202 protein-coding genes, 16 tRNA genes, 8 rRNA genes, 5 pseudogenes, 7 riboswitches and 1 other annotated feature (2 of these 239 running past the window's edge) are annotated in these 230,686 nt (G+C 36.7%); of the genes and pseudogenes, 61 read left to right on the top strand and 170 right to left on the bottom strand.

The genetic code is table 11. The features are described from left to right. The 12 genes from AAG068_RS02885 to AAG068_RS02830 form a co-directional block, all read right to left on the bottom strand. Window positions 1–806, bottom strand: the 5' end (the start) of a protein-coding gene (locus AAG068_RS02885; protein ID WP_342717732.1) for a leucine-rich repeat domain-containing protein. 1,987 nt of this gene lie to the left of the window's left edge; only the first 806 of its 2,793 coding nucleotides appear in the window; the start codon lies at window positions 804–806; the stop codon falls past the left edge of the window. A gap of 137 nt (window positions 807–943) precedes the next feature. Then, the gene (yhbH, locus tag AAG068_RS02880; protein WP_342717730.1) at window positions 944–2,119 is read right to left on the bottom strand and encodes a sporulation protein YhbH; all 1,176 of its coding nucleotides are present in this window, start codon (window positions 2,117–2,119) and stop codon (window positions 944–946) included. A 446-nt stretch (window positions 2,120–2,565) separates the two neighbouring features. Beyond that, window positions 2,566–4,461, bottom strand: a complete 1,896-nt coding sequence (locus AAG068_RS02875; RefSeq protein ID WP_000353283.1) for a PrkA family serine protein kinase — start codon at window positions 4,459–4,461, stop codon at window positions 2,566–2,568. Window positions 4,462–4,852: 391 nt separating this feature from the next. Beyond that, window positions 4,853–6,922, bottom strand: a complete 2,070-nt coding sequence (locus tag AAG068_RS02870; protein ID WP_342717727.1) for a sensor domain-containing protein — start codon at window positions 6,920–6,922, stop codon at window positions 4,853–4,855. A gap of 129 nt (window positions 6,923–7,051) precedes the next feature. Next, window positions 7,052–7,540 (bottom strand): tRNA (uridine(34)/cytosine(34)/5-carboxymethylaminomethyluridine(34)-2'-O)-methyltransferase TrmL, encoded by a 489-nt coding sequence (trmL, locus tag AAG068_RS02865; protein WP_000538147.1) that lies wholly within the window; start codon window positions 7,538–7,540, stop codon window positions 7,052–7,054. A 58-nt stretch (window positions 7,541–7,598) separates the two neighbouring features. Then, the gene (locus tag AAG068_RS02860; protein WP_342717630.1) at window positions 7,599–8,486 is read right to left on the bottom strand and encodes an amidase domain-containing protein; all 888 of its coding nucleotides are present in this window, start codon (window positions 8,484–8,486) and stop codon (window positions 7,599–7,601) included. 44 nt (window positions 8,487–8,530) lie between these two features. Then, complete coding sequence (gene queG / locus AAG068_RS02855; protein ID WP_342717629.1) at window positions 8,531–9,673, bottom strand: tRNA epoxyqueuosine(34) reductase QueG; 1,143 nt, start codon at window positions 9,671–9,673, stop codon at window positions 8,531–8,533. Window positions 9,674–9,871: 198 nt separating this feature from the next. Beyond that, window positions 9,872–9,945: transfer RNA gene (locus AAG068_RS02850), tRNA-Gly, on the bottom strand. A 114-nt stretch (window positions 9,946–10,059) separates the two neighbouring features. Next, the gene (locus tag AAG068_RS02845) at window positions 10,060–10,710 is read right to left on the bottom strand and encodes a DsbA family protein (protein WP_342717627.1); all 651 of its coding nucleotides are present in this window, start codon (window positions 10,708–10,710) and stop codon (window positions 10,060–10,062) included. Between the two features lie 187 nt (window positions 10,711–10,897). Beyond that, the gene (locus AAG068_RS02840; RefSeq protein ID WP_342717625.1) at window positions 10,898–11,674 is read right to left on the bottom strand and encodes a transglycosylase domain-containing protein; all 777 of its coding nucleotides are present in this window, start codon (window positions 11,672–11,674) and stop codon (window positions 10,898–10,900) included. 427 nt (window positions 11,675–12,101) lie between these two features. Further along, complete coding sequence (locus tag AAG068_RS02835; RefSeq protein ID WP_342717623.1) at window positions 12,102–12,563, bottom strand: NUDIX hydrolase; 462 nt, start codon at window positions 12,561–12,563, stop codon at window positions 12,102–12,104. Window positions 12,564–12,715: 152 nt separating this feature from the next. After that, window positions 12,716–13,435 (bottom strand): YebC/PmpR family DNA-binding transcriptional regulator, encoded by a 720-nt coding sequence (locus tag AAG068_RS02830; RefSeq protein WP_342717621.1) that lies wholly within the window; start codon window positions 13,433–13,435, stop codon window positions 12,716–12,718. Between the two features lie 349 nt (window positions 13,436–13,784). On the opposite strand from AAG068_RS02830, the gene AAG068_RS02825 reads away from it, so the two are divergent. Then, window positions 13,785–14,105, top strand: coding sequence for a DUF3884 family protein (locus AAG068_RS02825; protein ID WP_342717619.1), 321 nt, complete (start codon window positions 13,785–13,787; stop codon window positions 14,103–14,105). Window positions 14,106–14,216: 111 nt separating this feature from the next. Here AAG068_RS02825 and AAG068_RS02820 read toward each other — a convergent pair whose 3' ends face one another. From AAG068_RS02820 to AAG068_RS02730, 19 genes are all read right to left on the bottom strand, one after another. Continuing rightward, a complete protein-coding gene (locus AAG068_RS02820; RefSeq protein WP_342717617.1) occupies window positions 14,217–14,345 on the bottom strand; it encodes a hypothetical protein in 129 nt (42 codons plus the stop codon). Window positions 14,346–14,442: 97 nt separating this feature from the next. After that, window positions 14,443–14,524 (bottom strand) — tRNA-Leu (locus tag AAG068_RS02815). Between the two features lie 10 nt (window positions 14,525–14,534). Beyond that, a tRNA-Cys gene (locus AAG068_RS02810) sits at window positions 14,535–14,605 on the bottom strand. Window positions 14,606–14,619: 14 nt separating this feature from the next. After that, a tRNA-Gly gene (locus tag AAG068_RS02805) sits at window positions 14,620–14,694 on the bottom strand. Window positions 14,695–14,699: 5 nt separating this feature from the next. Beyond that, window positions 14,700–14,774, bottom strand: a tRNA-Gln gene (locus tag AAG068_RS02800). A 63-nt stretch (window positions 14,775–14,837) separates the two neighbouring features. Next, window positions 14,838–14,913: transfer RNA gene (locus AAG068_RS02795), tRNA-His, on the bottom strand. Between the two features lie 19 nt (window positions 14,914–14,932). Next, window positions 14,933–15,006, bottom strand: a tRNA-Trp gene (locus AAG068_RS02790). A 7-nt stretch (window positions 15,007–15,013) separates the two neighbouring features. After that, window positions 15,014–15,097, bottom strand: a tRNA-Tyr gene (locus tag AAG068_RS02785). Window positions 15,098–15,107: 10 nt separating this feature from the next. After that, a tRNA-Thr gene (locus AAG068_RS02780) sits at window positions 15,108–15,183 on the bottom strand. A gap of 18 nt (window positions 15,184–15,201) precedes the next feature. Then, a tRNA-Phe gene (locus AAG068_RS02775) sits at window positions 15,202–15,277 on the bottom strand. 9 nt (window positions 15,278–15,286) lie between these two features. Continuing rightward, window positions 15,287–15,362: transfer RNA gene (locus tag AAG068_RS02770), tRNA-Asp, on the bottom strand. Between the two features lie 3 nt (window positions 15,363–15,365). After that, a tRNA-Met gene (locus AAG068_RS02765) sits at window positions 15,366–15,442 on the bottom strand. A 24-nt stretch (window positions 15,443–15,466) separates the two neighbouring features. Next, window positions 15,467–15,542: transfer RNA gene (locus AAG068_RS02760), tRNA-Val, on the bottom strand. A gap of 4 nt (window positions 15,543–15,546) precedes the next feature. Beyond that, a tRNA-Glu gene (locus AAG068_RS02755) sits at window positions 15,547–15,621 on the bottom strand. Window positions 15,622–15,638: 17 nt separating this feature from the next. Continuing rightward, a tRNA-Ser gene (locus tag AAG068_RS02750) sits at window positions 15,639–15,730 on the bottom strand. Window positions 15,731–15,732: 2 nt separating this feature from the next. Then, a tRNA-Asn gene (locus AAG068_RS02745) sits at window positions 15,733–15,807 on the bottom strand. 8 nt (window positions 15,808–15,815) lie between these two features. Further along, a 5S ribosomal RNA gene (rrf, locus tag AAG068_RS02740) occupies window positions 15,816–15,931 on the bottom strand. Between the two features lie 101 nt (window positions 15,932–16,032). After that, a 23S ribosomal RNA gene (locus AAG068_RS02735) occupies window positions 16,033–18,955 on the bottom strand. Window positions 18,956–19,101: 146 nt separating this feature from the next. Beyond that, window positions 19,102–20,653: ribosomal RNA gene (locus AAG068_RS02730) — 16S ribosomal RNA — on the bottom strand. The 16S, 23S and 5S rRNA genes sit together here with 15 tRNA genes alongside, the layout of an rRNA operon. A gap of 398 nt (window positions 20,654–21,051) precedes the next feature. Here AAG068_RS02730 and AAG068_RS02725 point away from each other — a divergent pair. Next, entirely contained in the window at window positions 21,052–21,408 is a 357-nt protein-coding gene (locus tag AAG068_RS02725) for a YgzB family protein (protein ID WP_000025059.1), read from the top strand. Between the two features lie 203 nt (window positions 21,409–21,611). On the opposite strand, the gene perR is transcribed toward AAG068_RS02725, so the two are convergent. From perR to AAG068_RS02695, 6 genes are all read right to left on the bottom strand, one after another. Continuing rightward, window positions 21,612–22,040, bottom strand: a complete 429-nt coding sequence (perR, locus tag AAG068_RS02720) for a peroxide-responsive transcriptional repressor PerR (RefSeq protein WP_342717615.1) — start codon at window positions 22,038–22,040, stop codon at window positions 21,612–21,614. A gap of 299 nt (window positions 22,041–22,339) precedes the next feature. Then, complete coding sequence (bcp, locus tag AAG068_RS02715; protein WP_342717613.1) at window positions 22,340–22,795, bottom strand: thioredoxin-dependent thiol peroxidase; 456 nt, start codon at window positions 22,793–22,795, stop codon at window positions 22,340–22,342. Between the two features lie 44 nt (window positions 22,796–22,839). Continuing rightward, on the bottom strand, window positions 22,840–23,244 hold the full coding sequence (locus AAG068_RS02710; protein WP_000964347.1) for a potassium channel family protein: 405 nt from the start codon (window positions 23,242–23,244) through the stop codon (window positions 22,840–22,842). Between the two features lie 72 nt (window positions 23,245–23,316). Beyond that, window positions 23,317–24,102: an ABC transporter permease gene (locus AAG068_RS02705; RefSeq protein WP_000639352.1), complete on the bottom strand. Its 786-nt coding sequence runs from the start codon at window positions 24,100–24,102 to the stop codon at window positions 23,317–23,319. 4 nt (window positions 24,103–24,106) lie between these two features. Then, complete coding sequence (locus AAG068_RS02700) at window positions 24,107–24,898, bottom strand: ABC transporter permease (protein ID WP_000521523.1); 792 nt, start codon at window positions 24,896–24,898, stop codon at window positions 24,107–24,109. Next, entirely contained in the window at window positions 24,891–25,904 is a 1,014-nt protein-coding gene (locus AAG068_RS02695; protein WP_000843646.1) for an ABC transporter ATP-binding protein, read from the bottom strand. Before AAG068_RS02695 ends, AAG068_RS02700 begins: the two co-directional genes overlap by 8 nt. Window positions 25,905–26,025: 121 nt before the next feature. On the opposite strand from AAG068_RS02695, the gene hemL reads away from it, so the two are divergent. The 3 genes from hemL (at window position 26,026) to AAG068_RS02680 (ending at window position 33,313) form a co-directional block, all read left to right on the top strand. Then, the gene (gene hemL, locus AAG068_RS02690; RefSeq protein WP_342717601.1) at window positions 26,026–27,330 is read left to right on the top strand and encodes a glutamate-1-semialdehyde-2,1-aminomutase; all 1,305 of its coding nucleotides are present in this window, start codon (window positions 26,026–26,028) and stop codon (window positions 27,328–27,330) included. Window positions 27,331–27,528: 198 nt separating this feature from the next. Then, window positions 27,529–31,965 (top strand): glutamate synthase-related protein, encoded by a 4,437-nt coding sequence (locus tag AAG068_RS02685; RefSeq protein ID WP_342717598.1) that lies wholly within the window; start codon window positions 27,529–27,531, stop codon window positions 31,963–31,965. 259 nt (window positions 31,966–32,224) lie between these two features. Next, a complete protein-coding gene (locus AAG068_RS02680) occupies window positions 32,225–33,313 on the top strand; it encodes an aromatic acid exporter family protein (protein WP_016078602.1) in 1,089 nt (362 codons plus the stop codon). Between the two features lie 13 nt (window positions 33,314–33,326). Here AAG068_RS02680 and AAG068_RS02675 read toward each other — a convergent pair whose 3' ends face one another. From AAG068_RS02675 to AAG068_RS02660, 4 genes are all read right to left on the bottom strand, one after another. Continuing rightward, window positions 33,327–35,087 (bottom strand): ABC transporter ATP-binding protein, encoded by a 1,761-nt coding sequence (locus AAG068_RS02675; protein WP_342717594.1) that lies wholly within the window; start codon window positions 35,085–35,087, stop codon window positions 33,327–33,329. A gap of 54 nt (window positions 35,088–35,141) precedes the next feature. Beyond that, window positions 35,142–35,672, bottom strand: coding sequence for a nucleoside tri-diphosphate phosphatase (ntdP, locus tag AAG068_RS02670; protein WP_000506628.1), 531 nt, complete (start codon window positions 35,670–35,672; stop codon window positions 35,142–35,144). A 243-nt stretch (window positions 35,673–35,915) separates the two neighbouring features. Beyond that, window positions 35,916–36,176, bottom strand: a complete 261-nt coding sequence (locus tag AAG068_RS02665) for a YgaB family protein (RefSeq protein WP_000997584.1) — start codon at window positions 36,174–36,176, stop codon at window positions 35,916–35,918. A gap of 188 nt (window positions 36,177–36,364) precedes the next feature. Beyond that, window positions 36,365–36,646, bottom strand: coding sequence for a gamma-type small acid-soluble spore protein (locus AAG068_RS02660; protein WP_000039045.1), 282 nt, complete (start codon window positions 36,644–36,646; stop codon window positions 36,365–36,367). Between the two features lie 125 nt (window positions 36,647–36,771). Here AAG068_RS02660 and AAG068_RS02655 point away from each other — a divergent pair, with 125 nt between their 5' ends. Next, window positions 36,772–36,996, top strand: coding sequence for a hypothetical protein (locus AAG068_RS02655; RefSeq protein ID WP_000275446.1), 225 nt, complete (start codon window positions 36,772–36,774; stop codon window positions 36,994–36,996). Between the two features lie 184 nt (window positions 36,997–37,180). Here AAG068_RS02655 and mutY read toward each other — a convergent pair whose 3' ends face one another. Beyond that, window positions 37,181–38,278 carry an A/G-specific adenine glycosylase gene (gene mutY / locus AAG068_RS02650; protein WP_342717586.1) on the bottom strand — a complete coding sequence of 366 codons (1,098 nt, stop codon included), beginning with the start codon at window positions 38,276–38,278 and terminating at the stop codon, window positions 37,181–37,183. A gap of 149 nt (window positions 38,279–38,427) precedes the next feature. Between mutY and AAG068_RS02645 the strand changes: the two genes are divergently transcribed. Next, window positions 38,428–39,408, top strand: a complete 981-nt coding sequence (locus AAG068_RS02645) for a metal-dependent hydrolase (RefSeq protein ID WP_000379129.1) — start codon at window positions 38,428–38,430, stop codon at window positions 39,406–39,408. A gap of 24 nt (window positions 39,409–39,432) precedes the next feature. Here the strand turns inward: AAG068_RS02645 and AAG068_RS02640 are convergent, their stop codons facing one another. Continuing rightward, window positions 39,433–39,699, bottom strand: a complete 267-nt coding sequence (locus AAG068_RS02640) for a YfhJ family protein (protein WP_060629438.1) — start codon at window positions 39,697–39,699, stop codon at window positions 39,433–39,435. A 121-nt stretch (window positions 39,700–39,820) separates the two neighbouring features. On the opposite strand from AAG068_RS02640, the gene AAG068_RS02635 reads away from it, so the two are divergent. After that, window positions 39,821–39,979 carry a small, acid-soluble spore protein K gene (locus AAG068_RS02635; protein ID WP_000517891.1) on the top strand — a complete coding sequence of 53 codons (159 nt, stop codon included), beginning with the start codon at window positions 39,821–39,823 and terminating at the stop codon, window positions 39,977–39,979. 37 nt (window positions 39,980–40,016) lie between these two features. Continuing rightward, on the top strand, window positions 40,017–40,169 hold the full coding sequence (locus tag AAG068_RS02630; protein ID WP_000122093.1) for a YpzG family protein: 153 nt from the start codon (window positions 40,017–40,019) through the stop codon (window positions 40,167–40,169). A gap of 70 nt (window positions 40,170–40,239) precedes the next feature. On the opposite strand, the gene AAG068_RS02625 is transcribed toward AAG068_RS02630, so the two are convergent. Together AAG068_RS02625 and recX are read right to left on the bottom strand one after the other, a co-directional pair. Next, window positions 40,240–40,557, bottom strand: coding sequence for a YfhH family protein (locus AAG068_RS02625; RefSeq protein WP_001057032.1), 318 nt, complete (start codon window positions 40,555–40,557; stop codon window positions 40,240–40,242). Between the two features lie 10 nt (window positions 40,558–40,567). After that, complete coding sequence (gene recX / locus AAG068_RS02620; protein ID WP_098668613.1) at window positions 40,568–41,380, bottom strand: recombination regulator RecX; 813 nt, start codon at window positions 41,378–41,380, stop codon at window positions 40,568–40,570. Window positions 41,381–41,461: 81 nt separating this feature from the next. Here recX and AAG068_RS02615 point away from each other — a divergent pair, with 81 nt between their 5' ends. From AAG068_RS02615 to AAG068_RS02600, 4 genes are all read left to right on the top strand, one after another. Beyond that, on the top strand, window positions 41,462–42,367 hold the full coding sequence (locus AAG068_RS02615; protein ID WP_342717536.1) for a TIGR01777 family oxidoreductase: 906 nt from the start codon (window positions 41,462–41,464) through the stop codon (window positions 42,365–42,367). 139 nt (window positions 42,368–42,506) lie between these two features. Beyond that, the gene (locus AAG068_RS02610) at window positions 42,507–43,637 is read left to right on the top strand and encodes an amidohydrolase (RefSeq protein ID WP_342717534.1); all 1,131 of its coding nucleotides are present in this window, start codon (window positions 42,507–42,509) and stop codon (window positions 43,635–43,637) included. A 241-nt stretch (window positions 43,638–43,878) separates the two neighbouring features. Then, a complete protein-coding gene (locus AAG068_RS02605) occupies window positions 43,879–44,436 on the top strand; it encodes a GNAT family N-acetyltransferase (RefSeq protein WP_000914736.1) in 558 nt (185 codons plus the stop codon). Between the two features lie 110 nt (window positions 44,437–44,546). After that, the gene (locus AAG068_RS02600; protein WP_000358488.1) at window positions 44,547–44,666 is read left to right on the top strand and encodes a YfhE family protein; all 120 of its coding nucleotides are present in this window, start codon (window positions 44,547–44,549) and stop codon (window positions 44,664–44,666) included. Window positions 44,667–45,029: 363 nt separating this feature from the next. Here the strand turns inward: AAG068_RS02600 and AAG068_RS02595 are convergent, their stop codons facing one another. The 12 genes from AAG068_RS02595 to AAG068_RS02540 form a co-directional block, all read right to left on the bottom strand. Then, on the bottom strand, window positions 45,030–46,196 hold the full coding sequence (locus AAG068_RS02595) for a diglucosyl diacylglycerol synthase (protein ID WP_098668609.1): 1,167 nt from the start codon (window positions 46,194–46,196) through the stop codon (window positions 45,030–45,032). Window positions 46,197–46,608: 412 nt separating this feature from the next. Then, entirely contained in the window at window positions 46,609–47,340 is a 732-nt protein-coding gene (gene pflA / locus AAG068_RS02590) for a pyruvate formate-lyase-activating protein (RefSeq protein WP_342717508.1), read from the bottom strand. 69 nt (window positions 47,341–47,409) lie between these two features. Next, on the bottom strand, window positions 47,410–49,659 hold the full coding sequence (gene pflB / locus AAG068_RS02585) for a formate C-acetyltransferase (RefSeq protein ID WP_342717506.1): 2,250 nt from the start codon (window positions 49,657–49,659) through the stop codon (window positions 47,410–47,412). 338 nt (window positions 49,660–49,997) lie between these two features. Next, entirely contained in the window at window positions 49,998–51,545 is a 1,548-nt protein-coding gene (locus AAG068_RS02580) for a glycosyltransferase family 2 protein (protein WP_342719701.1), read from the bottom strand. Further along, window positions 51,538–52,503 (bottom strand): NAD-dependent epimerase/dehydratase family protein, encoded by a 966-nt coding sequence (locus tag AAG068_RS02575; protein ID WP_342717504.1) that lies wholly within the window; start codon window positions 52,501–52,503, stop codon window positions 51,538–51,540. The genes AAG068_RS02580 and AAG068_RS02575 overlap by 8 nt, the downstream gene beginning before the upstream one ends. Further along, entirely contained in the window at window positions 52,500–53,741 is a 1,242-nt protein-coding gene (locus tag AAG068_RS02570) for a nucleotide sugar dehydrogenase (RefSeq protein WP_046953683.1), read from the bottom strand. The genes AAG068_RS02575 and AAG068_RS02570 overlap by 4 nt, the downstream gene beginning before the upstream one ends. Next, complete coding sequence (locus AAG068_RS02565; protein WP_342719700.1) at window positions 53,734–55,278, bottom strand: glycosyltransferase family 2 protein; 1,545 nt, start codon at window positions 55,276–55,278, stop codon at window positions 53,734–53,736. Before AAG068_RS02565 ends, AAG068_RS02570 begins: the two co-directional genes overlap by 8 nt. Window positions 55,279–55,291: 13 nt before the next feature. Next, entirely contained in the window at window positions 55,292–55,486 is a 195-nt protein-coding gene (locus AAG068_RS02560; protein WP_000899469.1) for a hypothetical protein, read from the bottom strand. 16 nt (window positions 55,487–55,502) lie between these two features. Beyond that, on the bottom strand, window positions 55,503–55,904 hold the full coding sequence (locus AAG068_RS02555) for a hypothetical protein (protein WP_046953685.1): 402 nt from the start codon (window positions 55,902–55,904) through the stop codon (window positions 55,503–55,505). Window positions 55,905–56,140: 236 nt separating this feature from the next. Next, window positions 56,141–57,385: a serine hydrolase domain-containing protein gene (locus AAG068_RS02550; protein WP_342717490.1), complete on the bottom strand. Its 1,245-nt coding sequence runs from the start codon at window positions 57,383–57,385 to the stop codon at window positions 56,141–56,143. 251 nt (window positions 57,386–57,636) lie between these two features. Then, window positions 57,637–59,130, bottom strand: a complete 1,494-nt coding sequence (nagE, locus tag AAG068_RS02545) for an N-acetylglucosamine-specific PTS transporter subunit IIBC (protein ID WP_000938880.1) — start codon at window positions 59,128–59,130, stop codon at window positions 57,637–57,639. Between the two features lie 142 nt (window positions 59,131–59,272). Next, on the bottom strand, window positions 59,273–59,386 hold the full coding sequence (locus AAG068_RS02540) for a transcriptional regulator (RefSeq protein ID WP_342717487.1): 114 nt from the start codon (window positions 59,384–59,386) through the stop codon (window positions 59,273–59,275). A 69-nt stretch (window positions 59,387–59,455) separates the two neighbouring features. Between AAG068_RS02540 and glsA the strand changes: the two genes are divergently transcribed. Both glsA and AAG068_RS02530 read left to right on the top strand, forming a co-directional pair. Then, window positions 59,456–60,385 carry a glutaminase A gene (glsA, locus tag AAG068_RS02535; RefSeq protein WP_342717484.1) on the top strand — a complete coding sequence of 310 codons (930 nt, stop codon included), beginning with the start codon at window positions 59,456–59,458 and terminating at the stop codon, window positions 60,383–60,385. Window positions 60,386–60,559: 174 nt separating this feature from the next. Next, entirely contained in the window at window positions 60,560–60,901 is a 342-nt protein-coding gene (locus tag AAG068_RS02530; RefSeq protein WP_000766602.1) for a DUF3969 family protein, read from the top strand. Window positions 60,902–60,922: 21 nt separating this feature from the next. On the opposite strand, the gene AAG068_RS02525 is transcribed toward AAG068_RS02530, so the two are convergent. Further along, a complete protein-coding gene (locus AAG068_RS02525) occupies window positions 60,923–61,081 on the bottom strand; it encodes a hypothetical protein (RefSeq protein ID WP_000532411.1) in 159 nt (52 codons plus the stop codon). 115 nt (window positions 61,082–61,196) lie between these two features. Continuing rightward, window positions 61,197–61,808 carry a manganese efflux pump gene (locus tag AAG068_RS02520; RefSeq protein ID WP_098668600.1) on the bottom strand — a complete coding sequence of 204 codons (612 nt, stop codon included), beginning with the start codon at window positions 61,806–61,808 and terminating at the stop codon, window positions 61,197–61,199. 129 nt (window positions 61,809–61,937) lie between these two features. Between AAG068_RS02520 and AAG068_RS02515 the strand changes: the two genes are divergently transcribed. Further along, on the top strand, window positions 61,938–62,591 hold the full coding sequence (locus tag AAG068_RS02515; RefSeq protein WP_098668599.1) for a helix-turn-helix domain-containing protein: 654 nt from the start codon (window positions 61,938–61,940) through the stop codon (window positions 62,589–62,591). Window positions 62,592–62,690: 99 nt separating this feature from the next. On the opposite strand, the gene AAG068_RS02510 is transcribed toward AAG068_RS02515, so the two are convergent. The 3 genes from AAG068_RS02510 to AAG068_RS02500 all read right to left on the bottom strand — a co-directional run bounded on the left by AAG068_RS02510 (window position 62,691) and on the right by AAG068_RS02500 (window position 65,836). Next, complete coding sequence (locus tag AAG068_RS02510) at window positions 62,691–63,965, bottom strand: acetylornithine deacetylase (RefSeq protein WP_342717463.1); 1,275 nt, start codon at window positions 63,963–63,965, stop codon at window positions 62,691–62,693. 95 nt (window positions 63,966–64,060) lie between these two features. Beyond that, a complete protein-coding gene (locus AAG068_RS02505; protein ID WP_098921708.1) occupies window positions 64,061–65,482 on the bottom strand; it encodes an amino acid permease in 1,422 nt (473 codons plus the stop codon). A 99-nt stretch (window positions 65,483–65,581) separates the two neighbouring features. Then, a complete protein-coding gene (locus tag AAG068_RS02500) occupies window positions 65,582–65,836 on the bottom strand; it encodes a hypothetical protein (protein ID WP_342717458.1) in 255 nt (84 codons plus the stop codon). A gap of 274 nt (window positions 65,837–66,110) precedes the next feature. Here AAG068_RS02500 and AAG068_RS02495 point away from each other — a divergent pair, with 274 nt between their 5' ends. Both AAG068_RS02495 and AAG068_RS02490 read left to right on the top strand, forming a co-directional pair. After that, window positions 66,111–67,514: a sigma-54 interaction domain-containing protein gene (locus AAG068_RS02495; RefSeq protein WP_342717456.1), complete on the top strand. Its 1,404-nt coding sequence runs from the start codon at window positions 66,111–66,113 to the stop codon at window positions 67,512–67,514. A 149-nt stretch (window positions 67,515–67,663) separates the two neighbouring features. Continuing rightward, window positions 67,664–67,861 (top strand): hypothetical protein, encoded by a 198-nt coding sequence (locus AAG068_RS02490; RefSeq protein WP_000063916.1) that lies wholly within the window; start codon window positions 67,664–67,666, stop codon window positions 67,859–67,861. Between the two features lie 53 nt (window positions 67,862–67,914). Here the strand turns inward: AAG068_RS02490 and truA are convergent, their stop codons facing one another. The 6 genes from truA to AAG068_RS02460 form a co-directional block, all read right to left on the bottom strand. Continuing rightward, window positions 67,915–68,652 carry a tRNA pseudouridine(38-40) synthase TruA gene (gene truA / locus AAG068_RS02485; protein WP_342719699.1) on the bottom strand — a complete coding sequence of 246 codons (738 nt, stop codon included), beginning with the start codon at window positions 68,650–68,652 and terminating at the stop codon, window positions 67,915–67,917. 56 nt (window positions 68,653–68,708) lie between these two features. Next, complete coding sequence (gene rlmD, locus AAG068_RS02480; RefSeq protein ID WP_342717453.1) at window positions 68,709–70,088, bottom strand: 23S rRNA (uracil(1939)-C(5))-methyltransferase RlmD; 1,380 nt, start codon at window positions 70,086–70,088, stop codon at window positions 68,709–68,711. A 10-nt stretch (window positions 70,089–70,098) separates the two neighbouring features. Next, window positions 70,099–70,962 (bottom strand): DNA-3-methyladenine glycosylase family protein, encoded by an 864-nt coding sequence (locus AAG068_RS02475; protein WP_342717451.1) that lies wholly within the window; start codon window positions 70,960–70,962, stop codon window positions 70,099–70,101. A 59-nt stretch (window positions 70,963–71,021) separates the two neighbouring features. After that, window positions 71,022–71,804: a delta-lactam-biosynthetic de-N-acetylase gene (pdaA, locus tag AAG068_RS02470; protein ID WP_098320112.1), complete on the bottom strand. Its 783-nt coding sequence runs from the start codon at window positions 71,802–71,804 to the stop codon at window positions 71,022–71,024. A gap of 126 nt (window positions 71,805–71,930) precedes the next feature. Further along, on the bottom strand, window positions 71,931–73,451 hold the full coding sequence (gene fumA, locus AAG068_RS02465; RefSeq protein WP_342717447.1) for a class I fumarate hydratase: 1,521 nt from the start codon (window positions 73,449–73,451) through the stop codon (window positions 71,931–71,933). Between the two features lie 206 nt (window positions 73,452–73,657). Further along, entirely contained in the window at window positions 73,658–73,840 is a 183-nt protein-coding gene (locus AAG068_RS02460; RefSeq protein WP_000513558.1) for an SE1561 family protein, read from the bottom strand. Window positions 73,841–74,053: 213 nt separating this feature from the next. Between AAG068_RS02460 and yfkAB the strand changes: the two genes are divergently transcribed. Continuing rightward, window positions 74,054–75,181: a radical SAM/CxCxxxxC motif protein YfkAB gene (gene yfkAB / locus AAG068_RS02455; RefSeq protein WP_000156008.1), complete on the top strand. Its 1,128-nt coding sequence runs from the start codon at window positions 74,054–74,056 to the stop codon at window positions 75,179–75,181. A gap of 34 nt (window positions 75,182–75,215) precedes the next feature. Here yfkAB and AAG068_RS02450 read toward each other — a convergent pair whose 3' ends face one another. Further along, window positions 75,216–76,013, bottom strand: coding sequence for a YfkD famly protein (locus AAG068_RS02450; RefSeq protein WP_001992424.1), 798 nt, complete (start codon window positions 76,011–76,013; stop codon window positions 75,216–75,218). 81 nt (window positions 76,014–76,094) lie between these two features. Then, a complete protein-coding gene (gene cax / locus AAG068_RS02445; RefSeq protein WP_342717368.1) occupies window positions 76,095–77,150 on the bottom strand; it encodes a calcium/proton exchanger in 1,056 nt (351 codons plus the stop codon). Between the two features lie 178 nt (window positions 77,151–77,328). Between cax and AAG068_RS02440 the strand changes: the two genes are divergently transcribed. From AAG068_RS02440 to AAG068_RS02430, 3 genes are all read left to right on the top strand, one after another. Further along, complete coding sequence (locus AAG068_RS02440) at window positions 77,329–77,745, top strand: pyridoxamine 5'-phosphate oxidase family protein (RefSeq protein ID WP_098668591.1); 417 nt, start codon at window positions 77,329–77,331, stop codon at window positions 77,743–77,745. 154 nt (window positions 77,746–77,899) lie between these two features. Continuing rightward, complete coding sequence (locus tag AAG068_RS02435; RefSeq protein ID WP_000817786.1) at window positions 77,900–78,046, top strand: BH0509 family protein; 147 nt, start codon at window positions 77,900–77,902, stop codon at window positions 78,044–78,046. Between the two features lie 106 nt (window positions 78,047–78,152). Then, the gene (locus AAG068_RS02430) at window positions 78,153–78,581 is read left to right on the top strand and encodes an EamA family transporter (protein WP_342717365.1); all 429 of its coding nucleotides are present in this window, start codon (window positions 78,153–78,155) and stop codon (window positions 78,579–78,581) included. Between the two features lie 7 nt (window positions 78,582–78,588). On the opposite strand, the gene AAG068_RS02425 is transcribed toward AAG068_RS02430, so the two are convergent. Continuing rightward, window positions 78,589–79,185, bottom strand: a complete 597-nt coding sequence (locus tag AAG068_RS02425) for a DedA family protein (RefSeq protein ID WP_342717363.1) — start codon at window positions 79,183–79,185, stop codon at window positions 78,589–78,591. 474 nt (window positions 79,186–79,659) lie between these two features. On the opposite strand from AAG068_RS02425, the gene AAG068_RS02420 reads away from it, so the two are divergent. After that, complete coding sequence (locus AAG068_RS02420; RefSeq protein ID WP_342717361.1) at window positions 79,660–82,422, top strand: tetratricopeptide repeat protein; 2,763 nt, start codon at window positions 79,660–79,662, stop codon at window positions 82,420–82,422. A gap of 42 nt (window positions 82,423–82,464) precedes the next feature. On the opposite strand, the gene lepB is transcribed toward AAG068_RS02420, so the two are convergent. Beyond that, window positions 82,465–83,001, bottom strand: coding sequence for a signal peptidase I (lepB, locus tag AAG068_RS02415; protein WP_098668588.1), 537 nt, complete (start codon window positions 82,999–83,001; stop codon window positions 82,465–82,467). Between the two features lie 186 nt (window positions 83,002–83,187). Between lepB and AAG068_RS02410 the strand changes: the two are divergent. Continuing rightward, a pseudogene (locus AAG068_RS02410) lies at window positions 83,188–83,472 on the top strand (hypothetical protein). A gap of 53 nt (window positions 83,473–83,525) precedes the next feature. Here the strand turns inward: AAG068_RS02410 and AAG068_RS02405 are convergent. Together AAG068_RS02405 and AAG068_RS02400 are read right to left on the bottom strand one after the other, a co-directional pair. Then, window positions 83,526–84,206, bottom strand: a complete 681-nt coding sequence (locus tag AAG068_RS02405) for a lysoplasmalogenase (RefSeq protein ID WP_342717359.1) — start codon at window positions 84,204–84,206, stop codon at window positions 83,526–83,528. Window positions 84,207–84,328: 122 nt separating this feature from the next. Then, window positions 84,329–85,279 carry a DMT family transporter gene (locus tag AAG068_RS02400; RefSeq protein WP_342717357.1) on the bottom strand — a complete coding sequence of 317 codons (951 nt, stop codon included), beginning with the start codon at window positions 85,277–85,279 and terminating at the stop codon, window positions 84,329–84,331. A 271-nt stretch (window positions 85,280–85,550) separates the two neighbouring features. Here AAG068_RS02400 and AAG068_RS02395 point away from each other — a divergent pair, with 271 nt between their 5' ends. Continuing rightward, window positions 85,551–87,476, top strand: coding sequence for a heavy metal translocating P-type ATPase (locus AAG068_RS02395; RefSeq protein ID WP_342717355.1), 1,926 nt, complete (start codon window positions 85,551–85,553; stop codon window positions 87,474–87,476). Between the two features lie 186 nt (window positions 87,477–87,662). Here the strand turns inward: AAG068_RS02395 and AAG068_RS02390 are convergent, their stop codons facing one another. From AAG068_RS02390 to AAG068_RS02380, 3 genes are read right to left on the bottom strand one after another with little or no spacing between them, the layout of a single operon-like run. Continuing rightward, window positions 87,663–88,532: a YihY/virulence factor BrkB family protein gene (locus tag AAG068_RS02390; protein WP_001226530.1), complete on the bottom strand. Its 870-nt coding sequence runs from the start codon at window positions 88,530–88,532 to the stop codon at window positions 87,663–87,665. A gap of 6 nt (window positions 88,533–88,538) precedes the next feature. After that, window positions 88,539–89,054, bottom strand: coding sequence for a DUF4075 domain-containing protein (locus tag AAG068_RS02385; protein ID WP_001085393.1), 516 nt, complete (start codon window positions 89,052–89,054; stop codon window positions 88,539–88,541). Window positions 89,055–89,107: 53 nt separating this feature from the next. Continuing rightward, window positions 89,108–89,572 carry a low molecular weight protein-tyrosine-phosphatase gene (locus tag AAG068_RS02380; protein ID WP_000250910.1) on the bottom strand — a complete coding sequence of 155 codons (465 nt, stop codon included), beginning with the start codon at window positions 89,570–89,572 and terminating at the stop codon, window positions 89,108–89,110. A gap of 173 nt (window positions 89,573–89,745) precedes the next feature. Between AAG068_RS02380 and AAG068_RS02375 the strand changes: the two genes are divergently transcribed. Both AAG068_RS02375 and AAG068_RS02370 read left to right on the top strand, forming a co-directional pair. Then, entirely contained in the window at window positions 89,746–89,970 is a 225-nt protein-coding gene (locus tag AAG068_RS02375) for a DUF1128 domain-containing protein (protein ID WP_000366197.1), read from the top strand. A gap of 188 nt (window positions 89,971–90,158) precedes the next feature. After that, a complete protein-coding gene (locus AAG068_RS02370; protein ID WP_342717275.1) occupies window positions 90,159–92,825 on the top strand; it encodes a cation-translocating P-type ATPase in 2,667 nt (888 codons plus the stop codon). 35 nt (window positions 92,826–92,860) lie between these two features. Here AAG068_RS02370 and AAG068_RS02365 read toward each other — a convergent pair whose 3' ends face one another. The 7 genes from AAG068_RS02365 to AAG068_RS02335 all read right to left on the bottom strand — a co-directional run bounded on the left by AAG068_RS02365 (window position 92,861) and on the right by AAG068_RS02335 (window position 99,437). Then, window positions 92,861–93,943, bottom strand: a complete 1,083-nt coding sequence (locus tag AAG068_RS02365; RefSeq protein ID WP_001064410.1) for a toxic anion resistance protein — start codon at window positions 93,941–93,943, stop codon at window positions 92,861–92,863. An 18-nt stretch (window positions 93,944–93,961) separates the two neighbouring features. After that, entirely contained in the window at window positions 93,962–95,593 is a 1,632-nt protein-coding gene (locus AAG068_RS02360; protein WP_342717272.1) for a YceG family protein, read from the bottom strand. Window positions 95,594–95,702: 109 nt separating this feature from the next. Beyond that, a complete protein-coding gene (locus AAG068_RS02355; protein WP_342717271.1) occupies window positions 95,703–96,494 on the bottom strand; it encodes a TerC family protein in 792 nt (263 codons plus the stop codon). A 72-nt stretch (window positions 96,495–96,566) separates the two neighbouring features. Beyond that, the gene (locus AAG068_RS02350) at window positions 96,567–97,145 is read right to left on the bottom strand and encodes a TerD family protein (RefSeq protein ID WP_000236649.1); all 579 of its coding nucleotides are present in this window, start codon (window positions 97,143–97,145) and stop codon (window positions 96,567–96,569) included. Between the two features lie 80 nt (window positions 97,146–97,225). Continuing rightward, window positions 97,226–97,810, bottom strand: coding sequence for a TerD family protein (locus AAG068_RS02345; protein WP_000146729.1), 585 nt, complete (start codon window positions 97,808–97,810; stop codon window positions 97,226–97,228). Between the two features lie 23 nt (window positions 97,811–97,833). Continuing rightward, a complete protein-coding gene (locus AAG068_RS02340; RefSeq protein ID WP_001121592.1) occupies window positions 97,834–98,430 on the bottom strand; it encodes a TerD family protein in 597 nt (198 codons plus the stop codon). Between the two features lie 128 nt (window positions 98,431–98,558). Beyond that, window positions 98,559–99,437, bottom strand: a complete 879-nt coding sequence (locus AAG068_RS02335) for an ROK family protein (protein ID WP_342717245.1) — start codon at window positions 99,435–99,437, stop codon at window positions 98,559–98,561. 202 nt (window positions 99,438–99,639) lie between these two features. Between AAG068_RS02335 and AAG068_RS02330 the strand changes: the two genes are divergently transcribed. Continuing rightward, complete coding sequence (locus AAG068_RS02330) at window positions 99,640–100,557, top strand: LPXTG cell wall anchor domain-containing protein (protein ID WP_342717243.1); 918 nt, start codon at window positions 99,640–99,642, stop codon at window positions 100,555–100,557. Between the two features lie 66 nt (window positions 100,558–100,623). Here AAG068_RS02330 and proS read toward each other — a convergent pair whose 3' ends face one another. Both proS and AAG068_RS02320 read right to left on the bottom strand, forming a co-directional pair. Further along, the gene (gene proS / locus AAG068_RS02325) at window positions 100,624–102,054 is read right to left on the bottom strand and encodes a proline--tRNA ligase (protein ID WP_342717241.1); all 1,431 of its coding nucleotides are present in this window, start codon (window positions 102,052–102,054) and stop codon (window positions 100,624–100,626) included. Between the two features lie 47 nt (window positions 102,055–102,101). After that, window positions 102,102–102,308, bottom strand: a binding site (T-box leader). Between the two features lie 93 nt (window positions 102,309–102,401). Further along, entirely contained in the window at window positions 102,402–102,695 is a 294-nt protein-coding gene (locus tag AAG068_RS02320) for a YesK-like family protein (protein ID WP_342717239.1), read from the bottom strand. Window positions 102,696–102,850: 155 nt separating this feature from the next. Here AAG068_RS02320 and AAG068_RS02315 point away from each other — a divergent pair, with 155 nt between their 5' ends. The 3 genes from AAG068_RS02315 (at window position 102,851) to AAG068_RS02305 (ending at window position 107,025) form a co-directional block, all read left to right on the top strand. Next, window positions 102,851–104,164 carry an ectonucleotide pyrophosphatase/phosphodiesterase gene (locus tag AAG068_RS02315; RefSeq protein ID WP_342717237.1) on the top strand — a complete coding sequence of 438 codons (1,314 nt, stop codon included), beginning with the start codon at window positions 102,851–102,853 and terminating at the stop codon, window positions 104,162–104,164. A gap of 108 nt (window positions 104,165–104,272) precedes the next feature. After that, the gene (locus tag AAG068_RS02310; protein WP_342717235.1) at window positions 104,273–105,556 is read left to right on the top strand and encodes an MFS transporter; all 1,284 of its coding nucleotides are present in this window, start codon (window positions 104,273–104,275) and stop codon (window positions 105,554–105,556) included. A 138-nt stretch (window positions 105,557–105,694) separates the two neighbouring features. Beyond that, window positions 105,695–107,025 (top strand): IS3 family transposase gene (locus AAG068_RS02305; protein WP_088060789.1). Its coding sequence is split into 2 segments (ribosomal slippage): window positions 105,695–106,082 and window positions 106,082–107,025, totalling 1,332 coding nucleotides; the frame shifts between segments, so codons are not numbered across the junction. A gap of 106 nt (window positions 107,026–107,131) precedes the next feature. On the opposite strand, the gene AAG068_RS02300 is transcribed toward AAG068_RS02305, so the two are convergent. The 7 genes from AAG068_RS02300 to AAG068_RS02270 all read right to left on the bottom strand — a co-directional run bounded on the left by AAG068_RS02300 (window position 107,132) and on the right by AAG068_RS02270 (window position 110,632). Continuing rightward, window positions 107,132–107,383, bottom strand: coding sequence for a helix-turn-helix transcriptional regulator (locus tag AAG068_RS02300; RefSeq protein ID WP_002078892.1), 252 nt, complete (start codon window positions 107,381–107,383; stop codon window positions 107,132–107,134). A 55-nt stretch (window positions 107,384–107,438) separates the two neighbouring features. Further along, window positions 107,439–108,671 carry an MFS transporter gene (locus tag AAG068_RS02295; RefSeq protein ID WP_342717229.1) on the bottom strand — a complete coding sequence of 411 codons (1,233 nt, stop codon included), beginning with the start codon at window positions 108,669–108,671 and terminating at the stop codon, window positions 107,439–107,441. A gap of 66 nt (window positions 108,672–108,737) precedes the next feature. Then, complete coding sequence (locus AAG068_RS02290) at window positions 108,738–109,319, bottom strand: TetR/AcrR family transcriptional regulator (protein ID WP_342717227.1); 582 nt, start codon at window positions 109,317–109,319, stop codon at window positions 108,738–108,740. Window positions 109,320–109,399: 80 nt separating this feature from the next. Next, the gene (locus AAG068_RS02285) at window positions 109,400–109,543 is read right to left on the bottom strand and encodes a hypothetical protein (RefSeq protein WP_000817976.1); all 144 of its coding nucleotides are present in this window, start codon (window positions 109,541–109,543) and stop codon (window positions 109,400–109,402) included. Window positions 109,544–109,670: 127 nt separating this feature from the next. Next, a complete protein-coding gene (locus AAG068_RS02280) occupies window positions 109,671–109,922 on the bottom strand; it encodes a hypothetical protein (protein ID WP_342717222.1) in 252 nt (83 codons plus the stop codon). A gap of 13 nt (window positions 109,923–109,935) precedes the next feature. After that, on the bottom strand, window positions 109,936–110,250 hold the full coding sequence (locus tag AAG068_RS02275) for a thioredoxin family protein (RefSeq protein ID WP_098586521.1): 315 nt from the start codon (window positions 110,248–110,250) through the stop codon (window positions 109,936–109,938). 10 nt (window positions 110,251–110,260) lie between these two features. Further along, window positions 110,261–110,632, bottom strand: a complete 372-nt coding sequence (locus tag AAG068_RS02270; protein WP_342717218.1) for a DUF1992 domain-containing protein — start codon at window positions 110,630–110,632, stop codon at window positions 110,261–110,263. Window positions 110,633–111,102: 470 nt separating this feature from the next. Between AAG068_RS02270 and AAG068_RS02265 the strand changes: the two genes are divergently transcribed. Continuing rightward, window positions 111,103–113,127 carry a glycosyl hydrolase family 18 protein gene (locus AAG068_RS02265; protein WP_342717216.1) on the top strand — a complete coding sequence of 675 codons (2,025 nt, stop codon included), beginning with the start codon at window positions 111,103–111,105 and terminating at the stop codon, window positions 113,125–113,127. A gap of 456 nt (window positions 113,128–113,583) precedes the next feature. Here the strand turns inward: AAG068_RS02265 and AAG068_RS02260 are convergent, their stop codons facing one another. The 7 genes from AAG068_RS02260 to AAG068_RS02230 all read right to left on the bottom strand — a co-directional run bounded on the left by AAG068_RS02260 (window position 113,584) and on the right by AAG068_RS02230 (window position 121,072). Then, window positions 113,584–115,119: an ABC-F family ATP-binding cassette domain-containing protein gene (locus tag AAG068_RS02260; RefSeq protein WP_342717214.1), complete on the bottom strand. Its 1,536-nt coding sequence runs from the start codon at window positions 115,117–115,119 to the stop codon at window positions 113,584–113,586. A gap of 304 nt (window positions 115,120–115,423) precedes the next feature. Then, window positions 115,424–116,197, bottom strand: a complete 774-nt coding sequence (locus AAG068_RS02255; protein WP_342717212.1) for a hypothetical protein — start codon at window positions 116,195–116,197, stop codon at window positions 115,424–115,426. Window positions 116,198–116,262: 65 nt separating this feature from the next. After that, window positions 116,263–117,012: an ABC transporter ATP-binding protein gene (locus tag AAG068_RS02250; protein ID WP_342717210.1), complete on the bottom strand. Its 750-nt coding sequence runs from the start codon at window positions 117,010–117,012 to the stop codon at window positions 116,263–116,265. Next, window positions 117,009–118,007: an ABC transporter substrate-binding protein gene (locus AAG068_RS02245; protein ID WP_342717208.1), complete on the bottom strand. Its 999-nt coding sequence runs from the start codon at window positions 118,005–118,007 to the stop codon at window positions 117,009–117,011. Before AAG068_RS02245 ends, AAG068_RS02250 begins: the two co-directional genes overlap by 4 nt. Then, complete coding sequence (locus AAG068_RS02240) at window positions 118,004–118,777, bottom strand: ABC transporter permease (RefSeq protein WP_317460474.1); 774 nt, start codon at window positions 118,775–118,777, stop codon at window positions 118,004–118,006. The genes AAG068_RS02245 and AAG068_RS02240 overlap by 4 nt, the downstream gene beginning before the upstream one ends. Continuing rightward, window positions 118,749–119,069: an MTH1187 family thiamine-binding protein gene (locus tag AAG068_RS02235; RefSeq protein ID WP_342717204.1), complete on the bottom strand. Its 321-nt coding sequence runs from the start codon at window positions 119,067–119,069 to the stop codon at window positions 118,749–118,751. The genes AAG068_RS02240 and AAG068_RS02235 overlap by 29 nt, the downstream gene beginning before the upstream one ends. A 100-nt stretch (window positions 119,070–119,169) precedes the next feature. Next, window positions 119,170–119,271: riboswitch (TPP riboswitch) on the bottom strand. 61 nt (window positions 119,272–119,332) lie between these two features. Continuing rightward, window positions 119,333–121,072, bottom strand: coding sequence for a methyl-accepting chemotaxis protein (locus AAG068_RS02230; protein ID WP_342717202.1), 1,740 nt, complete (start codon window positions 121,070–121,072; stop codon window positions 119,333–119,335). Between the two features lie 295 nt (window positions 121,073–121,367). After that, window positions 121,368–121,452, bottom strand: a riboswitch (cyclic di-GMP riboswitch). Between the two features lie 283 nt (window positions 121,453–121,735). Between AAG068_RS02230 and AAG068_RS02225 the strand changes: the two genes are divergently transcribed. Continuing rightward, the gene (locus tag AAG068_RS02225) at window positions 121,736–123,049 is read left to right on the top strand and encodes an anaerobic C4-dicarboxylate transporter (protein WP_342717200.1); all 1,314 of its coding nucleotides are present in this window, start codon (window positions 121,736–121,738) and stop codon (window positions 123,047–123,049) included. Between the two features lie 183 nt (window positions 123,050–123,232). On the opposite strand, the gene thiE is transcribed toward AAG068_RS02225, so the two are convergent. After that, window positions 123,233–123,892 carry a thiamine phosphate synthase gene (thiE, locus tag AAG068_RS02220; RefSeq protein ID WP_342717198.1) on the bottom strand — a complete coding sequence of 220 codons (660 nt, stop codon included), beginning with the start codon at window positions 123,890–123,892 and terminating at the stop codon, window positions 123,233–123,235. 16 nt (window positions 123,893–123,908) lie between these two features. Next, complete coding sequence (thiM, locus tag AAG068_RS02215) at window positions 123,909–124,715, bottom strand: hydroxyethylthiazole kinase (RefSeq protein ID WP_342717196.1); 807 nt, start codon at window positions 124,713–124,715, stop codon at window positions 123,909–123,911. Window positions 124,716–124,787: 72 nt separating this feature from the next. Continuing rightward, a riboswitch (TPP riboswitch) is annotated at window positions 124,788–124,897 on the bottom strand. Between the two features lie 268 nt (window positions 124,898–125,165). Between thiM and topB the strand changes: the two genes are divergently transcribed. Further along, complete coding sequence (topB, locus tag AAG068_RS02210; protein WP_342717194.1) at window positions 125,166–127,355, top strand: DNA topoisomerase III; 2,190 nt, start codon at window positions 125,166–125,168, stop codon at window positions 127,353–127,355. Between the two features lie 40 nt (window positions 127,356–127,395). Here topB and AAG068_RS02205 read toward each other — a convergent pair whose 3' ends face one another. The 4 genes from AAG068_RS02205 to AAG068_RS02190 form a co-directional block, all read right to left on the bottom strand. Further along, window positions 127,396–130,257 carry a YhgE/Pip domain-containing protein gene (locus AAG068_RS02205; RefSeq protein WP_342717192.1) on the bottom strand — a complete coding sequence of 954 codons (2,862 nt, stop codon included), beginning with the start codon at window positions 130,255–130,257 and terminating at the stop codon, window positions 127,396–127,398. 305 nt (window positions 130,258–130,562) lie between these two features. Next, the gene (locus AAG068_RS02200) at window positions 130,563–131,354 is read right to left on the bottom strand and encodes an endonuclease/exonuclease/phosphatase family protein (RefSeq protein WP_342717190.1); all 792 of its coding nucleotides are present in this window, start codon (window positions 131,352–131,354) and stop codon (window positions 130,563–130,565) included. A gap of 4 nt (window positions 131,355–131,358) precedes the next feature. Further along, window positions 131,359–132,996, bottom strand: coding sequence for a PTS transporter subunit IIBC (locus AAG068_RS02195; RefSeq protein ID WP_342717188.1), 1,638 nt, complete (start codon window positions 132,994–132,996; stop codon window positions 131,359–131,361). A 205-nt stretch (window positions 132,997–133,201) separates the two neighbouring features. Continuing rightward, window positions 133,202–134,866: a glycoside hydrolase family 13 protein gene (locus tag AAG068_RS02190; RefSeq protein WP_342717186.1), complete on the bottom strand. Its 1,665-nt coding sequence runs from the start codon at window positions 134,864–134,866 to the stop codon at window positions 133,202–133,204. 181 nt (window positions 134,867–135,047) lie between these two features. Between AAG068_RS02190 and AAG068_RS02185 the strand changes: the two are divergent. Further along, a pseudogene (locus AAG068_RS02185) lies at window positions 135,048–135,228 on the top strand (BBE domain-containing protein); the annotation flags it as partial. A 31-nt stretch (window positions 135,229–135,259) separates the two neighbouring features. On the opposite strand, the pseudogene AAG068_RS29855 reads toward AAG068_RS02185, so the two are convergent. Together AAG068_RS29855 and AAG068_RS29850 are read right to left on the bottom strand one after the other, a co-directional pair. Beyond that, window positions 135,260–135,832 (bottom strand): annotated as a pseudogene (locus tag AAG068_RS29855) (methyl-accepting chemotaxis protein); the annotation flags it as partial. Between the two features lie 369 nt (window positions 135,833–136,201). Then, window positions 136,202–136,387, bottom strand: a pseudogene (locus AAG068_RS29850) (HAMP domain-containing protein); the annotation flags it as partial. Between the two features lie 375 nt (window positions 136,388–136,762). Here AAG068_RS29850 and AAG068_RS02175 point away from each other — a divergent pair. The 3 genes from AAG068_RS02175 to AAG068_RS02165 all read left to right on the top strand — a co-directional run bounded on the left by AAG068_RS02175 (window position 136,763) and on the right by AAG068_RS02165 (window position 139,237). Next, window positions 136,763–137,485, top strand: a complete 723-nt coding sequence (locus AAG068_RS02175; RefSeq protein ID WP_000616944.1) for an amino acid ABC transporter ATP-binding protein — start codon at window positions 136,763–136,765, stop codon at window positions 137,483–137,485. 121 nt (window positions 137,486–137,606) lie between these two features. Next, entirely contained in the window at window positions 137,607–138,401 is a 795-nt protein-coding gene (locus tag AAG068_RS02170; RefSeq protein ID WP_342717174.1) for an ABC transporter substrate-binding protein, read from the top strand. A 143-nt stretch (window positions 138,402–138,544) separates the two neighbouring features. Next, window positions 138,545–139,237: an amino acid ABC transporter permease gene (locus AAG068_RS02165; RefSeq protein WP_342717172.1), complete on the top strand. Its 693-nt coding sequence runs from the start codon at window positions 138,545–138,547 to the stop codon at window positions 139,235–139,237. A 52-nt stretch (window positions 139,238–139,289) separates the two neighbouring features. On the opposite strand, the gene AAG068_RS02160 is transcribed toward AAG068_RS02165, so the two are convergent. Beyond that, window positions 139,290–140,375: a fatty acid desaturase family protein gene (locus AAG068_RS02160; protein WP_000661224.1), complete on the bottom strand. Its 1,086-nt coding sequence runs from the start codon at window positions 140,373–140,375 to the stop codon at window positions 139,290–139,292. 582 nt (window positions 140,376–140,957) lie between these two features. On the opposite strand from AAG068_RS02160, the gene AAG068_RS02155 reads away from it, so the two are divergent. Together AAG068_RS02155 and AAG068_RS02150 are read left to right on the top strand one after the other, a co-directional pair. Continuing rightward, entirely contained in the window at window positions 140,958–142,484 is a 1,527-nt protein-coding gene (locus AAG068_RS02155; RefSeq protein ID WP_342717168.1) for an FAD-dependent oxidoreductase, read from the top strand. Between the two features lie 143 nt (window positions 142,485–142,627). Further along, complete coding sequence (locus tag AAG068_RS02150; protein ID WP_342717166.1) at window positions 142,628–143,929, top strand: MFS transporter; 1,302 nt, start codon at window positions 142,628–142,630, stop codon at window positions 143,927–143,929. Between the two features lie 14 nt (window positions 143,930–143,943). Here the strand turns inward: AAG068_RS02150 and AAG068_RS02145 are convergent, their stop codons facing one another. Then, on the bottom strand, window positions 143,944–144,726 hold the full coding sequence (locus AAG068_RS02145; protein ID WP_342717165.1) for a nucleotidyltransferase domain-containing protein: 783 nt from the start codon (window positions 144,724–144,726) through the stop codon (window positions 143,944–143,946). 120 nt (window positions 144,727–144,846) lie between these two features. Next, a complete protein-coding gene (locus tag AAG068_RS02140; RefSeq protein ID WP_342717164.1) occupies window positions 144,847–145,956 on the bottom strand; it encodes a PRK06851 family protein in 1,110 nt (369 codons plus the stop codon). A gap of 149 nt (window positions 145,957–146,105) precedes the next feature. Then, a riboswitch (SAM riboswitch) is annotated at window positions 146,106–146,218 on the top strand. 85 nt (window positions 146,219–146,303) lie between these two features. Here AAG068_RS02140 and AAG068_RS02135 point away from each other — a divergent pair. After that, window positions 146,304–146,936, top strand: a complete 633-nt coding sequence (locus AAG068_RS02135) for a cyclase family protein (RefSeq protein ID WP_342717162.1) — start codon at window positions 146,304–146,306, stop codon at window positions 146,934–146,936. Between the two features lie 27 nt (window positions 146,937–146,963). Here AAG068_RS02135 and AAG068_RS02130 read toward each other — a convergent pair whose 3' ends face one another. The 8 genes and pseudogenes from AAG068_RS02130 to AAG068_RS02095 all read right to left on the bottom strand — a co-directional run bounded on the left by AAG068_RS02130 (window position 146,964) and on the right by AAG068_RS02095 (window position 151,877). Continuing rightward, window positions 146,964–147,344: a hypothetical protein gene (locus tag AAG068_RS02130; RefSeq protein ID WP_000424111.1), complete on the bottom strand. Its 381-nt coding sequence runs from the start codon at window positions 147,342–147,344 to the stop codon at window positions 146,964–146,966. Window positions 147,345–147,605: 261 nt separating this feature from the next. Next, window positions 147,606–147,799, bottom strand: a pseudogene (locus AAG068_RS02125) (ATP-binding protein); the annotation flags it as partial. 89 nt (window positions 147,800–147,888) lie between these two features. Continuing rightward, on the bottom strand, window positions 147,889–148,017 hold the full coding sequence (locus AAG068_RS02120) for a hypothetical protein (protein ID WP_342717151.1): 129 nt from the start codon (window positions 148,015–148,017) through the stop codon (window positions 147,889–147,891). 56 nt (window positions 148,018–148,073) lie between these two features. Continuing rightward, a complete protein-coding gene (locus AAG068_RS02115) occupies window positions 148,074–149,339 on the bottom strand; it encodes an S-adenosylmethionine decarboxylase related protein (RefSeq protein ID WP_342717149.1) in 1,266 nt (421 codons plus the stop codon). Window positions 149,340–149,575: 236 nt separating this feature from the next. Then, complete coding sequence (locus AAG068_RS02110) at window positions 149,576–150,244, bottom strand: DUF2642 domain-containing protein (protein WP_342717147.1); 669 nt, start codon at window positions 150,242–150,244, stop codon at window positions 149,576–149,578. Window positions 150,245–150,406: 162 nt separating this feature from the next. Continuing rightward, entirely contained in the window at window positions 150,407–150,856 is a 450-nt protein-coding gene (locus AAG068_RS02105) for a hypothetical protein (protein WP_000432506.1), read from the bottom strand. A 20-nt stretch (window positions 150,857–150,876) separates the two neighbouring features. Continuing rightward, complete coding sequence (locus AAG068_RS02100; protein ID WP_342717143.1) at window positions 150,877–151,401, bottom strand: spore coat protein; 525 nt, start codon at window positions 151,399–151,401, stop codon at window positions 150,877–150,879. A 236-nt stretch (window positions 151,402–151,637) separates the two neighbouring features. Continuing rightward, window positions 151,638–151,877: a helix-turn-helix domain-containing protein gene (locus AAG068_RS02095; protein ID WP_000993177.1), complete on the bottom strand. Its 240-nt coding sequence runs from the start codon at window positions 151,875–151,877 to the stop codon at window positions 151,638–151,640. Window positions 151,878–152,057: 180 nt separating this feature from the next. Here AAG068_RS02095 and AAG068_RS02090 point away from each other — a divergent pair, with 180 nt between their 5' ends. Continuing rightward, a complete protein-coding gene (locus tag AAG068_RS02090) occupies window positions 152,058–152,426 on the top strand; it encodes a hypothetical protein (protein ID WP_097844138.1) in 369 nt (122 codons plus the stop codon). A gap of 194 nt (window positions 152,427–152,620) precedes the next feature. Here the strand turns inward: AAG068_RS02090 and AAG068_RS02085 are convergent, their stop codons facing one another. After that, window positions 152,621–153,670, bottom strand: coding sequence for an NAD(P)/FAD-dependent oxidoreductase (locus AAG068_RS02085; RefSeq protein WP_342717139.1), 1,050 nt, complete (start codon window positions 153,668–153,670; stop codon window positions 152,621–152,623). A gap of 331 nt (window positions 153,671–154,001) precedes the next feature. On the opposite strand from AAG068_RS02085, the gene AAG068_RS02080 reads away from it, so the two are divergent. The 3 genes from AAG068_RS02080 to AAG068_RS02070 are packed head-to-tail and all read left to right on the top strand — an operon-like array spanning window position 154,002 to window position 157,012. Further along, the gene (locus AAG068_RS02080; RefSeq protein WP_342717136.1) at window positions 154,002–154,919 is read left to right on the top strand and encodes an iron-hydroxamate ABC transporter substrate-binding protein; all 918 of its coding nucleotides are present in this window, start codon (window positions 154,002–154,004) and stop codon (window positions 154,917–154,919) included. 48 nt (window positions 154,920–154,967) lie between these two features. Further along, window positions 154,968–156,008: a FecCD family ABC transporter permease gene (locus AAG068_RS02075; protein ID WP_342717134.1), complete on the top strand. Its 1,041-nt coding sequence runs from the start codon at window positions 154,968–154,970 to the stop codon at window positions 156,006–156,008. After that, window positions 156,005–157,012, top strand: coding sequence for a FecCD family ABC transporter permease (locus AAG068_RS02070; protein ID WP_342717132.1), 1,008 nt, complete (start codon window positions 156,005–156,007; stop codon window positions 157,010–157,012). The genes AAG068_RS02075 and AAG068_RS02070 overlap by 4 nt, the downstream gene beginning before the upstream one ends. A gap of 44 nt (window positions 157,013–157,056) precedes the next feature. Here the strand turns inward: AAG068_RS02070 and AAG068_RS02065 are convergent, their stop codons facing one another. From AAG068_RS02065 to mtnK, 3 genes are read right to left on the bottom strand one after another with little or no spacing between them, the layout of a single operon-like run. Further along, window positions 157,057–157,698: an L-fuculose-phosphate aldolase gene (locus tag AAG068_RS02065; RefSeq protein ID WP_098521215.1), complete on the bottom strand. Its 642-nt coding sequence runs from the start codon at window positions 157,696–157,698 to the stop codon at window positions 157,057–157,059. A gap of 46 nt (window positions 157,699–157,744) precedes the next feature. Further along, a complete protein-coding gene (gene mtnA / locus AAG068_RS02060) occupies window positions 157,745–158,797 on the bottom strand; it encodes an S-methyl-5-thioribose-1-phosphate isomerase (RefSeq protein WP_342717128.1) in 1,053 nt (350 codons plus the stop codon). A gap of 14 nt (window positions 158,798–158,811) precedes the next feature. Beyond that, on the bottom strand, window positions 158,812–160,041 hold the full coding sequence (gene mtnK / locus AAG068_RS02055; protein ID WP_342717126.1) for an S-methyl-5-thioribose kinase: 1,230 nt from the start codon (window positions 160,039–160,041) through the stop codon (window positions 158,812–158,814). A gap of 590 nt (window positions 160,042–160,631) precedes the next feature. On the opposite strand from mtnK, the gene ahpC reads away from it, so the two are divergent. Next, window positions 160,632–161,195: an alkyl hydroperoxide reductase subunit C gene (ahpC, locus tag AAG068_RS02050; RefSeq protein ID WP_000924422.1), complete on the top strand. Its 564-nt coding sequence runs from the start codon at window positions 160,632–160,634 to the stop codon at window positions 161,193–161,195. Between the two features lie 14 nt (window positions 161,196–161,209). Next, window positions 161,210–162,736, top strand: a complete 1,527-nt coding sequence (ahpF, locus tag AAG068_RS02045; protein WP_342717107.1) for an alkyl hydroperoxide reductase subunit F — start codon at window positions 161,210–161,212, stop codon at window positions 162,734–162,736. A 45-nt stretch (window positions 162,737–162,781) separates the two neighbouring features. Here ahpF and AAG068_RS02040 read toward each other — a convergent pair whose 3' ends face one another. Together AAG068_RS02040 and AAG068_RS02035 are read right to left on the bottom strand one after the other, a co-directional pair. Continuing rightward, a complete protein-coding gene (locus tag AAG068_RS02040; RefSeq protein WP_342717105.1) occupies window positions 162,782–163,390 on the bottom strand; it encodes an SAM-dependent methyltransferase in 609 nt (202 codons plus the stop codon). A 173-nt stretch (window positions 163,391–163,563) separates the two neighbouring features. Continuing rightward, window positions 163,564–164,679 (bottom strand): M20 peptidase aminoacylase family protein, encoded by a 1,116-nt coding sequence (locus tag AAG068_RS02035; protein WP_097917476.1) that lies wholly within the window; start codon window positions 164,677–164,679, stop codon window positions 163,564–163,566. A 277-nt stretch (window positions 164,680–164,956) separates the two neighbouring features. Here AAG068_RS02035 and nhaC point away from each other — a divergent pair, with 277 nt between their 5' ends. After that, window positions 164,957–166,378, top strand: a complete 1,422-nt coding sequence (gene nhaC, locus AAG068_RS02030; RefSeq protein WP_342717099.1) for a Na+/H+ antiporter NhaC — start codon at window positions 164,957–164,959, stop codon at window positions 166,376–166,378. Here nhaC and AAG068_RS02025 read toward each other — a convergent pair. Continuing rightward, window positions 166,367–167,638 carry a transcriptional regulator gene (locus tag AAG068_RS02025; protein ID WP_342717097.1) on the bottom strand — a complete coding sequence of 424 codons (1,272 nt, stop codon included), beginning with the start codon at window positions 167,636–167,638 and terminating at the stop codon, window positions 166,367–166,369. The two genes, nhaC and AAG068_RS02025, sit on opposite strands and share 12 nt — an antisense overlap. Window positions 167,639–167,730: 92 nt before the next feature. On the opposite strand from AAG068_RS02025, the gene AAG068_RS02020 reads away from it, so the two are divergent. Both AAG068_RS02020 and AAG068_RS02015 read left to right on the top strand, forming a co-directional pair. Then, complete coding sequence (locus tag AAG068_RS02020; protein ID WP_342717096.1) at window positions 167,731–168,840, top strand: mandelate racemase/muconate lactonizing enzyme family protein; 1,110 nt, start codon at window positions 167,731–167,733, stop codon at window positions 168,838–168,840. Between the two features lie 15 nt (window positions 168,841–168,855). Next, window positions 168,856–169,551: a GNAT family N-acetyltransferase gene (locus AAG068_RS02015; protein WP_342717094.1), complete on the top strand. Its 696-nt coding sequence runs from the start codon at window positions 168,856–168,858 to the stop codon at window positions 169,549–169,551. Between the two features lie 3 nt (window positions 169,552–169,554). Here the strand turns inward: AAG068_RS02015 and AAG068_RS02010 are convergent, their stop codons facing one another. The 6 genes from AAG068_RS02010 to rlmD (AAG068_RS01985) all read right to left on the bottom strand — a co-directional run bounded on the left by AAG068_RS02010 (window position 169,555) and on the right by rlmD (AAG068_RS01985) (window position 176,088). After that, window positions 169,555–169,734 (bottom strand): hypothetical protein, encoded by a 180-nt coding sequence (locus AAG068_RS02010; protein ID WP_342717092.1) that lies wholly within the window; start codon window positions 169,732–169,734, stop codon window positions 169,555–169,557. After that, window positions 169,716–170,423, bottom strand: coding sequence for a M48 family metallopeptidase (locus tag AAG068_RS02005; RefSeq protein WP_342717089.1), 708 nt, complete (start codon window positions 170,421–170,423; stop codon window positions 169,716–169,718). The genes AAG068_RS02010 and AAG068_RS02005 overlap by 19 nt, the downstream gene beginning before the upstream one ends. 94 nt (window positions 170,424–170,517) lie before the next feature. Further along, window positions 170,518–171,036 (bottom strand): DUF1456 family protein, encoded by a 519-nt coding sequence (locus tag AAG068_RS02000; RefSeq protein WP_342717087.1) that lies wholly within the window; start codon window positions 171,034–171,036, stop codon window positions 170,518–170,520. A gap of 397 nt (window positions 171,037–171,433) precedes the next feature. Beyond that, window positions 171,434–173,452 (bottom strand): GAF domain-containing sensor histidine kinase, encoded by a 2,019-nt coding sequence (locus AAG068_RS01995; RefSeq protein ID WP_342717085.1) that lies wholly within the window; start codon window positions 173,450–173,452, stop codon window positions 171,434–171,436. Window positions 173,453–173,625: 173 nt separating this feature from the next. Then, on the bottom strand, window positions 173,626–174,615 hold the full coding sequence (locus AAG068_RS01990) for a tRNA dihydrouridine synthase (protein WP_342717083.1): 990 nt from the start codon (window positions 174,613–174,615) through the stop codon (window positions 173,626–173,628). Window positions 174,616–174,711: 96 nt separating this feature from the next. Then, complete coding sequence (rlmD, locus tag AAG068_RS01985; protein ID WP_342717081.1) at window positions 174,712–176,088, bottom strand: 23S rRNA (uracil(1939)-C(5))-methyltransferase RlmD; 1,377 nt, start codon at window positions 176,086–176,088, stop codon at window positions 174,712–174,714. 121 nt (window positions 176,089–176,209) lie between these two features. Then, window positions 176,210–176,311: riboswitch (purine riboswitch) on the top strand. 202 nt (window positions 176,312–176,513) lie between these two features. Here rlmD (AAG068_RS01985) and AAG068_RS01980 point away from each other — a divergent pair. The 3 genes from AAG068_RS01980 to AAG068_RS01970 all read left to right on the top strand — a co-directional run bounded on the left by AAG068_RS01980 (window position 176,514) and on the right by AAG068_RS01970 (window position 180,314). Next, window positions 176,514–177,710, top strand: coding sequence for a NupC/NupG family nucleoside CNT transporter (locus AAG068_RS01980; protein WP_342717079.1), 1,197 nt, complete (start codon window positions 176,514–176,516; stop codon window positions 177,708–177,710). A gap of 175 nt (window positions 177,711–177,885) precedes the next feature. Then, a complete protein-coding gene (locus AAG068_RS01975) occupies window positions 177,886–178,968 on the top strand; it encodes a polysaccharide deacetylase family protein (protein WP_342717076.1) in 1,083 nt (360 codons plus the stop codon). 116 nt (window positions 178,969–179,084) lie between these two features. Further along, window positions 179,085–180,314: an aminopeptidase gene (locus AAG068_RS01970; protein WP_342717074.1), complete on the top strand. Its 1,230-nt coding sequence runs from the start codon at window positions 179,085–179,087 to the stop codon at window positions 180,312–180,314. Window positions 180,315–180,354: 40 nt separating this feature from the next. Here AAG068_RS01970 and AAG068_RS01965 read toward each other — a convergent pair whose 3' ends face one another. The 10 genes from AAG068_RS01965 to AAG068_RS01920 form a co-directional block, all read right to left on the bottom strand. Beyond that, window positions 180,355–180,678 carry a DMT family transporter gene (locus AAG068_RS01965; protein WP_000263254.1) on the bottom strand — a complete coding sequence of 108 codons (324 nt, stop codon included), beginning with the start codon at window positions 180,676–180,678 and terminating at the stop codon, window positions 180,355–180,357. Window positions 180,679–180,725: 47 nt separating this feature from the next. Continuing rightward, window positions 180,726–182,177, bottom strand: a complete 1,452-nt coding sequence (gene gabD, locus AAG068_RS01960; RefSeq protein ID WP_342717070.1) for an NADP-dependent succinate-semialdehyde dehydrogenase — start codon at window positions 182,175–182,177, stop codon at window positions 180,726–180,728. Continuing rightward, window positions 182,170–183,537 (bottom strand): sigma-54 interaction domain-containing protein, encoded by a 1,368-nt coding sequence (locus AAG068_RS01955; RefSeq protein WP_342717068.1) that lies wholly within the window; start codon window positions 183,535–183,537, stop codon window positions 182,170–182,172. Before AAG068_RS01955 ends, gabD begins: the two co-directional genes overlap by 8 nt. A 117-nt stretch (window positions 183,538–183,654) precedes the next feature. Beyond that, window positions 183,655–185,019: a 4-aminobutyrate--2-oxoglutarate transaminase gene (gabT, locus tag AAG068_RS01950; RefSeq protein WP_342717066.1), complete on the bottom strand. Its 1,365-nt coding sequence runs from the start codon at window positions 185,017–185,019 to the stop codon at window positions 183,655–183,657. Window positions 185,020–185,173: 154 nt separating this feature from the next. Next, window positions 185,174–185,920 (bottom strand): HAD family hydrolase, encoded by a 747-nt coding sequence (locus AAG068_RS01945; protein ID WP_342717064.1) that lies wholly within the window; start codon window positions 185,918–185,920, stop codon window positions 185,174–185,176. Between the two features lie 137 nt (window positions 185,921–186,057). Beyond that, on the bottom strand, window positions 186,058–186,963 hold the full coding sequence (locus AAG068_RS01940) for a diacylglycerol kinase (RefSeq protein ID WP_342717062.1): 906 nt from the start codon (window positions 186,961–186,963) through the stop codon (window positions 186,058–186,060). Between the two features lie 471 nt (window positions 186,964–187,434). Next, the gene (gatB, locus tag AAG068_RS01935) at window positions 187,435–188,862 is read right to left on the bottom strand and encodes an Asp-tRNA(Asn)/Glu-tRNA(Gln) amidotransferase subunit GatB (RefSeq protein ID WP_001047685.1); all 1,428 of its coding nucleotides are present in this window, start codon (window positions 188,860–188,862) and stop codon (window positions 187,435–187,437) included. A gap of 14 nt (window positions 188,863–188,876) precedes the next feature. Then, window positions 188,877–190,334, bottom strand: a complete 1,458-nt coding sequence (gene gatA / locus AAG068_RS01930; protein WP_342717048.1) for an Asp-tRNA(Asn)/Glu-tRNA(Gln) amidotransferase subunit GatA — start codon at window positions 190,332–190,334, stop codon at window positions 188,877–188,879. Window positions 190,335–190,349: 15 nt separating this feature from the next. Further along, window positions 190,350–190,640: an Asp-tRNA(Asn)/Glu-tRNA(Gln) amidotransferase subunit GatC gene (gene gatC, locus AAG068_RS01925; RefSeq protein ID WP_071729694.1), complete on the bottom strand. Its 291-nt coding sequence runs from the start codon at window positions 190,638–190,640 to the stop codon at window positions 190,350–190,352. Window positions 190,641–190,781: 141 nt separating this feature from the next. After that, window positions 190,782–191,018 (bottom strand): YiaA/YiaB family inner membrane protein, encoded by a 237-nt coding sequence (locus tag AAG068_RS01920; protein ID WP_001254393.1) that lies wholly within the window; start codon window positions 191,016–191,018, stop codon window positions 190,782–190,784. 231 nt (window positions 191,019–191,249) lie between these two features. Between AAG068_RS01920 and AAG068_RS01915 the strand changes: the two genes are divergently transcribed. The 4 genes from AAG068_RS01915 (at window position 191,250) to AAG068_RS01900 (ending at window position 193,704) form a co-directional block, all read left to right on the top strand. Continuing rightward, window positions 191,250–191,732, top strand: a complete 483-nt coding sequence (locus tag AAG068_RS01915; RefSeq protein ID WP_342717006.1) for a MarR family winged helix-turn-helix transcriptional regulator — start codon at window positions 191,250–191,252, stop codon at window positions 191,730–191,732. Window positions 191,733–191,809: 77 nt separating this feature from the next. Continuing rightward, window positions 191,810–192,991: an ArsA family ATPase gene (locus AAG068_RS01910; RefSeq protein ID WP_342717004.1), complete on the top strand. Its 1,182-nt coding sequence runs from the start codon at window positions 191,810–191,812 to the stop codon at window positions 192,989–192,991. Further along, entirely contained in the window at window positions 192,984–193,175 is a 192-nt protein-coding gene (locus tag AAG068_RS01905; RefSeq protein ID WP_342717002.1) for a DUF3926 domain-containing protein, read from the top strand. Before AAG068_RS01910 ends, AAG068_RS01905 begins: the two co-directional genes overlap by 8 nt. A gap of 58 nt (window positions 193,176–193,233) precedes the next feature. Further along, the gene (locus AAG068_RS01900) at window positions 193,234–193,704 is read left to right on the top strand and encodes an HXXEE domain-containing protein (RefSeq protein ID WP_342717000.1); all 471 of its coding nucleotides are present in this window, start codon (window positions 193,234–193,236) and stop codon (window positions 193,702–193,704) included. 167 nt (window positions 193,705–193,871) lie between these two features. Here AAG068_RS01900 and AAG068_RS01895 read toward each other — a convergent pair whose 3' ends face one another. The 3 genes from AAG068_RS01895 to AAG068_RS01885 are packed head-to-tail and all read right to left on the bottom strand — an operon-like array spanning window position 193,872 to window position 196,410. Continuing rightward, window positions 193,872–194,714, bottom strand: coding sequence for a MetQ/NlpA family ABC transporter substrate-binding protein (locus AAG068_RS01895; protein ID WP_342716998.1), 843 nt, complete (start codon window positions 194,712–194,714; stop codon window positions 193,872–193,874). 21 nt (window positions 194,715–194,735) lie between these two features. Further along, window positions 194,736–195,401 (bottom strand): methionine ABC transporter permease, encoded by a 666-nt coding sequence (locus AAG068_RS01890; protein WP_078420116.1) that lies wholly within the window; start codon window positions 195,399–195,401, stop codon window positions 194,736–194,738. Further along, on the bottom strand, window positions 195,391–196,410 hold the full coding sequence (locus AAG068_RS01885; protein WP_342716994.1) for a methionine ABC transporter ATP-binding protein: 1,020 nt from the start codon (window positions 196,408–196,410) through the stop codon (window positions 195,391–195,393). The genes AAG068_RS01890 and AAG068_RS01885 overlap by 11 nt, the downstream gene beginning before the upstream one ends. A 123-nt stretch (window positions 196,411–196,533) precedes the next feature. Continuing rightward, a riboswitch (SAM riboswitch) is annotated at window positions 196,534–196,639 on the bottom strand. A 241-nt stretch (window positions 196,640–196,880) separates the two neighbouring features. Between AAG068_RS01885 and AAG068_RS01880 the strand changes: the two genes are divergently transcribed. Then, complete coding sequence (locus tag AAG068_RS01880; protein WP_342716992.1) at window positions 196,881–197,444, top strand: cysteine hydrolase family protein; 564 nt, start codon at window positions 196,881–196,883, stop codon at window positions 197,442–197,444. Window positions 197,445–197,674: 230 nt separating this feature from the next. Here AAG068_RS01880 and AAG068_RS01875 read toward each other — a convergent pair whose 3' ends face one another. The 7 genes from AAG068_RS01875 to AAG068_RS01845 all read right to left on the bottom strand — a co-directional run bounded on the left by AAG068_RS01875 (window position 197,675) and on the right by AAG068_RS01845 (window position 206,757). Then, entirely contained in the window at window positions 197,675–197,824 is a 150-nt protein-coding gene (locus tag AAG068_RS01875) for a hypothetical protein (RefSeq protein WP_000521648.1), read from the bottom strand. Between the two features lie 180 nt (window positions 197,825–198,004). Beyond that, a complete protein-coding gene (gene pruA, locus AAG068_RS01870) occupies window positions 198,005–199,552 on the bottom strand; it encodes an L-glutamate gamma-semialdehyde dehydrogenase (RefSeq protein ID WP_342716981.1) in 1,548 nt (515 codons plus the stop codon). 153 nt (window positions 199,553–199,705) lie between these two features. Further along, complete coding sequence (locus tag AAG068_RS01865) at window positions 199,706–200,476, bottom strand: TSUP family transporter (RefSeq protein WP_342716979.1); 771 nt, start codon at window positions 200,474–200,476, stop codon at window positions 199,706–199,708. Between the two features lie 97 nt (window positions 200,477–200,573). After that, a complete protein-coding gene (locus AAG068_RS01860; protein ID WP_342716977.1) occupies window positions 200,574–201,764 on the bottom strand; it encodes a CamS family sex pheromone protein in 1,191 nt (396 codons plus the stop codon). 16 nt (window positions 201,765–201,780) lie between these two features. Continuing rightward, window positions 201,781–203,790 (bottom strand): NAD-dependent DNA ligase LigA, encoded by a 2,010-nt coding sequence (gene ligA / locus AAG068_RS01855; protein WP_342716975.1) that lies wholly within the window; start codon window positions 203,788–203,790, stop codon window positions 201,781–201,783. 15 nt (window positions 203,791–203,805) lie between these two features. Further along, complete coding sequence (gene pcrA, locus AAG068_RS01850) at window positions 203,806–206,055, bottom strand: DNA helicase PcrA (protein ID WP_342716973.1); 2,250 nt, start codon at window positions 206,053–206,055, stop codon at window positions 203,806–203,808. A 12-nt stretch (window positions 206,056–206,067) separates the two neighbouring features. Further along, window positions 206,068–206,757 carry a heptaprenylglyceryl phosphate synthase gene (locus tag AAG068_RS01845; RefSeq protein ID WP_098670353.1) on the bottom strand — a complete coding sequence of 230 codons (690 nt, stop codon included), beginning with the start codon at window positions 206,755–206,757 and terminating at the stop codon, window positions 206,068–206,070. 337 nt (window positions 206,758–207,094) lie between these two features. Here AAG068_RS01845 and AAG068_RS01840 point away from each other — a divergent pair, with 337 nt between their 5' ends. From AAG068_RS01840 to AAG068_RS01830, 3 genes are all read left to right on the top strand, one after another. After that, entirely contained in the window at window positions 207,095–207,472 is a 378-nt protein-coding gene (locus tag AAG068_RS01840; protein ID WP_342716970.1) for a YgaP family membrane protein, read from the top strand. A gap of 209 nt (window positions 207,473–207,681) precedes the next feature. Further along, window positions 207,682–208,527 carry an SPFH domain-containing protein gene (locus AAG068_RS01835; RefSeq protein WP_342716968.1) on the top strand — a complete coding sequence of 282 codons (846 nt, stop codon included), beginning with the start codon at window positions 207,682–207,684 and terminating at the stop codon, window positions 208,525–208,527. 16 nt (window positions 208,528–208,543) lie between these two features. Then, entirely contained in the window at window positions 208,544–208,708 is a 165-nt protein-coding gene (locus AAG068_RS01830) for a toxin-antitoxin system HicB family antitoxin (protein WP_001085171.1), read from the top strand. Window positions 208,709–208,744: 36 nt separating this feature from the next. Here AAG068_RS01830 and purD read toward each other — a convergent pair whose 3' ends face one another. The 18 genes from purD to AAG068_RS01740 all read right to left on the bottom strand — a co-directional run. Then, a complete protein-coding gene (gene purD, locus AAG068_RS01825; RefSeq protein WP_342716791.1) occupies window positions 208,745–210,016 on the bottom strand; it encodes a phosphoribosylamine--glycine ligase in 1,272 nt (423 codons plus the stop codon). 78 nt (window positions 210,017–210,094) lie between these two features. Then, window positions 210,095–211,630, bottom strand: a complete 1,536-nt coding sequence (purH, locus tag AAG068_RS01820) for a bifunctional phosphoribosylaminoimidazolecarboxamide formyltransferase/IMP cyclohydrolase (RefSeq protein ID WP_342716789.1) — start codon at window positions 211,628–211,630, stop codon at window positions 210,095–210,097. A gap of 24 nt (window positions 211,631–211,654) precedes the next feature. Beyond that, on the bottom strand, window positions 211,655–212,242 hold the full coding sequence (gene purN, locus AAG068_RS01815) for a phosphoribosylglycinamide formyltransferase (RefSeq protein WP_342716787.1): 588 nt from the start codon (window positions 212,240–212,242) through the stop codon (window positions 211,655–211,657). Next, complete coding sequence (purM, locus tag AAG068_RS01810; RefSeq protein ID WP_048529433.1) at window positions 212,239–213,279, bottom strand: phosphoribosylformylglycinamidine cyclo-ligase; 1,041 nt, start codon at window positions 213,277–213,279, stop codon at window positions 212,239–212,241. The genes purN and purM overlap by 4 nt, the downstream gene beginning before the upstream one ends. 101 nt (window positions 213,280–213,380) lie before the next feature. Then, window positions 213,381–214,796 (bottom strand): amidophosphoribosyltransferase, encoded by a 1,416-nt coding sequence (purF, locus tag AAG068_RS01805; protein ID WP_342716784.1) that lies wholly within the window; start codon window positions 214,794–214,796, stop codon window positions 213,381–213,383. Beyond that, window positions 214,781–217,000 (bottom strand): phosphoribosylformylglycinamidine synthase II, encoded by a 2,220-nt coding sequence (gene purL, locus AAG068_RS01800; RefSeq protein ID WP_342716782.1) that lies wholly within the window; start codon window positions 216,998–217,000, stop codon window positions 214,781–214,783. Before purL ends, purF begins: the two co-directional genes overlap by 16 nt. Next, on the bottom strand, window positions 216,984–217,667 hold the full coding sequence (gene purQ, locus AAG068_RS01795) for a phosphoribosylformylglycinamidine synthase subunit PurQ (RefSeq protein WP_000666779.1): 684 nt from the start codon (window positions 217,665–217,667) through the stop codon (window positions 216,984–216,986). Before purQ ends, purL begins: the two co-directional genes overlap by 17 nt. Beyond that, entirely contained in the window at window positions 217,664–217,918 is a 255-nt protein-coding gene (gene purS / locus AAG068_RS01790) for a phosphoribosylformylglycinamidine synthase subunit PurS (RefSeq protein ID WP_000278826.1), read from the bottom strand. Before purS ends, purQ begins: the two co-directional genes overlap by 4 nt. After that, entirely contained in the window at window positions 217,911–218,630 is a 720-nt protein-coding gene (gene purC, locus AAG068_RS01785; protein ID WP_098347368.1) for a phosphoribosylaminoimidazolesuccinocarboxamide synthase, read from the bottom strand. The genes purS and purC overlap by 8 nt, the downstream gene beginning before the upstream one ends. Before the next feature lie 88 nt (window positions 218,631–218,718). Beyond that, window positions 218,719–220,026 carry an adenylosuccinate lyase gene (gene purB, locus AAG068_RS01780; protein WP_000625683.1) on the bottom strand — a complete coding sequence of 436 codons (1,308 nt, stop codon included), beginning with the start codon at window positions 220,024–220,026 and terminating at the stop codon, window positions 218,719–218,721. Continuing rightward, window positions 220,023–221,174 carry a 5-(carboxyamino)imidazole ribonucleotide synthase gene (gene purK, locus AAG068_RS01775; RefSeq protein WP_342716740.1) on the bottom strand — a complete coding sequence of 384 codons (1,152 nt, stop codon included), beginning with the start codon at window positions 221,172–221,174 and terminating at the stop codon, window positions 220,023–220,025. Before purK ends, purB begins: the two co-directional genes overlap by 4 nt. Further along, on the bottom strand, window positions 221,171–221,656 hold the full coding sequence (purE, locus tag AAG068_RS01770; RefSeq protein ID WP_098546509.1) for a 5-(carboxyamino)imidazole ribonucleotide mutase: 486 nt from the start codon (window positions 221,654–221,656) through the stop codon (window positions 221,171–221,173). The genes purK and purE overlap by 4 nt, the downstream gene beginning before the upstream one ends. Before the next feature lie 111 nt (window positions 221,657–221,767). Next, window positions 221,768–221,869: riboswitch (purine riboswitch) on the bottom strand. Window positions 221,870–222,188: 319 nt separating this feature from the next. Then, window positions 222,189–222,304, bottom strand: a 5S ribosomal RNA gene (rrf, locus tag AAG068_RS01765). 50 nt (window positions 222,305–222,354) lie between these two features. Further along, a 23S ribosomal RNA gene (locus tag AAG068_RS01760) occupies window positions 222,355–225,277 on the bottom strand. Window positions 225,278–225,423: 146 nt separating this feature from the next. Next, window positions 225,424–226,975 (bottom strand): 16S ribosomal RNA (locus AAG068_RS01755). A 365-nt stretch (window positions 226,976–227,340) separates the two neighbouring features. Next, window positions 227,341–228,270, bottom strand: coding sequence for a DMT family transporter (locus AAG068_RS01750; protein WP_342716736.1), 930 nt, complete (start codon window positions 228,268–228,270; stop codon window positions 227,341–227,343). A gap of 332 nt (window positions 228,271–228,602) precedes the next feature. Continuing rightward, window positions 228,603–228,718 (bottom strand): 5S ribosomal RNA (gene rrf, locus AAG068_RS01745). A gap of 50 nt (window positions 228,719–228,768) precedes the next feature. Next, a 23S ribosomal RNA gene (locus tag AAG068_RS01740) occupies window positions 228,769–230,686 on the bottom strand; it runs 1,005 nt beyond the window's last position.

Genomic DNA, 230,686 nt, shown 5'->3' with positions numbered 1-230,686 from the left:
TACTTCAAACCTCTCAATTTCGAGATGGCTGATATGTCTTTTACATTAGACTCTCGTAACGTCAACTTCTCTAAATTTGTCATATGTTCTAAACCAGTTATTTCATTTATTCCTTCACCTGAGTAAATTGATAATGTTTTAATCTTTAATAAATCTTCCTTAGTTATTGGGGTATTTAGATTCTCTCTATTCAAATTATATTTATTAACATGTCTTTGTAATTGCTTATCTACTATTACATTTCCGCTTTCATCCTGTTGATCCACTTTATCCTCTTTATTTTCCTTTTGTTTTTCTGGAACATTGTTTTCTAAATTTAGAGCATTTATTTCAAACTGCACTTGATATTTATTATCATAAGCCATTGTCGGAATATAAATATGCATTTGCATATTGTATCTTTTTCCTAATTCTCCAACTTCAAATTGAATAACCTGCGTCCCATTCTTCTTTTTGTCTTCTGATATGACCTTTACATCATGAAACACACCAGGAGTGTGAATATCCTCTGTTTTCAAGTATTTAAAGAAATCACTATCACTTAACGTTGCCGTTACGATTTTCTTTCCATTCTCAATTGTTAACTTAGGATTCTTTATATAAACAGCTGCCATAGACTCTTCATTCGTTTTATCTTTATATGCTTTCATAACAGCATCATATGTACCATCTTCTAAAGTATGTCCAGCTTTATTCATCTCAATTGCTACGGCTGCTAAAGCAGGCGTTGAGTACGCAGCAAATGGAAGTGATAACGCCGCAGCTATAATCATCGCATTTATATGTTTTCTTTTATTTTTTTTCAACTTTACATCTCCTCCAAAATATATAAATATAAATTTAAATGTAATCATATCTCGAATGAATGATAATGATTTTCATTATCATTTTCAACTAGAAAAATAAAAAGTTTACAAAAAAAATAACCCCTTGTTTAAAGGGGTTATGCCATTTTCTCTCCTGATTCTTCCCTAAAGAAGCTCTTCATCGCATGGAATACGTCTGCTTTTTGCTTTAAAATATAATATCTGAAATTCTCATCTTTAATATTTTTATAGGCTGACATGAGGGTACTGTGGCGGTTGTACTGGTTCACTTCCCCATACCCAAACATATTACACTTCTTCATTAACTCTTCAACAAGCTTTACACATCTAGCATTATCTGATGTTAAATTATCACCGTCTGAAAAATGGAATGGATAAATATTATAGCGGTCTGGTGAATATTTATTATCGATTAGCTCGAGTGCTTTTTTGTATACAGAAGAACATATCGTTCCGCCACTTTCTCCTTTTGAGAAAAACTCTTCCTCTGGAACTACTTTTGCCTCCGTATGATGGGCAATAAATTCAATATCTACTGTTTCATACTTCGTGCGTAGAAATCTCGTCATCCAGAAAAAGAAGCTCCGTGCCATATATTTCTCCCATATTCCCATCGATCCACTCGTATCCATCATCGCTAATACAACAGCCTTTGAATCTGGCTTTAATACTTCATTCCAAGTGCGAAACTTTAAATCTTCTTGATGAATTGGATGGAAAGATGCTTTACCACGCATCGCATTTCGTTTATATGCGGATATCATCGTTCTTTTCTTATCGATGTTGCCCCATAATCCTGTTTTTCTAATATCATTAAATTCAACATGTTCAATCCGGTTTTCATCCATTTCTTTTCTCTTTAAATTAGGTAATTCTAACTCTTTGAAAAATGCTTGCTCTAATTCTAGGATAGAGACTTCAGCTTCATAATAATCTTCTCCAGCCGCATCCCCTGCGCCTTGCCCTTTTCCTGGTCCTTTTTGCTTTTGACCACCTGATCCATCTCTCGCAACGACATCACCAACTTTGCTATCACCATTTCCTTGCCCAACATGTTTGTTTTTATCATAATTGTATCTAATCTTATATTCATCTAGAGAACGAATTGGTATTTTTACAACATCCTTGCCATTAGACATAACTATACTTTCTTCTGTTACAAGATCAGGCAAATTATTTTTAATTGCCTCTTGTACTTTTTCTTGATGGCGTTGCTGGTCGTCATATCCTTTGCGATGGAGGGACCAGTTTTCCTGTGAAACCGTATAATTTGGTTGGTTTTCTTCACCCATTTCTTTCCCTCCTTACTGTAATTGTCTTCCTATATGAACAGCAAGCTAGAAATTTTGTTTTATACTGTGCAAGCTAGAATGAAAGGTAACTGCCCATCGAAATTCATCCCATAAACATATATAACGTTTTTCATATAATACTCCGAGCATTCTAAACAAAATTTTGCCACTCACATACTAGAAAGAAACATTCAGCCGTTGATAAGAAAGAAACACAATGCACAGTTGCACACATTTACACTTTGCAACATATTGTATTGTGTTGGCTTTTTTCGTATGAATGGTTGGTTACTCTATCATATGCATATTGTAAAAAAAATTGACAATAAATTCATAAAATTGCATCTTAATTTATTATATTTGGACAAGGTATGACACTTTACACATATGAATGGATAATAAAACGCTGTCCCGCAAAATACAAGAGACAGCGTTTTGTTATCAAACTATCGGTTTAGCAGGCTACCCACATAGCGTAATAATTCATTCGCAGATGAAGAATTATAGCCGTGCTCATCAATTAAGCGTGCAACAACATCATTAATTTTCTTAAGCTGATTTTCGTCTGGTGTTTTCGTTGATGTTGTAATTTTCACTATATCTTTTAAATCAGCAAATAGTTTTTTCTGAATCGCTTCGCGAAGGCGCTCATGTGAGTTATAATCAAAGCGTTTTCCTTTACGCGCATAAGCAGAAATGCGAATTAAAATTTCTTCACGGAATGCTTTCTTAGCATTTTCTGAAATGCCAATTTGTTCTTCAATTGAACGCATTAGTTTTTCATCTGGACTCATTTCTTCACCTGTTAATGGGTCACGTAATTTTGATTTATTGCAATATGCTTCAACGTTATCTAAGTAATTATCCATAAGTGTCTTCGCTGATTCTTCATATGAATACACAAATGCTTTTTGTACTTCTTTCTTCGCAATTTCATCATATTCTTTTCTTGCTAATGAGATGAAATTCATATAACGCTCTCGATCTTCATTACTAATTGACGGATGCTGATCCAACCCGTCTTTTAGCGATCTAAGTACATCTAATGCGTTAATAGATGGTACCTCTTTTCGAATAATTGTAGAAGAAATTCGGTTAATCACATAACGAGGATCAATACCGCTCATGCCTTCATCTTGATATTCACGTTGCAGCTCCTCTACATCAATCGCATTATAACCTTCTACCGTTTCTCCATCATATAAACGCATCTTTTTAATTAAATCAATATCCGGACGCTTCGGATCTTTTAAACGAGTTAAAATGGTAAACATTGCTGCAACGCGAAGTGTGTGTGGTGCAATGTGAACATTGGATACATCACTTTCACGAATCATTTTTTCATAAATATGTTCTTCTTCACTCACTCGTAAATTGTATGGGACAGGCATTACAATAATTCTTGAGTGTAATGCTTCATTTTTCTTGTTTGCTATGAAAGAACGATACTCCGTTTCATTCGTATGCGCTACAATTAATTCATCTGCTGAAATAAGCGCAAATCTTCCCGCTTTGAAATTCCCTTCTTGCGTAAGCGATAATAAATGCCATAAGAACTTCTCGTCGCATTTTAACATCTCTTGGAATTCCATCATCCCACGGTTTGCCTTATTTAATTCTCCATCGAAACGATATGCTCGTGGATCTGATTCCGAACCATATTCTGCAATTGTTGAAAAGTCCAGACTACCTGTTAAATCGGCAATATCTTGTGATTTAGGATCAGATGGGCTAAATGTACCAATCCCTGTACGACGATCTTCCGAGAAGAAAATACGCTCTACAACTACATCCTCAATTCTTGAACCATATTCTTGTTCTAGACGCATCACATTGAGTGGCGATAAATTCCCTTCAATTCTAACTCCATACTCATCAAAGAAATCATCCCGTAAATGGTGCGGAATTAAATGAAGCGGATCTTCATGCATTGGGCATCCTTTAATTGCAAAAATTGCTCCTCGATCTGTTCGTGAATATGTTTCTAATCCTCGTTTCAACATCGTAACTAATGTTGATTTCCCTCCACTAACAGGACCCATTAATAATAAAATACGTTTTCTAACATCTAATCGTTTTGCAGATGGATGAAAATATTCCTCTACAAGACGTTCTAAAGCATCCTCTAATCCAAATAGCTGATTACTAAAGAAATTATACTTTCTTCTACCATCTACTTCTTCAATTCCAGCATCTTTTATCATATTGTAAATGCGAGAGTGTGCTGTTTGAGCCACCCATGGTCTTTCCTTCACAAGCTCTAAATACTCCGCAAACGTACCTTCCCATTGTAAGCGTTCTTCTGCTTCTCGATGCTGTTCAATTTTTTTTAGAATATCCATTATAGCTCCTCCCCCATCTCCTTGTTCAATCGGATTATTATAAAAGGTATGCTAGGATGTCCTCAAACATTCTTTAAATCAAAATGAAATATACAGTTGTGCTATAAAATTCTCTCCAAAATTCAAAGAAAATTCTGTATAATATAGGTATTAAAGTTTTTACACCTCTATTCATTTTAAATAAATTCTTTTCTTCCAAGAACATTACATACATTTCGATTCATATTTCAGATTCGTAAACTGAAAAATAGGAGGGATATTAGTATGAAATTATTATTAATTTTAGGTGTATCACTCACATTTCTTACAGCTATTTTTACATCTGGTTACAATGATAAACCTGGTACACATAAAAAGTGATGTGCTTTTAGCACATCACTTTTTTTATGAATTATTTATAATATATATTTTCTACATCATATTTTGATAGTGGTTTGCTATAATAATAACCTTGTACAAACTTCACATTCTTTTCTTTCAGAAATTGTATTTGTTCCGCTTTTTCTACTCCTTCTGCAATTACATTCAATTCCAAAGTATGAGCTAAATGAATAATCGCAGCCGTAATATTCGTATCGCGTTCATCTACATGTATACCTTCCATAAAAGAACGATCAATTTTCAAAGTATCAATTGGATACGTTTTTAAATAACTTAAAGATGAATATCCCGTCCCAAAATCATCTAAATGAATCTTTAAATTTTGTTCTTTTAATTGCAGCAATACTCTTTTCGATATGTCTTTATGTATAAGGGCTCCTTCTGTAACCTCTATTGCTAATAAATGAGCTGGTACATTGTACTTATGTAAAGCTCGTGTAATCATCTCTATTAATGTAATAGAGCGAAAGTGTCTGGCTGAAATATTAACTGCAATCGGGACAACTTCATATCCTTTATTTAACCATTCACGTATTTGCTTACACACTTCATTTACTACCCATTCATCAAGCTTAATGATAAAACCTGTTCTTTCTGCCAGCGGAATAAATTGATTAGGAGAGACAAATCCTAATTCTTTATTTTTCCACCTTATTAAAGCTTCCATGCTAGCTATTTTTGTCTTTTCAATATTAATTTGCGGCTGATAATACAAGAAGAATTCATTTTTTTCTATAGCACGATGTAATTGGTTTTCTATTATAAATCTTTGTTCACGCTCACAATCTGATTCATTACAATAAAAATGATAATACCCTTTTCCTTTTTCTTTCGCTTTTTCCAGGGCAGCATCAACTCTTTGGAATAATATTTTTTCATCTTCTCCATCTGTTGGAGCCATTACAATTCCGATTGACGCACTTAAATATACGTCCTCTTCCTCGATTACAAAATGTTCACTAATTTTTTTTAATATGCTTTTTGCAACTACCTCTACACGTTCTTTCGTTATATTTTCTATTAACATAACAAATTGATCATCGTGTTCTCTAAATAAGTGCATACCGCCTATTTGGATACTGCTTAAACATTCTGTCACTTTTTGTAATACTTTATCTCCTTCTTTATGACCAAAGGTATCATTTATAAGATGAAATTCATCTAAATCTATAAAGATAAATGCAAAATCTATCTTCTCATTTAAAAAATCATTTAACTTATTTGTACATGAAATTCTATTCATTAATCCTGTTAACTGGTCATAGTAAGCTAAATATTCTGTTCTCATCTCATTTAATACTTGTCTTGTAACATCCCTCGTAACAATATAAACTCCAACAATTTCACCGTTCACAATAATTGGAATAGTTCTCAAAGAAATATAAAGCTCGTCCCCTTCTTTATGAACATATTTCTTTGAAACAATTTGCTTCGCTTTTCCTTGCATGGATCCTTTAAATATAATTTGAAAATTTTTTTCATATTCTTTATTAATAAATTCAAAAATAAATTTATTGTTTAATTCTTCATATCGATATCCAAATATTTCATACGTTGCTGGATTTGCATATGTAATTCTACCTATAGAATCTATAGATATAATGGAGTCATTATTATATTCTAATAATGACTTAAATAACATTTGTTTTTCCTCTATTTCAATCTTCTCCTCAATTTGAGCTGTAATATCCCTCGTAATACAAATAATAAACTGACATACTCCTTCTTCATCAAATACAGGATTAAGTGAAGATTCATAATGTAAATTACCAGTTGGTAAACTAACTACATCACAAAAGGTATGTGCTTTCGCTTCGCTCGCCACTTTTGCATATTGCACTTGCAATATTTCCGCCGTATCTTCCGGCAATACTTCAGAAAATGTTTTTCCATAACACCCTTCGCTTAGCTTCGCATAATCCATACCTATCTTATTTACATAAATATATGTAAAGGTTTCATCATCCATAACTTTCACAATAAATACTAAATCTTGAATAGCATGTAATAATCCTCTTCTTATTAAATCCATATCTATCATACTTAAAAAGGTATTTTGATTACTATATCGTTCCTTCATATTTATCTCAACCCGTCTAATCTATTTTTATTCATATATCCCCATTCTATATGAATATGTACCCTTTTTTAAATGTATGATTACATATTATTTTTATTTTTAGAAAAAAAGTCGCCATTATGGCGACTTTTAATAAACAATTTCTAAATCTAATCCTGGATAATTTTGTTGACGGAACGCTTCATAAATTAAAATAGCTGCTGTATTAGATAAATTTAATGAACGCACTTTATCAGTCATTGGAATACGTAAACAATGATCGAAATTTTCTTCGATTACATTAGCTGGTAAGCCGTTTGTTTCTCTTCCAAATACAAAGTAGTAATCCTTCTCACGCTTACTATAATCAAACGCTGTATGAGCTTTCTCGCCATACTTGGTTAAATAGAAGAACTCACCGTCTTTATTTTTCTCATAAAACTCTTCAATTGAATCATAATACGTAATTTTCACGTGCTGCCAATAATCTAATCCTGCACGCTTTAACATTTTATCATCCGTTGAAAATCCAAGCGGTCTAATCAAATGTAATTCTGTTCCAGTTGCTGCACAAGTACGAGCAATATTACCTGTATTTGCTGGAATTTCTGGTTGATATAAAACAACATGTACTCCCACGCGATATTCACCTCTGTTTTTTGTCTACTAAGTATTATACCACTTGAACGAAAAATCTCTACCCATTAATAATATGAAAGAATTTATATTTCATTTGTGGTGTATATTTACTAGAATCTTCATAATTCCAATAACGCCGACGGCTATTCGCTGAATGTGCATTTACAAGTGGCATACCATCTGCGTCTTTTGCTACTACAATCGTCGTATGATTCCACCTACCATCATCCTCGAAATCATAAGCGATGACATCACCAAGAATAAGATCCTCTGGCCTTTCTACAGCTTCAGCTCGAAGTCCTGATGTAGCCCCTGACAAATACCAATAAAAAGAGTGTGCGACAGCCCAGCTCCAACTCCACTGATTCTCCCTTTGCCACCATCCTTTGCGAATGTTAGGATATCCATTCATTGGTACTTCTCCAGTATGAAGACATTGAGAAATAAAATTCGTACAATTATCAGGGAAATTTCGATATACAGGGTTTCGATCATCCCACCAACGCTCTGCATATTTAACTGCTTCTAAACGGTTGTACTGATAAGAACCGTACTTCTCTTTTGTAACTTCCCTTTCTAATGTCTCACTCATTCCAACTGCTTCTGGCACCTCAATAGCATAATCACCTATTACCTGGCTATTATTTAAACAAACTCTTCGTTTTAGTTGTTCCTCTTCGATATAAAATAATTCTTTATGCTTAATTAAATATTTAAAATGTATTTGATAATCAATTTCTTGATGATTGCTATTATTTAATTGTCTCATGAAAGAAACATCCGCAGTTGCTTTCACTATCTCTGCATTACGCTTTTGAAATAATTGTTTCTTTCTCTGTGCTATTTGTAATAAATCTTCAGCAATACCATCTACATTTGTTCGTTTCTCTGTTATATATGCTAAAAATTGTTGTACTTGCTTTTCAATATTTATTTTTACAACCATTTCGTCTCCCTCCCATATTACAATATGACAAAGGGAGATATTATCTACTCTTTTTTCTGCGCTAACAATTCAAGTCCTCGATTCATTTCATGAAGAACCTCTTCATCTTTCTCACGTTGCATCGCTTTTTCAATAGCTTCGCCCACGCCATCTCCACCAATTTTCCCAAGTGCCCATGCTGCTGTTCCGCGAAGTACTGGTCTTGGATCGTCTTTCATCACACCAATTAAATCAGGAATTGCTGATGCCTCTTTAAAATGTGCAAGTGCCAAAATTGCATTTCGTTGCAACGGCTTTTTTCCTCTCCATGAACCAGACATAATTCCATATTTCTCTTTAAAATCACGATTGCTAATTGTTAAAAGTGGTGTTAATAACGGCTTAACTAACTCAGGATCTGGTTCCATCTCAGGATGGTTATGAAAATCCTTCCCTTTATTTTTGGGACAAACAGTCTGACATGTATCACATCCATAAATACGATTTCCTATTTTGTCGCGGTATTCTTCCGGTAGGAATCCTTTCGTCTGTGTTAAAAATGCAATACATTTCTTCGAATCTAACTGTCCTCCTTGTATTAAAGCACCTGTAGGACAGACATCAATACATTTTGTACAGCTCCCGCATTGATCTTCTATCGGCTGGTCTGGTGGAAAGGGAACATTTGTAATCATTTCTCCTAAATATACATATGAACCAAATTCAGGTGTAATAATAGCGCAATTCTTACCGCTCCATCCAATACCGGCACGCTCCGAAACAGCTCGATCACTTAATTCACCCGTATCAACCATTGACTTAACTTCTATATCGGGAAGTTTTTCAATTAAATATGCTTCTAATTTTTGCAAACGATCCCGTAAAACAAGGTGATAATCTTGTCCCCAAGAGGCACGACAAAAAATACCACGGCGTTCTCCTCGCTTACTTAATGGTGCATTTTTTAATTTTGAAGGATACGCTAATGCAATCGCAATAATTGATTTTGCACCAGGTAGTAGAAGCTGCGGGTTCGTTCTTTTTTCTATATCAGGCTCTTCAAATCCAGATTGATAATTTAATTGTTGCTGCTGGATTAACCGCTGCTTTAATTCTTCAAATGGTGAAGCACTAGCAAAGCCTATTTTATCTATACCAATTGTTTTACTATACGCAATTACATCTTGCTTTAATTGTTCAAAATCCATTCCTAATCGCCTCCTCAGATGAATCCATCCTTTATGTAACGATCTATTGGTTAGCAATTCACTTTCGGAATACTATTCTTTACTTCTATTTTCGCATACAATTATGTTTTCCAAACATTAAAAAACGCAATGCCTCGTTTATCTCGGAAACGAAACACTGCGTTGATCACAATTTATAGAAAAACATTTAATAAAATTTGGAGCGGGTGAAGAGAATCGAACTCTCGACCAGAGCTTGGAAGGCTCTTGTTTTACCACTAAACTACACCCGCAAATATGAAATAAATATAAGATATTAGAATAACTTATGTAAAGTAGTATAGCATGTACAAAAAGCGGAAGCAAGAATTTTATCGAAAAAAGTCGAAAAAGTGATGAGTATCTCATCACTTTTTCAATTCTTTATCAATCGCCTTCTTCATACTGTCGAAATCAGGGTTTGCAAGATTTCCGTTTATATATACTGAAGGAGCACCTTGAACTTTTAATTTTTGAGCACGATCTGAATCTTTACGTACTTTTTCTTTTATTTCTTTACTGTGTAAATCTTTCTTAAATTGCGCTACATCAACTTTTGGAAGCTTCTCTTTCACAATGTTAAGAAGTAATTCTTCTGTAATCCATTCTTCCGTATCTTTCTTTTGACTTTGATAAATCTCATCATAGAAAGTCCAGAATGAATCTTTATCTTGTTTATAAATTGCTTCACCAGCTGCTGCACCTAAATCAGAGTCTTTTCCGATAAATGGGAAGTTAATAAAGTATAACTGCACTTTGCCTTTATCGATATACTCTTCTTTTAATCGTGGTAATACTGTTACATCCCAAGTACGACAAGCAGGACATTTGAAGTCTCCAAATTCAACTACCTTAACTGGGGCATCATCTTTCCCTAAAGATTGTTGTGTGGAATAAGCAAACATCTCATTCCCTTTATCCTTTTTGTCATTTATGATGCTATACGCAATTGTTCCGATTACAATCAATACTGCGATAGAAAAAACTATACCAAGAGCCATGAGTTTATTTGATTTCATATACATTCCTCTTTAAATTCATATTCTGTATACAGCATTGTACACAATACACATAATATCAACACTTATATACGTCACGCAATGAACACGCTCACATAAATTACAAAAACACAATAATTGTGACGATATTGTGTCACAATTTGTCACAATTTATTCAAAAAAAGAAGCTCCTATGTAGGAACTTCCTTTAGCTTACTGCTTTTTCACGAGCACTATTTAACATCGACTGCTCTGTTTTTATATCATGACGAATTACTAACTTCTCACTAACTGCTTGCACATACTCATCATGATTGATATATCCTTCTTTCTCCATCAATCTCAAAACGACATTTCGTCTCTCTACGGCCTTATCATAATTTTGTGCCGGTGAGTAATAAGAAGGTGCCTTTACTACAGCAGCCATCATTGCACTTTCAGCTAGCGTTAATTGACTTACCTTTTTACCGAAGTAAAGGTTTGCCGCTTTTTCAATTCCCCATGCTCCTTCTCCGTAATAAATATTGCTTACATACAATTTTAAAATTTCATCCTTCGTAAATGTACGTTCAATTTTTTTCGTATAGAAAATCTCTTTCCACTTACGAGAAAATGTACGTTCATTCGTTAAAAAAGCATTTTTGGATAACTGTTGTGTAATTGTACTTCCACCCTGCACAACACCACCAGCTTTTATATTTTCAACAGACGCTCTGACAATCGCTATATAATCTAAACCGTTATGATGATAAAACCTTTTATCTTCTGTCGCAATAAATGCATGTGTTAATGATTCTGGCACCTCTAACTTAGCCGGTACATGTAATTTACTAATATCACTTTGCTCGATCATCACATTTCCAACGAATAATAACGTACAACTTAACAATAATAATAATATAATGGCTTTATAAAAGAATTTAGTCATTGGATTTAATGCAACTTTTTGATGATAGTTCACCCTAGATAATACTCGTTCTTTCATCTTGAACACCTCTTTTCCACACAGCGTATAACTCTTACTTTAAGAATACCTTGTTGTAAAAAAACATCCCATCGATTTCTCTTACACGTACCTTACATCATTGTAAGGTATAAAAAAGTATTGTATCACAGTCTTTTTTTATCTACTATTCATCTGAAATATTGAATATAGATTATGCTAAACCAATAACAGAGTATACCTTAAGCTTATACTTCCCTATTAAAACATCCTATTTTCATTATATCATCTACAAATATATATATTTGTAAGTATCTAGCAATCTAAATGTATACAATATATCATACATTATACAGAACAAACGTTCTCAAAATCAATACTAGCCCTATTATTATTTTGACCTTTTTCTTAAACAGTATACAAAAAAGAGTAGTGATTTGATTGTATCTCAAACCAGCTACTCTTTTCTTTATAATCTACCTATTAAATGATATGGCTGCACTTCCCACGTTTCGTACGGAATACAATGTATTGCTCTCATCGCATCAAGCGTTCTGGATTTCATATGAGGACGCGTTATGTACTCATCTATGTTCTCTTCATTTAAAGCAACAAATTTAGCCTCTTGTATTTCTTCAGGCTGAATGTGTATTTCACCGCTCACGTATGCGACTTTAAAAACAACAGCTAGAATGTGCATGGAAGCATTATAATAAACTCCTGTAATACCGATAGGCTTCACCGTTAATCCTGTTTCCTCTTTTATTTCCCTACAAACAGCTTGATCGAGCGCTTCTCCTTCTTCTACCTGTCCTCCTGGCAACTCCCACGTATCCGATCGCCAATGTACTTTAGCTAATAACACTTCGTCTTTTTCATTTGTTAAATAACCTGCTACAGCAACGATATGCTTTGGTGTTTTATGTTCCATATTAAGCCTCCTAGCAATAATGAATATTTCACATATCCGTATAAGCATATTCCCTGTCTACAACAAAATACCTTTACTCATTCATCCCCTTAATTAAATTCATAAAAAAGAAGCCCCTATCCGTTAAACGAAAGGGGCTTCTATCTATCGTATTATTCTCCTAAGTCTACGTTGTGGTAAACTTGTTGCACATCTTCTAGATCTTCTAACGCATCAACCATTTTTTCAAATTGCACTTGTGCATCTTCAGGAAGTGTTACATCACTTTGTGCAAGCATTGTTAATTCAGCAACTGTGAATTCTTCAACACCAGCATCTTTAAGTGCAGATTGTACTGCATGGAATTGATCAGGCTCAGCATACACGATAACAGCATCTTCTTCTTCAAGAATATCACGTGCATCCACATCTGCTTCCATTAAAATTTCAAGCACTTCATCTGATGTTTTCCCTTCAAGACCGATAACAGCTGTCGCATCAAACATGTAAGCTACAGAACCGTTTACACCCATGTTACCACTGTTTTTGCTAAATGCAGCTCGTACATCTGCTGCAGTACGGTTTACGTTATTCGTAAGTGTATCTACAATTACCATAGATCCATTTGGTCCGAATCCTTCATAACGAAGCTCATCATAATTTTCTTCTGAACCGCCTTTTGCTTTTTCAACTGCACGATCGATAATTGTTCTTGGAACATTATATGTTTTCGCACGTTCCAATACAACTCTAAGCGCTTGGTTTGATTCTGGATCTGGCTCGCCTTGTTTTGCCGCCACATAAATTTCACGTCCAAATTTCGCGTATATACGGCTAGTATTTGCATCTTTTGATGCTTTTTTATCCTTAATATTATTCCATTTACGACCCATACTTTCCACTCTCTTTCCCGTTTTAAATCTACATAAAAATATTAATATGAAATATAATGTGTATTCAACACATTTTTAAAAGAAATATAAAAAGTTCATCTTTAATTCATATTACAGACATAATATAAATCACTATCATTTTGTTCTTTCGACAAGTTATATTATACATGAATTCCTACGTTTATTACGAATTTTAGAAGCACATAGTATAATTTAACAAAAAAACTCTAACTTTTCTGTTAGAGTTTTTTATATCGCCGATACCTATTTCCATAATATCACTATAATTACTTTCTATTGTTGTATAATTAAAATAAGAAAAAATTTAAAGGGGAAATGGGGGAGAATTATGACACATTCAAACGAAAAAAACACACATGCTCTTAAAGGAATAGGAGAAAAGCTAAACCCAACTATCTATCAAGTGAGATTGATGAAATTAGATGAACCAATTCGATTTGAGTCGTTTCCTGAATTAAAGGAATTAGGAGACTGGTTGAGCACTTCAACGCAAATGTGGGCGTGCCACTCAACTATGTACAAGTACAACAGAGCAGAGTTTGAAAAGAGGTTTTTAGAAATTACAAACTTAACCGTTGATAATGTACTAATATCTACTGGTGGTGTCGGATTTAACTTCATGTCACCGGGGTGGAGAAATTCTCTCTAGAGTGCTCAAAAAGAATATTGTATATCCAATATTCCGATGGCATTTTATAGAATAATGGAATGAACAGGATAAAAATGAATATTCGTTTTTATCCTGTTCATTTTTCGTAGTTTACTCCAACTGTATCGCATGGGCTTTCATAGAGAAAAAATTTAATGCTTCTTCATCAATGGTTACATACGGCGATTTCTTTGCCAATTTTAATTCTGCTTCTAGTAATAATGTTCTACGTTTACCCACCGCACACGACCTTTTTAGTGCTTATTTTACCGTCTAATGAAAACATAAAAAAGCTCTATACAATTAGTATAGAGCTTTTTTATTACGCCGTTCGTGATACCGATGGTCGGGGTCGAACCGACACTCCCGAAGGAACACGATTTTGAGTCGTGCGCGTCTGCCAATTCCGCCACATCGGCACAAAAGAAAAGGCGGCAACCGGATTTGAACCGGTGATAAAGGTTTTGCAGACCTCTGCCTTACCACTTGGCTATGCCGCCATATAAAATTTTACTGGAGCGGAAGACGGGATTCGAACCCGCGACCCCAACCTTGGCAAGGTTGTATTCTACCACTGAACTACTTCCGCAAAAATGGCTGGGCTAGCTGGATTCGAACCAGCGCATGACGGAGTCAAAGTCCGTTGCCTTACCGCTTGGCTATAGCCCATCGAATTCCTACTTAATTATATGTAAGTATCCATTAGATTATTTGTAATTTTTAAAATAAAAATGGGGCGACTGATGGGAATCGAACCCACGAATGCCGGAGCCACAATCCGGTGCGTTAACCACTTCGCCACAACCGCCATGTTGTGTAAATATATTTGGCAGGGGCAGTAGGAATCGAACCCACACTGGAGGTTTTGGAGACCTCAGTTCTACCTTTAAACTATGCCCCTATGCAAATGGTGGAGGGGGGCAGATTCGAACTGCCGAACCCGAAGGAGCGGATTTACAGTCCGCCGCGTTTAGCCACTTCGCTACCCCTCCGAAACTTACATGGTGCCGGCTAGAGGACTTGAACCCCCAACCTACTGATTACAAGTCAGTTGCTCTACCAATTGAGCTAAGCCGGCGTATATGATTAAGATAAATGGTGGCTCGGGACGGAATCGAACCGCCGACACGAGGATTTTCAGTCCTCTGCTCTACCGACTGAGCTACCGAGCCTTATTAAAATGGCGGTCCCGACCGGGGTCGAACCGGCGATCTCCTGCGTGACAGGCAGGCATGTTAACCACTACACCACGGGACCATTTGGTTGCGGGGACAGGATTTGAACCTGCGACCTTCGGGTTATGAGCCCGACGAGCTACCGTGCTGCTCCACCCCGCGATAATACTATTCATATAATTTATATGGTGGAGGATGACGGGATCGAACCGCCGACCCCCTGCTTGTAAGGCAGGTGCTCTCCCAGCTGAGCTAATCCTCCAAAGTGGTGACCCGTACGGGATTCGAACCCGTGTTACCGCCGTGAAAGGGCGGTGTCTTAACCACTTGACCAACGGGCCAAATATTATAAATCCTATGGCGGAGAGCAAGGGATTCGAACCCTTGATACGCTTATGACGTATACACGATTTCCAATCGTGCTCCTTCGGCCAACTCGGACAGCTCTCCAATGGCTCCGCAGGTAGGAATCGAACCTACGACCGATCGGTTAACAGCCGATAGCTCTACCGCTGAGCTACTGCGGAATAATATTGCCTGGCAACGTCCTACTCTCACAGGGACAAGGTCCCAACTACCATCGGCGCTAGAGAGCTTAACTTCCGTGTTCGGTATGGGAACGGGTGTGACCTCTCTGCCATCATTACCAGACATTATTCTTTTGAGACAATCATTATTATAACTTATTTTCTTTAAAAGTCAACAAGTTTTTTTATGTTCTCTCAAAACTAGATAACATTGCTTCATATTATATGGTTAAGTCCTCGATCTATTAGTATTCGTCAGCTCCACATGTCACCATGCTTCCACCTCGAACCTATCAACCTGATCATCTTTCAGGGATCTTACTAGCTTACGCTATGGGAAATCTCATCTTGAGGGGGGCTTCATGCTTAGATGCTTTCAGCACTTATCCCTTCCGCACATAGCTACCCAGCTATGCCCTTGGCAGAACAACTGGTACACCAGCGGTGCGTCCATCCCGGTCCTCTCGTACTAAGGACAGCTCCTCTCAAATTTCCTACGCCCACGACGGATAGGGACCGAACTGTCTCACGACGTTCTGAACCCAGCTCGCGTACCGCTTTAATGGGCGAACAGCCCAACCCTTGGGACCGACTACAGCCCCAGGATGCGATGAGCCGACATCGAGGTGCCAAACCTCCCCGTCGATGTGGACTCTTGGGGGAGATAAGCCTGTTATCCCCGGGGTAGCTTTTATCCGTTGAGCGATGGCCCTTCCATGCGGAACCACCGGATCACTAAGCCCGACTTTCGTCCCTGCTCGACTTGTAGGTCTCGCAGTCAAGCTCCCTTATGCCTTTGCACTCTACGAATGATTTCCAACCATTCTGAGGGAACCTTTGGGCGCCTCCGTTACACTTTAGGAGGCGACCGCCCCAGTCAAACTGCCCACCTGACACTGTCTCCCGGGTCGATAAGACCCGTAGGTTAGAATTTCAATACAGTCAGGGCGGTATCCCACCAGCGCCTCCACCGAAGCTAGCGCTCCGGTTTCAAAGGCTCCCGCCTATCCTGTACAAACTGTACCAAAATTCAATATCAGGCTACAGTAAAGCTCCACGGGGTCTTTCCGTCCTGTCGCGGGTAACCTGCATCTTCACAGGTACTATAATTTCACCGAGTCTCTGGTTGAGACAGTGCCCAAATCGTTACACCTTTCGTGCGGGTCGGAACTTACCCGACAAGGAATTTCGCTACCTTAGGACCGTTATAGTTACGGCCGCCGTTTACTGGGGCTTCAGTTCAGAGCTTCGCTTACGCTAACCCCTCTCCTTAACCTTCCAGCACCGGGCAGGTGTCACCCCCTATACTTCGCCTTACGGCTTCGCAGAGAGCTGTGTTTTTGCTAAACAGTCGCTTGGGCCTATTCACTGCGGCTTTCCGTTAAGAAAGCACCCCTTCTCCCGAAGTTACGGGGTCATTTTGCCGAGTTCCTTAACCAGAGTTCTCTCGCACACCTTAGGATTCTCTCCTCGCCTACCTGTGTCGGTTTGCGGTACAGGCACCTTTTATCTCGCTAGAAGCTTTTCTTGGCAGCGGGGAATCAAAGACTTCGCTCCATAAGGAGCTTCCCCATCACAGCTCAGCCTTCACGATAAGCGGATTTGCCTACTTATCAGCCTAACTGCTTGGACGTGCACAACCAATCGCACGCTTCTTCTATCCTTCTGCGTCCCTCCATTGCTCAAACGATAAAGAGGTGGTACAGGAATATCAACCTGTTGTCCATCGCCTACGCCTGTCGGCCTCGGCTTAGGTCCTGACTAACCCTGAGCGGACGAGCCTTCCTCAGGAAACCTTAGGCATTCGGTGGACGGGATTCTCACCCGTCTTTCGCTACTCATACCGGCATTCTCACTTCTAAGCACTCCACCAGTCCTTACGGTCTGACTTCACTGTCCTTAGAACGCTCCCCTACCACTGATACCATTCGGTATCAATCCGCAGCTTCGGTGGTGTATTTAGCCCCGGTACATTTTCGGCGCAGAGTCACTCGACTAGTGAGCTATTACGCACTCTTTAAATGGTGGCTGCTTCTAAGCCAACATCCTAGTTGTCTAAGCAACTCCACATCCTTTTCCACTTAATACACACTTTGGGACCTTAGCTGGCGGTCTGGGCTGTTTCCCTTTTGACTACGGATCTTATCACTCGCAGTCTGACTCCTAAGGATAAGTCATTGGCATTCGGAGTTTGACTGAATTCGGTAATCCGATGAGGACCCCTAGTCCAATCAGTGCTCTACCTCCAAGACTCTTACACTTAAGGCTAGCCCTAAAGCTATTTCGGGGAGAACCAGCTATCTCCAGGTTCGATTGGAATTTCTCCGCTACCCACACCTCATCCCCGCACTTTTCAACGTGCGTGGGTTCGGGCCTCCATTCAGTGTTACCTGAACTTCACCCTGGACATGGGTAGATCACCTGGTTTCGGGTCTACGACCACGTACTAAACGCCCTATTCAGACTCGCTTTCGCTGCGGCTCCGCCTCTTCAGCTTAACCTCGCACGGGATCGTAACTCGCCGGTTCATTCTACAAAAGGCACGCCATCACCCGTTAACGGGCTCTGACTATTTGTAGGCACACGGTTTCAGGATCTCTTTCACTCCCCTTCCGGGGTGCTTTTCACCTTTCCCTCACGGTACTGGTTCACTATCGATCACTAGGGAGTATTTAGCCTTGGGAGATGGTCCTCCCAGATTCCGACGGAATTTCACGTGTTCCGCCGTACTCAGGATACATTCAAGAGAGAACGAAGTTTCGACTACGGGGTTGTTACCCTCTACGACGGACCTTTCCAGGTCGCTTCGTCTACCTCGTTCCTTTGTAACTCCGTATAGAATGTCCTACAACCCCAAGAGGCAAGCCTCTTGGTTTGGGCTATGTTCCGTTTCGCTCGCCGCTACTCAGGAAATCGCATTTGCTTTCTCTTCCTCCAGGTACTTAGATGTTTCAGTTCCCTGGGTCTGTCTTCCTTACCCTATGTATTCAGGTAAGGATACCATACCATTACGTATGGTGGGTTTCCCCATTCGGAAATCTTCGGATCAAAGCTTACTTACAGCTCCCCGAAGCATATCGGCGTTAGTCCCGTCCTTCATCGACTCCTAGTGTCAAGGCATCCACCGTGCGCCCTTTCTAACTTAACCAAACTAAAAATTAAAAAATATGAGCTACACTGTTATCTAGTTTTCAAAGAACATACATTTATACATGAGAGATAGTTCTCTCAAAACTGAACAAAACGAAACACGGAAACTTATATTGATGAACAGCGTTCATCAATTCTCCATAGAAAGGAGGTGATCCAGCCGCACCTTCCGATACGGCTACCTTGTTACGACTTCACCCCAATCATCTGTCCCACCTTAGGCGGCTGGCTCCAAAAAGGTTACCCCACCGACTTCGGGTGTTACAAACTCTCGTGGTGTGACGGGCGGTGTGTACAAGGCCCGGGAACGTATTCACCGCGGCATGCTGATCCGCGATTACTAGCGATTCCAGCTTCATGTAGGCGAGTTGCAGCCTACAATCCGAACTGAGAACGGTTTTATGAGATTAGCTCCACCTCGCGGTCTTGCAGCTCTTTGTACCGTCCATTGTAGCACGTGTGTAGCCCAGGTCATAAGGGGCATGATGATTTGACGTCATCCCCACCTTCCTCCGGTTTGTCACCGGCAGTCACCTTAGAGTGCCCAACTAAATGATGGCAACTAAGATCAAGGGTTGCGCTCGTTGCGGGACTTAACCCAACATCTCACGACACGAGCTGACGACAACCATGCACCACCTGTCACTCTGCTCCCGAAGGAGAAGCCCTATCTCTAGGGTTGTCAGAGGATGTCAAGACCTGGTAAGGTTCTTCGCGTTGCTTCGAATTAAACCACATGCTCCACCGCTTGTGCGGGCCCCCGTCAATTCCTTTGAGTTTCAGCCTTGCGGCCGTACTCCCCAGGCGGAGTGCTTAATGCGTTAACTTCAGCACTAAAGGGCGGAAACCCTCTAACACTTAGCACTCATCGTTTACGGCGTGGACTACCAGGGTATCTAATCCTGTTTGCTCCCCACGCTTTCGCGCCTCAGTGTCAGTTACAGACCAGAAAGTCGCCTTCGCCACTGGTGTTCCTCCATATCTCTACGCATTTCACCGCTACACATGGAATTCCACTTTCCTCTTCTGCACTCAAGTCTCCCAGTTTCCAATGACCCTCCACGGTTGAGCCGTGGGCTTTCACATCAGACTTAAGAAACCACCTGCGCGCGCTTTACGCCCAATAATTCCGGATAACGCTTGCCACCTACGTATTACCGCGGCTGCTGGCACGTAGTTAGCCGTGGCTTTCTGGTTAGGTACCGTCAAGGTGCCAGCTTATTCAACTAGCACTTGTTCTTCCCTAACAACAGAGTTTTACGACCCGAAAGCCTTCATCACTCACGCGGCGTTGCTCCGTCAGACTTTCGTCCATTGCGGAAGATTCCCTACTGCTGCCTCCCGTAGGAGTCTGGGCCGTGTCTCAGTCCCAGTGTGGCCGATCACCCTCTCAGGTCGGCTACGCATCGTTGCCTTGGTGAGCCGTTACCTCACCAACTAGCTAATGCGACGCGGGTCCATCCATAAGTGACAGCCGAAGCCGCCTTTCAATTTCGAACCATGTGGTTCAAAATGTTATCCGGTATTAGCCCCGGTTTCCCGGAGTTATCCCAGTCTTATGGGCAGGTTACCCACGTGTTACTCACCCGTCCGCCGCTAACTTCATAAGAGCAAGCTCTTAATCCATTCGCTCGACTTGCATGTATTAGGCACGCCGCCAGCGTTCATCCTGAGCCAGGATCAAACTCTCCAATAAAGTTAGTTTGTCTAGCATCTAAAATAAAAATTGACGTTTCACGTTGTTTGTTTCGTTCAGTTTTCAAAGAACTACTTGGTCGCTCATTTGCGACTCCCTTATGTTAACATCTTCGTTTTTCGATGTCAACTAAGTTTTAAATTTCTTTTTTGTCGTTTTCTGCGTTTCTGCATCAGCGACGGTTATTAATATATCATGCAGCACATACAGGGTCAATACTTTTTATAAAAAAATTTCACATCCCGTTAAAACTTTAAAAAAGCGTTTCAAAAATACGTATAGTCTCCCTTCATCCTTTATCCTAATCAACATTTCATATCTTATCACTTTATCACGTTTCCGAACGAATGAAAATTCTAAATTTTATGTTATTATTATGTTATAGGAGTGTGGTGAGAATGAGCATTAAGTATTCAAACAAAATTAATAAAATCCGGACCTTTGCATTAAGTTTAGTATTTATCGGCCTCTTCATTGCATACTTAGGAGTCTTTTTCCGTGAAAACATTATTATTATGACAACATTTATGATGGTTGGCTTCTTAGCTGTAATCGCTAGTACTGTCGTTTACTTTTGGATCGGTATGTTATCTACTAAAACTATACAAATTATTTGTCCAAGCTGTGATAAACCTACAAAAATGCTCGGCCGTGTCGATGCATGTATGCATTGCAACCAACCTTTAACAATGGATCGAAATCTAGAAGGAAAAGAGTTTGATGAGAAATACAATAAAAAGAGCTATAAATCATAGGCACATATGAGTACAGTAAGGAAAATGTAATCTTACAAAACTAAACATGAAAAGGTGATTTCTTAACCAAGAAATCACCTTTTGTATTTATCTTAATTAAATTAGGTTCTTTACTGAATCAAATCCTCCTGAACCTAACGAAATTCCCATATATAATAAAGAAAGAGGGAGACGTAAACGTCTCCCTCTTTCTTTATTATATATTACGCCTTATGACACTCTGGACAAACGCCATAAATTTCTAAGCGATGACTATTAATAACGAAGCCTGTCGTTTTCGCAGCTTCCTCTTCAAGCTGTTCCAAACCCCCATAAGGAAAATCAACAATCTTACCACATTTTTCGCAAATCACATGATAATGTTGACTTGTAACATAATCAAATCTACTTGAAGCGTCTCCATAAGTTAATTCCTTTACAAGGCCAACCTCTTTAAATACACGTAAGTTATTATAAACAGTTGCAACACTCATATTTGGAAACTTACCTTCTAATGCTTTATAAATGTCATCCGCTGTTGGGTGCGTCATAGATTCCACAAGGTACTCTAAAATAGCATGACGCTGTGGAGTAATGCGTACACCCATATTTTTCAGCATTTCTAGCGCTTCTTTTAATTCTTCTTTGACCACCGTCATGCACCCCGATTCTATACGGATTATTATTTTATAATTCTTATAAAGAGTGTACTCCTTTTCTTATAAATCGTCAATATTTCTACTATAAGTATGTGGTTTATTTTTGTATATAGCCTTATTCTTATGTATCTTTCCCTATTTTTTATACATTTACAATAGAAAAAAAGTGCGACATAATCGCACTTGGAATACTATCATCTGAGGAGGTATGCCCTACACTTCACTTTATGTAAGCCAATAAAATATGTATAGACACTCGCCTTACTTCTATATATTTTATCTCCCCAATGGATTTACTTTATATAAGAAAGAACATCTTCAATATGTCCCTTCACTTTCACTTTGCGCCATTCGTTTACAAGCTCACCGTCTTTATTAATAAGGAATGTAGAACGCTCAATTCCCATGTACTCTTTTCCAAAGTTCTTTTTCAACTTCCAAACATCGTACAATTCCGCTACCTTATGATCTTCATCTACTAAAAGTACAAATGGAAGTTCATGCTTCTCAATAAATTTCAGATGTCTGTTCGCTGAATCCGGACTTACACCAAGAATAACTGTATCTTTCTCTTGAAATAATCCATATGCATCTCGAAAATCACATGCTTCAGTTGTACACCCTGGAGTCATATCTTTCGGATAAAAATATAGAACTACGTTTTTACCACGAAAATCAGCTAAGCGAACTTGTTCCCCGTTACTTCCCTCTAATGTAAATTCTGGAGCCATTTCTCCTACTGTGATCATTGTTATCACTCCTATTCTTTTCTTTTACTATATCAAATGCTATCTTATTTTTCATTGTCTATTACAGACCTCATTACAAAAGCAAACGGTAATGTATATCCAATTAGCGCTTCTGCAATCGCAATCCATCTCCCTATTCCAATCGGAGCTATATCACCGTATCCAACGGACAACAAAGTAACTGCGCTAAAATATAAGCAAATTTCTACAAGTTGAAAAGATTGGGCATGCAAGCTTTCTCCATCTTCTTTCAAAACTGCAAAGCCCATTTCTTCTAATACAACATAACTTAACCCAAACGCAATTAATACCGTTGTATAAATTAGAAACAAGGAGGCTAAATTATACAGCGAAAAGAAACGTCTAGAATCTGAATATGAACTCCATAACAATTGGACACTTCTCAAAATAGCAATTGCTGCAATTAATAGAATAAATCCCCATAACATGTCCTCCACCTCATTTTATATGTATGAGACGGCCATTGGATTTATCCCTTAGAAACAAACAAGCCCCTATAATTAATTACCAGCACCACGGTACCTTTTTACCCCTTGATTCCAAAGAGTGATTGCAATCGTAAAACAGATAACACCAACCAATGGTGTTGCAAAAGCATAGCTATTCCACTCTGTCTTTCTTAAGAAGTATGCTGCTGGATACACTCCAACAAACGCAAATGGTAGGACAAACGTTAAAATGAAGCGAATCACCCGGTTATAAATATTAACAGGATAGCGACCATAGTTACCTATGTTATACATTAGCGGCATAATTGAACTTTTTGCATCCGACCAAAAACCAAGGCTCGCAAGCGTAACAAATATCCCTCCATATACAAGTGCGCCCCCTCCTACCATTAGTAAGAATAAGAAGAAATCGTACCAGTAAAAAGATAATTGTAACTCCACTGCTGCATAGCCCATTACAATCATCCCTGTAATCGCTCCAATTAAAGATTCAAGCTCCATTCTTTCTAATATAATTTGAAATAAACTATGAATCGGTCTCGTTAATATACGATCCATTTCTCCTTTAATAATGTAACGATCATTAAAATCCCATATGTTAAAGAAAGCTGAGAAAATGGCAAATGGCACTAAAAAGAAACCATAAATAAAGATTACTTCTTCTCTACTCCATCCTTTTAACGCTTGTGTATGTCCAAACACAACGAGAATAAAGATTAAATTAACAGCCTGTAGTGATAAATCAGAAAGTAATCCAACGATAAAATCGCCCCGATACTCCAATTTTGTTTTTATATATTGGCTTGCATATTGCAAAAATAGTTTTATATATATCATCTCATCATCCCCCTTGTACAATTAGACGTTTTCTCGCCGTTCTCCACATGAGTACAATTGGAATAATAAGTACAATTGCCCAAATTACTTGGAATAATAATGCCTCATACAATTTACTTCCTTGTATACCTTCTGAAAAAATCATACTCGGAATATAACTAATGGCCTGAAACGGTAAAAACACCATTGCCTTTTGGGCCCATAACGGATAAAAACTAATTGGTAATAATAGACCTGAAAATAAATCAATAACAACACGTTTCGCATACATAATTCCACTATTATTAAATAAGAAGAATGTAAGCATTCCCGTCATTAAATTAATTTGTGTATTAATAATAAAACTAAATATTAAAGACAAGAAGAAATATAACCACGTTTGAAAATTCGTTGTAATTTGCAATGAAAATAATAAGGTAACGATAACCATACCCGGAATTGAAAAGAAGGCAAAGCGAAATATTCCTTCACCAAGACCTTGCATCACTTTCATTCCTAAATAGTTATATGGACGAATAAGTTCTACCGCTACACGTCCTTCTTGAATCTCCATCGCAATTTCCCTGTCTATATTATTAAAATAAAAGGCACGTGCCATCCACGCAATTGCGATATACGTAGTCATTTGCGAAATAGATAAACTTTCAATATTCTCTTTTCCGCTATAAATTGCTTGCCATAAAAAATAATACGCGCCGATATTAATTGTATAAATTAAAATCCCGCTATAATAGTTTGTACGATACGCAAGCATCATTAAAAAGCGAATTCGAATCATTTCAATGTACTTACCCATGTTTAATACCTTCTTCATAAATGTTACGAATAATTTCCTCTGTAGACACTTCGTTAATTTTTAAATCTTTAATTTGAAAGGCTTGTACTACTTTAGAAATAAGCATTGAAATAATAACTTCTTCATTCGGGATTTTGGCAATCCACGCGTTTTCCTCTTTCGCTTTCGACCAAACGACATGACTATCTGGCATAACCATTGATAAATCCTGATAGGAAACTGGTGCAACAAACTGAAAATGTATTTCTTTCTCTGCTCCCCACTGCGTACGAAGATTATTTAAAGAACCGTCATACATAATATTTCCTTCATCCAGCATGATAACGCGCTCACATAAAGCTTCAATATCAGTAATATCATGAGTTGTTAATAAAATTGTTGTTTTATAACGTTCATTCATTTCTTTTAAAAATTCACGTATTTTCAATTTCACAAGTACATCTAGCCCAATTGTTGGTTCATCTAAAAATAATAACGGCGGATTATGAATTAATGCTGCCGCTAATTCACAACGCATTCTTTGACCTAAAGATAACTTTCGAACTGGCTTATCCAATAAAGGACCAATATCTAACGTTTCAATCACGTGCTCCATATGTTCTTTATACTGAGCGTCTGATACACCGTACACTTTTTTTAATAAACGAAACGATTCTTGTACAGCAATGTCCCACCAAAGTTGCGAGCGTTGACCGAAAACAACACCAATAGTTCTTACAAATTCTTCTCTCTGCTTATGCGGGTTCATCCCATTTACTAAAATGTCTCCTGATGTCGGAGTCAAAATCCCCGTAAGCATTTTAATTGTCGTTGATTTACCAGCACCGTTCTCACCGATATATCCAACCATTTCACCTTGTTTCACAGTAAAAGATACATCATTTACTGCTGGTACTATTTTATAATTACGATTTAATAAATCGCGAAATGCACCCTTTAAACCTGGACGACTTGAATAGGCTGTAAATTCTTTACGTAACCCTTGTACCTCAATTACCGATTTCATAACCGGACCCCCTTCCTAAATGTCACAACGAATAGTTTACCCAACTGCCTTCTCTATCACAAACAATACGTCTTTTCGAAAAACATGTTAGAATAATACATAGATTTTTGTAAGGAGATGAATGGTAGTGAAATTCACAAAATCAGAAGCATTACATAAAGAAGCTTTAGAACATATCGTTGGCGGCGTTAATAGTCCTTCTCGTTCTTTTAAAGCAGTTGGCGGCGGCGCTCCTGTTGCTATGGAACGTGGAAAAGGCGCTTATTTCTGGGATGTAGACGGAAATAAATATATCGATTATTTAGCAGCATACGGTCCTATTATTACTGGACATGCTCACCCACACATTACAAAGGCAATTACAACAGCTGCTGAAAACGGTGTACTTTACGGAACACCAACAGCACTAGAAGTAAAATTCGCAAAAATGTTAAAAGAAGCAATGCCTGCATTAGATAAAGTCCGTTTCGTAAACTCTGGTACTGAAGCAGTAATGACAACAATTCGTGTCGCTCGTGCTTACACAGGCCGCACAAAAATTATGAAATTCGCTGGTTGTTACCACGGTCATTCTGATTTAGTACTTGTAGCAGCCGGATCTGGTCCTTCTACACTAGGAACTCCTGACTCAGCCGGTGTACCACAAAGTATCGCTCAAGAAGTTATTACCGTTCCATTTAATAATGTAGATACTTTAAAAGAAGCATTAGATAAATGGGGACATGAAGTAGCAGCTATTCTTGTAGAACCAATTGTTGGAAACTTCGGTATTGTAGAACCGAAACCTGGCTTCCTTGAGAAAGTGAATGAACTTGTTCACGAAGCTGGTGCACTAGTAATTTATGATGAAGTTATTACTGCTTTCCGCTTTATGTACGGTGGTGCTCAAGACTTACTTGGCGTAACACCAGACTTAACAGCTCTTGGTAAAGTTATTGGTGGCGGACTTCCAATCGGTGCTTACGGTGGTAAGAAAGAAATTATGGAACAAGTTGCCCCACTCGGACCTGCATATCAAGCCGGTACAATGGCAGGAAACCCTGCTTCTATGGCATCTGGTATTGCTTGTCTAGAAGTCCTTCAACAAGAAGGACTTTATGAGAAATTAGATGAACTTGGTGCAATGCTTGAAAAAGGAATTTTAGAGCAAGCTGCCAAACATAATATCGATATTACATTAAACCGTCTAAAAGGTGCTTTAACTGTATACTTCACAACAAATACAATTGAAGATTACGATGCAGCACAAGATACAGACGGTGAAATGTTCGGTAAATTCTTCAAGCTTATGCTTCAAGAAGGAGTTAACTTAGCGCCTTCTAAATACGAGGCATGGTTCTTAACGACAGAACATACAAAAGAAGATATTGAATATACAATTGAAGCTGTAGGCAGAGCATTTGCCGCTTTAGCAGACAATAAATAATCTCGTCATTAAAAGGAAAAAAGAAAGCACACCTTTCTTTTTTCCTTTTTTCTATTTCATAAATTCCTTATTAATAGTATAATTATTCATAATTATCTGTTTAATTTTCTTTTATATCCTTACTATCTTTGTATAAAAGGCTGCTCACGCCTTAAATAGTAAGATTATTCAAACTTCAATAAGAGGGGGGATTGACGGATGCTCAATAAAACAAATACATGGACACCGTCTTTATTGCGAGATTATAAAAATGCAGAACATGATGCGTGTGGAATCGTTTCCGTTATGGAGAAACGAAAAATTCCTACAAAAGAAAACATTGATCTTTGCATACAATCGCTCGTTAAAATGAATCATAGAGCTGGTTTCATTAATGGTGAAGGCGATGGAATCGGTATTCACATTGATGTACCAAAAGCACTTTGGAGTGAAAAACTAAAAAGTAGCGGATATAATCCAACGATCGTAGATCATCCCCACTTTATCGTTGGACATTTTTTTCTAAACAAAAACGCAAATGTAGTTAATTTAAAAAATCATATTCGTACACAACTAAGCAACGAAAACTTTGCAATTCTTTTTGAAAGTGACGATGTAATAAACTCCGATGCACTCGGTCCACTTGGTAAACAAGAAGAACCTTTATTTTGGCAAGTTGCCCTTATCGCTGAAACTGAAGTTAAAAATATTGAGCAAACATTATTTTCAGTAACGATAAAAATAGAGGAAAACGAAGCGATTCATGTTGCTTCCTTAAGTCGTGATCATGTTGTATATAAAGTTCTCGGTGCTGGTGATACGCTTGTAGCCTATTACAATGATTTACAACACCCGCTGATCGCTTCAACTATGACACTAGGACATAATCGCTATTCTACAAATACATTATCTAATTTTTTTCGTGTACAACCATTTAGCATTCTCGGACATAATGGTGAAATTAACACGATTGCAAAATTACGCGATCAAGCTGACATGATTCATGTTCCACTTACTGCTGGGGGCAGCGACTCCCAAGATTTAAACCGCACCTTAGAAACTCTACTTGTTCAATACGACTACAGTTTATTTGAAGCAATGGATATACTATTCCCACCAATTATTAATGAAATTAAACTTTATGAGCCACATTTACAAGATTTATATACGTATATACGTGAAGCATGGGGCCATTTTGCACAAGGTCCAGCTGGTATTATTTCACGCTATAAAGATGAAGCTGTTTTCAGCGTCGATTCCCTTGGACTACGACCAGTTTGGAAAGTAGAGACAGAGAGTTCTTATATTTTCTCTTCTGAACCTGGAGTTGTATCTCCAACTGAATATGTAGCTGAACCTAAACCACTCGCTCCTGGAGAAAAGGTCGGCCTAAAGTGGAATGAACAAGATGAGCTTGTTCTTTATGAATATGACAAATACCAAGCTCAAGTATACGACCGTTTTAAAAAGCGAGTTGATACTAAAGATTATTATTTAAACTTATCTACCCCTGAAACGAAAGAAATCCAAGGATTATGTGATTCTATGCACGTTGAAACGAAGCAATACGTTGCTTTCGGATGGGATCGTGAACATATTCAGCTTCTTGAACAGATGGCAACAAAAGGCGTTGAGCCAATTCGTTCACTTGGGCATGACTCACCACTCGCTGCACTCGATACTGATAGACGAAATATCGCTGACTTCATTAAGGAAAGTGTAGCTGTTGTTACAAATCCAGCAATCGATCGCGATCGAGAAGTTGAACACTTCTCCACACGAACGATACTTGGCGAACGCCCAAGTTTATTGGCTGGTGCTAAACAGCCATTTGTAGTTGAGATGCTTTCCCCAATTATTTTAGAAGGAAGTGTAGCACAATCTATTGCAGAAGAATTACACACAATTACGTACGAGCAACTTATACAGCTATTCAATACTCATAGCTCTATCGCTACAATCTCTGCTACATTCAGTCAGGCAGAAACTTTACAATGTGCCTTAAATCGAATTAGTTCTGAAGCAATAACAGCCGTGAACGCTGGAGCTTCCCTATTATTAATAGACGATGCTGATGCTCACCTAAATGGACGATTATGGATTGATCCGCATTTAGTTACCGCTAAAGTACATCAAATATTAAGCGAAAATAAATTACGCCGAAACTGCTCTCTCGTTATACGTTCTGGTGCCCTTCGCTCCTTACACGATATCGTCACACTGTATGGATTAGGAGCAGATAGTATTAATCCATATTTATTATTTGCAACCGTAAATGATGGGACGAAAACACCTATTACGAATTTATATCATGCACTTAATAAAGGGCTAGAAAAAGTCATTTCAACAATCGGAATTCATGAATTACGCGGTTACGGTCGCCTCTATTCTTCTATCGGATTACATGAAGAAATCGCAAACATATTACAAATTACGAATTTCTTCGGTTCAAATAATTTAGCTTTCTCGCTTGAGTCACTTGCTGAAGATGCACAAATGCGAGCAGATGATTATAACAATCCTAAAGTTAGAATGCGAAAATCTTTTCATATATTCCCGCGAATTTGGAAAGCAATCGGTGATGTCGCAAAAGGAAACTCTTATGATGATTACCGTGAAAAATTAAGTGAATTAGAAGAAAATAATCCAATCGCGATTAGACATCTTGTTCAAACGAAAGAAACAAAACATGTCGTTCCGACTGAAGAAGTGTCCATCAGTATTCAAACTCATGATTTACCATTTATTATTAGCTCCATGTCATTCGGTTCTCAAAATGAAATTGCCTTTCGTGCATATGCAGAAGCGGCCGATCAGCTAAATATGATTAGCTTGAACGGTGAAGGCGGCGAAATTAAAGATATGATTGGAAAATATCCACATACACGTGGACAACAAGTTGCATCTGGGCGATTTGGTGTAAACGCCGAACTACTAAATTCATCAAACCTAATTGAAATAAAAATCGGGCAAGGTGCAAAGCCTGGTGAAGGTGGGCATTTACCAGGTTCAAAAGTAACAGCCAAAATCGCCGAAGCACGTAACGCTACAATTGGCTCAGATTTAATTTCACCTTCTAACAACCATGATATTTATTCCATTGAAGATTTAGCTCAAATGATTACAGAAATTAAAACGGCCAATCAACTTGCGAAAGTAGCTGTAAAAGTTCCTGTCGTCCCTAACATTGGAACAATTGCTGTCGGTATCGCAAAAGCTGGTGCTGATTTTATTAACATTAGCGGATTTGATGGTGGTACAGGTGCCGCACGTATTCACGCATTGCAACATGTAGGGCTTCCTGTAGAAATTGGTGTGAAAGCCGCTCACAATGCTTTATTAGAAGCAAATATGAGACATAAAGTAGAAATTTGGGCTGACGGTGGTATTCGAAGTGTGAATGATGCCTTAAAAATCATGCTTCTTGGGGCAAACCGCATTGGATTTGGTACATTATCCATGATTGCAATTGGCTGTACAACTTGCCGCGGATGTCATCTAGATACTTGTCACGTTGGAATTGCAACACAAATTGAATCTGAAGCTCAGGCGAAAGAACACGGATTACGCCGCTTCGTCCCACGTGAATTAGAAAGCGCCGTCGCTGGATTATTACATTTATTCACTACTTTTGGCCTAGAACTAAAACGATTAACAGGAAATCTTGGTTATACAAATTTACAAGAAATTGTTGGGCGTTCCGATTTATTAGAACAAGTTCGAGGCGGAAATTTATTAGACTTATGTAATTTACTACAAACGATAGAACATCCATCTATCACCAAAACAGAAGACGTACCAGAAAAACAATTTGAAACAGTTCATTCCCCTCATTCAAAAGAATTAGTAGGCGTTGGCGTAGAGCAACGCGTTATGGGTGGGCTAGAATCTTGCTATCGCGTTCGTAGTAAATTATATGAAGACACGAAGCTTGAACCACTTACATTAAAGTATACGAATGGCTCTATTCCTGGAAATGGATTAGGTGCTTACAATAGTGAGAACTTATTTATACACGTAAATGGCGGTGCACAAGATGGCATTGGTAAAACCTCCTTTGGTGGTGGTATTTATATAACGAAAGCAAAAGGAAAAGACGGCATATATTATAACGGTTCTGTCGGAAAAGGTTTTGGATACGGTGCACAAAAAGGAGCGCTATACGTTCAAGGTAACGCCGATGCTCGCGCTGGCATTCGCCTCTCTGGAGCAGACATGATAATTGGAGGGCGCATGACAAAGCCACTCCGTGAAAAAGAGCAAGGAAATATAGGAGCATACTCTAATATTAAAGGTTTCGCTTTTGAATATATGACAAATGGGCGAGCGCTTGTTTTAGGGGATCCTGGTCCATGGATTTGTGCTGGTATGACTGGCGGTGTTGTTTATTTACGTCATGATTCAAGCTTAGGTTTAACAGAACAGGCCTTAAAAAGAAGAATCGCAAAAGGGGCAAATGTTACATTGCAACCAATTAGTAAAAATGGTGTGCAAGATGTGACTGAATTATTGCTAGATTATATTCGTGTATTAAATGAGCATGAGCAATACGAGGAAGTCGCTTTATTAACACCGTTACTCGATGATATGCAGCACCAATTTTTTGAAATCATCCCGAAAAAAGAACAGGCCGATCCATCTATCTCAACTGAGTGATATGCCTAACTTTCATTTTCAAGAATAAATTGACGAAGTACACTTCTCATAGTAATCTATAGTAACAATTTGAAACCTGCTGAAATTCAGCAGGTTTTTTTACTAAAAATTGATGTTTAAAAAGAATTAGGAAAAATTATAAAATGAATCTCAATTTCTTATTAACGTCACTAAAATATCACTTGCTAACATATTGTAATGAATGTATAGTATCATGTTGTACATTCATTATGACAAGAGAAAGGATCTTATTAAGGGTATGAAACTTGGTGCTCGCATTTTAAAAACGGGTATTGCCATCACATTAGCTTTATTTGCTTGTATTTTACTTCAATTACCGAGTCCGGTATTTGCAGGAATCTCAGCTATATTCGCTGTTCAACCGTCTGTATACCGTTCGTATTTAACTGCACTTGAACAAATTCAAGCAAACGTCATTGGTGCGGTATTCGCTATCGCATTCGCTACTGCTTTTGGACATAATCCTTTTATTATTGGATTAACATGTATATTAGTAATTGCACTTACACTGCAATTACGATTAGAAAACACAATATCAATTGCTTTAGTAACAGTTATCGCCATTATGGAGTATCAAGGCGAAGATTTCTTTAGTTTTGCCTTACTTCGCTTTGCGACAATTATGATTGGAATTATCGCGGCTTCACTTGTAAATTTAGTGTTTATGCCGCCAAAATACGAAACAAAGCTATATCATCGTATCGTTGATAATACAGAAGAAATTGTAAAATGGATTCGAATGAATAGCAGGCAAGCTTCTGATTTTACAACACTAAAAACTGATATTGATCGTATGAAAGAAAAAATGATCAAACTAAACCACTACTATTTGCTGTATAAAGAAGAAAGAAGCTACACGAAAAAAGTACAGTTCGCAAAAATTCGTAAGCTCGTTTTATTCAGACAAATGTTAGCGACGACAAGCCGTGCTTTAAGTACGTTAAAATCATTACATCGTACTGAAAATGAATTACGCTATATGCCAGAAGAATTTCAAGAATCTATCCAGAATGAACTTGATTCATTAACGCATTATCATGAACAAGTATTATTAAAATTTATTGGTAAAGCAAAAAAACAACAATCCGTTGAAATGCTTGATGAAGTTGAAACAGGTAAACAAGAATTAATTGATATCTTTATGGATTATCAAAACAAAGATGATGAGGAAGCGTATAAAACATGGCTACACCTCTTCCCTCTTATTTCTGCCATTATTAACTATAGTGAAGAAGTAGAGCATTTAGATTTACTTGTGGATAGCTTCTACACATACCATAAACCAGAAGCAGAACTCAAAATCGACGATAAAAAAGAAGATGAATAAAAAACAGCTCCTTTTACGCTAAAGGAGCTGTTTCTGTTATATGCTGAAGTTGATATAAATTGTAATAAAACCCTCTTTTTTTCATTAATTCTTCATGAGAACCTGTTTCTTTAATTTCACCATCTTCAATATAAATAATCGTATCCACATGTGTAATTGTCGCTAATCGATGTGCGATTATAATCGTCGTCCGATCAGCAGCTAACGTCTGAAGTGCCTCTTGAATATATCGTTCATTTTCTAAATCTAAAGCGGAAGTCGCCTCATCTAATATAAGTAACGATGGATTCTTTAGAAACACCCGTGCAATCGCTACACGTTGCCTTTGTCCGCCAGATAACTTTACACCGCGCTCCCCAACGACAGTATCATAACCATCAGGTAACTCTATAATAAAATCATGAATTTGCGCAGCTTTGGCAGCTGCAATTACTTCTTCCTCTGTAGCCTTCGGATTTCCGTATAAAATATTTGCCCCGACTGTATCGCTAAATAACAAATTATCTTGCAGTACAATTCCAATATGACTACGTAAATTTCTCATATCATACTTTCTGACATCTATCCCATCTACATAAACTGCACCTGAAGAAACATCATAGAAACGAGGGATTAAACTAGCAAGAGATGACTTCCCTCCCCCACTCGCTCCTACAAGCGCGACCTTCTCTCCAGGCGACATAGTTAATGAAAGGTTATGTAATATCTCTTTTTCATCGGAATTGTAACGAAAAGATACATTATCAAATATCACTTCACCATTTAATTTCTTCGTTTGTACCGCACTTGGGACATTCACAATATCATATTTTTCATCTAACAGTTCAAACACTCGATCCATCGATGCGAAAGACTGCGTTAATGTTGTAGAGGAATTAACAAGGCGGCGAAGTGGACTATATAAACTATCCATATATCCAACAAAAGCAACCATAGTCCCTAATGTTAATTGCCCCTGAATCACTTCATATGCTGCAAAACCGATTACAAGTAATGGTCCTAAATCTGTTAACGTATTTACCGCCGAAAATGTTCTCGCAGTCCAACTCGTATGCGTTAACGCTTTCGTCAAAAATTCATTATTTCTTTTTTCAAACTGCTTCCCCTCATACTCTTCTAATGCAAAGCTACGTGTCACTTGCATCCCTTGAATACGTTCATGTAAATATCCTTGCATCGTTGCTAACGCTTGTGAACGCTCTTTCGTCAATTTTCGAAGACGTCCGAAAAAATATTTCACTGCTACTACATAAATAGGTAAAATTAATAGCGCAACAAATGTTAATTTTATATTCATAGAAAACATAACAATAATAGCGATAGCAATCGTTGCCGTATCTAACCAAACATTCATCAAACCAGTAATTACAAAGTCCTTCGTTTGTTCTACATCATGAATGACACGTGAAATAATCTCGCCTGTTTTTGTATTCGAATAATAGCGTAAACTCAACTTTTGCAAATGACCAAAAATATGCTTTCGCAAATCATATAGGATTGTATTTGCGATACGCTGCGCGAAATATTGACGATAATATTCAATTGGCGGTCTTAACACTGCAAAAATAAAAAAAGCAATCCCAATCGCTGTTACTAGTTGGGACGTTTTATCTTGAAGTGTCCCTCCACCCTGAATTACATCATCAATAATGTATTTTAATAACCACGGCATAATAAGCGGGATGCCGAATTTAACTAGACCAATCATAATCGTAATAGCAATAAGCCATCGATATGGTTTAACAAATTGCAAATATCTTTTTATACCTTGCACCTAATCCCCCCTCTAATAGGACAAACCTGCCGGGAAATCCCCTGCAGGTTTGTTTTAATTTCTGTACATTAAATATCTCTCATACCACATATCTACAAAGTCCGGCGCGAATGGCCCTTTTCTTTGATGAATCCATTGTGTTAATTGTGCTACATTTCGTTTTAAAATCGTATCAATCACAGGTGGATATTGCATAATTTGACTATGTTTTTCATACTCATCTTCATCTAAAAGCGTATATGTCATATCTGGATACACTTTAATATCTAAATCATAATCAATATACTTTAACGCTTCAGAATCATATGCAAAAGGTGAGCTTAAATTACAATAATAATATACTCCCTCTTCCCTTAACATTCCAATCACATTAAACCAATAGTTTGCATGAAAATAACAAATTGCTGGTTCACGCGTAATCCATGTGCGACCATCTGATTCTGTCACTACTGTACGATCATTCGCTCCGATTACAAGGCTTTGTGTCCCTTTTAAGATTGTTGTCTCTTCCCACATTCTATGAATGGAGCCATTATGTTTATAACTATGTATTTGTACTTTTTCTCCTTCTTTGGGAAATCCCATATATGCTCCCTTCTTTCAACTGCAAATGCCCTTTGAACTGCATTCACTTTTTTTCTATTATAACTTTTTTGTCGAAATTTTAAAACTAAAGCGACAAGACTCCATTTCTCACACTGAATACGATATCTTTAATCTTCTTAAGAGACGAGGGTCTTATTTACAAACGAGGGAATGAGAATAAAAAAAAGCCCTTCCTTATTTCCATGTAAAGAAGGACCTTTCACTTGAAGGCAACGGCATGCCTTATCCTAAATTTGAAATCATTTTTTCAGTTTCAAAAGATTGAATTACACTATTTGTTTGCTCTTCAAATTTCTCATGTAATAATTTGAGTGCTACTTCTGTTCTATATATTTCTTGGCGTATAAAATGTAATTCCTTTTTATCGCACGTATCCTTTTCGCTCATTTCAATTTGTTGATACTTCTCTAGATGAGCTTGTAACTTCAACAACTCATCCATCGTTTCCAATTGCTCTCCCACCAACTTATCAAAGTCGTTCATTACTTACCCCCTTTTAGATTTATTGATCAGTTATTATTCCTCATTACATATTTCTAATCTTTAACTTCCTTCTCCTTTGACTACATTTGTTGACTTATTAGAAGTTATGTCGTTCGCTTTATTTTCATTACCATGACCAAAGCACAAAGAAAACACTTCTCCCGAATTAGAGAAGTGTTTTTCTTTCATTACTGATTTGAACTAGAAGATTGTGATTGTTTTGCAGCTGATTGTGCATTTTGTTTTTTCACAGCATGCACGTCTGTTTCAGTTGCAAATTCAGTACCATAACTAGCGTTTGCACTTTGTGCACCAGAAGCTTGTGCTTTCTTTGCTTCTGATTGTGCATTTGCTTGTTTTACTGCTTGCACATCTGTTTCAGTTGAAAACTCTGTACCATAACTAGCATTTGTACTTTGAATGCTAGCACCAGAAGTTGCCTTGTTATAACCTTGTTGTTTTTTACTCATCTTTCTCACCTCCACAATCAATAATGTAACCAATTCACTTAGAAACTATCCGTGATTTTCTTTTTTTTAATCTCCGTATATATCTCTTATCACTCATTCAAACTATAGGAAATGGAGGTGGAAATATGTATATAGGACGCGATATGACTGAACTAACGATGGTTTCAAAAAATGAGTGGAAAGAAGATGAATTGGCTTATTTTCATCATTCATTACAACAGATTCTTCCGTACTTAAATGCAGAAGGTCAAAGTATTTATAAAGAAATTGTAAAAGAAATTGAAACAAGAGGCGGCTTACAAGAAGGTGAGGCTAGTTGGACTCATGGGACAAAAATTTCTTACGATTAAAAAAGTGTTCCCAATCTAGGGAACACTTTTTATTTATCCCGCTTTAATGGGCAGTAAGACCCCCACCTCAAAATTCAGCGAAAGCAAAGAAGTTAGGTGGGGGATCAACTGCCCATAAAAGTCCGATTGGTTCAACTAATAATCAGTGGGGGATGAAGAACCCCCCACTGATTAAAGTTTCACTTTATTGCATTGTAATCTTCTCAACACAACTTTCATAAATCGTACGATGTGATTTCGAGAAAGGCAACTGTTCAAAAGCTTCTTTCGATACAAATTTCAATGTATCTGTTTCAACAATATCACCATTTACTTTTCCGTAAAATACAAATATATCCCAAGTTCGATGGGTAAACGTATGTTGTACATTCATTGCGTATTCTTCAATAGAAATTGAAAGCTCAAATTTTTCTTTCATATAATCTATAAGCTGTTCCTTTTGATTACGAATTCCTTCGCCAAGTTCAACATTCGGAAACTCCCACATATTAGCTAATAAACCGGTACCTGGACGTTTATTAATGACGTAACGACCATCTTCCGTTTGAAGTACTCCTGCAACAATCGGTACCATCGTAGGGGCCTTCGCTTTACTTTTGACTGGTAATTCCTTTTGAACACCTTCAGCATATCCCCTGCAATGCTCACGTACAGGACAAAGTAAGCATGCTGGATTTTTTGGAATACAAATTAGTGCGCCTAACTCCATCAAACCTTGATTAAAATAAGATGGATTTTTAGCCGAAATAATTTCACGCACAATCTCTTCAAACACTTTTCTAGTTTTCGGTTTTGCAATGTCATCCCATACGGATAAAATACGGGATAATACACGCATAACATTTCCGTCAACTGCCGGCTCTGGTATACCATATGCGATACTTAAAATAGCACCTTTTGTATATGGTCCGACTCCCTTTAACTTTTCAATTTTCTTTACATCACTCGGTACAATTCCGCCGTATACTTCTTTTACTTCCTTTACGGCCGCATGTAAGTTTCGTGCTCTAGAATAATACCCTAAACCTTCCCATGCTTTTAACACTTCTTCATCATCAGCATTTGCCAAAGCTTCTAGAGTAGGAAACTTCCCCATAAAATTCGCGTAATATGGTTTTACAGCTTCCACTCTAGTTTGCTGCAACATAATTTCCGAAACCCAAACACGGTATGGATCTTTATTTTTACGCCACGGTAAGTCGCGTTGCTCTTTTTCAAACCAACCAATTAAATCATTTTGAAACTGCTCTATGTTAAAATTATTTAATATTTCAAGTGTCAAACTTGATCCCCCTCATTTTTTTGCATATAAGTACTATTATAAAGATTTTAGGAAAAAATTTAAGTAAGATGACATAGGAAATAGAAGGCAAAGGACTTGAGGTATCGAATAAAAAGAGTTACATTAATAAAAAACGGAGGTGGATTTCTATGGACACAGCCACTCACCTTGTTATGGGCGTTACTCTAGGCAGTTTGGCCACGTTAGATCCAGCCATAGCACAAAGTGATATTGGACCACAAGCAGTTATGCTCGCTACAATTGCTGGTTCCAATATTCCTGATATCGATACAGTTTTAAAATTGCGTAATAACGCTAAATATATAAGAAATCATCGCGGGATTACTCATTCCATTCCTGCAGTGATTCTTTGGTCATTTCTTATAAGTGGCATCTCTTTCGCCTTCTTTTCAGACGCTCCATATTTGCATCTACTACTTTGGTCATTTATTGCCGTCTTTCTTCATGTCTTTGTAGATATTTTCAATGCCTACGGTACACAGGCATTACGGCCCTTCACAAAAAAATGGGTAGCGCTCGGTATCATTAATACATTCGATACCGTCATTTTCTTCATCCATATACTCGCAATTGCTTGTATGCTCGTAGGTTCCCATAAAGGATATACTGCCTTAGCAGCGTATATATTGATGATCGTTTACTATATCGGACGGATTATGATGCATAGAAATATAAGAAGCGTTGTACAAAAACGTTTCAAAAATGTTGAGAAGATAATTATTTCTCCTTCTTATCGATTTTATCATTATCATTTAGCAATCGTTACAACCAATTATTACTACGTTGCTAGATGGCATCGCGGTAACATCATGGTATATGATAAATTCGACCGGGTACCGTTCCCAGACAATACTATTATGCGCGCTGCTAAACAAGATGAAAACATCTCAGCATTTTTATCTTTCTCCCCTGTGTATCGCTGGGACATTTTCGATTATGATCATTATTACGAGGTTCGATTCATTGATTTGCGCTATCGTAGTAAAGATTATTATCCATTCGTTGCGATCGTTCAACTCGATCATAATTTAAATATTATTAGTTCCTATACAGGATGGATTTTTAGTGAAGAAAAACTTCGAAAAAAACTGGAGTTACTTCCACATTAAAAAAAGCGACTTAAGTCGCTTTTTTTAATGTTTCAAATGATCTTCTTGATTGATTAAATGACTATATTTCGGATTATTTGTACGCATTTCATGAAGACGCGCTCCATGATTATTAATCCATGTTCTTACCACTTGTTCAGTCATCTCATCACCTTGATAACGTCCCGATTTCGCATAAGTTGTTTGAAAATCTTCCCATAGCAATTCAACCCACGCACGTGCTTGTGCGTAAGAAAGCTTGTCATTTTTGTCTAATAGTTCTTTCGTTAACGCTTCATAAATATCATTCATATTCTAATCTCCTTTACCTAATTATCCCTTCATTTCTAAAGGATAGTTTCTTCTATTTTGCACATTCTATAATTGATACTTCTTCAAGAGGTATCAACTGATGATGAGGAGGGCGTTCGCAATGGGTAAACAAGCCGAATTTTGGTCTGAGTCAAAAAACAACAGCAAAATCGACGGTCAACCGAAAGCGAAATCACGCTTCGCTTCGAAACGACCTAACGGCACAATTAACACGCACCCACAAGAACGTATGCGTGCTGCAAATCAGCAGGAAGAATAGTACAAAGTAAATCAACTTCCTACACGAGGTGATAAAGATGAGCTACCGTGATCGCTTAGATAGTCGTTCTGAATTATTTAACCATACGTGGACTCGTCCGAAACATGCAAAAGCGCAAGTTAACGGACAGACGCAACAAACCCAGTCTCTCATTATATTGGCGAATGAATGTAAAAAACGCCAATTTTAGAATCTCCTATCTCCTGTAACGCCTACCAAAGATGAAAACCAGAGAGATAATCGCTCTCTGGTTTTTGTTTTTATTTTTCTTGTAATAAAGAAATCGGTATTCCAATCTCTTCATTATCATTTTGCTTATGTCCCCAAGCAAATACCCCATTGAAATACGTAATTTCAAATAATATACCAGGTTCTTCTACTAATTCATACGTCTCACCGATATGGAATTTGTTTATGTCAGTCATATAAGCGCGGGCCATTGCTATCTTTCGCATTAATACATCGAACTCATTTACAATTCCAAGTTGCTCAGCTTTTATCGCTTGCTCTTTCAAAAGCCCAATTTCTTCCCTTAGCTCATATGGTGTCATTTCACTGTAGCGCTTTGGCATATTCATCTTATTCTCCTCATCCCTCTTCGCGTTTCATTTGCAAAAATACCTCTATTTCATCGATAGAGAATCCTTTTCGATATAACGCTTGTTTCATCTTATTTTCGAATGTCCATCCATCATACTTCTTATATTTCTCATAATATTTATTCCCATGATAGTGTAACGCTTCTTGTTGCTTTTCGTCATCTTTTTCGTCTTTCAATTCTTCCAAACAAATTTGAATCACATCTCTAGAATATCCTTTACGAACAAGCATTTCGTCTAACTTTAGCTTCATTTGTAAAAAGGAATGCTTTTGATAAGATTTTTTCTTCTTTTCTATAAGGATTAAAGCATTCTCAATTTGCTTTTCCTTCGGATATTCTTGTAAACTATGCGTAATAATTAGATCCTGAACACCTTTATTTAACAACTCTCTTTTAATAACAGTGGGACCTTTTCGATTCACATTGCTTTGCGTTCTCGTATATAAAATAGCATACTCTTTATCATTAATATATCGGTCATGTAATAACTTCGAAACGACTTCAGAGATGATGGCCTGTCCCACTTCTTTTTTTCGTAAAAAATCTTCTATTTCTTGTTTCGTTCTCATTTGATAGGATAAATAGGAGATTGCTTGTAAATATGCTTTTTGTACCTCTTCATTGTACAAAATATTTCCTAACGCTATTTCATCAATTTCTAAGCCCTTTTGTAATCCGTGTTTTATTAAGATTACTTCATTCACACTAAACCCGTACTCTTCACCTTGACCTTTATCAATATAAATATTAAACCGTTCTTTCGATCGTTTTTGTACTTCTATTTTTGTAATGACAGCCATACTCTCACCTCTCTATTATTTTAACATAGTCAAGGAACGTTTTTGCTTTTCAAGAATATATATAATGAGGAGGAAATACTTGTGAAAATCGTAATTTCTGGTGGTACCGGCTTTATCGGTAAATACCTTTCTACTTTTTTCATTCAAAAAGGACATACGGTTTACATTCTCACTCGAAACAAAACTACTGAAACTTCCGACCCTAACCTTCAGTATGTTCAATGGACACCAAATTTACAAACCTTCCCCCTCTCTTCTATCGATGTAGTTATTAATCTAGCTGGAGAATCTATTAATAGTAGATGGACAAAGAAACAAAAGAAAGCCATTTTCAACAGTAGAATTCAAACGACAAAAGGACTCATTAAACAATTGCAGACACTCAACATAAAACCGCACACATTTATTAACGCAAGCGCTATTGGATACTATGGAACGTCTGAAACCGAGTCTTTTACAGAACAGCATGAGACTCCTGGAGATGACTTTTTAGCAAATACAGTATATTCATGGGAACAAGAAGCATCTAAAGCTCGTTCTCTCGGAATGCGAACAGTATACGCAAGATTTGGAGTCGTATTAAGTGCAGATGGAGGAGCTCTTCCAAAAATGCTACTCCCCTATCAATTCTATATCGGAGGTACAATTGGATTTGGAAACCAATGGTTATCATGGATTCATATAGATGATGTCGTTCGCCTGATTGATTTCATCATACAAAAAGAAGAAATTGATGGACCTCTTAATCTCACAGCTCCCTTACCTATAAGAATGAAGGAATTTGGAGAAACCATTGCAGCTATAATGAAAAAACCTCATTGGTTACCTGTCCCTTCCTTTATGCTTCACGCTTTACTTGGTGAAATGAGCATACTTGTACTAGAAGGACAACATGTATTACCTAGTAAAGCAATTGAGCATGGGTATCAATACACATTTCCGGCAATAGACCATGCATTACAAAATATACTTTCGCATACAATGTAGTACTTCTAAAACACAGTTTTACAGGGGCCCTTTCAAAACTTTTATTTTCTAGAATCCGGAGCATTATTACACAAATAATCTTTCAGTTACTTTCCCCTAAATTCCATTAACATTATAAAGTAACAGAAATGAGGTACCTATGAAAATATTGCTCAAACAAGCCATTGTCTATCCTATTACATCCCAAAAATTTCAAGGGGATGTACTCGTTATAGGAGAACGAATTGCCGAGGTCAAGCCTACCATTCAACCTACTCAAGATATGACAGTTATAGACGCGCGTGCTCTTCATCTTTTACCCGGATTTATTGATGTCCATACTCATCTTGGTCTCTATGATGAAGGCACTGGTTGGGCTGGCAATGATGCAAATGAAACATCTGAAGTTTCAACACCACATATCCGTTCTTTAGACGGAATTCACCCTTTTGATATTGCATTTCAAGATGCTGTACAAAATGGCATCACAACTGTTCACGTTATGCCAGGAAGTCAAAACATTATCGGTGGTACGACTTGTGTAATAAAAACAGCTGGAACTTGTATTGATCATATGATTATTCAAGAACCTGCAGGCTTAAAGATTGCCTTTGGAGAAAATCCCAAAAAGGTCCATAGTAATGGAACAAAAGAATCCATAACACGTATGGGAATTATGGGATTACTTCGAGAATCATTCTATGAAGCACAGCACTACGGGCATGAAGCTGATTTTCGAATGCTTCCTATCTTAAAAGCATTACGTCGCGAAATACCCGTACGTATCCACGCTCACCGAGCAGATGATATTAGTTCTGCTCTACGCTTTGCAACAGAATTTAATCTCGATTTACGTATTGAACATTGTACAGAAGGACACTTTATTGTTGAAGAACTTTCGAAACACAATTTGAAGGTTTCAGTTGGCCCAACGCTTACACGACGTTCTAAAATAGAACTCAAAAACAAAACATGGGATACTTACCATATATTATCCAAAAATGGAGTGGAAGTTTCCATCACAACAGATCACCCTTATACACCCATTCAATATTTAAATGTTTGTGCTGCTGTCGCAGTAAGGGAAGGATTAGACGAAAAAACTGCACTAGAAGGAATCACTATTTTTCCAGCACGAAATTTACGTTTAGAGGATAGAATTGGAAGCATTGAGGTTGGAAAAGACGCTGATCTCGTGTTATGGACCCATCATCCTTTCCATTATTTAGCCAAGCCTGTACTAACCATGATTGATGGAAAAATAATTTACAAAAAAAATAAAAAAAACTAGTTTATTTTTTTGACTAGATAAAGTATTATACGATTATAAACTGAATGAAACCATAATCAATTTGTGTCGTGATTATCATTTTCAAATTGATGAATGGGGAAGGCAAATGGTGCGCCACCAGCGTTAGAAACTGGTTCTAGTGGGTTCGATTCCCACCCCGAAATTTTTTAAAGATTGATATAAAAATTTCGAGGGTGGGGTGTTTTTTCGTCATGCTACCCTCGTGTGAGGAGGAGTTAGTATGTTAAAAAAACGCGACTTACACGACAGCCACGTTCTATACGAGTTAATGGTGGATCCAGCTGTCTTCCCTTTTGTGCGTCAAAAGGCTTATTCTTATGAGGAATATTTATTTTTAACGAAACAAACGATTGAAGCTGAAGAGCGTGGGGAATTAATTTCACGCACAATTTTAGATGAATGGGGTAACCCTATCGGAACAATTACTTTATTTGATGTGCAAGAAAAAGCCGGATTCCTTGGAACATGGCTTGGCAAACCATATCATGGAAAAGGCTATAATAAATTGGCAAAAGATTCATTTTTTAGTGAACTTTTCTATGAATTAGATATTGAAACGATCTTTATGCGTATTCGCAAAATAAATATTCGTTCTATTAAAGCTGCAGAAAAATTACAATACGTAAATCTAGCAAACGAAACAAGAAAAGCCGTTTATGATGAAATTAACGCGAATGAAGAAGTATATAACTTATATGAAATTCCAAAAGATCAATATACACTTGCTACAATGCGAGATACAACGTTCCAAGATGCTCATCACTTAAAAGAAGCATAATCTAAATTTTTAGAAAAGATAATTAACCATTAACATTTTGACATATACGTATATCACCCGATGTCTTTGGAAACGATAGATAGTGACTTTAGGACACGAGGTGATTTGTAATGGATAAAAAGAAACGTGACAAAGTAAAAAATGCATTATCTAGTACACAAGAAGTTCTCTACCAACGAGAGTTTCGTAAAGCAGATCGCGCAGCGGGTTATCGCTCGAAAAGTATTTAAAGTGAGAATGAATAATTAGAAGTTCTCCCCCCTAATTATTCATTCTCATTACATATTTTTTCTACGTGATAGAGTAGAAAAAAGGTTCCTTATAAATAAGGAACCTTTTTTATGTGGATAACGTTATCCACATAATTGATAGAATTGTGAATAAATTATACAAACCCTTCACAAGTTTGTATGTTGTAACGCATAGCAAATGTTAGAATTGTGGATATTTTTCTAAAAATTGTGGACAATGTGGATATAGTTGTTAATATTCCGACTTTACTGTTTAATGAAAGCGCAATCTCCATGTGGATAAGTCTTTCTCTCAGAAAACAATAAAAAACCCTCTTTAAATATTCCAAAGAGGGTTTCATATTAAGTAAATGATTGTGCAAGAGCAGGTGATTTAATAGGTATATGATTCGGCTTTACATGATTTTCTGCCAAAATTGTATCCACAATATGGCCAGCTGGCTCCGGACGATAAATGCTTTTCATCGCTTCTTTCATTTGAAGAAGCTTCATATCATCTTGTAATAACGCCTCTGTCTTTGCAAAAACCTCACTATCATCACGAATGACAACTGCCGCTCCTTTTCTTTCAAAGTACATCGCATTTTCATTTTCTTGTCCTGGAACAGGTTTATATAAAATGACAGGTACTTGCAATGCTGCCGCTTCACTTAGCGTGATACCGCCTGGCTTCGTAATCATACAAGAAGTAACACGGAATAATTCATCAATATTTTCAACATAACCGAATACTTTTAATGCATCAGGATTGTTTTCCTGTAATCCTAATAAATCCTGTTTTAATGCTTCATTTTTCCCACAAACAACAACTACTTGTAAATCAGGCACTGACATAAATGATTGGCATAGTTCTTTTACACTCCCTAATACCCCATGAGCACCTGCTACAATTAGTAAAATCTTTTTATTCTTACATAACTGATATTTATTATATATAATGTCTGGATTGATCTTTAACTCAAAACTATTACGAATCGGAATTCCAGTTTCAACAATTTGCTCCGCAGGCACACCAATATCAACCATAACTTTTTTCACGTGATCAGTTGCTACAAAATAACGATCTACTTCCCGATGAATCCATATTTTGTGCACACAAAAATCTGTTAATACATTATACACAGGAATTGAAATACCTGTTTGCTTTTTCAATTCTGGTACAGCTATAATCGGAAAGGTATTAATAACAATATCCGGTTTCTCTGCTTGTAAAAGTAATTTCAAACGTTTTCTTCCAAAATTCGCATACCAAGATGCTATTTTTTTATCATAAATTTTCTCTACACCATAATAAAACAAGCGGTATAATTCTTTTCCTATTGTATAACTTTTTAAATATAAATATTTTGTAATATCAGTTATAACTGGATGTGATTCTCCGAACAAATCGCATACAATTACATCTTTAATTCCTTTTTGGCGAAATGTTTGTTCTAATGTTTTCGCTACTTGCACATGACCGTTACCGTAATGTGCAGTTAATATTAAAACCTTGGGGTTTTTTATCAAACAAATCCACTCCTAGCTTATTGTTTCTCCATATTGCATATACGACAATAGGAAAAACATTTTCCTTAAAAATTACATAAACAGACTCTAATATTTCTCTTTCAGCTATGTACCTGTCGTGGATATGCAAAGCATATAAGATTGACCCCTTAATCCTATCTGTGCTCATATCTTTACATTATACTTTCCTATAAGAGCTTTCGCAATAACTTACAAATGTTCTCTATTTCATGATACTCACTCTTTTACTTCTTAATTCTTTTTACTATTTTGATTTCCCTTTACAATTATGTAAATTTCTCCACTTATTCCTTACAAAAATATGGATATTCTATTTTCAGTATACTCTTTTCTTTATATATACTCTAGATTTTATTGTACAGAAAGCAAAAAGCCTAATCCAATATTTGGATTAGACTGCTTGTAAAATATGTCTTGCTTCTTCTACATTTTTTTCAGTAGGTGGTTCTACATTCGCTAGTGGATACTTATGCCCAAGCGCTTCCCATTTATATACACCAAGCTTATGGTATGGTAACACTTCAACTTTCTGAACATTAGACAGGCTTTGAATAAAACTAGATAGTTTTTTTAGATCCTCTTCATTATCAGTAATACCAGGAACTAATACGTGTCGTACCCAAATCGGTTTATTTTTATCCGATAAATAACGAGCAAATTGTAAAATATGTTCATTTGGTTTTCCTGTTAACTTACGATGTTTCTTTGAATCAATATGTTTCAAATCTAATAAAACTAAATCTGTGTATTCCATTAAAATATCTAGTTTATTTTGGAATTCCGGTTCTTCAGAATAACAACCACCTGAAGAATCAATTGTTGTATGAATTCCAACTTCCTTACATTTCTTAAATAATTCAATTAAGAAATCTAGCTGTAATAATGGTTCCCCACCACTAACTGTTATACCGCCTCCGGAAGCTTCAATAAAAGGAAGGTAACATGTCACATCCTGCATTACTTCTTCGACTGTTATTTCTTTTCCTTTACCGATCTCCCACGTATCAGCATTATGACAATATTGACAACGTAATAAACACCCTTGTGTAAATATGACATAACGAATTCCTGGGCCATCAACAGTACCACAAGACTCTACAGAATGAATTCTTCCTTTTACCATATTACTTCCTCCTTTATTGAAACAGCCTCCCTCTGCTATTTATAAAATGCAGAGGGACACTTTTTTCACTTACATGCTTTCATGCATTGTACGGTTAATTACATCAATTTGTTGTTCACGAGTTAATTTAATAAAGTTTACAGCGTAACCAGATACGCGAATTGTTAATTGTGGATATTTTTCAGGATGTTCCATTGCATCCATTAATGTTTCACGGTTAAATACGTTAATATTTAAGTGATGTCCCTCTTTTACTGCATAACCATCAAGCATTGATACTAGGTTACGTACTTGTACTTCATCTTCTTTACCAAGTGCTTTTGGAATAATAGAGAATGTATTAGAAATACCATCTTGTGCATCTTCATATGGTAATTTAGCTACAGATAATAATGAAGCTAATGCACCTTTTGTATCACGTCCATGCATTGGGTTCGCACCTGGTGCAAATGGTTCTCCAGTACGGCGTCCATCTGGAGTGTTACCAGTTTTCTTACCGTATACAACGTTAGATGTGATTGTTAAGATTGACATTGTATGAACAGAATTTCTATATGTTTTATGTTTACGAAGTTTATTCATAAATGTTTTCACAAGATTTACAGCGATTTCATCTACACGATCATCATTGTTACCGTATTTAGGGAAATCTCCTTCGATTTCAAAGTCAACTGCGATTCCGTTTTCATCGCGAATTGGTTTTACTTTTGCGTGTTTAATTGCACTTAAAGAGTCTGCTACTACAGATAGACCCGCGATACCTGTTGCCATTGTACGAAGAACATTTGTATCATGAAGTGCCATTTCAATACGTTCGTAGCTATATTTATCATGCATGTAATGAATAACATTTAATGTGTTTAAATACAGGCCTGCTAACCATTCCATTGTCATATCAAACTTATGCATAACTTCTTCATAATCTAATACTTCAGAAGTAATCGGTGCGTACTCAGGACCAACTTGTGCTTTAGATTTTTCATCTTTACCACCGTTAATCGCATATAGTAATGCTTTTGCTAAGTTTGCACGTGCGCCGAAGAATTGCATTTGTTTACCAATTCTCATTGCAGATACACAGCAAGCAATTCCGTAGTCATCGCCGTAGTCAGCACGCATAATGTCATCATTTTCATATTGAATTGCTGATGTTTTAATAGACATTTTCGCACAGTAGTTTTTAAAGTTTTGTGGTAATTGTTTAGACCAAAGAACTGTTAAGTTTGGTTCTGGAGCTGGTCCTAAATTATCTAATGTATGCAAGAAACGGAATGAGTTCTTTGTTACTAATGGACGACCATCTAATGCCATACCACCGATAGACTCAGTTACCCAAGTTGGGTCACCAGAGAATAATTCATTATAATCAGGTGTTCTTGCAAATTTCACAAGACGTAATTTCATAATGAAGTGATCCACAATTTCTTGTACTTCTTCTTCTGTTAAAGTACCATTTGCTAAATCTCTTTCAATATAAATATCTAAGAATGTAGAAGTACGTCCAAGACTCATTGCAGCTCCGTTTTGCTCTTTAATTGCTGCAAGATATGCGAAGTATAACCATTGGAATGCTTCTTGCGTGTTTGTTGCTGGCTTAGAAATATCAAAACCATGGGAAGCAGCCATTTGTTTTAACTCTTGAAGTGCACGCATTTGCTCAGATAACTCTTCGCGTAAACGCATTGTCTCTTCGCTCATTACACCGCCAGTTAAATTTAAATCAGCTTTTTTCGCTTCAATTAAATGATCTACCCCATATAATGCTACACGACGGTAGTCACCGATAATACGTCCACGTCCGTATGCATCTGGAAGGCCAGTAATAACACCTGATTTACGAGCAGCTCTCATTTCTGGTGTATAAGCATCGAACACACCTTGGTTATGAGTTTTTCTCCAATCTCTAAAAATACGACTAAGTTCTTTATCCATTTCGTATCCATAAGATTCACAAGCTTGTTCCGCCATACGAATACCACCATATGGTTGTAAAGAACGTTTAAATGGTTTATCAGTTTGGAAACCGACTACTTTTTCAATATCTTTATTTAAATATCCTGGTTCATGTGATGTAATAGAAGAAACGATTTTTGTATCCATATCAAGAACGCCACCGTTTTCACGTTCTTTCGTTGTTAAATCCATTACTTGATCCCAAAGTTGTTTCGTTGCTTCAGTTGCTCCCGCTAAGAAAGATTCATCTCCTTCGTAAACGTTTACATTATTTAAAATGAAATCGCGAACATCAATCTCTGCTTTCCATTTTTCACCTTTAAAGTTTTCCCATGCGTTTTTAACATTTTCTAATACTTGAGTCATCCTAATCTCCTCCATTTTTGATTAGTACAGGACTAAGATTTTTTATATAACAGCTTACACACTTAGAATACTACTTTTTTGCGAAAGTGAACGAAACAGTTGTGACATGTTTGTGAAATATTGAGCAAACTACTATATGTATAGTGTTAACTTCACTTAAAAGTCTTTATAATTAACCCTTTCCTTGATTGTATTTTTTTGGTATCCTTATATACGAGTCCTATTTTGTAATATAAAAACAATACCCATTGTAGAGCTGTAATACTCTTATCTCCTAATCTGTTATAGTTTTTATAACAGAACAAAAAAGTGTACATATGTTGTACACTTTTTTGTTACTACTCTAAAACATCTCTTTTTCTATTCCCATCATAGAATCCGCCACGATTACCTTCTAATACAATTAATTGCTCTAATCCTTCTATATGATCACCTATAATTCGCAAAACAGCTGGGGGATGACCTATTTTTGCAAAATGTTCACTGGGACGAATACGGTTCATCTGATCGACCTCTACACGACTTACACATGCAATTTCGAAGCCTAACAGAATCGCTTTCACTTGAGCTACACAAGGTGATAGTAAAGATCTATAACCGATTTCTTTCAAGCATTTACGGCTAAACGCATTCGGTACAGCAATAAGAGAACCTACCCCTAGATCTTTTCTATCACAAGCTAAATTTAACGCATATTTAAACGCAGTTACAAGATGAAGCGGTACTCTTAAATCTAAATAATGATTTAGATCATTTAATGCGACATCCATTCCATCTGCAATAGCTTTTGCGAAAGGATATAGTTCCCTAGACGGGATAACAAAGTCACCGTCTATAAACAACACAATTTCCCCTTTTGCAAAGTAAGTTCCAAGTGAACGTCCTACATCGTTTCCAAGTGCTTCTTTATATACAATTGTTGTTGCTCCCTTTTCTTTTGCAATCGTTGCGGTTTGATCAGACGAGCCATTTACTACAACGATAATTTCAAAAGGTTCAATTTTTCGAAGGTCATCTATAACATTTCCAATTGTTTTCTCTTCATCTTGTACAGGAATAATGACTGATAATTGCTTTCCTTTATACAATTTAGATGTAATGCCCCATCCTTGATAAAAATCTTCGAAATCTAAAGTATGATAGACACTATCTCTTTTCCTATTTCCATCATAATATCCTCCGCGCTCATCGCTACCTACTATTCGCTCCGCTACAGCTTCTATATGATCACCTATCATCCGTTTTTCAGATTGCGAGAGACCCATCCCATATGCAGCATGCTCGGTCGGCCGAAATTTATTTGGCGTAATAACGTCAATTGCACAATGCCGACTAATTCTCCATTCACTTTGAACTAGGCGTAAATGAGCGACAATAGGATTAACAAAGCTTTCATATCCAATACTTTGAACGACTTCTTTCGTCAATGCATGAGGTGCATCTAATAAGGAATCAATTTTTAATTCTTCACGCTCTAACATTGCATTTAATATTTGGCGCCATACTGTAATAGAATTGGGTTTTTGCCTTTTTAAAAATAGTGCATCCAAGTTATTTAAAACGATGTCGGCCTGACCATGTAAAATCGGATTCAGGAATAATTGTAATTTTGAAGTTTGAATAGCAAAATCGCCATCTATAAATAGTAATACATCACCTATAGCTTGTTTTGCACCAGCTGCACGTCCAACATCATTTCCAAGCTGCTCTGTATATTGCAGTACTTTACATCCTAACTGCTCAGCAACTGTTTCTGTACCATCAGTACAACCATTTGCTACTACAATAATCTCTAATGGATTTAATCCTTTTGCCGATTGGATAACATCTGAAATCGTTTCAGCTTCATTACATACAGGTATAATGACCGATAGTGACTTAGCCATTATTTTCTTCACGGAACCACTTAATAGTTTCTTTCAATCCTTCTTCCCACGTTACTTCTGCTTGAAACTGAACAAGTTCTCTTAATTTCGCAACATCCGGTCTTCTATTTGGAATTTCTTCAAAGCCATGTGGGTATACCTCTTCGAAAGGAACTTGGACAATTTCCGAAGAAGATTTCGTTAGTTTTTTAATTACTTCTGCTACTTCTTTTATACTCTTTTCATTCTCAGAACCTATGTTAATAATTTCACCATTTACCTTTTCATCCATCGCTCGAATCGTTGCCTCTACCGCATCACTTACATACGTAAAACAACGTGTCTGCTCTCCATCTCCATATACGAGAATGTCTTCTCCTTGCAAAGCCGCACTAATAAATCGCGGGATTACCCCTGCATACGGACCATCTTTCGCTCTTGGACCATAAATATTAAAATAACGAACAATCGTTACCGGTAAACCTTCTAATGCGTATCCTAAACATAATGTTTCTTCTAATGTTTTACACACTGCATAACTCCAGCGTATTTTAGAAGTTGCCCCGTATAATCGATCTCCCTCTTCAGAGAAGGGTGGCTTTGCCTTACCATATACTTCTGAAGTAGAAGCAAAGACCACTTTCTTCTTTTCTTTTAGCGCTGCTTGTAAAATGTTTCTCGTTCCATCAAAATTTGTTTCAATAAGCTCTATACTCTTTTCCATTGTCGTTTTCACGCCTAAAATTGCTGCTAAATGAAACACTACATCATGTTGGTTTACTAATTCATAAATAGAATTTTTATCTAAAACACTTATTGGAATAACTCGAATTTCTTTCATTAACTCATCATGATATTTACTTTTCCCTTTATAGAAGTTATCAACGATCGTAACTCCATACCCTCTTTTCACCAGCTCTTCAGCTAAATGTGAACCAATAAATCCTGCTCCACCTGTAATTAAACATTTCTTACTCATACACTCACCTTCTTTATAATTCCACGTGTATCTATTACTCGCTTCATTCCTTTAAAAAGCTTCCAATCGATATTAGAGTGATCAGTTAAAATTAAAATACAACCCGCTTGTTTAACGACTTGTTCATCCAAAGAAACAGATTGGTACACCTTATCTTCAAACTTTGCAGAAGAAATATATGGATCGTGATATTCGATTTCATATCCTTCTTTTAGTAACAATTCAATAATTGGTAAAGCCGGTGATTCTCTCAAATCATTTACATCTTTCTTATACGCAATTCCTACAATTAAAACTGATGCAGGTGATTGCACCATACCTTTTACTTTCCGGACTATTTTCTCTGGCATTTCTTCATTAATCACATGTGCAGCCTCAATTAATTGACTAATTTCCCCATTCCTTTTTATTCTCCATTGGAAATATAAAGGATCTACTGGAATACAATGTCCTCCTATTCCTGGTCCTGGCCAATATGGGGTAAATCCAAACGGTTTTGTAGATGCGGCTTCAAGCGCCTCATAAAAATCAATTCCTAAACTTTCACATAGTGTGTTTAACTCATTTACTAAGGAAATATTGACTAGGCGCTGAATATTTTCAAATAACTTACACATTTCCGCTACTTTCGGAGAACTAACTGGAACAACTACATCAAATGTAGTGCTATACAACTCCTGAACTTTTTGTTTACACTTTTCTGTTTGTCCACTAATAACTTTTGGAATCGTTTGAACAGAATAGTGACTATTAGCCGGATCAATTCTCTCAGGGGAATATCCGATATAGAAATCTTCTCCTACCTTTTTCCCTGTTTGAGAAATAATAGGAATGATAACTTCCTCGAGTGTACCTGGATATGTGGAGCTTTCAAAGATGAAGGTTTGTCCTTTTTGAAGGTTTTGTTGTATATAATGTGAGGCTGAAATGAGGGCACTTAAGTCTGGTTCTCTTTGTTCATTAATTGGAGTCGGGACAGTAACAATAACATAATCACTATTTTGAAAATCAGCAATGCCTTGATCCGGTGTGTTCACTATTAATTTTTTTTTCACCAATAAACTTTGTAACTCTTTAGAAGAAACATCCGGAATATAACTTTCTCCTTTTATAATTGATTCTATTTTTCTAATATCTTTATCTAACCCAAGTACTGTATGCCCTCTCTCTGCAAAATGGACTGCTAAAGGAAGGCCAACATATCCTAACCCAATAATAGCTACTTTACTACTATTCATTTGTATTCTCTTCTTCCCTTCTCAATTGTTGAATGATATCCCTATCTCTATCTCCATCCGTAAAACCACCGCGTTCGTCCGTACATTGTAATAAATAAGCAATCGCCTCAATTTGATCACCGAAAATACGATCAAATGCTGAAATACGCCCATTTACAAATTCGTGTTGCTCTGGACGTACTTGATTTGTTTTTATAACATCTACTAACTCTACTGCTGTAACAGAGAATCCTTCTAAAATAGCTTTTATCTGAGCTAATGGAGGAATCACAAGAGAATCATAACCAATTTTCTCTATTACTTTTTTATGCATAGCGTGTGGTACTGCTGTTAATGAGTTATTCCATAAATCTGGTCGCTTCGCTATCAAATTCACAAAATATTTTCCCATGCTAATTGGATCTGCTGGATGAAACATATCTAATAAACACTGTAAATCATTTAATGCTACATCACTTCCATCTTCAATAGCGCGCAAAAATAGAATTAAGTTTGTTGCTGGAATAACAAAATCACTATCAACAAATAAGCAAATATCTGCCGTAGCATACATGGCCCCTATCGCCCGTGCTACATTATGCCCAAGCGCTTCCTCCAACTCAACAACAATAACATTCTCTAGCTTTACTTGTTTAATGGTCTTTACAGCAGCTCCATTCACAACAACTATAATTTCATCTACACCTGCTTTTTTCACTTCTTGTATAACAGACCTTATAGTTGTTTTCTCTTCTGATACCGGGATAATGGCACTATATTTCGCTTTTTTCTTTTGTAATAAAACTGGTTTATACTTTCCTACAAACTCCCTATCTTTATTGCCCTCTGAAAAACCACCGCGATTACCGTATGTTTCGATTACGTATTGTAAAGCGCGCAAATGATCACCCATAATACGACTAGTAGCTTTCGGATAAGGAGAGCCAGGTGATGTGCCCGTATGGACAGGACGAACTTTATTTGTGTAAATGACATCAACTGAAGCCATATCAGAAATATCTACTCCTCTAGACATCGCCATCGCTTGAAATAGTGCTGGATCCGCTAAATTCCACCACCCTAGTTTTTCAATCACTTCACGACTTATCGCATGTGGTATCGCAATTAAAGATCCTACAACAAACTCTTTTTTGTTCAAATAACGGTTTAACATATATTTTCCAACCGTCGTATAATGCGGTCTCATCTTCAAATAAACGGACCATGTTAAATTATTTAAAACAATCTCATGTCCTTGCTCTATTCCTTTAATAAAATTGTATAATTCTTCACTTTTCATGACGATATCGCCATCTAAAAATAAAACAATTTCACCTTTCGCTTCTCTAGCACCAATTGCCCGTCCCACATCATTACCAAGAGAATATCTATAATAAATCACACGGCAATTATGCTGTAACGCTATTTCTTTCGTACCATCTGTCGATCCATTATCTACTATGATAATTTCATATGGTTCCAACTTCCTTACTTCTACTAAAACTTTTGATAAAGTACTTGCTTCATTATGCACTGGAATCACAACTGACACTCTCATACTTGTATCACTGTTACCCTTCCAAGCGAACATAAGCAATAATAGGAATACGTACAACTACATCTTCTGGTGGTCCATAAGAAGGAGAAGTACGAACAATTACTGCCCCATCCGTCACAGATAAAAGAACGCCTGCAATGATTTCTACAGCTGTCACAACTTGCACTAGTTCACCAACATGGTTACGTAATTCATCAGTAAATAACATATATAACTCTCCTTTCTTACGCTTCTTTAATTGATATAATACTTGTAAATGGTAATAAAACTTCTGTTCCTATTCCTTCTTGCAATGTTAAGAAATCATCACCAACTGCTACAATCACACCCGTTAACTGTCCGACTGTCACAGTAATTTCTACGTTTTTCCCCAAATACTGCTCTGCAATTTCTTTAAAAGGTGATGTATTACATTCTTTTAAAATGTTACAAATAATAGATTGAAATCTACTTGATTCAATAACCTCTTCAGTAGCTTGCTTAGAGTTTCTTTGAATAAATCTCGCAAAGTTTTGTGAAAATAAAAGTCTTTCCACAGCAGGTAATAACTTATTATCTAAAAAATAATCTAATTGCCTATTAAACAATCTCGATAACTTTTTCCAATACTTACCGAACAGACACATATATTTCTCCTCCTATTATTTTAAAGTTATAAAAATACATCCATACATCTTAATGTATACAAATCAGGCTTTTTTTGTGATAGGTAAGACATACATTTTTCAAGGAAACAATGTTTTCTAATCAAACAAAAAGATAGATGGAATTCCATCTATCTTTTTATGTATTTTAATTTTTAATTGTAATAATGGCAGATACACTTCCTCAATAAAAAAGGACTACCTAAAAAGATAGTCTCTTACACTTCAATATTTCGCAACATCGTATAAATGTCGTTATTCACTTTACCAAACGATTTAATGTTATTTTGAATGTTAGATAATAAAACGACATAAACACTTCCGTTTTTACTAAATCCATTTAAACAATTCCATCCTGGCATGACACCGTGATTCGAATAACTTCCCGGGTCTACATACCAACCAAATCCATAATCTTTTTTTCCGCCTGTAAACATTTGATCATAACTCTCTTTTGAAATTAACTTTCCAGAGAAGAGTGCTTCATTAAATAAATATAAATCATGTGCGCTTGTATATATATCACCACAACCATATAGTTGTGACATACTTGGAATATTAGGTGTTGTCATATTGTTATTTACTATTTTATAACCCGTTGATGGGAATCTTGTTTGTTCTAACTCTCTACCAAAACCAGAATGTTTCATACCAGCAGGTGCAAAAATATGCTGCTTAATATATTCTTCTAACGGTTGGCCACTTACTTTCTCGGCAATGTAAGCAAGTATAGAGTAGTTCGAATCCGAATACTTCCATTTCTCCCCTGGACCCCCAACACGCTTTTGGTTTCCTATTCGTTTTATCAGTTCTTCATGCGAAATATCCTCTGTTCCCTGCTCATACTCTGGAATTCCTGATGTATGTGTTAGTAAATGCTTTAACTGAATCCCATTACCTTGAGGGAAATCTGGAATATACTTTGCAACCGTATCCTCTACATTTAATTTATTTTGATCCTTTAATTGCATAATAGCAGTCGCTACAAATGCCTTTGAAATAGAACCAATATAAAAAGTTGTCTCTGAATTATTCGGTACTTGTTTCTCTTTGTTCGCCATACCGTACCCTTTATTCAAAAGAACTTTTCCGTTCTTCACAATAACAGCTGTCCCGCTAAATCCTGCGTTTTGTAAATATTGATCTAATTGAGCATTTTCATTAATTTCTTGAGGTGGTCCCTCAGCGGGCTTTTCCACAGCTTGTGCTTGCTTCACTTGTTCTTCCTGCTCTTTTTGTTTTTGTGCTTCTTGCTTCTTTCTTTCTTCTTCTTTCTTTTTCAGCTCTTCTTGTTTTTTCATTTCTGCCGCTGCTTTTAAAGTTTCTTCTTTCTTATTATGCGCAACAATTTTTGTATACATGAAATATACAAGTGAAAATAGTAGGACGAGAATGATTGTTCTTTTTATGTATACAATCGGCCGACTTGATTTCCCATTCGCATTATTTTTTTCCTGATCCATGATTGCTTTTTCCCCTTATTCACCAATAATTTACTTCCTCTACTAAAGATTTATTTTAGAAGATTATGGATAATCCATTCTATGTCATCCCTACTTTATCACGCACTGCACATATTACCAACCTATATGCATAAAAAAGAAAAAGAAAATTTACAAAGGTAAGATTGCTGTTAAATTTTTAACATAAAAAAGAGGATATCCCCTAAAAACTGATATTATCAATCTTTTTGGATATCCTCTTATCTAATTATTTATACGTGTTTTTTCATATCATCGGCAACAGATTCAACATTTGTACCTACGATAACTTGAACACTCGTGTTACTTAATTTCATAACACCTTTCGCACCAGCACGTTTTAATGCTGCTTCGTTTACTTGACCAGCATCTTTCACTTGTAAGCGTAGACGTGTTGCACAGTTATCAATAACTGTTAAGTTTTCTTTTCCACCTAAAGCTGCTACGTAAGTTTCACCAATTGAACCTGCAACTGGAGCTTCTTCGCCTTCAGCTACTTCCTCTTCATCTTCACGACCAGGAGTTTTTAGGTCGAACTTCTTAATTAAGAAGTAGAATACTACAAAGTAAATTGCTGCGTAAATTAAACCGATTCCTGCTAGTAACAATGGTTTTGTTGCAATACCGAAGTTTAAGAAGTAATCGATTGCTCCGGCACTAAATGAGAAACCATCGTGAATGCCAAGTGTTGTTGTAATGAATAGAGACAGACCTGTTAATACAGCATGAATACCATATAATACTGGTGATAAGAACATGAATGAGAATTCAATTGGCTCTGTAATACCAGTTAAGAATGAAGTTAATGCTAAACCACCTAACATACCTGTAACCATTTTACGTTTTTCTGGTTTAGCAGCCGCAATCATTGCGAAACATGCTGCTGGTAAACCGAACATCATAATTGGGAAGAAACCAGTCATGAACATACCTGCTGATGGATCTTTTGCAAAGAAGCGTGCAATATCACCATGAACGATATCGCCAGCTGCATTTGTAAAGTCACCAAGTACGAACCAGAAGTATGTGTTCATTACGTGGTGTAAACCGATTGGAATTAATAAACGGTTTAATAATCCGAATAACCCAGCACCAATTGAACCTAAGTTCACGATACCATGTGCTACTGCATCAATACCACTTTGAATTGTTGGCCAAATTTGACCGAATACTAATCCTAAAAGAAGCATTACGATTGAAGTAATGATTGGTACAAAGCGTTTTCCTGCAAAGAATCCTAACCATTCTGGTAGTTTAATCTTATGGAATTTGTTGTATAGTAATCCTGCAACAACCCCTGCAATAATACCACCGAGTATGGCCATATTAATTTTCGGCGTTAACGCCGCTGCTTTTGAAACCTTTGTCATTGTATCTGCTAATTTAGTTGGGTCTACTGAGCCGACTAAATCTTGAACACTTTTTAATTTATCATTTAACTCTGCTGCTGAATATGTCTTACTTAGAGCATTCGTTGTATTTTGTAAAACAAGATATCCGATTGCTCCGGCAAGTCCAGCTGCTCCACTACCGTCAACAGACAAACCGATTGCAACACCAATTGCAAAAATAAGTGCTAAATTATCAAAAATTGCTGCACCGGCCTGTGCCATAACAGGAATGTTAAATACGTCTTCTTGTCCTAAGCGAAGCAATAATCCTGCTGCTGGTAGTACGGCGATTGGAAGCATTAACGCTTTACCAATACGTTGTAGAAACTGCAACATTTTAATTCCCCCCTATCAAATTTATGAAATCGTTATCATTATAAGTACGCCTTAGAAAACGCTTTCTATTTACATAACCATAATAACATATAGTTGTATAGATGTGTAGTTTTTATTTTCGAATTTTTTATGGATAAATCTCCTATTTCCAAACTGTTATATAAAAGGAAAATTCTCCTTTTTGACTACAAAATACTCGAAACGGAATACCTGCTATAGAACATGTAACTTTCGTTTTATCATTCCACTTTTTCATGTTATTATTTATTTCCGAGTATATCGGGAAAAGTAAACTTAGTTAATTCGAAATAGGAGCGTTGGTACTATGCAGTGCATTAAAACAAACAACTTACAACAGTTGTTAGAACAAGTAAAACCATATACAAAAAAAGGAAAGCTTGCTACTTATATCCCCGAACTAGGAAATGCGAATCCAGATGATTTAGGGATTGCCATTTTCCATAAAGAAACAGAATACATCCATGCTGGCAACTCACAAACACTATTTACTCTTCAAAGTATTTCAAAAGTAATTACACTTGCACTTGCCCTTTTAGATCGTGGTGAAGAATATGTATTTTCTAAAGTTGGAATGGAACCAACTGGTGATCCATTTAACTCTATTATTAAGTTAGAAACGACAAGTCCTTCTAAACCACTTAATCCAATGATTAATGCAGGGGCACTAGCTATTACAAGCATGTTAGCAGGAAAAGATAATGAAGAAAAAATGGAGCGCATCCTTCATTTCGTACGTGAAATAACAGATAATCCTACTATTAATTATTCTTCTAAAGTTGCCAATTCAGAATTAGAGACAGCTTACTTAAACCGTTCACTTTGCTACTATATGAAACAAAACGGCATTATCGATTGTGACATCGAAGAACTTATGGATTTATACACTCGTCAATGTGCAGTTGAAGTAAACTGTATCGATTTAGCACGTATCGGCTTAATTTTTGCGATGGATGGCTATGATCCATATAAGAAAAAACAAATTATCCCTAAACACATTACAAAAATCTGTAAAACATTTATGGTCACATGCGGCATGTATAACGAGTCTGGCGAATTTGCAATTCGCGTTGGTATCCCAGCAAAAAGTGGTGTAGCTGGTGGTATTTTCGGCTGCGTAAAAGGAGAAATGGGAATCGGTATTTTCGGACCAGCTTTAGATGCAAACGGAAATAGTATCGCTGGTTTTAAAATTCTTGAACTTCTTTCTGCTCAAGAAGGTTGGAGCATTTTTTAATTGAGAGTTATCCTGCTATACTAGCAGGATTTTTTTATTCCACAAAAACCTTAACTTTATCAGCTACCAATCCCCTACAAAAACAGTACTGAAAGTTTCTCTATATCATGCATATTTGCTCCCCCACCCTGAATAGTATAGTACAACCTAGCGCTATATGTGGAGGTGTGAAGGATGAAACTAATATTTCAGATGGAAAAACAGCCTGTTCTTGAAAAAACAATTCTTCTCTTTATATTGAGTATTGTAGAAAGCTTGAAGTTAAAAGTGGTTTCACTCGATGAAGCTCACCGATACATATTCAATTTAGAAGTACTTGAGCTATTAATGGACCGGAACATCGATGATCAAGTACTTGAACTTATTCATTTCGGAATGGGACTTGAAGACATTCATCATGTACTTCCTGAAGAACTTGAACATACGATTGAAGAATTAAAGTGGCTTTGCATTCAAGTGTTAAGTGAATACAGCATGCACGAAGAATCTGAACAACTAATTGAAGATATACGCTAAAAAGCACCTATGTAGGTGCTTTTAATGTTTTTTCAAACTATTTTTATACGTCTCAATATTTACTGGTAGCTCTTCCTCTTCTAAAGTATGTTCATTTACATCTTTATGAATGAACGCACCTTTAGGCGGTTGATGGTCATGCCCTTTTTTCTTATGATCAAATGCTTTTCCGCGTCCCATACGGATCCCCCTTTCTTTAAAAGAAATCCGTATTAGTATGGGGAAAAGTACGTCGACATATGCAATCCTTTGCCGTATTTCCAAGGAAATACTCGAACATTGTTTTCTGTTCTCCTTACAACAACTGATCAATCCCAATAAGAATTAATAAAACTCCCGCAATAACAGTAGCCCATTTCCCTAAGTATGCTGCTAAAAATCGTTTTCCTACATACGCAAACCCACTAATACAAATAAAACTAAACACCCCAGAAATAGTTGCTGTAAGCCACAAATTCAAGTTTGTTACCCCAGCGTCAAATCCACCTGCAATATTATTAATAGATAATGCAATCCCTAATACAATTGCTTCTGAAAAACTAATTGTTTTAGAACCATCAAAATCTGCTTTTTCTGGATCACGTAAAATTCCCATAAGTACACTACCATCGTTAGAGCTTACGGTATTTCTTTGCCCCAAGAAAGGCTGGCACAAAATAAAAACCCCGATTACCCCTAAAACGATTGCTCCAATCAAGTTTGCAGTAAACTCTGATATAAATAACGCAATCCAGTTTCCAAAAAAGCCAGCTAATAAAGTAAATAAAAAACCAAAAAATGCGATGATAAAATTGTTAAGCCATGAAATTCGAATTTTACGAATGCCATATGCAATCCCGACACCTGCATTATCTAAATTAGAAGCAATCCCGATTAAAAAAATTGAAAATAGACCTGCCGTACTCATAAACAGCCACCCCTTTTTCACACTTTTCCATGCATCTTATGAAAATGTTGAGCAACTGTGCCTGTCTGTTTCATATACATGTAATAAATGCTCAACATTTTTTCAACAATAAAAAGGAGTGCCTTCACTATGCCTAAAGAAAATCCAAATGAGCGGCTTAGTAGATTAATAAAAAAACTTTTAAAAGAACGTGCCTTATCTATGCGCCAACTCGGAATGCTGACGAATATTGATCCCGCAACAATTTCAAGAATTATGAATGGTAAACAACCGCCAAAGCAAAAGCATCTACAAAAATTTGCAGAATGTCTGCAAGTTCCACCTCAATTGTTTTTTGATGAAATGTATCCTGATTCTCCTCACATTAATAAGGAAAAGACGGATATGTACACATCCCTTGATACAATTCAACAAACGCTGCAATCCTCTAACTTATTCGATTTCGACTACACAACAACTCGCGTAAAACAAGAACTTGAAAGCTATGAACGATATGCTCAAACAGCAGAAGGTGAAAAACGTATCCATGAAAGTTTCGCGAGCAAATTAGAACAAATTGATAGTGCTGGTCCTTTCATTGAACAATTAACGGATATGTATCAACAATTTTGCAATGAAACTAATCCAAGAGAAGAGCGTGCAGTTCTTGGAGGTGCATTACTGTATTTCATTTTATCGACAGATATTATTCCCGATTACCTCTTTCCAATTGGCTATTTAGATGATGCAATTGCTGTTGAATTAGCAAAAGAGAAATTAATCGAACTCAAACGAAAGACATAGAAAAATAAAGAACTATTTCAGTTGTTTCTATTCAGCTCTGAAATAGTTCACTAAAAAATCGTACAAGTATACATACCTGTACGATTTCAACATACTAATCTATTTTTTCGTATGACACCATTCATATATAAATGCTGTTATTACTTTTGTAAATTCAATTAACTGTTCTACTTCAACTTTCTCATTTATTGAATGAGCTTCTTCTAATGTACCTGGTCCGTAAATAACAGCCGGAATATGAAATTCACTAAACCAACCACCGTCCGTTACCGTTGCAGACATATCTAAAATTGCATTTTTAGATAAAATTGTTTCGTGTACTGAGCTAAGCGTTTTTACAGCTGCATGTTCACTATCTATTTCTAAAGAAGGAAAAATTTCGCCACGATCCACAATCATTGATTCTCCGCCCCACTTAAATTGTGGTGGATTTTCACTTAACCACGGATCGGCAGCCGCTACTTTCCCAATATACTCTTCAATTTCTTTTATTATTTGTTCATGTGTTTCATTCGGATAAAAGTGCACCGTGATCCATAATCGGCACTCATCGGCAATAAACGCTGCATGTCGTCCGCCCTCAATAACAGCTGGATTAATTGTTGTTGTTCCAGACGGATAGCCTTCATATGTTTTCATAACCGCCCAATGACGCTCTAATTCTTGTAAACTTTGTACAATTTTCATCATTTTTTCAATCGCACTCGCTCCGAATAAACGTCCTCCAGCATGAATCATTTGTCTGCGTGTTGCATCATGAAACGTTTGGGGGCTTTTCACAGTAATCCATCCAGTAATTACGCCGCCCTGTCCTTGCATATGTAAATCACTCGTATCCACTACGACTGCAAAATCAGCATCATACCCCCTTTTGCAACATTGAAGCGTACCTGCCTCCCCAACTTCTTCCCCGATTACGGATTGAAAGATTAAATCTCCAGGCAATTCAATGCCTGCTTCTTGTAAAAGCTGAATAGCAAATAATGCCCCAGCTAGTCCCCCTTTCATATCTGCCGCACCACGTCCAACTAACCAACCATCTCTTATAAATGGCTCAAACGGATTCGTTTCCCACGCCTCATCTGCTGATATTTCCGCTACATCCATATGCCCATTAATAATAAGACTTTTATGTGTGTCACTTTCTATCCCTTTTTTCACCCCAACAACGTTCGGATCATTCGGATATACATCCCATTTATCAACACTAAAATTTCGTTTTCTTAGAAACTGTGCAACAAATTCTTGCGCCACATTTGTATTTCTCGCCGGCGGTGCTGGTGTTTCAAAGCGAATTAATGTTTTTGTAAGCTCTAGTAACTCATCTTTTCGTAGATCAATCTGTTCTAATAGCTGTGAAACTTCTTCATTCATCGCTAATTCCCCTTTGCATACGTAGTATGTTCCCAGCTTTATTTTCACAAAAAAAGAGACTGTTTACAATTTTACAGTCTCCAAATTAATCACTATTATAAACTCTCTATTTCTGTTGTCTTTGTCTTTTCAATATGCTCTAAGTTACTCCCCTTATTTCTTGTCGCACGGTAAAACAGTAAACAAACAATCATAAAGGGAATACCACAATACAATGCCATTCTTTGTTCTGGAATAAAGGCCATACCTACAATTACTGTTATATTTAATACTAACGCAAGCAGTGGTACGAATGGATACAGCGGTGTTTTAAATTTCAAGTCCTTCACATCCCCGCCCTGCTTCACATATGACCTTCTAGCTAATAAGTTAGATAGAGCAATAGATGCCCAAACTAATATCGCTCCGAACCCGGCAATAGAAAGTAGCCATAAATAAACTGTATCTTCCGCATAAATACCTGATAGTAATGAAAGACAACCTACAATCGTACTTACAATCAACGCATAAATAGGAACACCATTTTTAGATAACTTACCAAAAATTGGACTAATCATTCCTTGATTAGACATAGACCATAGCATACGAGAAGTTGCATATAATCCTGAATTCGCAACGGATAATACTGCTGTAATGATAACGAAATTGATAATATCGGCTGCATAAGGAATACCAATTTTATCAAATACAACTACGAATGGACTTTCTATCACTCCTGCTTGTTGCCATGGGAATAATCCTGCAAGAATGAAAATAGATAATACAAAGAACACAAGTATACGCCAAACCGTATTATTAATTGCCTTCGGGATTGTTTTTTCTGGATTTTCACTCTCTCCAGCTGCAATACCAACTAGCTCTGTTCCTTGGAAGGAAAAATTAACAGCAATCATCGTAATTAAAATAGCGGATAATCCATTTGGAAACAACCCACCATAATCAGTAAAGCTAGAAAACATTGGTGCTGGTTCATTTCCTTTCATATCTAGAAAACCAAACATTGCTGCCCCGCCCAAAATAATAAATGCAATGATTGTAATGACTTTAATACTTGCAAACCAAAATTCAACTTCTGCAAAACTTCTTGAAGATAACGCGTTAATAGCAAAAAGTAGTACCGCAAACACTACGCACCAAATCCAAGACGGTACATCAGGAAACCATCGTTTCATTAAAATACTAACTGCAATTAGTTCAATACCTATTGTAGCCGACCAGTTTAGCCACGACATCCATCCGACTACATAACCCGCTGCAGGGGAAATATGCTTCGTAGCATACGTTTGATAAGATCCTGCGTCAGGCATCGCAACAGCTAATTCTCCGAGACAGAGCATCGTTAAATACATAACAAATCCTCCAACAAGATAAGCTACAATCGCTCCTCCAGGCCCAGCTTCATGAATTGTATACCCCGATCCTAAAAAAAGTCCAGTACCAATAACTCCTCCAAGTGCAATCATAAATATGTGTCTGCTTTTCAATTCCCTTTTTAATCCTTGGTTTTGATCCATCATACAAATCCCCCCTTTTCCCTTTGGAAACCCATTTCATGTAAGCGTTTTTAAAATTATTTATACGAAAAATAATTATTGAAAAGAGCAAAATACATAGTATTAATCACTACCTGTTATTAAAAGATCATCCCTCACTGTTATTAATAGCTTTTGATCAGCGATGGCTTGTCCTTCAACTACTTCTAATGATTCGATATACCCACTGATTCCTACCTTAATTTCTACTTTCTGCTTTTCTATTGTTTCAATTAACGCTAATTTCTCCCATTCGTATACGTAGGAACTTTCCGTAACAAATAACTTCTCTACCTTCCCGTAACAAGGGCTATACACGCCTTCTATAACCGTCTTCACTTTATAAACTCCTCCTTCTTATTAATTGGTACTGAAACGTTGCATATCCCTCCTTTAGAGATTTCAACTATTATTTATGCAAAATGCGTACCAATCTTCAATTCCTACTTAAAATGAAGGTTCCTAACAAAAAAATCTTCATAACCGCAAAATTTTTCTATCATGTAAGAAGTTTTAAAAGAAAAATAGCAAAAAAATTTTGCGGTTTTATAAGAATTTTAATAAAATTATAAAAAGTTAGTCTTCATAGGGTGAAATGAGGAGAAGATAATCTATGCGTACAGAAGAAATTAATTTAAAACAGATCATTGAAATGAATATGCTATATGAAACTTTACTCAATGAGCTCGATATCGGGATTCATATTATTAATGAGGAAAGTAAAACGATTATCTACAACCGCAAAATGATGGAAATTGAATCAATGGAACGCTCAGCTGTATTATATAAAAGTCCTTTAGAAGTATTTGCATTTGAAGAAAATAAAAATAGTACTCTTATAGAGGCATTAAAATTAGGAAAAACAAACAAAAATATAAAACAAACGTATTTTAATAATAAAGGGCAAGAAATTACAACGATTAATAATACTTTCCCTATAATAGAAAACGGAAAAATTAAAGGCGCTATTGAAATTTCAACAGAGATTAATCATTCCAAACAAACAATGAAAACAAGCCTTTCTCGAAAACAAAATAATAAGTTTACCTTTGATCACATAATCGGTGATTCTAGTGCGATTCAATCCGTCATTACAGAAGCTAAAAGAGTTATTCGTACATCCTCCTCCATACTTCTCGTAGGGGAAACGGGGACCGGTAAAGAACTATTTGCACAAAGTATCCATAACGAAAGTCAGCGTTCAACAAAACCATTTATTTCACAAAACTGTGCCGCTATACCTGATACACTCATGGAAAGCTTATTATTTGGTACGAACCGAGGTGCATTTACAGGAGCTATCGATAAAGCTGGTTTATTTGAAGAAGCGAACGGAGGAACTTTGTTATTAGATGAGATCAACTCATTAAGTCCAGCACTTCAAGCGAAGTTACTGCGAGCTATACAAGAAAAAACAATACGAAGAATCGGAGGCACACAAGAAAAAGAAATTGACGTTCGCATTATAGCAACTATTAATGAAGACCCTCTTGAAGCTATTACACACAATCGATTACGAGAAGACTTATATTATCGATTAAGCGTCGTTACTTTATGTCTTCCGCCTTTACGTGAACGAAAAGAAGATATTCCGGCTCTTGTTCAGCACTTTATCGAAAAATACAACATTCAATTTGGACTTAGTGTAACAGATGTAGATGTGCATGTAAGAGAATTTTTGTATGCATATGATTGGCCTGGAAACGTAAGAGAATTGGAACATATCATTGAAGGTTCAATGAATTTAGTTGAAGATGAAACCATCATTACAGCGTTTCACCTTCCCACTCGCTTTCGCGAACGAATAAAAAAAGAATTCAATACGGAACCTTTCTTAACTAATAACAATACTGATACGCCTAAAACGTTAAAGCACACAATAGAAGAAATGGAAAAAAACTACATCAATCAAATTCTAAAAGAGTATCACGGGAATATCTCACAAGCTGCAAAATTTTTAGGATTAAGTAGACAAAACTTACAATATCGAATTAAAAAACTGCATTTACACATATGAAATGAAAATTGAATGAGTCGATTACTAACTCTCACCTATTCAACTTTTATTGCTTATTCATATAGCAGAAATCTGCTTTAAAGTACAAATAAACATTTGGTAAAATATGCTATACTAAACATATAACATACTAGAAAGGAACGATATATATGAGTAATGATAACAAATTAAAGTTATTACAATACTTAGCCTTCTTCCCTACCATTGTATGTATGATGTTACTAGTTGATATAAATGCCTATCCTTATGCAAAACTATTAGCAACAATTAGCGGCTCCTTTGCAGCTATTATGCTTGCTGCTTTTTGGAATTTGAAGATACGTATGAAAAAAGAAAAATCTTCTTAACGCCAAAGCATAAAAAAAATCGAGCCTACACAGCTCGATTTTTTTTATGACTATTAAAACTCAACATTCTCCAAATACAAACCACTCGCCTCAGCAAGACAATTAATTTGATTGCGTTGTTTCGCCTCTAAAATGTGTGGAATTGCTTCTGCATCTAATTGTCCTAATCCAACTTCAATTAATGCTCCAACAATTTTTCGGACCATGTTATGAAGGAATCCGTTACCACTTACTCTAATTTGTACAAATCCTGCTTCTTCCATCACTTCAAGTGTATATACTTCTCGCACCATAGACTTTTTCTTTGATTTTGCATTTGAAAAGGCAGTAAAGTCATGTGAACCAACTAAATGTTTCGCAGCTTCTTTCATGCTTTTCACATTTAATTTTTTATTCACATGCATGCTATATTTACGAATAAATGGATTTGTGTGCTCTTCATTCCAAATTTTATAAAGATATGTTTTTGCTTTAGAATTGTAACGAGCATGGAAGCGATCATGTACTTCTTCCACATTTGTAATGCTAATATCATTTGGTAAATATTGATTTAAATATTTTTTTACTTTATGTTCCACTAACTTCTCATCACTTTGAAAGTTAGCAACTTGATTCAATGCATGTACACCAGCGTCTGTTCTACTACAACCGATAATTTCAATTTCTTTTCCGACCATTTCAGAGATGACACTTTCAATTTTCCCTTGAATCGTATTATCGTTATTACCGAGACGTTGCCATCCTTTAAAACGTGCACCGTCGTACTGAATCGTTAATTTATAATTGTACATTTCATTCTCCTTCATAGAAAATATTCCCTCCAACCGTGAGGGAATATGAATATACTTTACTTTCTAACAAGCTTCACTACATTTTCTACATGAGCTGTATGCGGGAACATATCAACTGGTTGTACATATTCCACTTCATAGCTCTTCATTAATGCTTGTACATCACGAGCTAATGAAGAAGGATTACAAGACACATAAACAACTTGTTTCGGCTTCACTTTTAAAATTGTTTCCAGTAATTTATCATCGCAACCTGTACGTGGTGGATCGACAACAATTACATCTGGACGCCATCCTTCTTTTACCCATTTCGGTAACCATTGTTCAGCTTTACCTGCTTCATATTTCGTATTTGTAAATCCGTGACGCTTCGCATTTTTTCTTGCATCTGCAATCGCTTCTGGAATTACATCCATACCACGTACTTCCGCTGCATCATTTGCAAGCCAAAGACCGATTGTACCAACGCCACAATACGCATCTACAATTTTCTCATTGCCTGTTAAAGCAGCGGCTTTTTTCGCTTCATTGTATAAAACAACCGTTTGTTCTGGATTCAATTGGAAGAATGCACGTGCTGATAATTCAAATGATAAATCACCAAGTGTTTCTTGAATTACTTCTTTTCCAGCTAATTTAAATGTTTTATCACCGAAAATAACAGATGTTTTACGCCAGTTTACATTTTGCATAATTGATTTAACAGCTGGCATCTGTTTTTGTACTTCTGCGATAAATTGCTCTTTATTTGGCAATTCTTCTTTTGTTGTAATAAGTGTAACTTGTACTTCCCCTGTTTGCACTGCAGTACGTGTCACAATTGTACGTACTAAACCTTTTTGCTTTTTCTCATTATAAATAGAAATATTTAACTTTTCTAATATACGTCTTACAACTTTTGTCGCTTCATTCGTTGCTTTATGTTGAATCATACAATGAGCAATATCAATTAACTGATGTGAGTTTTGTTTATACAGCCCTGTAATAACCTTTTCGTCTTTACGTCCCACTTGTAATTGACTCTTATTACGATAATGCCATGGATTTTGCATGCCAAGCGTCGGACGAATTTTCTCTTCCAAACCGTTGTTCATATACTTCTGGAATGCTTGTACAACGATATCACGCTTTTGATTTAGTTGTTCTTTATAGTCTAAATGTTGCAATTGGCAACCGCCGCACTCTTCATATACCGGACATGGCGCTTTCACACGATGTGGTGAAGCTTTACGAACCTTTTTCACTTTCGCTTCAGCGAAACCACGCTGAATTTTCGTTGTTTCAGCAACAACTTCTTCTCCTGGTAATGCCCCTGGAATGAAAACAACTTGTCTCTTAAAATAACCAACGCCTTCTCCGTTAATCCCAAGACGTTTAATTGTCACAGGAAACGTTTGACCAACTTCCAACTTACTCTCATGTTGCTTTTGTATCATTATTACACCTCTACTCTATACTTTTCCATAAATATAACGCTGCATAACTGCAGTATGGTTCACACTCTTGTTTCACTTTTTCTAAAAATGCATCATCAGGTTTATGATCTAATTGAAATACACCTTGTACTGCACGCTGAATCCCAATGTCCGCTTTCGGAAACATATTTTTCCGTCCAAGCCCAAACATTAAAAAATTTTGCACTGTCCATGTACCAATCCCCCTAATTGGTAACAGTTGTGCTGAAACCTCTTCTTCCGCCCTGGTTTCTATACTCGCTAAATTTAATGTACCGCTGACGATACTTCTACCTAATCCTACTATATATTCAGCTTTTCGCTGACTAAACTTCAGCTCTCTCAATTCCTCTATTGAAATGCTTGCTACTCTTTCTGGAGTTGGGAAAAAGAATACGCCGTTCTTTTCTGTTCCATATCGTTTCACAAACTGTTCTGTTAACACAGTAGCAAATTTCAAATTTATTTGTTGATGAATGATACAGCGAAGAAGACAAGCAAAATAATCAAATTCTAAAATAATTGGAGTATAAGCATATGTTTCAAATAGTGGACGTAATGATGTGTTTAAAAAATGATTTTGTATATCTTGAAACGGTTCATTCCAATGAAAAATGGCCCTCATTCGTTTCATGACTTTCTCTGGATCTCCTGTCTGACTAGAAATCCAAAACTGTGGATTTTGAACAGTACCAATCCCTTGCAGGCGAACAACAATCTGTTCCTCGTCTATACAAATCGGGACATAAATAACTTTCTCATCTAATTGAATGACGTTAAGAGGATCAAAAGATAAACGTTTTAATACTTCTTCAAAATGATACGGATACTCTAACGTAACATGTTCGCTCCACATACGTTTCCCCATCCTTTTTACACATCATTATAGCATGAGAAAACCGCAAGCATACATGCTTACGGTTGATTGCTTTTTACTAAGTCATCTAGACTTTTAAAATGATACCCTTTCTCGCGCAAATCATCAATGATTTTCGCAAGTGCTTCTGCATTATCTTTTGATATTGCATGAAGTAATAAAATAGATCCTGGATGAATCATCGTCATAACATTATTATGGGCATATTGCCATCCTCTTTGCTCATCCACTTTCCAATCCAAAAATGCAAGTGACCAAAATACATTATAGTAGCCCATTTCTTTCGTAAGAGCCAACGTTCTTTCACTAAATACGCCGCGCGGAGGACGTACATATTTCACTTCTTTTTGCCCGGTTACTTTCTTAATTTCTTCCGTTACACTCGTTAATTCTTGACGAAGTTTCTCATCATTTACCGCTGTAAAATCAGGATGGCTCCACGAATGGTTTCCAATAATGTGTCCTTCATCTTTCATTCTTAACAATAAATCTTTTTGTGTTTTAATGTAATGCCCCGTTACAAAGAAAGTTGCTGGTACTTTTTTCTCTTTTAATACGTCTAAGATTTTTCCTGTGTATCCATTCTCATAACCATTATCAAATGTTAAATAAATATCTTTTTTCTTCGTATCCCCTAAATAAAAACCGCCATTTTTTTGTAGCAAATCTGTATATAACTTTCCTGCATCTGGTACTGTTTCATTTTTAGGACGCGGGATTCCCCAGTTATGTGGAGTATTTGTATAAGCTAGTGCCGAAACTGGAACAAGTGCCATCATAATTGAAAAAATGAGACCGATATATAACCATTTATGTTTCATAAATAGTCTCCTTTCCATATATAATCGTACTTGTAGTTTCTGTTGCTACGCATTCTTTCATGCTGAACATGTTTTTCTATATATACCAAAAAAATGCATCTCGAATGATTCGAGATGCATTTTTGTTTACTTAAATACTGGCTCTTTAAAGCTAGCTAATTTTTCAAGTGATGTTTTATCAACATCTGCATGTAAGCTATTACCGTGAGAATCCATTGTTACAACTGCTTTAAATCCATCGATACGTAAATGCCACATTGCCTCTGGAATACCAAATTGTAAGAAATCAACATCTTTCACTTCTTTAATACATTCAGCATAATATTGCGCTGCACCACCGATTGCGTTTAAATATACACCACCGTGTTCTTCTAAAGCTGCTAATGTTTTCGCACCCATACCGCCTTTTCCAATGACAGCTCTAATACCGAATTTCTTCATAATATCACCTTGGTACGGTTCTTCACGAATACTTGTCGTTGGACCTGCCGCTTTAATTTGCCAATTGTCATTTTCATCTTTCACAACAACTGGACCACAGTGGTAAATAATTTGTCCATTTAAATCTACTGGACAATCGTTATCCATTAAATGCTTATGAATTGCGTCACGACCTGTATACATCATGCCATTAATTGTTACAACATCACCAACGCGAAGTTCACGAATTTGCTCTTCTGTAATTGGCGCTTGTAATACAATTTCACGTTGCTCTGTTTTTTCTTGTACTTCTTGCTCCAGTGTATCTTCACCTTCTTGATATAACCAATCCATAATTTCACCTGTTTCAGGATGGATTGTTACACCAAGGCGACGGTATGCCCAGCAATTATACGCCACAGATACGTAGAAACTAGCTGGCAGACGGTTATACACGCCAATTTTACAGCCAAGTAAAGTTGTTTCTCCACCAAATCCCATCGTACCAATGCCAAGCTTATTCGCATTTTCTAATACGTACTCTTCAAGTTGTTGTAACTCTGGGATTGGATTGACATCATCTAATGTACGGAATAATTGATTTTTTGCTAATTCGTAACCGGATGTGCGGTCTCCCCCGATACCAACACCAATTACACCTGCACTACATCCTTGACCTTGTGCTTGATATACCGCATGAAGAAGGCATTTACGAATCCCTTCTAAATCACGGCCAGCTCGTCCAAGTCCTTCTAGTTCACATGGTAAGCTATACTGAATATTTTTATTCTCACAGCCACCACCCTTTAGGATTAAACGTGCATCAATATAATCTTTTTCCCATTGTTCAAACTTAATAACCGGTGTACCTGGTCCTAAATTATTTCCACTATTGTCTCCAAAAAGAGAATCAACAGAATTTGGACGAAGTTTACCATCTTTTGTCGCCCGCTCAAGCGCATCATAGATAGCTTCCTTCAACTTTAATTGATTCACACCAACTGGTGTATAAATTTTAAACGTTGGCATCCCTGTATCTTGGCAAATTGGCGAGATGTTATCATCAGCCATTTTAATATTATTTGTAATTGTGCCAAGTGCCATCGCAGAACGAGTCCCTGCATTTTCTCGCTCTTTCGCTTGTTGAATCGCACGACGAACATCTTTCGGTAAGTTCGTTGACGTTTCAACAATTAGTTGATACATGCTTTCTTGAAGCTTTTCCATTGTTACTTCCCCCTCAATTGTGAACGCTACCAAAACGTTATGAGCTGAAATTTCCATCGTAATGCTCTTTAGCTTTTTATTTATTTCACGCTATTCAAGCATACATGGAATTTTTCACAACTTGATTATACCTCTTTTTCTATCGTCCTTCTATTATCCTCACAGAAAAAGGCTACCAAATTGGAATTGGCAGCCTTTTTAATATATTATTCGTCTTTTTTAAATTGCTCACATTTTAATTCTAATTCATCTAGCATTGCAAGAAGACGATCCACATCTTCTAATTCTACTTCTTCAGGTTCAATTGTATCAATTACTTCAATGAACATATTTAAACGTTCTTTTAAATATACTAATTGTGTGTCTTTATCTTGAATTGCTTTTCCCATGAAGGCACTCTCCTTTTAATTCGAGTTGCTTTTATTATACCGCAAAAATGATTGCTATGGGTATGTAAATTCATCAATATTGTCACAGTCATTCATTTAAATGTAAGCCCTCTCTCTTTTTTCACAAAAAAGTTTCACTTTATAAAAAGCGCATATTCTTCTATTATAGAGGATGGACAAATTGTTATTTCAATAGTCAAAGGAGTATTTCATATGACGATATCACAAAAAATGAAGCCGATTACTCCTTCTTACGATCCATGGGAAGCGTATATGGACCTTGAAGAGTACGGCAAACTACTATTAACAAATGTTGAGTTTACAACAACGACGTTATGCAATATGCGCTGTGAGCATTGCGCTGTTGGTTACACGTTACAGCCGAAAGACCCGAATCCGCTTCCGATGGATCTTTTATTAAAACGATTAGATGAGATTCCTCATTTACGTTCTTTAAGTATTACTGGCGGAGAACCTATGCTTTCAAAAAAATCCGTCGACAACTATGTAACACCACTCTTGAAATACGCCCATGAACGAGGCGTTCGCACTCAAATCAACTCAAACTTAACTATAGATTTAGCACGTTACGAACAAATTATTCCCTATTTAGACGTATTGCATATATCTCATAACTGGGGAACAATTGACGACTTCGTTGAAGGCGGATTTGCAATGATGGAGCGTAAACCTACGTATGAACAACGTGCAAAATTATTTGAACGCATGATTACAAATAGTAAAGCTCTATCAGATGCAGGTGTACTCGTATCAGCCGAAACGATGCTGAATAAACGAACTCTACCACACATTGAACATATTCATCGTCAAATCGTTGACGAAATGGGATGTAAACGTCATGAGGTTCACCCAATGTATCCAAGTGACTTCGCGAGTAATCTAGAGATTTTAACGAAAGCTGAAATTCGTGATGCAATTGAGCATTTACTAGAAATTCGCGATGAAAATGTATGGATGTTATTTGGAACTTTACCTTTCTATGCTTGTAGCGATGATGAGCGAGACATTGCCACTTTTAAAAAATTACAAGAGAGTAAAAATGTCACTGTTCGTAACGATCCAGATGGCCGCTCTCGTTTAAATGTAAATATTTTTGATGGAAATATTATTGTAACGGACTTTGGTGATGTTCCACTTCTAGGTAACATACAAACAAATACGTTACAAGAAGCCTATGAAAAATGGAGCGCTTCAAAAACAGCAAAATCATTAAGCTGTCACTGTCCTGCAGTAAAATGTCTTGGACCGAATGTTCTTGTAAAAAACAGCTACTATCCAACCGAAGATTTCTTATCAAAAACAGCAAATATTACATTATAAAAAAACGTCAGCTTATAAGCTGACGTTTTTTATATTATTGCGAATGAGAAGAAGAAATGAATTTAAAATACAAATGATCATGAATTGGGATAGCAGCTCCGATTCCTTGAGAAGTAATATTTTTTACAACAAGCCTTTTTTGATTTCCTTTTAATACGAGGTATACTTCTCCAAATGTTACTTTTCCTTTTTCATTTACTGCTGGTGTATAAGCATATAAATATCCAAGTTGACTTGGACTGATATTATACACACGCTCATGCCCTGTACCATAACCAATAGTCGTTTTAAATGAAAGCGGCAATTGTACTTTCTCAAGTGCTTTGAGAAGCATCATTTTCTTCACATCTGCAGCATCTTTCATATCTGCTGTTAAATCGCCTTCAACCGTCTTTTGTGTTTCTTGCTTATAGCGTAGTGGATATAGGCGATCTCCTCCGCGATTATCGTACACATTGCGATTTACTTGTTTATATTCCCAATTAACCGATGTATCAATCGATTCATAATGTAAAGCCCATTGCCCTAAATAAATCTTTGCTCGGTACCCTACCGCAAGCGGCGCATTCGAAATTGTTGTTTCATTAAACATTCGAATTAAGTCCGGATTTTCAATTTTAATATTTGCTGTTTTTAATAATTCTTGAGCAAACTTACTCGGCTGTAAACGCGGTAAATCTTGCGCATCATTTGGAAACGTATTGTCTTTAGAAATATTTAAAACAGATGAAGGCATTTTTGTTTCTACCGTTGTCTTTGCAAAGCCACTGTTAGGAAATAATAAAATAAACGAGACCATAGTTGAAAGACATATGCTGTATACTCGTTTCACCTGTCTGGCTCCTTCCTACGTAAAGGTATATATACTACTTCGTTTATTGTTTTCTCTGAGCACAATTGTTATGCCTATTTTTCATAATAAATAAAAACCAATTCCCATAATGACATACGCTGCTAATAAAGTACCGCCTTCAAACCAGTTTGTATCTCCATCATTTGAAATCGCAATCGTTAAGAAAACAGCTGTAATCATAGAAACAAGTTCTGGTATTGTAAATACTAAAGGCATCCTTTGTGCAAAAAACATAGAAAGCAGTACTAATACAGGAGCAACAAACATGGCAATTTGTAATGTAGAACCTATCGCAATCTCAACTGCAATATTTACTTTATTTTTATACGCCATAATAATTGCAGATGCATGTTCTGCTGCATTTCCAACAATCGCAACGATAATAACACCTATAAACAATTCTGACCAACCAAATGATTTTGCAACTGTCTCAAATGTATGCACGAGCGCCTCTGACACATAAGCTACCGCAATTGTCGCTATTGCTAAAATGAGTAGTGCTTTCCCTTTCGACCACTCTGGTTCTTCCTCATGAGCGACTTCATCACTTTTATGCTGATATACACCGCGGTGTGTAACTAACTTAAATAGCAATGCAGCAAGGTACATAATAATCATAATAATTGAAACACCAATACTTAATTGATACGTCTTTCCAGCGTCCATCTTCATTGAAAAAATCTCTGGGATAACAAAAGCTACTACTACAGCAAAGATTAATAAAGCCGAATTATGCCTTGCATCATATACATTAAAACTTTGTCTTTTATATTTAAGCCCCCCTACAAAAAAGGAAAGCCCTCCTACTAATAATAAATTTCCAAGTACAGAACCCGTTAAAGAAGCTAACACAACTTCAATTAATCCTGCCTGAAGTGCAAAAATCGAAATGATCAGCTCAACAGCATTACCGAAAGTAGCATTCAATAATCCGCCTATTCTAGGACCAGATACAATTGCCAAACTTTCTGTCGCTCTCCCCATAAAACCCGCTAATGCGATAATCGTAATGCAGTACACAGCGAACATAATTGTTTGAGGCCAATGAAACGTTTTTCCAAGTACAGAAAGTGGTACGCCGATCAGCGCTACTATAAGAAAAATTTTATTAAACATGCTTTTCATCCTTCCATCGTATGTATTTCTCCTCGATATTATTATTATTCTTCTCCTAACTTGTCCGATTTCATCACAATTACGTTTAAAAAATTGAATTGAAGAAAACAGTATGAAAGATGTTTAAATCATCTTGTTTAAATAGAGGAAATGTAAATTAAGAAAAGAGGTAAAAAATATGCACTTAAAAGAAAAAATCGCAACAATTATTCAAGGACAAAGAACTGGTGTGTTATCCACTGTACGCAATGATAAGCCGCACAGTGCCTTTATGATGTTTTTCCACGAAGATTTTGTACTGTATGTTGCAACAGATCGAAAATCAAAAAAGATAACAGATATTGAAAACAATCCAAATGTACATGTACTACTTGGCCGTGAAGGAAAAAAATTAGATGAAGATTATATTGAAATGGAAGGATTAGCTTCCATCGAGGAAGACTCCACATTAAAAAACAAGTTTTGGAATAATAGCTTAAAACGTTGGTTACTCGGTCCTGAAGACCCTAATTATGTACTAATTAAAATCAATCCCGACACAATTTATTACATCGATGGTGCTGGTACGACGGAGCCCGAGTTTTTACGACTATAAAATAAAACAAGCCCCCTTTAGGTGGGCTTGTTTTGTCGAAAAGTTCTTCTGAAAAAAACAATAAAATAGGTGGAACTTTCTAAAGATTCTGTTATATAATAGCAGTAACTTAAATAAACTGTATTAAAACAGATTGAGAGGAGAAATAAAATTGATGAAAAGAGAAGAACGCAAAAATATGATTGAGTTTATCGAAAAGAAAAAAGGGATTGAGCGTGACGAATTATTGTTTATGACAGACGATGAAGTAGAACATATTTATAATGTAACGTACTTTTTATATGAGGAAATTGCAGAGTAGTATAATAATCCCCACCTTATTAAAAATATAAGGTGGGGATTATTTTGTTATTAATACATGAGAATGGTTTTCATGTATAATAATGTAAGATTGGAGGAATTTCACTATGAGTTCATGGCTCTTATTCGCACTATTATCAGCAATTGCTGCTGCACTTGTATCTATTTTCGGAAAGATTGGTTTAGATGGAATCGATGCCAATGTCGCTACGACGGTTCGTTCTATTATTATGGCATTATTTATGGTAGGCGTTATTATTATACAAGGTAAATTTCAAAATATTGGCGACGTACTGCTAAATAAAAAAGCACTGCTCTTTATCACATTAAGCGGGGTTGCAGGCGCTTCGTCATGGCTATTTTATTTTCTTGCCCTCAAAACAGGGAAGGTTTCCCAAGTGGCTCCTGTCGATAAACTAAGCGTCGTATTTTCTATCATTCTCGCTATGATTATACTCGGCGAAAAGTTAAACCTTATGACTGGTATTGGTGTTGCCTTTATTACAGCTGGTGTACTATTTATTGCTTTCAGCTAAAAAACCGCTACTCGCGGTTTTTCTTTTTCTTTATGTAAAGCCATACGGCACATGTAACAACTACTGAAATGGATATAATCCATATTCCATAATGATGTAAACTATACTCAACGAAACGCCACTTCTCTCCTAACTTCCAGCCAAGTCCAATAAAAACACTTATCCAAATAAGTGCACCACCGTAGGCGTACAAACAAAAACGCCAAAGCGTTAAATTCGACATCCCAGCAAAATATGCTGTTAAATGACGTACTCCTGGGATAAAGTAACCAATCATTAAAAGAAATGGTCCATATTTTTCAAATAAAATATGTGTTTTTTCAATGTGATGTTCTTTAATTCTAATTTTTGGTCCATATTTTTTTAAAACAGGGAGTCCAAGTTTTAAACCTAGTATGTAACTTAATGTAATACCTAACATCGCACCAGCCATCCCACTTAAAAACGCAGCAGATCCTGACATAACGCCTTTTGAAACGTTATAACCAACGAAGGTCAATAAAAACTCGTCTGGTATTGGTAATCCAACAATCCCGCCAGCTAAAGCTATAATAATTCCAAAATACCCATAATGCGCGATTAACTCGCCAATATGTTGTTCCATTCGGAAGACACATCCTATGCACGATCGTTATTCCACATTGTGCCCTTTCTATCTTTTAGACAAACATGGTATACATATTCACTATACATTGTTTTTATAATGAACTCTACTTCTATCCATTCCTTTAGCGGGAAGAAAGTAAACAATTAATCAGTAGAGATTTATTCATTCTCACTAATCTTTAGCACACATCAATCATGCGCCCATCCTTCACCCACTTCCCTTGTATTCACCGATTTTTAAAGTGCTAGTCTTACTATCCACAAATAGCAGGATTAAAAAATAAAAATTCATATGCTTGTTTTTTTGTTACAATAAAGGAAAGTTACTTTTCGCAACGGTTTAACTCTCAGGAAAAATGATATACCTAGCAAAAACATAGTTTGGTCGATATAATGCAACTTCTACCTATTAAAAGAACATGCACCCTTTACATACAACATCATTTTTCTAAATTATACAGGGGGAACGAACATGACCATTGAAAATCAATTTATCCAAAAAGTTTACTATAAAACATTTTTAACAGAAGAAACTTCTACTCCAGTATCAGAAGTACTCGGTGAAGCATATATAAATGAATCTACCAATGAATTCTCCAATATTTCTAATATCCGCTTTGCTCAAGGTGAATTTTATTACCAAAATAAAGACTTTGAAGCAGCAATATTTAAATGGGAAAAAGTAAATAACGAACTTGCACTTTGGGCGACCAAAAATATTGCAGATTCTTATTTTGAACTAGGATTCTTGCCAAAAGCAGAAGAAATATATCAATCTATCCAAACGGAAGATACAACTCTTACAATGGAAGTTTCCTTACAACTTCTTTCTCTTTACATCGAACAAGATCGCTTAGGTCTAGCATTTAAGACGATTAGTGAGGCTGTTGCATTCCAACCTGACTATCCAAATATTACTTCAATTGCTCGCTCATTCTATGAAAAACAAGAAGATTGGAATAACGCCATTGAACTTGCCGTTCAAGAAGGAATTCGAACAAAATCATTACACTGGTTCGATACTTTAATCAATTATGTGAATCAAGGATTTACGAAACAAATTAAACCAGAATATTTCTATGAATCTTTAAAAGCTCTATATACAATTGAGCAAGTCCAATTTAAAGAACTTGTTATTGCTCTTTGGAACAGCTATCAAAATGAAACATTACATTTATCTTGGATTCAAACAATAAATCATTTATTCTTACATATTGAAACAGATAACAATGACGATTGGCATGAAATTGTTGAACGCTACCAAGATACATACTTTGAATTAATTACTGGTGAACATTTCATGCATGAAATGCAAGGCCTTGTACCAGATTTATTAACAAATTGGTTTAGTTTAACGAAAGCAAAAGATGCCCTATTTGTCTCTGCTGCAGTGTTAGCGTGGAATGAAGTTTCACCTACAACTTTAGAGTCATTACTCGTAAAAAGTGCGGGGGCCCTACTCTCTAATTCAACAGCTGAAACAAATGTAAATATGGAAACCGTTTCTCATTTATTCGAAACAATTGCTGTATGGGCTGAAAAAAATGATGTAGATTTAAGTCATCAATTTACGTTACTCGTTCATGAACTATGTGATTTGAATGTTACACAATTACTAATAGCGGGAACTAGTGACCATGATAAATCATCATTCGTCAATTCAATATTAGGAGAGAACATCTTAACTGAGACTGTAACAACTCCTATTCTATTTAAAGATGATAGCCAAACTGAAATAACAGAATTCACTGCGTTAGATGTGCACAATATACCGAACTTTGATGAATTCCATCAAATAATGGCTACACCTTCCGAGTCAGAACTTGAGAAAAAATGTATAGAAATTAAGTTACCAAGTAGATTTTTAAGAAAAAATAAGTTTGCATTCCTTGTTACGCCATCTGTTCAAGGGCAAGTGGATACAAATAGCTCATATTTTGAATACTTACAAGCAGCGGATAGCCTTATTTACGTATTAAATTCTGCTTCACCATTACACGGTGAAGAGCTTGATACATTGCTTTATTTAAGTGAGCAAGTACCAAACTTACAAATTCATTTCGTATTACACACAAATAGTGCGAACAATAATGAAAAACTAATGAGTAAGATGAAAGCCCATTTCCCAAATGCACAATTCTTCCCATACTCTCCTTCACAAGAGAGTAGTCAGCAACTTGGAGATGTGACAGAGTCTATTCTTTCTAATCTAGCAGGACGCGACATAGAGCAAGAACGTATAGAAAAACTAATATGGTTTACTCAAAAGACAATCGCATACCTTGTAAATGAACGTGTAGAATTAGAAAATACATTAGTGAAATCAGTACGCTGGAATAAACACATCTCAGTAAAACTAAACGGATTTATTAACAATCTTACTGCACTTGAAAAAGATAAAATTCGTTCTATTACAGAATCTTATCTTTTAACGAAAGAAGAAATCACACGAGACATCCACTCTCAAATCCCAGAATTATTACAGAGCTGTTCTGACCTTGTTCAAGAAGATAGTGATTTCAAATTAGTGCATGAAGAATTAAATACTGCGATGAACGAACGAATTCAAAAACATGTACAGCAAGTGCTTCTTCCTAAATTTACTGGGTTTATTCAAGAGTGGATTGAAACAGCGCATAATGAATTTATTCAAGCTCAATCTTATTTAGATGAAATGAGTGAAACGTTCAATAAATTATATAAAGAAGAACGCATGAAACTTCCTTGCGATTTCAAATTACTAGATGATTGGCATCGAGATGTTGTACGTATGACAAATAGAATTACAGTATCGAACATCAATATTTTATTACGCTTTACACCGACACAATTTTTCTTAAAGAGTGCGGGAAAACTATTTGGTAACATGCAAAAAAATCAATCTATGCTCGCAAACAAATATAAACAATATATTGAAACGGAAGATTATACGGAAATTGCTCAAACAATCTCAAAACAATTCTTCCTTCAATTTGAAGTATTCGAAGGTGCATTAGAACGAGATATCATGATGTTCTTTAAAGATCCACTTAGCATATTGAAACAAAATGTAGAAGCCGCCCAACTTGAAATACAAGAAGACGAGCAAACATTAGCAACGTTAAGAAGCAACCCAGAAACTTACCATGATCCGTTAGCATTCTTTAAACTACAATTATTGCAGCACAAATTCGTTTTAAGCACGAACAAAAACAATGAAAACGTCTATGAATTTAATGAGTCGCCAACGATTTAATATAAAAAACCAAGCAAACTAAAATTTGCTTGGTTTTTTACTTTAATTCATTATTTTCATATGTTCAAATGGATAATAAATTGCCGCTAATTCTCCTAATACATCTGCTTTATCAATAAGTCCTAAACCATTTCTACTATCTCTACTTATTAAGCGATTATCTCCCATAACAAAAATCTTATTTTTAGGAACAGTAATCGGTCCAAAGTCCTCTGTTAAATTCATAAGTTTTTTTTCAGCTTGTTTTCTATTACTATACAAATACGCTTCCTCTATCACTTCATGATTCACATATAATTGATCGTTTCTTACCTCAATGACATCGCCAGGCAAACCAATAACCCTTTTCACATAAAAATTATCTGTCTTTACAACAATAATATCTTCTCTCCCATAACTTTCAAATTGCTTTGCCAACTTATTTACAATCACCTTATCACCATCTTGTAACGTTGGCTTCATGGACGCTCCTTTTACAGTCGTAGGAAAAAATACGAAAATTTTCGCCAAAAACACCAACAAACATGCAATTGCAATTGTTCCAAAGAATTCACGCAAACGTTTTTTCTTTTGCATCATTCCACCATCTCATCATCTTTTTACTTTTATTATAAAGACTTCAACTGTATAATTTCCATAAAATTCTGAATTATATAATTTTAATATTACAAAAATACAAATAATAATATTCAAGAATATATTATTTTTATATACTATATCTTGCATTTATCATTATATTTTTAGTTACTTAGGAGGACTTTTTCTATGAAAGTTATGCTTAAAAATGAAAATACTGGCCAAATTAAGCAAGCAAAAATTGGTTTTAGTTGGACTGTATTTTTCTTTGGTTTCTTCCCTGCTATATTCCGTGGAGATTGGAAATGATTTTTAATTATTTTAGTCGCTAGCATGTTTACAGTCGGATTCTCTAACTTAGTCTTCTGCTTTATTTACAACAAGCTTTATATCAATGATTTATTATCTCAAGGTTATAAAGCAGCAGATGAATACAGCCTTTCTGCTCTACAACAAAAAAATATCGTAGCATAGTAACAAAAAAGATACTCTCCAAATAGTCTATCCACTATTCAAAGAGTATCTTTTTATATTCCCACATATACAATACACATTTGAGCCGCTACATATGTAAACCAAATCCAAAGTGGTTCATACTTTAATTTGCGTCCTCCAATATCTGTCACACCTATAATAAAATCAGAAATCACAAATAGGAAACCACCAAAAGCTGGTATCCACCATATTCCTGTATTCTCATAGTATAAGGCGAATGCAAAGCAAGCCATGCCTCCAACCCACAGTCCGTAAATTAAAGCTCCTATCGTAAACAATTTATCTTGTTTCTCATTTCGAATAAAGAAGAACCACCCTATAATGAGAAAGAGTCCGTATACGAGTAACCCAATCCAAAAACCATTCCACGAAATGCCTGTTTGCAAAAATGCTTTTACATAAAAACAATGCGCAAGCGCAAAAGTAATCATCCCTCCAATTAACCTGTGACCAATTGGAATTAAACCTGCCATAAATAAATCTCCTACAGTTGATAACGTCATACCTAGTGCAACCCACGTACTATACTCTACTGATGGATCTTGTAACCATATCCAAATTGCACTCGCTGTTAAAGAAAAACTAAGAATAAGACGCACCGCTAAAGGTAACGGCATATTATTTCTTGTCTTTTTCGTCTGCCCTATTGCGTACATTGCACCAATTAAAAAAATAATGATTTGTCCAATTAACACCATATACAGTAGATTCATAACATGTTCTCCCCAATAAATGCTTTTTGTATCTTTTTTCGTTGCACCTAGTCTATTATCCTTTTTCTATACAAAAAAAGAAGAACAGTACTGTTCTTCTTTTGTAATCGTCTTCTCTTTGTCTATGCTACTTGTTTTTCTTGCTCTATTTTTTGCTTAGCTGGCGTCCGATTCACGACGATAATTCCCGCCGCTACACATGCTAAACCGAATAGTACAAATGAATGAATTGCTTCTCCTAAAATCATGCTCGATAACAACACACCAAATACAGGTATAAAGAACATATACATTGATACTTTTCCAACTTTGTTGTACTTCATAATTGTATTCCAAATGCAAAATCCTGCTGCGGATAAGAAAGATAAGTAGATAAGCATAAGTATTGCATGTACACTAAATGTAAATGGCATGGCTCCAACTTGCAAAGCCCCTATACATAATAGCCCGATAGAACCAAAAATCATTTGGTATGCTGTCATATAGCCAACATCTAATGTTTTACTACCTTCTTTCGCCAATATATTCCCATATGAGTATAACATTGCTGCACTAAGAAGTAATAAGCTACCGATTCCGAAATGGAATGACAAACTGCCATCACTCGGTACATTTACTAAAACAACACCACAAAAACCGATAGATACTCCAATTACTTTTCTCATATTGAGCGCATCGTCTTTATATAAGAAGTGCGCGAGTAAAATTTGAAAGAATGATGATGTTCCTGAAATGATAGCTCCTTCAATACCAGAGCTATAACTCATCCCAATATAAAAACATATATATTGAAGAAATGTTTGAAATAAACCAATTTGTACTAACTGCTTCCCTGTTCCTTTTTTGAAGCTCATATCTTTTCCTAACGCTTTAAAGAAGAATAAAAGCATAACCCCAGATAAAAAGAAACGATAGCCAGCAAATAATATTTGCTCCCCAACTTCTTGTGGCTGAATTCCAAGTTCAGCATAACTTAATTTAATAAAAGGGAATGCACTTCCCCATAAAAAGGTCGCTACTATTGCAGCAATAAATACGCCAATCGGATGGGTAAAAAATTTCTCTGTCTTCACTTGTTGTCTTCCTTTCCGATCTTTTTATGAACAATATTCATATATACCAAAGGTATTGCGAAAACACAAGTTTTCCGTTTATACTTGAAACAAAACTGTGCCATCTTATAAAAACATATGATATACTATAGAATAATTACAACATAATAACCATTAAAAACAGATTCAACAGAAATGCTGCTATCCATTATGGATGGCAGCTTTCGTCGTTTTATAGGGGTTTCGATTTTGATTATTTTTCTCAATAAGAATTTGGAAGGAGCGAGTAGTAATGAACTCAGAAGTAAAAACATTACAAGTGCAAAAGTCTATTTCTCATCCCTCTTTATGGGATACTTTAAAAAAACATTATGAACTTATATTTGCAATCGCATCTGGTATTTTCATTTTAGCTGGTTGGTTATTTACAAAGAACGATGCAATGAATGTAGGCATTACTTGCTATATCCTTGCTTATATAGTTGGTGGATATGCAAAAGCAAAAGAAGGTATTGAAGATACAATTGAAGAGAAAGAGCTAAATGTCGAAATGCTTATGCTCTTTGCTGCTATAGGTGCCGCACTCATTGGCTATTGGGCAGAAGGCGCGATTTTAATCTTCATCTTCGCACTAAGCGGTGCGATGGAATCTTATACATTAAGTAAAAGTCAAAAAGAAATTTCAGCGCTTCTTGATCTACAACCTGAAGAAGCATTACGTATTTCAAATGGAACCGAAGAACGTGTTCCTGTTGGACGATTACAAATTAACGACATCATTTTAATTAAGCCAGGTGAACGCGTTCCTGCTGACGGTACGATTTATAGCGGTGAAACAAATATCGATGAGGCAACGATTACTGGTGAACCTATTCCAAATGAAAAAAAACATGGGGATGAAGTATTTGCCGGTACTGTAAATTTACGCGGTGCTATCGAAGTTAAAATTACGAAGCCGAGCGATCAAACATTATTCCAAAAGATTATTCGTCTCGTTCAAAGTGCACAAAGTGAAAAATCACCATCACAACTATTCATTGAAAAGTTTGAAGGAACATATGTAAAAGGTGTACTACTCATTGTTGCACTTATGATGTTCGTCCCTCATTTCTTACTAGATTGGAGCTGGAATGAAACATTTTATCGCGCTATGATCTTACTTGTAGTTGCATCTCCTTGTGCACTGGTTGCTGCCATTACACCAGCAACATTATCTGCAATTTCTAACGGGGCAAGAAACGGTATTCTCTTTAAAGGCGGCATACATTTAGAACGCCTCGCTTCTGTAAAAGCAATCGCCTTTGATAAAACAGGAACATTAACAGAAGGAAAACCTACCGTAACAGATGTATATGTTCGAGAAAATATGACAGAAAAAGAAGTACTTTCTATTACAGCAGCAATTGAAAGTCACTCTACACATCCTTTAGCTGAATCTATCGTTAAATATGCACAACATGCACATGACATTACATTACAAAAGCCAGAAAATGTTGAAGATGTAACTGGTTTTGGGCTAAAAGGAATATTTGAAAACAAAACTTATAAAATAGGTAAGGCTGACTTTATCGGTGAAGAAACAAAGTCATTTCATAATGGTATTTCTGCCTCACTTGAAAAGGAAGGTAAAACTGTCGTTTATATTAGTGATGAGGAAGGCATTCTTGGGCTCATCGCTTTAAAAGATACACTTCGCCAAGAAACAATAGCTGCTATTCGCGAATTACAAAGCATCGGTGTCGAGGCAATTATGATTACTGGAGATAATGAAGAAACGGCAAAAGCTATTGCCTCTGAAAGTAATATAAAAGAATATTACGCATCATGCTTACCAGAAACAAAAGTTGAAACGATTAAAAAGCTAAAGAAAAAATACGGGATAGTAGCAATGGTCGGAGATGGTATAAATGACGCCCCTGCACTCGCTACTGCTAGCATTGGTGTAGCAATGGGGGAAGGAACAGACGTAGCTTTAGAAACTGCAGATGTTGTACTTATGAAAAACGAATTATCTCGACTTTCTCAAGCGATCCGCTTATCAAAACGAATGAATCGTATTGTAAAGCAAAACGTAATCTTTTCACTAGCTGTAATTGCAATGCTGATTTGTTCAAACTTCTTGCAATTTTTAGCTCTTCCATTCGGTGTTATTGGGCATGAAGGAAGTACGATCCTTGTTATTTTGAATGGCTTACGATTATTAAAAGGAAACAAATAAGAAACGGGTCCCTCATAGAGGACCCGTTTTTTTTAATGGTAGCTATTATGCCCGTTCGCACTACCACTCGTTTTATGCTTTGGATGCGAACTACTCTTTTGTTTATTGTTATTTTTATTGTTGTGATTCTTTTTATTATTACTCATGAAATATCCCCCCTGTTCCCTATTATTATGGAACAAGAGCTCACTTTTCATTACGGGAATTATTGTCACCCGTCCTATAATGATGGAGTAAACCATTAATTTCACCGCCAAGTAAAATGACCCATCCAGTCAAGTAAAACCATAACATTAAAATAATAATACCACCGAGACCACCATATGTATTGGCGTAATTCGCAAACTTATCTACATAATAAGCAAATGAGTACGATACCACAATCCATCCTACAGTAGCAAATGTTGCTCCTGAAATGACTTCTCTTCTTTTTAACTTTCGATCTGGTGCAAATGTATATAAAAAACTAAACAATGCAAATAGCACGAAGAAACTCGCTACTAACCGCGTAATACTCCACACGTAAGAAAAACTATCCGATAGCCCAATTGCTTTAAATACCGCTGCTCCAATGACTTGTCCAAACACTGGAACAATTAGCGCAAACACAATCATAAAAATAATCGCTAATGTAAACACAATTGATAAAGCTCTCGTTTTAATAAAGGAACGTGTTTCTGTTACATCATACGCACGATTAAAAGCATTCATAACCGCATTTACCCCGTTTGAAGCAAACCATAGCATTGATAATAAACCAAATGATAATAAACCACCATTTTGCTCATTTACAACTTTATCAACGTTTACTTCAATTAAAGACATTGCATCTTCGGGTACGTACGGTTCTAATAAGTTGAGCACACTTTCTGTTTGAAGGTCAATGAATCCAAGAAGCGTAATTAAGAAAACAAGCCCAGGAAAAATCGCAAGCAAGAAGAAATAAGCGAGCTGTGCTGCCAAGCCCGCTACATCATCGCGCATCGTCCGGTCATACAAATCTTTACCAAACGAATAAGTACGATTTCTTCTCACCTTTTCTAAAATTTTTCTCATATATGTTTAAACGCTTTTCTTCTCTTCTTTATCTTGCTTCAACTCAATGTACGCTTCAGTTTTTTTTTCCTCTACATTAGAGTCTTTCATAAATAGTTCACGCGCTTCTTTCATACCGCCATCTTCAGCAACTACTGGCTCTTCTTCTGCTTTTAGTTCATCTACTTTTGGAGATACAGCTTGAATTTCAATCGTTTCTGGCTTCTCTGCTGGCTCAACTTTTTTCTTACTAAAAATTTCTTTCGTTTCTTTTAACGTCTCTACAACAGATGGCGTCAATTTTTTAATTTCTGCAACTTTCGCTTTCACTACATTTAAATCAGCAAGTTCGCGTCCTTTATCTGTAACAGTTTGCACTTTTTCTTTGATCTTTGCATTTTCACCAATTTCAATCATCTTTGTTTTTGCTTTTTCTGCAGTATTTTTTACTTTTTCACGGTTTTCTTTCTTCAACATAGATACAGCTACACCTGCTGCTACACCAATCGCAATGTTTCGAGCAATATTATTTTTCTTTGCCATATTCCTTCACCCTTTCATTTCTTATGTTAGAAAGTATTTCTTTCTAAGCTTCCTCATATTCCTTGTTCATTTCGAATGAAAGCTAATAGCTTTGCACACCCTTCTGTTACAAGGTCATATACTTCTTGGAAATTCCCTGTATAGTAAGGGTCGGGAACGTCTGTCCAGCCACCGTCTGGAACAAAATCGGACAGCCTACCAATATAGCCTCCAGTTTTACCTAAACTTTTTAAATCTGCTATATTCTTGTTGTCCATGGCAATAATATAATCAAACTTTGTTAAGTCTTCTTTTTCTACTTGCCTTGCTTTAATTCCTTCAAAAGTGACTGCATTTTCTTTTAAAATTTTTTGTGTTCCTTTATGTGGCGGATGGCCAACATGCCAATCTCCAGTTCCTGCAGAATCAATGACAATTTTCTCTTCGAGTCCCTCTTTTACGACAAGATCTCGAAAAATCGCTTCTGCCATCGGAGAACGGCAAATGTTCCCAAGACAAACAAACAATACTTGAACCATATTTTGTTTCTTCCCTTCTTGGTGCATTTCTTTATATATACTTATAGTATAAACAACCAATTATTAAATATAAAGGAAATCCCTACTAATTTAATAGGATTGAAAAGATTCATTAACGAAAATGATAAAAAATGTTAAGATAACCTTATGTTATTTTAAAGGGGGACACTTCGGTGGATTTATCCGTAAAGTCAGAAGAAAACGTTGAATATATGGTCGAAGCTATTAAAGAAAAATTACGTATGGTTAATGCTGGAGCGATGAGAGCTGCTAGCTTTAATGAAGAAATGTACGAAGACTTACGTGACATTTATGAGCATGTTATGAAACGTGAAACATTCAGCATTAGTGAAATGCAAGCTATTACAGAAGAATTAGGTACATTAATTAAAAAGTAAAAAGCCTCGCTTATGAGGCTCTTTTTATTTCCAACAAATTCATGACAACTCTTCTCTTTCCCTCAACCAACTGTAAAATATTGTACAATAGAAGTAGAACCTCACCTTAGATTTTTTCTCCATACATACTACTCACAAATAATAGCAACACTACCATTGCTAACTGTTTTTACTGGAGGTGCTTACTTATGAGCAATTGGTACAGTAAGACGAAAGATCAAACATTAATTGACTTAGAAACAAACGAACAACACGGTTTAACAGATGAAGTTGTAAATGAGCGTTTAAAGCAATACGGCTTTAATGAATTAGCCACAAAACAAAAACGCACTTTATGGCAGCGTATTTTCGCCCAAATTAATGACGTCCTCGTATATGTCCTTATTATTGCTGCCCTTATTTCAGCCTTTGTAGGTGAATGGGCTGATGCAAGTATTATCGCGCTCGTTGTAGTCTTAAACGCTGTTATTGGCGTCGTCCAAGAATCAAAAGCAGAACAAGCTTTAGAGGCATTGAAAAAGATGGCGACACCTAAAGCTATCGTCAAGCGAAATGGTGAACTAAAAGAAATTCCATCTGAGCACGTCGTTCTAGGTGATATCGTTATGCTCGATGCCGGACGATATATCCCATGTGATTTACGCCTAATCGAAACCGCAAATTTAAAAGTTGAAGAATCTGCTCTAACTGGTGAATCTGTCCCTGTTGATAAAGATGCAATCTACCACCCTTCCATGCAAAGTGATGAACAAGTACCACTCGGCGATCAAAAAAATATGGCCTTTATGTCTACTCTTGTAACATACGGAAGAGGCGTCGGTGTTGCTGTTGAAACTGGTATGAAATCACAAATTGGTAAGATTGCAACCCTTTTACATGAAGCAGACGATGATATGACACCACTTCAAAAAAGCTTAGCACAAGTCGGAAAATATTTAGGATTTGTCGCTGTAGCGATTTGTATCGTTATGTTTCTCATCGGCTTTTTCCAAGGCCGGGATACGTTAGAAATGTTTATGACTGCTATTAGTTTAGCCGTTGCAGCTATTCCAGAAGGCTTGCCAGCTATCGTTTCCATCGTTCTTGCAATTGGTGTGCAGCGCATGATTAAACAAAACGTTATTATTCGAAAACTACCAGCTGTTGAAGCTCTCGGTTCTGTCACAATTATTTGTTCAGATAAAACAGGTACGTTAACGCAAAATAAAATGACCGTTACTCACTTTTATAGTGATAACACATATGATCATTTAGAAAATTTAAATGCAAATAATGATGCGCAACGTCTATTGTTAGAAAATATGGTGCTATGTAACGATGCGTCTTACAATAACGAATCACAAACCGGAGACCCGACTGAAATTGCTCTTCTCGTTGCTGGAAGCACTTTTAACATGCAAAAAGATCATTTAGAAAAGATACATGAGCGCGTTAACGAGATGCCTTTCGATTCAGATCGTAAAATGATGTCAACCGTGCATACATACGATGACAGCTACTATAGCATGACGAAAGGTGCTATCGATAAGCTCTTACCTAGATGTACCCACTTATTTAAAAACGGTAAAATAGAGGGTCTAACAGAGGCTGATAAAAATCAAATATTAGAAGCTGCCGGGGCAATGTCTCGAGAAGCTTTAAGAGTACTTTCATTCGCATTTAAACAATACAATTCAAGCAATGTGGATATAGATCATCTCGAAGAAAACCTCACATTTATTGGTCTTGTCGGTATGATTGATCCACCGCGAACTGAAGTAAAAGATTCCATTACAGAATGTAAAAAAGCCGGTATTCGCACAGTTATGATTACTGGAGACCATAAAGATACTGCCTTTGCGATTGCCAAAGAACTTGGTATTGCTGAAGAAATATCTGAAATTATGATTGGAACTGAATTAGATAACATTTCAGATACAGAGCTAGCAAGCAAAATTAATCACTTACATGTATTCGCCAGGGTCTCTCCAGAGCATAAAGTGAAAATTGTAAAGGCATTACGCGCGAAAGGAAATATTGTTTCTATGACTGGTGATGGCGTCAATGACGCTCCATCTTTAAAACAAGCAGATGTTGGTGTAGCGATGGGTATTACAGGAACAGACGTTGCAAAAGGGGCAGCGGATGTCGTTTTAACAGATGATAATTTCTCATCTATTGTGAAAGCTGTTGAGGAAGGTAGAAATATTTATCGTAACATAAAAAAATCAATCCTCTTCCTACTCTCTTGTAACTTCGGAGAAATTATCGCTTTATTTTTAGCCATTTTACTCGGCTGGGCAACACCACTACGACCTATTCACATTTTGTGGGTGAATTTAATTACGGATACACTGCCTGCATTATCACTTGGGGTTGATCCTGAAGATCCAGATGTGATGAAGGAAAAACCACGGGATGCGAAAGAAAGTTTATTTAGTGGTAGCGTTCCTTTTCTTATTTTCAATGGGGCTGTCATTGGACTGTTAACGCTAATAGCCTTTATCGCCGGAGCAAAATTCTATACCAGAGATACAAATTTATTCCCTCTTTTCCCAGAGCGAATTGATGAGGATGCTCTATTACACGCTCAAACGATGGCATTTGTCGTTCTTAGTTTTTCTCAGCTCGTTCATTCATTTAACTTGCGTTCAAGAACGAAATCTATTTTTTCAATTGGGATATTTACAAATAAATATTTAGTCTTCTCTCTTCTTATCGGTATTCTTATGCAAGTTTGTATCATCTCTATCCCACCTCTTGCAAATATATTCGGTGTGCATGCATTAACGATGCGAGATTGGGGATTTGTTCTCTTATTAAGTATCGTTCCACTTGTTGTGAATGAGATTATTAAATTAGTGAAGAGAAACTAAAAGGCAATGAGGACTCTTCCTCATTGCCTTTTCATTTATCCTTGTAATTCTTTTTTAATGTTCTCAGTTAATGTAGCCATACGTTTGCGACTTTCTTCACGCTCACGTTTATTTTGTTCTTCAATTTGTTGTGTTTCTTGCATACCTCTTGAAATAATGTTCCAAGTCTCCTCAAGTGTTTCCATCTTAATACTAGAAGAACCTGATAATCTCGCTACTTCCACACTTTGCGTTGCGATATTTTGTGCATTTTTCTTAAGTAATTCATTTGTACGGCGATCCAGTTCAGCCATGGAATCTGCAACAAGCTTTTGACGCTTCGCATTTACCGCTTGAATGATACCATTTTTAAAGATAGGAATCGTCGTAATAAATGCTGTATTAATTTTACCAATTAATTTATTATTACCACGTTGAATCATACGAATTTGTGGTGCTGTAAGTAACGCAACCATACGTGCTTTTTCTAAATCATCAATACGCTGTTCTAAAATTTCAACAGAGTTTTTAAGTGACTCTAATTCAATACCTGCTAATTGGTCATTGTTACGTACACGCTCTTCATACATCGGAACTAGCTCTGTATTTAAACGCTCTAATAACATTTCCCCTGCTACTACATATTTTTCTAAGTCTAGGTAATATTTTAAGTTTTGTTCATATAAACCGTCTAACGTACCAATTGATTTTTTCATTTCATCTTGATACTTCGTAATTTCCACATATACTTTATCAATTTCACGGCCCATCGTTTGATACTTGCTAAAAATTTGTTCAATCATTTTATCCGCTTTTTTGAATATACGTGAGAAGAAACCACTTTTCTCTTCCGCAAAGTCTTTGCTATCAAATCGGTCCATAATTTTACCAAGTTGTTTTAATAATTCACCCGAATCTTCTATTTTTGATAGTGACATTGTATGTAAAATTTGATCAGCAAAACGTGAAATTTCCATAGAAGGTTCTTTTCCAAGTTCAATTAATTCTAACTGATCTTTAATATCTACCGCATTATAAATACGTTGTACATCCGCATCTTGTCTAAGTTGCAAGCGAACATCTTGTGCTGTTTGCTCATTTAATTCTGTTTTCGAATCTAGTACGACTGGGTTATTCATATGGTATTCTCCCTTTCCTTATAAAAATGGACGAAATAGTCCTTTTATTGTTTGTGATAAATTTTTATAGGCTGATGAACCATGAAACTCAAGATCGAAATTAACTTCTTCAAGCCAATGTGAATCAAATGCCCCCGCTTCAATATACGGTTCAATATCGTTTCTTCCTGTTGGATTGAAGTGGAATACATCTACTCCTATTTGATTTAAAAATAGTAATAAAACAGCATCAGAACGAGTCAATTCTCCACTCTTCTCATTATTAAATATAACAATTTTTGGTACATCTTGTGAATAATCAAATTTCTCAAGCTGCTCTAAAATATTCGGTGGTATTTGAGAAAGTTGTGCGAAAACATATAGCGCTACATCTTGTTTCGTCTCTTTTGCAATTGGTTTACACTTTTCACTTTCACACGTATGGATGATCGCCTCTGCAATCCCATGTTGTAAACCTTCTGGCAATCGTTTATGTGGCCACCAATGGCTATTCATAATTAGATCAGGATGTAGTTTCCCCCCGCGGTCTAATGCATCTCGATAATGATATTGGAAATTCGCTTTCTGTTCTTTCGTAAACGGGAATGTATTAATTAATAAACTGTTATCAAATGATGTAACAGTCTTTAATCGTTGAAAATATTCTTTATCATTTTTTGAAACACCTGATATTTTCGCAAATAAAGAAGGAATATAAATGTGTTTATTTTCAACATAGAATGTCGGACGTACAAACGCCTTTTCCTTCGTAATTAAAAAGAGTTCATCGTATGTTGTTTTTAATGTACGAGCTACAGGCGTATAGGAACGGAATTGCCACGGCTTGTACAGCAGTGAATTATCGTGGTGAAGTACTTGTTCAATTTCTTTTGAAGCTTGATATGCTACTGTTGCCACACGCTCGCGGCGGCGATCCGGAAATGGTTCAAGAGAAATGCGACCTGGATGAGACACAATAAAAGTTCTTCCCTCTTCATCAACATTCTCAAATCCATCTTTTCCTTCTGGATGATAATAAAGTACATCGCAGCCGAGCATAATAAGAAAGTATAAGAAATATATACGGCTTTCCTGTGCATCACCATACCAAACGATACGCGGCATTTGTTTCTTATAGTTAACCGTAGAGAACCACTTCGCTACGTAATTTTCGCTTAATTTAATTATGTCGATTAAGAAACGACGGAAGCCTTCTGTCTTTAAAGATTGATTATGTTGTTTCTCATATAATTTCAATACAGAAATAAATGTTGTATGTATATAATGCTGTAAGTCAGGATTATCCACTTTCGGCAAAAGTTGTTTCCCAGATAAGTGTGCCACTAGCCTATTTACTGTCAGACCATTTGGTGCTTCTTGATGTAATCCGAACACTTCTTGAATGTGACGAAGTTTTTCCGAATCAATCACTTTGTTTAAATTTTGTTCATGTAAAACTTCGATTCCTTTCGCTTCACTATAATCAAACAGCTCATTAAAATATTCATCTACATCATTAGGAACGCCAAGGATTCGACATGCTATATAACTAAATTTCATTTCATTCTCTGTCAGCTCATATTGTGGACGTTTTTCTAAAAGTGTTTCAAATTGCTTTAAATCTGATTCATCTTTTAATGCATATGGTTGAAGTGTAAAACGTGAAAACACAACAGTTCACCTCCAAAAACATTTACGTTTTTTCTAAGTCTTTCTTCTATTATAAACTATTTTTGGTTATAAAAAATGGGCGCTCGTAAAACGAGCAAACCCATTTCAATTATTTATTGTCTTCTTTAGTAGCTGCAACTTCTTCTTTAGCTTGTCCAGAATTCTTCATGTAGTGAATTATAAATGTTGCTCCAAATGCTACAACTAAAATAATGAAGAACAGTGTATGACTAATATGAATATCAATTAGAGACAATAGCATTTTCGATGCGATAATTAAGATTAAAATATATGCTGTTGTTTCAAGCTCTGGAATACGCTCTAACAATTTTAAGAATACACCAGCGATACCACGCATCATTAAAATACCGAGCATTCCGCCTAATAATAGAATCCAAACTTCATTAGATACACCGAATGCAGCAAGTACGCTATCTACAGAGAACGCGATATCCATTAATTCAACCATCGCAACTGTTCCCCAGAAGACACCGAACATTCTAAAGAGAATACTATTTTGATTCATGCCATGAGCTTCTTCTTCTTCACTTGCACCTTTACGCTTATCAATAAAGTATTTCACTGATAACCAAGCAAGGTAAAGTGCACCAAGAAGTTTTACCCACCATAATTTAATTAAGAACATTCCGATTCCAATTGCAATAAAGCGGAATACATAAGCACCAATAAGTCCATAGAATAATGCTTTTTTACGTTTCTCTTCCGGAAGGTGTTTTACCATTACTGCTAATACAAGTGCGTTATCAGCAGATAACAACCCTTCAAGTACAACAAGTGTACCAATTAATCCCCAAGATACTGGATCCTGCAACACTTTAATCCACATGTCCAAGTCAAAAAACTGAGCATACGTATCAAGGATTCCTTGCAAAATACTCATCTTACCTATATCCCCTATTCTTTGCTAGATTTATAGAAAGGTCAAAAAAAGGAAACGAATGTCGTTTCCTTTCTATGCATCCAAGCCATACGCTCTTACAAGCGCACCTAAACCACCTTGGAATCCACTTCCTACTGCATTAAACTTCCACTGTCCATTATGACGGTATAATTCACAAAAGACAACTGCTGTTTCGATGGAGAAATCTTCCCCTAAATCAAAACGAAGAACTTCTTCATTCGTTTCTTCATTCGCTAAACGAACGAACGCATTTCCTACTTGTCCAAAGTTTTGACTACGGCCTTCTGCATCATAAATTGTAACTGTAATAGCAATTTTGTGCACATCTGCTGGAACTTTCTTTAAGTCCACAACAAGTTGCTCATCGTCACCTTCACCTTCACCTGTGCGGTTATCTCCTGTATGTAGAACAGATCCACAAGGAGACTGTAAATTATTATAGAAGATAAAATCAGTTTCCTTCGTACATTTTCCGTTCGCATCTAATAAAAAGGCAGATGCATCTAAATCGAAATCTGATCCACCGTCGTAAGATTTAATATCCCATCCAAGACCAATTACTGCTTTTGTTAAGCCTGGGCTTGTTTTGCCTAAATCAATCTTCTGTCCTTTTTGCAATTGAATAACCATTTATATTCACCTCTATAATTTAATTTTTAAAAATAAATCCATCAGTAAACATACGTTTCACTGATGGATTTATTAATCTATTACTCTACATCTAAACCAAAGTTATTACATAGAGACGCTAATCCACCTTGGAATCCACTTCCGATTGCATTGAACTTCCAGTCACCTGCATGACGGTATAATTCACCTACTACAACAGCTGTTTCAATAGAGAAATCTTCTCCTAAGTCGTAACGAATTAACTCTGCATTCTTTTCTTCATCTAAAATACGTACGAAAGAGTTAGAAACTTGTCCGAAGTTTTGGCTACGACCTTCTCCATCGTAAATTGTGATAGTGAAACAAATACGTTCGATATGTGCAGGTACATTTTTTAAATCTACTTTAATCGATTCGTCATCGCCTTCACCTTCACCAGTTCGGTTATCTCCTAAATGCTCTACAGCACCATTCGCACCTTTTGGGTTATTATAGAAGACGAAATCCTCTGCACCTGAAACTTTACCGTTAGCACCTACTAAGAAAATACTAACATCTAAATCGAAATCGTTTTGTCCGTCATAACGATTCGTATCCCAACCAAGTCCTACAAGAACTTTTGAAAGACCTGGATTCGTTTTTGTTAAGTCTACCTTTTGTCCTTTTTTCAATGAAATTGATGCCATACACGATTCCTCCTCGGTTTATTTTATTGATAACGTGATACAATCTCACTTAAGTTTTTATCTTGTGTACCTTCTCCAACAGCTGAAAACTTCCATTCACTTCCGTGGCGATACATTTCACCTGCAATTAGAGTCGTTTTGCCAGCATAATTATCCGATAAATTATAGCGTGCTAATTCTTCACCAGTTTGCGGGTTTTGAATACGAATATATGCATTACGAATCATCCCGAAATCTTGACGACGATTTACACAGTCATAAATATTTACAACGAATACTAAACGATTAATACGGCTCGGAACTTTATGTAATTCTACGAAAATTGTTTCGTCATCACCAGCGCCTTCACCTGTTAAATTGTCTCCTGAATGAATCATACTACCACAAGTAGAAAGCTTGTTTCCGAAGTAAACTAAATCGTTTTTGTTTAAAAAACGATCCCCTTCTAACATAACAACAGATGCATCACAATCTACATTTGGTTTACTTCCAAATAATGAAGACAGAAACCCACCTGATTGCCCAATTGGATCCCAGCCTAAGCCAACCTGTAGTTTTGCTACTTTTGGTTGTCCTTTCGTTAAATCGATCTTTTGACCTTTTTCTAAAATAATAGGCATGAAGTTTCTTCCTTTCTACAAAGCATTTTCCAAGGCGGAAAATATTGTATTCTTCCCTTATATTGTAGCATTATTTACCTAGTGATAAAAAGGATAAATTCTCAGTTATATGAAAACATTCATATAATTTACTTATGATGATGTAAGAAGTGGTAAATGGCACCAATCATTCCTGCGCAATTACCGTTTTGTGCAAGCTCAATCTCACAATTACTATAAATCTCTTTGTTTAAATATTTTTCTACCTCTTCTTTTACTTCTTTTAAGAAATGATTTCCTCTATCAGTAATTCCTCCACCTATAACAATCATTTCTGGATTAAAAATATAAGCAAGGTTACTAATTCCAATCGCTAATTGCTTAAAGAAAACCTCAATTGCTTGCGTAACTTCCCTATCACCTTTATCATACAGTTCAAAAATCTTTTTTCCATTCCAATCGCTTTCACCTTTATATTTTCGCATAAGACGAATTAACCCTGAAATGGAAGCGACCTCTTCAAACGGCTTTCCTTCTATTAACATATTTCCCCATTCACCAGCACTAAACGAATGCCCTCTATATAACTCTCCATCTATAAAAATTGCTCCTCCAATACCAGTTCCAAGGGTGAGCATAATAAAGTTTCTTTTTCGGTTTCCAATACCTTTCCATTTCTCTCCCAAAGCTGCACAATTCACATCATTCTCAACGGACACAGGAACTTGTAATACTTCTTGCAATCTATCAATAATAGGAATAGTCGCGTAGTTCGGAATATGCTCCACCCCTCCCGTTACAACTCCTTTATAAATATTAACAATTCCCGCAGTACTAATACCAATTCCCGAAATCGTATGTTCATTCAGTAATTGTTTGGATAGAAGAATAAGTTTTTGAATGATTTGTTCCCCACCCAAATGAATTTCTGTTGAAACTGTTTTATGCTTTAATACCGTCCCTGTTTCTGAAACAATCCCATATTTAATTTGCGTACCACCAATATCAAATGCAATATATTCTTTCATCTGCTGTCACTTCCTCTACTGTAATGAGTGTAAAATTCTCACCACTCTACTATTATAAAGAATTTACACTAACTCTTTTCTCTCTTCAGAAATACACCACCTTTTTCTATATATAGTTTTTTTTGCATAAAACTCTTTTTCCTAAGAAATATTACAAAGGGATGTATTTTAGATGGAATATTAATTTCTTAGGAGGAAAACAATGACGAAAATCTTCATTTTAGCATCAACACTCTCTTTATCTTTTTTTAGTGGTTTAAATATCGGTAATGCAGCAACGGAAAACTTCTCTCCAGCAACAAACGCAATTGTACAAAATAACGATCATTTAGCAGAAGATAACTCAAAAGATAATAATAAACCACCAGGAAACAATGGTTCTCAGGACGATGGTGGTTCTGGCGGCAATGGCTCTGGTGGCAGTGGTTCTGGTGACAACGGTTCCGGTGGTAACGGTTCTGGTGGCAATGGCTCTGGTGGCAATGGCTCTGGTGGTAATGGCTCTGGTGGCAACAGTTCCGGTGGTAACGGTTCTGATGGCAATGGTTCTGGTGGTAACGGTTCTGATGGCAATGGTTCTGGTGGTAATGGCTCTGGTGGCAACAGTTCCGGTGGTAACGGTTCTGATGGCAATGGTTCTGGTGGTAACGGTTCTGATGGCAATGGTTCTGGTGGTAACGGTTCTGATGGCAATGGTTCTGGTGGTAACGGTTCTGGTGGCAACGGTTCTGGCGGCAATGGCTCTGATGGCAGTGGTCAAGGCGGTAACGGCTCTGGTGGCAACGGTTCTGGCGGCAATGGCTCTGGTGGCAATGGTTCTGGCGACAACGGTTCTGGTGGTAACGGTTCTGGTGGCAGCGGTTCTGGTGGCAATGGCTCGGGCGGCAACAGTTCTGGTGGTAACGGTTCTGATGGCAGTGGCTCTCAAGGTGACAACGGTGTTAAAGGCGATAGTAGTTCTCAAGGAGGCAACGGTTCCCAAGGTGGTAATGTAAAAGATAATGCGAAAAAACAAGGCGATAAGTTACCTAATACAGCAACACATTATCCTGCATCTATTTTAATGGGACTTTCAACATTCCTAATCGGTATGTTACTATTTATTCGCCGTAAAAATTAAAAAGGACTTTGGATTGCATTTTATTATGCAGCCCAAAGTCCTTTTTATCACCTATCAGAAAGAGTATTAATACGCTTTTCCCCAATACACCATTTGTTTAGCTTCTTTACCACAACAAATACATTCGTCAGCCAAACGCTCTTGCTCAAAAGGCATACATCGAGAAGATACTCCAACTTCTTCTTTTAGTTTCTCTTCACAAGCTAATTCTCCGCACCACATTGCCTTAATAAATCCTTGTTTTTCATCAGCTACTTTTTTCATCTCTTCGAAATTCGCCGCACTATACGTATTCTCATCGCGGAATACTTTTGCCTTATTAAATAAAGAGTCATGAATTTCCTCAAGTAGTGCTGGAATACGTTCTTCTAATTGATCCATTGATATAAATTCTTTTTCTTTCGTATCTCTTCTTACAAGTACAACTTGATTCTTTTCAATATCTTTAGGACCAACTTCTAACCGAATTGGAATGCCCTTCATTTCATACTCATTAAATTTCCAGCCCGGTGTTTTATTACTAGCATCTATTTTTACGCGTGCAACCTTTTGAATATGTCCTTGTAACTCTGTTGCTTTCGATAAAACTCCTTCTTTATGCTGAGCAATTGGTACAATAACAACTTGCACCGGTGCGACTTTAGGAGGCATTACAAGCCCATTATTATCACTATGAACCATAATAAGTCCACCTATCATTCTTGTTGATACTCCCCAAGATGTTTGGTGTACATATTGCCACTTACCGTTACGATCTAAAAATTTAATATCAAATGCTTCAGAGAAATTCGTTCCAAAGTTATGAGATGTTCCTGTTTGAAGTGCTTTTCCATCATGCATTAAGCTTTCAATTGTATAAGTTGCCTTTGCCCCCGCAAATTTTTCTTTTTCTGTTTTTTGTCCTTTAATTACCGGTATCGCTAAGTAATCTTCACAGAAAGAAGCATATAGATTTAAAATATTTAATGTTTCAGCTTGCGATTCTTCTGCCGTTTCATGAATTGTATGACCCTCTTGCCATAAGAATTCCGTTGTACGAAGGAATGGTCTCGTTGTCTTTTCCCAACGAACTACTGAACACCACTGATTATATAACTTTGGCAAATCATTATAGGATTGCACAATTTTTGAAAAATGCTCACAGAATAAAGTTTCAGATGTAGGGCGTATACAAAGCCTCTCCGCTAACTTTTCATCCCCGCCATGTGTCACCCATGCTACTTCAGGAGCGAATCCTTCTACATGATCCTTCTCCTTTTGCAATAAACTCTCTGGGATAAACATTGGCATATACACATTTTCATGACCAGTTGCTTTTAACTTCTCATCCATCACTTTCTGCATATTTTCCCATAAGGCATAACCATACGGGCGTAGAATCATACATCCTTTTACACTTGAATAATCAACAAGTTCTGCTTTTTTTACAATATCTGTGTACCACTGTGCAAAGTCCTCTTCCATCTTCGTAATCGCTTGTACTTGCTCTTTTGCCATAGTAAGTCTTCCTCCTTCTAGAAAATACAAAAAAGCCCGCATCCCTAAATAGGGACCGAGCTTTGCCGGCGTTACCACCCTGATTCATGCACAAAAATTGCGCATGCTCTCTTTTTGATAACGGGAAATTCCCGCTGCATATGCAGAACGCAAAGGTAGGTTCCATATCTCCTTTTTAAGAATCTTTCAGCCGGGTGGATTCTCTCTCTGCTAAAAAGGTTGAACATGTACTAGTCCTTTTTCATCGTTATAACGAAATAAATTTGTTGATTATCATAATACAAATTCTTTTTTAAAACAATAGCTAATTTTCTCATTTTTATATATTTTTTTCGTTTTTTGCAGTTTTATATGTAGCTTTTTCTCGTGATTTTTAAAAGTTGATGTGCAATCATACCGATAAGTGTACCAAGGAGAACGAAGAAACCAATAAATCCATATCCCATTCCTTCCCATCCACCAATCACCATCATTGAAACCGGAAAGGATGCTAGGCAAAGAAGTATTAAACTAAGTGCAAATATAATATCAAACTGCTTGTCTGGAAACTGTTTCTTTAATAAATACGAAATAGCAAATACAAGGATAATCGTAATTCCGCCAATGATGTAAAAGATACCAAATCCATCTAGCCAATCCATAGTATTCCCTCCTTCCATTCATTCCCTTATACTTAATTATATGTTTAATTTTTCTGAAAATAAATAATAAATTTCCAACTTAAAATTATATTTTTATTACTAGGTATTAATAGTAATATATAAGAATAGGTTTTATATAATCAGGAGGGAACTTTATGGATAAAGCATTAACAAACCATGTCATTATTTTGTCTTTCGATTGCTTATCAGCTTTAGATTTTCCTATATTACAAAAACTTCCTAATTTCCAAACATTAATAAACAAGGGCGCACTGGCGAAAAAAGTGGAACCTATTTATCCTTCTGTAACATACCCAAGTCACTCAACAATCGTTACTGGAAACTATCCTAATAAACATGGCGTAGTTAGCAATACGTTACTTCAACCTGGACGCGAGTCACCCGATTGGCATTGGTACCGAAAATCCATTAAGGGAACAACGCTATACGATGAAGCACGTAAAGCAAATTTAACGACAGCTGCCCTTCTATGGCCTGTTACTGGAAGAGCAAATATTGATTACAATTTACCAGAAATCTTTCCAAATAGACCGTGGCAAAATCAAGTTTTAGTTTCATTATTTAGCGGTAGTCCGCTATATCAATTAGATTTAAATCTTCGCTTCGGCCATATACGAAATGGTTTGTCACAACCTGAACTCGATGATTTCGTACTTGCTGCTGCTTTGCATACAATCCAGACGAAGAAGCCAAATGTCATGTTTGTACATTTCACCGATTTAGACACTCAAAGACACTATCACGGCTTTGAATCAAAAGAAACAATAGCTGCAATTCATAGACACGATGAACGGGTAGGAAAAATTATTCAAGCTTTAAAAGATAGTGACCTATACGAAGAGAGTACAATTATCGCTCTTGGTGACCATAGCGCTTTAAGTGAAAGCAAAGCCATTCAATTAAATGTACTATTTCATCAAAACGGGCTACTATCTATAAATTCAAAAGGAAAATTAATAGACTGGAAGGCCTATTGTCAAAGTTGTGACGGATCTGCTTATGTATATGTGAAAGATAAGAACGATACCGATACAATTCGAGACGTACAACTACTCCTCGAAGAACTACTTCAAAATAAACAAAATGGAATTGAATTTATACTTCATGATGAAGCTGCAAAAGACTGCGGTGCCGATGGTAATTGTTTATTTATGTTAGAAGCGCGAGAAGGGTATTATTTCACTGAAAACTATATAGGAGATTTTATAAAAGAGATTACTGAACAAGACGTTACGCCTAGTAAAAAATATACATTTGGTACGCATGGATACTCTCCAACAAAACCTAACTATGAAACAATTTTTATCGCTGCTGGGAAAGGTATAAAAAACGGCGTTACCATTCCGTATATGAGACTTATTGATGAAGGTCCAACTATCGCTAGACTACTCGGTTTACACTTAGGTGAAACAGACGGGTCCATTGTAGAGGATTTACTCCAATTGTAAAGAACTGTGTATATATGTAAAAGTTATGTAAAAATCATCACTGTTTCTCTTTTTATAATTTTTATTTTTGTACACTGTTAGTAGAACAAATTTAAGGGGGAACACTATATGAAAAAAATGTCCAGACAAGAAAAAAGCTGGATATTATACGATTGGGCGAACTCCGTATATTCGCTCATCATTACAACTGCATTATTCCCAATTTACTTTAAGGCAGCTGCAAAAGAAGCTGGGCTTTCTGGTGCAACTTCAACAGCATATTGGGGATATGCAAACTCGTTCGCTACACTTTTAATTTCTATACTTGCCCCTATTCTCGGCACAGTTGCTGATTATAAAGGATTTAAAAAACGATTTTTCACATTCTTCTTTGGACTTGGTATCGTATTTACAAGTATGCTAGCAGTCGTCCCAACATCTCAGTGGTACTTATTACTAGGATGCTATATGCTCGCATTAGTCGGTTTTGCTGGAGCAAACATTTTTTATGATGCATTTTTAGTAGATGTCACTTCTGAAGATAGAATGGATCGAATTTCTACGCGAGGTTTCGCATTAGGCTATATTGGGAGTACTATTCCTTTCATCGGTTGTATCGCCCTTATTATTCTTGCTCAAAAAGGAACTATCCCTTTATCTGTTGGTATTGCTAGTCAAATTTCATTTGCGATAACAGCTCTTTGGTGGGGGTTATTTACAATCCCAATGCTAAAAAACGTAGAGCAAACACACTATATTGAACGTCACCCTAGACCAATTACAATGAGCTTCAAACGCCTTGCTGATACTTTTAAAAATATTAAAGAATATAAAACTGTATTCATGTTCCTAATCGCTTACTTTTTCTATATTGATGGGGTCGATACAATTATTACTATGTCCACTGCTTACGGAACAGATCTTGGTATTAGTGCAACGAATCTATTAATCATCTTATTCGTCACACAAATTGTAGCTTGTCCATTCGCTTTATTATACGGAAAATTATCAGAAACATTTACAGGTAAAAAGATGCTATATGTCGGTATTATTATTTATATCATTATCTGCACATATGCTTATTTCTTAAAAACGACACTCGATTTCTGGATTTTAGCAATGTTAGTTGCCACTTCTCAGGGCGGGATTCAAGCACTTAGTCGCTCCTATTTTGCTAAACTAGTACCTAAAGAATCGGCAAATGAATTCTTCGGATTTTATAATGTATTTGGCAAGTTCGCAGCGATTATGGGTCCAGTATTAGTCGGTGTTACAACTCAATTAACAGGAAAAACAAACGCTGGTGTCCTTAGTATTATTGTACTGTTCATTATCGGGGGATTCTTACTAACTAGAGTTCCGGAAAATCCCACATCCGTTACACCACCTAGTCCAAAAACTAAAACACTATAAGAAAAAGATCCTCTTCACATATGAACTGTACCCCGAATCATGGACACTTAAAAAAAGCCCCATGATTCGGGGTTTTTGTGTATTTTTATCAAAAAACCTCGTTATAATGGAACCAACGATAGAAATGAGGTACGGAGAATGAGTAAAATTATTTTTAATGAGATTCAAATGAAGCAGCTGGAAAAAAATAAAAATGTAGTAAAAGCGTCGGAACGTTCGATTAGCTATTGTCCAGATTTCAAAGTAAGAGCGGTAAAAGAAAATCAACAAGGAAAAGGTCCTAGCCAAATCTTTTTAGAGAATGGGTTTGACTTAGCTGTGATTGGTGAGGAGAAACCAAAACAATGCTTGAAACGTTGGCGAAGAACCTTTGAACAATTTGGTGAAGAAGGATTTTATACAGAACGCCGCGGGAAAGGAAGCACGGGACGTCCTTCGGAAAAACCTCTCTCTTCCGATGAAAAATTAAAGAAAGCGGAAGCGCGTATTGCGTTCTTAGAAGCGGAATTGACATTCCTAAAAAAGTTAGAAGAACTCGAAAGGCAGGCGTTACAGAAGAAGCGTTAACACCACGAGAAACATACACACTGATTGAACAAACCATACGTCGATTCCAATTCCCACGTATGGTGCGTTATCTTTGCACACTGGCTGGGGTAAGTCGGAGTGGATACTATGCGTGGCTTCATCAGACAGAGAAACATCTAGAAAAAGAACGCAATGATGAAACAGATTATGAATGGATCCAAGAAATTTTCAATCGAAAAAGGAAAACATGTGGTGGTCGTTCTATCAAAATGGTGTTGGAAAAGACAAAAGGAATTTGTATGAACCTCAAACGTATTTACCGTATTATGCGTAAATATAATCTTGTGACAAAGATTCGCCGAGCGAATCCTTATAAACACATCGCAAAGGCGACACAAGAACATAAAACATGTCCGAACCTTTTAAAACGCCAATTCAATCAAGAAGAGCCTGAAAAAAGTATGTTAACGGATATTACCTATTTATTTTATGGAAAAGGAAAGAAGGCTTATTTATCATGTGTAAAAGACAGCACAACACGAGAAATTTTAGCCTATCATGTCTCCTCTTCTTTACAAATGGATATCGTCTATCAAACATTAAATAACTTGAAAGAGAGATTAGGAGAAAGCATCCATTCTGAAGCGCTTCTACATTCAGACCAAGGTATTCATTACACACACCCTGAATTTCAGAAACGCGTAAGGGAAATGGGAATCAGACAATCTATGTCCCGTAGGGGCAATTGTTTAGACAATGCACCAATGGAATCCTTTTTTGGTCATATGAAAGATGAATTAGATTATAAAGATTGTCAAACCTTTGAATCCCTCGAACTCAACATAAGGGAATATATGAAGGAGTATAATTATAATCGTTATCAGTGGACATTAAAAAAGATGGCTCCGATTGAATATCGGAACCACCTTTTAAGTGCTTGATTTTTCAGGGCTTTTTTATTAAACTGTCCATTTTATAGGGTACAGTTCACATAAGAAGAGAATCTTTTTCTATACTTTTATTAATAACGCCCCACAATGAAAGACGCTACATCTTATACAAAAATAGTTTATCAACAGTTGTTCCTAATACTTCCGCTAAACGAAAAGCTAACGCTAAGCTTGGATCATATTTATTATTCTCAATTGCATTTATCGTCTGTCTTGAGACTTTACACTTATCAGCTAATGCACCTTGTGAAATATTATTTTCAGTGCGTAATTCATAAATTTGATTTTTCACATCTTTTCTCCTAACATGTAAAATCGTTTTTACAACATTAGTATATAGTCGGTACATTTCATTGTCAAAAGATCACCGTGAAAAAAAGGGGCCATCCAGCCCCCTAAAATAGCTATTTCGAAACCAATGAATTCGTCATTTCCTCTCGATTAACAATATCTTCTTTTTTTATTTGCATACGTAAAACTGGACCTATTGCTAATAAAATAAGTGACATTGCTATACAAAATACGGTAACTAGTGACGTTAGTTCCTTTAATCCTCCAGCTAGTGAAGTTCCAATTAACATTGCCCCCATAAACAGTGGCAAAATTGTTCCATTTACTCTTCCAACCATATTTTCTGGTACAAGTTGAATCATAAGCGTACCGACAACGATATTAACACAAGCTAAACAAATACCTGTTCCAAATCTCATAAAACTAGTAATCCAAAATGATGTAGATATCCCTTCTACTAAAAATGACATCGCTAATATGCTCATACCAAACACAAACATCTTTTTCGGATTCACTTTTGAAGCGAAAACTGCAGCAACAATACCACCGATTAACATACCTATCCCGTCAGCTGCGGCTAAATATTGAACTGCTTCCTTTTCCATTCCCAGCCGTTCTATTACAAGAAACACTTCTAATGGATTCGTTAGTCCAACAGCTAAGCCCATAATGGTGAAAGTGATTGTAATCATACGTAAATTTTTCGTATGAAGAACATATTTCCACCCTTCTTTTATATCATTTTTTAATGAATCTCTCGCCACTTGCTCTTTTTCAACCCATTTTGGTAAGAATGAAAGGGCGATAGCAGATAACAAAAATAAAATGATTAAACTATATAGTGACGTAAATAAACCAAGTTGTGTATACACAAACGATCCTACCACTGGTCCAAAAATCAGAAATAATGACTGTAATGTTTGGTTAAATGCAATCGCATTTGCTACCTGTTCCTCTTTTACGTAGCGCTTAAATATACGAGAAGATGATGGCTGAGAAAACTGACCTACAATCGCAGAAATGAGTGTTGCAAAAAATATAGCCTGCCAATAATCTAGCTTTAACAACAAGACAATTCCTATAATAGACAGTACGCTTAATACATCTCCAGCAACCATCGTTCTTTTCGGATTCCAGCGATCAGCTAGTGCACCACCGATAAACGAGAACATAAAAATAGGTGCATATTCCATAACCGATAACAACGAAACTGAAACTGGATCATTATTCGTTCGCTCCATTATGAAATATAAAAGAGCCATATTTCTGATCCAAATTGCAAATTGTTGTAAAATATCAGATGCCATAACGAGCATAAATGCTCGGTTTTTAAATAAAGCGTTCATTTTCATTCCCCTTTCGTAAACCGACCGTTCGGTCTAATTTGTTTTGTAAGAAAAGCAACTGACTTATTATTCAGCTGCCATTCCTTTTAACAATACATCTATTGCCTTTTTATAAATACGTTGCAGCTCTTTATAATCTAACTCGTAGTAAAGTACCCCAAGCCCTGATAATAATCCATTCACAATATACATAAGATCGCGCGTATTATCTTCACGAAACTCTCCAGACTGTATGCCTGCTTCAATTATTTTCTCAAACATAACATATGATTCTCTAGTTAAAGCTAGTAGTTCATCCAAAATCTCTTTACTTACAACTTGGCTCATAGAGAATTCCTCTATTGCATTTGAAATTGGTTGCTGTATGTCCTCTACATGATATTCCGCGAGACCATATAGTTTTTCAGTATTCGTACTATACAACTTCTCTTTTTCACTCCATTTTTCAAGCCAATCATACGTATGCTGTTTTACTACAAATAAAAATAATTCTTCTTTACTTTTAAAGTGATAATAAATGCTTCCTTTACTTCTCTCTGTAATTTCACAAATTTCTTCCATAGATGTAGCTGCATAGCCCTTCTGTGAAAACAAACTTTCTGCTTTATATGCAATTTCTTTCTTTATCTCTTCTGCGCTTCTTCTCATATTTACACCTCTTTAAACCGACCGTTCAGTCTAATAATAACAAATTAAAAACCTCTATTACAAGAGGCTATATTCCATATTTAAGAAAACGTACTTTCAAACCACGTTCGAATCATATGTATTATTCCAATTTTAAATCCTAATTTAACAAGAAATACGCCTCCCGCAGCTAATAAAAATAACATTACTTTCCCCTTGTTTTTCACTTTCGGTTCCCTTTTCATTTCCATTCCCCTTAGTACGTTAAAAATATGTAATCAAACGTTTGTTTAACTGTTTTTATGCATATGTAAGCCAACTAATCAAACGTTTGTTTTAAAAAGAAATACGCCTATATAAGGCGCATTCTCATCAATCACCGCCACCTCCGCCACCATCGCAGCTGCCTCCGCTATCCCCACCGAAAGATCCTCCGCAATCATGTGAACCTCCATGCGAGCTATCATTATCAGATCCAGCAAAGAAAAATAATGGTGATGAGTTGTTAGATGAATTATGAATGTTATTTTGTTTCGTAAGATTTACCTTCTTTTGGTTCGATCGAACTGCTGTTACAATTATTCCAACTACAACAAATAATAGTATGAAAATAATAAATTCCATATAAAAACCTCCCTTAATCTTCGAATAATTGAATGGTTCTTTCTAGATTTTCAAGTGAAATAAAGCGTGATTCACGAAGAATTTCTTTTCCATTATAAAATAATAAAACTGTTGGCCCTGTAAATACTGCATATCGCCCTGCAATTTCTTGCATGTCTTGTAGTAATATTTCTACTTTCTCTACGTAATCATAATTCTCTAATACACCATTTACTTTTCTTAACATAACATCACAAACACCACAATTTTCTGTTTTAATAAACAGAAGTACTAATTGTTGTTCTTCAATATATGTCGCTAATTCTTCTATCGTTTCAAATGTATTCATCTTATCCCTCTTAGCGTAATTTACGAAATACTTTACCTTGGTACATACGAAAAGCTGAACTATCTTTCATTTTCCTCTTTTCCATTACCTGCTGAAAACGCAGCGTTTTTGCTGTTAACTCTTCTTGTAATTTTTTTCTCTCTGCTTCATCATAACAGCACGCAATTAAGTCTTCTATTTTTAATATATCTTTTTGTAGTTCCATTTCTGGTGGAATCATACCCGCATTTTTTAAAATTTTATAACTCATTCTCAGTTCTGGAGGTACCGTTGAAAGGTCTTCTAATTGTAGTGGTTTTCCTTTTCCCGGAATATGATAAAGGTCTCCATTCCGTATTGCTTGTCGAATTTTTTCTTCAGCAATGTTCAAAAAGACATCCACACCATTCGCTCCTTTACATATTTTTACTATTATTTTACATGATATTTTCTCATCTCGCTACGCTATTACAAATTGACTTCATACAATTTTTTCTCAAATTTAATTACAAGAAGCCTTTTCCCCCCTAATCAATATTTTATTTTCATGTGTAATCTGTATTAGAGCCACTTCATATTGAGAAAGTCTTTTTGAATCCAATAAAGCGTTTACACCAAATCTTACATTTGCTACGATTTAATCACCCCCAGCTCCCTTGTATAGACTTCGTGATGTCTGATCATTTTTATCCCGCTTTAATGGGCAGTAAGACCCCCACCTCAAAATTCAGCGAAAGCAAAGAAGTAAGGTGGGGGTCTGGCTGCCCATAAAATTCCGATTGGTTCAACTAGACGTTTCATACGTCTAGATTCATTTTGGTTTATTGGCGCAAGCCTTTAAATATATCTTTTATTTTGAAAGGAGAAATGACTATGAGATCAAAAAAATTCACGCTGCTATTACTATCCCTACTACTCTTCTTACCTCTTTTTCTCACAAACTTTATTACTCCAAATTTCGCATTAGCAGATTCACCAAAGCAAGGTCAAAAAATTGTTGGGTATTTTCCTTCGTGGGGCATTTACGGACGTAATTATCAAGTTGCAGACATTGATGCATCAAAGCTAACTCATTTAAACTATGCTTTCGCTGATATTTGCTGGAATGGAAAACATGGAAACCCTTCTACTCACCCCGATAATCCCAATAAACAAACGTGGAACTGCAAAGAATCTGGTGTACCACTGCAAAATAAAGAGGTTCCTAATGGTACTCTCGTACTCGGTGAACCATGGGCTGATGTCACAAAATCTTATCCGGGATCAGGCACAACTTGGGAAGATTGTGATAAATACGCCCGCTGTGGAAATTTTGGAGAACTGAAACGATTAAAAGCTAAGTATCCTCACTTAAAAACAATTATTTCCGTTGGTGGCTGGACTTGGTCTAACCGCTTTTCTGATATGGCCGCTGATGAAAAAACAAGAAAAGTATTCGCTGAATCCACAGTAGCTTTTCTTCGCGAATATGGATTTGACGGCGTTGATTTAGATTGGGAATACCCGGGCGTTGAAACGATTCCTGGCGGTAGTTATCGTCCTGAAGATAAGCAAAACTTCACCCTACTCCTTCAAGATGTTCGAAATGCACTAACGAAAGCTACTGCAGAAGATGGGAAACAATATTTACTAACAATCGCGTCAGGTGCAAGCCAACGTTATGCGGATCATACAGAGCTAAAGAAAATCTCTCAAATACTGGATTGGATTAATATTATGACATATGATTTCCACGGTGGATGGGAAGCTACTTCTAACCATAATGCAGCTCTATACAAAGACCCAAGTGACCCAGCTGCGGATACGAAATTTTACGTAGACGGTGCAATAGATATTTATACAAATGAAGGTGTTCCAGCAGATAAACTCGTATTAGGTGTACCTTTTTACGGACGTGGATGGAAAAGTTGCGGAAAAGAAAATAACGGACAATACCAACCTTGTAAACCAGGTAGTGATGGAAAGCTCGCTTCTAAAGGTACTTGGGATGATTATTCTACCGGTGACACAGGTGTGTACGATTATGGTGATTTAGCAGCTAATTATGTTAATAAGAATGGTTTTGTTCGCTATTGGAACGATGTGGCGAAAGTACCTTATTTATATAATGCGACTACAGGAACCTTTATTAGCTATGATGACAGCGAATCTATGAAATATAAAACAGACTATATAAAAACAAAAGGTTTAAGTGGCGCAATGTTTTGGGAGCTAAGCGGGGATTGCCGTACAAGTCCAAAATATAGTTGTAGCGGACCTAAATTACTTGATACGTTAGTAAAAGAGCTACTTGGTGGACCTATTACTCAAAAAGATACTGAATCACCAACAAACGTAAAAAATATTGCTGTTACAAATAAAAATTCAAACTCCGTTCAATTAAACTGGACTGCATCTACTGATAACGTAGGAGTTACAGAATATGAAATTACTGCCGGAGAAGAGAAATGGAGTACAACAACAAATAGCATTACAATTAAAAACTTAAAATCTAATACAGAATACACATTTTCAATAACAGCAAAAGATGCTGCTGGGAATAAATCACAACCTACTTCCATTCTTGTAAAAACAGATGATACGAACACAACACCTCCTGATGGAAATGGGACTGCTACCTTTTCAGTCACTTCAAATTGGGGAAGTGGTTACAACTTCTCGATTGTAATTAAAAATAGTGGAACGACCCCTATTAAAAATTGGAAATTAGAATTTGATTACAACGGCAATTTAACACAAGTTTGGGATTCTAAAATTAGTAGTAAAATAAATAATCATTACGTAATTACGAATGCAGGATGGAATGGTGAAATTCCCCCTGGAGGATCGGTTACAATCGGAGGGGCAGGAACAGGCAATCCTGCTGAACTTGTAAATGCATCCATTAGTGAAAACTAAACGTAACTTCCATTAATTATTTCATTAAAGTTTGAATTTAGGTTTGAGTACTCTATCCTAAATTCAAACTTTTAATTTTATGAAAAATCACAAATGAAATTATAATAACCTATTATAATCATATTTAGTTTCTAATATGAAGTTAGTATGAAGTTCATCTGAATTTTACATGAATTTCCTTTAGGTTCTATTGTCTTCCTATACTAATCACATTATCCTTTACATATAGGAATTATTTTTATTCCATTTCAAACTATCTATATATACAAAGAAGGATAGTCGCCTATTAGGGAAAGGCATCTAATATTATAAATATAACAAAAGAAAAAGCACGCTTATAAGCGCACCATAAGAGTGCTTCTTCATACAATTCTCATGTAAGAGTTCTCGAAAATCATGTTAATCACAAAGAAAAGGCATTAGCTTATACAAGCTAATGCCTTTTCTTTATTCATATTATTCAGCGTTCCATTCTTCTATATTCCATACTTTTGTTATCCACGCTTCATAGAAAGAAGGCTCATGTGAGACAAGTAAAACTGTTCCTTTATATTGTTTTAACGCTTCCTGTAAAGACTTCTTTGTTTCTATATCCAAATGATTAGTTGGTTCATCTAAAATTAAAACATTGCTTTTCGTTACGATCAGTTCGCATAAACGTACTTTCGTTTGTTCCCCACCACTTAATAAACGAATCGGTTTTAATACGTGTTCTTCTTTTAATCCACACTTCGCTAATGCTTGGCGCACTTCTTTCTTTGTCATATCTGGTCGTTCTGCCCAAACTTTCTCTAATGGTGTTATTTCTGAAGCAAACTCTTCCTGGGCAAAATAAGCAGGATTTACTCGTTCTCCAATAGAAATTGAACCACTTAGCGATTTTATTTGGCCTAATAACGTTTTTAACATCGTCGTTTTTCCAATTCCATTGTGACCAACAATCGCTATCTTTTCTCCTTTTTTCACTTGTAAATTCAACTCTGGACATAACGGATCACTATAACCTATCCTTAGTTTCTCAGCCTGTAGTATACGACTCACTGGCTCCTCATAAACATTGAAATCAAAACGGGATCGAGTTACAGAATTAACCTTTTCAACCCTTTGTATTTTCTCCAATACTTTCTCTCGACTTTTAGCCTGTTTTGCTTTTCGAATTTTATTTTTTTGAATAAATGTTTCTAACTGAGAGATTTCTTTTTGTTGTTTCACATACGCCGATTGTAATTGTTTCTTTTGCACTTGGTAACTTTGCATAAACTGTTCATAATTCCCTACGTATCGCTTCACTTTCCCTCCTTCTAGATGATAAATCACATTCGTAATACTGTTTAAAAATACTTCATCATGAGAAATGATCACATAAGCTTTTTCATAAAGTCTCAAATACGATTGCAACCATTCTATATGAGCTGTATCTAAATAGTTTGTTGGCTCATCTAGCAATAAAATATCAGCTTTTTCTAAAAGGAGCTTCCCAAGTAATAACTTTGTTCGTTGTCCTCCGCTTAACTGTGAAACATCCTTTTTTAAACCTATTTCAAGTAAACCTAACCCGATTGCTACTTCATCAATTTCTGTATGAATTTGATAGAAATTAGAACTTTCCAATATAGTTTGTAATTCTCCATACCTTACTAACATTTTTTCTATTTCTTCTGCTCCATCCATTTCTTCTGCAATTTTTAACATTTCGCATTCAATCGTATACAAATCCGAAAATGCGCTTTGTAAATATCCTTCAACTGTGATTCCCTCTTGTAAATCCATATGCTGCTGCAAGAAACCTACCTTCACATACGGAAACCACTCAATGTTCCCATCATCATGTATAAGTTCTCCTGTTAAAATTTTTAACAATGTTGATTTTCCAATTCCATTTTTCCCTACTAACCCAACATGCTCGCCCTTTAATAGTCGGAAACACGCATTATATAAAATGGTCTTCTCACCATACGAATGACTTAAATTTTCTACTGTTAATATACTCATTTTTTCTCTCCTTTACTTATGGTTCATAAGCTAAATAGAGAGAGCAACAGTATAAAGCCTTATTTAATTGTGCATATAAAAAATGGGTAAGGTGAATACACCTTACCCATTACATATTATCGTAAAAAAGGATTAAGGTTCTTTACCTGCTGTCTTCAATTTAGCTTAATGGTTAAAAATGGGCAGACTTCTCCCTTATCAAGCTAAAACCATTTGAAGAACAGTTGATAAAGTCATTTTATCCTTTCACTCCTTTAACATTTGTTATATTAAGAGTATAAACTACTCTGTTATATTCTATTCTCTATTGTTCTTTTTGTTCCTTCTCCGTTTTATCGTTTTCTGCATAAATTTCTTTATACATCTTTTCTAATGCATATGGACTTGTAAAGATAATTGTTAATGATTTCCACATATAAATTCTTCTTTGTAATTCTATTCCATACTCTTTACTCACTATATTTTTCACTTCTGGGATATGATCTTCAGTTTGAAATTGTTGCACAGACTTTAATTCATTCGTTTTAAAATCTGTTAAAAATCCTATTACACTTCGCCCATGTTCCTGTGACCTTTCTTCTAAATCAAAATGAATCGAATGAACAAAACCTAAAACGTGAAAGATTTGAGCATGCAACCCGACAGCAGCACGCTGTTCCATTAAGTTGTAGCACTCTCTTTTTAACTCTTCTACCATTTCTAAAGAATTTCTATTAACTTTCCTTTTGCCAACAAACATAATTTTTACAATATGAGCGACTGCTCCCATACTTTTTAATACACTCTCTAAAATTTCTACCGCATCTTCCACATAACCATTTGTAATTATAGAATGAATAAATTCATCTAATAGCGCTTGAAACTTTTTAACTAAATGTAAATCACATAATTCTGGAACATCTTTTCTCAATTGATCCCGGCCTTGAACCCAATTTAAAACTTCTGTCATTTCTTCTTCTTTTAATTCACGATGCTCCATACCATACTTCATTAATAAAATATGATTTTTTAATAAACACTTTCCTTCTTCAAGATTATCAGCTGTTAACGAATCAACTATTTGCTCTATAGATTTCATCTTTCTCCCCCTATAAAAAAAGCCTCTTAACAGTAATTATACCAAAAACTGTTAAAAGACTTTTTCTATTTTTTCATATAAGGAGCTAATACTCTCAGAATTTCTTCCTTATCCTTCTTTAACTCCAGTGATGTTAACATATCCATCGTTCGTGGTCTAGGTAATTTCACTTGTACCTCACCAACTATCGATGCCGGTCTTTGAGATAAAATAAATACGCGATCCGAAAGCAAGATTGCCTCGTCTAAGTCATGTGTAACCATAACGATCGTTTGCTTCTCTTGGTGCCAAGAGTTCAAAAGCCAGCTATGTACTTCCATTTTTGTAAAGGCATCTAATTTTCCGAAAGGCTCATCAAGTAGCATAATTGGTTTTTCACATAAATATGTGCGCAGAAAACTAATCCTTTGGCGCATACCACCAGACAATTCATCTGGATAATGGTCTGCATATTCATCTAGCTGAAACTGCTTTAATGCTTCCATTCCTTCTGTGAGCCTTTGTTTTTTCGGTTTCCCTTCGATTTCCAATGGCAGCACTATATTTTGCAAAGCTGATCGCCACGGTAGTAATAAATCTTGTTGCGGCATATAACTTACGACATCTTGCTCTTGTACGTGCTTATCCTTATACGTTACATTTCCGCTTGTTGGATTTTCAACATTTGCAATCATATTTAATAATGTGCTTTTCCCGCAACCACTCGGTCCTACAAAGGAAACGAACTCTCCCTCTTGTATAGAAGCACTAATATTTGCTAATACATTCTTTCCATCGAAAGATTTCACAATATCTTTTATTTGTAATCCACTCATTTTTCGCTTGGAAGGAACTCATTTGTAAAGGCATCTTTCACATCAATTTTCTTCTTAATAACTTTGTTATCATATAAGAAATTCATGTAATTCGTCCAAACTTCTTCCTTCTGTACTCCCCATACTTTTGCATCATCTTGATACTTCGTACTTAACCACTTTTGACTTTCTTGTACTAAGTCTTTATTTACATCTGGAACAGCCTTAATTAAAATATCAGCAGCTTCTTTCGGTTCTTTAATTGCAAAGTTATAACCTTCTGTCGTTGCACTCATAAACTTTTTCACAAAGTCTTTATCTTGTTTCGTATGTTTTTCACTCGTAATCATAACAGGACTATAGAAATCAAGCGCTGGATCTAGGTCTTTCACCATAATCGTATTTAACTCTTTTCCTTGGCGCTTCGCTTCAATGCCATCCCATCCGTAATAAATCCATTCAAAGTCTGCATCACGACCGATTGATTTGAAGAAATCTGTTTGTCCTAAGATGATTTTTTCAACTTTATTAAAATCAGCTTGATTTTTCTCCATAATTGTCTTTAATGTAGCTTCTTCCGCTGGTCCTCCCCAGCCTCCGTAACGTTTACCTTCAAAATCTTTCGGTGAAGTCATGTTATCTTTCTTAAGCGATGCAAAAGCTGAAGTGTTATGCTGAATAATCGCTCCTACAGACACAACAGGAATACCTTCCACACGAGCCAACGTTACATTTTCTTGTGCACTTATTGCAAAGTCAGCTTTTCCTGAAGCTATCATTTGCTCCGCTGTCACATTATCACCAGGCTGAATAATTTCTACATCTAAGCCTTGCTTTTTATAATAATCTTTCGCTTGTGCTACATATAAGCCAGTATGATTCGTATTCGGAAACCAATCTAATACTACTTTTACTTTTTGATCTTTACTTGCACTTTCTTCTTTCTTCGCCGGATTACATCCAACCACACCTACCGCTAATAAGGCAGCCAACATAACTTTTAAACTTTTTTTCATTTTCTGCCGTCCTTTCTATATATCCATGGTGCTGTTATTCTTGCCATAAACTCCACGATAAAATACAGACATAATGTCACCATAACAATAATTGCTGCAACACCAAATACTCGGGCTGTTAAAAAGGATTTCGTAGCCCTCGTAAGCATAACTCCTAATCCTTCACTGGCACCGAGCCATTCTCCAATAATCGCTCCCATTACGCTATATGTAACTGCAATTTTTAACCCTGAGAAAAAGTATGGAAGCACTGCTGGAAACTTTACTTTCTGATAAACTTGCCATTTCGTTGCCTTCATCGTTTGCAACAACTTCAACATATTTTTATCTACCGTTTGAAAACCTTCTAAAATGCTAAGCGCAATCGGGAAGAAACAAACGAGTATGACTACCATTACTTTCGGTAGCATTCCATATCCAAACCAAATAATAAATAACGGTGCAAGTACAACGATTGGAATCGTTTGCGAAATAACAAGCAACGGATTTATTAAAATACGAAATAAAGGGATAACGTCCATAATAATTGCAATACTTGTCCCAATTAAAATCGCAAAGAACAGTCCAATTATAACCTCTTGCAGCGTTTGTATCGTATTTGGTAATAGTAAATCTTTCATTCCAATTAATTCTTGAACAATGGCTGAAGGCTTCGGTAAAATCCAAGGTTCAATTTTAAATAATGAAACAGATCCTTCCCATATCGCAATGAGAAGGATAAGCCAAATTGTTGTAATTAGTTTAGATTGCTTCTGGTTTTGCATATTCATCACGGTACTTCCAAACTTTTTCATCTATCGTTACACCAGTGCTTGGACGATAGTGGATTTTAATAGAAGTAATTACTTCTTCTGCTCCAGCATCCACACATGTTTGTTGTGCACGTTTAATGACATCAAGAAGTACATCTAATTCTCCTTCCAGCGTTGTTTCCATTGCCCCTACTTCATAACGAACTCCCGATTGTTGTACAACCTCAATTGCTTTATCAACAACAGAATACACATCTTTGTTCTTCGCTTGTGGTACTACTGAAAATGAAATTGTAACTTGTTGTGACATAGTAAAATCCCCCTTATAAAATGAAATATTAAAACAAGAAAAGGCTTTCCTACTGCGTAGGAAAGCCTTGTATGCAAGTTATTATAGAATAACATATGCTACATCACTTTAAGTAACTCCCTACGCTGGCATTATCCAGATCAGGTTGAGGGTCGATGTTTGTTTACATCCTCTCAGCCAATTGGCTCCCCGGTCCTTAATTCGTTTTCATTGTAGCATGATTTATTTTATTGAACAAACAAAAGCACGTATAATCCTTTCATTTAACTTTTGAATTCACCAATTAACTCTTGTAACTCCTGTGAAAGCCAGCTTAAAGAACTAGATAATTCAGCAATATTTTGTACAGACATTTCCTGTTCTTTCATACTTTCTTCAATATTATTACTACTATTTGCATACGTATTTGCAATAAGTGATAGTTCATTTACAACACGAACAATATTTTGGCTATTTTGCAATATATCACTTGAATTGCTAGAAACAACTCTAACTTGATTTGTAACAGATTGTGCTGATTTTGAAATTTTTTCAAAGAAAGCACCACTACTTTGAAAAAGTTTCATTCCGGATTCTACTTCTTTTGAAGCTTTTTGTATTGAAACAGCAGCTTCTTCTGTTTCAACTTGTGTTTCCCCTATTAATTTCGTTATATCTTTTGCTGATGCTTCCGTCTGCTCTGCTAATTTACGTACTTCATCAGCAACAACGGCAAATCCCTTTCCGGTTGCCGCAGCACGTGAAGCTTCGATAGAAGCATTTAAAGCTAGAGAATTCGTTTGATTTGAAATACTTGTAATTACATTTACAATATCACTAATTTCTTTTGATCTCGTTTCCAAAGAATGAATGATAGAAGATAAATTTTGTACTGCATTTTGTATTATTTTCATTTGATTCATCGTCTGTTCAATAATACCATTTCCTTTTACTGAATGATGCTTCATACCTTCAGACTCTTTCGTCATTTGTTTTGCAGTATTAGTTATCTCTTCCATCCTATCTTCCATTTCATATACAATATCTAAATACTTTGGTACTGACGTTTCTTGTAATTGAACGCCAGCCCTTAACTCAACTATAGAACTTACGATTCCTTGGACTGCCATGCTATTTTCTTTCGTACTCACTGACAATTCTTGTGAAGATGAGGAAACCTGTTCTGCTGTCTGCTTCACTTTATCTATAATTCCTTTAAACTTCTCGATTGTATTATTAAAATACGAATTAATAATACCAATATCATCTGGTCTTTCCTCTAATTTAATACTCAAATCACCTTCACCGACTCTGCGCAATCCTTCACGTAAATCCCGTAATGGAGCAAGTGCGTTACGTACAATTAAGAATTGAATAACAGTTGCAATTAAAACAGAAATACAAATAAACATTAAACCTTGTATAATGAACTTTTCCTTTGTACTAGGAACAATAGAGGCATCTACATCAGCTGCAACAAGTGCCACAATGTTCCCTTCTCCATCTTTAATTGGCTCTAATATCGTTACCCATGTTCCTAATGCGTCTTCATATACTTCTGTCATATTTGCTTTTTTCGTGCTCATTACCTTATCATATGCTTTCATCCAAAGGTCTGGTTGCTTATAATATTCTCCTGGCCTTACTTCAACAACATTTGTTAAACCTGTAGACAAATCAATGATTTGTAGCTCACCTTTTTCATTTTTTTTCGCTCCAACAATATACGTTTGTCCAACACTATTCAATTCTTCCGTTGATTCATCTAATTTCTCTGTTAACTTCTCTCTCTTTTCTCTTTCCGCCGTTGGGTCTTTTGCAACATCTCTCAATATGTCCGCATCTAATTTATGTACTACCGTATCTCCTGTTTCAAAAGAATGCCTTTCAAATATAGACATCATACTATTTTGAAACATATTAAAACTTAACGCTCCCATAGTACCAACAAGCGTCAAAATAACTAACACAGTTAACAACACATTTTTTTGAAGAAATGATAGATTGCGCCAATATTTTTTCATTAACATCACCTTTCTTAATTAACTTAATATAAAGTGAAACTATTAAAATATAAACCTTATTAACAATCGTTAAAAGTTCTCATTTGTTTATAAGGTGAAACTTTAATCAGTGGGGGTTTTGTTCATCCCCCACTGATTATTAGTTGAACCAATCGGGCTTTTACGGGCAGTTGATCCCCCACCTAACTTCTTTGCTTCCGCTGAATTTTGAGGTGGGGGTCTTACTGCCCGTTAATGCGGGATAAATAAAAAAAAGACCAATGAAAAGAGCATTGGTCAAGACCAACCCTATCCGTCCGGTAACTGGCTAGCATAGCCTTTCGGCCTTAGCTCCTGTAGTTTTGCGTCCTAATGTTTCCATCAGTTTGCCTTTCTCGCTGAACGAGTTGAACGATATGGGAGTTCTATGAGAATTAAATTATTCTCTATCAAAGATTACAACATAAAAATTAAAATGTCTACCTATTTAGAGATGCAGATGTATAGTTTCAACGAATTATTTTTTCGAAATAATTTAACAAAGTACGTGAATGTTACATTTCTTGTGTTATATAATAAAAAATATATGAAACACAAGGATTATTTTGAATATTTATTTTAATTTTCGTTCAAATTAAATTATTCAAATATATCTTAACTAATGAATTTCGGAGGTAGTTTATCATGTTTTGGCTACAATTTCTTACGTTACTACTCTGCATTTTTATTGGCGCACGCCTAGGTGGAGTCGGTCTAGGAGTGATGGGTGGCGTTGGTATGGCAATACTTGTTTTCGTCTTCCACTTACAACCTACAGCTCCTCCTGTTGATGTAATGCTTATGATTTTAGCAGTAATTACAGCTGCCGGTGCACTTCAAGCCGCTGGAGGAATGGACTACCTTGTTCATCTGGCTGAGAAAGCATTACGAAAAAATCCAAAGCGTATTACATTCTTCGCTCCAATTGTTACTTATTTATTTACACTCTGCGCAGGAACTGGTCACGTTGCTTATTCTGTACTTCCTGTTATCGCAGAAGTTTCTCGCGAATCGGGGATTAGACCAGAACGACCAATGTCAATTGCCGTAATCGCTTCTCAACAAGCAATTACAGCTAGTCCTATATCAGCTGCAACGGTTGCACTTTTAGCAATGCTAGCTGACTATAAAATCACTTTATTAGATATTTTAAAAGTAAGTATCCCTTCTACTTTTATCGCTTGTATGATAGCTGCATTTGTTGCTAGCAAAATGGGGAAAGAATTAAATGAAGACCCTGAATACTTAAAACGATTAAAAGAAGGAATGATTCCTAAGATTGAAGAGAAAAAAGGATTTACCGGTGTAAAAGGCGCTAAATTATCAGTTATCCTTTTCCTAGTAGGAACTTTTCTTGTCGTACTTCTCGGTTCATTTGAAGCACTTCGTCCAGGATGGATGGTTGACGGGAAGTTAGTTCGTCTTTCCATGCCAAACACAATTGAAATGGTTATGTTAACGATCGCAGCTCTTATTATTATTTTCTGTAAACCAAATGTAGAAAGTATCGTGTCTGGTAACGTCTTTAAAGCGGGGGCAACAGCAGTTGTTGCTATTTTCGGTATCGCTTGGATGGGAGATACTTTCTTTAACGGAAACTTAAATATGATTCAAGGATCAATTCAGCACCTAGTAACAAGTGCACCATGGCTATTTGCCATCGCATTATTCATTCTATCTATTTTACTATATAGCCAAGCCGCAACGGTACGTGCTTTAATGCCACTTGGATTATCACTCGGTATTCCACCAGCACTACTAATCGCGATGTTCCCTGCAGTAAACGGATACTTCTTTATTCCAAACTATGGAACAATCGTTGCTGCCATTAACTTTGATCGCACTGGTACAACTGGCATTGGTAAATATGTTTTAAATCATAGCTTTATGATTCCAGGCCTAATCGCCACATTCACTTCTATCGGAATTGGAATGCTCCTAATATCAATTATGTTTTAAAGAAAAAGCACAAACCGATAATTTTAAAAGGTTTGTGCTTTTTTTAATCAAACGTTTGTTTAAATAAACGAAACAATTCATTTTGCAACTCTACAAACCTTCCCCGTTTCAAATAATCCCTCCTATTTCTAATTATTAATATCAAAAAAGCTATGCAGCATTTTAATACGACATAGCCTTCTTCTACAAACTCTTACTTACTTCCTCTACTAGCTTCTTCGTACTTTCATACGCAGATTCCGCTAAACTAATCGCAGAAATAACGGAAACACCGTCTGCACCCGCTTCTATAACTGAAGCTGTATTTTCAATTGTAATACCACCAATCCCGACGATCGGTATTGTAATTCCTTGCTCCCTAAAATGAGCTAAACCATTCGTTCCTTGCACAGCTTTCGTATCTTTTTTCGTACTCGTTGGGAAAATAGGGCCAACACCTAAATAATCCGCTCCGTTTTCAATTGCCCAGCGTGCTTCTTCAATTGTATGTGTAGATACACCAACAATTTTATCCCCCATTTTTTCACGAACAGAAGTAATCCCTTCATCATCTTGTCCAACATGCACGCCATCTGCATCTAACTCGATAGCTAGTTCCACATCATCATTTACGATGAACGGTACACCGTACTCCTTACAAATTGCTTGTAGTTCTTTTGCGAAACAAATGCGGTCCTCTCCTGTTAAAGCACCTTCTCCCTTTTCACGAAATTGAAAAATTGTTATACCGCCTTCGAGTGCATCTCTCAATACTTGTAGCGGCTCTTTCGCACAATTGTTACTTCCCATAATAAAATATACTGATAACAACCTAGACATTTCAGCCTTTGTAATACGCGACATCTAGTTCCCCTCCTTACTATATAATTTCAATCTTCCCGTACTTCTCAATATCACCTGAAGTGGTATTCGCTAACTGATTTAAAAATTCAATTTGGAAACTACCAGGTCCTTTTTCCACCGTCTTGGCAGCTGCCAGTTCCGCAGCTACACTATAAAACGTTAATGCCGCTACCGCTGCCTTTACATAATCCTTTTCTACCGCTACAAATGCTCCTATTACAGAAGTTAGTAAACAACCAGTTCCCGTAACTTTCGTTAAAATAGGGTGACCATTTTGAATAAGGATCGTTCGCTCTCCATCTGTAACAACATCTTCTTTTCCAGTAATTACCATAACTGTATTCAATTCATCCGCTGCCTGTTTTGCAATACTTACGACATTGCCATTACCAGCACCAGCGTCTACTCCTTTAATTTCCCATCTCTCATTAATAACGTTCGCTATTTCAGCTGCATTTCCGCGAATAATCGCTAACTCAATTTCAGCCGGAATATGTCTCGCAACTTCTGTTCGATACGATGTTGCTCCTGCACCAACTGGATCAAACAGTACTGGTACATTGTTCACATTTGCTGATTTACCAGCAAGTAACATCGCTTCTACCTCATCAGGACGAAGTGTACCCATGTTCAAAACAAGCGCCCCAGCAATGCTAGCCATTTCTGCTACTTCTTCTTTTGCATATGCCATTACAGGCGATGCTCCTAGCGCTAACAAACCGTTAGCTGTGAAATTTGTGACAACAACATTTGTAATATTATGAACGAGCGGATTAGATTTTCTCACAAAATCCACTACTTTGCTAATTTCTTTCATATTCATCCTTCTCATCTCCTAACTATAGTGATGGGAGATACACAAAAAAGCACTTTGCGCGTACGCAAAGTGCCTGAACATGTGCTTTTACACTCTCCCTACGCTGGCATTATCCAACAGGTTCAAATGGTCAATAACGGATTAGTCATACTCTCAGTTTGCATCCACAAACTCCCATGTGCTTATTATATTTCTACTTCAAAGTCTACTCTTATTCTAGTAAAATAACAAGTTCTTTACTTTTCTATTTCATATAGAAGCAACTAATAAAACAATACGCATAATCAATATCTATTTCTCATAGTCTCATCATGGTGCATATTATGTTCTGTCGCCATCATTCACTTTCAAACAGATGTTATCCCACTAAAAAACGTTCAAATCTGGAGCGAAACTGAATCTCAAGAAGATGTATGCTATAGTTAACGTATGGAAATTTGAAAGGATGTTTTAAATATGTCAAAAAGCGTTGTAATCGCTGAAAAGCCTTCCGTTGCACGTGATATTGCTCGCGTACTGAAGTGCGATAAAAAAGGAAACGGCTACCTTGAAGGTAGTAAATATATTGTAACTTGGGCTTTAGGTCACCTTGTTACATTAGCAGATCCAGAAAGCTATGATGTGAAATATAAAAAGTGGAATTTAGAAGATTTACCGATGCTACCTGAGCGTTTGAAATTAACGGTTATTAAACAAACTGGGAAACAATTTAATGCTGTAAAAAGTCAGCTACTTAGAAAAGATGTAACTGAAATTATTGTAGCAACAGACGCTGGACGTGAAGGAGAATTAGTCGCTCGCTGGATTATTGATAAAGTTCGAGTTAACAAACCGATCAAACGTCTATGGATTTCATCTGTTACTGATAAAGCGATTAAAGATGGTTTTGCAAATTTAAAACCAGGTAAAGCATATGACAATTTATACGCTTCAGCAGTTGCCCGTTCAGAAGCTGACTGGTATATCGGCCTTAACGCGACTCGCGCTTTAACGACTCGCTTTAATGCCCAGCTGAATTGCGGCCGTGTACAAACACCTACTGTCGCAATGATCGCTAATCGTGAAGATGAAATAAAGAACTTCAAAGCTCAAACTTACTACGGCATCGAGGCTCAAACGACAAATCAGTTAAAACTAACTTGGCAAGATGCAAACGGCAATAGCCGCAGTTTCAATAAAGAAAAAATTGATGGTATTGTAAAAGATTTAGATAAGCATAATGCTACCGTTGTGGAAATTGATAAAAAACAGAAGAAGTCATTCTCTCCTGGTCTTTACGATTTAACTGAATTACAACGTGATGCAAATAAAAAGTTCGGTTACTCTGCGAAAGAAACATTAAACATTATGCAGAAATTGTATGAGCAACATAAAGTGCTAACATACCCTCGTACAGATTCACGCTATATTTCATCTGATATCGTTGGGACACTTCCAGAACGTCTAAAGGCGTGCGGAGTTGGAGAATATCGTTCTTTAGCACATAAAGTATTACAAAAGCCTATCAAGGCTAATAAATCATTTGTTGATGATAGTAAAGTAAGCGATCATCACGCAATTATTCCGACAGAAGGATACGTTAACTTCTCCGCCTTCACAGATAAAGAACGTAAAATTTATGATTTAGTTGTCAAACGTTTCTTAGCCGTTTTATTCCCAGCATTCGAATACGAACAACTAACGTTACGCACAAAAGTTGGCAATGAAACGTTCATTGCACGCGGAAAAACAATTTTACATGCCGGCTGGAAAGAAGTATATGAAAACCGCTTTGAAGATGATGATGTAACGGATGACGTAAAAGAGCAACTTCTACCTCGCATTGAAAAAGGCGATACATTAACTGTAAAGTTAATTATGCAAACATCAGGTCAAACGAAAGCACCTGCACGTTTTAATGAGGCGACTTTACTTTCAGCAATGGAGAATCCTACAAAATATATGGATACGCAAAACAAACAACTTGCTGATACGTTAAAATCAACTGGTGGATTAGGTACTGTAGCGACACGTGCTGATATTATCGACAAGCTATTTAATTCATTCTTAATTGAAAAACGTGGTAAAGATATTCACATTACTTCAAAAGGGCGTCAGTTGCTTGATTTAGTACCAGAAGAACTAAAATCCCCTACACTAACTGGTGAATGGGAACAAAAACTTGAGGCTATCGCAAAAGGTAAACTAAAAAAAGAAGTGTTCATTTCAGAAATGAAGAACTATACAAAAGAAATTGTATCTGAAATTAAATCAAGTGATAAAAAATATAAACATGACAACATTTCAACAAAGTCTTGTCCAGACTGTGGTAAACCAATGCTAGAGGTAAACGGCAAAAAAGGAAAGATGCTCGTTTGCCAAGATCGTGAATGTGGTCATCGTAAAAATGTATCTCGTACAACAAACGCTCGCTGTCCGCAATGTAAGAAGAAATTAGAATTACGTGGTGAAGGTGCAGGACAAATCTTCGTATGTAAATGTGGCTATCGCGAAAAACTTTCCACGTTCCAAGAGAGACGAAAAAAAGAATCTGGAAACAAAGCTGATAAGCGTGACGTTCAAAAATATATGAAACAACAGAACAAAGAAGAAGAACCATTAAATAATCCGTTCGCAGAAGCATTAAAGAAATTAAAATTCGATTAAACAAAAAGGTTCCTACCTCTATCGGTAGGAACCTTTTATTTTAGTGAATGATTTTACTTCCTTTTGCGTTCTCAACGAATTTTTCACTCGATTTGTTAATTGGTGTTTTCAGTAATAACGCAGCAACAATCATAACTACTACGAAAGCACTTAATACAAGTAAATCTCGCGTTACGATATCCCACAGCATTCCGCCTACTGTTTCACGAATTGCACTAATTGCATATGTGAACGGTAAGAATGGATAAATTGCTTGGAAGAACGCTGGTGTCATTTGAATTGGGAATGTTCCGCCCGATCCTGCTACTTGCAGTACAAGTAAAATGATCGCCATCGATTTCCCAACGTTTCCGAAAATAGAAACGAGTGAGTATACGATACAAACGAAGACTCCACCAATAAATAAACTAAATAACACAAACCAGAACTTATCGACTACGTACGTACCGAGTAAGAATATATCTCCCATTGATACGATAAACGCTTGTGAAAGACCTATCGTTAAGAATGTTAATAAACGTCCGAAGTAAATTTCATGGCTCTTATAATTCGCGCCCTCTTCATGTACTTCTACTGTTAATAATGAAACCATTAATAATGCGCCTACCCATAATGCAAGCACTGTATAGAACGGTGACATTGCTGAACCGTAGTTCGGCATCGCAAATAATTTATTCTCTTTTAAATTTACTGGATTCGCAAAGTAATCACTTTGCTTTTCAACATCATTTTTCAATAAGCGTATGATGTCTTTTAAATCCTCTTCAGATTCAAAATCACGAATTTTATTTGCTAATTCTTTAATCTTTTTCTCAGTCTCCGGCATTTCAGCTTTAATATCTGCTAATTTCTTTTTACCATCTACTAAGCCTTTTGATGAATCTTCTAGTAATTTTTTAACATCTGGAAGCTTTTTGTCTGCATCATTTAAAATTTGAGTTGTATTTTTCGACATCTCTTTTGTACGAGCAATTGCTGTATTGAAATTAGGTACAATTTCTGAATCATACGTCGATAATACATCTGTTAATTGAGCTGATCCACCCTTCGCAGCGTTGTTAATACTTTCAATTACATCTTTTGTAGGTTTCTGACCATTGTTAAGAAGTGTAATCCCCTTATTTGTTGCCTCTACACCTTTTTGAAGACTACTTTTCGCTTTATTTAATTTCGCAATTCCATTATTAAGGTTTTTATCACTATTTACATCTGCTAAAACCTTATTTGTACTTTCTAGAACTGGAATCATATCATCAATTAAACCAATTCCAGCTTGGAATTGACCATTTAAACTTTTTAAGGCTTCCTTCGAACCTTCTAAACCATTAACACCTCTATTTTGTACATCCTCTAATGCTTTTTGGACACTAGATTTAGTACTTTCAAGACTATTCTTTGCTTTCTCATAATCCGCTTTTGCATTATCATATATTTGATTTGCATCTGCTTTAGCTTGATCTACTGTGCTAACTGCTTTTTTATAATCTGCTACAAATGTTTCATTGTAATCTTTTTCAGCTCGATCGATTAAAGCATTTGTTTCATTTAATTTCTGATTGATTCCATCACGCACATCTTGTTTAACTTCTTGACCTGTGCTAATTAAATCGTTTAAACGTTTAAAACGATTATTTAAATCTTGTTGTCCATTCTTAATATCCGTTAAATGCTCTTTTCTTGTTTTAAAGAAATTTTGTCCAAACTCAGTTTGAGCCCCTTGCTCTAAACGAGCCATAACATCAATTACATAAGAAAGATTGTCAATATGCGTTTGAAGATTATTAGATATAGTCGAAATATTTTTCTTGGCTATCTCTGGATCAACGCTTCCATTTTGCAATCCATCCATAACACTTTGTGCATAAGCTGTTCCTGCACGTGATGAGCTTAAAACATTATTTACTGTTTGATTAATATTTTGTGCTATCCCCTTATAACCATCACTATTCAACTTAGAAAGGTCTGGTCTTGCAGGGAATTCAGGTAATCCATTCATTCCAGACAAGTCAGGAATATTTAATTCTACACCTGGATTCATTAAAAAGTCAGTAAATGCAGCTGCACTATCCATAACGCCTTTTGCTGCTACTAAATCATTTCTTATCGTCCCTGGAGCATTTTTTAATGTTTGATCTTGTCTTGCAAAAAACTTATCTAAATTCGCCAATGCTTCCTGTCCATCATTTATGACACTCTCTACAACAGGTAAATCTTTCTGCGCCACTTTCACAACATCTTCCGCTCGAGTCGCATCATCTAACGCCTTATCCATCAGTGTATTCATTTCTGGGAATTGCGCTTCTAACTTAAATACAAGATCTTTTACTTTCTCGATACTTGGTAAATTTGTTTCTAAATCGATTCCAAGATCATTAAAAACTTTAAAAATCTCACCGTTTGCTGTTTTAACAAAGTTTTTACTAATTTCTTCTGTAATACCTGATGCACCTTTTGCTGTAATTTTTGGTGCAATCGCATTTACTTTTTCATTTACATAGTAATCCAGTTCTGGTTTCTGTGGATTTTCATCCAGAACAGTTGCAATCTTTTCAGAGAAATCTTTTGGAATTGTAATACTTGCATAGTAATCCCCGCGCTCAACTCCGTAAATTGCTTGTTTTTCGTCTACAAATTTCCACCCAAGATTTTTGTTTTTCTTAAGAGAATCTACAATCTCGTCACCAATATTGATGTCTTTTCCTCTTAAATTAGAGCCAGCATCTTGGTTAGAAACTGCAATGGGAACCTCTTTTGTATTTCCGTACGGATCCCAGGAAGCTTTAATGTTAAACCATGCATATAACGATGGTAAAATCATTAATCCTACAACAATAACAATTGCAGCCCAATGTTTAGCTACATTCCGTAAATCTGTCTTATAAATACGCCAAATTTGTTTCATAGAAGTTATCACCTAATTATATATTTTTCCTTCTTTAGAAAATGATACATACATTTTGCAATTATATCACTTTCTACATCGTGGATTAACCAAAAACGAACTATTTTTCCCATTAACTTTGACTTACTACATTATATAACGAAGTCAGTCAAAGTATGAATACAAAATGACCAAATCGGTTTTACATTCAATAATAACAAATATATAGGAAATGTCATAAAAAATACAAGTATTTTCTCTTGGAAATACTTGTATTCCTCAAAAAAATCCTCACAGCTTTTCATCATCTGTGAGGATTTCTTCTATTATATATCTACTTGTACTTCTACACCGAAATGATCTGAAATTACATTTCGGTTTGTACCATTAAAAATGACTTTTGAAGAACGAACTTTTTCACTTTGGTTACACAATATTAAATCGATTCGTAGATTATGTTTATTTTCATCCCAACCAGCAATCTCACCTTGGACCGTTGTTCCTTCATCTTTCTCTATTGCTAGTTCATATGTGTCATACAAACCTTTTTGCATCATATATTCATAACCCTCACCTTGCAAACGGGCGTTATTATTAAAATCACCCATTAAGAAGGATAGTTCATTGCTATCTACACGCTCCATCAAACGATTAACTTGACCTTCAAATCGTTCTTCTTCATCATTCCACCAACCGAGGTGGCAAGAGTAAAACGTGATGTTCTTACCATTATAAACAATTGTTGCACTTACAATTTTGCGTGTTTTCCAATACGCCGTGTCCTTATTTTCTGAAATAAAGAACGTATCTTCTTTTATAACATTATGTTTCGTTACAATCGCTAATCCTTCTTCATACACATCATAACCAATATGAGAGAAATCCCAAGTAATATTGTAATCTTTTACATGTAACGCTTTTAACTCTTCTAATAGTAAAAGTCCAAAATTATCTTCTTTCTTGTTACCGCATACATTTTTAGCCCCTATCGACTGACTTACTTCTTGCAATGCGATGACATCATACTCTTCTTCTTGAATGACTTTAGCAAGATATTTTATCTTTTCTATTTGATTTTCTTCTTGCCAAGAGTGACAGTTTAAAGTTAGCAATTTCATATTATTACGCACCTAACATATCTTGAATGTCTGACTTTAATACGTCAGCTTTCGGACCATATACTGCTTGTACACCTTTATCTTTTACGATAAGTCCTAAAGCACCATTTTGTTTCCACTGCGCTTCTGGTGCAACAACATCTAAATTTTTTACTGTTACACGTAAACGAGTCATACAAGCATCTACGTCAGCAATATTTTCTTTTCCACCTAATAAATCAATAACTTTTGTTGCTAATGAACCATCTTGTACATTTCCTGTTCCCTCTGATGACTCATCTTCATTATCAATGTAGTTACCTGCACGCCCTGGTGTTGGTAAGTTGAACTTTTTAATTAAGAAATTAAATAATGTAAAGTTCAGACCGAAGAATACTAATGAAACGATAACGAAATTGATTAAATCTCTAGTTAGTCCTGCATTAACCATCATCGGTGTACGAGTAATTAATTCAATAAATCCAAATGCGTGAACACGTAAGTTAATTAAATCCGCTAATGCGAATGCAAGTCCTGTTGTAATTGCATATACAACATATAATACTGGGGCAATAAACATGAACATGAATTCAATTGGTTCTGTTACACCTGTTAAGAATACTGCTAACGCTGCTGATAAGAACATTGGTTTATATTTTACACGTTTTTCTTTATCAACATTACGGAACATTGCGAATGCAATACCCATTAATGCTGCTGATGAACCGATAACTTGTCCAGCTTTGAATCGGGCTGGTACAACATTATTTAATAGATCGTTATATGCTTTTGTATCTCCATTTGCTAATAAGTTATTTAAATCTGTAATCCATGCAAGCCATAAAGGATCTTGTCCTGCTACAACTTGTCCAATTTTTGAGCCAGTTAACATCGTATATGTTCCGCCTAGCTCTGTGTAGTTCATCGGAATCGTTAACATATGATGTAAACCGAATGGTAATAGTAAACGCTCTAATGTTCCATATACAAATGGTGCAACAACTGGTGCACTATCCTTTGAAGCTGCAATCCAGCGACCAAATTCATTTAATCCACTTTGGATGAATGGCCATAAAAGCGATAATACAATTGCAGTGACTGTAGACCAAACAATTACAACGAATGGTACGAATCGTTTTCCGTTAAAGAATGCTAATGCCTGTGGCAGTTTGTTATAGTTATAATATTTGTTATATAAAGTAGCTCCTAAGAAACCTGTGATAATCCCTACGAAAACTCCCATGTTTAATGCTGGTGCACCAAGTACAGAAGTAAAGTAATCTTTTACAATTAAATCTCCTGCTAATACTGAAGAAACTTTCGCTTTTGAATCCGCTAACATTTCAGCGTTTACGCCAAATATAGCTCCTGTAATTCTATTCGTTAAGACAAATGCTAATAGCGCTGCGAATGCACCACCTGCGCGATCCTTCGCCCAAGATCCCCCAATTGCTACCGCGAATAAGATGTGCAGATTTGTAATAATTGCCCAACCGATGTCTTCCATTACGCGAGCGATCGTATGAACTGCGTTAATATCCCCAGCAGACATCCCAATTAACTTACCGATAGAAATCATTAAACCAGCTGCTGGCATTACAGCTACAACAACTAATAATGCTTTCCCGAACTTTTGCCAAAAATCAAAAGACGTAATTTTCATCTGTTCTTCCTCCCCTTTATTTATAACAACATAATGATTTAAATTATAATTTCTATTTCTATTGTGAAAACGATTCCTTATGTTACTTCTTTTTTATCTTTACGCAACCGTTTTCATAAATCTATTTTAATAAAAGCGTTTTCACTTTGCAATAGAAATTTATTTTTTTTCATAAAAAAAGATGCTCTAGGAGCATCCTTTTTTATTATGAAATGCGATAAACCCTTGTTTCATAAGGCTTTAACGTGATTGTATTTACTTGTTCATGTTCCGCAACTTCGTAGTTATTTAAAAGCAAACGTTTGCGTTCTAGTGCGAATGAACCCTCATTATATACAGCTTCCTCTTTTGAGATATTACTAATTACAACGATTTTTTCATCGTTTAATGTACGAGTATATGCATAAATTTGCGGATCATCTTCTAAAAGTAAATCGTACGTACCGTAATTCAGTACATCATGCTCTTTTTTCAAGGCAATCATTTTCTTATAGAAATTGAAAATAGAGTTCTCTTCATTCTTTTGCTTTTCAACATTAATTTCTTTATAGCTTGGATTCATACCAAACCAAGGTACACCTGTTGTGAAGCCAGCATTCATCTCATCGTTCCACTGCATAGGTGTACGTGAGTTATCGCGGCAAGAAGCCCATATAATTTCCATCATATCTTGATGTGATACGCCCTCTGCAATTTTCTCGCGATATAAATTTTTAATTGCTACATCATCGTAATCTTCAATATTTGGGAATTGGACATTTTTCATCCCAATTTCTTGTCCTTGATAAATAAACGGTGTACCGTGCATAAAGAAGTACATTGCTCCTAGAGCTGTTGCACTTTCACGCCAATATTGTTTATCATCTCCCCAAGTTGAAACGATACGTGGTTTATCATGATTCTCAATATATAAAGCATTCCATCCTTTATTTTCTAACCCTTTTTGCCATTTCGTTAATACTTTTTTCAGTCCTACAACATCAAGATCTTTTTTCTTTTCTGCATCCCATAAGCTTAAATGTTCGAATTGGAATACCATATTGAACTTACCTTGCTCTTCTCCAACCCAAAGCTCAGCATCTTCAATCTTAACGCCATTCGCTTCACCAACAGTCATAATATCGTACCTAGAAAATGTATTTTCTTTTAACTCTTCTAGTAAAGGTTGAATACCATCTACATTCATATGTTTATCAAAAGATGGTACATACTTCAGTTCTTTTGGATTTGGCATATCTTTGAAGCCATCTTCTTTTTTAATATGGCTGATTGCATCCACTCGGAAACCATCGATTCCTTTATCAAGCCACCAATTAACTGTATCGTATAACACTTCGCGAACTTCTTTATTCTCCCAGTTTAAATCTGGTTGTTTACGCGAGAATAAGTGTAAATAATATTGTCCTGTTACTTCATCATATTCCCATGCCGAACCGTTAAAAATACTTTCCCAGTTGTTTGGTTCCGCACCATCTTTACCATCATGCCAAATATACCAATCACGCTTCGGATTGTCTTTAGATGAACGAGACTCAATAAACCATGGGTGTTCATCACTTGTATGATTAATAACTAAATCAATAATAAGCTTCATATCACGCTTATGAACTTCATCTAGTAAAGCATCAAAGTCTTCCATCGTACCAAACTCATCCATGATATCTTGATAATCACTAATGTCATAACCATTATCATCATTAGGTGACTTATACATTGGGCAAATCCAAATTACATCTATACCTAAATCTTTTAAATAATCCAGTTTCGCAATAATACCTTGTAAATCTCCAATACCATCGCCATTTGAATCCATAAAGCTACGTGGATAAATTTGATAAGCAACCGCTTCTTTCCACCATGTCTTATTCATAGTCATTCTCTCCTTTTGCATCCCATCAGAATTTTATGCAAACGTTTTCGTAACACTATCATAACAAAATATGAATAGTTTGCAACTGTTTTCATTGAACTCTATGTAGATTCCTTATTCTTATGCCTTATTTATTTCTCACAAAAGCAAATCTCATTCCTCACCTGCTCTTGTCCACGCACGTTACATACGCTCGGTTAAAGATTTACAAGAAAGCTTAGAGATGACTATGTCAATTAGCCCGATACCGACATTAAAAATTGGCAAACTAGTTATTATGGCCCTAACGTTCAAAGATTACGTAAGACGAAAACCATATATGACCGTTGCAATGTCAAAGTATCCCTCCTTTTCATACGTAAAAAAAGAAGAACAGAATGCTGTTCTTCTTTTTTACATTGAAAATCGTTCAATTGTTTGTTTCAAGTCTGTTGCTTGTTTCTCTAGATCCTTTAATAATTGATCGATTGCTATCATATTTTTAGATTGTTGCAACGTCACACGTGCTACTTCTTGTGAACCAGCTGACGTTTCTTCAGCAATTGCTGCTACGGCCTTTGTTTGTGCTCCTGTTTGATGAATGTGGCTCACTTGTTCATTCATATAACCACTAATTTGCTTCGTTGCATCCGCTACTTCCATAACACTTGATGACATTTCTTTTAAAATTAATTCCGTAGCCTCCCCACGTTTCGCCTCTTCTTTAGCTATTTTCACTTGTTCTGTCATTTTCATTGCAACTTGTTGTACTTCCTCTTGCATATTTCGTAATAACTGCGATATGTTTCTTGCAGAATGGTCACTTTCATCAGCAAGCTTCCGTACTTCTTCCGCAACAACCGCAAAGCCTCTTCCATGCTCTCCTGCACGAGCTGCCTCAATGGAAGCATTCAGTGCTAATAAATTCGTTTGACTCGCAATCTCACTTACAACAGAAACAATATGCTCTACTTGTTTCATTCGTTCTTCTAACTTCTGTACATTTTGCATCGAATCTTCATTTTCTTTTGCCAACGTTTGAATACCTTGAATTAAAGAAGTAAAGACACGAGTACTATGCCCTAAAGCTTGAACCATTTCTAAAGACAATTGGTCAGACTGTTTTGCTTTATCTTCCACTTCACTTGCAATAGAAGTTGTTGTATCAACAGCAGAAACAATTGCCTGAATGGATGCTGCTGATTGCTCAGCTCCAGAAGAAATCTCTGCAAGTGTTTCAGAAACACCTTGTGCTTGTTTCGTTGCTTCGCCTGTTTGTTTTCTAATTTGCTGTACTTGATTGTTTGTATACGAAAATGTTGTATCAATATTTTTTACCATGCCCCTTAAGTTCCCTAGCATCATATTAAATGCAACACTTAAAGATTTAATTTCATCATCAGTCTTTGGTAATGGAACATCTTCACGAATATCTCCTTCAGCCGCTTTTCTCGCCGCCTCCTCTAACTTTCGAAGCGGTTTAATTAAAAATACCGCTGCTCCATATGCTAAAATTCCAGACCATACTACCCCTAATAACATAACGATAATATTATATGCAGTTTGACTTACATAACTTTGAAAATAATCGTATATCACATAAATAAAAAATATACTTGTTGAATATGTAATTAAAGCTAAAACTGTAGTGAATAGCATAAGTTGTGTACGTAAGCCAAAGGAAAATGTCTTCCTTTCTTTTTCCATCTCTTCTTTCCCCCTTTTTATAAGTAATATAAGTACTACCTATATATTATTATCCATATTTTCATTATAGAAGGATATAGGGATTTTAAAAATTATTATTTCCTTGAATATCAAATCCACTAAAAAAAATAAAGGATTCTGACAATTTGTGACTAATAACAGAAATAAGGGGCAACATTTGTAAAATTTATTTTTGACTGGGGGTTTTGTATGATTCAGGTTCGAAATCTAGTAAAATCATTTGGCTCACTTGATGTTTTAAAAGGAATTGATTTAGAAGTACAAGAAAAAGAAGTTGTTGTTTTAATTGGTGCCAGTGGTTCCGGTAAAAGTACATTACTTCGCTGTCTTAACTTTTTAGAAATGTACGATGAAGGTGAAATTCACTTACAAGGTGAACGAATTGATCCAAAGCATTCAAATTTAAACAAAGTCCGTGAAAATGTCGGTATGGTTTTTCAGCACTTTAACCTCTTTCCCCATATGACCTCACTAGAAAACATCATAGAAGCACCTATTCATGTAAAAAAATTAGAAGCAGCAAATGCAAAGGAAATCGGAAACCAACTTCTGCAAAAAGTCGGCTTACAAGATAAAGCAGATGTAACGCCCCACCTCCTTTCAGGTGGTCAAAAACAGCGCATTGCCATTGCACGAGCTCTTGCTATGAATCCTAAAATTATGCTATTTGATGAACCTACCTCAGCCTTAGACCCTGAACTTGTTGGAGAAGTACTGCAAGTTATGAAAGAACTTGCTGAAGAAGGAATGACCATGGTTATTGTTACTCATGAAATGAATTTCGCAAGAGATGTAGCTGATCGCGTCATTTTTATGGATGATGGAAAAATTGTAGAGGATGCTCCACCAGCGCAATTCTTTTCAGCTCCATCACACGAACGAGCAAAACAATTTTTACGCAACGTTTTATAGTGTAACTTCTGTTTCAAACGAAAAGAAATACATTCATACGGTGCACAACTAATCATCTAAATACAATATTTCAATAACATACTTAAAACCATCCGTATGATCAATATATAGGAGGGGTTTTATGAAAAGAAAACTATTAACCATTGTTGCGAGTATTACATTATGTACATCTTTCATACTAGGAGCATGTAGTAAGGAAAGCTCTACTACTTCTTCAAATGGTGAAAAAGAATTTCGTTATGCAATGAGTGGCTTATATAAACCATTTAACTATAAAGAAAATGACGGAACGCTTGTCGGCTTTGATGTAGAAATAGGTGAGGCACTTGCGAAAAAAATGAATATGAAACCCACTCCTATTACAAATCCATGGGAAACACTAATCCAAGGTCTCAAAGCGAAAAAGTATGATGTAATACTGGGCAGTATGGCCATTACAGAAGAACGCTTAAAGGCTGTTAATTTCTCCAATCCTTATTACCGTTCTGGTGCCCAAATTTTTGTGGCTAAAAAGAATGCATCTATCTCTTCTCCAGAGGATTTGAAAGGTAAGAAAGTTGGTGTTGTAAAAGCTAGTACCTTTAAAAACCTTGTTGCAAAACATACAGATCAAATTACAGAATACGATAGCGATATTACTGCACTTATGGATTTAGAGCCTGGACGTATTGATGCGGTAATCACTGATCAAATGGTTGGTTTACGCATGATCAAAGAAGGTAAATCCAATATAAAAGAAGCTGGAAAACCATTAAATCTTGATGAAATGGGAATTGCTATTCGTAAAGATGATAAAGAAATGGTTGAGAAAGTAAATAAAGCTTTAGATGAAATCATTAAAGATGGTACGTATGAAAAGATTAGTAAAAAATGGTTTGGACGTAATATTCTTGGTGAGGAGGAAAAAACGAAGTAAATTAGTTATTCAAAAGTTTCATCCATTACGCCCCACTTTTTATCCCGCTATTTATGGGCAGTAAAACTCCCAATTGGTGCGAGATACTAATCAGTGGGGTATTTCATTCCCTACCAAAATCCATACAATATGAGGTGACACATATGTTTGAAATTTTTATGTCTACTTATCCCACACTCTTAAAAGCTACTATTGTCACATTACAATTAACACTAACATCCCTATTACTCGGTTCACTAATTGGATTACTATTCGCTTTTTTTCGGATCTCTAACAATAAAGTTTTAAATAGTATTGCTCATGTATATATCGCCATTATTCGTGGTACACCTTTAATTGTTCAAATTGCCATTCTCTATTTCGGGATTACATCCGTTGTTGTTTTTACTCCTTTTTGGGCTGGAGCAATTGCTTTAGCAATCCATAACGGTGCATATATTACTGAAATTTTCCGCGGATCCATCCAATCTATTGACCGTGGACAATTGGAAGCTGCTCGTTCTCTAGGTATGTCTTATCCTTTAGCGATGCGCCGTATTGTACTGCCACAAGCATTTCGTCAATCTCTTCCTCCTTTAGGAAATCAATTTATTATTGGATTAAAAGATTCTTCACTTGTTGCTTACGTAGGAATGTCCGAATTATGGGGATCAGGTTTATCTATTGCTGCAGGTAACTTCCAACAATTAGAAACATACATAATCGTTGGTTTATATTATCTCGTGCTTGTTCTCCTATTCACTTACCTTGTTAACCTTTTGGAAAAACGACTACAAAGAAAAGAAACTAACTCCGTCCAAGTCCATACAAAGAACAAAAAGGAAGTTTCTTTATAAGAAAAAGCAAGCCTGAGATGGCTTGCTTTTTCACTGCAACATATATCTGTGTTTACTGATTTATTTTTTTAATACTCTCTTCTTCCTCTATATGTTCCTCACGATATGAAATATTATGAGGATCTAGTCCATTTCCTAAAGAACCATAGAAATGCTCTCTATGCGGATCTACTAATTCACTTCCTTGATAATACACACGTGGTGTATTCCATAACGCTGCCAAAGCTTTTGTCATTGGCATCTCATGATAGCGTTCCGGCCACATTTCTTTAATTTTCTCTTTTACTAACGGATAGTATTTAGAGCTCATAGCAGGGAACAGATGGTGTTCTGTATGATATGAGAAATTGAAATGTAAAACGTCTACCCAACGCGGCACTGTTACTGACAAACAGTTTGCTAACGGATCATTTACTGGAACAATTGGATTTAAGCGGTGATTTGTTGCGATATATGCCATTACAATAAAGTTAGCAATTAACAACGGAATCACATATGCAAATAACCATTTTCCAGGTCCCATAATAAACAATAAACTAATCCAAACTGTCCAAGGCAAAAGAAGTTGAAGCCATACAGATTTTTGATTGGATGACTTAAATTCTTTTATAAAATGAAAGAACATTCGAGTCGAATGCAATGTAAATTGAATGGTTAGTGACAGAAAACTAAAGAATGAACGTACATGAAGAGGCATACGATACACCCAGCTCAAAAACTTACTCTTTTTAAGCTTCTCAAGTGTAGGCCATGCATCTGGATCATTCTCTTCATGTTGTGTATGAACGTGATGCGTTGCATTGTGCCACTTTCTCCAAAGTTTAGGTCCTGTTGATAATGGCATAAACGCAATTGCTCCTAAGAAATCTCGAAGCCATGCCTTTCTTACAACAGTTCCATGTAAAATTTCATGCCCTAAAAACCCAAGTGAAGCAAAACATAACCCAAGAACAATCGCAATTCCTAGATTCGCCCACACATTCAATTCAAATACACCAATCGATATTAATCCCGCCAATGCCACAAGCAAATAAGCCAGTCCACCAAATAAACGAGTAGGAACTGGTTTAAATGCTTTTTTCGGCAAATGTGGTGATACACGTGCTGCATACCACCCAAACGTATGAAGCTCCTTCATCCTTTTGCTCCTTTCTTATGCCGCGTCTTGCGCAACTTACATATATCAATTCTTGCTTCCAGATTGATTTTACTAGCTGATTAAAAAGCATCTATGTATAAGGAAAATATACTCACTCTATCGTCACTTATTTTTTCGCTTTTATTATTAATGAAAAACATTTCTCTTTTTACTCTCTATCAACCTTTCCACATGATGAATCATATCAATAGAATTTCCATATTGTCAACAACTTTTATGACCTAGTAATAAAAGTTGGTTATATTTTTATAATTATACTTTATTTCACTAAAGAAAAAACATAGATTCTATAAGGTTTTATCCATTATCTATATACATACACTCATATACTATAGACCCTAACTTATTCAAGAATTCTCTGTGTAAACAACAAATAAACCCACCTGAATCTAGCTTTACACAACACCTATCTCTTCATACCGACAACATCAAATAATTATATTAAAATAATTAAATCTTTCTTTTAATAAAAATAGGCTCTCTCTAAAACAGCACACATGAATTTCATATCTTATGGAAATATTAAAAGGAAAATTGTTCTAAAATCGGGAGGTTTCTATAATGACAAGCGATACATTTCCACAATTCCCATTATCTTATTGGATTGAATCTACTCAAATCCCTGCTTTTCCCCCTTTATCCGAAAATGTAAAGACGAAAGTCGCTGTTATCGGTGCTGGTATTACAGGTATTACTACTGCTTATTTACTTGCGAAAGAAGGCATCGATGTTGTTTTAATTGATTCTGGTCTTATTTTAAACGGAACAACAGGGCATACAACAGCAAAGGTAACAGCTCAACATGATTTAATTTATGATGAATTAATAAATCATTTCGGTTTGGAAAAAGCCGGGCTTTACTATGAAGCAAATAATCATGCTCTACAATTTATTAATGAAACTGTGCAAACATATAAAATCGACTGTAATTTTTCAAATGAAGATTCATATTTATATACAACTACTGATAATGGATTAAGAAATTTATCGAAAGAATATGAAGCCTATCAAAAATTAAATATACCTTGTGACTATGTTCAATCTCTATCGATTCCAATTCCAGTACAATCTGCACTTGTCATGAAAAATCAAGCACAATTCCATCCCCTTCTTTATTTGAAAACACTTTTAGAAAAGTTTGTGGAGATGGGCGGAAAAGTTTATGAACAAACTACAGCTATTGATGTAGAAAAGGGTGATTATCCACAAGTCATTACAAAGGGCGGACATCGCATCACTTGTGAATATGTTGTCTCTTGTTCACATTTTCCTTTTTATGATGCGAATAGCTTTTTCTTTACGCGAATGTACGCAGAACGCTCTTATGCTCTTGCTATTAAAGCAAAAACAGATTATCCAGGTGGCATGTATTTAAGTATTGATGATCCAAAACGCTCCTTACGCTACACAACAAACAATGGGGAAAAATTAATTTTAATTGGCGGAGAAAGTCATAAAACAGGACAAGGAATAAACACGATGCTTCATTACGAAGCACTTTATTCTTTTGCGGAAGCAACGTTTGGAATAGATGAAGTTCCTTATAGATGGTCAGCACAAGATTTAATCACGCTAGATAAGCTCCCTTATATTGGACATATTAACGAGAGCAATCCAAATATATTTGTTGCAACTGGATATCGTAAATGGGGAATGACAACTGGAACTGCTGCCGCTCATTTACTGAAGGATTCCATTCTAAAAGTACACAGTCCATATAAAGAACTGTATGCACCTTCACGCTTCCATGCAAATCCAGATATAAAAACGTTCCTCTCCCAAAACCTTGATGTTGCGAAACATTTAATTGAAGGAAAGATTGAAACTGCATTACGTAAACCAGAAGATCTCGAAGTTGGTGAAGGATCTGTCGTACATGTTAACGGGAAACGAGCAGGTGCTTATAAGGACAAAGATGGAAAATTACATATTGTCGATACAACTTGTACACATCTCGGCTGCGAAGTTGAATGGAATAATGGTGATTGTACTTGGGACTGTCCTTGCCACGGTTCACGCTTTTCAATTGAGGGAGATGTTATTGAAGGTCCGGCAGATCAACCGTTAAAACGAGTTGATAATGAGTAAACAAATAAAGAAGTTCAACAGGTTTTCTGTTGAACTTCTTTATTTGTTATAAAACCTTTTCAGCTAAATTACGGTACAGGAAGGAAAATATTAACATCAAATAAAATAATATATTCATCTACAAATTAAAAGGGGGGAATATTATGCAACCTTCAGCTCCACCTCATCTAGAATCTACAGAAACTATCTTTTCGAGCTCTATTACAAAACTTGTTGTTTTTATTTGTTGGTTAGCCATTCTAGCTGATGGATATGATTTAGGTATTTACGGTGCCGTTCTGCCAAAGCTCCTAGAAGACAAAAGCTGGGCACTTTCACCGGCACACGCTGGTACAATTGCTAGCTATGCTTTATTTGGTATGTTTATTGGGGCTATTCTAGTTGGAACCATTACAGATCTAATTGGACGAAAATGGACGCTTATATGCTGTTTAGCACTTTTTTCTATCACAATGGGTCTAGCTGCACTTGCACCTTCTCCCGAATTATTTGGTTTATCTCGGTTTATCGGAGGAATCGGATTAGGTGGTGTTATTCCAACAGCTTCAGCACTTACCGTTGAATATTCACCAAAAAAGCGACAATCTTTTATTTATGCTCTTATGTTTACTGGCTATCCTTTAGGGATCGTATTAGGCGCTATTTTGTCTATGTTTATGTTAGAAGATTTCGGATGGAGAACTATGTTTGGCATCGGAATGATTCCACTGCTCCTCATTCCTTTCATTATTCGTTATTTACCTGAGTCCATTCAATTTTTATTATCACGTAATCGCCAGGAAGAAGTAGACAAAATCCTTCATCGTTTTCAAATTGAATTCCATAAAAACGATGAAACTCATCAACCCCCACCTAATATACGAAAAAAAAATGGATTCCTTACTTTATTCTCAAAAGAATACAGAAAAGCAACGCTGCTTTTTTGGATCACTTATATAATGGGAATGTTTTTAATATATGGTTTAAATACTTGGTTACCGCAGATGATGCGCCAAGCAGGATACCCTCTTGGATCTAGTTTATCATTTCTACTTATGTTAAATATTACTGCCGCTATCGGTGCATTATTTGCTGGAGCAATCGCCGATCGTATAGGAGCTAAAATTGTTATTAGCATCTCCTATCTTATGGCAGCAATATGTATTGGACTATTAACAATTAAACCATCTGTTACAATCATCTATCTTTTAATTGGTCTTGCTGGAATTGGATCAGTTGGCATTACTCAGATATTAAATGCATATGTAACACAATACTTCCCATCCCATATCCGGGCTACTTCCTTAGGATGGGGACTTGGACTTGGCCGAGTTGGTGCAATTGCTGGTCCTATTCTTGTCGGTATTATTATGACAATGCAATACGACTTAGCATGGAATTTTTACTTATTCTCATTTGCCGGTCTCCTTGCAGCAATATCTGTTTTCTTTATTCCTACAAAATAAAACAGAGCACAATCTTACTTGTGTTCTGTTTCATATACTGCAAACAACATATCTCGAAACAACGTATTTAAACTCTCTATATCAATTCCTGATCCCTTTTCAATTCCTTTTACATATTGCTGATAGTAATGAATTTGCTCTTCTAAAAATTGATTCAACACCTCAATTTTTAATCCAATATCTAGCTCAGTACCTGCCTTTTTCTTTATTAACAATTGTTCAATTTCATCTAATACGCTACGTTCTAATGATAATTCTGTAATCAATCGATCGAATTCTACAGGTGGTAAAGTCTCTTTCTCCTCTAGCCACTTACAAGCTAAAATAGGACGTAATACGTAGAAGTACTTTTTCAACTTTACATTCTCACCTTGCAAAAATTCCCGATAATTTTTTGATGCCATATGTAAGTAATGATATATCGTTGCTTTTGGGTCAAAATCCTTTTCACTCATTTGTTGAAGTTGTTCTGGAAAATTAGAGCTTTTCGAATAAAAAATTGGTGATCGAATCCACTCGAGTAAAGCTGGATTTGACTTTGCGAATAGCTGTAATGCCTTTTTAATATCCCATCCGCTTATATCTAAATCATCACTAATCGGGTATTCAATTACATCTCGTTTATCATGAATTGATAAATACCATTCTACCGGATGTATATAAACGAATCTAACATCATAATCACTGTCTTTCGATGGAAATCCCCAAGCACGACTCCCTGATTCTACTGCAAATAAAATTTTCACATCATTCTCTTTTTCAATTCTGTCTAACTCTAACTTAATTTTTTCTCTCATTTCATACCCTCTCCATTTTTTGATTATTTCCTTGGAAATTCGACAAATATACTACTAAGTTTACTCCATACTAAAATAGCTGTCAGAAAATTCCCGACAGCTTGTCAAAACCTCTTATTTTTACTTGTTCTTTTCTGTTACACTAACCGCAATTCGTTCAAACTCTTTTTGAATCTCCTCTTTATATACATCTACTTTTGAAAAATCCATAGCAGCAATATAAATTCGTTCCAATTTATCACGAACTGATTTTGCCTTTGCTAAGAAAGACATCGCTTCATTCATTTTTGCTTTATATTGAATCGACACATCACGAATTTCTGTCGCATATTTTTCATCTGTCCCTGGTGTCACGATCAAGGCATACATATCTATAATTTCATCACCTTCGCGGCTCGGAAAATACTCATGTGGCGCAGTGCTATCAAAAATTGCAAATCCTAATTCTCTTACGATCACCATATCAAGACTCTTTGGATCAAATCCACAATGATATACTTCAACTTCAAATCCTTTTTCTTCTGCTGCCTTAGCTAATTTTTTGAGCATTGTTGATTTTCCAGAGCCAGGGCGTCCTTTTATAAAATAACGATGTGATAATCCCTCTGTTAAATTAGGAACAAAATCAACTGCACCTTTCGGTGTAGCTGCCCCTAAAAAGCGATGTTTCACAAGCGATTGTTTCCCAACTTTATCTGTAAATAATTTCTGAATGAGCTGATCTGTTAGTTCATTTGCTTTATCAAAATTAATATTATCAATATATATTTTCTCCCACTCATCATGTATAACTAATGCCTCGTTAAAACGAGCGTAAGCAGCTTGAAAAGCTTTGCTTGCTTCTGAAACAAATCTTTCAATTTCCACCTTCTGCTTTCTTAATTTATCTGAATCCCAAGCAACACCTAAATTGATATACTCCTCGACAACTCCTGGCATTTTCGGCTCAATAACATGCGGTGATGTTCCATCAACAATTCCTACTTTTAACTTCGGGATAATGACACCATCAACCGATTTATTATCAGAAGAACAGTGTAAAAATTCAATATCATATCCCTTTTCAACCCATTCACGACCTATTGCCTTAATTAAAGAAGATTTTCCCGTTCCAGGTCCACCCTTTAAAATAAATAATCTGTTTAGTCCTTTTAAATTCTCTTCGTATAAATTATGAAATCCTCTAGCTGTATTTCCACCAGCATAATAATTCAATACATTCCCTGTCACTGCACTCACTCCTTCGCAGCATTCTATTTACATAAGCTACAATATGCGAGCAACTTTATTTAGGTGAATACCTATTTTGTGTTGCGCAGAAAAAGGAAATGAATTACAATTTTGTTATCACGAAAATTCCGAACTTTAAATTGAATATACCTTTATCAAGAGAGGCAGAGGGACCGGCCCTTTGAAGCCCAGCAACCTCAGTTTATACAAACTGAATAGGTGCTAATTCCTGCAAAATGCATTGCATTTTGAAAGATAAAACGTAACTATTGTGTGCAAAACTCATCTTTCTTGACTATGAAAGGTGAGTTTTTTATATTTCAAAACATATATTGGGGGTATTTAAAGTGAAAGTAATTGACCTATCGCAAACATTTGAAAACAATATGTCTCAATTTCCTGGAACACCAAAAATCAATTTAGAAGCCATTACAAGTGTTGAAGAGACAGGCTATCAAGTTACAGATTTTCATTCTGTCGTTCATGTTGGTACGCATTGTGATGCTCCTGCTCATTTCATTTCAGGCGCAACGACTATTGATCAATTGCCCCTAGATCAATTTGTAGGTGAAGCTGTTCTTATCGATGTAACTCATGTACAAGAACGAAAACTACCTAAAGAAGTATTACACAACGCTGACATAAAAGAAGGTGATATTGTCATTTTCCATTCCAATCTATCTACTAAATGGAATACAGAAGCATATGAGAAAGAAGCTTTTTATCTTTCTGAAGAATTAGCTGAAGAACTCGTTCAATTAAAAGTAAAATCTGTCGGTTTAGATTTCATCTCTCCTGATGAGGTAACGACAGAAACATCGCCAATTCATCACATACTACTTGGGAATAATATTTATTTAATCGAAAACTTAACAAACTTAGATGCCATTCACACGAAACGTTTCTTTTTCTCAGCAGCACCTTTAAAAATTAAAAATAGCGACGGTGCTTTCGCAAGAGCATTCGCTGTAATTTTTTAAACAAACTATACAAAAAAGCAAAGATCATCATTGACCTTTGCTTCTATTTTTTTTATTTAAACTAAGAAAGAATTGCTCAACACGAGGACGTAACCAAGCTAAATAATCTTTCTCTTTCTTCTTTGTACAAGCTATTTCTTCCCCATCTACCATTCCGACAAGCTCTAGCTCTAACAGTTGCCTCGTAAATGCTAACATATTTATTTCTTCGTCGGGATACTCTTCTTTTAATTTCTCCTCAATTTCCCCTAATAAAAAACCGTCACGCATCATTGCCAATGCATCAATCCAAAGTGGCGGCATTTCATATTTTTCTCCTGTAATTGTATCTTTTACAATATAATTCTTTTGCTCTTTTCGAAATTGAATCGTGTGTAAGCATACAGTCGAATTTAATGTTAATTCCATCATACCACCTCTTTCATAATATCTGCATAGAAAAAAGGATGCGCGTGCACCCCTTCTTTTTCTAACACTACCGAACCGTTACATGAATAACAAATCTCATGTCGATATTTTCCTCCATTATAAACGAAGTATTTTATAAAAAAAACCCTTCTTGAAACATTTTATAAAATGTTTATATTTACACAACAAGAACACTTTTCTGAAAAATATTTTCTTCTAGCACATTATACTGTCGGTAAAGAAATTTCCACTTTCGTTCCTACTCCCATCTACTTGCAATTGAAATTTCACTCTATATTGTGCTGCATAACTTTCCACAAGCTGTACAACATATAAAAGGAGTTCCCGTATATTACATCATTCATAATTCCCGTTATTTCTTTCACTTTCTTATAACATAATATCTTATCGGCAGGACTTCTTTCTTTTTGTATTTGTGTAAATCCTTTTAAAGCTCCTCTTTCCTCATATATCTAGCATTTAAAGTTGTTCATATAAAGTGAAACTTTAATCAGGGGGGTTTTTGTCCATCCCCCACTGATTATTAGCCCTCACCAATCGGGCTTTTACGGGCAGTTCCTCCATCTAACTTCTTCGCTTCCGCTGAATTTTGAAGTGGCGGTCTTACTGCCCGGCAAATAGCGGGATAAACATGAACTTGCTTTCGGGGCAATATGTAACCTTATAACGCTAAAAGGAAGGAGATTTCCCCTTCCTTTTCATCACAACTTATATCCACCTTACCCGATCATGCAGCAATCCATCCGTAAAGTCATTTCCACCAACTACAAAATCATTCATATATAAATTCAAATATTCTCCATACTTACTTTCTGTATTTAATAATAATTCCTCTACATAATAAGCACCTTGTTTAAAGTTATCGAACAGCAAACTACACAAGCCAGCATAAATTCCGCATCCTACTTGGAAGTAAGTTGCATTCGTTTTATATTTATGAAAAACTTGACTGCTATTCATTACGTTATACATATATGTCTCGCTATTTTCATAAACGAGTAATACACCGACTAGATCCTCGCCAGCAATCTCTTCTTCGGCTGGATTAAATACTTTACGATTCCAGTTCCATAAATCTTCTACCTTATCTAAATTTTGCCTAATTATATTTGTTGTATACTCATTAATTCGGTAAAGAAACCCAACTTCCATGTTAAAGTTTTTCCCTAAAATTAAAACTTCCTCATGTGGCATTAAACAACCATAGAACTCTTTCTCCCCTAACTTTACTTTATACTCTGAAGCATATACATCTTCATAAAAATAAAGAGGACGATGATGACTCATATACATCGGATAACTCCATATCGCTTCATCTAAAAATCGCTCTACTGCCCATGAAGCATAAAGTGTATGAGGCTTTATAAGTGCTGCATCATGTAAAAATGACGTATCATGTTCTACTATATAACATGCTTTTGGCTTTTCATTTGGACGTTCCTTCATAAGTTCAACAACCATCCATTGAACAACACCTGGATTCATACCTGAGCCTATAATTGCTTTTGTATTTGTAAATTTCTCTTTTTCCTTCTCAAACCGCGTATATCTTTCCGTAAGCTGAAAACCGATTAAACTATCGTCCTGATCTACCGCCTCATTTTCCAAAGCTGAATTAATATAACAAATTCCAAGTTCATTACAACAGCTTAATACTCTAATTGTATCTGCCCCTGAAACATCAATAACAACGCTCGTACCACTTTGTTTTAAATGCTGTTCAAATGTCACTACATCTTGGAGGTCTATTTCGGATAAAAACAATTGCTCTTTCAAATTTGGAAACAACTCATCATAATAAGTCCTATCTTTTTGTTTTATATCAACTAAATGAAATGTCACATTCTTTATCGTTTCATAAATCGGGTCTTTCTCATTTACTATCGCTTGATTTAAAATTGCTAAAACTGCTTTTGCTGCTCCACCAGCACTACCAAGTAATGTAATCGATAACGAATTCTGAAACTGCTCCACCAACAAAACCCCTTTAATATATTAGTTAAGCAGTTCTCCCTCAAAAAAATAAATTGAATATATGAAAAGATGGCTCGTACATATTTTTGTAATTTTGCACAAGATTAGCACTCCATAGATAAAGCTAACATATTTATATTCAATTCATTTTTCCCCTCATATTCAAATCGAGCTAAACAAATAGGCTCGACCTTTTCTTCTGCATATAAAAGAAAAAGCCAGCCCTTTCAACTCGCTTACGGACAGTGGACAGATTTTACATGTTGAATATTTACATACATTTTCGCATCACGCGCTTTTAATATTTCAATATGCCCCTCATCAATCTTCTCCATCTTTCCGATCTTATTAGATTCCTCACCTAAATCGAACACCATAATTTTTCCAGCCATTTTAATAAGTTGTTCTTCAAACGTTCGAGCTAACGTAATATTTAACGGATTCACAGGGAGTTCATTTTTATTGAGGGCATAAGGCACTTGATTTTCTTTATACGGAATTAACCACTTCAAGTGTTTTAAAGATATATATACAGTTTTATAAACTGGACTATAAAAAACGATATAATCGTTCATTATACTTGTAACATACCCATGTATTGGAGCATTTCCAGCTACATAAACTTCTGTAAAAATCCCTTTAGAGGTACTTAATACTTTCCTCAAAGAAATGGAAGGGGATTCTCTCTTAATTACAGAATCCACATCTGGTTTTGATATTTCTTCATCATATGGTCGTAAAATTTTATAATATTGTACATGGTATAAAGATATATATACGTAGTCTTGTCCATTGTAAAGAACAACGATATCATTTCCTACGTCTATTAATACACCTTTAAATCTTTTTTCACCGATTAATTTAACATATATATTTTCTCCAATACTTTTGTTTAACTCATTCATCTATATCCTCCTTCCTATGAATTTCTTCTTTCCTGTCTTCCATTTCTAAAAAAATAATCAGGGCAAAGTTCTGTCTTAATAGTAAGTAATTCCTTTTCATACTATCGAAATAAGAAATTGTTCTTCTCTTTCCCTCATAATGCCCCTCTTATTTATTAAACATTATTCATCTTCATTCTTTTTACATTTAACTACTTGGCTCACACTCTTAATATGAGACTTAATTACATAAATAACTTCATCACAGTTTACTAGTGTAATACAGTCATGGTGTACCTCACTTAATAAACCTTCCACACATTCTGGACCGCCACGATTAATTTTTACCCACTTATACTTCAAGTCTTTTAATATATCTAAAAAAGTATCCTCATCAGAGCAGAAACATGAACTATAGCAATCACCACATTTACTTTCTTTCACTTTCTTAACTAGACTCTTCACATGTTTTAACTGGTAATACACTAATTCGCCATGAGGTAATTGTAACGTTAGATAGTCTTTGCCTAACGATACGAGTTCACCTACTCGACTTTCTGGTCCACGAAGGTTTACTTTTACAGTCTCACCAACTAAACATTTAATTTGGTCACAGCATAATACGTTCTCCAATTTTGTATCCCCCTTTCTTATTATCTTCCTCTACTTGATTGTCTTTGTGCACGAGCGCGACCTGAATTATTGCTACTACTTTCCTTACTGCTACTATCATCGCTCTCATCGCTCTCTCCGCATGCTAATGCATTATAGTTAACGCTTTTAATATGCTTTATTGCAACTAATATAATTTCTTCTTTTACAATCAATGTCACGAAATCACAAGAAACATCTTGTAAGATGCCTTCCACTTTCTCTGGACCACCGCGATTAATTTTCACCCAGCAATATTTAAAAGTTTGCAGTAGTGCTTCAAAGTCTTCTGCACATTCGCAATCTTCCCATTCGCAATCACTTGATCCACAGTCTTTCGCATTTTTTGTAATACTTTTTAGATGACTAAGTTGATAGTAATACAGTTCACCTTTTTCATTCTGCAATACGAAGTAGTCCGGACATACTGATATTATTGTTCCTTTTTGAGATTCTGGACCACCCCTGTTTACTCCCACAAAAGATCCAATTAAGTCTTTCAAAAAATCACAATGAAATAAACTCACGAGAAAACCCCTTCCATTAATTTATAAGCTTTTGCACTGATAGTATATGTATCTGTACAGGTTACGTTCTCTATGTTTGTCCTAGCTCGCAAAAAATATGCTTTTAACATGGTAGACTACTACCTATCAAAATTCCGAAAAAATTCTAAAACCTCCTTAAATTTTTGATACTTTGAGACAAAAAATCCCGTATGAAGATACATTTCTGCATATCTTCATACGGGATTTCCCATCGTTTAATCTTCGTCTTTAACATCCATATCTTCTGGAATTGGTTCGTTTAATATTTCTTCCACCAATTGCTTATATTTCTCCATTTGTTCTAAATGTGTATTGAATTGTTCTTTATTTAATAAATATTGCTCTCCATCAAATAGTGCACGAACTTTCTTTTGCTGAATTAGCTCTTCAATATACGACTTTGGTAAATTCAAATACTCCGCAGCTTCTTCTACTGTTATATACAACGCGTTCATTCCTTTATCATTTTTTCCTATATACTGTATCTTACTTTATTTTTGTAAACAAATAAAAAAGATTTTGTAAATGCAATTTAAAAAGAAGGTGGATGCATTCCATTTATTGTATAATAATATAGTAAGGATTTTTTTAAATATAGAATGGTATTACCCATTTACACAAAGGAGAGTTAACATATGGCTACTCGTCACATCATTACAATGTTAGAAAAAACATTACAGGCTGAAACAGAAAACACAATTTCTCATTTAACTACATCTTTATCTGATCGTATTCTTTCTCAAAGCACAGCAATACATGAAAACAATTGTTACCATACAATTAGGGAATGGTACAAAAATCATTTCTTATTCCAACAAGATGATTTCCTTTGGGCTAAATACGCTTTCTATGACGCATATTGTGAAGCTATAAAGGAACAAGGACATCTTACAAAACGCGTCCGTCAAATCTTAGAATCATTAGCTCGCATGCATGGCAAACAGTACATTGCTTCTATATTAAATATGCCATTTCCTAACGAAAGAGCGAAAGGGACAGCATAATGTAATACTGTTCTGCGTCAGCAAAACATAGATTCATTGTTTTCTAGGCAGATTTACAAATAAAACGTTCATTTCACATGAACTAATGAAACCGGTGTCATTATAATGATTGAAAATATAGTAAACAGGAAAACCCCCATTTGCCTCTCTTATCATTCGAATAGAGAAGTAAATGGGGGTATACTTGTTTTTTATTATTTCATCATTTGCTTGATCAATTCACGATTTCTTTTCTTAAATACTTCATTATGCGAAGAAACCATTCCATACTCGCTTGCATCTGGCTGAATAAATTGTTTCGCTTTATTTACAGCATTTCCAGCATCTTGGAATGCTCCCGCAATTAAGTGTAATTTCCCTTCATGCTTTAAAATGTCTCCCGCAGCATATAATCCATCTACTGAAGACTCACTATTTGCATTACCAGCAATAAAGTAATTATCTACAATTGCGACATCTAGCTCACTATTTTCCAACAATGTAATGTCACGTTCATATCCATGATTAATAATAACTTCATCGATAGCTAACTGAGAAACCTCGCCTGTTTCATGATTTGTTAATTCTACATATTCAATCGCTTCATGGTTATCACCAGCAATTAATGTTGTAATCGATGTATTAAAGAAACATTCTGCCGAACTGTTCATAAGTTGTTTTACTTGCGCCTCATGACCCGATAATTCTTCTTTTCTATATGTTAAATAAACTTTTTTCGCAATTGGTTCTAACTCATTTGCCCAATCAATTGCAGAGTTACCTCCGCCTGAAATAATGACCGTTTTATCTTTGAAACGTTTTAACGATTTAACTGTATAATTTAAATTTGATACTTCAAATCGCTCCGCACCTTCTATTGATAACTTTTGTGGATTTAATATACCACTTCCTGTTGCAACGATCACTGTTTTTGAAAAATGTTCTTCTTCATTGCTTGTTTTCAACGTAAAAATACCATCTTTATTACGAATAATTGATTCTATCTTTGTATTCAATACAACTTCCGGCTGAAATGTTAAACCTTGTTGTACAAGTTGCTCAATTAACTTTTCACCAGTAACTGGTAATAATCCGCCAATATCCCAAATCATTTTCTCCGGATAAACATGTATTTTTCCACCTAACTGTGGTTGAAATTCTATTATTTTTGTTTTCATCTCTCTGAGTCCACTATAAAAAGCTGAATAAAGCCCTGCAGGTCCCCCGCCTATCACGGTTACATCAAACAATTCTTCTCTATTCATTAACCTTCACTCCTCAGCTACTAATCATTGATTATCATTCTCAATAAAATATAACCTGTTTCCGCAAATTTTACAATCAAAATTACTATTGACAATACACCTATATAAAATTATATTATTTAAAGAATCAATAGTGATAATCATTATCATTTTGTTAATAATTAGCAAATTTGAGATTACATCTTCTTTCATTAATATGGTTAATACTATATTGTAAAATCTCGTATTCAAGATTATTAATACGTATTTTGTATTACCACTACTCTTTCAAAAGATTACAGTTAAACAAATTATTGTATACACATATCATCTATGTTAAAGGAGAAAAACGATGAAAAAGTTATTTATTTCACTAACAGTTCTTTTCGTTCTTGTTATGAGTGCTTGTAGCAATGGCTCTACAGACAAAAAGAACGAGGCAAAAGGTAGTAAATCAGAAACAATTACATACCAATCTGAAAATGGTAAAGTAGAAGTTCCTGCAAATCCAAAACGCGTTGTTGTTTTATCATCATTTGCTGGTAACGTAATGTCATTAGATGTAAATCTTGTTGGGGTAGATTCATGGTCTAAACAAAACCCACGTTTTGATAGCAAACTTAAAGATGTTGCTGAAGTATCAGATGAAAATGTTGAAAAAATCGCTGAACTAAACCCAGATTTAATCATTGGTTTATCAAATATTAAAAATGTTGATAAGTTAAAGAAAATCGCTCCTACTGTAACATACACTTACGGAAAAGTTGATTACTTAACACAGCATTTAGAAATCGGTAAGTTATTAAACAAAGAAAAAGAAGCAAAAACTTGGGTTGATGACTTCAAGAAACGTGCACAAGACGCTGGTAAAGAAATTAAAGCAAAAATCGGTGAAGATGCAACAGTTTCTGTTGTAGAAAACTTCAACAAACAGCTTTATGTATACGGCGAGAACTGGGGCCGTGGAACAGAAATTCTGTACCAAGAAATGAAATTAAAAATGCCTGAAAAAGTAAAAGAAAAAGCATTAAAAGAAGGTTACTACGCATTATCTACTGAGGTATTACCTGAGTTTGCTGGTGATTACTTAATCTTAAGTAAAAACAAAGATACTGATAACTCATTCCAAGAGACAGAATCATATAAAAACATCCCAGCAGTAAAAAATAATCGCGTATACGAAGCAAACATGATGGAATTCTATTTCAATGATCCACTTACATTAGATTTCCAACTAGACTTCTTCAAGAAGAGCTTTCTTGGTAAATAATACAAACATGAGGAATTCTTAATTTAAGAATTCCTCTTCCTTTATTCTATGAACAGAAAAGATGTGAAACGAATGATAAAAGATTACGATAATCCACGTTCTATAGCTTTTACGTACAAACTCATTTTGAGCATAATTGCATTCTTTCTTATTTTTATGGTGGCAATGGTATTAGGGGCTGCAGATACTTCAATAAAAGATGTATGGTTAGCACTCACTTCCTCCGCTAAAGGGGACAAACTATCTATTATTCGCGAAATTCGTTTACCACGTGAAGTAGCTGCTATTTTTGTAGGAGCTGGACTTGCTGTGTCTGGAGCAATTATGCAAGGGTTAACACGAAATCCACTTGCAGATCCTGGGTTATTAGGATTATCTGGTGGAGCAAATGCTGCACTTGCGTTAACGATAGCCTTCAACCCTTCCATCAGCTATCTTTACTTAACATTTGCTTGCTTTATCGGTGCTGCAATTGGTGCAATTATGGTATTTGGCATTGGCATGGTGAAAAAAGGTGGGCTCTCTCCTCTTCGAATTGTATTAGCTGGTGCTGCCGTTTCAGCATTTCTACTTGCAATTTCAGAAGGCGTTGGCATTTATTTTAAAATTTCACAAGAGGTATCACTTTGGACTGCTGGGGGCGTAATTGGAACAACTTGGGACCAATTAAAAATTATTATTCCAGTCATTTCAATTAGTATCTTTATCGCTATCTTACTAGCAAAAAAATTGACGGTTCTTAGTTTCAGTGAAGAAGTAGCTATTGGACTAGGTCAAAAAATTATTGTTATTAAAACCATTCTATTTATCATTATTATTTTACTTGCAGGTGCGTCTGTAGCGCTTGTCGGAAATATGGCATTTATCGGTTTAATGGTGCCTCATATGGTACGCCCAATTGTCGGTCCAGATTACCGATTTGTTATACCGATGTCAGCAATTGCTGGAGCCTCCTTTATGCTACTTGCAGATACAATCGGACGTACGATTAACGCTCCGTACGAAACACCAGTTGCCGCTATTGTCGCAATTGTAGGGCTACCATTCTTCCTATTCATTGTACGTAAAGGAGGAAAAACATTCTCATGATACAATCTATTCTAAGAAAACAACGTCTTATTATACTCGCTTTACTTATACTAACCATCACAACCATTGTAGTTGGAATGGGACTCGGTTCAGCATCTTTATCTTATGATCGACTACTCCCAACATTAATGGGACAAGGGACTTTTAAAGAGGAGTTCGTTTTATACTCTTTAAGACTACCTAGAATTGTCATTACATTATTAGCTGGTATGGCTCTCGCTTTATCAGGGGCTATTCTGCAAGGAATTACCCGAAACGATTTAGCTGAACCTGGTATTCTCGGGTTCAATTCTGGGGCCGGTGTTGCCGTTGCTATTTTCTTTTTATACTTTCCAATAGATGTAGGTTCATTTCTTTACTTACTACCTGTCGTTGGATTTATCGGAGCATTTCTGACAGCTGTTCTAATTTACGTATTTTCATATAGTAAATCAACTGGACTTCAGCCAATCCGATTAACATTAACTGGTATTGGTTTTTCATTTGCACTATCTGGAATGATGATTGTCCTTATTTCATCTGCTGATCGTATGAAAGTGGACTTTATCGCCAAGTGGATCGCCGGAAACATTTGGGGAGATGACTGGGTCTTCGTTTTCGCAATGCTCCCGTGGTTAACCGTATTAATTCCGTTCGTTTTCTATAAAGCAAATCGATTAAACATTCTAGCATTAAACGAGCCAGTCGCAATCGGCGTTGGAATTGAAATTGAAAAAGAGCGTAGATACTTATTAGTTGCAGCCGTTGCGCTTGCTGCTGCTGCAGTTTCCGTAACAGGAGGAATTAGCTTTATCGGACTAATGGCTCCTCATATCGCGAAATCCTTAGTAGGTCCGAGACATCAAATATTCATGCCTATCGCCGTTTTAATCGGCGGATGGCTATTGTTACTAGCAGACACAATCGGAAGAAACATCGTTGAACCTAATGGCATTCCAGCAGGTATTGTCGTTGCTTTAATTGGTGCTCCTTACTTTATGTATTTGTTGCTTAAGAAAGCATAGAAACACCCTCAAGAGTGAAATCTTGAGGGTGTTTCTGTATCATTCTACTGCTGCCCATATCCTTCAAACTTCTTCGCCAAATTCTCCATCTCATCTTCTGGCAATAACTTCGGTTCTCCAACGCTTTTCGTTTGATAATAAATTTGCGCACAAAACTCAATTTCTTCCGCAACAGTAAATGCCATTTTGATATTATTTGCACCTGCAATTAAACCGTGGTTCGCAAGTAATACTGCCCGGCGATCAATCATGCCTTCAAAAGCAGCCTCTGCTAATTGCTTCGTACCAAATGTTTCATACGGTGCACAGCGTACATTCGGGCCCGCGAAAGCAATTAAATACGATACAGCAGGAAGTTCCCATCCTAATGATGCAATCGTCTTCGCATACGGAGAATGTGTATGCACAAGCGCATTTATATCTTCACGATTTCTATAATAAATCAGATGCATATCTAGCTCACTTGATGGTTTTCTCTCTCCCTCTACCACTTCACCATCTAAGTTTAATATAACAACATCTTCCGGCTTCGTTTCATAATAATCTAAACCACTTGGACTCATTGCAACAAGACCTTGCTCACGATTGAAAATACTAATATTACCGCCTGTCCCCTTTGTTAAACCGCTAGAAATCATTTTCTTTCCATACGCTACAATTTCTTCTCTTTCTTTTTGTAATAACATATACATCCCCCTAAGTATGAATCTTATGATGACTGACTTTTTCATTCTATCTACTTATTTGAAATAGCTTTTTTAAGTTCTCCGTAAACGGTGCTTTTACAATCCCTTTTTCCGTAATAATTGCTGTTACATTTTCATGTGGTGTTACATCAAATGCTGGATTATATACTTTACTTTCTTTCGGAGCAGAATATTGTCCGAAACGATTAATTACTTCAGAAGCATCTCTTTCCTCAATCGGAATTTCTTTTCCTGTCGGTGTTTTTAAATCAATTGTCGGTGTTGGTGCCGCTACATAAAACGGAATGTTGTAGTATTTCGCTAAAATAGATACGCCTAATGTCCCAATTTTATTTGCTACATCACCGTTTGCTGCCACACGATCGCACCCAACGATTACCGCATCAATCTTCCCTTGTGACATGACCATAGCTGCCATGTTATCCGTAATGACAGTAACATCAATTCCCGCTTGCTGTAGTTCTAATGCTGTTAACGTTGAACCTTGTAACCTAGGACGAGTTTCATCTGAATAGATTTTTAAGTCCCATCCTTTTTCTTTCGCTAAGTACATTGGAGCTGTCGCAGTACCATACTTAGTCGTCGCTAACGCACCAGCATTACAATGTGTTAAGACTCCCATTCCATCATGGAATAATGTTAATGCCTGTTCTCCAATTTGACGGTTAATTTCTTCATCTTCTCTATGAATCTCTTTTGCCTCTTCTAGTAATCTATCTTTCAACTGAGCAATTGATAAATGTGAGTTCTCTGCCGCGACTGCCTCCATTCTTTCGAGTGCCCAAAATAAATTTACCGCTGTTGGCCTTGATGTTGCCAAATATGCACATACCTTTTTGACTTCCTCTATAAAGTCTCCCATAGTACTTTGAGTAACTTCCTTTGTTCCTAAATACACACCATACGCTGCCGAAACACCAATCGCTGGCGCTCCTCTTACTTTCATTACTTGAATGGCATCCCACACGCTTTCAACCGTCTTGAAAGATTCATAGACAATCTCATTCGGTAATAATGTTTGATCTAATAAAACTAAAGCATCATCTTTCCACTGAATGGGTATTAATCGCTCTTCCATCATCTCTTCTCCCCTTACTTCGCGTAGTACATTGACTGTTCTTTTAACGTTTCTACAAAGCTTGTGCCTGTTTTATATTGATTAGCCCGTAAAATAAATTTCTTCGCTACTTGAAGACAAATACGTTCTGCTCTAGCACGAGCTTCCTCATTCTCAATACAAGTAATATCCTTTACTTTCGCTAGCCCAACAATACGGCGAATTAACTCAAGACCCGTCACTGCAGCTGTATCCTCTAATACAGATTGTAAATATACTTCGTTAAAGCCTTCTTCCTTCGCCATAATCTCGGTCACATGAATATCCCAAGCCTCTAAAAACTTCTTCTTAAACAAATCAATTACCTCTACCATTGTCGATTGTAGCCAACTCATATACGTATCCTTCTCAGCGCCAGGCATCATGGTTGCATCTGCGTTCACCCAAGCAAACATTAAATTCGCCATTACATTTCCAACGTCATATCCCATCGGTCCATAAAAGGCAAACTCAGGATCAATAACCTTTGTGGAATCACTTTTCACAAAAACAGAACCAGTATGCAAATCACCATGAATAAGCGCCTGCGCATTCGTCATAAAAGAAAACTTAAGTTTTGCGGCTTCCATACGAAGCTCTTTATCACTATAAATATGCTCTCTAATCCATCCTTCATTTAACGGAAACAACTCATTACGCTTATTATGATTTGTAAATGGCTCAGCGTATACGAGGTCTTCTGTAATCTCACATAATTCAGGATTTATATAATTCTTCACAAGTTCCTTCTTCTCTTTATGATTCATTACAACATCCGATGTTAATAAAAGTGTATTTACCAAAAAGGTCGTTAAATCATCCGCAAGCTTCGGAAACATTTGATGTTTTATAAGTGCTGTACGTAATATTGTGTGGTCCGATAAATCTTCCATTATGCAACAATTCATCACACTATCAAACAAATACACCTTTGGAACGAGCCCAGGGGCTAACTCCTCCTCTAACTGCAAAACATCTGATTCTATACGGATACGATTCGTCGACAACTTAAACTCATCTGAAATCCTTGCTGTATCCCCAGCTTGCTTTACAATGACAGAAATATTCTTCTGTTCATCCCAAACGCGGAATACATAATTTAAATTACCATCGCCTATTTCTTTACACTGTAACCCCTTTGCATCCTCAAACTTAGATAATTTCTCTTTCACATATACAATCACATCATTAGCTTCCATTAAAAAATACTTTGTGAACTTAGACATGGTTTCCCCTCCACACTAATTGTAAGCGTTTTCTAAAAGCTATAAAAAAATAATAGGTTATAAATTTTTTCATCCTATAATATATGTTCTTCTTTTTAAAATGTATATCTAGGTTTTATTATATCTTGTTAGCCCCTCGAGTCAATGCTTCTATATCACCTCAAATATACTTCCTAATTATATTTGAGATGACAAAAATTGTTCAAAAAAATTTTAATTCATTTTATTTTATTTATCACACAATTCTTTGTAAAATAGAAATAAGCAATCCCTTTTCAAATCCACAACTTCTAAGAATTATTCCCTTCCTATCAATTTATACTTACAACGTGTCTCTAACATACGCACTACCCTTTTACATACTCATTGAAAATCTATTACATGAAAACTACCTTTTCATTCTCTAATAACCTTAATTGAGAATAAATATTAATTAAATTGATATAAAGTTGGTTTATTCTCTTGACAAAATAACCAATTCTATATGATAATTAATATCGAATTAGAATTATTATAGTTAATTAAAAAATATATTTTATGAGCACACTATTTTTTGATGCTCAAAACCAACATTTAGGAGGAATTTTAATATGTTATTAATCGGCACAGAAGTAAAACCGTTTAAAGCTAATGCTTACCATAATGGAGAATTTATCCAAGTTACTGACGAAAGTTTAAAAGGAAAATGGAGTGTAGTTTGTTTCTACCCAGCTGACTTCACATTCGTTTGCCCAACTGAACTTGAAGACTTACAAAACCAATACGCAACTCTTAAAGAGTTAGGCGTTGAAGTATACTCTGTATCTACAGACACTCACTTCACTCACAAAGCATGGCATGATAGCTCAGAAACTATCGGCAAAATCGAATACATTATGATTGGTGACCCAACTCGCACAATCACTACAAACTTCAACGTTTTAATGGAAGAAGAAGGTCTTGCTGCTCGTGGTACATTCATCATCGATCCAGACGGCGTTATCCAATCTATGGAAATCAATGCTGACGGTATCGGCCGTGACGCAAGCATTCTTGTTAACAAAATTAAAGCAGCTCAATACGTACGTAACAACCCAGGTGAAGTTTGCCCAGCTAAATGGCAAGAGGGTTCTGCAACACTTAAACCAAGCCTTGACCTTGTAGGCAAAATCTAAGGAGTTCGATCAAAATGATACTAGATGCAGATATAAAAACACAACTATCCCAATATCTTCAGTTAATGGAGAACGATATTTTACTTAAAGTAAGCGCAGGAGACGACAACGTATCTAAAGATATGTTAGCTCTAGTAGACGAATTAGCTACTATGTCATCTAAGATTACAGTAGAAAAAGTTGAATTAGAGAGAACACCTAGCTTTAGCGTAAATCGCCCTGGTGAAGACACTGGTGTTGTATTCGCTGGTATTCCATTAGGACACGAATTTACATCATTAGTACTAGCTTTACTACAAGTAAGTGGACGCGCTCCAAAAGTTGAACAAAAATTAATCGATCAAATTAAAAACATTCAAGGCGAATATCATTTTGAATCTTATATCAGCCTAAGTTGTCATAACTGTCCTGATGTTGTACAAGCTCTTAACGTAATGAGCGTTCTAAACTCTGGTATTACACATACTATGATTGATGGCGCTGCATTCAAAGAGGAAGTAGAAAGCAAAGACATCATGGCAGTACCAACAGTTTTCCTAAACGGCGAATCTTTCGGAAGCGGTCGTATGACACTTGAAGAAATTTTAGCTAAAATGGGTAACGGTCCAGATGCATCAGAGCTTTCTGATAAAGATCCATACGATGTTCTTGTTGTTGGTGGCGGCCCTGCTGGTGCAAGTGCAGCAATTTATGCAGCACGTAAAGGCATCCGCACTGGTATCGTTGCTGAGCGCTTCGGTGGTCAAGTAATGGATACTATGGGTATTGAGAACTTCATCAGCGTAAAACGCACTGAAGGTCCTAAGCTAGTAGCAAGCCTTGAAGAGCATGTTAAAGAATACGACATCGATGTAATGAATCTACAACGTGCGAAACGTTTAGAGAAAAAAGAACTTATTGAAGTGGAACTTGAAAACGGCGCTATTCTAAAAAGTAAGAGCGTAATCGTTTCTACAGGTGCTCGTTGGCGTAACGTTGGCGTACCAGGTGAAGCTGAGTTCAAAAATAAAGGTGTAGCATACTGCCCACACTGTGACGGTCCATTATTCACTGGAAAAGACGTAGCAGTTATCGGTGGAGGTAACTCGGGTATTGAAGCAGCTATCGACTTAGCAGGTATTGTTAAGCACGTAACTGTTCTTGAATTCATGCCAGAACTAAAAGCTGATGCTGTATTACAAGAACGTCTTAACAGCTTACCAAACGTAACTGTTCTGAAAAACGTTCAAACGAAAGAAATCACTGGTACTGATAAAGTAAACGGTATTTCTTACATCGATCGTGAAACTGAAGAAGTTCATCACGTTGAATTACAAGGTGTATTCGTACAAATCGGTCTTGTTCCAAACACAGACTGGTTAGGCGAAACAGTTGAACGCGTTCGCGGTGAAATCGTAACAGACAAGCACGGCGCTACAAACGTACCAGGAGTGTTTGCTGCAGGTGACTGTACAAATAATCCGTACAAACAAATCATCATCTCTATGGGTTCAGGTGCAAACGCAGCTTTAGGTGCATTTGATTACTTAATCCGTAACTAATATAGACGTGAGTAAAAAAAGCAGGTGCCTTGGCACCTGCTTTTTTTATACCCTTAATGTATAAACTAAAAACCTCTCATTCACATTCTTCTCATAAGCATCTGGCAATCTAACTTCTTTCTTCAACTCAAACGCAGTCTGATTTTCTAAGAAGAAAATATAGTCCTCAGAAGGATAATATAAAATAATATCCACTTCTCTCTCTATTTCCTCTACCGAAAGCAAAATGTTATTGACTACGTTCATAAACACTTGTACAGAAAATGGATTGAAGAAATAAAAACGGTTATCACGTGAATCAATCTCATATTCTTGTGCTAAACAGCATTCAAATCGAATTTTGTCTTTACTGTTTCTTACCTTTCGTACATAACGATCAAGATTATCCAACGCGTCTTTATAAAACTCTTCATTCATTTCAATTCCAAGCGCTGAAGCGCCGCACTTATGGTGCATGTAAAAGTTTAATCGTCCTTTTCCACATCCAAAGTCTACAATCTGGTCGCTACTTCTTATTTCATATTGATTCAATAGCTCATCTAATCCGCTATATGGCGTTGGTTCATAACGGTGATAATGCATAGACTTGTTAAAGCCCTTTTGCTCACCGACAGTTTTTATATGTAATACAGCATCGCAATATTGTTCGTTCATTCGTCTTCTCCTATTAGAAAATGGTACTTATTATTATACACCATGTACCGGAGAGGGATTTTTTATTGAATTAATTGGTATGTGAAATTATATCAACGATTTTTTCAATATATCAACGTTTCGACAAGGAATATCGACTTACCTACAGATTCCTACAAAAAAACAGGAGCTCTCTAGCCCCTGTCCTCTAATACTTTCAATACAGTTTGTTTCAATATTTCTACTCCATCCATAATACAACTATGATCGAACTTCATATACGGATGGTGTAATCCAGGTTGTAAGTTTGCCCCGAGTCCAAGCATGACAGCTTTTAAATGTGGTCTCTTCACTGTGTAGTAATGGAAATCATCGCTTCCTGTCGTATACAGCGGTCCGGTGCATCCCTCTTCCCCGTATACTTCAAGAATGCCTTTTCGCATAAAGCGCTCAGCTTCTTCTGACACTTCAGCTCCTGGTGCAAGGTCAATCCATTTGTATGAAGTTTCCGATCCCATCGATGCGGCCGATTCTATTACATGTTCTATTTTTTTCTTCAATTCTTCTAATAATGTATTACTCTCCGCTCTGACATCTAAGCTAAAATGGCCATTTCCCGGAATAATATTTAAATTATCTCCACCAGCTTGGCATCTCGTCATCTTCACTGAATAGGAACTTTGCGGTGGTAGCCATATATTTTTCAAACCAATGTTGATCATAGAAATGACATCAATTGCATTTATCCCTTGATGTGGGCGTGCTCCATGTGCATCATCTCCATGAATTGTTCCTTCTAAAAATCCTGCTGCTCCGTGACGAATAGATGGGGCAGCTTGTTTCAAAGGCAGTTCTTCAATCGGTCTTAAATGAACACCAAATAAGAAGTCAGCATCATCCACAGCACCCTTCTCTACCATCTTTAAAGAGCCATTTCCTTTCTCTTCTGCCGGCTGAAAAATAAATCTAACCGTTCCACTATCCCATCTCATATTTTTCAATTGTAAAATAAGCCCCATCACAATTGTCATATGTGCATCATGACCACATGAATGGTTCGCTTTAAATTCTCCATCTACTTCTTGCCATAATGCATCCATATCGGCACGAATCGCAATAACTGGGTTTCCGCTTCCGATTTCCGCAATTACACCTGGACAATCATCAAATATTTTATATGAAATTCCTTCTTCTTTTAAAAAGTTAGTAATATACGCTGTCGTTTCATACTCTTTCCAACTCACTTCAGGGTTTTCATGTAAATGCTGAAAAATTTCAGTTAAACGCTCTTGTAATTCTAATGTTTTCAAAGCTACATTCTCCTTCCCAAATTCCAAAACCATTCAGGTTAATTATACTTATGAAAAACAGATGTTTTTATGAACATATTGAATTTTAAGAAAAAAGTCAATTGTTTATTTTTAAATACAATCGACAACTTATTCCTACTCACTTTATAACGATAGAACATTCCTTATTTTCTGTTTTTTATTGACGCTTACATTAATTTTTAGTTATTATAACTTAATAACGTCTATTTTGCGACAATTCTAAAAAATACAAACATATATAATGAGGAGGAAGTTTATGAAAAAAGAAATACCTTTTGGCGTAGCAATGATCCCTATTATCATTACAGTTGCAGTTATGATGGTTACAATTGTTGTATTAAAGCAAAGCCCTCACGTTCCACTTATTATCGGTACAACCGTTGCTTCTATCGTCGCTTGGCGTTACGGCTACAAATGGCACGATATTGAAGAAGCAATGTATAAAGGAATTCGCCTCGCATTACCCGCTATCGTTATCATTATTCTTGTAGGTTTAACGATCGGTGCTTGGATTGGCGGCGGAATCGTCGCAACAATGATTTATTACGGGTTAAAACTTTTAACTCCATCACTATTTTTAGTTTCAATTACCGTGATTTGTTCTATCGTTGCGTTAGCGATCGGTAGCTCCTGGTCTACAATGGGAACAATCGGCGTTGCTGGAATGGGTATTGGTCTTAGTATGGGAATCCCAGCTCCAATGGTTGCCGGCGCTATCATTTCCGGTTCTTATTTCGGCGATAAAATGTCACCGCTTTCAGACACGACAAATTTAGCCGCAGGATTAACAAATACAGATTTATTCGCGCATATTCGTCATATGTTATTTACTACAATCCCAGGTTTAATTATTACTCTTATCGTCTATGCAGTCTTAGGAAGAAGTTTCGGCGAGAACAATATTGATGCAAAAAGCATCGATCAAACGTTACAAGTGTTGCAACAAAACTTTGTTATCTCACCTTTCCTATTAATCATACCCGTAGTCGTTATGGTATTGGTCGCTAAAAAGGTGCCAGCTATACCAGCTATTCTCGTAGGTATTATTTTAGGGTTTTTATCACAAGTCTTTATTCAAGGTGGTTCTGTCTCCGCCTCTGTCGGTGCACTCCAAGCTGGATTTGTCATAGACACTGGAAACAAGCTAGTAGACGAACTATTTAACCGCGGTGGTTTAGATTCGATGATGAATACTGTTTCTATGACAATTGTCGCTATGACTTTTGGCGGAGTACTAGAACATACTGGTATTCTTCGCTCAATTGTAAATCAAATTTTAAAATTAGCGACATCAGCAAAAGGGCTTATCGCTTCTACTATCGCATCTTGCTTTGCAACCAATCTTACTTGCTCTGAACAATATATTTCGATTGTTGTTCCTTCAAGAATGTACGCAAATGCATACACAGAAAAGGGACTACATTCTAAAAATTTATCCAGAGCATTAGAAGATGGCGGAACATTAACTTCTGTTTTCGTGCCTTGGAATACATGTGGTGTATTTATACTCGCAACACTTGGAGTTGGCGCATTCGAATATGCTCCTTATGCTATATTGAATTTCATCGTACCTATTATCTCGATCATTTACGGTATAACTGGTCTCACAATTACAAAACTATCTGACATTGAAAAAGCAGAACTACTAAAAAAACAAAAAGCTCAATTAGAAGCTTAAAGATAACGGTAAATTCAGTTCATATATTGCGCGAGGGCGTCCTTGTTGATAAGGCATTTCCTCGCCGCAAATATGAGCATATCCATAATCAACAAGTTTCTTTAATAATCTTTCCGTTGATCGGCGAGTCACTTGTAAGTATTCAGAAAGATCTGCTGCGGTAAACTTCAATGACGAATGTGATTGACTAAATTGAATAATTTTTGATAAGTTTGCTGGACTAAGTTTCGTTTCTTTCGCTATTTTCATTAGTTCCGGGTTTTCATTCTTCAAACTTTGTACTCTCTGTTCTTTCGGGAACGGACCAAATAGTTCTTTATCACTTGTTAGTATATAAAAACAGTGGTCTATTGGATTGTTCTTCGCAAAATCTTGAGCGATTTTAGCATTTTGCTCTGCTTCTTTTACAGTTTTTCCGTAGCCAAATCCAATAGCTATCGTTCCTTCTATACTCGCAAATAAATTATTTATCATATTCGTTTTTATAATCGATTCAATATCACCACGAGTCGTATACAAAATGAATGTCATTTCATCAACTTTTTTAAATGAACCATGTAGTGCTTTGGAAATGGCATCTAATTGCTCAAGCAAACCTTCTCGTAATTCTAAAGAAGAAATCATACAAGCACCAACAGTAGCTGAATGGCTTTTTGCTAACTCAGCTTTTATTTTCGCATCTTTTAACCCATGTATAATAGATTGCTTCGGATCTATCATACGCTCTGAAGGAATACCTATTTTTTGAAGTTCATCATAGACAGCGTGAATACTAGTTAAAGCTAAATGTGCTTCTCCAGATTGATATTTAGCTACATGAAAATCAATAACTCTATTTATTTCATCTTTGCTCCACAGCATATTTTTATAATCAAACACTTGTGGCTTTTCTTTTATGCCGATATCATGGAACACATTTGTAATGAAGGAACGGTCTACTAAATCAATTGAGATTTGATGTGGTTGAATACCTTGGTGATACATGACAGAAAGAATGGAAGATGCGATGGTTGTCTCGTCTTGCTGCAAGTACGTACTTGGAATTCGTAATTGTTCTCTTATTTCTTTTGCCATATAATAAGGTAAAGCACCTGAGAAAAAGATGAAATCACAAGGCTTTAAACGCTTCAATAGTTCAGAAGATTCTGCCGGATGAAGGTAAATATATGGATCAACCTCTATTTCTTCTAGTTTATGAGCAACAGGTAAAAGTGTCTCCATAAACTCTTTTGAACCGACAACTGCAATTTTTATCATCATTTCTCTAACTCCTTATCATTAATTAACGACTATTTAACGTCAACTATATCAAATGTACAAAACTATTGTAAACAGGAAGGGGTCTCTACCTAATGAAAATTACAGCTATTCATCTTTATGCAATTCGTTTACCGCTTCGCGATCCGTTTGTTATTAGTTATGGTTCTTATTCTGATATGCCTTCTATTATCGTCAAAATGGAAACAGATGAGGGCATTATCGGTTACGGTGAAGGCGTTGCTGATGATCACGTTACAGGCGAATCATGGGCAAGTACTTTCCATACTTTAAAACATACACTTGCTCCTGCGCTCATCGGACAAAACCCAATGAATATCGAGAAAATACACGATATGATGGACAATACAATTTACGGTGTGCCTACTGCGAAGGCTACGATTGATATTGCTTGTTTTGATATAATGGGCAAAAAACTAAATCAACCTATATATCAATTAATTGGCGGACGCTACCATGAAGAGTTTCCTGTCACTCACGTCTTAAGTATCGCCGAACCTGAAGAAATGGCTAAAGAGGCTGCCTCTATGATTCAAAAAGGTTACCAATCATTCAAGATGAAAGTCGGTACAAATGTAAAAGAGGATGTAAAAAGAATTGAAGCTGTACGTGAACGTGTAGGAAATGATATCGCAATCCGTGTTGATGTAAACCAAGGTTGGAAGAATAGCGCAAACACATTAACAGCACTTCGTTCATTAGGTCATGTAAACATCGACTGGATTGAACAGCCTGTTGTCGCTGACGATATTGACGCAATGGCCCACATTCGTTCTAAAACAGACCTTCCGCTTATGATTGATGAAGGATTAAAGGGCTCTCGTGAAATGCGCCAAATTATTAAATTAGACGCTGCGGATAAAGTAAATATAAAACTAATGAAATGCGGCGGCATATATCCAGCTGTAAAACTTGCTCACCAAGCAGAAATGGCCGGCATTGAATGCCAAGTTGGATCCATGGTCGAATCATCTATTGCCTCTTCCGCAGGATTCCATGTCGCTTTCTCGAAAAAAATTATTACAAGCGTCGAGCTAACAGGTCCATTAAAATTCACGAAAGACATCGGCAACTTACACTATGACGTACCATTTATTCGCTTAAACGAAAAGCCAGGACTCGGCATTGAAATAAATGAAGATACATTACAAGAACTAACCGTATTTCAAGACGTTGTATGCTAAAGGAGGACTCACAACATGACAGTGCTATATAAAGGAGCATTAAAACAAAATAACGATCCATTTCACGTTACATTACTATCACTTGAGCATATCGAACAAATCTTATCACTACAAAACGTCGTAGTTGAAGCGCTAGAAGATAAAAGTCGCTTACAACCACTCTCATTAGAAGAGTTTCAATACATTCTAGAAGGAAACGGCATGATGATCGGTGCTTTTATCGAAAACGAACTTATCGCATTTCGTGCCCTACTCGTTCCTCCTATCGACGAAGAACATTTAGGACTTGATATTGGCATACTAGAAAGCGAACTACATCGCGTCATCTATCAAGAAATCTCAAACGTTCACCCGAACTGCCGAGGAAATGGGATGCAAAAAATATTAGCGACAGTCATCATGGATGAATTACAAAAAGAAGATAGCCAGTACGACTATGTTTGCTGCACCGTTGCCCCTTTTAACATTCCGAGTTTGAAGGATAAGTTTGCGCAAGGGATGGAGATTGCTGCACTGAAGGAGAAGTATGGCGGTAGTATGCGGTATGTTTTTGTGAAGGAATTGCGTGAGGACAAGGAAAGAGATTGGACGGAGATTAAGAGCGTTCCGATGAGTGATGCTGGCGAGCAGCAGGCGTTGCTTTCGGAAGGGTATCGTGGGTATGAGATGGAGAAAGTGGATGGAGATTTTGTTGTGAAGTTTGGGCGATAATTGCTAAGACATAAAAAAGGAGATGTCTGCTGTGACATCTCCTTTTGCTTTTTCTTCCTTGAACATATCGACCACAACTCCAAATATATCAGCGATTTTCAAAATATATCGGCGATTTTTGAAATATATCGACTTACCGACAAAGATTGACAATAAGCGCACCACTAAACCGTCATCTTCCAACTCGATAACGCTAACCAATTCTCCATTTCCTTATAATCAGGCATTATCTTCCCGACAAGGCGCCAAAAAGAGCGATCATGATTCAAATGAACCATATGGCACATTTCATGAACAACTACATAATCAATTACTCGCTGTGGTGCCATCGCTAACTTCCAATTGAATGTTAGCTGTAAATTTGAATCACACGTTCCCCATGTGCGGCTACTATCTGTAATACGAATAGAACGCGGCTTTGTTTTGAAGTTACTTTGATGCGCTTTTATACTCTTCTCTACTAATGACTTACACTGCTTATAGTAAAATCGTTTTAAAGCTTGTTGTATCTTTTCATCCTTAAGCTCTTTCACATAAATGTGTAGCTTATCTCCTTTAAATACTGCATTGTCTTGCGTAATACTTACATCTTGAGAAATCTGTATTGGATACGTACTTCCTAAATACAAAAAGCCTTCTCCTTGATCATAATCCTTTTCCTGTGGTCCACGCGCTCGCTCCGCCATTTCCTTACGTGTTTTCTGAATCCAATCCCATTTCTCTTCGAGCAACTGGACTAAGTATTCAACAGGCGTTCCCTTTGGAGCCTGCACTTCCACATTTCCGTACGAATCTACAAAAAGACGCACTGACTTTTTCTTTTTATAAGTTATATGAAAATTAATTGTCTCACCTAAATATGTATGTACCATTTCATCACCTAACGTATTATTTTACAAATAAAAAAGAGTAGGATACGAACATCCTACTCTATCTATTATATCATGTACCACTTTAATGGAATCATTACCCTCTATACTTTACAGCTAATCCCTTAATGAAGTTCCTTGCGTATCTATCGCCGCACTCTTTGTAATTTTTATGGCCTTTCTTTCTTAATAGGGCGCCTAGTTCTCCCTTTGTCACTGTAACGCCTACGCCATCTAATATATCAAGTACATCCTCACTCGTTAATGAAAGTGCAATTTTCATTTTCTTTAGAAGAAGGTTATTCGCACTCTCTTTGCTTTCTACAGGTGCTGGTTGTCCTGGTTTCGGATCTTGTTTCCCTCTTTTTAAAGTAATAAATCCATTGAAAAACGCCTCTAACATCATCATATCGCATGTTTTTACATACTCATCTTCTTCCACATCAGGGTTTTCAGGTTCGTGCTGAGGCGCTCTCTTTATTTTTGTAAGCATATCAACTACGTCTTCCTTCGTTACTTCCATACCGCCAAGTTTAAAGATTTCTACCATATCTATATCTTTTATATCTAAAGCGTATCTTACTCTTTTTAATATATCATTGTTGCTCATTGCCATTGTTTTTCCTCCTGAAATGTTGATTATCTTAATGCTTTTAGCATGTGTAAATGAATGTCGTCAAATTACTACTTTAACATTTTAGGAGGTGGTTTTGTAGTCTTAGGTGGATTAATGCTTGTGGAGATGATTTTAAAACTGCAACATATGCTGTTTAGCAGCTTTATTTTATATTTAATTCCAATAAAATCATACTGATACTAGAATTAATATGGGAAGATATCAATATTGAATTATGTAATTGATTATAAAGATGCTGAACGAAACTTCGGTTGAGGATTTACTATTAATTAACACACTTAAAAATGGACAAATCTAATATAGGTTTGTCCATTTTTTTATACTACTCAAATATAAATATTTGTGGTACAGTTCAACAAAAATAATCTAAATAAGGTTATTTTTTATTATTTAGATAATCAAATTTAACAAAAAAGGTAGTGCCTTCGGATCCCGTTTGAATTTCTATTTTTGCATTATGACGGGCAGCAATGGCATAGCATACACCTAACCCCAATCCAGTTCCATTATGTTTGGTCGTGTAAAATGGAGTACCTAGTTTTTCTAATACTTCAGGCCTGATACCTTTTCCTTGATCCCTCACTGCAAGCACGACACAATCTCGACCTTCTTTATAGGTGCTAATGGTTAGAACTTTCTCTTTATCCATCGCTTCTAAGCCATTCCGGTATAAGTTTATTAATAATTGTCGTATCTCATTACGATTTAAAAGTAATTCCGGAATGTCATTTGTATCGACTTGAATATATTTATTTTGATTATGCGTATCAATCTTTATTAAAGGAATAATATCACAGATAATTGAATTTAAATCTAACATCTGCAAATCCGATTTCCTTGTATTACCCATTGAGAGAAATTCAGTAATAATAGAATTGGCACGGTCAAGTTCTTCAATCATTAAATTAAAGTGCTTATTATGTTTCTCATAGGTGGGCTCTTCTTTTAATAACTGCAAAAACCCTCGTACTGTTGTCATTGGATTTCTAATCTCATGGCTGATACCAGCTGCCATTTGCCCTATTAAATCTATGTTGGATAACCTTTTCAATTCCTGCTCATATTGCTTTTTTTCCGTTATGTTTTTAAAAATACAACAAATACCATCATCATACGGGTATGCAATAACTTCGTGCCAATATTCATCTGGGGCAGAAAAAAATTCAAAATACACTGTAGTTCGCTCTGACATTACACGATGAAGTTCCTTATACATGACTTCGTCAATGCTACTCGGGAAAATCTCCCATATATTCTTTCCTAATACATCTTTTGCTGTTTTTCTTTGTGGAAAATATTGATGCTTATTTACGTACGTAAATTCCCACGTATTATTTAAAGTAAAGAATCCATCCGTAATACTTTCAATCACACTTGTAACTTTTTCATTAGCAACAGCTAGTTCTCTCGTTCGCTCTTCCACCATGCTTTCAAGTCTATCCATATATAACAAGTTTGAAAACGTAGGCGCTGTAGCATCAACGATAGATTTTGCCAGTTGTATTTGGGAATTATCATAATTGTGAGCTTTTCCCTCTTTGCCAACGACGATTACCCCTAATACTTCTCCCATTGAAACCAATGGAATCATCAGTAGACCATTACTATCTATATTTTTTGTTTGGATAACCTCTTGGATCTTGGCTTCATAGCTTTTCTCCACCCAATCCGCTTCTGTCCAATCACATTCCTTGCTTAACTTCGTTGTTTTAATCGTTGTTTTGTCTAGGGGGTCTAAAAGGTGAGCTGCCATGTTTTTACTCTCTAAAATCTGTCCTAAGTAAAAAAAACATTTATCAAAACTCTCCTGTATCGAGGAACACATTGATAAATCACGGGTAACATTTAGTAACAGCTGCTTCTCGGCAATAAGGTTTTCTTTTTGTTTTAAATTATTTGCATTTTGAATTGCGACCGCAGCCATATTTACATAAGCTTCAACACTTTGAACTTCTGAATTTGTTAAGTTCATTGGAACTCCATAATCAAATAAAAAAACTAGACCAAATAACTCTTGCCCAAATGAGATGGGTAGAGCTAATAAGGACTTAATTTTGAACGCAGCAACTGGTCTCGAATCCGGTCGATCATCCTTTGATGTATCAGGGATATAAATCGTTTTTTTTGTTTCCATAACTTCTTTTGCTAGTAAGTCTATTTCTGGATCAATTACCTGAGTATCGAGCGTTACGCCATTTATTGTCTCTGGTTTTCCTGCAAACCCTCTAAATGTTCCATCTTCCTGGGGTAAATAAATTCCAACAGCGTTGCACTTAACAATCTCCTCTGATATCGCAATTGTTACACGCTGCAATACTTCACGTAGTTCTAATTTTGTATTTATTATTTTTGTTATATTCGCGAGCCTAGAATATCTCGCCTGATCACTTAACATTCACACGGCCTCCAATTATAGGCATAATAAAATAAACATGATACTATCATTGAAAATCAAGACCAACCTACCATTTTCGCTTTTCTCCTGTATTCTTTTCTTACCCTTGTTTTACGCCTTTACTTCTGATACAGTCCACCTTAATTAAAGTGAAACAGTGTAACTTTCAAAAGTTACACTGTTTCACTACCTTCTACTACATTCACACTCGCCTCAAACTTATCAAGCAATGCACGCACTTCATTCGTTGATTTCGTACTCATCAATTGGTTTCTTAATTCAGCAGCTCCTGGGAATCCTTTTACATAAATTTTAAAGAAGCGATGTAGTCCTGTAATGGAGCGTGGTAATACTTCTGCATATTGATCTTGAAGATCCAGCTGCAGTCTTAAAAGATCAAGATGTTCTTTACTACTATGCTCTTTTGGCTCTTTTTCGAAAGCAAATGGATTTTTAAAGATTCCTCGTCCGATCATTACGCCATCAATGCCGTATTTTTCAGCAAGTTCCAACCCAGTTTTACGATCAGGGATGTCTCCGTTTATTGTTAGGAGCGTATTTGGTGCAATACGATCACGTAATTTTTTAATTTCCGGAATTAGCTCCCAGTGTGCATCCACTTGGCTCATTTCTTCTCTTGTACGTAAGTGAATAGAAAGGTTCGCGATATCTTGTTTGAAAATATGCGTTAACCAATCTTCCCACTCGCTTAACTCTTTAAAGCCAAGTCTTGTTTTTACGCTGACAGGTAATCCGCCCGCTTTTGCTGCTTGAATAAGTTCTGCCGCAACGTCTGGACGTAAAATAAGTCCACTACCTTTTCCTCTTGATGCTACGTTTGGTACAGGGCAACCCATATTAATATCGATGCCTTTAAATCCTAACTCTGCCATACCAATACTCATTTGGCGGAAGTATTCAGGATTATCTCCCCAAATATGCGCCACGATTGGTTGTTCATCTTCTGTAAAAATTAAACGGCCACGTACACTTTTCATACCCTCTGGATGACAATAGCTATCCGAGTTTGTGAACTCTGTGAAGAATACGTCTGGGCGACCAGCTTCACTTACTACGTGACGGAACACAACGTCCGTTACATCTTCCATTGGTGCAAGTACGAAAAATGGTCGTGGTAAATCACGCCAAAAATTATCTATCATTTCAAATTCAAATCCTCTCACTATGAATACAATTTCAAACTCTCAATAAACCAAAAAGCAGATGGTATAGATTTTCCTATATCAACTGCTTTCCTATTATACCAACTTCAGCCAAGCTACACACTCTACATGAGTCGTATGTGGGAACATATCAACAGGTTGTACTTCCTGCGTTTTATATCCACCTTCTTCTAGTACTTTTAAATCACGTGCTAATGTTGCTGGGTTACATGATACATATACGACGCGTTTTGGTTTCATGTCGATGATTGTGTTTAATAGTGCCTCATCGCAACCTTTACGCGGTGGATCTACGACCATTGTATCAGCGATTACGCCTTCTTTGTACCATTTTGGAATGACTACTTCTGCTTCTCCTACACCAAATTCAGCGTTTGTCATATTGTTTAGTGCTGCGTTTCGGTTTGCGTCTTCGATTGCTTCCGGGACGATTTCAACGCCGTACACTTTTTTCGCTTTTTGTGCTAGGAATAAGGAGATTGATCCAATTCCACAATAGGCATCAATTACTGTTTCGTTGCCATCTAGTTTTGCGTATTCTAACGTTTTATCGTATAGCACTTTCGTTTGTTCTGGGTTTACTTGATAGAATGAACGTGCTGAAATCGCAAATTTAATGTCACCGATAAAGTCATAAATATATTCTGATCCGTACAGTACTGTCGTTTTATCTCCGAAAATTACATTCGTACGCTTCGTATTTACGTTTTGAACAATCGATTTTACTTCTGGGAATTTCGCTGCAATTTCTTCAATGATTGCTTTTTTGTTTGGTAATTCTGCGGTACGAGTAATGAAGACAAGCATAATTTCCCCTGTTACTTGTCCGTAACGAGCCATTACGTGACGAAGTGTTCCTTTGTTACGCTCTTCGTTGTATGCCGAAATACCGTGTTTTTCACAAATACGTTTTACTTCTTGAATTAATGTATCGTTTTCTTCTGCTTGAATTAAACACGATTCCATATTAATGATGTCATGTGTTCCTTGACGATAGAATCCAGCTACAAGTCCACCTTCACGTTCTCCAATTGGTACTTGTGCTTTGTTACGGTATACCCACGGATTCTTCATGCCAAGTACAGGATGAACAGGAACATCACTTAATCCGCCGATGCGCTGCATAACATCGCGTACTTGTTTTTCTTTCGCTTGTAATTGTCCTTCATATGTTAAATGCTGAACCTGACAACCGCCGCACTGATTGTACACTGGGCATTCTGCATCTTTACGATATGGGCTCTCTGTATGAAGCTTCATTAAACGACCGAATGCGAAGTTTTTCTTCACTTTAATAATTTTAATTTGTGCTTCTTCACCTGGTAATCCGTTTTTAACGAAAATAGGATAGCCTTTTACTTTCGCAACACCGGCACCATCATGTGTTAAATCTTCAAATACTACATCTATAAACTCGTTTTTTTCAACTGGTGGCGTCATTTTTGTACTCATTTTCCGACCTCTCTTTTTCATAACACTGCGTTACATTTTATCATACTTATATGGTCTATTTCTATTGGAAGAAAAAAAGCTATTGACGATAGTTCTCTGTTAATGTTACGCTACTACTAATTTAATACGGACGATGTTACCTCATATATACTCGATAATATGGATCGAGAGTTTCTACCCGGCAACCTTAAATTGCTGGACTATGGGGAAAACTAATGAATATTAGCCCCTGTGCAAAAAAGGACTCATATTGATTAGCTTTCTCTCATAGATGAAAGTGAATCCATATGGGTCTTTTTTTATTTTTATTTTTCTAAAAGGTCAGACATCTTACGTATGACATAAAACCTCCTTGTTTTATTTTTAGTAATATAACGAGCGTTTTATGTACAAACTTTATACGAACTTCTGAAAGGGGCAACCACATGCAATATGTAATGAGCATTATCGGTATTCTTGTCGTTTTAGGTTTATGTTTTGCTTTGTCAAACAACAAAAGTAAAATCAACTTCCGTGCAATTGCTATTATGATTGGTTTTCAAATTTTAATCGGTTGGTTTATGTTTGGCACAAAGATTGGTCAACAAATCATTATTTTCATTGGTAAAGTTTTCAACAAACTAATTAAACTTGGTACGACAGGTGTCGATTTTCTCTTTAATGGGATTCAAAGAGATTTTGTCTTTTTTTTAAACGTACTATTAATTATCGTATTTTTCTCAGCACTACTTTCTATCTTTAGTTATTTAGGTGTTTTACCATTTATCGTTCGCGTTGTCGGCGGTGCAATCTCAAAAATTACTGGTTTACCACGCGTTGAATCATTCCACGCAGTAAACTCTGTATTCTTCGGTTCAAGTGAAGCGTTAATCGTTATTAAAAATGATTTACAACATTTCAATAAAAACCGTATGTTTATCATTTGTTGTTCTGCAATGAGTTCAGTTTCTGCCTCTGTTACAGCATCATACGTAATGATGTTAGATGCAAAATATGTACTAGCAGCTCTTCCACTAAACTTATTCTCAAGCTTAATCGTTTGTTCGCTATTAACACCAGTTGATACGAAAAAAGAAGATGAAGTGATTCAAAAATTCGATAGAACTTTATTCGGTGACAGCTTTATCGGTGCAATGATTAACGGTGCACTTGACGGTTTAAAAGTAGCTGGTATCGTTGCCGCATTAATGATCGCCTTCATCGGTGTGATGGAAGTTGTAAACTACGTAATTAGTGCCGCTTCAGGTGCAATGGGATATGCTGTTACGTTACAACAAATCTTCGGTTATATACTTGCTCCATTCGCATTCTTAATGGGTATTCCAACTCAAGATATTATCCCAGCTGGTGGTATTATGGGTACGAAGATTGTATTAAACGAGTTTGTAGCAATACTTGATTTAAAAGGTGTTGCATCAACATTATCTCCACGTACAGTTGGAATCGTTACAGTATTCTTAATTAGCTTCGCAAGTATTAGCCAAATTGGTGCAATCGTTGGTACAATTCGTGCCCTTTCTGAAAAACAAGGACGCGTTGTTTCTAAATTTGGTTGGAAAATGCTATTTGCATCAACACTTGCTTCTATTTTATCTGCGACAATCGCTGGATTGTTTATTTAATAAAAAATCACCTTACTCGTTGAAGTAAGGTGATTTTTTTATTTATTATTACTTTTCTCATTCCATCCATTTTCTTCAAATGCTATGATGAACAAGGGTATATCCCCACCTCTTTTACAGCGGTGGGGATTTTAAATGTAAGTATGCAACATAATACACAATAGAAGGTGATTTTATGAGAAAATATGCAGCAATCGCTTTATGTACATCTACCATTCTAGCAGGCTGTAATACTAGTGATGTAAGCCAGGAACCTAAAAAAGAGAAAAAGGTTCAAGGAGTTAAGAAACAAACAGAAACTGTGCAAGAACAAGGTAAAATTTCTTATCAGCCCATTACACACGAATCTACAAATACTACTATTCATATGACAGATATAAAAGATACTTTAACTGAAGTACAATATAAAATTTGGCGTACTGCTGACGGAAGGGAAACTTCTAAATCTTTATCTTCTAAAGAAAAGGAAAAACAATTTTCACTTCCTTTTGACATAAAAGAATTTGAAGGAAAACGCGGTGAATTTCAAATTGAAGCAATAGGAATAAAAGAAGATGGGAAAACCATCCCACTCACAAAAGCTGCTATTACTTTCGAACAAAAGGTTCCCGTTCTTATGTATCATGCAATCGATGATTATCACGGACAAGGCATTAAAGATTTATTCGTCTCACCTGCTAACTTTGAAGCCCAAATGAAATATTTAAAGGACAACGGCTATACATTACTAACTTTTGAACGTTGGGGTGATATTAATAAAGTAAATAAACCTATCTTTGTTACATTTGATGACGGTATGAAAAATAATATGAATGCATTCCATGTTTTACAAAAGCTAAAAGACGATACGTTTAAGCCCACAGCAACAGAATATATGATTGTTGATAACGTTGATGTAGAAGGATCACTGTCTACTTCTGAAATAAAAGAAATGGTCGATTCCGGCATTTTCTCAGTGCAATCTCATACAGCGACGCATGCAGACTTACCGAAAATTACAAACTATGAAGAGGAACTAAAAGGATCGAAAGAAAAGCTAGAAAAAATAACAGGTAAGCCCGTTATCGCAGTTGCTTATCCATTCGGTCATGTAGATGATAAAGTCGTTGCAGAAACGAAGAAATATTATCAATTTGCGACGACAACAAAACCCGGAAAATTCATTACAAAAGGTGAACCCGATGAATTGTTAAAAATGAAGCGTGTTCGCATACACCATACGACGACCGTAGAACAGTTTGCTTCTTCGATTAAATAACGATGAGGGCTCAAAACATTTTGAGCTCTCTTTTTACGCTATATTTATATATATTTTTTGAATTTTCTTGTATTATATATAGTAAGAAATCTTTCAAATTAAAGGAGATTATACATATGTCATTTGAACAAACGTTAGAGAAATATGCTGCCCTTGCAGTCAATGTTGGTGTTAATATTCAACCAGGACAAACATTATCAATTAGCGCACCTCTTGAAGCTGTACAATTTGTACGCCTCGTTACAGAAAAAGCATATAAATCTGGTGCAAAACACGTATATGTGGATTGGAATGATGAGACGTTAACACGCTTAAAGTTCGATCTAGCTCCTGAAGAAGCATTCGCTGAGTTCCCATCTTGGAAAGCAAACGCTCGTGAAGAATTAGCAAAAGAAGGCGCTGCATTTATGTCTATTTATGCAGAAAACCCTGATTTATTAAAAGGTGTAGAACCAACGCGTATCGCAACAGCTCATAAAGTAGCTGGTGAAGCAATGAAAGTATACCGTGATTACGTACAAGCTGATAAAGTAAGCTGGTGTGTCATTTCTGTTCCTACGAAAGAATGGGCTGCGAAAGTATTCCCTGACGTTGCACCAGAAGAACAAGAAGCAAAACTATGGGATGCTATTTTCAAAGCTACTCGTGCTGATTTAGAAAATCCTGTGGAAGCATGGAAAGAACACGATAAAACGTTACATACAAAAGTTGATTACTTAAACGAAAAGCATTATAAAGCTCTTCACTATACAGGTCCTGGAACAGATTTAACAATCGAACTTCCAGAAAAGCATGTATGGGCTGGTGCTGGTAGCTTAAATGAAAAGAATGTACCATTTATGGCGAACATTCCAACTGAGGAAGTATTTACAATGCCGCTTAAAACAGGTGTAAACGGCCAAGTATCTAGCACAAAACCGTTAGCATTTGCAGGTAACATTATCGATAACTTCACGTTAACATTTGAGAACGGACGTATCGTAGATTATAAAGCTGAAACTGGTGAAGAGGCTTTAAAACATTTAATAGAAACAGATGAAGGCTCTCACTTCCTAGGAGAAGTAGCTTTAGTACCTCATGACTCACCAATTTCAAACACAAATATTTTATTCTATAATACGTTATTTGATGAAAACGCATCTTGCCACCTTGCAATTGGAAGTGCTTATGCTTTCAACTTAGTTGGTGGAAAAACAATGTCTAAAGAAGAACTTGCCGAAAACGGGGCAAACAATAGTATTACACATAACGACTTCATGATTGGATCAGCTGAGCTTGATATCGATGGTATTACAGCTGACGGAAGACATGAACCAATCTTCCGTAAAGGTAACTGGGCATTTTAATACAAATAAAAGGCTATCTTCCACACCGGAAGATAGCCTTTTATGATGCCGATGAAACCTTAAGTCCAATTACGCCTAAAACGATAAAGAGAATACAAAACGCTTGGAATAAGCTAATGTGCTCTTTAAAGAAATACACGCTAATGATTGTAATAAGTAATGTTCCTACCCCAGACCAAATAGCATAAGCGATACTTAAATGAATTTTTTTTACAACGATAGCAAATACACTGAAACAAATTCCATAAAATACGAAAATAAGTACACTTGGAATAAGCTTTGTTAAACCATTTGATAACTTCATCGCAATTGTTCCTGCTACTTCAAAAATAATTGTTACGAGTAATAATAGCCAATATACCATACTAGAATCTCCTTCTCTGTTACCTTATAGAGATTCTAGTATACTACTTATAGTCCTAATGAAATATATTTAATTTCTAAATATTCCTCGATACCGAAATGTCCTCCTTCACGTCCAATACCACTTTCTTTAAAGCCACCAAACGGTGCTTGTGCAACTGATGGAAGTCCATCATTTAATCCGATAATACCGTACTCTAACGCTTCGCTAATTTGGAATGCTTGACTAATATCTTTTGTGAAAATATAAGCAGCCAAGCCATATGGTGTATGATTTGCACGTTCAATTACTTCGTCAACCGTTTTAAATTTCGCAACTGGTGCCACTGGTCCGAATGTTTCTTCATTCATACAAAGCATCTTATCGTTCGCCAACCCAATTACAGTTGGTTGCATAAAGTGTCCATCTAGCTCTGTAACCTTTTGGCCACCATATAAAACTGTTCCACCCTTTTGAATAGCATCTTCAATATGTTCCTGTACTTTCGAAACTGCATTCTCGTCAATAAGTGGTCCTACAGTCGTTCCATCACCGAAACCGTCTCCTACTTTCAACTGCCCTACTGCCTTTTGAAACTTCTCTGCGAATACTTCGTAAACTTCTTCCTGAACAAATACTCGGTTTGTACATATACACGTTTGTCCTGCGTTACGGAATTTCGAACCGATTACCGCCTCTACCGCTTTATCTAAGTCCGCATCGTTCATAACAATAAACGGTGCGTGACCACCTAACTCAAGTGAAACCTTTTTTATCGTTTTTGCAGCACTGGCCATTAATTCTTTCCCAATCTCAGTTGATCCTGTAAAGGAAACTTTTCGAACACGTCCATCTTCCATCCACGTATCAGCAATTGCTTTCGCACTACCTGTTACAATATTTATTACGCCTTTTGGAATGTCTGCTTCATGAGCTAATTCAGCTAATTTTAGCGCAGTTAACGGCGTTTGACTTGCAGGTTTTACAACCACTGTACATCCTGCTGCAAGCGCCGGAGCTACCTTTCTCGTAATCATAGCGGCCGGGAAGTTCCAAGGCGTAATAGCTGCCATAACCCCAACAGGTTGCTTCATAACTAAAATACGTTTATTCGGATGAGAAGCAGGAATCATTTCACCGTATACGCGTTTTCCTTCTTCTGCATACCATTCAACAAAGCTATTTGCATAATTCACTTCACCAAGCGCTTCTGCAAATGGCTTTCCTTGTTCTCTCGTCATGATCGCTGCAATCTCTTCTTTATTTTCATCAATAAGTGTGAACCATTTTTTTAACTTCATTGCACGGTCTGCTGCTGTTAACTTAGACCATGATTTAAAAGCTTCATGGGCAGCATCAACAGCTTGCTTTGCCTCTGTTACCCCGCCCTTTGGCACCGTCGCAAATATTTCTTTCGTTGCTGGATTATTTACTTCGATTTGTTCTTGCAATGTAATCCACTCACCATTTATATACATCGCCTTTTTCTCTACATTTACAAACGTCGCTTTTTTATCCAATGTTTTCTTCCTCCTCTATAAGTTTCTTTATTTTCCTAGTGGCAGCAGATTGACTTATTTTTAAAAACTCCGCTACTTTATAACTCGATCCATATGTTTTATATGCTTTCAAAATAATATTCCGTTCTACTTCTTCTAACATTTTATAGAGACTTTGGCCGGACTGTTCAACCGTTGATTCTTGCATCGCTATTGGTAAATCTTCTATCGTAACGATATCATCAGCAGTTATAACAATTCGCTCAATCACATTTTCAATTTCTCTATTATTTCCTTCCCACGGGTAACCAACAAACATTTGTAATGTGCTAGGTGCTAATTTTACATTCCGGCCATATTTCTCGTTAAAGTGTTGTAAATAATGATAAATGAGTGGCAAAATGTCTTCTGTTCTTTCCCGAAGTGGCGGAATTACAATTGGAATGACATTCAGACGATAATATAAATCTTTCCGAAATGTTCCTTGTTTCACCATCATACTTAAATCTCTATTTGTTGCCGCTACAATTCTAACATCCACCTTTTTTAATTCTCTTCCACCTATAGGGCGAAACGTTTTTTCTTGCAACACTTGCAAAAGCTTCGCTTGAATTTCAAGCGGCATTTCGCCAATTTCATCTAAGAATAGCGTTCCTTTATGCGCTGATTCTAATAGTCCCTTTTTCCCTTCACGGTTCGCACCTGTAAAAGATCCACCTGAGTATCCAAAAAGCTCTGATTCAATTAAATTTGTTGGCAATGCCGCACAGTTAATTTCATAGAAACTTTCATTCTTCCGGTTACTCACTTCATGTAAATGGCGTACCAATCGACTCTTCCCTACTCCTGTTTCACCTAAAACGAGAACAGTACTATCTACCACAGATACTTTCTTAATTGTCTCGACTATTTTTTGCATAGCGCTACTTTTAAAAATAAGTCCTTCATGTTCATATGTTTCTCTTAATTCTTTTTTATATGTTTTTAACTGATTATCCATTTCCTCTACCTTTTGACGTAATTGGTAGAGCTCCGTAAGATCACGAGAATAACTAATTACTCTTCTTAAATTTCCCTCATCATCAAAAACAGGCCTTGTACGAACGTGTAAATACTCTCCTGATTTTGTCGTTTGAACGAGTTCAATCGGTCTCTTTTTTTCAATTACTTCTAACGTTGCCGATGGATAAAAGATCCCATCCTTCTGCAACTCTTTTACATGCTTACCTACTAACTCCTTCGCAACTAATTGATAGTGCCTTTCACATGTACTATTTACACGCACAACGATTCCCTTTTCGTCAGTCACAAAAATTTCGTCAAACGCATATTCAAATACATCTTGTAAATCCATTAACACTCGTTCCTTTTCTGCAACCATCCTAGCCACCCCTAACTTCCAAAATCCATCGATTCACTTCACTACCTTTATTATAAAGTGAATTTTCTGCATTTTATATAGAGTTAGCTAGAATGTTTGCCATTTATTATTTAGCTTTTAAACACGAGCAGTATTTGCTTTCTCATAGCATACTTGCAATGATTCTTCAATGATTGTTAATCCTTCTTCAAGTTGCTCATCTGTAATCACTAATGGCATTAACACACGAATAACATTACCGTATGTTCCTGCTGATAGTAGAAGTAATCCGCGTTTGTTTGCTTCTGCACACAAATTAGCTGTTAATGTTTTATCAGGTGCTTTCGTCTTACGGTCTTGAACGAGCTCGAATGCACACATTGCTCCTAAACCACGCACATCACCAATGCAATTATATTTATTTTTCATCTCTTCGAATCGGTTCATTACGACTTTTCCTAATTCTATCGCTCTATCATTTAAATTCTCTTTTTCTATGACATCCAGTACTGCTAATGCTGCCGCACACCCTAGTGGGCTTCCCGCATACGTTCCGCCAAGCTCTCCCGGTGCAGACTCATTCATAATTTCTTTGCGCCCAATAACACCACTAATCGGTACACCAGCGCCTAATGATTTAGATACCGTAATTAAATCTGGAACGACATCATAATGATCAATAGCAAAATACTTTCCTGTACGGCTAAATCCTGTTTGAATTTCATCCGCTACAAATAAGATGCCGTGTTCTGAACAAATATTGCGTACTGCTTGCACAAACTTCTTACTTGGTACGATAAATCCGCCTTCCCCTTGAACAGGTTCCATGACAACGGCTGCTATTGTTTCTGGTGCTACTTCTGATATGAAGAAATTCTTAAACTCTTCAATCATAAAGTCATCGTACTGCTCTTCAGTTAGTCCTTCTGGGCGACGATATTCATACGGGAATGGCGCTTTATATACTTCTGGAGCAAATGGGCCAAATCCAAATTTATATGGTTTTACTTTACTTGTCATAGTCATTGTCATTAATGTACGTCCGTGGAAACCTTTAGAAAATGCGATAATACCAGGTCTTTTTGTATATTTACGAGCGATTTTCACCGCGTTCTCAACCGCTTCGGCACCACTATTTAAAAATAGTACTTGCTTATCAAAACTTCCTGGCGCTAATGCCGCAAGTTTTTCTGCTAATTCAATATATGGCTCATACATCATGACATTAAATCCAGTATGAATATATTGATCTACTTGTTTATGAAGCGCTTCTTTAACAGCTGGATGACAATGCCCTACATTAATTGTTCCGATTGCTCCTGCGAAATCAATGTACTTATTACCATCAACATCTGTTACAAGAGCACCATTTGCAGATTGTACAAACGTTGGGATGCCGTTACTTACTCCTTTTGGTACTATATTTTGGCGGCGTTCTAATAAAGACGATGCTTTCGGTCCAGGAATTTGTTCATTTACTTTAGCAAATTTTTTTGTGTTCATTACGTACCCCATCCTTTTCTTTACATTGTTTTCTCTTTTCTTTGCAAAATGTATGCCAACATTCTTTTCCACTATTTATCCTACATGCCTTCTTATTGGCATAAAAAAATAAGTCTACAAAGACTTATTAAGAGTCCATGTAGACTTATTTTTCTTACACACTAGACTTTCCTTGTTCCCAAATAAACTCACCCGAATGAGAAATGAAATCTCCAACAGATTGTACGACTAAATCCGCAAGTGGTTCTAACGTTTGACGATCCCCTGTACCAGATAGTACTCCAATTGCATAGCAATCGCCGCCATTTCTCGCTAAATATAAATCAGTTGGTGTATCCCCAACGACTGCCACCTCACATGCTTCTAAATGAAACCTCTCACAAAAAGATTCTATAATTCTTTTATCCGGCTTTTGTGCTGGAAACGTATCTGAAGCTACAACACAATCAAAAAAAGAATCTAATTGATACTGTTTTAAAAATAATTCTGTCGGTGCGAAATCATCAGCTGTCACAACACCTAAAATAAATCCTCTATCCTTTAAACCTTGTAAAATCCTCGGTAAATCCGCCGTCATTTTCATATAGGAACGATGCTCGTACATAAGAGAAAATAATTTTTCACTTACCCACTCATGCATTTCCTCTTCCTTACATGACGTAATATGCTTACAAAGCCCCTTTGCAACATCAAGGCTTGTTCCTGCCGCTATTGCGCTAAGAGGGTTCACAAATGCCCCATCCACGCCGATTTCTTTTAATAAAGTAGACTGCATTAACTTTGGTAGTTCATATAAATTTATACATTCCGCCACAAGTTCTTCAGCTACTTTTATCCAAATTGAATGAAAATCCATTAACGTCCCATCTTTATCAAATAGTATTGCTTTTACCTTCTCCATAGCATCCTACCTCTCGTTTCTTATCTCCTCCAGTGTATCAATAAAGTATGGATATAAAATAAACGAATTGTAAAAATACCATAAAAATCAAACTAACTTCCAATTTACAATTCCTTTATACAATAAAAAGGATGCCTTTACAGGGCATCCTCTTGTTGTTCAGGAACAAATAGTTCAAGACAATGATACATATTTTCGAATTCCATCGGTGCGTCTCCACCGTATTCACCATCTAAATTAATCATTAGTTTATCTGGTGAATGTACTTTAATTCGATTTGCTTGTGTGTATAGCACTTTTGGATTATTAATATGTTCACCACGCTGCGCTTGTGTTGCTGCCTTAATTAAGTCAGCGATAGAACCTTTTTTCAGCACTAATAAATCGAATAAGCCATCGTTAATTGATGCATATGGTGCTACCTTTTCAAAGCCGCCCACTGAACGAGTATTCGTAATTAAAAACATCGTAATTTCTTCTTGTAGTAATTTTCCATCATACTCAATTTCAACATATGTTGGATGTAATGATGGTAACATTTCGATACCTTTTAAATAATAAGCAAGTTGTCCTAATACTGTCTTTAGCTTACTCGGTACTTCATATGTTAATTCTGTAATACGACCGCCACCAGCGATATTAATAAAATATGTATCGTTTGCTCTACCAAGGTCTAATGGTACAGTTTTTCCTTCACAAATTATATCTGCTGCCTCTTCAATAGAACGAGGTACACCGATTGCACGTGCAAAGTCATTAGTCGTTCCAACTGGAATAATTCCAAATTTCGGACGGAATTCATGCCCAACTAAACCGTTTACGACTTCATTTAACGTGCCGTCACCACCAGCCGCGATAACAACATCAAATTTACGCTCTACAGCTTGCCTCGCCGCCACAGTTGCGTCTCCAGGACCCGTTGTCGCATGACAAGATGCTTCATATCCAGCTTGTTCTAATTTTTGTAATACTTCTGGTAAACTCTTCTTAAATAGCTCACGCCCAGAAGTAGGATTATAAATAATTCTTGCTCGCTTCATCATTTATTAGCACAGGAAATTTCTTTATGCATCGAAAAAGAACATACCGAACTTCTATTCAGTATTCCCATGCCTACCTCCTCTCATCTTCCTATCCTTTTTTTATCTCGCTCAAACAGGCAGTAAGAACCCGATTCGTGTAGCCCATCAAAAATAAATATTCATTTCGATGTTTTTGTTTTATTTGATCAAAAAATTTATGTCCATATAATTCCTCTTAACAATTTACATATAACGAATAATAATTATCTATTATTTCATGAGATGAAAAAAACCTCTATGTCTAGATTTATCATTATTCCCACCTTTTTGCAACTATCATACCATAGTTGCTATACAAACATTTTTCCACTTTTGACAGTTAATCAAACGTTTGTTTAAACGATTTTCTCTCATTTAAACAAACGTTTGATTAACCTAGAAAAACACCCATGTACGGGTGTTTTTCTACTTAACCTTTAAAAGTTACTACTATTATCGCTTATTAATCTCTTCAAGTAAGATTTTGTTAACAAGCGGTGGATTTGCTTGTCCTTTTGTAGCTTTCATAATTTGACCAACTAAGAAGCCAATTGCACGGTCTTTACCGTTTTTAAAGTCTTCGATAGATTGCTCATTATTATCAAGAATTTCTGTTACAACTTTACGAAGTGTACCCTCGTCAGAAATTTGAACAAGACCTTTTGCTTTAACGATTTCTTCTGGGTCTCCACCTTTTTCAATTAATTCATTAAATACTTTCTTCGCGATTTTAGAAGAAATTGTACCTTTTTCAATTAATTGAACCATTTTAGATAAACCAGCAGGCGTTAATGCAACGTCTTTTAATTCTTTTTGTTGTTTGTTTAAGTATGCAAGTACTTCACCCATTAACCAGTTTGATGTTAATTTCGCATCAGCACCGTCTGCAACAGTTGCTTCAAAGAAATCAGACATTTCTTTCGTTAATGTTAATACATGTGCATCATAAGCTGGTAAGCCTAATTCTGCAACGTAGCGAGCTTTACGTGCATCTGGAAGTTCTGGAATAGAAGCACGAACCGCTTCTTTCCACTCATCATCGATGTAAAGTTCAACTAAGTCTGGCTCTGGGAAGTAACGGTAATCGTCAGATCCTTCTTTCACACGCATTAAAATTGTTTTCTTCGTTGCTTCATCATAACGACGTGTTTCTTGTTGGATGATACCGCCAGATAATAATTCTTTTTCTTGACGCACTTGCTCGTGCTCAAGACCTTTTTGTACGTAAGTGAATGAGTTTAAGTTTTTCAGTTCCGCTTTTGTACCGAACTTCTCTTGTCCAACTGGACGAAGGGAAATGTTCGCATCACAACGCAATGAACCTTCTTCCATCTTACAATCAGATACGCCAGTGTATTGAATGATTGATTTTAACTTCTCTAAGTATGCATATGCTTCTTCTGGCGTACGCATATCTGGCTCAGATACGATCTCGATTAAAGGCATACCTTGACGATTGTAGTCTACTAATGAACCATCAGCTGTATGCGTTGATTTACCAGCATCTTCTTCTAAATGAAGACGTGTAATACCGATACGTTTCTTTTTACCGTCTACTTCGATTTCAATCCAACCATTTTCACCGATTGGCTTATCAAATTGAGAAATTTGGTAAGCTTTCGGATTATCTGGGTAGAAATAGTTTTTACGGTCGAACTTCGTTTCCGTTGCGATTTCACAGTTTAATGCCATTGCAGCTTTCATTGCAAAGTTAACTGCTTCTTTATTTAAAGTAGGAAGTACCCCTGGGTATCCTAAGTCAATTACACTTGTTTGTGTATTTGGCTCCGCTCCGAATTCTGTTGGACTCGCAGAGAAAATTTTCGAATTTGTTTTTAACTCAACGTGAACCTCTAAACCAATAATTGTTTCTAAATTCATCTATGCTCGCCTCCTTACAGACTTGCTTTTTTTGTATGATAGTCTGTTGCTTGCTCAAACGCATGTGCAACGCGGTAAATTGTCGCTTCATCGAAGTGTTTACCAATGATTTGTAGACCAAGTGGCATGTTGTTAGCACCGAATCCACATGGAACAGAAATCGCTGGAACACCCGCTAAGTTTACTGGGATTGTTAAAATGTCATTTGCATACATTGTCATTGGATCATCAACTTTTTCGCCCACTTTAAATGCCGGAGTTGGCGTTGTTGGTCCAATAATAACATCGTAGTTAGCAAATACATTTTCAAAGTCGTTTTTAATTAATGTACGTACTTGTTGTGCTTTTTTGTAATATGCATCATAGTAACCAGAGCTAAGTGCAAATGTACCAAGCATAATACGACGTTTTACTTCATCACCGAAACCTTCGCTACGTGTGTTTTTGTATAGATCTAATAAATTATTTACATTATCAGAACGAACACCGTAACGTACGCCGTCAAAGCGTGAAAGGTTAGCAGATGCTTCAGAAGAAGATAATAAGTAATACGTTGCTAAAGCATATTTAGAGTGCGGAAGAGATACTTCCTCCCAAGTTGCGCCCATACCTTCTAATACTTTTAAAGCAGCTAGTACTGACTCACGAGCTTCTTCGCCAACACCTTCTCCTAAGTATTCTTTCGGTACAGCAATACGTAAACCTTTAACGTCGCCTGTTAAACCAGCTAAGTAGTTTCCTACTTCAACGTTAGCAGAGGTTGCATCCATACGATCAATGCCTGAAATAGCTTGTAATAAGTATGCATTGTCTTCTACTGTACGTGTAATCGGTCCGATTTGGTCAAGTGAAGATGCGAATGCCACTAATCCGTAACGAGATACGCGTCCGTAAGTTGGTTTTAAACCTACAACGCCGCAATATGCAGCTGGCTGACGGATAGAACCACCCGTATCAGAACCTAGAGAGAATAATACTTCTCCTGCTGCTACAGCTGCTGCAGAACCGCCACTAGATCCGCCTGGAACGTAATCTAAGTTCCATGGATTTTTTGTAGCGTAGAAACCTGAGTTTTCATTTGAAGAACCCATTGCGAACTCGTCCATATTTAATTTACCGATTGTAATTGTGTCAGCAGCTTTTAGCTTTTGCACAACTGTCGCATCATAAATTGGATCGAAGTTTGCTAACATTTTGCTCGCACAAGTAGTACGAAGACCGTTAGTTACAATGTTATCTTTTACACCAATTGGCATACCGAATAATAAACCATTATCTTCAGCACCAATTTTTGCGTCTAATTCTTTCGCTTTCGCGCGTGCGTTTTCTTCATCTAATGTAAGAAAAGCTTTTACGTTATCTTCAACATCCGCAATACGTTTGTAAGATTCTTCTACTAAATCCGTAACGGAAATTTCTTTGTTGTTTAATTTCTTATGTAACTGTGATACTGAATGATCAAATAATGACATCGAAATTCCCCTCCTCTATTCTAATACTGCTGGAACACGGATTTGATTATCTTTGTGATCCGGTGCATTTTTTAATACTTCTTCAACTGGTAAACCTTTTTCTGGTATATCTTCACGCATAACATTTTTCATAGTTAATACATGCGTTGTTGGTTTTACATCTGTTGTATCTAATTCATTTAACTGTTCAGCAAATGTAACAATTGCATCTAGTTGTTTTTGAAATTTTTCTGCTTCTTGATCAGTAATTGCAAGACGTGCTAAATGTGCTACGTGCTTTACATTCTCAACGGAAATTCTTGACACGGCTAGGCCACCTCCATAATATATCGTTCAATCTACAATACTATTGATGATACCAAATTTTCAGTACTTCAAGCAAGTCAACACACGGCACTTACGGCATTTTTACATAAAAAAAGAAAGGCAAACGCCTTTCTTTACAATTTACTCTTTATCTAACGGTTTATTTTTCGGAAATCTCTCGTTATCTTCTTCATTATCACGAATTGTTTTTTGTAATACAAAACAAGACATCGTTAAAAATAATGTTCCAATTAAATAATATCCTTTTACACTAAGCGTTTCATCTAACGTATAAATTCCAATTAGCATACCTGAAAGCGCGCAAACAAATGAAGTCCATGCTAAAAATGTGAACGCTTGCGTATTACGTCTTCTCATCGTTCTCCCCCTCGTTAGCTGTACATCCATTATAGATAAGTATATTTACCATGAGGGATTTTTATGTAAATTCTCATTTTATATTTATAAATCTATTACAAAAGAATACTATTTTAAAGTTAGTTTTCTGTCTAATCTGAAAAAACAGTTAAAATAATTGACATTTATTTCAATTCTACATAAAATAAAAATAAATATTACGAACCTCGAAATATACGGGAGTGGGATTAATTGTTGCAATATGAACATTTTTTAGACTTACTGCTAGATAACGCCAAGAAACTTTTTTATCCTGAGGAATGGGTAAGCCTAGATTTAACACTTTCTAAAACTGAAGTATTTTGTTTACTTTGGATGGAGCGAAATACAGATACTACAATGACAAAAATTGCTGACCTTCTTGATATACCGATGAGCACAACGACAGGTGTTGTAAATCGCCTTGTAAAAAAGGGATATATTGAAAGGTACCGTGATGAAAACGACCGACGCATTGTATTCATTCGTTTAACAGAAAACGGTGTAATGCTCGTTCAAGAAGTAAAACAAAATGCAGCTCATTACTTTAACCTAGTGACAGAAGCATTATCAGAAGAAGAAAAAGCATCCTTACTACAGATCTTCCAAAAGATCATGAATCACCTTGCTACGTCACAGCAAAAAACAGAAGAAAAAGTTTCTACACCTAAAATGAAAAACATTCCGATTGAATAAAAACCCTAATGGGGTTTTTATTTTAAAAAATATTTCGTAACTCGTAATATTCGACACTCGAAACAAGGGGGATATGAATGATGAGAATTATTTTGTATACAGGTAAAGGCGGCGTAGGAAAAACTAGTATTTCAGCAGCAACTGCACTTCAAAGTGCAAAACAAGGATTAAAAACTTTAGTAATGAGTACAGATCCAGCTCATAGTTTAGGAGATTCATTTGGGATAAAGCTATCTTCTGAGCCATTAGAAATTCGTGAAAATTTGTGGGCACAAGAAATTAATACAATTTATGAAATGGAAAAGGGGTGGGGGAAGTTACAGAAATATATTACACTACTCTTCACTTCAAAATCAGCTGATGATATTACCACAGAAGAGTTAACGATGTTTCCTGGTATGGAGGATTTAATTAGTTTACTTCGCGTACTCGATTATTATAAACAAAACACATATGATGTTATTATCATTGATTGTGCTCCAACAGGAGAAACATTAGCAATGCTCAGCTTTCCAGACATGCTCGGCTGGTGGATGGAAAAACTCTTTCCTATTAAAAGAAAAGTTTTAAAAGTTGTTCGCCCTGTAGCTCAACCACTTCTTGGTGTCCCCCTTCCAACCGATGATATTATGGACGAATTAACAAATACACTTGAACAGCTCGGAGAAATGAGAGATATTTTATCAAACCGAGACGTAACAAGTATCCGCATCGTTGTAAATCCTGAAAAAATGGTCATTAAAGAAGCACAGCGTAGCTTTACGTATTTAAATTTATACGATTATAACGTAGATGCCATTATGATTAACCGCGTCATCCCTAACACTGTCACCGATCCTTATTTTCAAGCATGGAAAGATACCCAAAAGAAATATAAAACATTAATTCAAGATAGTTTTGATCCACTTCCTATTTACGAAGCTCCAATGTTTGAACAAGAAGTTGTTGGTTTACCTATGTTAGAACGTGTAGGAGATGCTTTATTTAAAACGGATCATTTTCCTACTGAAGTAAAATTTAACGGTCGCACTCAATATGTAAAAAAAGATGGCGATGAATATATTTTCGTTCTGTCCATCCCCTTCTCTAACAAAAGTGAACTGGCATTAAATCAAAAAGGTGATGAGCTTATCATTCGTGCTGGTTCTGTTAAACGAAACATCACATTACCAAAAACGTTAACACACCTTTCTATTCAAGGAGCAAAATTCGAAGATGATGTACTAAACATTCGATTTGGAGGTGTAGTGCATGCGTGAGGAACTACTAAGGAAGGTAATTCATGCAAAAATAAAAGTCGGTATGAATATATTAGAAGAGTTACCTGCACCAATCCAGCAATCAGCTAAACAAATGCTAAATATTTTACAAGAGGAGCTAGCTGCTTATCCGAAAGAACGAGAGCACCACGAAGATAATGTAAAAAGTATTATAATTGAATGAACATCTCTGGATAGAGAGCCTTTGTAGGCTTTCTATTTCCCTATTGGAGTGATATAAGTTGTTGAAAAAACATTCCACTATTATGCTTTGGATTATTCCATTGTTATTTTTCATTCATAACCTTGAAGAATCTTTCCAAATGCCGAAATATCTATCTAATCAATTTTCAATTCATTTTATAACAAGCCAACAATTTTTCATTGCTATTTCCACATTAACAATCTTTGTCTTACTTATCGTCTTTCTATATCAACTAAACTTCTTTTCTTCTATATACTGGATTATTTTTATACAAGGAGCTATATTCTTCAACTCCGTTCAACATATTATTTTGTTTTTCATATATCGTTCTTATAATCCTGGCGTAATATCAGCAGTTTTCATTGTTATCTTTTCTATTTTCTTTGTTTCATCGAAAAAACAATTCATTCATAAAAAACAATTCATACTTACACTCATTTTCAGTTTATTTTCTTACCCTGTTATAATTTGGATTACCTTACTATTCGCTAGCTACTTTCATTCATAAAAAAAGACCAGGAAAACTCCTGGTCCATTACTCTACTTAACAAACATTGGATTCTACGTTATACAGAATTGGAAGGTACAGAATTAGGGTTTGTTTGTTAAGTAGATTATATGTTGAACGAACTAACAGCGGAGGGGTTCCTTCTGCTAGCCCGTTAAACTCAATTATTATTTTACGATTTTTTCAAGCTCATCAAGTGAAAGATCTACTGAAATGGAACCATCATTTGTTTCTTTCTTAATTGCATCTGTTACTTCTTTTGAATGATATAGTTCAATTACTTTTTTCAGTGTTGGATCATCTTTATCTTTCGTACGAGCTGCGAAAATATTAATATACGGCTTCGCATTTTCATTCTTTGGATCTTCTAAGAAAATCGGATCCTTCGCTGGATCTAATCCAGCTTGACCAGCAACACCGTTATTAATAACTGACGCTGCAACATCTTTTAATACACGAGGTGTTTGCTGTGCGATAACCGGTGTAATTTTTAACTTCTTCGGATTTTCAGCAATGCCGCTTGGATCCCCGAATAGGCCAAAGTCTTTTTTAAGCTTTACTAATCCAGCTGCATCAAGAAGTTTTAATGCACGAGCTTGGTTCGTTGGATCATTTGGAATCGCAATTTCTGAACCATCTGGGATTTCACTTGCTTTCTTATGTTTTTCAGAGTATAAGCCCATTGGTGCAATTTGCGTTGTACCGACAGCTGTAATATCTAACTTATGCTCTTTTTTAAACTGCTCTAAGAAAGCAATATGCTGAAATGAGTTTAGTTCAATATCTCCATCAGCTAACGCTTTATTTGGCGTTGTATAATCAGAGAACTCAACCAGTTTAACTTTAATCCCTTCTTTTTCAGCTTTTTCCTTTACAATTTCCCAAGCGTTTCCATCCGTTCCAGTTACACCAATGCGGACTGTCTTCTCTTTTGCTCCTGCATCTGAACAACCACTTAACGCTGAAATCCCTACAATTGCTGATAATGCAAATGCTAAAATTTTCTTCATTTCCTTTTCCCCTCTTCCCTTTTATGATCTGCGTAAAAAGACTTTCGCAAAGTAGTTTCCTAAGTTTTGAGCTACCTGTACGAGAATAATAAGTAAAACGACCGTTACGAACATAACCGATGTATCAAAACGTTGATAACCATATGTCATCGCTAAGTCACCAAGACCGCCGCCACCGACAAGCCCAGCAACTGCAGAAAATTCAATTAAACCAACTGTCATAAATGTAACCCCTAAGATTAATGGTGCTAACGCTTCTGGTACAAGAATTTCAAAAACAATTCTAAATGGTGAAGCACCCATTGCTTGAGCGGCTTCAATGACTCCCTTTGGAACTGAAACAAGATTTGTTTCAACCATTCTAGCGATACCGATTGATGCAACTAACGTCATTGGGAAAATTGCTGCTGCTGTTCCAATCGTCGTTCCGATAACACTTCTTGTTAGTGGGCTTAAAGCTACTAAGAAGATGATGAATGGAACCGGACGAATTGTATTAATAATGATATTAAGAATAGAAAAGATCCATTTATTTTCTAAAAAGTTTCCTTTTCTCGTTACATATAATAGTAAACCTAGAGGTATACCAAGAATTGTAGCGAATATAAGGGTTACAATTACCATTAAGAGGGTATCCCCCGTCGCATCTACTATGCGGGGCCAAAATATACTCCAATCAACTCGCATGAGCTTCTACCTCCTTCAGCTGCACTTGTAGTCTTAGATGTTGTAATGCTTTTTGAATTTCTTTCTGTTCACCTTGCAGTTCTACAAGTAGATTTCCAAATAACACATTTTGAAGTTCAATAATATTTCCGTACAGTACGTTTACATCGACGTTATAGTTTTTCGCGATATACGATAGTACCGGCTGTCCTGTCTCTTCACCAGTAAATGTTAAGCGATAAATCTGTCCACCATTTTGAATTTTCCCTAAAACACTTTCCGGTAAATGATCATTAATAATAGAGCGTACAAAATTTTGAGTCGTCTTTGTTTTTGGTTGTGTAAAAACATCAAACAGTTTTCCTTCTTCAATAACCTTTCCCTTCTCCATTACAGCTACACGGTGACAAATTTCTTTCACAACATGCATTTCATGTGTAATAAGAAGAATTGTTACATTGTATTCTCGATTTACTTTCTTTAATAAGTTCAAAATTTCTGTCGTTGTTTCTGGATCTAAAGCTGATGTTGCCTCATCACATATAAGGATATCTGGTGATGTTGCCAGTGCCCTAGCAATGCCCACACGCTGTTTTTGACCACCTGATAGTTGCTCTGGATAATAGTCTGCTTTATCCTCTAACCCGACAAACTTCAGCAGTTCATTTACTCTTTCTTTTATCTCATTATTTGGTACTTTTGCTAATTTTAATGGATACGCAATATTCCCAAACACTGTTCTTGAATTAAATAAATTAAAACTTTGAAAAATCATCCCGATTCTTTGTCTTAGCTTCCGTAATTCTTTCGTCGATAGTGATGTAATATCTTTATCATCTATTGAAATCGTTCCTGCCGTTGGTCTCTCTAACATATTTACTAAGCGTAACAACGTACTCTTTCCAGCGCCACTAAAACCGATAATGCCGAAAATTTCGCCCTTTTCAACTGATAACGTTACATCCTCCACCGCATGAACAGATTGCCCACTTGATTCATATACTTTACTTACGTTGTTAAAAGAAATCATTTTTTCCCCTCCTATATGCTGTAAAAACTTGAAGTAGAGCTTTCGAGGTAAAATAAAAAGTGCTCTCCTTCTTATCAAACATAAAGATAAGAAGGAGAGCACTTATATGTACTCGTTCACATCTTCTCATCTTCCAAGCCTTTATAAGGCTTGCTGGAGTTAGCACGGTATTAAAAAACCCGTTGCTGAGGTATCGTAGGGCCAGTCCCTCCACCTCTCTGGATAAGAATGTATCGATTTAATTGTCGTTTAATTAATTCTCATTATAGAACTCAGAATAATAAGAGTCAATACATTTTTTAGAAAAATATTAATTATTCCTTTATTATAATTTTCAGATGAAAATTCATGAAAAAATAGTAATCTTTAAAGTTATGTAAAATTCTCCTCTCGCATATTTTTTAAAAGGATAATCTTCTCTACTAATTGAATACCATTATTTGAATATGAAATCGGAGGAAGATAAATATATGAAAACAGCTCTTTTACTTGTTGATATTCAAAATGATTATTTTCCACAAGGAAAGATGGAATTACGTAATCCGGTAGAAGCAAGCGACTATGCTAATGAGCTACTACAACTCTTTAGAACGAGAAATGAACCTATTTTTCATATCCAACATGTAGCAATAAAAGATGACGCTACTTTTTTCCTACCAAATACAGAAGGTGTACATATTCATAAAAGCGTACGCCCACTTAGAAATGAAACCGTTATAATCAAACATTATCCAAATAGTTTTCGGGAAACTGATCTTCTAGAACAATTACAACGTTTAAACATCGAGCACGTCGTCATATGTGGGATGATGACTCATATGTGTATCGATGCTACCGTAAGAGCTGCTTTTGATTTCGGCTTTCAATGTACCGTTATACATGATGCTTGTGCTACAAAAGATCTTTCTTTTAAGAATGCTACTATACCAGCCGTTTATATTCATAACACAATTTTGGCTAGTTTAAATGGCGTATATGGGAATGTAATGAGTACAGAGGAGTTTGTAGCTACAAAAAAACACTCCCTTCAGTGAGCAAAACCGAAAGGAGTGTTTCTTGTCAAACCATAGATTTTCTTTCAAATTGTATTATACAGGAAATCCTTAAAATGAATACTAAAAAATGTGACTAATAAGTCAACTTTTCTCGTTGTTTTGTTTCTATTTACATGTTTATCCCGATATTAATAGGGTTTAGCTAGTTCCACTTACCAAATGGTAATTTATAGTAAGTGTTTTTCATTCAAATTAACTAGTCTCTCCTATTATTTATCTGTCTGTTTTTGTTTCTTTTTCAAATACTCCGCACGCAATTTTTCAATTTGCTGCTTTTTATCAAATTTGACAGGCGTCTGTTTTTCATGAAACTTTGCCACAGCTACCTGGCCTTTATAATCCAATTGATATTTTCCCACTTTGTTCACCTACTTTTCTTATCTTTAAAGAGAATCTATTCAACCAATATAATATACCTTATTTTACTGAAGTAAACCTTATTAGTTTTTCTACTGATATCTATCTTAATCCACATATAGAAAAAATTTTCTCAAAAAAAAGAGATCTTCGCAGACTGCGAAGATCTCTTCTACTATTTCTTATAAAGTTTCAGAAGTAGTTTTTGCTTGCATGTGAAGTGCTAAGTAATCAGGACCACCAGCTTTAGAGTCTGTACCAGACATGTTAAAGCCACCGAATGGTTGGTATCCTACGATTGCACCAGTACATCCACGGTTGAAGTATAAGTTACCTACGTGGAAGTCTTCACGTGCTTTTTCAATATGGTCACGGTTGTTAGAAATAACTGCTCCTGTTAAACCGTATTCTGTATTATTTGCAATTGCAAGTGCATGGTCAAAGTCTTTTGCTTTACAGAATGCTACTACTGGTCCGAAGATTTCTTCTTTCATTAAGCGAGCATCTTCTGCAACGTCAGCAACGATTGTTGGTTGGATGAACCAGCCTTTAGAATCGTCTCCTTCGCCACCTGCTAAGATTCTACCTTCTTCTTTACCAATTGCAACATAGCTCATTACTTTATCGAATGCAGCTTGGTCATTAACAGGACCCATATTTGTACCTAATACAGCTGGGTTAGCAACTGTTAATTTTTTCGTTAATTCAACAGCACGATTTAATACGTGATCGTATACATCTTCATGGATTACTGCACGAGAACATGCAGAACATTTTTGTCCTGAGAATCCAAATGCTGATGCAACGATAGATTTAGCTGCTAATTCAAGATCAGCTTCTTTATCAACAACGATTGTATCTTTACCACCCATTTCAGCGATAACGCGTTTTAACCAAATTTGGCCTGGGTTTACTTTCGCTGCACGCTCATAAATTCGGATACCTACATCACGAGATCCAGTGAAGCTCACGAAACGTGTACGAGGGTGATCTACTAAGTAGTCACCAACTTCAGAACCATTACCTGGAACGAAGTTTACTACGCCAGCTGGTAAGCCAGCTTCTTCTAATACTTCCATGAATTTCGCTGCTACTACAGGAGTTGTACTAGCTGGTTTTAGTAATACTGTGTTACCAGAAACTAAAGCTGCTGTTGTCATACCTGCCATAATTGCGAATGGGAAGTTCCAAGGAGAAATGATAACACCTACTCCTAATGGAATGTAAGAGAAACGATTATATTCAATTGGACGGCTTTCTACTGGAATTCCGTCTTTTAATTTTAACATTTGACGACCATAATATTCCATAAAGTCGATTGCTTCTGCCGTATCAGCATCTGCCTCATTCCATGGTTTACCTGCTTCTTTTACAAGAATAGCAGAGAATTCATGTTTTCTGCGACGAACGATTGCTGCAGCACGGAATAAAATGTCTGCACGCATTTCTGGCTTTGATTTTCTCCAAGTTTGGAATGTTTCATCCGCTACTTGCATTGCTTTTTCAGCTAACTCACGGCTTGCTTTTGAAACGCGACCAACAAGCTCCTCTTTATTTGCAGGGTTTACAGAAACAATTTTGTCTTCTGTAGTGATTTTTTCTCCCCCAATAATTAATGGATAGTCTTGTCCAAGATAAGATTCTACTTTCTTTAAACCTTCTTCAAACGCTAATTTGTTAGCCTCCACTGAAAAATCTGTAAATGGCTCATGTTTGTATGCTACTACCATTCTTTTTAGCCTCCCCTTAGAAAAACGTTTACATTTTACAACATTATTCTACATGATAATTTAGATTTATTCAAATATTCCTAGACTTATATTTTAAAAATTAATTAATTTTTAAAATATAATAAAAAAACAGAGTTATACAAACGTATAACTCTACAAAATATGAGTATATTCCAAAATGTTTTTTCCGATCAATAAAATAGTTACAAATAAAAATAAAGTTCTTACATATCCAACACCTTTTTGAACCGCAAACTTCGATCCAAAATAAGCGCCCAAAATCATCGATAACCCCATAATAATACCGTATTCAAAATGGATTACATCTAAAAATAAAAAAGTGATTAACGATACGATATTACTAACAAAGTTCAAAAGTTTCCCAGATGCTGCCGCTTGAATAAAATCCAAACCAATTAATAAAAATGCAAAAATTAAAAAGGATCCTGTCCCCGGCCCAAAAAATCCATCGTAAAACCCTATCATTAAAATAACAAAGAAAAATATTAATGTTTTTCTTTTCGTCATCTTCTTATAGGTAGATACACTTCCCCAATCTTTTTTCGCAATAATATAAATGGCAATGAATACCAACATAACAAGCACTAACGGTCGTAAAATATCCGGCGGAATAAACTTTACTACTAAAGCACCTGCGACTGCCCCTATAATAGTTAACGGGATTAACTTTCCTACAATTTTAAAATCGACCTTTCCCGATCGAATGAAATAAATCACACTCGTAAACGTCCCCATCGTTGCAGCTAACTTATTCGTTGCAATTGCCGACGCTGGTGGTAAACCAACAAACATAAGTGCGGGAAGCGAAATTAATCCCCCACCGCCAACAACTGAATCAATAAAAGCTGCTAAAAAACCAAATGCAATTAATAAAATAATGACTTGAAAACTTAATTCGTCCATGCGCTTTACCCCTTACTCCCCATTATTTATAACATTTTAAATTATAACAAAATTCCTCAAGAAAAAAAGCCATTCCACAAAGGAACGGCCCTTCTATTTAATCTAAAATTTTCACAAACGGTTCATCTTGCTTCGCTTCACGTATAATAATCGCTTCTGGGCGTTCTACAGATTTAATCGTTACTTGTACTTTCATATAATTCGGGAAGTATTCCATAACAAGCCCAGCTACATATTGTGTAAAGCCAATTATTTCTGCTTTCCCATTAAACTGGACAGGAATATCAAGCTTTACTTCTCTTAATTCATCGTCTCTATACATACCAGTACCGATAACAGCTGTATAGTCTCCTTGGAAATAATCTCCTAGTTTTGCTTTAAAGTTTGATACTCTCGCCAGATCTTCACGTTTATTATCTGTTTTCGCTTGTTCAGATGGGAACAAATAATATTTCTCATTAATTTGTTTCCAATCCTCAACCGTTTCACTGCCTTTTTCAACATTTGCATAAGAAACAAAGTTACCTGGCACGAGTGAAGCCTTTGGAACCTGACGATAAATTGCAAATGTTATCGGAAGATTTTTTGTTTCAGGTTTTTTTTGATGCATAACTTTCAAGATTTCTTGCGCCATTTTTTTCCCTTCAGCTACCATTTTTTCTTGCTCGATTTTAGCCTCACGCGGATAACCATGCTCTTCCTCATAATAATGAACCGAGTTCATCGCTAAGCCAACTACAATGCCTTGGCGCTCACCTTTCTCATCTTTCTCGTCTTTTTTCACATAATAATCATGCTCTAAAATATTTGAAATATAGATTGGATTTTTTTTATTTTTTTCCTCTAATGATTCAGACCCTCCACCTAACGCCGGATTCAAACCAATGTTTGGAAATTTAACTGCATCCTTTTTTAATTTGTCCTCTAGTTCCTTTTGCTCAGCATCTGTACGCTTTCTTTTAACAAGCATTTGTATAGTTTGAGCATCTAGAACATCTCCACCTTTAAAGAAATGATCTTTCGTACTAAAGGATTCTTTCGCAATACGCATTAATCCTGTTTCAAATTCATCTATATCAAGGCGATTACTTACTCCTTGTACAACTAATCCACGTGCTGCTCCTGCTTCAAATGGAATAGTCGCTTTATAATATTCATCCGAAATAGCGTACTTCGGAACGATTGCTTGTTCTTTTGCTTTCCCCGATTTCTCATCTTTATCGGTACCTGCACTACACCCACTTACAAGTAGGCCAAGGCTTAATACCGCTAATGCTATTTTTCTCATGGTAAGTTTGCACCTCTTACTTATTTAGCTCTTGTAAGAACCTCTCTTCATTCCAAACCTCAACATTATGCTTCTCCGCTTGTGCTAATTTCGAACCTGCCGCTTCACCTGCAACAACTAAATCCGTACTTTTACTAACACTTCCTGTTACTTTTCCACCTAATGCCTCAATCTTCTTCTTCGCTTCACTACGTCCCATAACTTCTAATTTACCTGTTAAAACGACAGTTTTTCCTGCGAAGTACGACTCAACATTTTGTAAATCAGCAACTTTTATACCTTTGTATGCCATATTCACGCCATACTCTTTAAATTGTTGTAATAACTCTAATACGTCTTCATTATCAAAATACGTCACGACGGATTGAGCCATTTTTTCACCAATCTCATTAATTGCTTTTAGTTCTTCTTCCGTTGCTTTCACAAGTGCATCCATCGTTTCAAAATGCTCTGCAAATGTACGTGCTGCTTTTGCTCCAACATGGCGAATACCAAGACCAAATAATAATCGCTCTAATGAGTTTTCTTTAGAATTCTCAATTGCTTGTACTAAATTCGTTGCTGATTTTTCACCGAATCGTTCTAGCTGCAATAATTGCTCTTTCGTCAACGAATATAAATCAGCGAATGTACGAATATAATCAGCATCAAAGAGTTGTGTAATGACACGTTCTCCAAGTCCATCAATATTCATTGCATTTCTTGAAACGAAGTGGATTAACCCTTCTCGAATTTGAGCTGGACAAGTTGGATTTATACAACGAAGAGCTACCTCTTCTTCTAAACGAACTAGTTCACTCTCACATGCTGGGCAATGCGTTGGCATATGATATTCTTCTTCCTCACCAGTACGCTTATCGAAAATAACGTTCACAACTTCAGGGATAATATCTCCGGCCTTCTTTACAACTACGTAGTCACCAATTCGAATATCTTTTTCACGAATTAAATCTTCGTTATGTAAAGAAGCACGACGAACGATCGTACCAGCCACTCTCACTGGCTCTAGCTCTGCAGTCGGTGTTACAACCCCCGTGCGACCAACACTTAATTCAATCCCTGTTAATCTTGTTACAACTTCTTCAGCCGGGAATTTATAAGCAATTGCCCATCTTGGACTCTTTGCTGTAGTTCCTAGACTTTCTTGAAGAGCAACATCATCTACTTTTATAACGATTCCATCAATCTCATAATCAAGATGCGGGCGTTTTTCTTGCCATTCTTCTACATAAGCTATAACTTCTTCAATTGTTTCACATATGCGTCGATTTGGATTTGTTTTGAATCCAAGTTCACCTAAGAAATTAAGCGATTCACTATGTGATGGAATTGTTTTTTCCTCTACATTCGCAAGACCGTATACAAACATAGATAAGTTACGCTTCGCTGCAATTTTTGGGTCCAGTTGACGTATTGATCCCGCTGCCGCATTACGCGGATTCGCAAATACATCTTCACCATTTTGCTCTTTTTCTTCATTTAACTTAACGAATGAACGCTTCGGCATATAAGCTTCGCCTCGTGCTTCTAACGTTACTTCTTCATTTAAACGAAGCGGGATTGCTTTAATCGTTTTTAGATTTTGGGTAATATCCTCACCTGTTACACCATCACCACGTGTTGCCCCTTGAATAAAGCGTCCTTTTTCATAATGAAGTGAAACAGCAAGCCCGTCAATTTTTAATTCGCATATATATCTTACATTCGCACCATCAATTCCTTGGCGTACTCGTCGGTCGAAATCACGTAAATCTCCTTCGTTAAATGCATTTCCTAAACTTAACATCGGTGACTTATGTGTTACTTTTTCAAATATATCAAGAACAGTCCCCCCAACGCGAACGGAGGGAGAGTCTTCACTCATAAACTCTGGGTTCTCTGCTTCTAATTTTATAAGCTCCTGCATATTACGGTCGTACTCCGCATCAGAAACAGAAGGATTGTCTAATACGTGATATTGATAGTTAAATGTATTTAACAAATCACGTAATTCTTCTATACGTTTTTTGGCTATCTCTTTTGACATATCCTCATTCCTTTCCTATTGTTTCGTCACAGGTGCAAATTTTGCTAACAAACGTTTAACACCAATTGGGCTTGGGAACGCAATATCTAATTCTTTTGCATCACCTTCACCTTTTACACTGACAACTGTACCGACTCCCCATTTTTGGTGGGAAGCTTTATCGCCTACTGCCCAGCCAATTTGCTCGCCGCCTGTCGTCTTAGCTGCAGGATGCGCGAAAGCTGAACGAGAGCGTGTTGTAGTTGTGACTGTCGTTTTACTGCTACTAGCCTTTCTTCCTTTTGCACCAAACGAAGTTTCACGCTTTGGTGCTGTTTCATTTAATGATTCCACTAGTTCTACCGGGATTTCCGTAATAAATCGAGATGCGGCGTTCATGCTTGTTCTACCAAATAAAGTGCGCATTTGTGCATTGGATAAATATAACTCTTCTTCCGCACGAGTAATACCTACATAAGCAAGACGACGCTCTTCTTGCATTTCATCTTCTTCCATTAGAGAGCGAGTATGTGGGAATATTCCTTCCTCTAAACCGACAATAAAGACAACTGGGAATTCTAATCCTTTTGCTGAGTGCATCGTCATTAAAATAACTTCCTCACCAGCAGTTGGATCTTCATCTACACGATCAATATCAGCAACAAGTGCTAAGTCTGTTAAAAATGCAACAAGGCTCTTATCTTCGCTTTGAGATTCAAATGTTTGCGTAACAGATAAAAACTCATCTAAGTTCTCTAGACGACCTTCCGCTTCTAAAGTACGCTCGTTTTTCAACATATCGCGATAGCCTGTTTTTTCAATAACTTCTTCCACTAATTCTGTAACAGATAAATACTCTTGCATATTTACCCAGTTGTGTAATAAACCTGCGAATTCTTTTACTGCCTTTGTAACCTTTGCACTTACTCCAACATGCTCAATCTCATCAAATACAGCCGTTAATGAAATTCCATTTTGCACACCGTAATTAATAATTTTATCGATAGAAGTCGCACCAATTCCGCGCTTTGGCACGTTTATAATACGTGCGAAACTAATCTCATCATCTGGATTTCCAATTAAACGTAAATACGCCAAAATGTCTTTAATCTCTTTACGATCATAGAACTTCGTACCGCCGACAATTTTGTAAGGAATATTAGATTTCAGAAAAATCTCCTCGACCATACGAGACTGCGCATTCGTACGATATAACACTGCAAAATCAGTATATTTTCGTTTCCCCATTTGAATATCATCACGAATTTTTTTCGCAACAAAGTACGCTTCGTCTTTTTCCGTTGCAGCACGATAGTACGAGATTTTGCTTCCAACTTCATTATCAGTCCATAACTTCTTCGGTTTACGATTCGTATTTTTTTCAATAACAGCATTTGCTGCATTTAAAATATTTTGTGACGAACGATAGTTTTGTTCTAACAAAATAACTTGCGCATTCTCATAGTCTTTTTCGAATGACAAAATATTAGAAATGTCCGCACCACGCCAGCGATAAATAGACTGATCAGAGTCACCTACAACGCATAAATTTTTAAAACGTGCAGCTAAATGTTTGACAAGAAGGTACTGTGCTTTGTTCGTATCTTGATACTCATCCACGTGAATATACTGGAATTTACGCTGATAAAACTCTAGTACTTCTGGAACACGTTCAAATAATTGAATCGTTGTCATAATTAAATCATCAAAGTCTAATGAGTTATTTTTCAGAAGACGCTTTTGATATTCTGTATATACATCGCTCGTTAATTTTTCATATGGATCAGCAATTGTAATTTTTTTTGCGTATTTATCCGCAGATAGCAATTCATTTTTCGCATTACTAATGCCAGCTAAAATAGAGCGAGGCTCAAATTTCTTCGGATCAATATTGCGCTCTTTCATAATTTTTTTGACTACAGTTAACTGATCGCCTGAATCTAAAATTGTAAAGTTACGATTAATACCAATGCGATCGATATCACGTCGTAAAATACGAACACACATAGAGTGGAACGTAGAGATCCAAATATCTTCCGCTTCTGGTCCGACAAGTATATCAATACGCTCGCGCATTTCACGAGCGGCTTTATTTGTGAAGGTAATAGCTAGTACATTCCACGGTGCTACACCTTTTTCACCAAGTAAATACGCAATACGATGTGTTAACACACGTGTTTTACCACTACCTGCACCTGCCATCAATAGAAGTGGTCCGTTCGTTGTTTGTACTGCTTTTTGTTGCTGCGGATTTAAACCATTTAATAACTTATCTGTCATACTCATATACGCCTGCACCTACTCTCCTTTTACTGCTTTAACCGTTTTTATCGCTGCTTTTATATCATCATAAATAATATTTCCAACAACTACCGTATCAGCGTACTGTGCCATTTCCTTCGCTTGTTCTGCATTAGAAATACCGCCGCCATAATATAACTTCGCTTGTTTTAATTGTGCTTTTACATTTTTAACAAGTTCAACGTCTCCATACGTACCGCTATATTCTAAGTAAAATATCGGTAAACGTAACAGCTTGTCTGCTAAACGCGCGTATGCAATCACATCATCTTCTGTTACATCACATTTCGCATCTGTAAGCTGAGCTACTTTCGCTTCAGGATTTAAAACACAATACCCTTCCATGAAAATTTCGTCCCAATCCATAATATCCCCAAATTCTTTCAAAGCCTCATGATGAACGCCTGTTACCCATTCTACCTTTCGGCTATTTAAAACGCTTGGGATATAATAAAAATCAAATCCTGGTGTAATTGCTTCTACATCAGAAACCTCCAACACACAAGGAACTGCATATCTACGAATGCTAACTAGCATGTGTAATACATTATCAATCGTCACTCCATCACTTCCGCCTACAATAACAGCATCTGTTCCAGACTCACAAATCATTTCTAAATGTTCGTCACTTAACTCCTTATTGGGATCAAGCTTAAATACATGTTTCCACCCGGAAATATCGTACATGAAAACACCCTTTCTTTTCTCTATTTATGTATATTTCTGTTCAAAATAACAGCTTATTTTCATTAGGATTTTTTAACTTCATCTTAAATATTTGTTTAAAACGGAGAATTAAGTTTGGAATTCCCTCTTCCACATTTTTTCAAACGAGAGGATTTAATTTTGAACTTCCTTTTATGCATTCTTTCATTATAACAAAAAAAGCTACTTACACACACGCACATTCCAACATCTTTTTCAACGTCAAATGTTGGATTACATATCCCCAAAATCACGCGGGATACTAATAAGAGAAATAGTATTATCTATTTCAACTTTCATAAAAAGGAGTGTTTTTCTAATGAAGCAAAACATTGGTACAATAAATGCCCTAATTCGAATTACACTCGGACTTATCCTCTTCGGCTGTAGTAGCGCTAAACTTGTACGCAAGCCGTGGTGCACTTGGTCTAACGTCTTGCTATGGATTGGTGCAATGAAAATTGCAGAGGGAATCGTTCGTTTCTGCCCTGTTGTTGAAATGTGGAAATTCGGAAAATACATGAATATGGGGGCATTTAAAATGCCTAGCATGAATTTCGCTGAAAAGGGACATACTAAAGAAGAAGTGAACCAAACTTCCAATCATGACAAACCACGGTCAGATGGAAGTTATGACGCTTCTGACAAAGAGATTGAGTCAGCGATTGAAGATATAATCCTGGCAAAACCGCTTTGAATCATTTGTCACGATGTAAGATGCTCTCAAAGGGACTTAGCTGCTGCAGTGGGCGGTTAAGTCTTCTTATTTTACCACAAAACAAGAACGTACATTCTTGTTTTGAATCTTAAAATATACATAACCAATAAAATTCAGAAAATTAGGTGCAAACCCCTTGCTTAAAATGATATAAAAGTGATATCATTTTTATATCAGGAGGCGATCATATGAAAGAAAAACAAGTATTTTATGTTAATGGTTTTCTTGGGATTATTGGAATTTTGATTTTAGCCGCTATCGGTGTATTTTTCCTTATACAAGAAATTTTCATAGGAGCAGCATTGACTATCATTTTAGCTGCAATTCTTGCTACAGGTATTGGTATTGTTCAACCAAACCAAGCAAAAGTCATTACGTTTTTCGGTAATTATTTAGGAACAATTCGTCAAAACGGTTTATTTTTAACGATTCCGTTCGCATTCCGTCAAACTGTATCGTTACGTGTTGAAAACTTTAATAGTAAGAAATTAAAAGTAAATGATGTTGACGGAAATCCAATTGAAATTGCAGCTGTTATCGTCTATAAAGTTGTTGATTCTGCAAAAGCGATGTTCGGCGTTGAACATTATGATCGATTTGTAGAAATTCAAAGTGAAACGGCAATCCGCCACGTTGCAACGAAATATCCTTATGACAATTTCCAAGATGATAATTGCGTTACATTACGTGGAAATACTGAAGAAGTCTCTGAAGAATTAAAACGTGAGTTAGAAGCACGCCTTGAAATTGCTGGCGTAGAAGTATTAGAAACTCGTTTAACACATTTAGCTTATGCAACAGAAATTGCCCATGCAATGCTACAACGTCAACAAGCAAAAGCAGTATTAGCTGCTAGAAAAGAGATTGTTGAAGGTGCTGTGAAGATGGCAAAAGATTCAATCCATATGCTAGATGAAGAAGGCGTACTGGAATTAGATGACGAGCGTAAAGCAAATATGGTAAACAACTTATTAGTTGCCATCGTTTCAGATAAAGGTGCGCAACCGGTTATTAATACAGGAAGCCTATACTAAAAGGTTGTAAATCATTATGGCTAAAAAGAAAAGCTTTCCATTACGTATTGATCCTGAATTACACGCAGTCATCGAAAAATGGGCGAATGATGAGTTTCGTAGCGTCAATGCACACATCGAATATTTACTTCGAGAAATGGCAAAGCAAAAAGGAAAATTGAAAAAAGATAAAGATGCATAAAAAATCCCGCTGAGAAATCAGCGGGATTTTTACATATTAGCTTCTCGTCATCTCATGCCCAATTGCACGATATCCTATATCACTTCGGTAAAACAGACCATCACTCTCAATTTTACCGATTTCCTTATACACCTTATCTTTTGCTTCTTGTAAACTATTTGCTTTACAAGCAACAAATAGTACACGGCCACCATTTGTTACAAAGTCACCATGCTTCATCGCTGTACCTGCATGGAAAACAATCACATCTTGTAATGCATCTAGTCCGCTAATAATATCACCTTTTTTATAAGCTTCTGGATATCCTTTTGAAGCAAGTACAACACCGATTACCACTTCTTCTGACCATTTTAATGCTAACTCACTTTCATCTAATACAGCGGTACATACATCCACTAAATCATTTTCTAAGCGTGGCAATACTACTTCCGTTTCAGGATCGCCAAAGCGTGCATTAAATTCAATTACCTTTGGGCCATCATTTGTTAAAATAAGTCCCGCATATAAAATCCCTGTAAACGATCGATTTTCTAGGGTCATCGCTTTAGCAGTTGGATGTAATACTGTTTTTATCGCCTCTTGAACTGCTGATTCCGGAATTTGTGGTACTGGAGAATATGCACCCATTCCGCCTGTATTTGGGCCTTTATCACCATCAAAAGCTCGTTTATGATCTTGAGCAATTACCATCGGATGCACAGTTGTTCCATTCACAAATGCCATTAATGAAAATTCTTGTCCATCTAAAAATTCTTCAATAACAACCTTCTTACTCGCTTCGCCGAACTTTACATCTTGTAACATTTCTTTCGCAGCTTGTAACGCCTCTTCAAGCGTCATCGCTACTGTTACACCTTTACCAGCAGCTAGGCCGTCAGCTTTAATAACGATTGGTGCACCAACTTTTTCAATATACTGTACTGCTTCTTCATAGTCTGTAAAAGTTTCATATGCTGCAGTTGGAATATTATACTTTTTCATCAATTCTTTCGTAAAAGCTTTACTACCTTCAATAACAGCAGCCGCTTTATTTGGGCCAAATACACGAAGTCCCTCTTCTTTAAAGCGATCAACAATTCCATTCATAAGTGGAATTTCTGGTCCAACGAAAGTTAATTCAACCTTATTCTCTTTAGCAAATAAAACTAATGCATCAAAATCATTTTCATCAATATCAACTGGTGTTGCAACATCGCGCATACCTTCATTACCCGGTGCTACATATACCTTTTCTACCTTTTCAGATTGCGCAAACTTCCAAGCTAAAGCATGCTCACGCCCACCGCGACCGATTACTAAAACATTCATATTTCATCCCCCTATACTTAAATAAGTACAAACTAGAAGCTATGCTGCTCCTAGTTTGGTTTTTCCACAATTACTCTATTAATGTTTGAAATGACGTACGCCAGTGAACACCATAGCAATCCCATACTTATCCGCCACTTTAATAGAATCTTCGTCACGGATTGATCCGCCTGGCTGAATGATTGCTGTAATTCCTGCTTTTACTGCCTCTTCTACTGTATCTGGCATTGGGAAGAAAGCATCTGATGCAAGTGCGCTACCTTGTGCTTTTTCGCCAGCTTGTGTGATGGCAATTTTTGCAGAACCTACACGGTTCATCTGTCCTGCCCCTACACCAACTGTCATGTTATCATTCGCTAAAACAATTGCGTTTGATTTCACATGTTTTACAACTTTCCAAGCTAGTTTTAAATCTTTCCACTCTTGCTCTGATGGTTCGCGTTTCGTTGGAATTGAAATTGTACTTTCATCTAATGATAACGTATCTTCTTCTTGAACAAGAAGACCACCTTGTACAGAAGTTAGTTTTTTACTTGCACTTGTCGCTTTTTCAATATTTACAGTTAGTAAGCGTAAGTTTTTCTTATTTTGCAACACTTCTAAAGCTTCTTGTGAGAAAGAAGGTGCAATAATAATTTCTAAGAAAATTTCGTGTAGCTTTTCAGCTGTCGCTTTATCAATTTCGCGATTTGCTGCGATAATACCTCCAAAAATTGATACTGGATCTGCTTCATAAGCGCGCGTGTATGCTTCATGAATATCAGTTCCTACTCCAACACCACATGGATTCATATGTTTTACTGCTACTACTGCTGGCTCTGTAAATTCTTTCACGATACTAAGCGCTGCATCTGCATCGTTAATATTGTTATAAGATAATTCTTTACCGTGTAATTGTTCTGCGTACGCAACAGAAGAAGTTACAGCGAATGGTGCTTTATAGAATGTTGCTTTTTGATGCGGATTTTCTCCATAGCGTAAATCTTGTTTTTTCTCAAATGTCACTGTTAATGTTTCTGGGCTTTCTTCACCCATTTGCTCTGTTAAGTAGTTAGAGATTAACGCATCATATGCCGCTGTATGACGGAATACTTTCGCTGCTAATTTACGCTTCGTTTCTTCTTTTACTTCACCGTTCTCTTTCAGTTCTGCTAATACAACATTGTAATCTACTGGATCTACAATTACCGATACAAATTTATGATTTTTCGCAGCAGAGCGAATCATTGTTGGACCACCGATATCAATATTTTCAATTGCATCAGCAAATGTTACATCAGGCTTAGCGATTGTTTCTTTGAATGGGTATAAGTTAACAACAACAAAATCAATCGGCTCCATACCTAACTCATTCATTTGTGCTACATGCGTTTCATTATCGCGAACTGCTAATAGACCACCATGAATATTTGGATGTAATGTTTTCACACGACCATCCATAATTTCTGGGAACCCAGTTACTTCAGAAATACCAATTACTTGTAAGCTGTTTTCTTCTAGTAATTTTTTCGTACCACCTGTTGATATAACTTCGATCCCTTGTTCTAGTAAACCTTTAACAAATTCTACTACTCCTGTTTTATCTGAAACACTTACTAATGCACGCTTTTTCATTTATCCTTCACCCCTGGTTGTATGTTAGTTAACAGTTGGTTCTTTCACAGATTGAACAATTTGATTCACTGTATTTACGTATAATTTATGTTCAACTTGTTGAATTTTCTTTTGTAAGCTTTCTCTCGTATCCCCATCAGAAACAACTACTGCTTCTTGTGCAATAATTGGCCCTGTATCCATACCTGCATCTACATAATGAATCGTTACTCCAGTTACTTTCACACCTGCTTCTAACGCTTGGCCAACAGCATCTTTCCCTGGAAAACTCGGTAATAGTGATGGATGAATATTAATAATCCTTCCGCCATAAGCTTCTAGTAAAGTTGGTCCAATTAAACGCATATATCCAGCTAAAATAACATAATCAATTTTATACTCTTCTAGCTTCTTTAATATTTCTTTTTCAAATGCTTCTTTTGACTCATATGCTTTCGCTGAAAAAGCGAAACATGGAATATGATGATAATGTGCTCGTCCAACAGCACGTGCTTCTGGTTTATCACATACTAATAAACTAATCTCTGCTTCTAATCTTTTTTCTTCTGCCGCATTGATGAGAGATTGAAAGTTAGAGCCACTTCCAGAAGCAAAAACTGCTAATCTACTCATAGTGCCGTGCCCCCATTGAAGGTAACGCCAGCCCCTTGTACAGTACGTCCAATAATACGAGCTGTTTCTCCTTGTTCTTCAAGAAGACGAACGATATCTTTTGCTTCTTCTTCCTTCACCGCTACTACCATACCAATACCCATGTTAAAAATATTGAACATTTCTTTCTCTTCTAGTTTTCCAACCTCCTGAAGTAAACTGAATATTGGTTGAATTTTCCAAGATCCTAATTCAATTTCTGCACCGATTCCTTCTGGTAACATACGTGGAATATTTTCAATGAATCCGCCACCTGTAATATGCGCCATACCGTATACTTCATATTTCTTCAATAGTTCTAAAATAGGTTTGACATAAATTTTCGTTGGTTTTAATAACTCTTCACCAAGAGGTAGTTCTAAGCGTCCGTAAATGCGATCTAAAGATAGTTCTCCATCTTCTAGTAATACTTTTCGTACTAGAGAATAACCGTTACTATGAATACCGCTAGATGCCAAGCCAATTAATACGTGACCAGCTTCAATTTTTTCACCTGTTACAATTTTCTTTTTATCAACAATCCCAACTGTAAAACCAGCTAAATCATACTCTTCTGTAGAATACATTCCTGGCATTTCAGCTGTTTCTCCACCAATTAATGCACAACCAGCTTGGCGACAGCCCTCTGATATACCTTTGACGATGTTTTCAATTTTACTAGGTTCAGCTTTACCACAAGCAATATAATCAAGGAAGAAAAGCGGCTCTGCTCCTTGGACAACAATATCATTTACACACATCGCTACTGCATCAATACCAATTGTGTCATGTTTATCTGCCATAAAAGCGAGCATCAATTTCGTTCCCACGCCATCTGTTCCAGATACTAATACAGGTTCTTCTAATGCAAATTTTGATAGATCAAACATACCTCCAAAACCGCCTAAACCGCCTAGTACTTCTTTTCTCATTGTTGTTTGTACGTGTTTTTTCATGCGAGATACCGCTTCATATCCAGCTTCAATATCTACTCCTGCTTGCTTATATGCATTCGCCATCGTTATCTACACCTCGTCTTTTAATTTCTCCCTATCCTGTGCGGGCCGTTTTAAGAAAGAAGCTAGCTTCTACCTCAAAAGAAGTAGAAGCTTTTTCCTTCTTATTTCATACTTTCAAAAAGCTCTTGCTCATAATCATAAAGAGCTGTTGGATAATCTCCATTGAAGTACGCCATACATAGGCCGCCGTATTTCCCTTCATATGGACGTCCAATTGCATCTACTAATCCATCTTCACTTAAAAATGTTAATGAGTCTGCACCAATCATTTCACGAATTTCTTCTACTGTATGATTTGCTGCAATTAATTCTTTTCTCGTTTGAATATCAATGCCATAGAAACATGGATATTTCAGAGGTGGTGAAGCTATTCTTACATGAACTTCTGTCGCTCCAGCCTCGCGAAGCATACGAACAATTCGTTTACTCGTTGTTCCTCGTACGATAGAATCGTCAATCATAACAACTCGTTTCCCTTCAACTACACCTCTTACTGCTGAAAGCTTCATCTTAACCCCTTGCTCTCGCAGTTCTTGCGAAGGTTGAATAAACGTACGTCCGACATAACGATTTTTAATTAATCCTAACTCATATGGAATGCCTGTCGCTTCCGCATAACCAATTGCTGCTGAAATACTAGAGTCTGGTACACCAGTAACAATATCGGCTTCAATAGGAGCTTCTGCCGCCAAACGTTTTCCCATGTTTTTACGTGCTGCATGGACGTTAACACCAGCAATATTTGAATCTGGGCGTGCGAAGTAAATGTATTCCATGCTGCAAATTGCATGTTCTACATCATTTGTGAAACGATCTACGTGAATTCCTTCATCATTAATGATAAGTAACTCACCCGGTTCTACATCACGAATGTATGTTGCACCTACTACATCAAAAGCACATGTTTCTGATGCTACAACGTAAGCATCACCCATCTTTCCAATTGAAAGAGGACGGAACCCATTTGGATCTAACGCAACGATCATTTCATTTCCAGTTAGTAAAAGATACGCAAACGCACCCTTCACTTTATTTAAAGCCTCTTTTACACTTTCAATTAATGAATCTTTCGTACTACGTTTAATAAGATGTAAAAGTACTTCTGTATCTGAACTTGTTTGAAAAATACTTCCCTCTGCCTCTAATTCGCGGCGAAGCATTTTTGCATTAATTAAATTCCCGTTATGAGCTAATGCCATACTATGATCAGAAAAACGGAATAATAATGGTTGAACATTAGCTACTTCACTTCCACCAGCCGTCGCGTATCGTACGTGTCCGATTGCTGATTTTCCGTTCAATCCTTCTAGCTCACCTCTTGAAAACACTTCTGATATTAAACCTAACCCCTTGTGACCGACGATTTTTTCCCCATTATTTACGACGATGCCTGCGCCTTCTTGCCCACGGTGCTGTAAACTATGCAATCCGTAGTATGAAACTTGTGCCGCATTTTCATGCCCCCAAATTCCGAAAACGCCACATTCTTCATTTAACCCCTTTATTTCAGCAAGCATGGGATTGCCCCTTTCCAAGCCTTTCTCATTTCATCTACATTTGCTGTAAGTAATACTTCATTTTCTTCATTATGAATCGTTACTTCATTTGTATTTGTCACTTCTCCAACTTGAATTGCTTCTACCGCTTTCTCGAACGCTTCTTTATTTTCACGTTTTACAGTTATCACGAAGCGAGATTGTGATTCAGCGAATAATGCTGCTGTTTCTTCTCCGCCTAATTTCACAGTAGCACCTAAGCCGTTAGCACCAATTGCACTTTCTGAAATTGCAACTGCTAAACCACCTTCAGCAACATCATGAGCAGATTGAACAAGGCCAGCTTGAATTGCTGCTAATACTTGTTTTTGACGTTTTAATTCTACGTCTAGATCGATACTTGGTGATTGGCCGAAAATTTTTCCGTGAATCATTTTCTGTAATTCACTTCCACCAAACTCAGCTTTCGTCTCTCCGATAACATAAACTAAATCGCCAGCTTGCTTAAACTCTTGTGTTGTTACATGTTTTAAGTCATGTACTAGTCCAACCATCCCAACTGTCGGTGTTGGATATACCGCTTCACCACTACGTTCGTTATACATTGATACGTTTCCGCCGATAACTGGTGTTTGTAATGTGCGACAAGCTTCACTCATACCATCTACTGATTTCTCAATTTGCCAGAAGACTTCTGGTTTCTCTGGATTACCGAAGTTTAAGCAATCTGTAATTGCAAGTGGCTCTCCTCCAGAACATACGATATTACGTGCTGCCTCTGCTACTGCAATTTTACCGCCCATTTCTGGATCTAAATAAATGTAGCGAGAGTTACAGTCTGTCGTCATTGCTAATCCTTTTTCTGTACCGCGTACACGTACAACCGCTGCATCTGAACCTGGTGTAACAACTGTGCTTGTGCGAACTTGATAATCATATTGATCATAAACCCACTCTTTACTTGCAATCGTCGGTTGTTGTAATAGAGCGAATAACGTTTCTTTATAATTTTCTACTTTTGGTGTTTCCATTTTCATCTGCTGGAATTCAGCAAAGTATGCTGCTTCTTTTGATGGTTTATGATAAATTGGCGCTTCTTCTGCAAGGGCATCTGCTGGCACTTCAGCTACCATTTCACCTTTATGGAATAAACGAAGCATTTTGTCTTCCGTTACTTTCCCCATCGTAACGGCTGCAAGACCATACTTCTCAAATAAATCTACTATTTCTTGCTCTCTACCTTTTTTCACAACAATTAACATACGCTCTTGTGATTCAGATAGCATCATTTCATATGGTGTCATTCCTGTTTCACGCTGTGGTACATCATCTAAGTACATTTCAATACCCATTCCTGCTTTACTTGCCATTTCTGCAGAAGATGATGTTAAACCAGCTGCACCCATATCTTGAATTCCAACAAGTGCATCTGATTGAATAAGTTCTAAGCAAGCTTCAATAAGAAGTTTCTCCATAAATGGATCTCCTACTTGAACTGCTGGACGCTTCGCTTCTGAGCTTTCAGATAACTCTTCAGATGCGAATGTTGCACCGTGAATACCGTCACGACCAGTTGATGCTCCTACGTACATTACTGTATTTCCAGCACCGTGCGCTTGCCCTTTTTTAATATCTTCATGGTTAATTAAACCTACACACATTGCATTTACAAGTGGGTTTCCTTCATAACATGGATCAAACTGTACTTCGCCGCCAACAGTCGGAATACCGATACAGTTACCGTATCCTGCAATCCCTGCTACTACTTCTTCGAATAAATATTTCACACGTGGTGATTGTAATTCCCCAAATCGAAGTGAGTTCAATAGAGCTACTGGGCGTGCCCCCATAGAGAATACGTCACGGATAATACCACCAACGCCTGTTGCTGCTCCTTGATATGGTTCAATAGCAGAAGGATGATTATGACTTTCCATTTTAAATACAACTGCTTGATTATCACCGATATCTACAATTCCAGCACCTTCCCCCGGTCCTTGCAGAACGCGCTCACCTGTTGTTGGGAATCTTCGAAGCACTGGTTTTGAATTTTTATAACTACAATGTTCAGACCACATAACAGAGAATAATCCTGTTTCTGTATAATTTGGCAGACGGCCTAAAATCTTTTCAACCATGGCAAACTCTTCGTCTGTTAGCCCCATTTCCGCATATATGCGCTCTTCTTTAATTTGTGTTGGATTTGGTTCAAGCATTAACGACATATGTTTCCCTCCACTGTTTTAAGATAGATTGAAAGACTTTTAACCCTTCAGCACCGCCAAGTAATTCATCTACAGCACGCTCTGGGTGTGGCATCATACCAAGTACATTTCCTTTTTCGTTTACAATACCTGCAATATCCGAAACGCTTCCATTCGGGTTTTCTACGTAACGGAATGCGATTTGATTATTCTCTTCTAATTGTTTAAGAGTCTCTTCATCACAATAGTAATTCCCCTCACCATGTGCAATTGGAATATTGATTACTTCATCTTTTTCATATTGTGATGTAAACATCGTTTCATTATTTTCAACACGTAACTGAACAGTGCGACACATAAATTTTAAGTTTTCGTTTCTCATTAACGCTCCTGGTAGTAATCCTGATTCAACAAGAATCTGGAATCCATTACATACACCTAAAATCGGCTTTCCTTGCTCAGCAGCTTTTTGCACTGCTTTCATTGCATTTGCAAAGCGAGAGATAGCACCGCAGCGTAAGTAGTCACCGTAAGAGAATCCACCAGGTAGTAGAATTGCATCATACTCATCTAAATTCTCTGTATCGTGCCAAACGTAATCTACTTCTTCGCCAAGCTCATCTTTAATTGCATGGAACATATCAACATCACAGTTCGAACCTGGAAATACTATTACGGCAAATTTCACTGTGCGACAACCTCCTCAACTTCATAACGGAAGTCTTCCATTACAACGTTTGCTAATAGTTTTTCACACATTTCCTTTACCTTGCTATCTAAGTCAGTTACCGATTTATCAATTGTTAGTTCCATGTACTTTCCGATTCGAACATCTTGTACTTCTGTGAATGAAAGGCTATGAAGTGCTCCTTTTACTGCTGTTCCTTGTGGATCTAATACGCTTTCTCTTAATGTTACATATACCTTAACTTTATACATGTGAAATTCCCCCTAAACGTTTTAAAATTTCTTCATAAGCATCTGTTAAATTTCCAAGGTCGCGACGGAATACGTCTTTATCGAACTTTTCGTTGCTCGTTTCATCCCATAAACGGCAAGTATCTGGTGAAATTTCATCCGCTAAAATAATTTCTCCTGCTTCCGTTACACCAAACTCTAATTTGAAATCTACTAATCTTACACGACAGCTTGCGAAATGATCAATCAACACTTGATTGATTTGTAGAGCCATCTCTCGTAATACGCTTACTTGCTCTGGCGACGCAACGTTTAATACACGAATATGATCTTCCGTTACAAGCGGATCTCCTAAATCATCATCTTTGAAGTAAAATTCTACGATTGGTTCTGCAAGTACAGTTCCCTCTTCCATTCCTAATCGTTTTGAAAGACTTCCTGCAATTACATTTCTTGTGACAACTTCTAAAGGAATAATACTCACTTTTTTAACAAGTTGCTCTGTCTCAGATAACTTCTCAACAAAATGTGTTTTAATTCCCACTTCTTGTAACTTTCTGAACAATAAAGTTGTAATCTCATTGTTCAAACGACCTTTTCCTGTAATCGTCTCCTTTTTCTCCCCATTGAAAGCAGTCGCACTATCTTTGTACTCTACCCAAACCATATCTGCTGATTCTGTACGATAAATTCTTTTTGCCTTACCTTCATACAGCAATTCTAGCTTTTGCATTTCGCAAGCCCCCTGTAGTTTGAAAAATGTGAATAATATTTTTATAAAGAATGGCACAGAATGACTCTATTCTGTGCCATATGAAATTTTACGCTTCGTTTAATCCTAGGCGTTCAAAGATTGTATCAACGTGTTGCATATGATGCTCATAGTTGAAGCATTCATTAATTTCTTCTTGTGTTAACTTGCTAGTAATACGCTCATCAGCTTCTACAAGCTCTTTAAATTGTACTTGTGTTTCCCAAGCTTCCATCGCTTTAGGTTGTACGATATCGTAAGCTTCCTCACGTACCATACCTTTATCGATTAATGTAAGCATGACGCGCTGAGAATAAATTAAGCCGTATGTTCTTGTCATATTGCGTTTCATATTCTCTGGGTATACAGTTAAGTTTTTAACAATATTACCAAAGCGGTTTAGCATGTAATTTAACGCGATTGTAGCATCTGGTAAAATTACGCGTTCTGCTGAAGAGTGAGAAATATCACGCTCATGCCATAATGGAACATTCTCATAAGCTGTCATCATATAACCGCGGATAACACGAGCTAAACCAGTCATATTTTCAGATCCAATTGGATTACGCTTATGCGGCATTGCAGAAGAACCTTTTTGACCTTTTGCGAAAGCCTCTTCAACTTCACGTGTTTCACTCTTTTGTAAACCACGAATCTCAACTGCCATCTTTTCGATAGATGTTGCGATTAATGCGAGTGTTGACATGTAATGAGCATGACGATCACGTTGCAATGTTTGTGTTGAAATTGGTGCTGCTTCTAATCCTAAGTTTTCACAAACATACTTTTCTACGAATGGATCGATATTTGCATATGTACCAACCGCACCAGATAATTTACCAACGCGAACTGTATTAGCAGCTTGCTTGAAACGCTCTACGTTACGCTTCATTTCTTCATACCAAAGACCCAGTTTTAAACCAAATGTTGTTGGTTCTGCATGAACACCATGTGTTCTTCCCATCATGATCGTGTATTTATGTTCTTTCGCTTTGTTAGCTAAAATGCTTACAAAGTTTTCTAAGTCTTTTAATATGATTTCATTCGCTTGTTTTAAAATGTAAGACAACGCTGTATCTACTACGTCTGTAGATGTTAAACCGTAATGAACCCATTTACGTTCCTCGCCTAATGCTGGTGTTTCTGATACAGCACGAGTGAATGCAACTACGTCATGACGTGTCTCTTTTTCAATTTCATAAATACGATCAATATCAAATGATGCATGCTCACGAATTTTCTTAACATCTTCTTTTGGAATATCGCCAAGCTCAGCCCATGCTTCACAAGCTAAAATCTCAACTTCTAACCACGCTTTAAATTTGTTCTCTTCCGTCCAAATTGCACCCATTTCTGGGCGTGTATAACGACTAATCATCTTTTTCCCTCCAACAGTTGTTCTTGATGGTCCCAAATATGCAAACTCTTCGCTTTTTCTAGAGCGACTTCAATATTATCATTTAAAATATTAACATGCCCCATTTTTCGCTGCGCTTTTGCTTCTTCTTTTCCATACAAGTGTAAATAGCACCCGGTTAATCTATTCACTTGTCTTAGGACCCCTTCTATATGTTCGCCTAAAATGTTTACCATGACAACTGGTTTTAACAAATTTGTTTCTCCAAGAGGTAAATTACAGATTGCTCGAATATGTTGACCGAATTGACTCGTTTCACATGCATCCTGTGTATAGTGTCCTGAATTGTGAGGTCTTGGTGCTAGTTCATTAATGTAAATCTCATCATCAGCTGTAGCAAACATCTCTACCGCTAGTGTTCCCACAAGTTCTAGTTCATCCGCGAGCACTTTTGCATAAGCAATTGCTTTTTGAGAAAGTTCTTCTGTAATGCGAGCTGGAACGATAGATTCATGCAAAATGTTATTTACATGAATATTTTCCGCTACCGGAAATACTTTCGTTTCACCACTTACACTACGAATGACAATAACTGATACTTCTTTTTCAAAAGGCACCCATTTCTCTAAAATACACTCTGCTGCATTCGCAAGCTCTCGCGCTGTATCAACATCAGCCTCACTTCTTAAAACAACTTGACCTTTCCCATCATATCCGCCTGTCGTCGTTTTTAATACGGAAGGATATGATAACTCAGTAATTGCTTCAGTAAGCTGATCTTGATTTTGAACTAATCTATACGTTGCTACTGGTAGCCCCGCTTTCTCAATCGCATTCTTTTCTGTAAAACGATTTTGCGTTTTACTTAACAACTGACTGCCTTGCGGTAAGTAAGCATGTTTTTCAAGCCATTGTAAACATCTATAATCAATATTCTCAAATTCATATGTGACAACATCACTGATCTCTGCTAAATGCTGAATTGCTTTTAAATCGTCATATGGTGCAACAATTTCAATATCAGCAACTTGTGCACATGGTGAATGTTTTGTAGGATCTAAAACAGCAATTTTATATCCCATCTCCTTAGCTGCCAATGCCATCATTCTTCCTAGCTGGCCGCCTCCAATAATGCCGATTGTTTTTCCAGGTAAAATGATTCTCGTCATACTAGCTCACTACCTTCGCGCACATTTTTTTCAATTGCTTCTCTTCTCAATTCTAATGCATCATGTATGTCATCATGGAATGATCCAAGTATTTGTGCAGCAAGTAAACCAGCATTTGTTGAACCAGCCTTACCAATTGCAACAGTTGCAACTGGAACCCCTCCTGGCATTTGGACGATGGATAATAATGAATCTAAGCCGTTTAACGCTTTTGATTGAACTGGAACTCCGATTACAGGAAGATTCGTCTTCGCTGCAACCATTCCTGGTAAATGTGCTGCTCCACCAGCTCCAGCAATAATAACTTTCAATCCACGTTCACGAGCCGTCTCTGCATATTCAAACATATAATCCGGAGTCCGATGAGCGGATACAACTTTTTTCTCATACGGTATATTTAATTCATCTAAAATGTCACAAGCATATTTCATTGTTTCCCAGTCTGACGTGCTTCCCATTATGACTCCAACTAGTGATTTCATATTAGAATCCCCCCGATTCAAATAAAAAAAGCCTGAAATAGAACAGTTTCTCTTTTTACTATGAGAGAAAGTGCTCTACTCAGGCATACGTATCCCTTGTGAATAGAAAAATACCGAGTGACTTTCCCTCATAGTCTAACGAATAACGGTCGTTAGGTAGAGACTTGCAGGCCATATCCCCGCGATTATATGAGGTCTTATATATTATTCTTTCTATGGTTATATTAACAATATTTCATAAACAATGTCAACAAATAATCGAATGTTTTTTTATTACTCATCAATAACGTTCGTGTTTTAGTTATATTCAAAAGAATAATTGTAACTATATGCAAGAAGGATAGGAAATTAGAATATATATTTCTAGAGATCTATCATACACATAGCAGTTTATATACTAATTCGGTACGCTTTAATATAAGCATATCATTTTCATTCTTTTCTTCTTTCAGGTTATTAAATATATGAATTATGACATTTGGTACATAAAAATAAACACAAAAAAACCTAAGTCGAATCGACTTAGGTTTTTGCTTGGCGACGTCCTACTCTCACAGGGACAAGGTCCCAACTACCATCGGCGCTAGAGAGCTTAACTTCCGTGTTCGGTATGGGAACGGGTGTGACCTCTCTGCCATCATCACCAAACTATTGAAGGCATATTCCTTCAAAACTAGATAACATTTGCTACATATTATATGGTTAAGTCCTCGATCTATTAGTATTCGTCAGCTCCACATGTCACCATGCTTCCACCTCGAACCTATCAACCTGATCATCTTTCAGGGATCTTACTAGCTTACGCTATGGGAAATCTCATCTTGAGGGGGGCTTCATGCTTAGATGCTTTCAGCACTTATCCCTTCCGCACATAGCTACCCAGCTATGCCCTTGGCAGAACAACTGGTACACCAGCGGTGCGTCCATCCCGGTCCTCTCGTACTAAGGACAGCTCCTCTCAAATTTCCTACGCCCACGACGGATAGGGACCGAACTGTCTCACGACGTTCTGAACCCAGCTCGCGTACCGCTTTAATGGGCGAACAGCCCAACCCTTGGGACCGACTACAGCCCCAGGATGCGATGAGCCGACATCGAGGTGCCAAACCTCCCCGTCGATGTGGACTCTTGGGGGAGATAAGCCTGTTATCCCCGGGGTAGCTTTTATCCGTTGAGCGATGGCCCTTCCATGCGGAACCACCGGATCACTAAGCCCGACTTTCGTCCCTGCTCGACTTGTAGGTCTCGCAGTCAAGCTCCCTTATGCCTTTGCACTCTACGAATGATTTCCAACCATTCTGAGGGAACCTTTGGGCGCCTCCGTTACACTTTAGGAGGCGACCGCCCCAGTCAAACTGCCCACCTGACACTGTCTCCCGGGTCGATAAGACCCGTAGGTTAGAATTTCAATACAGTCAGGGCGGTATCCCACCAGCGCCTCCACCGAAGCTAGCGCTCCGGTTTCAAAGGCTCCCGCCTATCCTGTACAAACTGTACCAAAATTCAATATCAGGCTACAGTAAAGCTCCACGGGGTCTTTCCGTCCTGTCGCGGGTAACCTGCATCTTCACAGGTACTATAATTTCACCGAGTCTCTGGTTGAGACAGTGCCCAAATCGTTACACCTTTCGTGCGGGTCGGAACTTACCCGACAAGGAATTTCGCTACCTTAGGACCGTTATAGTTACGGCCGCCGTTTACTGGGGCTTCAGTTCAGAGCTTCGCTTACGCTAACCCCTCTCCTTAACCTTCCAGCACCGGGCAGGTGTCACCCCCTATACTTCGCCTTACGGCTTCGCAGAGAGCTGTGTTTTTGCTAAACAGTCGCTTGGGCCTATTCACTGCGGCTTTCCGTTAAGAAAGCACCCCTTCTCCCGAAGTTACGGGGTCATTTTGCCGAGTTCCTTAACCAGAGTTCTCTCGCACACCTTAGGATTCTCTCCTCGCCTACCTGTGTCGGTTTGCGGTACAGGCACCTTTTATCTCGCTAGAAGCTTTTCTTGGCAGCGGGGAATCAAAGACTTCGCTCCATAAGGAGCTTCCCCATCACAGCTCAGCCTTCACGATAAGCGGATTTGCCTACTTATCAGCCTAACTGCTTGGACGTGCACAACCAATCGCACGCTTCTTCTATCCTTCTGCGTCCCTCCATTGCTCAAACGATAAAGAGGTGGTACAGGAATATCAACCTGTTGTCCATCGCCTACGCCTGTCGGCCTCGGCTTAGGTCCTGACTAACCCTGAGCGGACGAGCCTTCCTCAGGAAACCTTAGGCATTCGGTGGACGGGATTCTCACCCGTCTTTCGCTACTCATACCGGCATTCTCACTTCTAAGCACTCCACCAGTCCTTACGGTCTGACTTCACTGTCCTTAGAACGCTCCCCTACCACTGATACCATTCGGTATCAATCCGCAGCTTCGGTGGTGTATTTAGCCCCGGTACATTTTCGGCGCAGAGTCACTCGACTAGTGAGCTATTACGCACTCTTTAAATGGTGGCTGCTTCTAAGCCAACATCCTAGTTGTCTAAGCAACTCCACATCCTTTTCCACTTAATACACACTTTGGGACCTTAGCTGGCGGTCTGGGCTGTTTCCCTTTTGACTACGGATCTTATCACTCGCAGTCTGACTCCTAAGGATAAGTCATTGGCATTCGGAGTTTGACTGAATTCGGTAATCCGATGAGGACCCCTAGTCCAATCAGTGCTCTACCTCCAAGACTCTTACACTTAAGGCTAGCCCTAAAGCTATTTCGGGGAGAACCAGCTATCTCCAGGTTCGATTGGAATTTCTCCGCTACCCACACCTCATCCCCGCACTTTTCAACGTGCGTGGGTTCGGGCCTCCATTCAGTGTTACCTGAACTTCACCCTGGACATGGGTAGATCACCTGGTTTCGGGTCTACGACCACGTACTAAACGCCCTATTCAGACTCGCTTTCGCTGCGGCTCCGCCTCTTCAGCTTAACCTCGCACGGGATCGTAACTCGCCGGTTCATTCTACAAAAGGCACGCCATCACCCGTTAACGGGCTCTGACTATTTGTAGGCACACGGTTTCAGGATCTCTTTCACTCCCCTTCCGGGGTGCTTTTCACCTTTCCCTCACGGTACTGGTTCACTATCGATCACTAGGGAGTATTTAGCCTTGGGAGATGGTCCTCCCAGATTCCGACGGAATTTCACGTGTTCCGCCGTACTCAGGATACATTCAAGAGAGAACGAAGTTTCGACTACGGGGTTGTTACCCTCTACGACGGACCTTTCCAGGTCGCTTCGTCTACCTCGTTCCTTTGTAACTCCGTATAGAATGTCCTACAACCCCAAGAGGCAAGCCTCTTGGTTTGGGCTATGTTCCGTTTCGCTCGCCGCTACTCAGGAAATCGCATTTGCTTTCTCTTCCTCCAGGTACTTAGATGTTTCAGTTCCCTGGGTCTGTCTTCCTTACCCTATGTATTCAGGTAAGGATACCATACCATTACGTATGGTGGGTTTCCCCATTCGGAAATCTTCGGATCAAAGCTTACTTACAGCTCCCCGAAGCATATCGGCGTTAGTCCCGTCCTTCATCGACTCCTAGTGTCAAGGCATCCACCGTGCGCCCTTTCTAACTTAACCAAACTAAAAATTAAAAAATATGAGCTACACTGTTATCTAGTTTTCAAAGAACATACATTTATATATGAGAGATAGTTCTCTCAAAACTGAACAAAACGAAACACGGAAACTTATATTGATGAACAGCGTTCATCAATTCTCCATAGAAAGGAGGTGATCCAGCCGCACCTTCCGATACGGCTACCTTGTTACGACTTCACCCCAATCATCTGTCCCACCTTAGGCGGCTGGCTCCAAAAAGGTTACCTCACCGACTTCGGGTGTTACAAACTCTCGTGGTGTGACGGGCGGTGTGTACAAGGCCCGGGAACGTATTCACCGCGGCATGCTGATCCGCGATTACTAGCGATTCCAGCTTCATGTAGGCGAGTTGCAGCCTACAATCCGAACTGAGAACGGTTTTATGAGATTAGCTCCACCTCGCGGTCTTGCAGCTCTTTGTACCGTCCATTGTAGCACGTGTGTAGCCCAGGTCATAAGGGGCATGATGATTTGACGTCATCCCCACCTTCCTCCGGTTTGTCACCGGCAGTCACCTTAGAGTGCCCAACTAAATGATGGCAACTAAGATCAAGGGTTGCGCTCGTTGCGGGACTTAACCCAACATCTCACGACACGAGCTGACGACAACCATGCACCACCTGTCACTCTGCTCCCGAAGGAGAAGCCCTATCTCTAGGGTTGTCAGAGGATGTCAAGACCTGGTAAGGTTCTTCGCGTTGCTTCGAATTAAACCACATGCTCCACCGCTTGTGCGGGCCCCCGTCAATTCCTTTGAGTTTCAGCCTTGCGGCCGTACTCCCCAGGCGGAGTGCTTAATGCGTTAACTTCAGCACTAAAGGGCGGAAACCCTCTAACACTTAGCACTCATCGTTTACGGCGTGGACTACCAGGGTATCTAATCCTGTTTGCTCCCCACGCTTTCGCGCCTCAGTGTCAGTTACAGACCAGAAAGTCGCCTTCGCCACTGGTGTTCCTCCATATCTCTACGCATTTCACCGCTACACATGGAATTCCACTTTCCTCTTCTGCACTCAAGTCTCCCAGTTTCCAATGACCCTCCACGGTTGAGCCGTGGGCTTTCACATCAGACTTAAGAAACCACCTGCGCGCGCTTTACGCCCAATAATTCCGGATAACGCTTGCCACCTACGTATTACCGCGGCTGCTGGCACGTAGTTAGCCGTGGCTTTCTGGTTAGGTACCGTCAAGGTGCCAGCTTATTCAACTAGCACTTGTTCTTCCCTAACAACAGAGTTTTACGACCCGAAAGCCTTCATCACTCACGCGGCGTTGCTCCGTCAGACTTTCGTCCATTGCGGAAGATTCCCTACTGCTGCCTCCCGTAGGAGTCTGGGCCGTGTCTCAGTCCCAGTGTGGCCGATCACCCTCTCAGGTCGGCTACGCATCGTTGCCTTGGTGAGCCGTTACCTCACCAACTAGCTAATGCGACGCGGGTCCATCCATAAGTGACAGCCGAAGCCGCCTTTCAATTTCGAACCATGTGGTTCAAAATATTATCCGGTATTAGCCCCGGTTTCCCGGAGTTATCCCAGTCTTATGGGCAGGTTACCCACGTGTTACTCACCCGTCCGCCGCTAACTTCATAAGAGCAAGCTCTTAATTCATTCGCTCGACTTGCATGTATTAGGCACGCCGCCAGCGTTCATCCTGAGCCAGGATCAAACTCTCCAATAAAGTTAGTTTGTCTAGCATCTAAAATAAAAATTGACGTTTCACGTTGTTTGTTTCGTTCAGTTTTCAAAGAACTACTTGGTCGCTCATTTGCGACTTCCTCATGTTAACATTTTCATCTTTCAATGTCAACTACGTTTTTTATTTCGTTTGTCGCTTTCGACGTTAATGTCATCGGCGACTTGTTCTATATTACACCTCTATAATCTAATCGTCAACACCTTTTATTCAATTAATAATAAAAATAATTTCAAAGGTATTTTCATTATTCGTTTCACCTTTCTCTATTTCAATGAAATAAAGAAAAGGACACTCTATTACACAAGACATCCTTTTCTTTAAACATTATATACATACTCTTATAAACTTTAACATTCTTCATTCTCTTTAACATTTCGATTGCCTGACATAAATAAATCAATTAACTTACGTTTATCTGCCCATATCACTCCAAATAAAACTAAGCTACCACCTATTACTATTCTCCACGTTAAAGATTCATCTAATAGAACAATTGAAGCAACAATACTTATTAATGGTAATGCATTTAAATATAACCCACTTACCGATGCCGAAACCCTCTCTAGCGCTTTGTTCCAAAACCAATACGCCAAAATTGTTGCACCTATAACAAGATACATTACGCTAAACACTGCCTTCCAAGTTTCAACCTTTGGAAAACCGTAATAAAAAGTTTCTACCATTGCAAATGGTAATAGAATAACAGCTCCAATAATTAAAGTTAATGTTGTAAAGACCTCGTTTGATAGATACTGTTCTTGTTTTGGCCTTTTCAGTAATACTGTATAGAAAGCAAATAAGAAAGTACTTAATAAAATAAGGGTATCTCCTATTAAAGATACTTCTTGATCGCCATTACTAGATGGGATTGTAATAAGAAGTACACCAGCAGCCCCGAGTACAATACCGATCCAATAATTAAGCTGAATTTTTTCTTTCAAAAAGAACGCTGAAAAAAGAATTGTAACTAAAGGTAACGCAGCATCAATAATACTAACATGCAATCCACTTGTTAAAGAAATACCGTAGGATGTGAACATAAAGTAACCAGCTACACCAGTAAAAGATAGTAAACTCATCCTTTTCCATGGCACTTGTTTATGTACAACTGATCTTTTTAATTGTTTAAATGAAAATAGTAAGCAGATTCCACCCGCGAAGAAAAGGCGAATAAACAACAAAGTAAATGGCTGAATAGATTCGAATGCCCACTTTGTTGGTGCAATGGCTGTGCCCCATAATATAACAGCCACTAATAACATGCATATTTCTTTCATAATCCCCCACACCCATCAAAAATATATGTTAACCATCTTAATTATAGATTTTTTCTTATGCGAAATCCTTTAAAAATGAAAAAACGTTATGTAAAAAAAACAACTGAATAGCTATTTTCTACATAACGGTTTCATATAAAAGGTAATACTTACCTTCAGCTAATATTCAAACGTACTACTTTATACCTCTTTACCCAATCATCGTCCAACATTCATTTGGAACTATCTCTATTTCATTCTCTTCCCTCTTTAGATTACTAAATGTATGGATTATGACATTTGATATATAAAAATAAACACAAAAAACCTAAGTCGAATCGACTTAGGTTTTTGCTTGGCGACGTCCTACTCTCACAGGGACAAGGTCCCAACTACCATCGGCGCTAGAGAGCTTAACTTCCGTGTTCGGTATGGGAACGGGTGTGACCTCTCTGCCATCATCACCAAACTATTGAAGGCATATTCCTTCAAAACTAGATAACATTTGCTACATATTATATGGTTAAGTCCTCGATCTATTAGTATTCGTCAGCTCCACATGTCACCATGCTTCCACCTCGAACCTATCAACCTGATCATCTTTCAGGGATCTTACTAGCTTACGCTATGGGAAATCTCATCTTGAGGGGGGCTTCATGCTTAGATGCTTTCAGCACTTATCCCTTCCGCACATAGCTACCCAGCTATGCCCTTGGCAGAACAACTGGTACACCAGCGGTGCGTCCATCCCGGTCCTCTCGTACTAAGGACAGCTCCTCTCAAATTTCCTACGCCCACGACGGATAGGGACCGAACTGTCTCACGACGTTCTGAACCCAGCTCGCGTACCGCTTTAATGGGCGAACAGCCCAACCCTTGGGACCGACTACAGCCCCAGGATGCGATGAGCCGACATCGAGGTGCCAAACCTCCCCGTCGATGTGGACTCTTGGGGGAGATAAGCCTGTTATCCCCGGGGTAGCTTTTATCCGTTGAGCGATGGCCCTTCCATGCGGAACCACCGGATCACTAAGCCCGACTTTCGTCCCTGCTCGACTTGTAGGTCTCGCAGTCAAGCTCCCTTATGCCTTTGCACTCTACGAATGATTTCCAACCATTCTGAGGGAACCTTTGGGCGCCTCCGTTACACTTTAGGAGGCGACCGCCCCAGTCAAACTGCCCACCTGACACTGTCTCCCGGGTCGATAAGACCCGTAGGTTAGAATTTCAATACAGTCAGGGCGGTATCCCACCAGCGCCTCCACCGAAGCTAGCGCTCCGGTTTCAAAGGCTCCCGCCTATCCTGTACAAACTGTACCAAAATTCAATATCAGGCTACAGTAAAGCTCCACGGGGTCTTTCCGTCCTGTCGCGGGTAACCTGCATCTTCACAGGTACTATAATTTCACCGAGTCTCTGGTTGAGACAGTGCCCAAATCGTTACACCTTTCGTGCGGGTCGGAACTTACCCGACAAGGAATTTCGCTACCTTAGGACCGTTATAGTTACGGCCGCCGTTTACTGGGGCTTCAGTTCAGAGCTTCGCTTACGCTAACCCCTCTCCTTAACCTTCCAGCACCGGGCAGGTGTCACCCCCTATACTTCGCCTTACGGCTTCGCAGAGAGCTGTGTTTTTGCTAAACAGTCGCTTGGGCCTATTCACTGCGGCTTTCCGTTAAGAAAGCACCCCTTCTCCCGAAGTTACGGGGTCATTTTGCCGAGTTCCTTAACCAGAGTTCTCTCGCACACCTTAGGATTCTCTCCTCGCCTACCTGTGTCGGTTTGCGGTACAGGCACCTTTTATCTCGCTAGAAGCTTTTCTTGGCAGCGGGGAATCAAAGACTTCGCTCCATAAGGAGCTTCCCCATCACAGCTCAGCCTTCACGATAAGCGGATTTGCCTACTTATCAGCCTAACTGCTTGGACGTGCACAACCAATCGCACGCTTCTTCTATCCTTCTGCGTCCCTCCATTGCTCAAACGATAAAGAGGTGGTACAGGAATATCAACCTGTTGTCCATCGCCTACGCCTGTCGGCCTCGGCTTAGGTCCTGACTAACCCTGAGCGGACGAGCCTTCCTCAGGAAACCTTAGGCATTCGGTGGACGGGATTCTCACCCGTCTTTCGCTACTCATACCGGCATTCTCACTTCTAAGCACTCCACCAGTCCTTACGGTCTGACTTCACTGTCCTTAGAACGCTCCCCTACCACTGATACCATTCGGTATCAATCCGCAGCTTCGGTGGTGTATTTAGCCCCGGTACATTTTCGGCGCAGAGTCACTCGACTAGTGAGCTATTACGCACTCTTTAAATGGTGGCTGCTTCTAAGCCAACATCCTAGTTGTCTAAGCAACTCCACATCCTTTTCCACTTAATACACACTTTGGGACCTTAGCTGGCGGTCTGGGCTGTTTCCCTTTTGACTACGGATCT

The organism is Bacillus paramycoides (assembly GCF_038971285.1).
GTDB lineage: Bacteria > Bacillota > Bacilli > Bacillales > Bacillaceae_G > Bacillus_A.
The sequence above is the reverse complement of the archived record's forward strand: the minus strand, read 5'-3'. Positions and strand labels throughout refer to the sequence as shown.

Excerpts from the sequence above, each read along its gene's own strand:
- yhbH (WP_342717730.1), bottom strand. The coding sequence starts at position 2,119 with ATGGGTGAAGAAAACCAACCAAATTATACGGTTTCACAGGAAAACTGG.
- AAG068_RS02875 (WP_000353283.1), bottom strand. The coding sequence starts at position 4,461 with ATGGATATTCTAAAAAAAATTGAACAGCATCGAGAAGCAGAAGAACGC.
- AAG068_RS02870 (WP_342717727.1), bottom strand. The coding sequence starts at position 6,922 with ATGAAGGAACGATATAGTAATCAAAATACCTTTTTAAGTATGATAGAT.
- AAG068_RS02860 (WP_342717630.1), bottom strand. The coding sequence starts at position 8,486 with ATGGTTGTAAAAATAAATATTGAAAAGCAAGTACAACAATTTTTAGCA.
- queG (WP_342717629.1), bottom strand. The coding sequence starts at position 9,673 with ATGGATTTTGAACAATTAAAGCAAGATGTAATTGCGTATAGTAAAACA.
- AAG068_RS02845 (WP_342717627.1), bottom strand. The coding sequence starts at position 10,710 with ATGAAATCAAATAAACTCATGGCTCTTGGTATAGTTTTTTCTATCGCA.
- AAG068_RS02840 (WP_342717625.1), bottom strand. The coding sequence starts at position 11,674 with ATGAAAGAACGAGTATTATCTAGGGTGAACTATCATCAAAAAGTTGCA.
- AAG068_RS02835 (WP_342717623.1), bottom strand. The coding sequence starts at position 12,563 with ATGGAACATAAAACACCAAAGCATATCGTTGCTGTAGCAGGTTATTTA.
- AAG068_RS02830 (WP_342717621.1), bottom strand. The coding sequence starts at position 13,435 with ATGGGTCGTAAATGGAATAATATTAAGGATAAAAAAGCATCAAAAGAT.
- AAG068_RS02825 (WP_342717619.1), top strand. The coding sequence starts at position 13,785 with ATGACACATTCAAACGAAAAAAACACACATGCTCTTAAAGGAATAGGA.
- AAG068_RS02725 (WP_000025059.1), top strand. The coding sequence starts at position 21,052 with ATGAGCATTAAGTATTCAAACAAAATTAATAAAATCCGGACCTTTGCA.
- bcp (WP_342717613.1), bottom strand. The coding sequence starts at position 22,795 with ATGATCACAGTAGGAGAAATGGCTCCAGAATTTACATTAGAGGGAAGT.
- AAG068_RS02710 (WP_000964347.1), bottom strand. The coding sequence starts at position 23,244 with ATGTTATGGGGATTTATTCTATTAATTGCAGCAATTGCTATTTTGAGA.
- AAG068_RS02705 (WP_000639352.1), bottom strand. The coding sequence starts at position 24,102 with ATGATATATATAAAACTATTTTTGCAATATGCAAGCCAATATATAAAA.
- AAG068_RS02700 (WP_000521523.1), bottom strand. The coding sequence starts at position 24,898 with ATGGGTAAGTACATTGAAATGATTCGAATTCGCTTTTTAATGATGCTT.
- AAG068_RS02695 (WP_000843646.1), bottom strand. The coding sequence starts at position 25,904 with ATGAAATCGGTAATTGAGGTACAAGGGTTACGTAAAGAATTTACAGCC.
- hemL (WP_342717601.1), top strand. The coding sequence starts at position 26,026 with ATGGTAGTGAAATTCACAAAATCAGAAGCATTACATAAAGAAGCTTTA.
- AAG068_RS02685 (WP_342717598.1), top strand. The coding sequence starts at position 27,529 with ATGCTCAATAAAACAAATACATGGACACCGTCTTTATTGCGAGATTAT.
- AAG068_RS02680 (WP_016078602.1), top strand. The coding sequence starts at position 32,225 with ATGAAACTTGGTGCTCGCATTTTAAAAACGGGTATTGCCATCACATTA.
- ntdP (WP_000506628.1), bottom strand. The coding sequence starts at position 35,672 with ATGGGATTTCCCAAAGAAGGAGAAAAAGTACAAATACATAGTTATAAA.
- AAG068_RS02665 (WP_000997584.1), bottom strand. The coding sequence starts at position 36,176 with ATGAACGACTTTGATAAGTTGGTGGGAGAGCAATTGGAAACGATGGAT.
- AAG068_RS02660 (WP_000039045.1), bottom strand. The coding sequence starts at position 36,646 with ATGAGTAAAAAACAACAAGGTTATAACAAGGCAACTTCTGGTGCTAGC.
- AAG068_RS02655 (WP_000275446.1), top strand. The coding sequence starts at position 36,772 with ATGTATATAGGACGCGATATGACTGAACTAACGATGGTTTCAAAAAAT.
- AAG068_RS02645 (WP_000379129.1), top strand. The coding sequence starts at position 38,428 with ATGGACACAGCCACTCACCTTGTTATGGGCGTTACTCTAGGCAGTTTG.
- AAG068_RS02640 (WP_060629438.1), bottom strand. The coding sequence starts at position 39,699 with ATGAATGATATTTATGAAGCGTTAACGAAAGAACTATTAGACAAAAAT.
- AAG068_RS02635 (WP_000517891.1), top strand. The coding sequence starts at position 39,821 with ATGGGTAAACAAGCCGAATTTTGGTCTGAGTCAAAAAACAACAGCAAA.
- AAG068_RS02630 (WP_000122093.1), top strand. The coding sequence starts at position 40,017 with ATGAGCTACCGTGATCGCTTAGATAGTCGTTCTGAATTATTTAACCAT.
- AAG068_RS02625 (WP_001057032.1), bottom strand. The coding sequence starts at position 40,557 with ATGAATATGCCAAAGCGCTACAGTGAAATGACACCATATGAGCTAAGG.
- recX (WP_098668613.1), bottom strand. The coding sequence starts at position 41,380 with ATGGCTGTCATTACAAAAATAGAAGTACAAAAACGATCGAAAGAACGG.
- AAG068_RS02610 (WP_342717534.1), top strand. The coding sequence starts at position 42,507 with ATGAAAATATTGCTCAAACAAGCCATTGTCTATCCTATTACATCCCAA.
- AAG068_RS02605 (WP_000914736.1), top strand. The coding sequence starts at position 43,879 with ATGTTAAAAAAACGCGACTTACACGACAGCCACGTTCTATACGAGTTA.
- AAG068_RS02600 (WP_000358488.1), top strand. The coding sequence starts at position 44,547 with ATGGATAAAAAGAAACGTGACAAAGTAAAAAATGCATTATCTAGTACA.
- pflA (WP_342717508.1), bottom strand. The coding sequence starts at position 47,340 with ATGGTAAAAGGAAGAATTCATTCTGTAGAGTCTTGTGGTACTGTTGAT.
- pflB (WP_342717506.1), bottom strand. The coding sequence starts at position 49,659 with ATGACTCAAGTATTAGAAAATGTTAAAAACGCATGGGAAAACTTTAAA.
- AAG068_RS02580 (WP_342719701.1), bottom strand. The coding sequence starts at position 51,545 with ATGGCTAAGTCACTATCGGTCATTATACCTGTATGTAATGAAGCTGAA.
- AAG068_RS02575 (WP_342717504.1), bottom strand. The coding sequence starts at position 52,503 with ATGAGTAAGAAATGTTTAATTACAGGTGGAGCAGGATTTATTGGTTCA.
- AAG068_RS02570 (WP_046953683.1), bottom strand. The coding sequence starts at position 53,741 with ATGAATAGTAGTAAAGTAGCTATTATTGGGTTAGGATATGTTGGCCTT.
- AAG068_RS02565 (WP_342719700.1), bottom strand. The coding sequence starts at position 55,278 with ATGAGAGTGTCAGTTGTGATTCCAGTGCATAATGAAGCAAGTACTTTA.
- AAG068_RS02560 (WP_000899469.1), bottom strand. The coding sequence starts at position 55,486 with ATGTTATTTACTGATGAATTACGTAACCATGTTGGTGAACTAGTGCAA.
- AAG068_RS02555 (WP_046953685.1), bottom strand. The coding sequence starts at position 55,904 with ATGTGTCTGTTCGGTAAGTATTGGAAAAAGTTATCGAGATTGTTTAAT.
- AAG068_RS02550 (WP_342717490.1), bottom strand. The coding sequence starts at position 57,385 with ATGGATCAGGAAAAAAATAATGCGAATGGGAAATCAAGTCGGCCGATT.
- nagE (WP_000938880.1), bottom strand. The coding sequence starts at position 59,130 with ATGTTGCAGTTTCTACAACGTATTGGTAAAGCGTTAATGCTTCCAATC.
- AAG068_RS02540 (WP_342717487.1), bottom strand. The coding sequence starts at position 59,386 with ATGAAAAAGTGGAATGATAAAACGAAAGTTACATGTTCTATAGCAGGT.
- glsA (WP_342717484.1), top strand. The coding sequence starts at position 59,456 with ATGCAGTGCATTAAAACAAACAACTTACAACAGTTGTTAGAACAAGTA.
- AAG068_RS02530 (WP_000766602.1), top strand. The coding sequence starts at position 60,560 with ATGAAACTAATATTTCAGATGGAAAAACAGCCTGTTCTTGAAAAAACA.
- AAG068_RS02525 (WP_000532411.1), bottom strand. The coding sequence starts at position 61,081 with ATGGGACGCGGAAAAGCATTTGATCATAAGAAAAAAGGGCATGACCAT.
- AAG068_RS02520 (WP_098668600.1), bottom strand. The coding sequence starts at position 61,808 with ATGAGTACGGCAGGTCTATTTTCAATTTTTTTAATCGGGATTGCTTCT.
- AAG068_RS02515 (WP_098668599.1), top strand. The coding sequence starts at position 61,938 with ATGCCTAAAGAAAATCCAAATGAGCGGCTTAGTAGATTAATAAAAAAA.
- AAG068_RS02510 (WP_342717463.1), bottom strand. The coding sequence starts at position 63,965 with ATGAATGAAGAAGTTTCACAGCTATTAGAACAGATTGATCTACGAAAA.
- AAG068_RS02505 (WP_098921708.1), bottom strand. The coding sequence starts at position 65,482 with ATGATGGATCAAAACCAAGGATTAAAAAGGGAATTGAAAAGCAGACAC.
- AAG068_RS02495 (WP_342717456.1), top strand. The coding sequence starts at position 66,111 with ATGCGTACAGAAGAAATTAATTTAAAACAGATCATTGAAATGAATATG.
- AAG068_RS02490 (WP_000063916.1), top strand. The coding sequence starts at position 67,664 with ATGAGTAATGATAACAAATTAAAGTTATTACAATACTTAGCCTTCTTC.
- truA (WP_342719699.1), bottom strand. The coding sequence starts at position 68,652 with ATGTACAATTATAAATTAACGATTCAGTACGACGGTGCACGTTTTAAA.
- rlmD (WP_342717453.1), bottom strand. The coding sequence starts at position 70,088 with ATGATACAAAAGCAACATGAGAGTAAGTTGGAAGTTGGTCAAACGTTT.
- AAG068_RS02475 (WP_342717451.1), bottom strand. The coding sequence starts at position 70,962 with ATGTGGAGCGAACATGTTACGTTAGAGTATCCGTATCATTTTGAAGAA.
- pdaA (WP_098320112.1), bottom strand. The coding sequence starts at position 71,804 with ATGAAACATAAATGGTTATATATCGGTCTCATTTTTTCAATTATGATG.
- fumA (WP_342717447.1), bottom strand. The coding sequence starts at position 73,451 with ATGGAAAAGCTTCAAGAAAGCATGTATCAACTAATTGTTGAAACGTCA.
- AAG068_RS02460 (WP_000513558.1), bottom strand. The coding sequence starts at position 73,840 with ATGGGAAAAGCAATTCAAGATAAAGACACACAATTAGTATATTTAAAA.
- yfkAB (WP_000156008.1), top strand. The coding sequence starts at position 74,054 with ATGACGATATCACAAAAAATGAAGCCGATTACTCCTTCTTACGATCCA.
- cax (WP_342717368.1), bottom strand. The coding sequence starts at position 77,150 with ATGTTTAATAAAATTTTTCTTATAGTAGCGCTGATCGGCGTACCACTT.
- AAG068_RS02440 (WP_098668591.1), top strand. The coding sequence starts at position 77,329 with ATGCACTTAAAAGAAAAAATCGCAACAATTATTCAAGGACAAAGAACT.
- AAG068_RS02435 (WP_000817786.1), top strand. The coding sequence starts at position 77,900 with ATGAAAAGAGAAGAACGCAAAAATATGATTGAGTTTATCGAAAAGAAA.
- AAG068_RS02430 (WP_342717365.1), top strand. The coding sequence starts at position 78,153 with ATGAGTTCATGGCTCTTATTCGCACTATTATCAGCAATTGCTGCTGCA.
- AAG068_RS02425 (WP_342717363.1), bottom strand. The coding sequence starts at position 79,185 with ATGGAACAACATATTGGCGAGTTAATCGCGCATTATGGGTATTTTGGA.
- AAG068_RS02420 (WP_342717361.1), top strand. The coding sequence starts at position 79,660 with ATGACCATTGAAAATCAATTTATCCAAAAAGTTTACTATAAAACATTT.
- lepB (WP_098668588.1), bottom strand. The coding sequence starts at position 83,001 with ATGATGCAAAAGAAAAAACGTTTGCGTGAATTCTTTGGAACAATTGCA.
- AAG068_RS02405 (WP_342717359.1), bottom strand. The coding sequence starts at position 84,206 with ATGAATCTACTGTATATGGTGTTAATTGGACAAATCATTATTTTTTTA.
- AAG068_RS02395 (WP_342717355.1), top strand. The coding sequence starts at position 85,551 with ATGAACTCAGAAGTAAAAACATTACAAGTGCAAAAGTCTATTTCTCAT.
- AAG068_RS02390 (WP_001226530.1), bottom strand. The coding sequence starts at position 88,532 with ATGAGAAAAATTTTAGAAAAGGTGAGAAGAAATCGTACTTATTCGTTT.
- AAG068_RS02385 (WP_001085393.1), bottom strand. The coding sequence starts at position 89,054 with ATGGCAAAGAAAAATAATATTGCTCGAAACATTGCGATTGGTGTAGCA.
- AAG068_RS02380 (WP_000250910.1), bottom strand. The coding sequence starts at position 89,572 with ATGGTTCAAGTATTGTTTGTTTGTCTTGGGAACATTTGCCGTTCTCCG.
- AAG068_RS02370 (WP_342717275.1), top strand. The coding sequence starts at position 90,159 with ATGAGCAATTGGTACAGTAAGACGAAAGATCAAACATTAATTGACTTA.
- AAG068_RS02365 (WP_001064410.1), bottom strand. The coding sequence starts at position 93,943 with ATGAATAACCCAGTCGTACTAGATTCGAAAACAGAATTAAATGAGCAA.
- AAG068_RS02355 (WP_342717271.1), bottom strand. The coding sequence starts at position 96,494 with ATGAGTATTTTGCAAGGAATCCTTGATACGTATGCTCAGTTTTTTGAC.
- AAG068_RS02350 (WP_000236649.1), bottom strand. The coding sequence starts at position 97,145 with ATGGTTATTCAATTGCAAAAAGGACAGAAGATTGATTTAGGCAAAACA.
- AAG068_RS02345 (WP_000146729.1), bottom strand. The coding sequence starts at position 97,810 with ATGGCATCAATTTCATTGAAAAAAGGACAAAAGGTAGACTTAACAAAA.
- AAG068_RS02340 (WP_001121592.1), bottom strand. The coding sequence starts at position 98,430 with ATGCCTATTATTTTAGAAAAAGGTCAAAAGATCGATTTAACGAAAGGA.
- AAG068_RS02335 (WP_342717245.1), bottom strand. The coding sequence starts at position 99,437 with ATGAAAGAATATATTGCATTTGATATTGGTGGTACGCAAATTAAATAT.
- AAG068_RS02330 (WP_342717243.1), top strand. The coding sequence starts at position 99,640 with ATGACGAAAATCTTCATTTTAGCATCAACACTCTCTTTATCTTTTTTT.
- proS (WP_342717241.1), bottom strand. The coding sequence starts at position 102,054 with ATGGCAAAAGAGCAAGTACAAGCGATTACGAAGATGGAAGAGGACTTT.
- AAG068_RS02320 (WP_342717239.1), bottom strand. The coding sequence starts at position 102,695 with ATGGATTGGCTAGATGGATTTGGTATCTTTTACATCATTGGCGGAATT.
- AAG068_RS02315 (WP_342717237.1), top strand. The coding sequence starts at position 102,851 with ATGGATAAAGCATTAACAAACCATGTCATTATTTTGTCTTTCGATTGC.
- AAG068_RS02310 (WP_342717235.1), top strand. The coding sequence starts at position 104,273 with ATGAAAAAAATGTCCAGACAAGAAAAAAGCTGGATATTATACGATTGG.
- AAG068_RS02300 (WP_002078892.1), bottom strand. The coding sequence starts at position 107,383 with ATGTACCGACTATATACTAATGTTGTAAAAACGATTTTACATGTTAGG.
- AAG068_RS02295 (WP_342717229.1), bottom strand. The coding sequence starts at position 108,671 with ATGAACGCTTTATTTAAAAACCGAGCATTTATGCTCGTTATGGCATCT.
- AAG068_RS02290 (WP_342717227.1), bottom strand. The coding sequence starts at position 109,319 with ATGAGAAGAAGCGCAGAAGAGATAAAGAAAGAAATTGCATATAAAGCA.
- AAG068_RS02285 (WP_000817976.1), bottom strand. The coding sequence starts at position 109,543 with ATGAAAAGGGAACCGAAAGTGAAAAACAAGGGGAAAGTAATGTTATTT.
- AAG068_RS02280 (WP_342717222.1), bottom strand. The coding sequence starts at position 109,922 with ATGGAATTTATTATTTTCATACTATTATTTGTTGTAGTTGGAATAATT.
- AAG068_RS02275 (WP_098586521.1), bottom strand. The coding sequence starts at position 110,250 with ATGAATACATTTGAAACGATAGAAGAATTAGCGACATATATTGAAGAA.
- AAG068_RS02265 (WP_342717216.1), top strand. The coding sequence starts at position 111,103 with ATGAGATCAAAAAAATTCACGCTGCTATTACTATCCCTACTACTCTTC.
- AAG068_RS02260 (WP_342717214.1), bottom strand. The coding sequence starts at position 115,119 with ATGAGTATATTAACAGTAGAAAATTTAAGTCATTCGTATGGTGAGAAG.
- AAG068_RS02255 (WP_342717212.1), bottom strand. The coding sequence starts at position 116,197 with ATGAAATCTATAGAGCAAATAGTTGATTCGTTAACAGCTGATAATCTT.
- AAG068_RS02250 (WP_342717210.1), bottom strand. The coding sequence starts at position 117,012 with ATGAGTGGATTACAAATAAAAGATATTGTGAAATCTTTCGATGGAAAG.
- AAG068_RS02245 (WP_342717208.1), bottom strand. The coding sequence starts at position 118,007 with ATGAAAAAAAGTTTAAAAGTTATGTTGGCTGCCTTATTAGCGGTAGGT.
- AAG068_RS02240 (WP_317460474.1), bottom strand. The coding sequence starts at position 118,777 with ATGAATATGCAAAACCAGAAGCAATCTAAACTAATTACAACAATTTGG.
- AAG068_RS02235 (WP_342717204.1), bottom strand. The coding sequence starts at position 119,069 with ATGTCACAACAAGTTACAATTTCATTTTCAGTAGTACCACAAGCGAAG.
- AAG068_RS02230 (WP_342717202.1), bottom strand. The coding sequence starts at position 121,072 with ATGAAAAAATATTGGCGCAATCTATCATTTCTTCAAAAAAATGTGTTG.
- AAG068_RS02225 (WP_342717200.1), top strand. The coding sequence starts at position 121,736 with ATGTTTTGGCTACAATTTCTTACGTTACTACTCTGCATTTTTATTGGC.
- thiE (WP_342717198.1), bottom strand. The coding sequence starts at position 123,892 with ATGTCGCGTATTACAAAGGCTGAAATGTCTAGGTTGTTATCAGTATAT.
- thiM (WP_342717196.1), bottom strand. The coding sequence starts at position 124,715 with ATGAATATGAAAGAAATTAGCAAAGTAGTGGATTTTGTGAGAAAATCT.
- topB (WP_342717194.1), top strand. The coding sequence starts at position 125,166 with ATGTCAAAAAGCGTTGTAATCGCTGAAAAGCCTTCCGTTGCACGTGAT.
- AAG068_RS02205 (WP_342717192.1), bottom strand. The coding sequence starts at position 130,257 with ATGAAACAAATTTGGCGTATTTATAAGACAGATTTACGGAATGTAGCT.
- AAG068_RS02200 (WP_342717190.1), bottom strand. The coding sequence starts at position 131,354 with ATGAAATTGCTAACTTTAAACTGTCACTCTTGGCAAGAAGAAAATCAA.
- AAG068_RS02195 (WP_342717188.1), bottom strand. The coding sequence starts at position 132,996 with ATGAAAATTACGTCTTTTGATTTTTGGCAAAAGTTCGGGAAAGCATTA.
- AAG068_RS02190 (WP_342717186.1), bottom strand. The coding sequence starts at position 134,866 with ATGAATAAGACATGGTGGAAAGAAGCGGTTGCTTATCAAATTTATCCA.
- AAG068_RS02175 (WP_000616944.1), top strand. The coding sequence starts at position 136,763 with ATGATTCAGGTTCGAAATCTAGTAAAATCATTTGGCTCACTTGATGTT.
- AAG068_RS02170 (WP_342717174.1), top strand. The coding sequence starts at position 137,607 with ATGAAAAGAAAACTATTAACCATTGTTGCGAGTATTACATTATGTACA.
- AAG068_RS02165 (WP_342717172.1), top strand. The coding sequence starts at position 138,545 with ATGTTTGAAATTTTTATGTCTACTTATCCCACACTCTTAAAAGCTACT.
- AAG068_RS02160 (WP_000661224.1), bottom strand. The coding sequence starts at position 140,375 with ATGAAGGAGCTTCATACGTTTGGGTGGTATGCAGCACGTGTATCACCA.
- AAG068_RS02155 (WP_342717168.1), top strand. The coding sequence starts at position 140,958 with ATGACAAGCGATACATTTCCACAATTCCCATTATCTTATTGGATTGAA.
- AAG068_RS02150 (WP_342717166.1), top strand. The coding sequence starts at position 142,628 with ATGCAACCTTCAGCTCCACCTCATCTAGAATCTACAGAAACTATCTTT.
- AAG068_RS02145 (WP_342717165.1), bottom strand. The coding sequence starts at position 144,726 with ATGAGAGAAAAAATTAAGTTAGAGTTAGACAGAATTGAAAAAGAGAAT.
- AAG068_RS02130 (WP_000424111.1), bottom strand. The coding sequence starts at position 147,344 with ATGGAATTAACATTAAATTCGACTGTATGCTTACACACGATTCAATTT.
- AAG068_RS02110 (WP_342717147.1), bottom strand. The coding sequence starts at position 150,244 with ATGAATGAGTTAAACAAAAGTATTGGAGAAAATATATATGTTAAATTA.
- AAG068_RS02095 (WP_000993177.1), bottom strand. The coding sequence starts at position 151,877 with ATGAACGCGTTGTATATAACAGTAGAAGAAGCTGCGGAGTATTTGAAT.
- AAG068_RS02090 (WP_097844138.1), top strand. The coding sequence starts at position 152,058 with ATGGCTACTCGTCACATCATTACAATGTTAGAAAAAACATTACAGGCT.
- AAG068_RS02085 (WP_342717139.1), bottom strand. The coding sequence starts at position 153,670 with ATGAATAGAGAAGAATTGTTTGATGTAACCGTGATAGGCGGGGGACCT.
- AAG068_RS02080 (WP_342717136.1), top strand. The coding sequence starts at position 154,002 with ATGAAAAAGTTATTTATTTCACTAACAGTTCTTTTCGTTCTTGTTATG.
- AAG068_RS02075 (WP_342717134.1), top strand. The coding sequence starts at position 154,968 with ATGAACAGAAAAGATGTGAAACGAATGATAAAAGATTACGATAATCCA.
- AAG068_RS02070 (WP_342717132.1), top strand. The coding sequence starts at position 156,005 with ATGATACAATCTATTCTAAGAAAACAACGTCTTATTATACTCGCTTTA.
- AAG068_RS02065 (WP_098521215.1), bottom strand. The coding sequence starts at position 157,698 with ATGTTATTACAAAAAGAAAGAGAAGAAATTGTAGCGTATGGAAAGAAA.
- mtnA (WP_342717128.1), bottom strand. The coding sequence starts at position 158,797 with ATGGAAGAGCGATTAATACCCATTCAGTGGAAAGATGATGCTTTAGTT.
- mtnK (WP_342717126.1), bottom strand. The coding sequence starts at position 160,041 with ATGTCTAAGTTCACAAAGTATTTTTTAATGGAAGCTAATGATGTGATT.
- ahpC (WP_000924422.1), top strand. The coding sequence starts at position 160,632 with ATGTTATTAATCGGCACAGAAGTAAAACCGTTTAAAGCTAATGCTTAC.
- ahpF (WP_342717107.1), top strand. The coding sequence starts at position 161,210 with ATGATACTAGATGCAGATATAAAAACACAACTATCCCAATATCTTCAG.
- AAG068_RS02040 (WP_342717105.1), bottom strand. The coding sequence starts at position 163,390 with ATGAACGAACAATATTGCGATGCTGTATTACATATAAAAACTGTCGGT.
- nhaC (WP_342717099.1), top strand. The coding sequence starts at position 164,957 with ATGAAAAAAGAAATACCTTTTGGCGTAGCAATGATCCCTATTATCATT.
- AAG068_RS02025 (WP_342717097.1), bottom strand. The coding sequence starts at position 167,638 with ATGATGATAAAAATTGCAGTTGTCGGTTCAAAAGAGTTTATGGAGACA.
- AAG068_RS02020 (WP_342717096.1), top strand. The coding sequence starts at position 167,731 with ATGAAAATTACAGCTATTCATCTTTATGCAATTCGTTTACCGCTTCGC.
- AAG068_RS02015 (WP_342717094.1), top strand. The coding sequence starts at position 168,856 with ATGACAGTGCTATATAAAGGAGCATTAAAACAAAATAACGATCCATTT.
- AAG068_RS02005 (WP_342717089.1), bottom strand. The coding sequence starts at position 170,423 with ATGGTACATACATATTTAGGTGAGACAATTAATTTTCATATAACTTAT.
- AAG068_RS02000 (WP_342717087.1), bottom strand. The coding sequence starts at position 171,036 with ATGGCAATGAGCAACAATGATATATTAAAAAGAGTAAGATACGCTTTA.
- AAG068_RS01995 (WP_342717085.1), bottom strand. The coding sequence starts at position 173,452 with ATGTTAAGTGATCAGGCGAGATATTCTAGGCTCGCGAATATAACAAAA.
- AAG068_RS01990 (WP_342717083.1), bottom strand. The coding sequence starts at position 174,615 with ATGATAGATAATTTTTGGCGTGATTTACCACGACCATTTTTCGTACTT.
- rlmD (WP_342717081.1), bottom strand. The coding sequence starts at position 176,088 with ATGAGTACAAAAATGACGCCACCAGTTGAAAAAAACGAGTTTATAGAT.
- AAG068_RS01980 (WP_342717079.1), top strand. The coding sequence starts at position 176,514 with ATGCAATATGTAATGAGCATTATCGGTATTCTTGTCGTTTTAGGTTTA.
- AAG068_RS01975 (WP_342717076.1), top strand. The coding sequence starts at position 177,886 with ATGAGAAAATATGCAGCAATCGCTTTATGTACATCTACCATTCTAGCA.
- AAG068_RS01970 (WP_342717074.1), top strand. The coding sequence starts at position 179,085 with ATGTCATTTGAACAAACGTTAGAGAAATATGCTGCCCTTGCAGTCAAT.
- AAG068_RS01965 (WP_000263254.1), bottom strand. The coding sequence starts at position 180,678 with ATGGTATATTGGCTATTATTACTCGTAACAATTATTTTTGAAGTAGCA.
- AAG068_RS01955 (WP_342717068.1), bottom strand. The coding sequence starts at position 183,537 with ATGGTTGCAGAAAAGGAACGAGTGTTAATGGATTTACAAGATGTATTT.
- gabT (WP_342717066.1), bottom strand. The coding sequence starts at position 185,019 with ATGAACACAAAAAAATTTGCTAAAGTAAATGAACAAATTCCTGGACCG.
- AAG068_RS01945 (WP_342717064.1), bottom strand. The coding sequence starts at position 185,920 with ATGGAGAAGGTAAAAGCAATACTATTTGATAAAGATGGGACGTTAATG.
- AAG068_RS01940 (WP_342717062.1), bottom strand. The coding sequence starts at position 186,963 with ATGATGAAGCGAGCAAGAATTATTTATAATCCTACTTCTGGGCGTGAG.
- gatB (WP_001047685.1), bottom strand. The coding sequence starts at position 188,862 with ATGAATTTAGAAACAATTATTGGTTTAGAGGTTCACGTTGAGTTAAAA.
- gatA (WP_342717048.1), bottom strand. The coding sequence starts at position 190,334 with ATGTCATTATTTGATCATTCAGTATCACAGTTACATAAGAAATTAAAC.
- AAG068_RS01920 (WP_001254393.1), bottom strand. The coding sequence starts at position 191,018 with ATGAGAAGACGTAATACGCAAGCGTTCACATTTTTAGCATGGACTTCA.
- AAG068_RS01910 (WP_342717004.1), top strand. The coding sequence starts at position 191,810 with ATGATGAGAATTATTTTGTATACAGGTAAAGGCGGCGTAGGAAAAACT.
- AAG068_RS01905 (WP_342717002.1), top strand. The coding sequence starts at position 192,984 with ATGCGTGAGGAACTACTAAGGAAGGTAATTCATGCAAAAATAAAAGTC.
- AAG068_RS01895 (WP_342716998.1), bottom strand. The coding sequence starts at position 194,714 with ATGAAGAAAATTTTAGCATTTGCATTATCAGCAATTGTAGGGATTTCA.
- AAG068_RS01890 (WP_078420116.1), bottom strand. The coding sequence starts at position 195,401 with ATGCGAGTTGATTGGAGTATATTTTGGCCCCGCATAGTAGATGCGACG.
- AAG068_RS01885 (WP_342716994.1), bottom strand. The coding sequence starts at position 196,410 with ATGATTTCTTTTAACAACGTAAGTAAAGTATATGAATCAAGTGGGCAA.
- AAG068_RS01880 (WP_342716992.1), top strand. The coding sequence starts at position 196,881 with ATGAAAACAGCTCTTTTACTTGTTGATATTCAAAATGATTATTTTCCA.
- pruA (WP_342716981.1), bottom strand. The coding sequence starts at position 199,552 with ATGGTAGTAGCATACAAACATGAGCCATTTACAGATTTTTCAGTGGAG.
- AAG068_RS01865 (WP_342716979.1), bottom strand. The coding sequence starts at position 200,476 with ATGGACGAATTAAGTTTTCAAGTCATTATTTTATTAATTGCATTTGGT.
- AAG068_RS01860 (WP_342716977.1), bottom strand. The coding sequence starts at position 201,764 with ATGAGAAAAATAGCATTAGCGGTATTAAGCCTTGGCCTACTTGTAAGT.
- ligA (WP_342716975.1), bottom strand. The coding sequence starts at position 203,790 with ATGTCAAAAGAGATAGCCAAAAAACGTATAGAAGAATTACGTGATTTG.
- pcrA (WP_342716973.1), bottom strand. The coding sequence starts at position 206,055 with ATGAGTATGACAGATAAGTTATTAAATGGTTTAAATCCGCAGCAACAA.
- AAG068_RS01845 (WP_098670353.1), bottom strand. The coding sequence starts at position 206,757 with ATGTACGATATTTCCGGGTGGAAACATGTATTTAAGCTTGATCCCAAT.
- AAG068_RS01840 (WP_342716970.1), top strand. The coding sequence starts at position 207,095 with ATGAAGCAAAACATTGGTACAATAAATGCCCTAATTCGAATTACACTC.
- AAG068_RS01835 (WP_342716968.1), top strand. The coding sequence starts at position 207,682 with ATGAAAGAAAAACAAGTATTTTATGTTAATGGTTTTCTTGGGATTATT.
- AAG068_RS01830 (WP_001085171.1), top strand. The coding sequence starts at position 208,544 with ATGGCTAAAAAGAAAAGCTTTCCATTACGTATTGATCCTGAATTACAC.
- purD (WP_342716791.1), bottom strand. The coding sequence starts at position 210,016 with ATGAATGTTTTAGTAATCGGTCGCGGTGGGCGTGAGCATGCTTTAGCT.
- purH (WP_342716789.1), bottom strand. The coding sequence starts at position 211,630 with ATGAAAAAGCGTGCATTAGTAAGTGTTTCAGATAAAACAGGAGTAGTA.
- purN (WP_342716787.1), bottom strand. The coding sequence starts at position 212,242 with ATGAGTAGATTAGCAGTTTTTGCTTCTGGAAGTGGCTCTAACTTTCAA.
- purM (WP_048529433.1), bottom strand. The coding sequence starts at position 213,279 with ATGGCGAATGCATATAAGCAAGCAGGAGTAGATATTGAAGCTGGATAT.
- purF (WP_342716784.1), bottom strand. The coding sequence starts at position 214,796 with ATGCTTGCTGAAATAAAGGGGTTAAATGAAGAATGTGGCGTTTTCGGA.
- purL (WP_342716782.1), bottom strand. The coding sequence starts at position 217,000 with ATGTCGTTAATGCTTGAACCAAATCCAACACAAATTAAAGAAGAGCGC.
- purS (WP_000278826.1), bottom strand. The coding sequence starts at position 217,918 with ATGTATAAAGTTAAGGTATATGTAACATTAAGAGAAAGCGTATTAGAT.
- purC (WP_098347368.1), bottom strand. The coding sequence starts at position 218,630 with ATGCAAAAGCTAGAATTGCTGTATGAAGGTAAGGCAAAAAGAATTTAT.
- purB (WP_000625683.1), bottom strand. The coding sequence starts at position 220,026 with ATGATTAGTCGTTATACACGCCCAGAAATGGGTGCAATTTGGACGGAA.
- purK (WP_342716740.1), bottom strand. The coding sequence starts at position 221,174 with ATGACGAGAATCATTTTACCTGGAAAAACAATCGGCATTATTGGAGGC.
- purE (WP_098546509.1), bottom strand. The coding sequence starts at position 221,656 with ATGAAATCACTAGTTGGAGTCATAATGGGAAGCACGTCAGACTGGGAA.
- AAG068_RS01750 (WP_342716736.1), bottom strand. The coding sequence starts at position 228,270 with ATGAAAGAAATATGCATGTTATTAGTGGCTGTTATATTATGGGGCACA.